Annotated in this window: 221 protein-coding genes and 1 tRNA gene (2 of these 222 only partly in view); 129 read left to right on the top strand and 93 right to left on the bottom strand. The window is 67.1% G+C overall.

Translation table 11 applies throughout. The features are described 5' to 3' along the window. From hisS to NL2_RS01335, 8 genes are all read left to right on the top strand, one after another. Positions 1–420, top strand: partial view of a histidine--tRNA ligase gene (gene hisS / locus NL2_RS01370; RefSeq protein WP_068070979.1) — the final stretch only. 858 nt of this gene lie to the left of the window's left edge; the window shows 420 of its 1,278 coding nt (coding positions 859–1,278); the start codon falls outside the window, past its left edge; the stop codon is at positions 418–420. 298 nt (positions 421–718) lie between these two features. After that, positions 719–1,789, top strand: a complete 1,071-nt coding sequence (gene prfA / locus NL2_RS01365; RefSeq protein WP_068070869.1) for a peptide chain release factor 1 — start codon at positions 719–721, stop codon at positions 1,787–1,789. Then, positions 1,782–2,648 (top strand): peptide chain release factor N(5)-glutamine methyltransferase, encoded by an 867-nt coding sequence (gene prmC, locus NL2_RS01360; RefSeq protein WP_068070867.1) that lies wholly within the window; start codon positions 1,782–1,784, stop codon positions 2,646–2,648. The genes prfA and prmC overlap by 8 nt, the downstream gene beginning before the upstream one ends. Before the next feature lie 262 nt (positions 2,649–2,910). Continuing rightward, on the top strand, positions 2,911–3,864 hold the full coding sequence (locus tag NL2_RS20585) for a DUF4167 domain-containing protein (RefSeq protein ID WP_084355766.1): 954 nt from the start codon (positions 2,911–2,913) through the stop codon (positions 3,862–3,864). Between the two features lie 40 nt (positions 3,865–3,904). Beyond that, positions 3,905–5,488, top strand: a complete 1,584-nt coding sequence (gene lnt, locus NL2_RS01350) for an apolipoprotein N-acyltransferase (RefSeq protein WP_068070862.1) — start codon at positions 3,905–3,907, stop codon at positions 5,486–5,488. A 42-nt stretch (positions 5,489–5,530) separates the two neighbouring features. Continuing rightward, complete coding sequence (metK, locus tag NL2_RS01345; RefSeq protein WP_068070860.1) at positions 5,531–6,736, top strand: methionine adenosyltransferase; 1,206 nt, start codon at positions 5,531–5,533, stop codon at positions 6,734–6,736. Between the two features lie 196 nt (positions 6,737–6,932). Continuing rightward, positions 6,933–7,610 carry a lysozyme gene (locus NL2_RS01340; protein WP_068070858.1) on the top strand — a complete coding sequence of 226 codons (678 nt, stop codon included), beginning with the start codon at positions 6,933–6,935 and terminating at the stop codon, positions 7,608–7,610. 220 nt (positions 7,611–7,830) lie between these two features. Further along, positions 7,831–8,775 carry a serine hydrolase gene (locus NL2_RS01335; protein ID WP_245647519.1) on the top strand — a complete coding sequence of 315 codons (945 nt, stop codon included), beginning with the start codon at positions 7,831–7,833 and terminating at the stop codon, positions 8,773–8,775. Between the two features lie 297 nt (positions 8,776–9,072). On the opposite strand, the gene NL2_RS01330 is transcribed toward NL2_RS01335, so the two are convergent. Further along, positions 9,073–9,330 (bottom strand): hypothetical protein, encoded by a 258-nt coding sequence (locus NL2_RS01330; RefSeq protein ID WP_084355765.1) that lies wholly within the window; start codon positions 9,328–9,330, stop codon positions 9,073–9,075. 292 nt (positions 9,331–9,622) lie between these two features. Here NL2_RS01330 and polA point away from each other — a divergent pair, with 292 nt between their 5' ends. Next, the gene (polA, locus tag NL2_RS01325) at positions 9,623–12,475 is read left to right on the top strand and encodes a DNA polymerase I (RefSeq protein WP_068070854.1); all 2,853 of its coding nucleotides are present in this window, start codon (positions 9,623–9,625) and stop codon (positions 12,473–12,475) included. 121 nt (positions 12,476–12,596) lie between these two features. On the opposite strand, the gene NL2_RS01320 is transcribed toward polA, so the two are convergent. Beyond that, positions 12,597–13,304: a hypothetical protein gene (locus tag NL2_RS01320; protein ID WP_068070852.1), complete on the bottom strand. Its 708-nt coding sequence runs from the start codon at positions 13,302–13,304 to the stop codon at positions 12,597–12,599. 149 nt (positions 13,305–13,453) lie between these two features. Here NL2_RS01320 and NL2_RS01315 point away from each other — a divergent pair, with 149 nt between their 5' ends. Further along, positions 13,454–14,962, top strand: coding sequence for a YifB family Mg chelatase-like AAA ATPase (locus tag NL2_RS01315; RefSeq protein WP_068070850.1), 1,509 nt, complete (start codon positions 13,454–13,456; stop codon positions 14,960–14,962). A 30-nt stretch (positions 14,963–14,992) separates the two neighbouring features. On the opposite strand, the gene NL2_RS01310 is transcribed toward NL2_RS01315, so the two are convergent. From NL2_RS01310 to NL2_RS01295, 4 genes are all read right to left on the bottom strand, one after another. Then, complete coding sequence (locus NL2_RS01310) at positions 14,993–15,778, bottom strand: tetratricopeptide repeat protein (protein ID WP_157082970.1); 786 nt, start codon at positions 15,776–15,778, stop codon at positions 14,993–14,995. A gap of 137 nt (positions 15,779–15,915) precedes the next feature. Then, a complete protein-coding gene (locus NL2_RS01305) occupies positions 15,916–16,683 on the bottom strand; it encodes a LytR/AlgR family response regulator transcription factor (protein WP_068070846.1) in 768 nt (255 codons plus the stop codon). Next, positions 16,673–18,421 (bottom strand): histidine kinase, encoded by a 1,749-nt coding sequence (locus NL2_RS21805; RefSeq protein WP_439646877.1) that lies wholly within the window; start codon positions 18,419–18,421, stop codon positions 16,673–16,675. The genes NL2_RS01305 and NL2_RS21805 overlap by 11 nt, the downstream gene beginning before the upstream one ends. Positions 18,422–18,546: 125 nt before the next feature. Continuing rightward, on the bottom strand, positions 18,547–20,073 hold the full coding sequence (locus NL2_RS01295) for a fumarate hydratase (protein ID WP_068070843.1): 1,527 nt from the start codon (positions 20,071–20,073) through the stop codon (positions 18,547–18,549). Between the two features lie 194 nt (positions 20,074–20,267). On the opposite strand from NL2_RS01295, the gene NL2_RS01290 reads away from it, so the two are divergent. From NL2_RS01290 to NL2_RS01270, 5 genes are all read left to right on the top strand, one after another. After that, positions 20,268–20,927: a protein-L-isoaspartate O-methyltransferase family protein gene (locus NL2_RS01290; protein WP_068070841.1), complete on the top strand. Its 660-nt coding sequence runs from the start codon at positions 20,268–20,270 to the stop codon at positions 20,925–20,927. Positions 20,928–20,932: 5 nt separating this feature from the next. Beyond that, positions 20,933–22,420: a TolC family outer membrane protein gene (locus NL2_RS01285; RefSeq protein ID WP_068070839.1), complete on the top strand. Its 1,488-nt coding sequence runs from the start codon at positions 20,933–20,935 to the stop codon at positions 22,418–22,420. A gap of 57 nt (positions 22,421–22,477) precedes the next feature. Next, positions 22,478–22,990, top strand: a complete 513-nt coding sequence (locus tag NL2_RS01280) for a DUF2497 domain-containing protein (protein WP_068070837.1) — start codon at positions 22,478–22,480, stop codon at positions 22,988–22,990. 78 nt (positions 22,991–23,068) lie between these two features. Then, positions 23,069–25,255 (top strand): alpha/beta hydrolase family protein, encoded by a 2,187-nt coding sequence (locus NL2_RS01275; RefSeq protein ID WP_068070835.1) that lies wholly within the window; start codon positions 23,069–23,071, stop codon positions 25,253–25,255. Between the two features lie 9 nt (positions 25,256–25,264). Next, positions 25,265–25,660 (top strand): (2Fe-2S) ferredoxin domain-containing protein, encoded by a 396-nt coding sequence (locus NL2_RS01270; RefSeq protein WP_245647518.1) that lies wholly within the window; start codon positions 25,265–25,267, stop codon positions 25,658–25,660. A gap of 59 nt (positions 25,661–25,719) precedes the next feature. Here the strand turns inward: NL2_RS01270 and NL2_RS01265 are convergent, their stop codons facing one another. After that, positions 25,720–26,022, bottom strand: coding sequence for a hypothetical protein (locus NL2_RS01265; RefSeq protein WP_068070833.1), 303 nt, complete (start codon positions 26,020–26,022; stop codon positions 25,720–25,722). A 115-nt stretch (positions 26,023–26,137) separates the two neighbouring features. Between NL2_RS01265 and NL2_RS01260 the strand changes: the two genes are divergently transcribed. The 5 genes from NL2_RS01260 (at position 26,138) to NL2_RS01240 (ending at position 29,132) form a co-directional block, all read left to right on the top strand. After that, on the top strand, positions 26,138–26,569 hold the full coding sequence (locus NL2_RS01260; protein WP_068070831.1) for a CBS domain-containing protein: 432 nt from the start codon (positions 26,138–26,140) through the stop codon (positions 26,567–26,569). Between the two features lie 80 nt (positions 26,570–26,649). Further along, positions 26,650–27,000 carry a HesB/IscA family protein gene (locus NL2_RS01255; RefSeq protein ID WP_068070828.1) on the top strand — a complete coding sequence of 117 codons (351 nt, stop codon included), beginning with the start codon at positions 26,650–26,652 and terminating at the stop codon, positions 26,998–27,000. A 44-nt stretch (positions 27,001–27,044) separates the two neighbouring features. Beyond that, positions 27,045–27,821, top strand: coding sequence for an exodeoxyribonuclease III (gene xth, locus NL2_RS01250; RefSeq protein ID WP_068070826.1), 777 nt, complete (start codon positions 27,045–27,047; stop codon positions 27,819–27,821). Between the two features lie 103 nt (positions 27,822–27,924). After that, complete coding sequence (locus NL2_RS01245) at positions 27,925–28,662, top strand: head GIN domain-containing protein (RefSeq protein WP_245647517.1); 738 nt, start codon at positions 27,925–27,927, stop codon at positions 28,660–28,662. 119 nt (positions 28,663–28,781) lie between these two features. Continuing rightward, on the top strand, positions 28,782–29,132 hold the full coding sequence (locus NL2_RS01240; protein WP_068070824.1) for a hypothetical protein: 351 nt from the start codon (positions 28,782–28,784) through the stop codon (positions 29,130–29,132). A 141-nt stretch (positions 29,133–29,273) separates the two neighbouring features. Here the strand turns inward: NL2_RS01240 and NL2_RS01235 are convergent, their stop codons facing one another. Then, the gene (locus NL2_RS01235; protein WP_245647516.1) at positions 29,274–30,206 is read right to left on the bottom strand and encodes an L-threonylcarbamoyladenylate synthase; all 933 of its coding nucleotides are present in this window, start codon (positions 30,204–30,206) and stop codon (positions 29,274–29,276) included. Positions 30,207–30,279: 73 nt separating this feature from the next. Here NL2_RS01235 and NL2_RS01230 point away from each other — a divergent pair, with 73 nt between their 5' ends. Next, positions 30,280–32,007, top strand: a complete 1,728-nt coding sequence (locus NL2_RS01230; RefSeq protein ID WP_068070822.1) for an acyl-CoA dehydrogenase family protein — start codon at positions 30,280–30,282, stop codon at positions 32,005–32,007. Continuing rightward, positions 32,004–32,837 carry an ATP-binding protein gene (locus NL2_RS01225; RefSeq protein WP_068070820.1) on the top strand — a complete coding sequence of 278 codons (834 nt, stop codon included), beginning with the start codon at positions 32,004–32,006 and terminating at the stop codon, positions 32,835–32,837. Before NL2_RS01230 ends, NL2_RS01225 begins: the two co-directional genes overlap by 4 nt. 57 nt (positions 32,838–32,894) lie before the next feature. Here the strand turns inward: NL2_RS01225 and NL2_RS01220 are convergent, their stop codons facing one another. Further along, positions 32,895–34,352, bottom strand: a complete 1,458-nt coding sequence (locus NL2_RS01220; protein ID WP_068070818.1) for a PQQ-dependent sugar dehydrogenase — start codon at positions 34,350–34,352, stop codon at positions 32,895–32,897. Positions 34,353–34,493: 141 nt separating this feature from the next. Here NL2_RS01220 and NL2_RS01215 point away from each other — a divergent pair, with 141 nt between their 5' ends. Next, positions 34,494–34,976, top strand: a complete 483-nt coding sequence (locus NL2_RS01215; protein WP_068070816.1) for a free L-methionine (R)-S-oxide reductase MsrC — start codon at positions 34,494–34,496, stop codon at positions 34,974–34,976. 146 nt (positions 34,977–35,122) lie between these two features. Further along, a complete protein-coding gene (locus NL2_RS01210; RefSeq protein WP_068070814.1) occupies positions 35,123–35,752 on the top strand; it encodes a glycine zipper 2TM domain-containing protein in 630 nt (209 codons plus the stop codon). 61 nt (positions 35,753–35,813) lie between these two features. On the opposite strand, the gene NL2_RS01205 is transcribed toward NL2_RS01210, so the two are convergent. From NL2_RS01205 to NL2_RS01175, 7 genes are all read right to left on the bottom strand, one after another. Beyond that, positions 35,814–36,968, bottom strand: coding sequence for an acyl-CoA dehydrogenase family protein (locus NL2_RS01205; protein ID WP_068070813.1), 1,155 nt, complete (start codon positions 36,966–36,968; stop codon positions 35,814–35,816). A 170-nt stretch (positions 36,969–37,138) separates the two neighbouring features. Next, positions 37,139–38,107, bottom strand: coding sequence for a ParB/RepB/Spo0J family partition protein (locus NL2_RS01200; RefSeq protein ID WP_068070811.1), 969 nt, complete (start codon positions 38,105–38,107; stop codon positions 37,139–37,141). Continuing rightward, positions 38,104–38,880, bottom strand: a complete 777-nt coding sequence (locus NL2_RS01195) for a ParA family protein (protein WP_068070810.1) — start codon at positions 38,878–38,880, stop codon at positions 38,104–38,106. The genes NL2_RS01200 and NL2_RS01195 overlap by 4 nt, the downstream gene beginning before the upstream one ends. Beyond that, the gene (rsmG, locus tag NL2_RS01190; RefSeq protein ID WP_068070809.1) at positions 38,877–39,578 is read right to left on the bottom strand and encodes a 16S rRNA (guanine(527)-N(7))-methyltransferase RsmG; all 702 of its coding nucleotides are present in this window, start codon (positions 39,576–39,578) and stop codon (positions 38,877–38,879) included. The genes NL2_RS01195 and rsmG overlap by 4 nt, the downstream gene beginning before the upstream one ends. Then, complete coding sequence (mnmG, locus tag NL2_RS01185; protein ID WP_068070975.1) at positions 39,575–41,425, bottom strand: tRNA uridine-5-carboxymethylaminomethyl(34) synthesis enzyme MnmG; 1,851 nt, start codon at positions 41,423–41,425, stop codon at positions 39,575–39,577. Before mnmG ends, rsmG begins: the two co-directional genes overlap by 4 nt. A gap of 222 nt (positions 41,426–41,647) precedes the next feature. Continuing rightward, entirely contained in the window at positions 41,648–42,952 is a 1,305-nt protein-coding gene (mnmE, locus tag NL2_RS01180; RefSeq protein ID WP_068070807.1) for a tRNA uridine-5-carboxymethylaminomethyl(34) synthesis GTPase MnmE, read from the bottom strand. Between the two features lie 32 nt (positions 42,953–42,984). Then, positions 42,985–43,251 (bottom strand): DUF6489 family protein, encoded by a 267-nt coding sequence (locus tag NL2_RS01175; RefSeq protein ID WP_174522573.1) that lies wholly within the window; start codon positions 43,249–43,251, stop codon positions 42,985–42,987. 121 nt (positions 43,252–43,372) lie between these two features. Here NL2_RS01175 and NL2_RS01170 point away from each other — a divergent pair, with 121 nt between their 5' ends. From NL2_RS01170 to NL2_RS01155, 4 genes are all read left to right on the top strand, one after another. Then, the gene (locus tag NL2_RS01170; protein ID WP_068070805.1) at positions 43,373–44,071 is read left to right on the top strand and encodes a dienelactone hydrolase family protein; all 699 of its coding nucleotides are present in this window, start codon (positions 43,373–43,375) and stop codon (positions 44,069–44,071) included. Positions 44,072–44,078: 7 nt separating this feature from the next. Next, on the top strand, positions 44,079–45,698 hold the full coding sequence (locus tag NL2_RS01165; protein ID WP_068070803.1) for an FMN-binding glutamate synthase family protein: 1,620 nt from the start codon (positions 44,079–44,081) through the stop codon (positions 45,696–45,698). Between the two features lie 27 nt (positions 45,699–45,725). After that, positions 45,726–46,112, top strand: coding sequence for a nuclear transport factor 2 family protein (locus tag NL2_RS01160; protein ID WP_068070801.1), 387 nt, complete (start codon positions 45,726–45,728; stop codon positions 46,110–46,112). 96 nt (positions 46,113–46,208) lie between these two features. Further along, positions 46,209–46,778, top strand: a complete 570-nt coding sequence (locus NL2_RS01155; RefSeq protein ID WP_084355763.1) for a DUF805 domain-containing protein — start codon at positions 46,209–46,211, stop codon at positions 46,776–46,778. A gap of 350 nt (positions 46,779–47,128) precedes the next feature. Here the strand turns inward: NL2_RS01155 and rho are convergent, their stop codons facing one another. The 4 genes from rho to hemE all read right to left on the bottom strand — a co-directional run bounded on the left by rho (position 47,129) and on the right by hemE (position 50,711). Continuing rightward, positions 47,129–48,385 carry a transcription termination factor Rho gene (gene rho, locus NL2_RS01150; protein ID WP_068070799.1) on the bottom strand — a complete coding sequence of 419 codons (1,257 nt, stop codon included), beginning with the start codon at positions 48,383–48,385 and terminating at the stop codon, positions 47,129–47,131. 274 nt (positions 48,386–48,659) lie between these two features. Beyond that, complete coding sequence (locus tag NL2_RS01145) at positions 48,660–49,016, bottom strand: hypothetical protein (RefSeq protein WP_068070795.1); 357 nt, start codon at positions 49,014–49,016, stop codon at positions 48,660–48,662. A 65-nt stretch (positions 49,017–49,081) separates the two neighbouring features. Next, complete coding sequence (locus NL2_RS01140; RefSeq protein WP_068070793.1) at positions 49,082–49,525, bottom strand: CopD family protein; 444 nt, start codon at positions 49,523–49,525, stop codon at positions 49,082–49,084. A gap of 160 nt (positions 49,526–49,685) precedes the next feature. After that, positions 49,686–50,711, bottom strand: a complete 1,026-nt coding sequence (gene hemE, locus NL2_RS01135) for a uroporphyrinogen decarboxylase (RefSeq protein WP_068070969.1) — start codon at positions 50,709–50,711, stop codon at positions 49,686–49,688. 341 nt (positions 50,712–51,052) lie between these two features. Between hemE and NL2_RS01130 the strand changes: the two genes are divergently transcribed. The 10 genes from NL2_RS01130 to NL2_RS01085 all read left to right on the top strand — a co-directional run bounded on the left by NL2_RS01130 (position 51,053) and on the right by NL2_RS01085 (position 57,797). Next, positions 51,053–51,898 carry a pyruvate, water dikinase regulatory protein gene (locus NL2_RS01130; protein ID WP_068070791.1) on the top strand — a complete coding sequence of 282 codons (846 nt, stop codon included), beginning with the start codon at positions 51,053–51,055 and terminating at the stop codon, positions 51,896–51,898. A gap of 24 nt (positions 51,899–51,922) precedes the next feature. Then, a complete protein-coding gene (locus tag NL2_RS01125; protein WP_068070789.1) occupies positions 51,923–52,507 on the top strand; it encodes a Maf family protein in 585 nt (194 codons plus the stop codon). Continuing rightward, positions 52,504–53,373, top strand: coding sequence for a shikimate dehydrogenase family protein (locus tag NL2_RS01120; protein WP_245647515.1), 870 nt, complete (start codon positions 52,504–52,506; stop codon positions 53,371–53,373). The genes NL2_RS01125 and NL2_RS01120 overlap by 4 nt, the downstream gene beginning before the upstream one ends. 8 nt (positions 53,374–53,381) lie before the next feature. After that, a complete protein-coding gene (coaE, locus tag NL2_RS01115; RefSeq protein WP_068070788.1) occupies positions 53,382–54,056 on the top strand; it encodes a dephospho-CoA kinase in 675 nt (224 codons plus the stop codon). After that, the gene (dnaQ, locus tag NL2_RS01110) at positions 54,049–54,732 is read left to right on the top strand and encodes a DNA polymerase III subunit epsilon (RefSeq protein WP_068070786.1); all 684 of its coding nucleotides are present in this window, start codon (positions 54,049–54,051) and stop codon (positions 54,730–54,732) included. Before coaE ends, dnaQ begins: the two co-directional genes overlap by 8 nt. Before the next feature lie 52 nt (positions 54,733–54,784). Beyond that, complete coding sequence (gene hpf, locus NL2_RS01105; protein WP_068070784.1) at positions 54,785–55,402, top strand: ribosome hibernation-promoting factor, HPF/YfiA family; 618 nt, start codon at positions 54,785–54,787, stop codon at positions 55,400–55,402. 177 nt (positions 55,403–55,579) lie between these two features. Then, the gene (locus NL2_RS01100) at positions 55,580–56,041 is read left to right on the top strand and encodes a PTS sugar transporter subunit IIA (protein WP_068070964.1); all 462 of its coding nucleotides are present in this window, start codon (positions 55,580–55,582) and stop codon (positions 56,039–56,041) included. Beyond that, positions 56,016–56,543, top strand: a complete 528-nt coding sequence (locus tag NL2_RS01095) for a PaaI family thioesterase (protein ID WP_084355762.1) — start codon at positions 56,016–56,018, stop codon at positions 56,541–56,543. Before NL2_RS01100 ends, NL2_RS01095 begins: the two co-directional genes overlap by 26 nt. Positions 56,544–56,557: 14 nt before the next feature. After that, positions 56,558–56,899: a DUF1491 family protein gene (locus tag NL2_RS01090; protein ID WP_068070782.1), complete on the top strand. Its 342-nt coding sequence runs from the start codon at positions 56,558–56,560 to the stop codon at positions 56,897–56,899. A 247-nt stretch (positions 56,900–57,146) separates the two neighbouring features. Beyond that, entirely contained in the window at positions 57,147–57,797 is a 651-nt protein-coding gene (locus NL2_RS01085) for a cell wall hydrolase (RefSeq protein ID WP_439646876.1), read from the top strand. 307 nt (positions 57,798–58,104) lie between these two features. Here the strand turns inward: NL2_RS01085 and purH are convergent, their stop codons facing one another. The 5 genes from purH to NL2_RS01060 all read right to left on the bottom strand — a co-directional run bounded on the left by purH (position 58,105) and on the right by NL2_RS01060 (position 64,894). Continuing rightward, positions 58,105–59,694, bottom strand: coding sequence for a bifunctional phosphoribosylaminoimidazolecarboxamide formyltransferase/IMP cyclohydrolase (purH, locus tag NL2_RS01080; RefSeq protein WP_068070778.1), 1,590 nt, complete (start codon positions 59,692–59,694; stop codon positions 58,105–58,107). A gap of 10 nt (positions 59,695–59,704) precedes the next feature. Further along, positions 59,705–61,513 (bottom strand): heparinase II/III family protein, encoded by a 1,809-nt coding sequence (locus tag NL2_RS01075; protein ID WP_068070963.1) that lies wholly within the window; start codon positions 61,511–61,513, stop codon positions 59,705–59,707. A gap of 78 nt (positions 61,514–61,591) precedes the next feature. Then, entirely contained in the window at positions 61,592–62,254 is a 663-nt protein-coding gene (gene rpe / locus NL2_RS01070; protein ID WP_068070776.1) for a ribulose-phosphate 3-epimerase, read from the bottom strand. Between the two features lie 190 nt (positions 62,255–62,444). Continuing rightward, a complete protein-coding gene (locus NL2_RS01065) occupies positions 62,445–63,200 on the bottom strand; it encodes a hypothetical protein (protein WP_068070775.1) in 756 nt (251 codons plus the stop codon). A gap of 17 nt (positions 63,201–63,217) precedes the next feature. Then, a complete protein-coding gene (locus tag NL2_RS01060; RefSeq protein ID WP_068070774.1) occupies positions 63,218–64,894 on the bottom strand; it encodes a glycosyltransferase in 1,677 nt (558 codons plus the stop codon). A 96-nt stretch (positions 64,895–64,990) separates the two neighbouring features. Between NL2_RS01060 and NL2_RS01055 the strand changes: the two genes are divergently transcribed. Further along, positions 64,991–65,875: a glycosyltransferase family 2 protein gene (locus NL2_RS01055; RefSeq protein ID WP_068070770.1), complete on the top strand. Its 885-nt coding sequence runs from the start codon at positions 64,991–64,993 to the stop codon at positions 65,873–65,875. Here the strand turns inward: NL2_RS01055 and NL2_RS01050 are convergent. Further along, positions 65,859–67,670 (bottom strand): ABC transporter ATP-binding protein, encoded by a 1,812-nt coding sequence (locus NL2_RS01050; RefSeq protein WP_169799446.1) that lies wholly within the window; start codon positions 67,668–67,670, stop codon positions 65,859–65,861. The two genes, NL2_RS01055 and NL2_RS01050, sit on opposite strands and share 17 nt — an antisense overlap. A gap of 137 nt (positions 67,671–67,807) precedes the next feature. On the opposite strand from NL2_RS01050, the gene NL2_RS01045 reads away from it, so the two are divergent. Both NL2_RS01045 and NL2_RS01040 read left to right on the top strand, forming a co-directional pair. Continuing rightward, entirely contained in the window at positions 67,808–69,409 is a 1,602-nt protein-coding gene (locus NL2_RS01045; protein ID WP_157082968.1) for a glycosyltransferase, read from the top strand. After that, complete coding sequence (locus NL2_RS01040; RefSeq protein ID WP_068070766.1) at positions 69,406–70,488, top strand: polysaccharide deacetylase family protein; 1,083 nt, start codon at positions 69,406–69,408, stop codon at positions 70,486–70,488. The genes NL2_RS01045 and NL2_RS01040 overlap by 4 nt, the downstream gene beginning before the upstream one ends. Positions 70,489–70,511: 23 nt before the next feature. Here the strand turns inward: NL2_RS01040 and NL2_RS01035 are convergent, their stop codons facing one another. Continuing rightward, positions 70,512–71,573 (bottom strand): glycosyltransferase family 2 protein, encoded by a 1,062-nt coding sequence (locus tag NL2_RS01035; protein WP_068070764.1) that lies wholly within the window; start codon positions 71,571–71,573, stop codon positions 70,512–70,514. Positions 71,574–71,989: 416 nt separating this feature from the next. Between NL2_RS01035 and NL2_RS01030 the strand changes: the two genes are divergently transcribed. Beyond that, positions 71,990–72,421, top strand: a complete 432-nt coding sequence (locus NL2_RS01030) for a DUF2141 domain-containing protein (protein ID WP_245647514.1) — start codon at positions 71,990–71,992, stop codon at positions 72,419–72,421. Between the two features lie 82 nt (positions 72,422–72,503). On the opposite strand, the gene NL2_RS01025 is transcribed toward NL2_RS01030, so the two are convergent. From NL2_RS01025 to NL2_RS01015, 3 genes are all read right to left on the bottom strand, one after another. Further along, positions 72,504–73,253 (bottom strand): phosphocholine cytidylyltransferase family protein, encoded by a 750-nt coding sequence (locus NL2_RS01025; RefSeq protein ID WP_068070760.1) that lies wholly within the window; start codon positions 73,251–73,253, stop codon positions 72,504–72,506. Between the two features lie 96 nt (positions 73,254–73,349). Further along, positions 73,350–74,450 (bottom strand): inositol-3-phosphate synthase, encoded by a 1,101-nt coding sequence (locus NL2_RS01020; protein ID WP_068070758.1) that lies wholly within the window; start codon positions 74,448–74,450, stop codon positions 73,350–73,352. A gap of 94 nt (positions 74,451–74,544) precedes the next feature. Further along, positions 74,545–75,612, bottom strand: coding sequence for a CDP-alcohol phosphatidyltransferase family protein (locus NL2_RS01015; RefSeq protein ID WP_157082967.1), 1,068 nt, complete (start codon positions 75,610–75,612; stop codon positions 74,545–74,547). 149 nt (positions 75,613–75,761) lie between these two features. Here NL2_RS01015 and NL2_RS01010 point away from each other — a divergent pair, with 149 nt between their 5' ends. Then, positions 75,762–76,679 (top strand): CDP-alcohol phosphatidyltransferase family protein, encoded by a 918-nt coding sequence (locus NL2_RS01010; RefSeq protein ID WP_068070755.1) that lies wholly within the window; start codon positions 75,762–75,764, stop codon positions 76,677–76,679. Here the strand turns inward: NL2_RS01010 and NL2_RS01005 are convergent. The 3 genes from NL2_RS01005 to NL2_RS00995 form a co-directional block, all read right to left on the bottom strand. Next, on the bottom strand, positions 76,594–77,880 hold the full coding sequence (locus NL2_RS01005; RefSeq protein ID WP_068070753.1) for a glycosyltransferase family 4 protein: 1,287 nt from the start codon (positions 77,878–77,880) through the stop codon (positions 76,594–76,596). The two genes, NL2_RS01010 and NL2_RS01005, sit on opposite strands and share 86 nt — an antisense overlap. Next, positions 77,877–79,364 (bottom strand): lipopolysaccharide biosynthesis protein, encoded by a 1,488-nt coding sequence (locus NL2_RS01000; protein ID WP_068070751.1) that lies wholly within the window; start codon positions 79,362–79,364, stop codon positions 77,877–77,879. Before NL2_RS01000 ends, NL2_RS01005 begins: the two co-directional genes overlap by 4 nt. A 120-nt stretch (positions 79,365–79,484) precedes the next feature. Beyond that, entirely contained in the window at positions 79,485–80,843 is a 1,359-nt protein-coding gene (locus NL2_RS00995; protein ID WP_084355760.1) for an MFS transporter, read from the bottom strand. Positions 80,844–80,939: 96 nt separating this feature from the next. Here NL2_RS00995 and NL2_RS00990 point away from each other — a divergent pair, with 96 nt between their 5' ends. After that, complete coding sequence (locus NL2_RS00990; protein WP_068070749.1) at positions 80,940–81,566, top strand: class I SAM-dependent methyltransferase; 627 nt, start codon at positions 80,940–80,942, stop codon at positions 81,564–81,566. Between the two features lie 48 nt (positions 81,567–81,614). On the opposite strand, the gene NL2_RS00985 is transcribed toward NL2_RS00990, so the two are convergent. Beyond that, a complete protein-coding gene (locus NL2_RS00985) occupies positions 81,615–82,433 on the bottom strand; it encodes a glycerophosphoryl diester phosphodiesterase membrane domain-containing protein (protein WP_157082966.1) in 819 nt (272 codons plus the stop codon). Between the two features lie 191 nt (positions 82,434–82,624). On the opposite strand from NL2_RS00985, the gene lipB reads away from it, so the two are divergent. Both lipB and NL2_RS00975 read left to right on the top strand, forming a co-directional pair. Beyond that, complete coding sequence (gene lipB, locus NL2_RS00980) at positions 82,625–83,332, top strand: lipoyl(octanoyl) transferase LipB (protein WP_068070959.1); 708 nt, start codon at positions 82,625–82,627, stop codon at positions 83,330–83,332. Beyond that, entirely contained in the window at positions 83,329–83,778 is a 450-nt protein-coding gene (locus NL2_RS00975) for a hypothetical protein (protein ID WP_068070736.1), read from the top strand. The genes lipB and NL2_RS00975 overlap by 4 nt, the downstream gene beginning before the upstream one ends. A gap of 37 nt (positions 83,779–83,815) precedes the next feature. On the opposite strand, the gene NL2_RS00970 is transcribed toward NL2_RS00975, so the two are convergent. Continuing rightward, positions 83,816–84,922 (bottom strand): alkene reductase, encoded by a 1,107-nt coding sequence (locus NL2_RS00970; RefSeq protein ID WP_068070734.1) that lies wholly within the window; start codon positions 84,920–84,922, stop codon positions 83,816–83,818. A 106-nt stretch (positions 84,923–85,028) separates the two neighbouring features. Between NL2_RS00970 and NL2_RS00965 the strand changes: the two genes are divergently transcribed. From NL2_RS00965 to NL2_RS00950, 4 genes are all read left to right on the top strand, one after another. Next, positions 85,029–85,946: a DMT family transporter gene (locus NL2_RS00965; protein ID WP_068070732.1), complete on the top strand. Its 918-nt coding sequence runs from the start codon at positions 85,029–85,031 to the stop codon at positions 85,944–85,946. A gap of 85 nt (positions 85,947–86,031) precedes the next feature. Continuing rightward, positions 86,032–87,861, top strand: a complete 1,830-nt coding sequence (locus tag NL2_RS00960; protein ID WP_068070730.1) for a DUF885 domain-containing protein — start codon at positions 86,032–86,034, stop codon at positions 87,859–87,861. A 79-nt stretch (positions 87,862–87,940) separates the two neighbouring features. Further along, complete coding sequence (locus NL2_RS00955; protein ID WP_068070728.1) at positions 87,941–88,216, top strand: BrnT family toxin; 276 nt, start codon at positions 87,941–87,943, stop codon at positions 88,214–88,216. Beyond that, positions 88,182–88,466, top strand: coding sequence for a helix-turn-helix domain-containing protein (locus tag NL2_RS00950; RefSeq protein WP_157082965.1), 285 nt, complete (start codon positions 88,182–88,184; stop codon positions 88,464–88,466). Before NL2_RS00955 ends, NL2_RS00950 begins: the two co-directional genes overlap by 35 nt. Before the next feature lie 433 nt (positions 88,467–88,899). Here NL2_RS00950 and NL2_RS00945 read toward each other — a convergent pair whose 3' ends face one another. From NL2_RS00945 to NL2_RS00925, 5 genes are all read right to left on the bottom strand, one after another. Continuing rightward, positions 88,900–89,169: a hypothetical protein gene (locus NL2_RS00945; RefSeq protein WP_068070725.1), complete on the bottom strand. Its 270-nt coding sequence runs from the start codon at positions 89,167–89,169 to the stop codon at positions 88,900–88,902. Further along, on the bottom strand, positions 89,169–90,176 hold the full coding sequence (nadA, locus tag NL2_RS00940; RefSeq protein WP_068070724.1) for a quinolinate synthase NadA: 1,008 nt from the start codon (positions 90,174–90,176) through the stop codon (positions 89,169–89,171). The genes NL2_RS00945 and nadA overlap by 1 nt, the downstream gene beginning before the upstream one ends. Positions 90,177–90,294: 118 nt before the next feature. Further along, positions 90,295–91,053 (bottom strand): hypothetical protein, encoded by a 759-nt coding sequence (locus NL2_RS00935; RefSeq protein ID WP_245647513.1) that lies wholly within the window; start codon positions 91,051–91,053, stop codon positions 90,295–90,297. Positions 91,054–91,152: 99 nt separating this feature from the next. Continuing rightward, positions 91,153–91,848, bottom strand: a complete 696-nt coding sequence (locus NL2_RS00930; protein ID WP_068070723.1) for a DUF4230 domain-containing protein — start codon at positions 91,846–91,848, stop codon at positions 91,153–91,155. After that, the gene (locus tag NL2_RS00925) at positions 91,830–92,765 is read right to left on the bottom strand and encodes an MBL fold metallo-hydrolase (protein ID WP_068070721.1); all 936 of its coding nucleotides are present in this window, start codon (positions 92,763–92,765) and stop codon (positions 91,830–91,832) included. Before NL2_RS00925 ends, NL2_RS00930 begins: the two co-directional genes overlap by 19 nt. Before the next feature lie 97 nt (positions 92,766–92,862). Here NL2_RS00925 and glpK point away from each other — a divergent pair, with 97 nt between their 5' ends. After that, on the top strand, positions 92,863–94,341 hold the full coding sequence (glpK, locus tag NL2_RS00920; protein WP_068070719.1) for a glycerol kinase GlpK: 1,479 nt from the start codon (positions 92,863–92,865) through the stop codon (positions 94,339–94,341). A 63-nt stretch (positions 94,342–94,404) separates the two neighbouring features. Here the strand turns inward: glpK and NL2_RS00915 are convergent, their stop codons facing one another. Both NL2_RS00915 and NL2_RS00910 read right to left on the bottom strand, forming a co-directional pair. After that, on the bottom strand, positions 94,405–94,908 hold the full coding sequence (locus NL2_RS00915; RefSeq protein WP_245647512.1) for a DUF1465 family protein: 504 nt from the start codon (positions 94,906–94,908) through the stop codon (positions 94,405–94,407). A gap of 102 nt (positions 94,909–95,010) precedes the next feature. Beyond that, positions 95,011–95,208 carry a YdcH family protein gene (locus NL2_RS00910; protein WP_068070717.1) on the bottom strand — a complete coding sequence of 66 codons (198 nt, stop codon included), beginning with the start codon at positions 95,206–95,208 and terminating at the stop codon, positions 95,011–95,013. A gap of 249 nt (positions 95,209–95,457) precedes the next feature. Between NL2_RS00910 and NL2_RS20580 the strand changes: the two genes are divergently transcribed. The 6 genes from NL2_RS20580 (at position 95,458) to ftsH (ending at position 103,403) form a co-directional block, all read left to right on the top strand. Further along, positions 95,458–95,616 (top strand): YdcH family protein, encoded by a 159-nt coding sequence (locus NL2_RS20580; RefSeq protein ID WP_084355758.1) that lies wholly within the window; start codon positions 95,458–95,460, stop codon positions 95,614–95,616. 226 nt (positions 95,617–95,842) lie between these two features. Continuing rightward, complete coding sequence (ptsP, locus tag NL2_RS00905; protein WP_068070715.1) at positions 95,843–98,116, top strand: phosphoenolpyruvate--protein phosphotransferase; 2,274 nt, start codon at positions 95,843–95,845, stop codon at positions 98,114–98,116. Positions 98,117–98,280: 164 nt separating this feature from the next. Next, a complete protein-coding gene (locus tag NL2_RS00900) occupies positions 98,281–99,132 on the top strand; it encodes a helix-turn-helix domain-containing protein (protein ID WP_068070713.1) in 852 nt (283 codons plus the stop codon). Positions 99,133–99,319: 187 nt separating this feature from the next. After that, positions 99,320–100,354: a tetratricopeptide repeat protein gene (locus NL2_RS00895; protein WP_245647511.1), complete on the top strand. Its 1,035-nt coding sequence runs from the start codon at positions 99,320–99,322 to the stop codon at positions 100,352–100,354. Further along, positions 100,350–101,333 carry a tRNA lysidine(34) synthetase TilS gene (tilS, locus tag NL2_RS00890; protein ID WP_068070712.1) on the top strand — a complete coding sequence of 328 codons (984 nt, stop codon included), beginning with the start codon at positions 100,350–100,352 and terminating at the stop codon, positions 101,331–101,333. Before NL2_RS00895 ends, tilS begins: the two co-directional genes overlap by 5 nt. Before the next feature lie 129 nt (positions 101,334–101,462). Continuing rightward, positions 101,463–103,403: an ATP-dependent zinc metalloprotease FtsH gene (ftsH, locus tag NL2_RS00885; RefSeq protein WP_068070710.1), complete on the top strand. Its 1,941-nt coding sequence runs from the start codon at positions 101,463–101,465 to the stop codon at positions 103,401–103,403. 16 nt (positions 103,404–103,419) lie between these two features. Here ftsH and NL2_RS00880 read toward each other — a convergent pair whose 3' ends face one another. Beyond that, a complete protein-coding gene (locus NL2_RS00880) occupies positions 103,420–104,478 on the bottom strand; it encodes a DUF3667 domain-containing protein (RefSeq protein ID WP_068070708.1) in 1,059 nt (352 codons plus the stop codon). A gap of 109 nt (positions 104,479–104,587) precedes the next feature. Between NL2_RS00880 and NL2_RS00875 the strand changes: the two genes are divergently transcribed. Then, positions 104,588–104,974 carry a hypothetical protein gene (locus tag NL2_RS00875; protein ID WP_068070706.1) on the top strand — a complete coding sequence of 129 codons (387 nt, stop codon included), beginning with the start codon at positions 104,588–104,590 and terminating at the stop codon, positions 104,972–104,974. 120 nt (positions 104,975–105,094) lie between these two features. On the opposite strand, the gene rpoZ is transcribed toward NL2_RS00875, so the two are convergent. Then, positions 105,095–105,439: a DNA-directed RNA polymerase subunit omega gene (gene rpoZ, locus NL2_RS00870; protein WP_068070704.1), complete on the bottom strand. Its 345-nt coding sequence runs from the start codon at positions 105,437–105,439 to the stop codon at positions 105,095–105,097. Positions 105,440–105,545: 106 nt separating this feature from the next. Further along, positions 105,546–107,054, bottom strand: coding sequence for a replicative DNA helicase (locus NL2_RS00865; protein ID WP_068070946.1), 1,509 nt, complete (start codon positions 107,052–107,054; stop codon positions 105,546–105,548). A gap of 138 nt (positions 107,055–107,192) precedes the next feature. Between NL2_RS00865 and NL2_RS00860 the strand changes: the two genes are divergently transcribed. The 4 genes from NL2_RS00860 to dcd all read left to right on the top strand — a co-directional run bounded on the left by NL2_RS00860 (position 107,193) and on the right by dcd (position 109,518). Further along, positions 107,193–107,675 carry a UPF0262 family protein gene (locus NL2_RS00860; protein ID WP_068070703.1) on the top strand — a complete coding sequence of 161 codons (483 nt, stop codon included), beginning with the start codon at positions 107,193–107,195 and terminating at the stop codon, positions 107,673–107,675. An 85-nt stretch (positions 107,676–107,760) separates the two neighbouring features. Further along, positions 107,761–108,456, top strand: a complete 696-nt coding sequence (locus tag NL2_RS00855) for a glycoside hydrolase family 25 protein (protein WP_068070702.1) — start codon at positions 107,761–107,763, stop codon at positions 108,454–108,456. Further along, on the top strand, positions 108,453–108,890 hold the full coding sequence (locus NL2_RS00850) for a cytidine deaminase (RefSeq protein ID WP_068070700.1): 438 nt from the start codon (positions 108,453–108,455) through the stop codon (positions 108,888–108,890). Before NL2_RS00855 ends, NL2_RS00850 begins: the two co-directional genes overlap by 4 nt. Before the next feature lie 73 nt (positions 108,891–108,963). Further along, on the top strand, positions 108,964–109,518 hold the full coding sequence (gene dcd / locus NL2_RS00845; protein WP_068070698.1) for a dCTP deaminase: 555 nt from the start codon (positions 108,964–108,966) through the stop codon (positions 109,516–109,518). A gap of 142 nt (positions 109,519–109,660) precedes the next feature. Here the strand turns inward: dcd and NL2_RS00840 are convergent, their stop codons facing one another. Continuing rightward, a complete protein-coding gene (locus NL2_RS00840; RefSeq protein ID WP_068070696.1) occupies positions 109,661–110,110 on the bottom strand; it encodes a globin domain-containing protein in 450 nt (149 codons plus the stop codon). Between the two features lie 84 nt (positions 110,111–110,194). On the opposite strand from NL2_RS00840, the gene NL2_RS00835 reads away from it, so the two are divergent. Both NL2_RS00835 and NL2_RS20575 read left to right on the top strand, forming a co-directional pair. Continuing rightward, positions 110,195–110,650, top strand: coding sequence for an RrF2 family transcriptional regulator (locus NL2_RS00835; protein WP_169799445.1), 456 nt, complete (start codon positions 110,195–110,197; stop codon positions 110,648–110,650). A 51-nt stretch (positions 110,651–110,701) separates the two neighbouring features. Continuing rightward, complete coding sequence (locus tag NL2_RS20575) at positions 110,702–111,265, top strand: DoxX family protein (protein ID WP_157082964.1); 564 nt, start codon at positions 110,702–110,704, stop codon at positions 111,263–111,265. Positions 111,266–111,283: 18 nt separating this feature from the next. On the opposite strand, the gene NL2_RS21555 is transcribed toward NL2_RS20575, so the two are convergent. Continuing rightward, complete coding sequence (locus NL2_RS21555) at positions 111,284–111,745, bottom strand: hypothetical protein (RefSeq protein ID WP_068070693.1); 462 nt, start codon at positions 111,743–111,745, stop codon at positions 111,284–111,286. Then, entirely contained in the window at positions 111,735–112,433 is a 699-nt protein-coding gene (locus NL2_RS00820; protein WP_068070691.1) for an EI24 domain-containing protein, read from the bottom strand. Before NL2_RS00820 ends, NL2_RS21555 begins: the two co-directional genes overlap by 11 nt. Before the next feature lie 197 nt (positions 112,434–112,630). On the opposite strand from NL2_RS00820, the gene NL2_RS00815 reads away from it, so the two are divergent. Then, positions 112,631–113,620 (top strand): adenosine kinase, encoded by a 990-nt coding sequence (locus tag NL2_RS00815; RefSeq protein WP_068070689.1) that lies wholly within the window; start codon positions 112,631–112,633, stop codon positions 113,618–113,620. Positions 113,621–113,714: 94 nt separating this feature from the next. After that, positions 113,715–114,287, top strand: coding sequence for a 3'-5' exonuclease (locus NL2_RS00810; RefSeq protein WP_245647510.1), 573 nt, complete (start codon positions 113,715–113,717; stop codon positions 114,285–114,287). 16 nt (positions 114,288–114,303) lie between these two features. Here NL2_RS00810 and purD read toward each other — a convergent pair whose 3' ends face one another. Next, positions 114,304–115,602, bottom strand: a complete 1,299-nt coding sequence (gene purD / locus NL2_RS00805) for a phosphoribosylamine--glycine ligase (RefSeq protein WP_068070686.1) — start codon at positions 115,600–115,602, stop codon at positions 114,304–114,306. Between purD and xseA the strand changes: the two genes are divergently transcribed. From xseA to NL2_RS00790, 3 genes are all read left to right on the top strand, one after another. After that, positions 115,601–117,073: an exodeoxyribonuclease VII large subunit gene (gene xseA / locus NL2_RS00800; RefSeq protein WP_068070684.1), complete on the top strand. Its 1,473-nt coding sequence runs from the start codon at positions 115,601–115,603 to the stop codon at positions 117,071–117,073. The two genes, purD and xseA, sit on opposite strands and share 2 nt — an antisense overlap. A gap of 77 nt (positions 117,074–117,150) precedes the next feature. Continuing rightward, positions 117,151–117,354, top strand: a complete 204-nt coding sequence (locus NL2_RS00795; protein WP_068070682.1) for a DUF2093 domain-containing protein — start codon at positions 117,151–117,153, stop codon at positions 117,352–117,354. Further along, on the top strand, positions 117,351–118,319 hold the full coding sequence (locus tag NL2_RS00790; protein ID WP_439646875.1) for a M23 family metallopeptidase: 969 nt from the start codon (positions 117,351–117,353) through the stop codon (positions 118,317–118,319). Before NL2_RS00795 ends, NL2_RS00790 begins: the two co-directional genes overlap by 4 nt. A gap of 48 nt (positions 118,320–118,367) precedes the next feature. Here the strand turns inward: NL2_RS00790 and NL2_RS00785 are convergent, their stop codons facing one another. Beyond that, on the bottom strand, positions 118,368–119,174 hold the full coding sequence (locus NL2_RS00785) for a hypothetical protein (RefSeq protein ID WP_157082963.1): 807 nt from the start codon (positions 119,172–119,174) through the stop codon (positions 118,368–118,370). Positions 119,175–119,253: 79 nt separating this feature from the next. On the opposite strand from NL2_RS00785, the gene NL2_RS00780 reads away from it, so the two are divergent. From NL2_RS00780 to NL2_RS20970, 3 genes are all read left to right on the top strand, one after another. After that, positions 119,254–122,271: a TonB-dependent receptor domain-containing protein gene (locus tag NL2_RS00780; RefSeq protein ID WP_068070679.1), complete on the top strand. Its 3,018-nt coding sequence runs from the start codon at positions 119,254–119,256 to the stop codon at positions 122,269–122,271. A gap of 154 nt (positions 122,272–122,425) precedes the next feature. After that, positions 122,426–123,565: an aspartyl/asparaginyl beta-hydroxylase domain-containing protein gene (locus NL2_RS00775; RefSeq protein ID WP_068070677.1), complete on the top strand. Its 1,140-nt coding sequence runs from the start codon at positions 122,426–122,428 to the stop codon at positions 123,563–123,565. 9 nt (positions 123,566–123,574) lie between these two features. Next, positions 123,575–123,961 carry a hypothetical protein gene (locus tag NL2_RS20970; RefSeq protein ID WP_157082962.1) on the top strand — a complete coding sequence of 129 codons (387 nt, stop codon included), beginning with the start codon at positions 123,575–123,577 and terminating at the stop codon, positions 123,959–123,961. 29 nt (positions 123,962–123,990) lie between these two features. Here the strand turns inward: NL2_RS20970 and NL2_RS00765 are convergent, their stop codons facing one another. Beyond that, positions 123,991–125,610: a tetratricopeptide repeat-containing sulfotransferase family protein gene (locus NL2_RS00765; protein WP_068070673.1), complete on the bottom strand. Its 1,620-nt coding sequence runs from the start codon at positions 125,608–125,610 to the stop codon at positions 123,991–123,993. A gap of 172 nt (positions 125,611–125,782) precedes the next feature. On the opposite strand from NL2_RS00765, the gene NL2_RS00760 reads away from it, so the two are divergent. After that, the gene (locus tag NL2_RS00760; RefSeq protein WP_169799444.1) at positions 125,783–127,273 is read left to right on the top strand and encodes a 2OG-Fe(II) oxygenase family protein; all 1,491 of its coding nucleotides are present in this window, start codon (positions 125,783–125,785) and stop codon (positions 127,271–127,273) included. Here NL2_RS00760 and NL2_RS00755 read toward each other — a convergent pair. The 7 genes from NL2_RS00755 to NL2_RS00725 form a co-directional block, all read right to left on the bottom strand. Further along, a complete protein-coding gene (locus tag NL2_RS00755) occupies positions 127,270–129,030 on the bottom strand; it encodes a hypothetical protein (RefSeq protein WP_245647509.1) in 1,761 nt (586 codons plus the stop codon). The genes NL2_RS00760 and NL2_RS00755 overlap by 4 nt on opposite strands. A 32-nt stretch (positions 129,031–129,062) precedes the next feature. Beyond that, a complete protein-coding gene (locus NL2_RS00750) occupies positions 129,063–129,476 on the bottom strand; it encodes a GtrA family protein (RefSeq protein ID WP_068070938.1) in 414 nt (137 codons plus the stop codon). Positions 129,477–129,508: 32 nt separating this feature from the next. After that, entirely contained in the window at positions 129,509–131,167 is a 1,659-nt protein-coding gene (locus tag NL2_RS00745; protein ID WP_084355757.1) for an NAD(P)/FAD-dependent oxidoreductase, read from the bottom strand. A 125-nt stretch (positions 131,168–131,292) separates the two neighbouring features. After that, a complete protein-coding gene (locus tag NL2_RS00740) occupies positions 131,293–131,988 on the bottom strand; it encodes a PilZ domain-containing protein (protein WP_245647508.1) in 696 nt (231 codons plus the stop codon). A gap of 149 nt (positions 131,989–132,137) precedes the next feature. Further along, positions 132,138–132,222, bottom strand: a tRNA-Leu gene (locus NL2_RS00735). Between the two features lie 156 nt (positions 132,223–132,378). Then, a complete protein-coding gene (locus NL2_RS00730) occupies positions 132,379–132,660 on the bottom strand; it encodes an integration host factor subunit beta (protein ID WP_068070667.1) in 282 nt (93 codons plus the stop codon). Positions 132,661–132,824: 164 nt separating this feature from the next. Beyond that, positions 132,825–133,184 (bottom strand): GntR family transcriptional regulator, encoded by a 360-nt coding sequence (locus NL2_RS00725; RefSeq protein ID WP_068070665.1) that lies wholly within the window; start codon positions 133,182–133,184, stop codon positions 132,825–132,827. A gap of 194 nt (positions 133,185–133,378) precedes the next feature. Between NL2_RS00725 and NL2_RS00720 the strand changes: the two genes are divergently transcribed. From NL2_RS00720 to NL2_RS00705, 4 genes are read left to right on the top strand one after another with little or no spacing between them, the layout of a single operon-like run. After that, on the top strand, positions 133,379–135,262 hold the full coding sequence (locus tag NL2_RS00720; protein ID WP_068070663.1) for a peptide MFS transporter: 1,884 nt from the start codon (positions 133,379–133,381) through the stop codon (positions 135,260–135,262). 49 nt (positions 135,263–135,311) lie between these two features. Continuing rightward, on the top strand, positions 135,312–136,721 hold the full coding sequence (locus tag NL2_RS00715; RefSeq protein WP_068070931.1) for an amidohydrolase: 1,410 nt from the start codon (positions 135,312–135,314) through the stop codon (positions 136,719–136,721). Between the two features lie 53 nt (positions 136,722–136,774). Continuing rightward, positions 136,775–138,127 carry an amidohydrolase family protein gene (locus NL2_RS00710; protein WP_068070929.1) on the top strand — a complete coding sequence of 451 codons (1,353 nt, stop codon included), beginning with the start codon at positions 136,775–136,777 and terminating at the stop codon, positions 138,125–138,127. Between the two features lie 33 nt (positions 138,128–138,160). After that, positions 138,161–138,841, top strand: a complete 681-nt coding sequence (locus NL2_RS00705) for an NnrU family protein (RefSeq protein ID WP_084355774.1) — start codon at positions 138,161–138,163, stop codon at positions 138,839–138,841. 16 nt (positions 138,842–138,857) lie between these two features. Here the strand turns inward: NL2_RS00705 and dxs are convergent, their stop codons facing one another. The 9 genes from dxs to NL2_RS00665 all read right to left on the bottom strand — a co-directional run bounded on the left by dxs (position 138,858) and on the right by NL2_RS00665 (position 146,950). Further along, positions 138,858–140,780 carry a 1-deoxy-D-xylulose-5-phosphate synthase gene (dxs, locus tag NL2_RS00700; RefSeq protein ID WP_068070659.1) on the bottom strand — a complete coding sequence of 641 codons (1,923 nt, stop codon included), beginning with the start codon at positions 140,778–140,780 and terminating at the stop codon, positions 138,858–138,860. Positions 140,781–140,896: 116 nt separating this feature from the next. Beyond that, positions 140,897–141,358, bottom strand: a complete 462-nt coding sequence (locus tag NL2_RS00695) for a Fur family transcriptional regulator (protein WP_068070657.1) — start codon at positions 141,356–141,358, stop codon at positions 140,897–140,899. 82 nt (positions 141,359–141,440) lie between these two features. Beyond that, positions 141,441–142,115: a peptide-methionine (S)-S-oxide reductase MsrA gene (gene msrA / locus NL2_RS00690; protein WP_068070655.1), complete on the bottom strand. Its 675-nt coding sequence runs from the start codon at positions 142,113–142,115 to the stop codon at positions 141,441–141,443. Then, on the bottom strand, positions 142,112–142,237 hold the full coding sequence (locus tag NL2_RS21715; RefSeq protein WP_281190657.1) for a hypothetical protein: 126 nt from the start codon (positions 142,235–142,237) through the stop codon (positions 142,112–142,114). Before NL2_RS21715 ends, msrA begins: the two co-directional genes overlap by 4 nt. 227 nt (positions 142,238–142,464) lie before the next feature. Then, on the bottom strand, positions 142,465–142,989 hold the full coding sequence (locus NL2_RS00685) for a CarD family transcriptional regulator (protein ID WP_068070653.1): 525 nt from the start codon (positions 142,987–142,989) through the stop codon (positions 142,465–142,467). 301 nt (positions 142,990–143,290) lie between these two features. Further along, positions 143,291–143,488 (bottom strand): hypothetical protein, encoded by a 198-nt coding sequence (locus tag NL2_RS00680; protein ID WP_068070651.1) that lies wholly within the window; start codon positions 143,486–143,488, stop codon positions 143,291–143,293. A 217-nt stretch (positions 143,489–143,705) separates the two neighbouring features. Beyond that, on the bottom strand, positions 143,706–144,044 hold the full coding sequence (gene fdxA, locus NL2_RS00675) for a ferredoxin FdxA (RefSeq protein ID WP_068070649.1): 339 nt from the start codon (positions 144,042–144,044) through the stop codon (positions 143,706–143,708). Next, positions 144,041–144,364, bottom strand: a complete 324-nt coding sequence (locus tag NL2_RS00670; RefSeq protein ID WP_068070927.1) for an RNA-binding S4 domain-containing protein — start codon at positions 144,362–144,364, stop codon at positions 144,041–144,043. Before NL2_RS00670 ends, fdxA begins: the two co-directional genes overlap by 4 nt. A 27-nt stretch (positions 144,365–144,391) precedes the next feature. Continuing rightward, the gene (locus NL2_RS00665) at positions 144,392–146,950 is read right to left on the bottom strand and encodes a helicase-related protein (protein ID WP_068070925.1); all 2,559 of its coding nucleotides are present in this window, start codon (positions 146,948–146,950) and stop codon (positions 144,392–144,394) included. 219 nt (positions 146,951–147,169) lie between these two features. Here NL2_RS00665 and NL2_RS00660 point away from each other — a divergent pair, with 219 nt between their 5' ends. From NL2_RS00660 to NL2_RS00635, 6 genes are read left to right on the top strand one after another with little or no spacing between them, the layout of a single operon-like run. Beyond that, complete coding sequence (locus NL2_RS00660; protein ID WP_068070647.1) at positions 147,170–148,750, top strand: M23 family metallopeptidase; 1,581 nt, start codon at positions 147,170–147,172, stop codon at positions 148,748–148,750. A gap of 50 nt (positions 148,751–148,800) precedes the next feature. Further along, positions 148,801–149,820 (top strand): porphobilinogen synthase, encoded by a 1,020-nt coding sequence (hemB, locus tag NL2_RS00655; protein WP_068070645.1) that lies wholly within the window; start codon positions 148,801–148,803, stop codon positions 149,818–149,820. Between the two features lie 20 nt (positions 149,821–149,840). Continuing rightward, entirely contained in the window at positions 149,841–150,413 is a 573-nt protein-coding gene (locus NL2_RS00650; protein ID WP_068070923.1) for a GNAT family N-acetyltransferase, read from the top strand. After that, positions 150,410–152,650 carry a fused MFS/spermidine synthase gene (locus NL2_RS00645; protein WP_068070643.1) on the top strand — a complete coding sequence of 747 codons (2,241 nt, stop codon included), beginning with the start codon at positions 150,410–150,412 and terminating at the stop codon, positions 152,648–152,650. The genes NL2_RS00650 and NL2_RS00645 overlap by 4 nt, the downstream gene beginning before the upstream one ends. Before the next feature lie 4 nt (positions 152,651–152,654). Further along, positions 152,655–153,236: a gamma carbonic anhydrase family protein gene (locus tag NL2_RS00640; RefSeq protein WP_068070641.1), complete on the top strand. Its 582-nt coding sequence runs from the start codon at positions 152,655–152,657 to the stop codon at positions 153,234–153,236. After that, on the top strand, positions 153,217–153,507 hold the full coding sequence (locus tag NL2_RS00635; protein WP_068070639.1) for a DUF167 domain-containing protein: 291 nt from the start codon (positions 153,217–153,219) through the stop codon (positions 153,505–153,507). Before NL2_RS00640 ends, NL2_RS00635 begins: the two co-directional genes overlap by 20 nt. Here the strand turns inward: NL2_RS00635 and NL2_RS00630 are convergent. The 4 genes from NL2_RS00630 to NL2_RS00615 all read right to left on the bottom strand — a co-directional run bounded on the left by NL2_RS00630 (position 153,504) and on the right by NL2_RS00615 (position 158,002). Continuing rightward, a complete protein-coding gene (locus tag NL2_RS00630; RefSeq protein ID WP_068070636.1) occupies positions 153,504–154,766 on the bottom strand; it encodes a SulP family inorganic anion transporter in 1,263 nt (420 codons plus the stop codon). The two genes, NL2_RS00635 and NL2_RS00630, sit on opposite strands and share 4 nt — an antisense overlap. Before the next feature lie 103 nt (positions 154,767–154,869). Continuing rightward, complete coding sequence (locus NL2_RS00625; protein WP_068070634.1) at positions 154,870–155,286, bottom strand: group II truncated hemoglobin; 417 nt, start codon at positions 155,284–155,286, stop codon at positions 154,870–154,872. A gap of 116 nt (positions 155,287–155,402) precedes the next feature. Then, positions 155,403–156,998 (bottom strand): cisplatin damage response ATP-dependent DNA ligase, encoded by a 1,596-nt coding sequence (locus NL2_RS00620; RefSeq protein ID WP_068070632.1) that lies wholly within the window; start codon positions 156,996–156,998, stop codon positions 155,403–155,405. After that, positions 156,998–158,002 (bottom strand): ligase-associated DNA damage response exonuclease, encoded by a 1,005-nt coding sequence (locus NL2_RS00615; RefSeq protein WP_068070630.1) that lies wholly within the window; start codon positions 158,000–158,002, stop codon positions 156,998–157,000. Before NL2_RS00615 ends, NL2_RS00620 begins: the two co-directional genes overlap by 1 nt. Positions 158,003–158,149: 147 nt before the next feature. Between NL2_RS00615 and NL2_RS00610 the strand changes: the two genes are divergently transcribed. Beyond that, complete coding sequence (locus NL2_RS00610) at positions 158,150–158,716, top strand: EF-hand domain-containing protein (RefSeq protein ID WP_169799443.1); 567 nt, start codon at positions 158,150–158,152, stop codon at positions 158,714–158,716. 108 nt (positions 158,717–158,824) lie between these two features. Here NL2_RS00610 and clpA read toward each other — a convergent pair whose 3' ends face one another. Both clpA and NL2_RS00600 read right to left on the bottom strand, forming a co-directional pair. Then, on the bottom strand, positions 158,825–161,203 hold the full coding sequence (gene clpA, locus NL2_RS00605) for an ATP-dependent Clp protease ATP-binding subunit ClpA (RefSeq protein ID WP_068070624.1): 2,379 nt from the start codon (positions 161,201–161,203) through the stop codon (positions 158,825–158,827). 202 nt (positions 161,204–161,405) lie between these two features. Next, on the bottom strand, positions 161,406–161,633 hold the full coding sequence (locus tag NL2_RS00600; RefSeq protein WP_068070622.1) for a DUF1192 domain-containing protein: 228 nt from the start codon (positions 161,631–161,633) through the stop codon (positions 161,406–161,408). A 121-nt stretch (positions 161,634–161,754) separates the two neighbouring features. Between NL2_RS00600 and NL2_RS00595 the strand changes: the two genes are divergently transcribed. The 4 genes from NL2_RS00595 to NL2_RS00580 all read left to right on the top strand — a co-directional run bounded on the left by NL2_RS00595 (position 161,755) and on the right by NL2_RS00580 (position 164,633). Then, positions 161,755–162,753, top strand: coding sequence for an NAD(P)H-quinone oxidoreductase (locus NL2_RS00595; RefSeq protein WP_068070620.1), 999 nt, complete (start codon positions 161,755–161,757; stop codon positions 162,751–162,753). A gap of 51 nt (positions 162,754–162,804) precedes the next feature. Continuing rightward, complete coding sequence (locus NL2_RS00590) at positions 162,805–163,437, top strand: glutathione S-transferase family protein (protein ID WP_068070619.1); 633 nt, start codon at positions 162,805–162,807, stop codon at positions 163,435–163,437. A gap of 37 nt (positions 163,438–163,474) precedes the next feature. After that, a complete protein-coding gene (locus tag NL2_RS00585; RefSeq protein WP_068070617.1) occupies positions 163,475–163,759 on the top strand; it encodes a hypothetical protein in 285 nt (94 codons plus the stop codon). A 166-nt stretch (positions 163,760–163,925) separates the two neighbouring features. Beyond that, on the top strand, positions 163,926–164,633 hold the full coding sequence (locus tag NL2_RS00580; RefSeq protein ID WP_068070615.1) for a DUF1013 domain-containing protein: 708 nt from the start codon (positions 163,926–163,928) through the stop codon (positions 164,631–164,633). Between the two features lie 117 nt (positions 164,634–164,750). On the opposite strand, the gene NL2_RS00575 is transcribed toward NL2_RS00580, so the two are convergent. Both NL2_RS00575 and NL2_RS00570 read right to left on the bottom strand, forming a co-directional pair. Continuing rightward, entirely contained in the window at positions 164,751–165,119 is a 369-nt protein-coding gene (locus tag NL2_RS00575) for a bactofilin family protein (protein ID WP_068070613.1), read from the bottom strand. A 4-nt stretch (positions 165,120–165,123) separates the two neighbouring features. Beyond that, positions 165,124–166,290: a peptidoglycan DD-metalloendopeptidase family protein gene (locus tag NL2_RS00570; RefSeq protein ID WP_369405434.1), complete on the bottom strand. Its 1,167-nt coding sequence runs from the start codon at positions 166,288–166,290 to the stop codon at positions 165,124–165,126. A 274-nt stretch (positions 166,291–166,564) separates the two neighbouring features. Between NL2_RS00570 and NL2_RS00565 the strand changes: the two genes are divergently transcribed. The 10 genes from NL2_RS00565 (at position 166,565) to NL2_RS00520 (ending at position 175,303) form a co-directional block, all read left to right on the top strand. Continuing rightward, on the top strand, positions 166,565–167,842 hold the full coding sequence (locus tag NL2_RS00565; RefSeq protein ID WP_068070611.1) for a glutamate-5-semialdehyde dehydrogenase: 1,278 nt from the start codon (positions 166,565–166,567) through the stop codon (positions 167,840–167,842). Positions 167,843–167,933: 91 nt separating this feature from the next. Further along, complete coding sequence (locus NL2_RS00560) at positions 167,934–168,989, top strand: aldo/keto reductase (protein ID WP_068070609.1); 1,056 nt, start codon at positions 167,934–167,936, stop codon at positions 168,987–168,989. Positions 168,990–169,016: 27 nt separating this feature from the next. Further along, entirely contained in the window at positions 169,017–169,682 is a 666-nt protein-coding gene (locus tag NL2_RS00555) for a nicotinate-nucleotide adenylyltransferase (protein ID WP_068070607.1), read from the top strand. 106 nt (positions 169,683–169,788) lie between these two features. Beyond that, positions 169,789–170,181, top strand: coding sequence for a ribosome silencing factor (gene rsfS / locus NL2_RS00550; RefSeq protein WP_068070605.1), 393 nt, complete (start codon positions 169,789–169,791; stop codon positions 170,179–170,181). Positions 170,182–170,435: 254 nt separating this feature from the next. Beyond that, positions 170,436–170,861 carry a 23S rRNA (pseudouridine(1915)-N(3))-methyltransferase RlmH gene (locus NL2_RS00545; RefSeq protein WP_068070603.1) on the top strand — a complete coding sequence of 142 codons (426 nt, stop codon included), beginning with the start codon at positions 170,436–170,438 and terminating at the stop codon, positions 170,859–170,861. 10 nt (positions 170,862–170,871) lie between these two features. After that, positions 170,872–172,077, top strand: a complete 1,206-nt coding sequence (locus tag NL2_RS00540; protein ID WP_068070601.1) for a murein hydrolase activator EnvC family protein — start codon at positions 170,872–170,874, stop codon at positions 172,075–172,077. Positions 172,078–172,245: 168 nt separating this feature from the next. Then, the gene (locus tag NL2_RS00535) at positions 172,246–173,574 is read left to right on the top strand and encodes a S41 family peptidase (RefSeq protein WP_068070600.1); all 1,329 of its coding nucleotides are present in this window, start codon (positions 172,246–172,248) and stop codon (positions 173,572–173,574) included. Positions 173,575–173,581: 7 nt separating this feature from the next. Further along, positions 173,582–174,094 (top strand): disulfide bond formation protein B, encoded by a 513-nt coding sequence (locus tag NL2_RS00530; protein ID WP_068070598.1) that lies wholly within the window; start codon positions 173,582–173,584, stop codon positions 174,092–174,094. Continuing rightward, positions 174,091–174,618, top strand: coding sequence for a demethoxyubiquinone hydroxylase family protein (locus NL2_RS00525; protein ID WP_068070596.1), 528 nt, complete (start codon positions 174,091–174,093; stop codon positions 174,616–174,618). Before NL2_RS00530 ends, NL2_RS00525 begins: the two co-directional genes overlap by 4 nt. Positions 174,619–174,718: 100 nt before the next feature. Further along, the gene (locus tag NL2_RS00520) at positions 174,719–175,303 is read left to right on the top strand and encodes a hypothetical protein (protein WP_068070594.1); all 585 of its coding nucleotides are present in this window, start codon (positions 174,719–174,721) and stop codon (positions 175,301–175,303) included. A gap of 181 nt (positions 175,304–175,484) precedes the next feature. On the opposite strand, the gene NL2_RS00515 is transcribed toward NL2_RS00520, so the two are convergent. The 4 genes from NL2_RS00515 to NL2_RS00500 all read right to left on the bottom strand — a co-directional run bounded on the left by NL2_RS00515 (position 175,485) and on the right by NL2_RS00500 (position 178,923). Beyond that, positions 175,485–176,546: an alpha/beta fold hydrolase gene (locus tag NL2_RS00515; RefSeq protein ID WP_068070592.1), complete on the bottom strand. Its 1,062-nt coding sequence runs from the start codon at positions 176,544–176,546 to the stop codon at positions 175,485–175,487. 28 nt (positions 176,547–176,574) lie between these two features. Further along, complete coding sequence (locus NL2_RS00510; RefSeq protein ID WP_068070590.1) at positions 176,575–177,084, bottom strand: VOC family protein; 510 nt, start codon at positions 177,082–177,084, stop codon at positions 176,575–176,577. Positions 177,085–177,104: 20 nt separating this feature from the next. Continuing rightward, entirely contained in the window at positions 177,105–177,890 is a 786-nt protein-coding gene (locus NL2_RS00505; RefSeq protein ID WP_245647507.1) for an SDR family NAD(P)-dependent oxidoreductase, read from the bottom strand. Positions 177,891–178,035: 145 nt separating this feature from the next. Continuing rightward, positions 178,036–178,923, bottom strand: a complete 888-nt coding sequence (locus NL2_RS00500) for a helix-turn-helix transcriptional regulator (protein ID WP_068070586.1) — start codon at positions 178,921–178,923, stop codon at positions 178,036–178,038. A 233-nt stretch (positions 178,924–179,156) separates the two neighbouring features. Here NL2_RS00500 and NL2_RS00495 point away from each other — a divergent pair, with 233 nt between their 5' ends. Next, a complete protein-coding gene (locus NL2_RS00495; protein WP_169799442.1) occupies positions 179,157–179,597 on the top strand; it encodes a nuclear transport factor 2 family protein in 441 nt (146 codons plus the stop codon). A gap of 31 nt (positions 179,598–179,628) precedes the next feature. Next, complete coding sequence (locus tag NL2_RS00490) at positions 179,629–180,834, top strand: aromatic ring-hydroxylating oxygenase subunit alpha (RefSeq protein WP_068070582.1); 1,206 nt, start codon at positions 179,629–179,631, stop codon at positions 180,832–180,834. A gap of 61 nt (positions 180,835–180,895) precedes the next feature. On the opposite strand, the gene NL2_RS00485 is transcribed toward NL2_RS00490, so the two are convergent. Next, the gene (locus tag NL2_RS00485; RefSeq protein WP_068070580.1) at positions 180,896–181,102 is read right to left on the bottom strand and encodes a ferredoxin; all 207 of its coding nucleotides are present in this window, start codon (positions 181,100–181,102) and stop codon (positions 180,896–180,898) included. Between the two features lie 88 nt (positions 181,103–181,190). Here NL2_RS00485 and NL2_RS00480 point away from each other — a divergent pair, with 88 nt between their 5' ends. The 7 genes from NL2_RS00480 to NL2_RS00450 all read left to right on the top strand — a co-directional run bounded on the left by NL2_RS00480 (position 181,191) and on the right by NL2_RS00450 (position 188,047). Next, a complete protein-coding gene (locus tag NL2_RS00480) occupies positions 181,191–182,579 on the top strand; it encodes an aromatic ring-hydroxylating dioxygenase subunit alpha (protein WP_068070919.1) in 1,389 nt (462 codons plus the stop codon). Positions 182,580–182,620: 41 nt separating this feature from the next. Next, complete coding sequence (locus tag NL2_RS00475; protein WP_068070578.1) at positions 182,621–183,196, top strand: aromatic-ring-hydroxylating dioxygenase subunit beta; 576 nt, start codon at positions 182,621–182,623, stop codon at positions 183,194–183,196. 4 nt (positions 183,197–183,200) lie between these two features. Then, a complete protein-coding gene (locus NL2_RS00470) occupies positions 183,201–184,379 on the top strand; it encodes an NAD(P)/FAD-dependent oxidoreductase (protein WP_068070576.1) in 1,179 nt (392 codons plus the stop codon). Further along, entirely contained in the window at positions 184,376–185,188 is an 813-nt protein-coding gene (locus tag NL2_RS00465; protein ID WP_068070574.1) for an SDR family NAD(P)-dependent oxidoreductase, read from the top strand. Before NL2_RS00470 ends, NL2_RS00465 begins: the two co-directional genes overlap by 4 nt. Beyond that, a complete protein-coding gene (locus NL2_RS00460; RefSeq protein ID WP_068070572.1) occupies positions 185,185–185,823 on the top strand; it encodes a TetR/AcrR family transcriptional regulator in 639 nt (212 codons plus the stop codon). The genes NL2_RS00465 and NL2_RS00460 overlap by 4 nt, the downstream gene beginning before the upstream one ends. Next, positions 185,823–187,049, top strand: coding sequence for an acyl-CoA dehydrogenase family protein (locus NL2_RS00455; RefSeq protein WP_174522572.1), 1,227 nt, complete (start codon positions 185,823–185,825; stop codon positions 187,047–187,049). Before NL2_RS00460 ends, NL2_RS00455 begins: the two co-directional genes overlap by 1 nt. Before the next feature lie 77 nt (positions 187,050–187,126). Beyond that, complete coding sequence (locus NL2_RS00450) at positions 187,127–188,047, top strand: quinone oxidoreductase family protein (RefSeq protein WP_068070568.1); 921 nt, start codon at positions 187,127–187,129, stop codon at positions 188,045–188,047. Positions 188,048–188,058: 11 nt separating this feature from the next. On the opposite strand, the gene NL2_RS00445 is transcribed toward NL2_RS00450, so the two are convergent. The 3 genes from NL2_RS00445 to NL2_RS00435 are packed head-to-tail and all read right to left on the bottom strand — an operon-like array spanning position 188,059 to position 191,263. Next, on the bottom strand, positions 188,059–188,868 hold the full coding sequence (locus NL2_RS00445; protein ID WP_068070566.1) for an SDR family NAD(P)-dependent oxidoreductase: 810 nt from the start codon (positions 188,866–188,868) through the stop codon (positions 188,059–188,061). 42 nt (positions 188,869–188,910) lie between these two features. Then, positions 188,911–190,113, bottom strand: a complete 1,203-nt coding sequence (locus NL2_RS00440) for a DUF1214 domain-containing protein (protein ID WP_245647506.1) — start codon at positions 190,111–190,113, stop codon at positions 188,911–188,913. Next, entirely contained in the window at positions 190,100–191,263 is a 1,164-nt protein-coding gene (locus NL2_RS00435; RefSeq protein ID WP_068070564.1) for a sulfotransferase family protein, read from the bottom strand. The genes NL2_RS00440 and NL2_RS00435 overlap by 14 nt, the downstream gene beginning before the upstream one ends. Before the next feature lie 295 nt (positions 191,264–191,558). On the opposite strand from NL2_RS00435, the gene cofH reads away from it, so the two are divergent. The 16 genes from cofH to NL2_RS00355 all read left to right on the top strand — a co-directional run bounded on the left by cofH (position 191,559) and on the right by NL2_RS00355 (position 207,098). Continuing rightward, on the top strand, positions 191,559–193,892 hold the full coding sequence (cofH, locus tag NL2_RS00430) for a 5-amino-6-(D-ribitylamino)uracil--L-tyrosine 4-hydroxyphenyl transferase CofH (RefSeq protein ID WP_174522571.1): 2,334 nt from the start codon (positions 191,559–191,561) through the stop codon (positions 193,890–193,892). Positions 193,893–193,896: 4 nt separating this feature from the next. Further along, complete coding sequence (locus tag NL2_RS00425) at positions 193,897–194,727, top strand: SDR family NAD(P)-dependent oxidoreductase (RefSeq protein ID WP_068070562.1); 831 nt, start codon at positions 193,897–193,899, stop codon at positions 194,725–194,727. After that, positions 194,724–195,380: an NADPH-dependent F420 reductase gene (gene npdG, locus NL2_RS00420; RefSeq protein WP_068070560.1), complete on the top strand. Its 657-nt coding sequence runs from the start codon at positions 194,724–194,726 to the stop codon at positions 195,378–195,380. Before NL2_RS00425 ends, npdG begins: the two co-directional genes overlap by 4 nt. A 36-nt stretch (positions 195,381–195,416) precedes the next feature. Continuing rightward, on the top strand, positions 195,417–196,160 hold the full coding sequence (cofE, locus tag NL2_RS00415) for a coenzyme F420-0:L-glutamate ligase (protein WP_068070558.1): 744 nt from the start codon (positions 195,417–195,419) through the stop codon (positions 196,158–196,160). Beyond that, the gene (cofD, locus tag NL2_RS00410; RefSeq protein ID WP_068070556.1) at positions 196,157–197,080 is read left to right on the top strand and encodes a 2-phospho-L-lactate transferase; all 924 of its coding nucleotides are present in this window, start codon (positions 196,157–196,159) and stop codon (positions 197,078–197,080) included. The genes cofE and cofD overlap by 4 nt, the downstream gene beginning before the upstream one ends. Beyond that, complete coding sequence (gene cofC, locus NL2_RS00405; RefSeq protein WP_068070554.1) at positions 197,077–197,646, top strand: 2-phospho-L-lactate guanylyltransferase; 570 nt, start codon at positions 197,077–197,079, stop codon at positions 197,644–197,646. The genes cofD and cofC overlap by 4 nt, the downstream gene beginning before the upstream one ends. Before the next feature lie 92 nt (positions 197,647–197,738). Continuing rightward, positions 197,739–198,659 carry a TIGR03619 family F420-dependent LLM class oxidoreductase gene (locus tag NL2_RS00400; protein ID WP_068070552.1) on the top strand — a complete coding sequence of 307 codons (921 nt, stop codon included), beginning with the start codon at positions 197,739–197,741 and terminating at the stop codon, positions 198,657–198,659. A gap of 74 nt (positions 198,660–198,733) precedes the next feature. Next, positions 198,734–199,537: an SDR family NAD(P)-dependent oxidoreductase gene (locus NL2_RS00395; protein WP_068070550.1), complete on the top strand. Its 804-nt coding sequence runs from the start codon at positions 198,734–198,736 to the stop codon at positions 199,535–199,537. Between the two features lie 4 nt (positions 199,538–199,541). After that, positions 199,542–200,639 carry a phosphotransferase gene (locus NL2_RS00390; protein WP_068070548.1) on the top strand — a complete coding sequence of 366 codons (1,098 nt, stop codon included), beginning with the start codon at positions 199,542–199,544 and terminating at the stop codon, positions 200,637–200,639. A 15-nt stretch (positions 200,640–200,654) separates the two neighbouring features. After that, positions 200,655–201,689 (top strand): LLM class flavin-dependent oxidoreductase, encoded by a 1,035-nt coding sequence (locus NL2_RS00385; protein ID WP_068070546.1) that lies wholly within the window; start codon positions 200,655–200,657, stop codon positions 201,687–201,689. Between the two features lie 2 nt (positions 201,690–201,691). After that, a complete protein-coding gene (locus NL2_RS00380) occupies positions 201,692–202,087 on the top strand; it encodes a nuclear transport factor 2 family protein (RefSeq protein ID WP_068070544.1) in 396 nt (131 codons plus the stop codon). Then, positions 202,087–203,454 (top strand): phosphotransferase, encoded by a 1,368-nt coding sequence (locus tag NL2_RS00375; protein ID WP_068070542.1) that lies wholly within the window; start codon positions 202,087–202,089, stop codon positions 203,452–203,454. Before NL2_RS00380 ends, NL2_RS00375 begins: the two co-directional genes overlap by 1 nt. 3 nt (positions 203,455–203,457) lie before the next feature. Further along, positions 203,458–204,732, top strand: coding sequence for a cytochrome P450 (locus NL2_RS00370; protein ID WP_068070541.1), 1,275 nt, complete (start codon positions 203,458–203,460; stop codon positions 204,730–204,732). Between the two features lie 4 nt (positions 204,733–204,736). Next, entirely contained in the window at positions 204,737–205,513 is a 777-nt protein-coding gene (locus tag NL2_RS00365) for an SDR family NAD(P)-dependent oxidoreductase (RefSeq protein ID WP_068070539.1), read from the top strand. 15 nt (positions 205,514–205,528) lie between these two features. Continuing rightward, positions 205,529–206,614, top strand: coding sequence for an NAD(P)H-dependent amine dehydrogenase family protein (locus NL2_RS00360; protein WP_068070537.1), 1,086 nt, complete (start codon positions 205,529–205,531; stop codon positions 206,612–206,614). Further along, entirely contained in the window at positions 206,607–207,098 is a 492-nt protein-coding gene (locus tag NL2_RS00355; RefSeq protein ID WP_068070535.1) for a nuclear transport factor 2 family protein, read from the top strand. The genes NL2_RS00360 and NL2_RS00355 overlap by 8 nt, the downstream gene beginning before the upstream one ends. On the opposite strand, the gene NL2_RS00350 is transcribed toward NL2_RS00355, so the two are convergent. The 4 genes from NL2_RS00350 to NL2_RS00335 are packed head-to-tail and all read right to left on the bottom strand — an operon-like array spanning position 207,086 to position 211,414. Next, the gene (locus NL2_RS00350; RefSeq protein WP_068070533.1) at positions 207,086–207,712 is read right to left on the bottom strand and encodes a glutathione S-transferase family protein; all 627 of its coding nucleotides are present in this window, start codon (positions 207,710–207,712) and stop codon (positions 207,086–207,088) included. The genes NL2_RS00355 and NL2_RS00350 overlap by 13 nt on opposite strands. A gap of 21 nt (positions 207,713–207,733) precedes the next feature. Then, positions 207,734–209,107 (bottom strand): phosphotransferase, encoded by a 1,374-nt coding sequence (locus NL2_RS00345; RefSeq protein WP_068070531.1) that lies wholly within the window; start codon positions 209,105–209,107, stop codon positions 207,734–207,736. Continuing rightward, the gene (locus tag NL2_RS00340; protein WP_068070529.1) at positions 209,104–209,745 is read right to left on the bottom strand and encodes a glutathione S-transferase family protein; all 642 of its coding nucleotides are present in this window, start codon (positions 209,743–209,745) and stop codon (positions 209,104–209,106) included. The genes NL2_RS00345 and NL2_RS00340 overlap by 4 nt, the downstream gene beginning before the upstream one ends. A 4-nt stretch (positions 209,746–209,749) precedes the next feature. Continuing rightward, entirely contained in the window at positions 209,750–211,414 is a 1,665-nt protein-coding gene (locus NL2_RS00335; RefSeq protein ID WP_068070525.1) for an FAD-dependent oxidoreductase, read from the bottom strand. Between the two features lie 250 nt (positions 211,415–211,664). Between NL2_RS00335 and NL2_RS00330 the strand changes: the two genes are divergently transcribed. The 4 genes from NL2_RS00330 to NL2_RS00315 all read left to right on the top strand — a co-directional run bounded on the left by NL2_RS00330 (position 211,665) and on the right by NL2_RS00315 (position 216,865). Then, positions 211,665–212,885, top strand: coding sequence for a cytochrome P450 (locus NL2_RS00330; RefSeq protein ID WP_068070523.1), 1,221 nt, complete (start codon positions 211,665–211,667; stop codon positions 212,883–212,885). 127 nt (positions 212,886–213,012) lie between these two features. Next, positions 213,013–213,570 (top strand): TetR/AcrR family transcriptional regulator, encoded by a 558-nt coding sequence (locus tag NL2_RS00325; protein ID WP_068070521.1) that lies wholly within the window; start codon positions 213,013–213,015, stop codon positions 213,568–213,570. Positions 213,571–213,722: 152 nt separating this feature from the next. After that, complete coding sequence (locus NL2_RS00320; RefSeq protein ID WP_068070519.1) at positions 213,723–215,351, top strand: GMC family oxidoreductase; 1,629 nt, start codon at positions 213,723–213,725, stop codon at positions 215,349–215,351. Positions 215,352–215,377: 26 nt separating this feature from the next. Then, a complete protein-coding gene (locus NL2_RS00315; protein ID WP_068070517.1) occupies positions 215,378–216,865 on the top strand; it encodes an aldehyde dehydrogenase family protein in 1,488 nt (495 codons plus the stop codon). A 55-nt stretch (positions 216,866–216,920) separates the two neighbouring features. Here the strand turns inward: NL2_RS00315 and NL2_RS00310 are convergent, their stop codons facing one another. From NL2_RS00310 to NL2_RS00285, 6 genes are all read right to left on the bottom strand, one after another. Then, positions 216,921–217,715, bottom strand: coding sequence for a tyrosine-protein phosphatase (locus tag NL2_RS00310; protein ID WP_068070515.1), 795 nt, complete (start codon positions 217,713–217,715; stop codon positions 216,921–216,923). Positions 217,716–217,784: 69 nt separating this feature from the next. Beyond that, positions 217,785–218,699 carry an NADP-dependent oxidoreductase gene (locus NL2_RS00305; protein ID WP_169799441.1) on the bottom strand — a complete coding sequence of 305 codons (915 nt, stop codon included), beginning with the start codon at positions 218,697–218,699 and terminating at the stop codon, positions 217,785–217,787. Positions 218,700–218,742: 43 nt separating this feature from the next. Then, positions 218,743–219,633, bottom strand: a complete 891-nt coding sequence (locus tag NL2_RS00300; protein ID WP_068070511.1) for a TIGR03619 family F420-dependent LLM class oxidoreductase — start codon at positions 219,631–219,633, stop codon at positions 218,743–218,745. 47 nt (positions 219,634–219,680) lie between these two features. Beyond that, complete coding sequence (locus NL2_RS00295; RefSeq protein ID WP_068070509.1) at positions 219,681–220,493, bottom strand: SDR family NAD(P)-dependent oxidoreductase; 813 nt, start codon at positions 220,491–220,493, stop codon at positions 219,681–219,683. Further along, positions 220,490–220,936 carry a nuclear transport factor 2 family protein gene (locus tag NL2_RS00290; RefSeq protein ID WP_068070507.1) on the bottom strand — a complete coding sequence of 149 codons (447 nt, stop codon included), beginning with the start codon at positions 220,934–220,936 and terminating at the stop codon, positions 220,490–220,492. The genes NL2_RS00295 and NL2_RS00290 overlap by 4 nt, the downstream gene beginning before the upstream one ends. Before the next feature lie 23 nt (positions 220,937–220,959). Next, positions 220,960–221,769: an SDR family NAD(P)-dependent oxidoreductase gene (locus NL2_RS00285; RefSeq protein ID WP_068070505.1), complete on the bottom strand. Its 810-nt coding sequence runs from the start codon at positions 221,767–221,769 to the stop codon at positions 220,960–220,962. Between the two features lie 299 nt (positions 221,770–222,068). On the opposite strand from NL2_RS00285, the gene NL2_RS00280 reads away from it, so the two are divergent. Both NL2_RS00280 and NL2_RS00275 read left to right on the top strand, forming a co-directional pair. Next, entirely contained in the window at positions 222,069–224,486 is a 2,418-nt protein-coding gene (locus NL2_RS00280) for a TonB-dependent receptor (RefSeq protein ID WP_245647505.1), read from the top strand. Between the two features lie 46 nt (positions 224,487–224,532). Then, positions 224,533–225,897: the 5' portion of a phosphotransferase gene (locus NL2_RS00275; RefSeq protein ID WP_084355750.1), read on the top strand. It continues 9 nt past the right edge of the window; the window shows 1,365 of its 1,374 coding nt (coding positions 1–1,365); its start codon is at positions 224,533–224,535; its stop codon lies off the right edge, out of view.

The raw sequence follows: 225,897 nt of genomic DNA, 5'->3' as shown, positions 1-225,897 counted from the left end.
GGCACCGTGCTCGGCGGCGGACGCTACGATGGGCTGATCGAGACGCTGGGCGGGCCGCATACGCCGGCGGTCGGCTGGGCTGCCGGGATCGAGCGGCTGGCTATGTTGGTGGGGGAAGTCGAGCAAATTGAACCCGCACTTGCGATCCTCCCGGAATCAGATGACCTCGAACTCAAAGCTTCAGCAGTGGCCGCTCAATTGCGACGAGCAGGTATCCCCTGCTGGACGGCATTCCGTCAGAATCCGAAGAAAAGGATCACGAAGGCGCGATCTGATGGCGCATTTTCCGCGTTGTATGTTCGTTCGGAAGAAAACCGCTCCCAAGAATTTAAAATCACAAGCGTTTCCACAACCGACGAAGAGGTTGAACTCGCCAAGCGAGTCATGGCTATCCTGGGTGAGGACCGATTTGGTCTATGACACACAGTCCGGCGACCGAGTTTCAACCTCGTCACCCTGAACTTGTTTCAGGGTCCATTTCTCCTATCGCGCTGCCGTGCCCGAAGGTGCGATGGATGCTGAAACGAGTTCAGCATGACGATGTAGGGAATGAGATGAGCGCCTCCCAAATTCCTCCCCGGCACGGGGAGGGGTACCGCGCGAAGCGGGGTGGTGGGGCACGGGCGGTGACGCGCTTCTTCTCGACGTTCCGCTATGCCGAGGAGGCCCCTCCACCAGCCGCGCCGATCCCCCTCCCCGTGCCGGGGAGGAATGCATCGTGACCATCTCCGACGCCCGCCTTGCGCAGATCTCTGCCCGCTTCACCGAGCTTGAGGCGCGGCTGGGTTCGGGTACGCTCGAAGGGCCGGAGTTCGTCTCCGCCAGCCGCGACTATGCCGAACTGCTGCCGGTGGCCAGGGCCGCCGAAGCGGTGCGCGAACTGCGCGGCGAGCTGGCGAGCCTGGACGCGCTGGACGAGCCCGATCCCGAGATGCGCGCGCTGGCGGCCGAGGAAATCGCCCGGCTGCGCGACGAACTGCCCGTCGCCGAACACGCGCTGGCCGTCACCATGCTGCCGCGCGATTCGGCGGATGTGCGGCCCGCGATGCTCGAAATCCGCGCGGGCACCGGCGGCGACGAGGCCGCGCTGTTCGCCGCAGACTTGTTCCGCATGTACGAAGGCTATGCCGCGCAGCAGGGCTGGCGCGTGGAAGTCGCCTCGATGAACGCCAACGACATCGGCGGGTTCAAGGAAATCATCGCCAACGTCGCGGGCAACGGCGTGTTCGCCAAACTGAAGTTCGAAAGCGGCGTGCACCGCGTGCAGCGCGTGCCGGTGACCGAAAGCGGCGGGCGCATCCACACCTCTGCCGCGACCGTGGCGGTGCTGCCCGAGGCCGAGGAAGTCGATGTCGAGATTGCCGACAACGATCTCAAGATCGACATCTACCGCGCATCGGGCGCCGGTGGCCAGCACGTCAACACCACCGATTCCGCCGTGCGGCTGACCCACCTGCCCACCGGGCTGGTGGTGATCCAGCAGGACCAGCGCAGCCAGCACAAGAACAAGGCCAAGGCGATGCAGGTGCTGCGCACGCGGCTGTACGACCTGAAACGCGCCGAAGCGCAGGGCGACGAGGCCGAGGCGCGCAAAGCCATGGTCGGCTCGGGCGACCGTTCGGAACGCATCCGCACCTACAACTTCCCGCAAGGCCGGGTGACCGACCACCGCATCAACCTGACGCTGCACCGCCTGCCCGAGATCCTCGAAGGCCCGGGGCTGGCCGAACTGATCGACGCGCTGATCGCCGAGGACGAGGCCAAGCGACTGGCGGCGCTGGGTGAGTGAGGGGCCTGAACCCGGGCTCACCATCGCACAGGCCTTGCGCGAAGCGGCGGCGCAACTGGGCACGGCAAGTTCCACCGCGCGGCTCGATGTCGAACTGCTGATGGCCGCCGCGCTGGGCGTCTCGCGATCCGACGTGCTGCTGCGCCACATGAACCAGCCGGTGCCCAATGGCTTCGGGGCGCTGCTCGCGCGGCGGATGCGGCACGAACCGGTCGCCTACATCCTGGGCCGCGCCGAATTCTATGGGCTCGACTTCACCGTCACCCCCGACGTGCTGATCCCGCGCGGCGATTCCGAAACGCTGGTCGATGCCGCGCGCGATGCGCTGGCCGCGCGGCCGCCGCTGCGCATCCTCGACTGCGGCACGGGTTCGGGCGCGCTGCTACTCGCCGCGTTGTCGATCTGGCCGCACGCACGCGGGTTCGGGATCGACCGGTCGGACGGCGCGCTGGCGGTGGCGCGCGCCAACGCCGCCGCGCTGGGCATGGCGGACCGCGCCGAAATGCGTTCCGGCGACTGGGACAGTCCGGGCTGGAGCGACGATCTGGGGCGGTTCGACCTGATCCTCGCCAACCCGCCGTATGTCGAGGACGACGCAGCGCTGGAGGCGGTCGTGCGCGACCACGAACCTGCTGGCGCGCTGTTCGCCGGGCCACAAGGGCTCGACGCCTACCGCGTCCTGATACCACAGTTGCCCGGCCTGCTGGCGCCCGGCGGGATCGCGCTGGTCGAGATCGGATCGCGACAGGACGAGGCGGTCGGCGCCATTGCGCACGACTGCGGATTGACGGTCATGCTTCACCGCGATCTGGGCGGCCGACCGCGCGCGCTGCAGTTGCACAGGCCGGGATCCGGGTAATTATCTTCCGAAAAACCGGGCCCACGCAACATTTCGCTTGGCAACGGGCCGCACGACCACTAATTGTCTTGGCAGGCAGGGCGACGGATGAAGGCTTCCCGTCCCGGCCAACTCCACCATTTGCAGGGCTGACCGGCAAAATCGCCGGCCGAAAGCAGATGCTGGGAACCACAGCCCAGGCAGGGCTCGTGGCGGAGGGTTATGCGGCCAGCGGGACAAGATTTCCCGCTTCGAGGCCGCTCCAGACAAGGAATAGTCTGAGTTGAACAACAATAATAATCGCGGCAACAACAACAACCGCCGGCGCGGCCGTGGCAACAACAACAGTCGTCCGCAAGGTGGCGGCGGTCAGCAGTTGAACCGGATCGACAGCCGTGCGCGTGGCAATGCCCCGCAGATGCTCGAAAAATATCGCAAGCTGGCGCAGGATGCGCACCTCAACGGCGATCGGGTCAACGCGGAATATTACCTGCAGTTTGCCGACCACTATTTTCGCGTGATCGCCGACCAGCGCACGCGGCAGGAAGACCCGCGCGCCCGCGCCGGCAACGAACGCTGGCAGGAACAGGACGGCGAAGAGGACGGCAACGAATTCGGCATGGAAGCCGATTTCCCGGGCTACGACCGCGCCCCGGCTCCACGCCGCGACGAGCCGCCCCGCGAACAACAGTCGCGCGAGCAGCAACAGCCCAGAGACCAGGGACGCGAACAGGCACGCGAACCGCGCGAGCCCCGGGAACAGCGCGAACCCCGCGTACAGCGCGAGCCCAGAGAGCAGCGCGAGCCGCGCCGGTTCGAGCGTGAGCCGGTGGCCGAGGACAGCGTTCCGGCCGTCGAAAACCAAAGCGAAGGCGGAAACGAAGGCGAGCCCGTTCGCGTCGGCAACGAAAACCCGTTCGTGCGCGACAACCGCGGTTCGCGCGGGCTGCGTCCGCGCACCGACCGTCGCCCGCGTGACGAGAATGGCGCCCTGCAGGACGGTTCGTCGAACCGGCCCGAACGGAACGATCGTGCTCAGAATGATCGTGCAGCGCAGGACGATCACGGGCTCGATCCCGCGATCCTGCCGCCCGCCATCGGTGCCCGCAGCGAAGAACCCGCGCAGCCCGAGGCCGTTGCAGATGCCGACGTCGTGGCGCCCAAGCGTCGCGGCCGGCCGCGCAAGAATCCGCTGCCTGCCGCCGATGTGGCCGATGCCGAGGTGATCGGCGGCTGATCGCTTGCGGCGGGAGGCAAGGCCCGGCATAGCCGCCGCCATGCTGCACCGTCGCAAAGCCCTTTCGCTGATCGCCGGTGCCGCCGCCGCGACCGGTTTCCAGCCGCTGGGCCTGTGGCCGGTCACGCTGGCAGCCGTCGCGCTGCTGGTCTGGCTGGTCGCCACCGCGCGCAACGCGCGCAGCGCGGCGCTGGTCGGCTGGCTGTTCGGCGTCGGCCATTTCGCCATCGGCAACACCTGGATCGCGACCGCGTTCACCTATCAGGCGCAGATGCCCGCCTGGCTCGGCTGGATCGCGGTGGTGCTGCTGTCGTTGTACCTCGCGGTGTTCCCCGCCGTGACCACGCTGGGCGCGTGGCTGGTGACGCAAGGCAAGGGCATCGACCGCAAGGGTACCGGCTTCGTGCCGGTGTTCGCGGGATGCTGGATCGTGGGCGAATGGCTGCGCAGCTGGGTTTTCACCGGGTTTGCGTGGAACCCGCTGGCGATGGTCACGCTGGGCGGGTTCGCCCGGCCCGGCCTGGCTTCGGTCGCTCCGTGGATGGGCACGTACGCAGTGTCGGGGCTGGTCGTGCTGCTGGCGGGCTGCTGGCTTCATGCGGTGCGCGCCTGCGACGGCGGATCACGCGGCAAGGCGGCGACATCGATCGCGCTGCCGGTGGCGCTGATGCTGCTGCCGATCGGTGGCTCGGCCAAGCAGGGCACGCTGCCGTTCACGCTCGTCCAGCCCGACAGGCGGCAGGAGGAACTCAACGATCCGTCGAAGTTCGAAGCCCAGTTCCAGACCATCGCCGGGCTGAGCCTGGCGCGGCATCCCGGCGAACGGCGGCTGGTGCTGTGGCCCGAATCAGGCGTGCCCGACTACTTGCGGCCCGGCTACCCCAGCTACTTCTACGGCGACACCACGTATGCCGCCGACCCAGCGCTGGCGCGCGCGCGCATGGGGCGGGTGATTGGCCCCGGCAGCCTGCTGCTGACCGGCACGACCGATCTGGTGATGCAGGGACCGACAGTGATCGGCGCGCACAATGTCGTCACCGCGCTCGATTCCGCCGGCACCATACGCGGCAGCTACGCCAAGGCGCACTTGGTGCCGTATGGCGAATACCTGCCGCTGCGCTGGCTGCTGGAACCGCTCGGCGCGTCGCGGCTGGTGGCGGGATCAATCGATTTCTTTCCCGGCCCGGGGCCGCGCACGGTCGATTTCGGCGCGCTGCGCGATGGCGGCTGGGGGCGGGTCGGTTACCAGATCTGCTACGAGATCATCTTTTCGGGCGAGGTCGTGGACCGCGCGCATCGGCCCGATTTCATCTTCAACCCATCCAACGACGGCTGGTTCGGCGCGTGGGGCCCGCCGCAGCATCTGGCGCAGGCCCGGATGCGCGCGATCGAGGAAGGGCTGCCCGTGCTGCGGTCCACCACCACGGGAATCAGCGCGGTGATCGGCGCCGACGGCGTGGTGCGGCAGGTGCTGCCCCACCATGTTCGCGGGCGGATCGACGGGCTGGTTCCCCCGGCGCTGCCGCCGACGTTGTTCGCGCGCTGGGGCAATGCATTGGCGCTTGGCTGGGCGATAGCTCTTCTTGTGCTGGGCACGGTTGCCATTCGCCGCGGTCGCCGCTAGAGCCTGCCCCCACATAAAGAATTCTTTATATGGGATCATTCGATGCGTAGCGAATATCTGTTCACGTCCGAGAGCGTTTCCGAAGGCCATCCCGACAAGGTGGCAGACCAGATCAGCGATTCGATCGTCGACCTGTTCCTGTCCAAGGACCCCGAGGCGCGCATCGCGTGCGAGACGCTGACCACCACCCAGCTGGTCGTGCTTGCTGGCGAAATCCGCTGCAAGGGCGTGTACGAAAACGGCGCATGGGCGCCCGGCGCGCAAGCCGAGATCGAACAGACCGTGCGCAACACGGTCAAGGAAATCGGTTACGAACAGGACGGTTTCCACTGGGAAAAGTTCGAATTCATCAACCGCCTCCACGGCCAGTCGGATCACATCGCGCAAGGCGTCGATGCGACCAGCAACAAGGACGAAGGCGCGGGCGACCAGGGCATCATGTTCGGTTACGCCACCGATGAAACCCCCGACCTGATGCCCGCGACGCTGTACTACAGCCACAAGATCCTGGAACGGATGGCCGCCGATCGCCATTCGGGCACCGCGCCGTTCCTCGAGCCCGACGCCAAGAGCCAGGTCACGCTGCGCTATGAAGGCAGCCTGCCCGTGGCCGCGACCGCGATCGTCGTCTCGACCCAGCACGCGCCGGGTTACGACGAGGGCGACAAGGAAGCCGAGCTGCACGCGTACGTGAAGCGCGTGATCGCAGAGACGCTGCCGCCGGTGCTGTTGCGCGAGACCGAGTACCACATCAACCCGACCGGCAGCTTCGAGATCGGCGGGCCCGATGGCGACGCGGGGCTCACCGGGCGCAAGATCATCGTCGATACTTACGGCGGCGCCAGCCCGCACGGCGGCGGCGCGTTCAGCGGCAAGGATCCGACCAAGGTCGATCGTTCGGCCGCGTACATCACGCGCTACCTGGCCAAGAACATCGTCGCCGCGGGGCTTGCCACGCGCTGCACGATCCAGCTGGCCTACGCCATCGGTGTGTCGAAGCCGCTGTCGCTGTATGTCGATACGCACGAGACCGGGACCGTCGGCGACGACAAGATCGAAGCCGCGATCATGGGCATAGCCAAGCTGGGCGGGCTGACCCCGCGCAGCATCCGCACGCACTTGGGCCTCAACAAGCCGATCTACCGCCAGACCGCCGCGTATGGCCACTTCGGCCGCAAAGCGACGGGCGATGCCTTCCCGTGGGAACGCACCGACCTGGTCGCCGATCTCGTGGCCGCGCTGGCCTGACCCGAACGACACCTGACCGCACCTTAGCGTCACCCGGACACGCCTCAAGCGAACTTGAGGTGTGTCCGGAACCGCATCGGGGCCGACCGGAACATGGTTCAGTCGCGCGTGGTGGCACCGACCGACCGCGCCGAAAAAAGAATTTTCCTACACGCCTCGCTGTCGCCATGAGACTGTCTTTTGGCGGAGCGACTCCATGCGTGACATCACCCCCCGCATCGCGATCGAACTGATCGCGCACGAAGGCATCGTGCGCGAGGCCTATCGCGACGGCGGCGGCGTGTGGACGTGGAGCGTGGGCATCACCGATGCCTCGGGCCATGCGGTGGTGCCGCGTTACAAGGACAACCCGCAATCGCTGGCGCATTGCCTGGGCGTGTTCCTGTGGCTGTTGCGCACCCGTTACCTGCCGCAAGTGCTGGCCGCGTTCGGCGCGCACGCGCTGACCGAGGCCGAGCTGGGCGCAGCGCTGTCGTTCCACTGGAACACCGGCGCGATCGGGCGGGCCACATGGGTGCAGCAGGTGGTGGCTGGCGACAGCACCGCCGCGCGCCGCGCCATGCTGCAATGGGCCCGTCCCGCCGCCCTGCTGCCCCGCCGCGAGCGCGAGGCGGCGCTGTTCTTCGACCGCCGGTGGAGCGGCGCGACCACGGCGCTGGTCTATGACGTGGCCAAGCCCGGCTACACGCCCTGCCGCCCCGCGCGGGTCGAAATCGCGGACACCATCGACGCGGTGTTCGATACCGGTGATGCGCAGCCTGGCCCGCCCGCTGCGACTCCGTCCGCGCCGTCACCGCCGGCGGCCCCTGCGGCTGCCCCGCCGGCTGCAACCGGTGGCAGGCCCGGAAACTGGTTCGACCGGTTGTTCGGCTGATCTGCCAGTGACTTGCCGATTCGGACCGATTCGGAGGCCGAGCCGGGCGCGAAGGGCGACGGACCGATGGAACCATGCCTTTGCTTAGGAATCGCAATCGGTTAGCTTGGTAACCACGGGTTCATAGGGTCGGGTCTATAAGCGGGGCATGATGGTTCGGTATCGCAAACTGCTGGCGGCAGCGCTTTTCGCATTTCCTGCGCTCGCAGCGACGGGGCTCATGCAGGATCGTGCGCACGCCGGGCCTTATGGCCAGGGTTATGGCGCCCCGGGTTACGGCACGTCGTCTGCCGCGTATCAGGATCCGCGCGATCTCATGGTCCAGCAGCAGCTGGCCGGGATCGTTGCGCAAAGCCGCGGACGCATCGGTGTGGCGGCGGTCGATCTCGACGGCGGCGGCCAGGTGATGATCAACGGCGACCAGCCGTTCCCGATGGCCAGCACCGCCAAAGTCGCCATCGCCGCCACCTTCCTCAGCCAGGTCGAAGCCGGTCGCCTGCGGCTCGACCAGAACCTGCCGATGATGATCCGCGTGGCCGAACGCGGCCCCCGCAGCGCTGTCGCCCCGGTGCGTCAGGGCCCGATCTACGCCGCGCAGAGCCTGATGGAACTGTCGATCACCCACAGCAACAACGAGGCGACCGACGGCCTGCTCTCCGCCGTGGGTGGGCCGCAAGTGGTCAATGCCTGGCTGACGCGTGCGGGCATCACCGGCCAGCACCTTGACCACACGATGGCCACGCTGGTGCGTGACGATGGCGCGGTCGATCCGGCGCGCGTGATCGACGTGCGCACCGCCAGCACACCGCGCGCGATGGTCGCGCTGTTGGGTGCGATCGATCGCGGCAACGCGCTGTCGCCGCAAAGCCGCGCGATCCTGCTCGATACGATGACCCGCACCGTCACCGGCAGCAAGCGCATGCGCGCCGGCCTGCCCGAAGGCGTGGTGTTTGCGCACAAGACCGGCACGCTGTCGGGCGTGACCGACGATGTCGGCATCATCCGCCTGCCCGACGGCCGCCATCTGGCCGTCGCCATTTTCGTGACCGGCCCCGAAGGCCATTCCGCGCACGGTGCGATGATCGCGCAAATCACCCGCACGCTATACGATGGTTATGCCACGCCGATGAGCGGCGGGGCGACGATCGCGCTGGGTCGCAAGTAAGGGATTTCATCCGGGGCTGCGTTGCAATCCCGTTTGATCGTTCCCACCCCATTCGTTCATCCTGAGCCGGTCGCAGGATGCAAGCTTCGGCTTGCGTCATTCGGATCGGTGCGCGCGCCGTCAATGACGCGCGCAAACCGCACGACCGCAGGGATCCTTCGACCGGCTCAGGATGAGCGGGACCGGGGGGCCGAATGGCTCAACCTCAGCCAAAGACCATGAACCGCCGACCAAAAGAAAAGGGGCGCGGCCTTGCGACCGCGCCCCTGTCCTGAAAAACCTCCCTTGCGGGAAGAATTACATCTTCTTGGCGTCTGCCTTCATGTCGGAAGCGGCTTCCGAAGCAGCACCCGAAGCAGCCATGGCGGCGTCGCCGGCCTTGTCGGCTGCCATCGAGGCAGTGTCTGCAGCGCCGCTGGCGGCAGCAGCAGCATCGGTAGCTACGTCCGAAGCAGCCGAATCGGCAGCGGTGCCGGCGGCGTCTTCGGTCTTCTGCGAGCAGCCCGCGAGGGCGAAGGCGGTGCCGACGACAGCGGCGAGGATGAGCTTGCGCATTGCGATACAATCCCTGGATTGAAGTGAACCGCGACGGACAGAGCCCGTCGCAAAGCCTACTCCAATGGTAGACTTCGCCGCCCAATTAATCGGCAATCGCCGCGCATGCAAGCGGAACACGCATGCGCCAGTCCCGTCAGATGGGTCCGGCGGCAAGATTTTACAAGATCGTGGGGCCGCAAAGCCGCACAAACCCGACGATCCGAGCGCCTGGAAGCTAGTACGATTTTGGCGGCGAATTGTTCCGCGAAGGCCCATGACGGGGGGGCGCATGGCTGCTAACACCCCGGAAATGGACGTCAAACAGCACCTCTACCTCGTCGATGGGTCGGCCTACATCTTTCGCGCCTATCACCGGCTGCCACCCCTGACCAATCCGCACGGCGTGCCGGTGGGGGCGGTTTACGGCTACACCACAATGTTGTGGAAACTCGCCGAAGACCTGCACAAGGCCGACGGGCCGACGCACCTGGCGGTGATCCTGGACAAAGGATCGATCACGTTCCGCAATGCGCTGTATGACCAGTACAAGGCCAACCGCCCGCCCCCGCCCGAGGACCTGATCCCGCAGTTCCCGCTGATTCGCGATGCGACGCGCGCGTTCTCGCTGCCGTGCATCGAGGAGGACAATCTCGAGGCGGACGACATCATCGCCAGTTATGCCCGCGCCGCCACCTTGCGCGGCTGGGACGTGACCATCGTCTCGTCGGACAAGGACCTGATGCAGCTGGTCGGCCGTTGCGGCACCGGCGGCGGCTGTGTCGACATGCTCGACACGATGAAGAACCAGCGGATCGACATTCCCGAAGTCATCGAGAAATTCGGCGTCACGCCCGACAAAGTCGGCGATGTGCTGGCGCTGATGGGCGACGCGGTCGATAACGTGCCCGGCATTCGCGGCATCGGGCCGAAGACCGCGACCAAGCTGATCCAGGAGCATGGCGACCTCGAATCCGCGCTCGCCGCCGCGCCGGCGATGAAGCCGGGCAAGCTGCGCGACAGCCTGATCGAGCAGGCCGACATGGCGCGTCTTTCGCGGGTGCTGGTGCAGCTGAAGGAAGACTGCGACCTGCCGATGGCGATGGACGATTTCGCGCTCGACACGATCCCGCGCGATCCGCTGGCGGCGTTCCTGGAGGAGCACGGCTTCACCAGCCTGCTGCGGCGGCTGGATGGCGGCACGGGCAGCCCGGGCCCCAAGACCCAGCTGCACCCGGCCAGGCCGGTCACTCCGGGCGAGGCGTCGGCACCGCAGGACGGGGCCATTCGCGGCAACCGCCAGTCGCTGCCCGAAATGCCCGCGCCCGACCTTTCCAGCTATGCCTGCGTCCAGACCATCGGCGAACTGGAGCAGTGGATCGCGCGCGCGTTCGCGGCGCGCGTGGTGGCGGTGGACACCGAGACCAGCGCGCTCGACGCGATGCAGGCGGACCTGGTCGGCGTCAGCCTGGCGCTGGGACCGAACGACGCCTGCTACATTCCGCTGGGCCACGGCGGCACCGACATGTTCAGCGAAAAGCCGGTGCAGATCCCGCGCGATGCGGCGCTGGCCGCGCTGAAACCGCTGCTGGAAAGCGACGCGGTGCTCAAAGTGGGCCAGAACATCAAATACGACATCAACATCCTGGCCCGGCACGACATCCACGTCGCGCCGATCGACGATACAATGGTGATGAGCTTCTGCCTCGACGCCGGACGTAGCGAGACCGGCCTTGCCGGGCACGGCATGGACGAACTGTCCGACCGCCACCTTGGGCACGCCACGATGAAGTTCAAGGATGTGTGCGGCACCGGCAAGAAGGCGATCAGCTTCGCCGAAGTGCCGCTGGCCGACGCCACGCGCTATGCCGCCGAGGATGCCGACGTGACCTGGCGGCTGCACCGCGTGCTGGCCCCGCGCCTGCCTGAAGAGGGGGGCACGCGCATCTACCAGCGCGTCGATCGCCCGCTGATCCCGGTGGTGGCGATGATGGAGCGTAACGGCATCCGCGTCGACCGCGAACGGCTGGCGGCGCTCTCCACCGAATTCGCCGGCCAGATCTCCGATCTCGAAACGCTGATCCACACCATGGCCGGCGGGCCGTTCACCATCGGCAGCCCCAAGCAGCTGGGCGACGTGCTGTTCGAGAAGCTGGGCTACAAGGGCGGGCGCAAGGGCAAGAGCGGCCAGTATTCGACCGATCAGGCGATCCTTGAAGGGCTGGCCGCGCAAGGCGCCGAGGTTGCCACCAAAGTGCTCGACTGGCGGCAGCTGTCCAAGCTCAAGTCGACCTATACCGATGCACTGCAGGCCGCGATCAACCCGCGCACGGGGCGGGTCCACACCAGCTACAGTCTGGTCGGGGCGCAGACCGGGCGCTTGTCCTCCACCGATCCCAACCTGCAGAACATCCCGATCCGCACCGAGATCGGCCGCCAGATCCGCGAGGCGTTCGTCGCCGAGCCGGGCAACGTGCTGCTCGCCGCCGATTACAGCCAGATCGAGCTGCGGCTGGCCGCGCACATGGCCGACGTGCCCGCGCTGAAAGACGCCTTCGCCAACGGAGAGGATATTCACGCGCGCACCGCGCGGGAAATGTTCGGCACGGTCGATCGCGACACGCGCGGGCGCGCCAAGACGATCAACTTCGCGATCCTTTACGGCATCAGCCGCTGGGGGCTGGGCGGGCGGCTGGGCGTGGGCGCAGACGAGGCGCAGGCGATGATCGACCGCTATTTCGAGAGGTTCCCCGGCATCCAGCGCTACATCGTCGCCACGCTCGAGCAGGTGCGCGAGTGCGGCTATTCCGAAACGCTGTTCGGCCGCAAGACGTGGTTCCCGCGCATCAATTCGAAGAACCAGGCCGAGCGCCAGGGCAGCGAACGCGCCGCGATCAACGCGCCGATCCAGGGCACCAGCGCCGACATCATCAAGCGCGCGATGGCCCGGATGATGCCCGCGCTCGAGGACGCGGGGCTGGGCCATGTCAGGATGCTGCTGCAGGTACACGACGAACTGGTGTTCGAACTGCCCGAAAGCGATGCGGCGGCGGCGCGCCCGGTGATCGAGCGGGTGATGGCCGAAGCCGCGACGCCTGCGGTCGCGCTCAGCGTGCCGCTGGGGATCGAGATCGGCACCGGGCCATCATGGGGCGCGGCGCACTAACCAACCCCTTCCTCAGATCCGCTCGTCCTGAGCCTGTCGAAGGACGCTCGCCCAGCGGCGGCGTCGGGCGCATGCTTCGACCAGCTCAGCATGAGCGGAGTTGGGACAGGCAGCAGCCTGATCAATCCAGCGCGGCGTACCGCGCGACGTCTTCCTTGTGCAGCCACAGCGCCCGGCTGTTGGGCACCGAATTGGTCAGCGCATAGAACGCCGCCGCGCGATCGGGGGCCAGCCCCATCTCGCGGTAATAGCCGAGGTACGCGCGGTTGACCGGGTCGCTCGCGCCGAAATCCGTGGCCTGCTTTCCTGCATCGTCGAGCCACGAGTGCACCGCGAACTGCGCGTCGGCGGCGGCGTGGCGGTGCGCGCCGGCCAGGAACAGTTCGACCGCGCCAGAACGCACCGAGCCGCCCGGCGGCACATCGGTATCGATGCCGTGCGCGCGAATCATCCGGCCCAGCCGCAAGTTGGCGGTATCGTCGACCGTGCCCGGGCAATCGATCATCTCGATCGCGCGGATGCCGGGCCAGGCCTGCAGCATCTCGGCAAAGTCGGCGGGTGAATAGCTGTCGGTTTCCGCCACCAGCGCGGCGTGACCGGCATCGAGCACGCGGAACGGCCCGAATTTGGCGATGCTCGCGATCTCGGGAATTTCGGACACGCCGACGATACGCTCGCCGCCCGGTTCCTCGACTTCTTCGGTGACCGTGGTGGTTTCGGTCCAGGTGACGCCGTCTTCGACCCAGGTGCGCGTGCCGACCTGCTGCGCCTGCGCGGGCACGGCGAACATGGCGAGCATCAGGCTCAGGACGGGCAGCAGGCGGCGCATGCAGCATAATCGCCCGCCGCGCCTTGCCGCTTCGCAAAGGAACACCGTTAAACACCGTTATCCACGACCAGGAGACTCACCCGATTTGGTGCGATCGGCTTGGCAGCTTGCCGGGGCTTGGCGATAGCCTGCCATAAGGAGTTGCACGTATGGTCGCGCTGGTTTCGACGGTCGCCTATCTCGGCCTCGAGGCGCGCGGCGTGGAAGTGCAGTGCCAGATCGCGCGCGGCATGCCTGCGTTCAAGCTGGTGGGCCTGCCCGACAAGGCCGTGGGCGAAAGCCGCGAGCGCGTGCATTCGGCACTATCGGCACTGGGGCTGGCGCTGCCGCCCAAGCGGATCACGGTCAACCTCTCGCCCGCAGACTTGCCCAAGGAAGGATCGCATTACGACCTGCCCGTCGCGCTGGCGCTGCTGGCGGCGATGGGCGTGGTCGATCTGGAACAGATCGGCGATTTCGTGGCGGTGGGCGAACTCGCGCTCGACGGGCGGATCATCGCCAGCCCCGGCGTGCTGCTCGCCGCGCTGCACGCCAGCGGCACCGGCAAAGGGCTGATCTGCCCCGCCGCACAAGGGACCGAGGCGCGTTGGGCGAGCGGGATCGAAGTGGTCGCCGCGCCCGATCTGGTCAGCCTGCTCAACCACCTCAAAGGCACGCAGCGCCTGCCCCCGCCGCTGCCGGGCGAGGCCGAGCCGGTGCGGCGGATGGCCGACCTGCGGCAGGTCAAAGGGCAGGAAGTGGCCAAGCGCGCGCTCGAGATTGCGGCCGCTGGCGGCCACAACCTGCTGATGATCGGGCCGCCCGGCGCGGGCAAATCGCTGATGGCGGCGTGCCTGCCCGGCATCCTGCCCGAACTGACCCCGTCCGAAGCGCTGGAGGTGTCGATGGTCGCCTCGGTCGCGGGCACGCTGCAGGATGGGCGCATCAGCCGCGCGCGGCCCTTCCGCGCACCCCACCATTCGGCATCGATGGCGGCGTTGACCGGCGGGGGCCTGCGCGTGCGCCCCGGCGAGGTCAGCCTGGCGCATCTGGGCGTGCTGTTCCTGGATGAGCTGCCCGAATTCCAGCGCGCGGTGCTCGATTCGCTGCGCCAGCCGCTCGAAACGGGCGAGGTCACCGTGGCGCGGGCGAGCGCGCATGTGACGTTCCCGGCGCGGGTGCAGCTGATCGCGGCGATGAATCCGTGCCGCTGCGGCCATCTGGGCGATCCCGCGCTGGGCTGCAGCCGCGCGCCGCGCTGCGCCGCCGATTACCAGAGCCGGGTATCGGGCCCGCTGCTCGACCGCATCGACCTGCATGTCGAGGTCGACCCGGTATCCGCCGCCGACCTTGCATTGCCACCCCCGGCGGAAGGATCGGACGCGGTAGCCGCGCGCGTCGCCCGCGCCCGCGCGGTGCAGACCAACCGGCTGGCCGGCACGCGCATGCGCAGCAATGCCGAACTCGATGGCGACGCGCTGGAAGCCCACGCCACGCCCGACGAGGCGGGGCGCAAGCTGTTGCTGCAGGCGGCCGAGGCCATGCGCCTGACCGCGCGCGGCTATACCCGGATGCTGCGCGTGGCGCGCACCGTAGCCGATCTGTCCGGCGCGGACACGATCGGCCGGATCCACCTTGCCGAAGCGCTCAGTTATCGCCGCCAGCCGCCAAGGGCGTGATGTTGCGTCCGATGGCTTGAGCGGTCGGCTTTACGGGGTCTCGTTTTCCAGCATTTCCGTGCAGTTGGCGTCCTGTCCGGCCAGGCAGCCCTTCAGCCGCAAGTCCTGCAGGTGGCGCGTTTGTGCGGGTGTCGCTTCGCTGTCATCGGCGTTGGGTCCAAGTTCGACCCGGTAACCGCAGCCATCGAAATCGCCCATCGAGCAGCCTTTATCGTACAGGTCGATCGCCTTTGCCCGGCTGTAGAACGCGTCGTTCGAATCATCGACATAGATCCGGCCCGCCTCGGTGCAGGCCCGGCTCGATCCCAGCGTGCAGCCGCGTTCGAGCAGGCGCAGCGCGCCGGGTTTGTCGTTGTTGCCGCCCTGGCCGTCCTTGAACATCGCCGCGCCCGGCGTGCAGGCATACGCCAGCCCGGCGTCGCATGCTTTCGACAGCGCGTTGCGGGCCTGCGTCATGTTGGCCGATCCTCCGTCGCCTTCACGCGCCATCAGGCCCAGCAGGTAGCAGCTTTTGGCGTCGGCCTTGGCACAGTTGGCAAGGAACAGCGCGCGGCCCTTTGCCGCAGAATCGAACGAACTGCGGTAGCCCAGCCCGGCATAACGGCAGGCATCGAGATTGCCTTTGTGGCACTGGTCATCGAAATCGTTGGTGCCGGCATCCGGGTCTGCGGCGTCGGCGGCCTCGGCGGCTGCCGCAGCAGCACTGTCCTTCGCGTTTTGCGCCTGTGCGGCGTGGGGCGTCACCAGCAACAGCGCCAGTGCGCCGCCGATCATCATGCCCGCGCGTGAAAGTAGCCCGTTCCCCAGAAATCGCATCGCCAACCTCCCCCAATCATCGTTAGCCGCCACGACCGCTCACGTCGGGCGATCGCACCTTGTTGCCGCCGTGCAGGCTGACACCAAGGCGGTCCGCTGGCAATGACCCGGCGCACAATCCCGATGTCAGGCGCCGGTCAGCGCCCGGCCATCGCCTTCGCGCGCGCCAGATAGGTGCGGCCGATGCGCAGCATGGTGCCGTCGGCGAGTTCGGCCGACCACACGCCCAGTCCGTCGTGGCGCAATCCCGCGATGCGGTCGCGGCGCACGATCGTGGAGCGGTGCAGGCGGATGAAGCGTTCGGGGTCGAGCCGCGCTTCCAACCCGACGATGGTGTGCAGCATCAGGTAGCTGCGCCCCGGTCCATCGTTCTGCCCGACGTGGAGCCGCACATAATCGCGTTCGGCATCGATGCGGTCGATGTCCGACGCCGAGACGCGCACCAGTTCGGACCGGTGCGGCACCCAGAACTCCTCGATCCATTCGGGCGTCCGATCGCCATCGGGCGCGCGCTGGGGCGCGTTGCGGCGGGCCAACGCGCGGTCGATCGCGCGTTCCAGCCGGTCCTGCGCGACGGGTTTGAGCACATAGTCCACCGCATCGAGATCGAACGCCTCGACCGCAAAGTGGTCGTGCGCGGTCACGAACACGATCGCGGGGCTGTTCGCCTGCCCGGCCAGCGCGCGCGCCACCGACAGCCCGTCGACTTCGGGCATGGTCATGTCGAGCAGGACCAGTTCGGGTGCCAGCGCCTCGACCAGCCGCAGCGCGGCGGCGCCGTCGCTGGCGGTGCCGACCACCGACAATGCGGGGATGCGCGCGCACAGGATCTGCATGCGCTCCACCGCCAGCGGCTCGTCATCGACAATCAGCGTACGCAGGGTTTCATTCGGTTCAGCAGTCATGGCGCACCAGTGGCAGAGTTAGGACAGTGGTGTAACCGCCTGCCGGCAGCGGCCCGGTTTCGACGCGCGCGGCATCGCCGAACCGCGCGGCCAGGCGATCGCGCACGTTGGCAAGGCCGATCCCGGTTCCGCCCCGGCCGGGTTCGGTCATGCCCGGCCCGTCGTCGGCCACGGCGAGCACGAGAAACCCGCCCGCCTCGCGCGCGCTGATGCGCACCGTGACCGGGCGGTTGGTGGCCGACACCGCGTACTTGATCGAGTTTTCGACCAGCGGCTGAAGGATCATGCCGGGCACGCACGCGCTGCCGAGCGAATCGGGCACTTCGAATTCGGTGCGCAGCCGCTCGGGGAAGCGCACTGCCTCGATCGCGAGGTAATGGCGCTGCAACGCGATTTCGTCGTCCAGCGGCACGTCGGACGTGGGATCGCCGGCCAGGCTGTGGCGATAGAAGCTGGAGATCGTCTGGATCATCCGTTCGGCTTCCTCCTCGCGCCCGGTCATCACCAGCGCCGACAGCGAATTGAGCGTGTTGAACAGGAAGTGCGGATTGACCTGATAGCGCAACGACCGCAGCTCCGCATTCTTGGCGGCGCGGCGATATTCGCTTTCGCGCCGCTCCGACGCGCGCACCTGTTCGGCATTGCCCAGCGCAAGATACAGCGCGGCCCACGCGATCAGCAGGAAATAGCGCCCCAGCGCGACATCGGTCAGCTGGCGCCACAGCCCTTCGTTTTCCACCGACAGCTTGGCGACGTCGATCGTGGCGGGTGCGGACGCGGCTGGCGACGGGGACAGGGAAGGCGCCGGAGACACCGCGGATGGCGCAGGTGCGGCCGGTACAACCGGACCGGCGGACGGTGACGGCGGCGCATGCCGTGCGGGCCGGGCAGCGGGCGCGGGTGCGGGCGCTGGCCCGACACGCACCGTGATGTGCGGGATCGCGGGCACGTCGATTTTCGGGGGAGCCGGCGGAATCGGGGGAATATCGACTCCCGGGCCGTCGTCGGGAAGCCCGTCCGCCGCATCTTCCGCCGCCGCCCGCGATGCCTCGGCCATGGCCTGGCGGCGGTCCTGCATCGCCTCGGCGCGCGCTTGTTCAGCCTGCTGGAGCGCCTCGGTCCTCGCGCGCTGCGCCTCGGCCCGGGCCTCCTCCAGATCGCGCCGCGCTTCGTCGATGCTCCCGCCGACTTCATCGACCAGCATGTTGCCCGAAAGGTCGTGGCGAATGCGCACGCGCGGCGCGACGGGGGCTGCAGGCGCGACCGGCGCCGCCGGGGCGGCAACGCCTGCCCGTGGGGCGGACGGAGCCACCGGGGCGGGCACCGGGGCGGGCGGTTCGGTCTGGCCGGGAAGCGGGGCGGTGGGCTGGGTTTCGCGCGCGACCATCCGTTCGAGCATCCGCTGCTCGACCGGGGCGAACGCCTGCTGGTTGATCACTGCCAGCGCCAGCGCGGCGGGCAGCATGATCACCAGCGCGGCGGCGACCCGCTGGCCCAGCGTGCGCGCGTCGAACCGGCGCAGCACCGGCCAGACCAGCACCGTCACCGCGATCCCGGCGAGCGTGACCAGCGCACGGCGCCACAGCAGATCGTTGAATTCGCCCAGCTCCACCACCAGCCCGCGCACGGTGATCAGTACGAAATAGCACAGCCACAACGCCGTTGCCGAGATGACGACAAGGCGTGCGGGAACGCGGGCTACGGGCTGGACGGGGGAAGCTTCATCGCCAATGGGCATCCGGCCATCCTAGACCCGCACACCGCCTGCGCGCCACCCGCCCGGTCGAGCGGAGTCGGCGGTTGGTCGATGGATCAGGCCAATGGAAGGCGAGCGCACGCGCCACCACGGTGCGAAGCCCGGCCTCACGCCCCCTGCAGCAGCCCTTCCTTGGCGATCCGTTCCTTCCAGATCAGCGGGGCGAGTTCGTGGACGTTGTTGCCTTGTGAATCGACCGCGACGGTCACCGGCATGTCCTGCACGGTGAATTCGTAGATCGCCTCCATCCCCAGATCCTCGAACCCGACGACCGTGGCTTCCTTGATCGCGCGCGCGACCAGGTAGGCCGCGCCGCCCACCGCCATCAGGTACGCGACCTTGTGTTTGGCGATTTCCTTGACTGCGCCCTGCCCGCGCTCGGCCTTGCCGATCATCGCCAGCAGGCCGAGTTCGAGCATCATGTCGGTGAACTTGTCCATCCGCGTGGCGGTGGTCGGTCCCGCCGGGCCGACGACTTCGCCCACCACCGGATCGACCGGGCCGACATAGTAAATCGCGCGGCCGCGGAATTCGACCGGCAACTGCTCGCCTTTGGCCAGCATGTCCTGGATGCGCTTGTGCGCGGCATCGCGCCCGGTGAGCATCTTGCCGTTGAGCAGCAGGCGGTCGCCGTGCTTCCAGCTTTGCACCTGTTCAGGCGTCAGGTGATCGAGATCGACCTTCTTGGCGGCCTTGTCAGGCGCCCATTCGACTTTGGGCCAATCATCGAGGTTGGGCTGCTCGAGATAGCTCGGGCCCGATCCGTCGAGCGTGAAGTGCGCATGGCGGGTGGCGGCGCAGTTGGGGATCATCGCCACCGGCTTGCCCGCGGCGTGGCACGGCCAGTCGTAGATCTTGACGTCGAGGATGGTGGACAGTCCACCCAGCCCTTGCGCGCCGATGCCCAGCGCGTTGACCTTGTCGTAAATCTCGACGCGCAGCTTCTCGATGTCGGTCTGCGGCCCGCGCTGCTTCAGCTGGGCCATGTCGATCGGGTCCATCAGGCTCTGCTTGGCCAGCTTCACGCAGTGTTCGGCGGTGCCGCCGATGCCGATGCCGAGCATCCCCGGCGGGCACCAGCCGGCGCCCATCTGCGGCAGCATTTCCAGCACCCAGTCCACGATCGAATCGCTGGGGTTCATCATCTTGAACTTGGACTTGTTCTCGCTGCCGCCACCCTTGGCCGCGACATCGACGTGGACGTGGTGGCCGGGCACCATTTCCACCGACAGCACGCACGGCGTATTGTCGCGCGTGTTGCGGCGGGTGAAGGCCGGGTCGGCCAGGATCGAGGCGCGCAGCTTGTTTTCCGGGTTGAGGTAGGCGCGGCGCACGCCTTCATCGACCACGTCCTGCAGGCTCTTGTCCGATTCCAGCCGGCAGTCCTGGCCCCACTTGATGAACACGTTGACGATGCCGGTGTCCTGGCAGATCGGGCGGTGGCCTTCAGCGCACATCCGGCTGTTGGTGAGGATCTGGGCGATGGCGTCCTTGGCCGCCGGGCCCTGTTCCGCCTCATAAGCCACGCCCAGCGCGCGGATATAGTCCATCGGGTGGAAGTAGCTGATATATTGCAGCGCATCGGCCACGCTGTCGATCAGGTCTTCTTCGCGGATGGTCACCATTTCGCCCATGATCGCCGAATCCCCTAGCTTGCAGTATGATCTAAAAACCACAGTTCTTTACGCGCGCAGGGCGTCGACGCAAAGCGCTTGGCGCACAACCGGCGATATTCTACAGGCGGCGGACATTCCGGTTCGGGCACCCCCTCGCAAAGCGGTTGCACCGGTGTGTTATCGATGCAATACAGCCGGACCATGAGGTTTCAATGACGGTGGTGGAACAGCAGCCGACGCAGGCCCAACCGGCCGCCGCCCGGCGCGCGATGATCGACAGCCAGCTGCGCGTCAGCGGCGTGAACGACCCCGCCGTTCTGGCGGCGTTCGCAAGCGTCGCGCGCGAGGATTTCGTCCCCGAAGCGCGGCACGGTGTCGCTTATGCCGATCGCTCGGTGCCGCTGGGCAATGGCCGCGTGCTGGCGCCGGCGCTGACCCACGGCAAGATGCTGATCGAGGCCGCGCCGGTCGTGACCGACAGCGTGCTGATCGTCGGCGGCGGCAGCGGCTATCTCGCCGCCGTGGTCGCGCCGCTGGTCGGCAAGCTGACCGTGGTCGAATCGGATCCCGCGCTGGCGCAGGGCCTTCCGCCGCGCGCCGGGCACTGGCAGATCGGCCCGCTGGCCGAGGGCAATGCGGCAGGCGCACCTTATACGCTGATCCTGATCGACGGTGCGATCGACAACGTCCCGCCGGCGCTCGCCGCGCAGCTGGCCGAAGGCGGGCGTCTGGTGACCGGTCTGGTTGAACGCGGCGTGACGCGGCTGGCAACGGGGCGCAAGGTGGACGGCAACGTCGTGCTGACCGTGCTGGCCGAAGCCGATTTTGCACCGCTGGCCGAATTTGCGGCGCCCAAGGCGTGGAGTTTCTGATTACGATGTCGCCTCACGCCGATCGCGCCGTCTTCCGCGCAGCCCTGCTGGCGTGCACCGTCCCCGCCCTGATCGCCCCCGCCTTCGCGCCGGTGGCATGGGCCGACGATCTGCGCGGCGCGCTGGCCAGCGCTTATGACACCAACCCGACGCTCGATGCCGCGCGCGCCAACCAGCGCGCGGTCGATGAAGGCGTGCCGATCGCGCGAGCGCCGGGCCTGCCGTCATTGAGCGGCACGGTGACGTACACCGAATTCCTCAAGAAGAGCGCGAACAGCTTCACCTCGCCCGACCGCGTGCTGGATGCGCAGGCCAATCTGGGTGTACCGATCTTCTCGGGCGGTTCGGTCAAGAATTCGGTCCGCGCCGCCAAAGTGCGGGTCGAAGCGGGTCAGGCCGACTTGCGCGGAACCGAAAGCCAGATCTTCAGCCAGACCGTATCGGCCTACATGGATGTGATCCGCGACCAGGCAATCGTCGGGCTCAACCGCAACAACGTCGATGTGTTGCAGGTCAACCTCAAGGCGACCGGCGATCGCTTCGAGATCGGCGACGTGACCCGCACCGACGTGGCACAGTCGAACTCGCGCCTGGCATTGGCGCGCGGCGATTTGCGCACCGCCGAATCCAACCTCGTCGCCAGCCGCGAGCTGTACATCCAGATCGTGGGCAAGGCGCCGGTCGATCTCCAGCCGCCGCCACCGCTGCAGGCGCTTCCCGCCTCGCCCGACGAAGCGGTGCAGGTCGCGCTCGACAACAACCCCGACCTGATCGCCGCGCGCCAGCGGACCAAGGCGGCGGGTTACGACACCGATGTCGCGGGCGCCGGGCGCCTGCCCAAGGTCAGCGTGTTCACCGGGCCCGACTACACCAACTATTTCGGCACGCTGGGTGGCTCATCGGTGCCGGCCGGGACGTTCACGCAACACGACGTCACCGCGCAGCTCGGCGTGCGCGCCACCATCCCGATCTTCCAGGGCGGCCTGCCCGCAGCGCAGCAACGCCAGGCGCAGGCACGCGAAAACGCCGCGATGGAGCAGGAAATCGGCGCCGAACGCCAGGTCATCGCCACGGTGCGCTCTGCCTTTTCGGCGTGGCGATCGGCCAACGACATCATCGCGCTGAACCAGACGGCGGTCGATGCGGCATCGTTGAGCCTGGAAGGCGTGCGCGCGGAAAACACCGTGGGCAACCGCACCATCCTCAACATCCTCGATGCCGAGCAGGAACTGCTGCGTGCGCAAGTCCAGCTCGTGGCGGCGCGGCGCAACGCCTATGTCGCCGGGTTCAATCTGCTGTCGGCGATGGGCAAGGCCGAAGCGCGCGACCTCGGCCTCGACGGCGGCACCCTGTACGATCCGCAGGCCAACTACGATCGCGTGAAGAACAAGATCTGGGACTGGGAGCGCGATCCCGATCCGGTCGCCCGGTCGACCCGCACCGTTGACACGCCCGCGCAGAATGCGACTATCCCAGCCCAGCCGGCACCCTGAGCGGAGTCGGTCGGGCACATGCGCGAACAGGGCAACATCCGGGGGAAAGTGACGTCAATGCGCCAGATGGGGGAACCTTCGGTCGAGGAAATCCTCGAATCGATCAAGAAAGTGATCGCGCGCGACAATCGCTCGGAAGCCGCGCAACTGCGCACGCGCCGCGAAGAAGGCCTGATTACCGCGCACCACGCCACGCACGAGCCGCGCGCACGCACGCATGAAGTACTGGAGCTGACCGAAGCGGAAGCTGCCGACGATGAGGCGGTCTATGGACAGTCCGGGCACGCAAGTGCGGGCCATGAGGGGGATGACGATGCCGCAGCGGAAGAAGCTGGCCTCCTGCCCGAAGCGGCCGCCGCTTCGATGCGCGATTCGCTGACCGCGCTGGCCATGCTCGCGGAACCCGGCGCAAGCCCGCAGATCGTCCGCTCGGGCGAAACCTCGCTCGAAGGGCTGGCGCGCGAACTGATGCGCCCGATGCTTGCCGAATGGCTCGAGAACAACCTGCCCGCGATGGTCGAGAAGATGGTCGCGGCGGAGATTGCCCGGATCGCCGGCAAGAAGGGCTGATCCTCGGTTCGGGGCCTCGCAGAGCAGGCCCGCGCAATTCCCGTTGCCTTCGTTCGGTGAGCCGTTAACCCCGGCACGATGAAGCACATTCTGAAACGCGCCGCGCTGGCCGCCGCGCTTTGTACCGTCCCCGGCTTTGCTGCCACCACCACCGCCAAGCCGGCCGCGCAACCCACGCTTACCCCGATGACCGCACAGGACCTGGTCACGCTTGGCCGACTGGGCGGCACCGCGGTTTCGCCCGACGGCCAGCTGGCGGCGTATTCGGTCACCACCACCGATCCGGTCAGCTACAAGCGCACCACCGCGATCTGGCTGCAGAGCATCGCCCAGCCAAACCGTCCGCCGGTGAAGCTGGTGTGGAACGGGTCGGCGACCGATCCCGCGTTCGGCCCCGACGGCGCGCTGTGGTTCCTGTCCGATGCCCTGCCCGCAGGCTCCGGCGCCGGTGCGACGGCGGTCACCCAGCTTTACCGCGCGACACCTTCGGCTGCGGGCATCGTGGCGACACCGCCGCTCCGTGCCACCGAGTTCAAGACCGACGTCGCCGGGTTCAAGCTGTCCCCCGATGGCAAGCGCATCGCGCTGTGGGGCGATATCGCGCGCGACTGCCCCACGTTCGGCGGCTGCGCGACCGACGGCAACACCAGCCTGCCCGGCCCCGGCACCGGTCGCCTCTATCGCGACGGCACCGGGTTCGTGCGCCATTGGGACGCGTGGGAAACGCCGGGCAACTACAGCCGGGTGTTCGCGTTCGATCTGGGCGCGGACGGCAAGGTTGGCGGGCCGGGCCATGCGCTCGACGGCGATCCCAGGGCAGGCGGTTTGACCGGCGATGCCCCGAACAAGCCTTTCGGCGGCGGCGACGATGTGGCGTGGAGCGCGGACAGCAAGGCGGTGGTCTATGCCGCGCGGCAGTCCGACCGGCACGAGCCGACCTCGACCAACCTCGACTTGTGGTGGGCACCGGCGGACGGGTCCTCCCCGACCGACATCACCGTTGCCAACACCGCGACCGACGTCATGCCCGCACCCTCGCCCGACGGAAAGTGGCTGGCGTGGGCGGCGATGGCGCGCCCCGGCTTCGAGGCGGACCGGCAGGTGGTACAGCTGCGGAACCTCGCCACCGGCGAGACGCGCGCATTGACCACAGGCTGGGACCGGTCGGTCGCATCGCTGGCGTGGACGCGCGATGCCAAGGCCCTGATCGTTACTGCCGAGGATGTGCTCGACACCCCGGTGTTCCGCATCGACATCGCCACCGGCAAAGTCACCCGGCTGGTGCTGTCGCCGGGCCGAGAAGGGCATATCGGCAATGTGGTGCCGCTGAAGGACGGGCGGCTGGTCTACACCCGCGACACGATCGACGCGCCGGCCGAGCTGTATGTCGGCACGCCTGGCAAGGCGGGCACGCGCCTCACCGACATCTCCGCCAGCGCCATCGCGCGGCTTGCACCCGTGACCACCCGCCGGTTCAGCTTCACCGGCGCGGGCGGCGACACCGTGTGGGGCCAGATCACCAAGCCCGCCGGGGGTGCCGGCAAATTGCCCGCGATCCTTTATGTCCACGGCGGCCCGCAAGGATCGTTCAACGACAGCTGGTCGAACCGCTGGAACCCGCGCGTGGTCGCGAGCCAGGGCTATGCCGTGGTTTCGGTCGATTTCCACGGCTCGACCGGATACGGCCAGGCCTTTACCGACGCGATCAGCAACGACTGGGGCGGCAAGCCACTCGAAGACCTGCAGAAGGGCTTGGCCGCCGCTGCCGCGACCGACCCGGCGGTCGATACCGACAACGCCTGCGCGATGGGCGCATCGTACGGCGGCTACATGATGAACTGGATCGAGGGCGCGTGGCCCGACAAGTTCAAGTGCATCGTCCAGCACGACGGCGTGTTCGATGCCCGCGCCATGGCCTACGAAACCGAGGAACTGTGGTTCGACGAGTGGGAGCATGGCGGCCACCCCTATTACGAAGCGCCCGAGGCGTTCGAGAGGTGGAACCCGGTCAACCTGGTGGCCAAATGGCGCACGCCGATGCTGGTGATCACCAGCGAGAACGATTTCCGCATCCCCTACACCCAAGGCATCGCCGCGTTCACCGCCGCGCAGCGCCGGGGCGTGCCGTCCGAACTGCTGGTGTTCCCCGACGAGAACCACTGGGTGCTGAAGGGCAAGAACTCGCTGCAGTGGCACGCAACGGTGTTCGCCTGGCTCGATCGCTGGCTGCGTGGCACCAAGCCTGCCCCTGCGGGCGGGAAATAGGGCGCGATCGTGGACGATATTGCCCGGGAGAGCTGGTTCAAGGGGCCCGGCACCGTCGATGAAGCCGAGCGCGCGCTCGAATTGCTCGGCGGCTTTGCCACGCAGCGCCACATCCTGCTGTGCGCCGATCCCGAAAAGGACAAGTGCGCTCCGCGCGAGGTGGGCAACGAATCGTGGAACTTCCTCAAGAAGCGGCTGGGTGAGCTGAAGCTGGGTGGCTCGGTTGGCGTGTTGCGCAACAAGGTCAGCTGCCTGCGCGTGTGCCTCGCCGGGCCGATCGCGGTCGTCTATCCCGACGGCGTCTGGTACCATTCGTGCACGCCCGCCGTGCTTGAACGGATCATCCAGGAACATGTCATCGGCGGCGTTCCGGTGGAGGAATTCCGGCTGAAGCGGGTGCTTTAGGTTTTGTTTCAGCGTGGCTGAAACAGGGCGGCGCTTCCAGCCGTCGGGCTGGAAAAACCCTAAGGCCCGAACCCCTCGCGTTCGTCTTCCAGCGGGTTTTCGATCGATTCGTCGTGACCGGTGCCGCTCGACAGGAACACCAGTCCCATCAGCGCCGCCGTCAGCAGCATCGCGGCGCCGATGCCCAGCACGGTGGCAATGTAGAAGTGGATCGAGACGAACCCGACCACGCGGTACATCAGCAGTGCCACGATCATCACCGTCACCAGCGTGACCAGCGTCATCCACTTCATCAGCCGGCGATAGCGCGCCCAGGCGTAAGCCGCCGTGGCGGGATCATCGAGCGGAGAGTGGCCGACCATGGCGGTTCAATGAGCCTGCCCGCGAACGCTGGCAATCGCTTTCGCCGCCGGGCAATCCATGTCATGATCGCATTGGAATACAGGGGAACACTGTTTCGAGACACAGGAGGAAGCGATGACCATAGCAAGGATCATGGAAGGCCGTGTCGGCGAAATCTGGAGCTGCCACGCCGAAGACTGCGTGGCCGATGCGGTGGAATTGCTCGCCACCAAGCGAATCGGTGCGATCCCGGTGCGCGACGCCCATAACGACGTGGCTGGCATCTTTTCCGAACGCGACGTGCTGCATTGCGTCCACGCCCACGGCGCCGACGCGATGCGCATGAAAGTGCGCGACGTGATGACCAGCCCGGCGATCACCATCGAACCCGGCATGGCCGTGCTGGAGGCGCTGTCGCTGATGACTCGCCGCCGCATCCGCCACCTGCCGGTGGTGGAGAACGGCCGGATGAAGGGCTTCATCTCGATCGGCGACCTCGTGAAGTACCGGATCGACCGGGTCGAGGCCGAAGCCGAGGCGATGCGCAGCTATATCCAGTCGGCATAATCCGCCATTTCAGGCGCGCAATCGGCGTCGTTGATGCCGCGCTGCTTGAGCGGAAGGTCAATCGCTCCTATCTGTAGGGGATGACCGATCCTGCAACCACCCTGGCGCCCGCGATAACCCTGGCGCCCAGCGCCGCCCGGCGCGTGGCGGCGATTGCCGCCAAGCAGGCCAAGCCCGCCGTGCTGCGGCTGTCGGTCGAAGGCGGCGGCTGTTCGGGCTTCCAGTACAAGTTCGGGCTCGATGAACTGCCGCAAGCCGACGACACCGTCGCCGAAACCGAAGGCGTGCGACTGCTGGTCGATTCGGTCAGCCTCGATCTGGTGTCGGGCAGCGTGGTCGAATATGTCGAATCGCTGGGCGGCGCGGCGTTCCGAGTGACCAATCCCAACGCGTCCGCCGGGTGCGGGTGCGGGTCGAGCTTCGCGATCTGAATGATCGCCCGCCAAGTGATTGCTCGCGACAGATTGCCCGCCAGATGATCAAGGTCGCCTCGTTCAACATCAACGGGATCAAGGCGCGCCTGCCGCGCCTGCTCGAATGGCTTGAGGAAACGCGCCCGTCGGTCGCCTGCCTGCAGGAGATCAAGACGCAGGACGAAGGCTTTCCCGCCGCCGAGTTCGAGAAGATCGGCTATCACGCCATCTGGCACGGCCAGAAGGGCTTCAACGGCGTCGCGATCCTCGCCGATGGCGTGGCCCCGATCGAAGCGCTTCGCGGCCTGCCCGGCGAGCCCGAGGACGAGCACGCCCGCTATCTCGAGGCCGATGTGTTCGGCTTGCGCGTGGTGTGCATCTACCTGCCCAACGGCAATCCGCTGCCCGGCCCCAAGTTCGACTACAAGCTGCGCTGGATGGAGCGGCTGCGCGCGCGGATGGCCGAACTCGCCGCGCTGGAACTGCCGGTCATCGTCACCGGCGACTTCAACGTGATTCCCCAGGACAAGGACGTGTGGGCGCCCGCCGCGATGGCCGGTGACGCACTGATGCAGCCCGCTTCGCGCGATGCCTACCGCCGCCTGCTCAACGATGGCTGGACCGACGCGCTCGACACGCTGAACCCGCGCGGCGGGGTGTGGACGTTCTGGGATTACCAGGCAGGCGCATGGCAGCGCGACCATGGGTTTCGCATCGACCACGCGCTGCTCTCGCCCGACCTGGCCGACCGGCTGGTCGCGGCGGGCGTCGACAAGGACCATCGCGGCCGCGAGAAGGCGAGCGACCACGCGCCGATGTGGGTCGAACTGCGCGACTGAGCAGGCGTGTGTCCGCTACAAACCACCGCGCCCGATCGACCAGCGACATTGCCCTCATCGTGTTACCGTATTATATCGGCAACACACATTGAGGAGAGTTCCGATGTTCAAGGATCTGGCGCGCGCCGTGGCGGGCATCGCCGTGATGGGCCTGGCCGTGGCCACCAGCGGTTGCGACAACGTGAATTTCGACATGGACGGGCACAAGGGCGTGCCGCTTGCCGAGCTCGACTTGTCAGGCAAGGCACCCGGCGAGGTTACGCTGCTCGGCCCCGATCACCTGCAGATCACGCGCGGCGACACGCTGGCGATTACGGTGGATGGCGACCAAGCAGCCAAGGACCACCTGCGGTTCGTGCTCGACGACGGCAAGCTCGGGATCGGCCGCGACGGCTGGAAGAACGGAACGGGCATCGCCACCATCCACGTGACCATGCCCGCACCCAGCCGCCTGGTGATGGCGGGGTCCGGCACGATCACCGCCGATGCGCTGGCCGGCGCCGAAACGCGCGTGACCATTGCCGGATCGGGGACGGTCGATGCGCCGTCGATCGAAACCGACGAACTGAAGGTCGATGTCGCCGGATCGGGCCGCCTGCGCGCGGGCGGCCACGCCAAGACGCTGAAAGTCACCATGGCCGGCAGCGGCGCGGCCGAACTCATCGGGCTGACGGTGGGATCGGCCAAAGTCGACGTCGCCGGATCGGGCAACACCAGCTTCGCGTCCGATGGCGACGTTTCGGCCAACATCATGGGGTCGGGCGAAGTGCGCGTGCGCGGCCGGGCCAAGTGCACGGTGCAGTCGATGGGATCGGGCAAGCTGGTGTGCGAGCCGGGATGATACCCCGCCCGCCCGCCTCCCTGCCAGCCCGATTGACTACGCCCGATTCACCGTAGCGCAATCCTTCGCGGCTATGACGGGTGGGCCGACCGCCCGTTCCGAAGCGAGGGATTGCCGCGATGATTCGTTCGACCGTGCTCGCCGTCGCTTCAGGCGCTGCCGCGCTGCTGCTGTCGGGTTGCGTCAGTTCGGCGGTCAGCCTGGTGACGCTGCCGGTGCATGCCGCCAGCAAGACCGTTGGAGTGGTCGGCGGCACTTATGATCACCTGACCACCAGCCAGGCCGAATCCGACCAGAAGCGCGGACGCGAAGTCCGCCGCCGCGAGGAGCGCTATGGCGCGCTCGACCGCCAGTATCGCAAGGCCAGCAACAAGTGCCGCGACGGCAACCGCTCGGCCTGCGCGGAATCCGAGGAACTGCGCGACCAGATGGCGCAAATGTCGCCCTCGGTGCCGTACGAGCCGCGCTGAACATCAATAAATTTGTCGTCTCCCGCTCATCCCGAACGAAGTCGCGGGATGCCGGCTCAAGGTCACCGGTTGCGCCATACGTCTCGACAGGAGCGGTGGTTGGTTGGACCAAGCAACAGCCGTCGCGCTCCACCGCCAACTTCAGGCCGCCGCCCGCCCCAGCCGGTCGTTGATCGCGATGCCGATGCCCTCGGCGGGGATCGGTGCCACGGCAATGCGCGGCTGCGCGGCATCGGCGGCAAGGTGGAGACAGGCGTAAAGCCGCGCCGCCGCCTGCGCCAGATCGCCCGCCGTCGATAGCGAGACGTGGCCCGCCACACCGCCGAAGCCGATGAGAAATTCATCGGCATCGGCCCGCGTCGCATCCAGCCTCACCGGTTTGCCCGGCGCATAGTGGCTCGCGAGCTGGCCGGGAGCCTCGATCGACGCTTCCCCGCCCGCAACTGCCCCAGCGTCAGGCCGCGTGCCAATCACCTCCGCGAGTTGCGTCTCCCCGATCGGACCGGGCCGCAGGATCGACCAGCCACCGCCGGGCCGCACCGCGACGATGGTCGATTCGATGCCTTGCGCCGTCTCCCCGTCATCAAGCACCAGCCCCACCCGGTCGCCGAGCGAAGCGATCACGTGCGCGGCGCTGGTCGGGCTGACCCCGCCGCTGCGATTGGCCGACGGCGCCGCCAGCGGCAGTCCGCATTCGCGCAGCAGCGCCTGCATCACGGCATGCGCCGGGCAACGCAGCGCCACGGTGGGCAACCCAGCGCTCACGGCCGCAGCCAGCGGCGCAGCGGCCCGGCGCGGCAGCACCATGGTCAGCGCGCCGGGCCAGAATACCGCCGCCAGCGCGCGCGCCGTGCCGTCGAACAGGGCCAGCCGTTCGGCCGCGGCGAGATCGGGCACATGCACGATCAGCGGATTGAAATCGGGGCGGCCCTTGGCGCGGTAAATCTCCGCCACCGCCGCATCGCTGTCAGCCCGCGCGGCGAGCCCGTAGACCGTCTCGGTGGGCACCGCGACCGTACCCCCCGCCGCGATGATACGCACCGCAGCGGCGATCCCGTCTGCGCTTGCAGGCATGACATTCTCGGGCTTTGTCGCGGGCATGGCTTGCCGCTATAGCGCGCGGCGAGCACTGCCAAGGAAAACGTACATGGACTTCACGCCGCCCACCGCAGACCAGGTCCTTGCCATGCGCGTGTGCGCCGGCATCGACGATCTGGCGCAGAACGAGCGCTTTGCCGCCGCGACGCCGGATATGGTGGCGGCCATCGCCGAAGGGATCGGCGCGCTGGCGGCGGGCGAATTCGCCCCGCTCAACCGCATCGGCGACAAGCAGGGAGCGCTGCTGGCCAATGGCGTGGTCACGCTGCCCGACGGTTTCGCGCAAGCGTACCACCAGTTCGTCGAACAAGGCTGGGGCTCCATCGCCGGGCCGGTCGACTTCGGCGGACAGGGCCTGCCGTTCACGCTGGCGACATGCGTGCTCGAAACGCTGGGCGCGGCCAACATGGGCTTCACTTTGCTGCCGATGCTGACCGTCGGCGCGATCGAGGCGATCGCCCACCATGGCAGTGCCGACCAGAAGGCCAGCTATCTGCCCAAGCTGATCACGGGCGAATGGTCGGGCACGATGAACCTGACCGAACCGCAGGCGGGCAGCGACGTCGGCGCCTTGCGCACCACCGCGACGCCGATCACGGACGGGCCGCACGCGGGCAAGTACCGCGTTGCCGGCACCAAGATTTTCATCACCTTCGGCGAGCACGACCTTGCCGGCAACATCGTCCACCTCGTGCTGGCGCGCACGCCCGGCGCGCCTGCGGGATCGCGCGGCATTTCGTTGTTCATCGTGCCCAAGTACCTGCTCATGGCCGATGGCTCCCCGGGCCCGCGCAACGACCTGCGCTGCGTCTCGATCGAGCACAAGCTGGGCATCAACGCCTCGCCCACGTGCGTGATGAGCTATGGCGACGGCAGCGGCGGGGGTGACTGCATCGGCGAGCTGATCGGGCACGAGAACGAGGGCCTGAAGGCGATGTTCACGATGATGAACTCGGCACGGATCAACGTCGGCAGCCAGGGCGTGCAGATTGCCGAGCGGGCGTTGCAACAGGCGCAGGCGTTCGCGCGCGACCGTGTGCAGTCGCCGCGCGCCGGATCGGCCGACAAGGCGTCGGTGCCGATTGCCGAGCACCCCGATGTGCGGCGCATGCTGCTGCGGATGCGCGCGCTGACCGAAGGATCGCGGGCGTTGCTGTACTACACCGCAGGCCAAGTCGATCGCGGCTCGCTCGGTGACGCGGCGGCACAAATGCGCGCCGAAACGCTGGTGCCGATGCTGAAGGCGTGGGGCACGGACATTGGCTGCGAAGTCGCCAGCCTGGGCATCCAGATTCACGGCGGCATGGGCTTCATCGAGGAAACCGGCGCGGCGCAGCATTATCGCGATGCGCGGATCGCCCCGATCTATGAAGGCACCAACGGCATCCAGGCGGCCGATCTGGTCACGCGCAAGCTGGGGTTCGACAACGGCGGCGTGCTGCAGGCGTTGCTGGGCGATGTGATCGCTGCCGCCCGCGATGTGCCGCAGCTGGCGCAACTGGCGCAGGATTGCGCGGCGGTTGGCCGGTGGATGTCGGAAAGTGCCTCGCTCGACGATCGGCTGGCGGGCGCGGTGCCGTTCACCACGATGTGCGCGGTGGCGGTGGCGGGATGGCAGTTGCTGCGGCAGGCGCAGGCGAGCGACAGTCCGACCAAGCAGGTCGTGGCGCGGTTCTTCAACGAGCAGATCGCGCCCGAGGCGCGCGGCCTGTCCAACTCGGCCATGGCGGGCGCGGCGCTGCTTTACGAACTCGACGCGGCCGCGCTGACCGCATGAGCGACGCCGTGCCCGATCAGGGCGATCCGCTGGCGCGGATCGCAGCTGCGCTCGAACGGATCGCGCCACCGCCGGTGGCTCCGGTCGATTGGCTGGCCCACCCGGCCTATGTCTGGGACGGAAGTTCCGCGCGGGGCGTGGCCCGGCTCGATGCGCCGCCGCTGGCACTGATGCAGGGCATCGCGGCGCAGAAGCAGTCCGTCGCGGAGAACGTGACGCGGCTCGCCAGCGGTGCCGCGGCGCATGACATGCTGCTGTGGGGCGCGCGCGGCATGGGCAAGTCGGCGCTGCTGCGCGCGGCGATCGTGGCCGCGCAAGCCGAAGCTCCGGGCAGCATCGCGCTGGTGCAGGCGGTGCCCGAAGCGGGGCTGGCCCGGCTGTTCTCCACGCTGGGCACAGTCGATCGCCGCTTCCTGGTGTTCCTCGACGATCTGGGTTTCGACGCGGGCGATTCGACGACGGCGCGCGCCTTGCGCAGCTGGCTGGAGGGCGGCGTCGAAGCCCGCCCCGCCAACGTGCGGCTTGCGGTCACATCGAACCGCCGCGCCATCGTCGAACGCCACGCGAGCGAACAGGACGATCCGATCAACCCGCGCGATGCGGTGGATGACCGGTTGGCGCTGGCCGACCGGTTCGGCCTGTCGCTGGGGTTCCACAACTGCAGCCAGGACGATTACCTGACGATCATCACCGGGTATGCGACGCACCATGGCCTGTCGTGGGACGAACCGGCCGCGCTCGAATGGTCGAAACGGCGCGGCGCGCGATCGGGCCGCGTCGCGTGGCAGTTCGTCAACGAACTGGCGGGACGCGCCGGGCGCAGCCTGTAGAGTTTGGTCCATTGGCGTGGAGCGCGGCACCGTGCCGACGATAGTCGGAAAAGATGTCTATTGCTGGCCCTTGAGCAAGTCCGAATCCGGCGCGGGCGCAGCGATCGTGCCATGGAGCTTGGGCTGGACCGGCGCGCGATCGGACTTGGTCGGCACGATCGAGGGTGCGGGAACCGCGCCGGGCGCCACCACGCGCCAGATCACCCCGCCGACATCATCGCTGACCAGCAGTGCGCCGTCGCGCGCGAAACCGACCCACGTCGGGCGGCCATGCGCCGCGCCATCCTTGGTGAGGAACCCGGTGAGCACCGGAACCGGCGGCGCGGGCAGGGCATTGCCGAGGTGGTCGAAGCCGACGAACACGACGTCGTAGCCCGACAGCGGCCTGCGGTTCCACGATCCGTGCCGGGCGATGAACGCGCCGCTGGCAAAGCGCGGGCCCATCACGTTGCCGCCGCGCGAAAACGCCAGGCCGAGCGCGGCGACGTGTGCGCCAAGGCCGTATTCGGGCTTGCGCGTATATTCGGTGAAGAATTCGGGGATCGGCGCACTGACCCGGTCGTCGAGGTGGTTCTTCCAGTACACCCACGGCCAGCCGTACTGCACGCCCGACGGCACGTTGGTGAGGTAATCGGGCACGAGGTCCGACCCCAGCATGTCGCGTTCGTTGACCGTGGTCCACAGCTCGCCGCTGTTGGGATTCCAGTCGAGCCCGTTGGGATTGCGCAGCCCCGCCGCATATTCGCGTGAGCGCTTCTTGGCGAAATCGTACTCGAAGATCGCGGCGCGGCCCTTTTCCTGCTCGATGCCGTTTTCGGCGTGATCCGTGCCGGAGCCGATGGTGACGTAAAGCAGCGTGCCCTCGGGGTTCAACAGCAGGTTGCGCGCCCAGTGGCGGCCCGCCCCGGGCAGGTCCATCAGCTTTTCCGGTGTGCCCGACAGCGTGGTGTCGCCCAGCGCATAAGGAAACGACAGCACCGCATCGGTGTTGGCGACGTACAGCCGCCCGTCGCGCCAGGCCATGCCGAACGGGGAATGGAGCGCCGGGTTGCTCAGCACGAAGCGCTGTTCGGCCACGCCATCACCGTTGGCATCGCGCAGCAACACCAGCTTGTTGGGCGAGACGCCGCCCGCGCCGACCTTCTTCATCAGGTACTTCTCGACCATCCCGGTGATCCCGCTGGCACCACTGGCCGGGCCGTTGGTTTCGGCGGCCAGCACATCGCCATTGGGCAGGGTGAGGATGGTGCGCGGATGCTCCAGCCCGTCGGCAAACCGCGTGACCGTCAGGCCTTGTGCGGCAACCGGCGCCTCGCCCGCCTGCCAGCCGATCGGATCGGCCGTACCGACCGTCGGGATGGTCTGTGCATCGGGATCGACCAGCACCGGTTTAGGCCCGCTGGTTTCGGCGAGCGTTTGCTGCGCCGCATCGCCGCGCAGCAGGAACGCCATGATCGCCACGAACGCGATGATGGCCACGAATATCGAGAGCAGGGTCTTGCGAAGCTTGGTCATCGGGCGAACGTAGGAAGATGGCGGGCCGTCGGCAATGGTGCTTGCAAAATGTTGCGCGGCGCGCGGGTGTCCGCCGTGGCTAGCGGCACCATGGGGCAGCCCGGCTTCGACTTTGCGGCGCCGGGCGGCTAGGGTGGCGCGATGTACACATTCGCCCCCACCACCGGCCAGCCCAAACCCGAACTGTACCGCGAACTGGCGCAAGCCGCTGCCGCGATCACCGAAGGCGAACCCGATGCGGTAGCCAACATGGCCAACGTCGCGGCGCTGCTGGGACAGTTCGTCCCGCAGCTCAACTGGGCGGGATTCTACCGCCTGATCGGCGACGAGCTGGTGCTCGGGCCATTCGTCGGCAAGCCGGCGTGCATCCGCATTGCGCTCGGCGCAGGCGTGTGTGGCGCCGCTGCGGCGAGCGGGGAAACCCAGCTGGTGCGCGATGTCCATGCGTTTGAAGGCCACATCGCCTGCGATGCGGACAGCGCATCGGAACTGGTGGTGCCGGTGGTGCAAGGCGCCCGGGTCATCGCGGTCATCGATCTCGACAGTCCGGAGCTGGCGCGGTTCGACGCCGACGATGCGGCGGGGATCGAGGCGCTTGCTGCGATCATCGCCACGCGGATCTGACCACCCGCGCGATAGCTGCCTCGAATCGGGACACCCCGCCAACAGACCGGTCGGAACCATGGATAGGCGCGCCTTGCGATGCTAAACGGCGGGTTAACGTCTGGTGGCGATCCGTTTGCGCACCACGGCCATTCAGGGGATTGTCCATGTCGCGTCTGTCACCCGTCCCATCCGCCGCAGCTGCCATTCTGGCGCTTGCGCTGGCCCTGCCCGCCGCTCCCGCGCTGGCGCACGACGGCCACTACCAGCCGTCGGTGCTCGACCAGGCCGGCCCCGGCCAATGGGCCGCCGGCGGTCCGGCAGTGAACGAAGACTATGAACGCGCGCGCGAAGGCTGGCTGGCCGATTGTCGCGACCGCATGGGCGAAGGCCGCCACCACCGGCGCGGACTGATCGGCGCGCTGATCGGCGGCACCGTCGGCGGTGTGGTCGGCAACCGGCTGGCCGACGACAACCGCGTGCTCGGAACCGTGGCCGGCGCCGCTGTCGGCGCGGTGGCCGGTGGCGTCATCGACCGCACGGTCAGCGCCTCGCATCGCCGCGAACGCTCGGATTACTGCGAGGATTACCTCGATCGCTACACCGGCTACGGGCCCGGCTACCGCGACCAGGGCTATGCGCCGCAGCCCGTCGTCCAGCAGCAGACGCCGTGCGTCGAGACGACGACCACGACCGTGGAATACGTCACGACCCCCGGCCGCTGGCGCACGATCAAGCGCCGCCCGCCGGTGCGCCACAAGCGCGTGCACGACAAGCGCGTCTACATCGGCAGCTGAATGCGTCGCGCGGTGCCGGGCCAAACGTGGGACCGCGCCCCCACCTTCAACCTGCGCCAGCTTATAGCTTGCGCCCGATCAGCTCTTTCATGATCTCATTGGTGCCACCGAAGATCCGCATGACGCGCGCCCCGCGCCAGGCCCGCGCGATGGCATATTCGTTCATGTAGCCCGCCCCGCCGTGAAGCTGCAGGCACTTGTCCATCACTTCCCACTGCATTTCGGTGTGCCACAGCTTGGCGGCGGCGCCTTCCTCAGGCGTCAGTTCCTTCTTCAGGTGACGCGCCAGCGCCCAGTCGAGGTGCGCCCAGCCGACCTGCAGCTTCGACTTGAGATCGGCCAGGGTGAAGCGGGTGTTCTGGAAATCGAGCACCGGCTTGCCGAACGCCTTGCGCTCGCGCGTGAATTCCACGGTATCGTCGAACGCCCGCTGCGCCGAAGCTTGCGCGCTGACCGCGATCGACAAGCGCTCCTGCGGCAGTTCGCTCATCAGGTAGATGAAGCCCTTGCCCTCTTCGCCGAGGCAGTTGGTGATCGGCACGCGCACGTCGTTGAAGAACAGTTCGGACGTGTCCGCCTCGTCCTGCCCGATCTTGTCGAGATTGCGACCCTTTGAAAAGCCTTCGCGATCGGCTTCGACCAGCACGATCGAAACGCCTTTCCACTGCGGCTCGATCTCGGTGTCGGTCTTGACGCACACCAGCACCAGATCGGCGTTCTGGCCGTTGGTGATATAGGTTTTCGAACCATTGATGACGTAGTGGTTGCCATCCTTGCGCGCCGTTGTGCGCATGCCCTGAAGGTCGGACCCGGTGCCGGGCTCGGTCATGGCGATGGCGGTCACCACCTCGCCCGAGACCATCCTGGGCAGCCATTCGCGCTTCTGTTCTTCCGAGCCGTAGCTGATCAAGTAGTTGACCACGATGTCGGACTGCAGCGAAAACCCGGTGGCGACGCGCCCGTTGTAGGCGCTTTCTTCATCGACGATCGCGTTGTAGCCGAAATCGAGGCCAAGTCCGCCGTACTCTTCCGGAACCGTCGGGCACAGCAGGCCCAGTTCGCCGGCCTTGGGCCACATCGCCTTGGGCACGATGCCCGCGTCGCCCCATTCCGCGGCGTGCGTAGCGATTTCCTCCTGCATGAAGCGCCGCACGGTCTGGCGAAACGCCTCATGATCCTCGGTGTAGGCAGTCCGCGACAGCGCATCCATCGACATCGGGTTCTCTCCGGTCCGTTTTCATTGATGCGATGGGATAGGCCGGGCCGGGCGCCGTGGTCAACGACCAATTTAACCGATCGATTAAATTGGTCGAGCCGCGTTCACTGAGGATGTCATGACGTCAAAAATCTAAAGAAGTATATTTATGTTACAGTGCTTTACTGAACTCAAATCCCGCCGCCGGTGAGGCGCTGACAGATCAGGTCGAGCTGATCGAGCGTCTTGTAGCGGATCGAAACCGTGCCGGTGCGCGGATCGGTATCGGCATGGATCGACACCTTGAGGCCGAGGAATTCCTCGAGATGCGCCTGGACCGCCGCGATATCGGCGGCGTCGGACGGATCGCGTTCCGCCCGCGCGCGGCGTTGCGCCGGTTCGCCGCGCGTGGCCCGCTTGGCCAGGCGTTCGGCGTCGCGCACCGACAGGCCCTTATCGGCGATCTCGTGCGCCAGCGGACCGGGATCGGGCAGGCTGGCCAGCGCGCGGGCATGGCCCATCGACAGCCGATCGGTCTCGACCAGTTGCAGCACGTCTTCGGGCAGACTGAGCAAGCGCATCAGGTTGGCGACGTGGCTGCGCGACTTGTCGACGAACTGCGCGATCTCGGCCTGGGTCAGGCCGTCGTCGGCCGACAGCCGCTGATAGGCGCGCGCCTCCTCGACCGGGTTGAGATCCTCGCGCTGGAGGTTTTCGATCAGCGCCAGCGCGGTCACTTCGCGATCGTCGAGCTTGCGGACGATTGCCGGGATTTCATGGATGCGGGCGCGCTGGGCGGCCCGCCAGCGCCGCTCGCCTGCTACCAGCTGATACCGGTCGCGACCGAGCGGACGCACGATGATCGGCTGGATCACGCCCCGGGCCGCGATCGAACGCGCCAGATCATCCAGCGCGGCCTCATCGAAATGGCGCCGCGGCTGATCAGGGTGCGGCTCGATCTCGGATATCGGCAACATCGCGATGGCGCCGTCGCGTGGTGACGCGCCCGTTGCCGCATCCGGATCGCTGCGAACCAGCAGTTCCTCGCGGCGCGTGTCGCCCATCAACGCGCCCAGCCCGCGACCCAGCGCCGACCGCTTGGGCGCTGCCGCCGCCTTGGTCTGGACCTGCTCCTCAGGCGGTGTCACTGCGCCACTCATGCCGCTTTCCTCTGCTGGGGCAGGCGCGCGATCAGTTCGCGGGCCAGCTTGATATAGGCCTGCGACCCGGCGCAGGTGTGATCGTAGACCAGCGCGGGCAGCCCGTGGCTCGGTGCTTCGGACAGGCGCACGTTGCGCGGGATCACCGATTCGAACACCAGTTCGCGCAGGCAGGACCGAACATCGTCGGCGACCTGGTCGGTCAGGCGGTTGCGGCGGTCGAACATGGTCAGCACGATGCCGACAATGCCAAGGTCCGGATTGAACCGCTGCTGCACGCGCTCCACCGTCTTGAGCAACTGGCTCAACCCCTCCAGCGCAAAGAACTCGCACTGCAGCGGGACCAGCAGAGTATCGGCGGCGGTCAGCGAATTGAGCGTCAGCAGCCCGAGCGACGGCGGGCAGTCGATCAGGCAGATGTCATGGCCGGCATCCTGCGCCAGCGCGGCGCGCAACCGGCCGGTACGATCCTCGACGCTGACGAGCTCGACTTCGGCGCCGGACAGGTCGACCGTGGCGGGCACGATGTCCAGACCGGGGATGCGCGTCGGCATCGCGCATTCGGCGATCGTCGCTTGGTCGATCAGCAAGTCGTAAGACGACCGCTCGCGGGCTTCGGCGGGTATGCCGATGCCGGTGGAGGCGTTACCCTGCGGATCGAGATCGATCAGCAGCACCTTCCACCCGGTGGCCGCCAGCGCGGTGGCGACGTTGATGGCGGTGGTGGTCTTGCCCACCCCGCCCTTCTGGTTGGCGACCGCGATCGTGATCATCTGCGCAGACCTTCTTCGCTATGGTTGCCCGTATGCGCCGCCGTTGATCGGGGTACCGGCAGGGTGGCGGGCAGTGTGCCGACAACGATTCCCGCCGCCGGATCGGTCAGCGATTGTTCCACGTGGAACATGTGGCGCCATGTGGAATTGAGCATGTGCAGTTCATGGTGCGCCTTGGCCCCCTTCGGCAACAACCAAGTGGTCGCCGGTGTGGAAAAACGTGCGGATAGCGTCAGCAGTTTGTCCAAAGGCGCAAAGGCACGCGCCGAGATCACGCTGAACTGACGAGGCGGCAGGTCCTCGACCCGGCTCAACACGACCTCGACGTTGCTAAGCCCCAGCGCCGCCGCCGCGCGCGACAACCACTCGGTGCGCAGTTTGCGCGAATCGACCAAAGTCATCCGCCGCGCGGGATCGAGCGCGGCGATGACCAGCCCCGGAAACCCCGCCCCGCTGCCGAGGTCAAGCCAGTCGCCCTCAACCTCAGCCGGTGTTCCACGTGGAACACACAACAGCTGCGCTGAATCGGCGATATGCCGCTGCCAGACATGCGCAAGGCTCCCGCGCGACACCAGATTCTGTCGCTCGTTCTCCTCGATGAGCATAGTCACCAGCTGCGACAGCCGTGCCATCGCTGCGGAATCGATTCCCAGCCCCTCCACCAGCCACGCCCGGGCCGCGTCCTCGCTGTCGATCATGCCGCGCGCCGTCGGGCGTGGACGAGCAGGCTGGCCAGCGCCGCCGGAGTGATGCCCGCGATCCGCCCCGCCGCCGCCAGGCTCTCGGGCCGCGCCTTGCTCAACCGATCGACCATCTCGTTCGAAAGGCCGGGTATCTCCGCATACGGAAAATCCGCCGCCAACCGCACACCGTCGCTCGCGCGCAATTCGCGCAGTTCGGCGTCCTGCCGCGCAAGATAGGGCGCGTATGTCGCGTCCTCGCCCAGCTCCTCGACCAGCGCGGCATCGTCCGGCAACGCCTCACCCAACCATGGGGCGAGCGCGGAAAGTTCGATCCCGGGAAAGCGCAGCCATTCCATCAACGGCCGCCGCGAACCGTCCTCGCGCACGGGCAGCCCGGCGCGAACCAGATCGTTGACCGATACCGGCTCCGCCAACGCACGTTCAGCGGCATCGCGTTGCGCCGACCGCGCCCCAAACCACGCGCGGCGCTTCTCGCCCACGCACCCGGCGGCGATCGCCAGCGGGGTCAACCGCGTCGAGGCGTTGTTGGCGCGCAGCCGCAGGCGGTACTCGGCGCGCGCCGTCAACATGCGATAGGGCTCGCTCACCCCGTGCAGCGTCAGGTCGTCCACCATCACCGCCATGTAGCTGCTCGCGCGATCGAGCGGCGCGGGTTCGCGCCCCAGCACCACAGCGGCGGCATTCATCCCGGCGACCAGCCCTTGCGCTGCGGCTTCCTCGTACCCGGTGGTGCCATTGATCTGGCCCGCGCAATACAGGCCCGGCAACACCCGCACCGCCAGGCTGCTGTCCAGCGCGCGCGGATCGATATGGTCGTATTCCACCGCATAGCCCGGCACGGTGATCTCCACGCGTTCCAGCCCGGCGATGCTGCGCATCATCGCCAGCTGCACGTCGGCGGGCAGCGAGGTGCTGACCCCGTTAGGATAGACCGTGGCATCGTCGAGCCCTTCCGGCTCCAGAAAAATCTGGTGCCCGTCGCGATCGCCGAACCGGTGGATCTTGTCCTCGATCGACGGGCAATAGCGCGGCCCTTGCGCGCCGATCGCGCCGGTGAACAATGGCGAACGATCGAGCGCGCCGCGCACGATATCGTGGGTCCGGGCGTTGGTGCGCGCGATGGCACAGAACACTTGCGGCAGTTCGCGCCGCTGGTTGAGCGGCGACATCGTCCACGGATCGGCATCGCTCGGCTGTTCGGGCAGCGCCGCCCAGTCGATCGTGCGTCCGTCGAGCCGCGGCGGCGTGCCGGTCTTAAGCCGCGCCATCGGTAGCGCGGCATCGTCGCGCAACTGCGTGGCCAGCCGGTGCGCCGCACTCTCGCCGATGCGCCCGCCGGTCATGCGCTCCTCGCCGCGAAACAACCGGCCGCCCAGGAACGTGCCGGTGCACAGCACCACCGCACCCGCGACCAGCACCGTGCCATCGGCCAGGTCGATGCCGGTGACCGCCCCGCCCTGCATCCGCAACGCCACCGCTTCACCGCCGACAATTTCGAGATTGGCCTGCGCGCTCAGCATCCGCTGGATCGCGGCACGGAACAACCGGCGGTCGGCCTGCACGCGCGGCCCCTGCACCGCGCTCCCCTTGGAGCGGTTGAGCATGCGGTAATGGATGGCGGCGGCATCGGCGGCGCGCGCGATCAGTCCGTCGAACGCATCGACCTCGCGCACCAGGTGGCCCTTGCCCAGCCCGCCGATCGCCGGGTTGCAACTCATCGCGCCGATCGCGGCGGGATCGAAACTGACCAGCGCGGTGCGCGCACCCATCCGCGCCGCCACCGCCGCCGCCTCGCACCCGGCATGACCGCCGCCGATCACAATGACATCGAATTTCCGCATGATCCGTCGCCGATACAGGATCGCGGGATTCTGGTCAAAAGGGGTGTAGGCGTCTTGATGTTCCACGTGGAACAATTGGGGTAGTCCTTGCCCGTTCAATTCCACTCCACTCCCGCTCATGTCGAGCGAAGTCGAGACACGTCGCGCCACACGCTAACTTGAGTGCGGATCCCCCGACTTCGCTCGGGATGAGTGGGGGAAGTGTGACGAATCAGCGGGCATTCACTTCCCGATGCAGAACCGTCCGAACAGCGCATCGAGCATGTCCTCCGTGCCCGTTCGCCCGACCAGCTGGTCCAATCCGCGGCGGGCGAGGCGCAAGTGTTCGGCGGCGAGCAACGGGTCGGTCTGGCGCGCGGCATCGGTCAGCGCCTGCGTTGCTTCGTCCAGCAAGCGGTGCTGGCGCGCGTTGAGCGCCAGCGCGCCGGGCGCGGGCAACGCCGCACGCGCCCGTTTCACCAGCGCGGCGCGCAAGGCGTCGATGCCCTCGCCGGTGCGAGCCGAGACGCGGAACGATGGCGCGGCCTTGCCGTGCGCGCCCGGGCGATCGCACTGCGCGGCGATTTCCCACAGTGGTGCGCCCAGTGGCCCCTCCCATTCCGGGCCGAGCCACAGCACGAGGTCGGCGCGTTCCGCCGCCGCGCGGGCGCGGGCAATGCCGATGCGCTCGATCTCGCCCGCGCCGTCGTCGCGCAAGCCGGCGGTATCGACGAAGCTGAACGGCACGCCTGCGATCGCCACCGCCTGCACCAGCACGTCGCGCGTGGTGCCGGGTTCGGCGGCGGTGATGGCCGCGTCGGATTCGATCAAGGCATTGAAAAGGGTGGATTTCCCAGCGTTCGGGGGGCCTGCCAGCACCACGCGGAAGCCTTCGCGCAACGGTTCGGCGCGCGGGCGGTCGAGGAACTCCTGCCATTCCTGCGCCAACGCACCGCAGTCTTCGCCAAAGCCCTTGGGCAAGTCCGCGCCGACATCGTCATCGTCTGAGAAATCGAGCGCCGCTTCCATCCGTGCCGACAGGCCGAGCAGCGCGGTGCGCCAGTGTTCGATCGTGCGCGAAAACTGGCCGTCGGCCATGGCCAGCGCGCTGCGGCGTTGCAGTTCGGTTTCGGCGGAGAGCAGGTCGGCCAGCCCTTCGGCCTCGGCCAGGTCGATCCGCCCGTTGCCGAACGCGCGGCGGGTGAATTCGCCCGGCTCGGCGCGACGCAGGCCGGGCTGGCGGGCCAGCGCGCGCTCGACCGCCGCGATTACCGCGCGGCCGCCGTGCAAGTGCAGTTCGGCGCAATCCTCGCCCGTGGCAGTCCTGGGGCCGGGTAGCCACAACACCAGCGCGGAATCGAGCGGCATGTGGTCGTGCGGATCGGTCAGCGTCGCCAATGTTGCGCGGCGCGACTTGGGCAGGCGACCGGCCAGCGCGCGCAGTGCGGCGCCGGCTTGCGGCCCGCTGACGCGGATCACCGCGATCCCGGCGGGCGGCCCTCCCGACGACAGGGCGAATATGGTGTGGGCGAACAGGGTTTCAGCCATCGCCGCCGGTTAGCGCAGCGCGGGCCGCAACGTCAGTCCTTTTTCTTGCCGGCGTTGGCGAAGCCGGCCATCGCCGCGCCCGCGCCCTGTTCGATGAAGTTCTGGAACAGCTTCATCCCGATCTCGCCCATCGGCGCGATCTTCTTGGCGTAATCCTGCAGCTGATCGACGCTGGAAACGCCCTTCATCGCGTTGGACAGGGCATCGACATAGACATCGTTGGCTTTCGACACGTCGGGCAGGCCCATGAAGCGGCGGGCTTCCTCGGGGGTGCATTCGATCTCGACATTCACTTTCATGGCGCGCTCTCCCGGGGGTGAAAAACCCTGCTTCCGCAGACTGTCACGAGGCCTTGGCAAAGTCCACGGGCAGGGCCAAGGTTCCCATCGACCAACGACAACCACGCAGAGGACGACCGACATGGGTGAAACCACCACGATTGCCGCGCTGAACGCAGAGGGCCGGATCCCGGTCTACGTTGCCCGGCCCGCCGCCGCACCGCGTGCCGCGATCATTGTCATCCCCGAAATCTTCGGCGTCAACGCCGGCATCCGCGCCAAGTGCGATGACTGGGCCGCGCAAGGCTATCTCGCGCTGGCGCCCGACATCTTCTGGCGGTTCGCGCCCGGCGTCGAGCTCGATCCCGACGTGCCCGAGCAGTTGCAGGAAGGATTCGGCTATTTCGGCCAGTTCGATGCCGACCTCGGCGTGCAGGATATCGAGGCGGCGATCCACTGGCTGCGCCGCGAGCAGGGCGTGGCCAAAGTCGGTTGCGTCGGGTTCTGCCTGGGCGGGCGGCTGGCCTACATGGCGGCGGCGCGCACCGACATCAGCGCGTCGGTCGGCTATTACGGGGTGATGATCGACCAGATGTTGAACGAAAGCCACGCGATCGCGCACCCGCTGATGCTGCACGTGCCCATGGCCGACCATCTCGTCGGTGCCGAAGCGCAGGCGGCAATGCACGCCGGGCTCGATCCGCTGCCCAAGGTGACGCTGCACGACTACCCCGGGCTCGACCACGGCTTTGCCGCGACCGGCGGCAACCGCCGCGATGCTGCGGGCGCCGCGCTGGCCGATGGCCGCACCGCCGCGTTCTTTGCCGAAAACCTGGGCTGACCGAACCATGATCCCCACCGCCAAGCTGCACGATTCCGCTGGCCTGCTCACGCGCTTTGCGGTGCCGCTGCTGCTGCTTGTCCTGGCGGGGTGGGCGGTGATCGAGCCGCCGGCGCGGTGGGCCCTGCTGGTGCTGGTGCCGCTGCTGGCGATCGCGGTGCTCGATTTCTTCCAGACGCACCACACGCTGCGGCGCAACTATCCGCTGCTGGCGCGGGTGCGCTGGATCATGGAGGATCTGCGCCCGTTCGCGCGCGCCTATATCGTCGAGGGCGATCTCGACGGGCGGCCGTTCAACCATGACGAGCGCGCGCTGGTCTATGCCCGCGCCAAGGGTGCGCTCGATGCACACCCGTTCGGCACCGAACTGGACGTCTATTCGGACGAGTACGACTGGCTCGCCCATTCGATCGCCCCCAACGCCGCTGCGCCCGAGCAATGGCGGCTGCGCATCGGCAACGACCAGTGCGCGCAGCCGTACGACTCCGCGCTGCTCAACATTTCGGCGATGAGCTTCGGCGCGCTGTCGGCCAACGCGATCATGGCGCTGAACAACGGCGCCAGGCAGGGCGGGTTCGCCCACGACACCGGCGAGGGTGGCCTGTCACGCCATCACCGTACCTTCGGCGGCGACCTGATCTGGGAACTGGGCAGCGGCTATTTCGGCGCCTGCGTCGAAGGCGGCACGTTCGATGCCGGGCGCTTTGCCGAAACCGCGAGCATCGACCAGGTCAAGATGGTCGAGATCAAGCTGAGCCAGGGCGCCAAGCCGGGCCACGGCGGCGTGCTGCCCGGCGCCAAGGTCACCGCCGAAATCGCCGAGGCGCGCGGCGTGACCATCGGCAAGGACTGCATCTCCCCGCCCGCGCACTCGGCGTTCTCGACCCCGCGCGGGATGATCGAATGGGCGGCGCAATTGCGTGAACTGTCGGGCGGCAAGCCGGTGGGCATCAAGCTGTGCATCGGCCAGCGCCATGAATTCCTCGCCATCTGCAAGGCGATGCTGGAAACCGGGATCACGCTCGATTTCGTCGTGATCGACGGGGCGGAAGGCGGCACCGGCGCGGCGCCGGTCGAACTGTCCAACTCGGTCGGCACCCCCTTGCGCGAAGGGCTGATCTTCGCGCGCAACGCGCTGGTCGGCACCGGGCTGAAGGACAAGGTCAAGCTGGGCGCGTCGGGCAAAGTCCATTCGGGCGCGGGGATGGCGATGAACTTCGCGCTCGGCGCGGACTGGTGCAACGCCGCGCGCGGCTTCATGTTCGCGCTGGGCTGTGTGCAGTCGATGAAGTGCCACACCGATACCTGCCCCACCGGCGTCGCCACGCAGGATCCCACGCGCCAGCGCGGGCTGGTGGTGCCCGACAAAGCCGCGCGCGTCGCCAGCTTCCAGAAGCACACGCTGATGGGCCTGCGCGAGATCGTGGTCGCCATGGGCCTCGACAACCCGTGGCAGATCGCGCCGCATCACCTGATGCAACGGCTGAACTCGGCGCGATCGAACCCGGTCGACCGGATCTACAGCTTCCTCGAACCCGGCGCGCTGCTCGCCGACGCACACAGCACCAGCCTGGGCCGCGACTGGGCGATGGCGCAAACCGGCAGCTTCCGGCCCGCCGCCGTGTAACGAGGCCGCCTTGCAAGGAGAACGAGCATGAACCTTGGTCTTGCCGCCTGGCACCGCGCGATGACCGCGGGCTGTCCCGAGGACCTGCTGCGCGAACTGGTGGCAGAGGACGCGGTGTTTCACTCGCCCGTGGTGCACACCCCGCAAGTGGGGCGCGACAAAGTGGTGATGTACCTCGGCGCGGCGGGTCGGGTGTTTGCCGACAGCAGCTTTACCTACGTGCGCGAACTGGTCGACGGCGCGGAATGCTGCCTCGAATTCACCGCGACGATTGACGGCGTGACGCTCAACGGCATCGACCTGATCCGCTTCGACCTCGAAGGCCGGATCGTCGACTTCAAGGTCATGGTGCGGCCGATTCAGGCAATCAACCTGCTGTGGCAGAAGATGGCGGTGGCGCTGGAGGATACATGATGGGGGTGGGGGGGAAGCGGCAACTATGGTGTTATCAAAAGGTTGACGAGATCATGTGGTGATAGCAAACTTGCCTTTGCAACAGAGGGATAGAGCATGTCAGCAACCGTGAAGCTCGGAGAACATTTCAAGAAGTTGTTAGATTTTACGGGCCGCGAGGACCGTGCAAGCTTTTGGCCTTACGCGGCCGTCGCGTTTGGCATCACCATCGCGGCAGGAATGATTATCTTGGCGCCCATGATGGTACATACGATGCAGGCGATGCAGGAATTTGCCGTCCAACACCCAGATCAAGCAACGGTGATCAGCGGACCTGGGCAATACTCAATCTCAGTCCAAGGTAACCACCCTGAGTTTATGCCTGCCGGTTCGATAGCGCTTTTCCTGGCCGTTACCTTCGGCATGGCAATTTTGCTCTTTGCAGCAGCCGTGGTTCGAAGACTCCGTGATCGAGGAAAGTCGGGCTTTTGGGGACTGATGCCCATTCCCTTTATAATCTATTCCTCGGTCGAGATGCCGCGAATGTTTGCTACTGTAGCCACTGGGGTCTCCCCCGATATGCCGCTGTTTTTATCCATCTTCTTCAGCAACCTGCTTTACTTGGCCACCTTGATCGGGTTGATCGCGTTGCTCGCTGGATCGAGCGAGCCAGCCCAAAACCGTTGACCCAGGCATCGCGAGCGACGCCGTCGTCCTACAATGCTCCGTCACTTTTCACCCGTCATCCTGAACTTGTTTCAGGATCCATTTTTCCGCTCGCACCGCCGGTTCCGGCTGCACGATGGATGCTGAAACGAGTTCAGCAAGATGGGTGAAGGCGAGATTGGCTTGCGTTCTTCGACAGGCTCAGGACGAGCGGGTGTGGGGAGATGGGTGAGCGGCGCTCATTGTCTGGGCTGAGTGTGTAATCACCGCCCTCGCCCACCCTCCAAAACCCCAGCAAAAAGGCCACCCGGAACTGCTCCCGGATGGCCTCTTGAACGCTCGCGATCCGCGCCCTGCACCTGTGGGTACCCTTACTGGTTCATCGTCGCGAAGAAGTCTTCGTTGGTCTTGGAATCCTTCATCTTGTCGAGCAGGAATTCCATCGAATCGATCGTGCCCATCTGCATGAGGATGCGGCGCAGCACCCACATCTTGGCGAGCTTGTCCTTTTCGACCAGCAGTTCCTCCTTGCGCGTGCCCGACTTGCCCACGTCGAGCGCGGGGAAGATGCGCTTGTCGGCGACCTTGCGGTCGAGCACGATTTCCGAGTTGCCGGTGCCCTTGAACTCTTCGAAGATCACCTCGTCCATGCGGCTGCCGGTATCGATCAGCGCGGTGGCGATGATCGAGAGGCTGCCGCCTTCCTCGATGTTGCGTGCCGCGCCGAAGAAGCGCTTGGGGCGTTGCAGGGCGTTGGCATCGACGCCGCCGGTCAGCACTTTGCCCGATGACGGAACGACGGTGTTGTACGCGCGGCCGAGGCGCGTGATCGAATCGAGCAGGATCACCACGTCGCGCTTGTGCTCGACCAGCCGCTTGGCCTTTTCGATGACCATTTCGGCGACTTGTACGTGGCGCGTGGCGGGTTCGTCGAAAGTCGAGGAAATGACCTCGCCCTTCACGCTGCGCTGCATGTCGGTGACTTCCTCGGGCCGCTCGTCGACCAGCAGCACCAGCAGGAACACTTCGGGATGGTTATCGGTGATCGCCTTGGCGATGTTCTGCAGCAGCACGGTCTTGCCGGTGCGCGGCGGGGCGACGATCAGCGCGCGCTGGCCCTTGCCCTGGGGGCTGATGATGTCGATCACCCGCGCCGACTTGTCCTTGACCGTGGGATCGAGCGTGTCGAGGTTCAGCTTGCTGTCGGGATAGAGCGGGGTCAGGTTGTCGAAGTTCACGCGGTGGCGCACCGCCTCGGGATCATCGAAGTTGACCTTGATCAACTTGGTCAGCGCGAAATAGCGTTCGCCATCCTTGGGCGCGCGGATTTCGCCTTCCACGGTGTCACCCGTGCGCAGGCCGAACTTGCGGACCTGGTTGGGCGAGACATAGATGTCGTCGGGGCCGGCGAGGTAATTCGCCTCGGGGCTGCGCAGGAAGCCGAAGCCGTCGGACAGAACCTCGATCGTGCCGATGCCGAGGATTTCCTCGCCGTCTTCCGCCACTTCCTTGAGAATGGCGAACATCAGGTCCTGGCGGCGCAGCGTGCTGGCGCCTTCGACGCCCAGTTCCTCGGCCATTTCGACCAGCGCGGCGGGGGTGGTTTTCTTGAGTTCTTTGAGATGCATGATTCTGGTTTTTCCGAAATCGTAGGGAGCTGGCCGGCGCGCAGGGTTGCTGCGAGGTCATGGGGCTTGGAGAAAGCAGACCCGGCGGTCGCGAACAAGGCGGCCGCTCGTCACCGGAAGGGACGGTGTCAGAAGACAGCTGCGAAATAGGACGTCGGGGCCGCGCCGTCAATCCGGCGCCGTCCCGCATTCGTGCCACACGGTATTCGCTGCGGCCAAACCGGGAGTTGGTCCACCCGGCCCCCCCGCATCCCGGTTACTTGCGCCACCCGGCTTACTTGGCGGGCTGGCCGATCGCCGACATCGCCTTGCCAATCTTGTCGAGCTCGCTGCCGCGCTGCGAAAGTTCCTTGCCGCAGCGCTCGCCATCCTTGGGCAGCTGGTCCTTGAGATAGGCCTCGTCGGACAGCAGCGCCACCAGGTGACCTTCCAGATCGTAACCGGGCGCGCGCGCATCGATCCGGCCGAGGTAATACATGAACGCGGCGATCGTGCCGGCCTGGTCCTTGTCCGTCGAATTGCCGGCGGCGGCCGCAAACAGGGCGATGCACGCGACATCCTGCGCATTGGCGGCATCGACGGGCGTGGCCGGCGCGGCCATCGTGGCGGCAAGCAAGGGCAGGATCAGCATCGCGGGGCAGGCTCCATCAACGAGGGTCTGGGTCGGAAAGGGTTGGGGTCGGAAAAGGTTGGGGATCAAAACGGCTTGAGCACGACCAGTATCACGATCAGCGCCGCAGCGATGCCCGGAACTTCGTTGACCAGCCGCAAACGCTTGCCGTCAAACTTGCGCACCCCCTGCGCCAGCGCAGTGGCATAGGACGCCAGCCAGACATGGTAGCCGGTGAGCACGAGCACCAGCACCAGCTTGGCATGGAACCAGCCCTGCGAAAACGCCCCGCTGCTGATCGCCAGCGCCAGCCCCAGCAGCCACACCACCACCAGCGACGGCCACAGGATGATCTTCAGCAGCTTGGCCTCGCGATCGATCCACACCGCGTTTTCGGGCGAATCGGGCGCGGCTTCCTGATGGTAGACGAAGAAGCGCGGGAGCATGAACAGCCCGGCCATCCAGAAGATCACGAAGATGATGTGCCCGGCCTTGAGCCAGAGGTAGAGCATCGCAAGCACCTGTAGCATGATGGGGGTTTAGCGCGGTGTGGCGGCTTTCGGTAGAGGCTGGATTACGCGATTTCCAGCCGGATATTCCGTCACCCCTGGCTCGACCCGGGACCGCTGGCCGTATGCGGTTTCCCGCCAGCGGTCCCGGATCACGTCCGGGACGACGTTTTTTCCAGCCTCACGCCCGCCAGTTGCGCACCACGCCCAGCAAGTGCTCGACATGCGCCACCGGCGTGAACTGGCCGATGCCATGGCCCAGGTTGAACACGTGCGGCCGGTCGGCAAAGCAGTCGAGAATCGCGCGGGTGCGGTCGGACAGCTCCTCCCCGCCCGCCAGCAGCAGCAGCGGATCGAGGTTGCCCTGCACCGGCAGCCCGGCGGGCAACGCCTTGGCCGCCCATTTCGGATCGATCGTCTCGTCGATGCCGACCGCATCGACCTTGGTGCCTTGGACATAGGCCACCAGCTTTTCGCCCGCGCCCTTGGGAAATCCGATCACCGGGACTTGCGGATAGCGCGCCTTGATCGCGGCGGTGATCGCTGCGTTGGGCGCGATCACCCAGCGATCGAATTCGACGGGCGCAAGCGTGCCGGCCCAGCTGTCGAACAGCTGCACCGCCTCGGCGCCCGCCTCGATCTGGCCGGCGAGGTATTCGATCGTCACGGCGGTGATCGCGTCGATGATGGCGGCAAACGCGCCCGGGTCGCGATAGGCCATGGCGCGGGTGTCGGCCTGGTCGCGGCTGCCCTCGCCTGCGACCATGTACGTCGCCACGGTCCATGGGCTGCCCGCAAAGCCCAGCAGGGTCCTGTCAGGGGACAGCTGCGCGCGAACCTGCCGTACGGTGTCATAGATCGGCGCGAGGCGCTCAGGCATGGCCCTGAGGGCAATCAGCGCGGTATCCAGCAGCCGGGGCGAGAGGCGCGGGCCTTCGCCTGCGACGAACGACAGGTTCTGCCCCATCGCGTACGGCACGATCAGGATGTCCGAAAACAGGATCGCGCCGTCGAAGCCGAAGCGCCGGATCGGCTGGAGGGTGATCTCCGCCGCTGCCGGGGCATCGTAGACCAGTTCGAGGAAACCGCCCTTTTCGGCGCGCAAGGCGCGGTACTCGGGCAGATAGCGCCCGGCCTGGCGCATGAGCCAGACGGGACGGGAAGCAAGGTTTTCACCGCGCAGCGTGCGGAGCAGGGGGCCGGGCATCGATCGGTCCATTCCAATAGAATCTATTAAAAGAGAATCTTGATGTTGGAGTCTGTTGGGCTGTGGATAGTGGGGATGGCGCGCCTCTGCCCGATTTGTGCCGGGCGGACCAGTGCAAATCAGGCCGCGACTCTGTGGCCTGCGGGGTCAAGCCGAAGTTGTCCCCACTGTCCCCGGCTTGTGGGAAACTCTATCCACCTGTCCATAACCGGCGCATGAATGTGCCGTAAGGGGGCATGGAATCGGCGGTTGAACTTGTCCGCGGTTTCCTCCCGTGGTTTATCGGATGCTTGTCCACAGCACTGTCCCGGGAGCAATTCCGGGCCTACGGAAGGGGCTTCATGCAGCGGCTGCACCTCCATCTCCTGTCCGATTCCACCGGCGAAACGCTGGAAATGATCGCCAAGGCCGCGCTCGCGCAGTTCGAGGATGCCGACGTGGTCCGCCACTTCTGGCCGATGGTCCGCTCCCAGCAACATCTCGACCGGATCATGGGCGAGATCGCCGCCAATCCTGGGCTGGTGCTCTATACGCTGGTCAACGCCGAAACGCGCCAGCGGCTGGAACAGCGCTGCGTGGCGCTGGGCCTGCCGATCGTGCCGGCACTGGATGCGGTGACCGATGCGCTGCAGCAGCAGCTGGGCCAGCAGGCGCGCGGCCGTCCGGGGCGCCAGCACGCGATGGACGAGGCCTATTTCGCGCGGGTCGACGCGATTCAGTTCACCATCGCGCACGACGATGGCGTCGGCTGGGAGAACTGGGAGGAAGCCGACATCCTGCTGGCGGGCGTCTCGCGCAGTTCCAAGACCCCGACCTCGATCTATCTCGCCAATCGCGGCTACAAGGTGGCCAACATCCCGATCGTGGTGGAAAGCCCGCCGCCGCAATCGCTGTATTCGGTGCGGCGGCCGATGGTGGTGGGGCTGACCACCGCGCCCGAACGGCTGATCCAGGTGCGGCGCAACCGCCTGCTGTCGCTCAACCAGGCGCCCGAAACCGCGTATGTCGATGCCGAGCATGTCGCGCGCGAAGTGCAGTATGCAAGGCGGATGTTCGCGGATAACGGCTGGCCGGTGATCGACGTGTCGCGTCGCTCGATCGAGGAAACCGCCGCCGCCGTGATCAATTTGTACAACGAACGCCAGGCTGCCGGGGCCGATATGGCACCGGGCGCGAAGCCGATATGAAAGCGCCGCCATGCTGATCCTCCCGTGCTGATTCTCGCCTCGCAAAGTGCCTCGCGCAAGGCGATGCTCGATGCCGCCGGCGTAGCGTTCGAGGCGCGCAGCCCCGATCTCGACGAAGCCGAGCTGAAGTGCGAGCTGATCGCGGTGCCGCCGGGCGAGATCGCTGGCATCCTGGCCGAAGCCAAAGCGATGGCGGTGAGCGTGGGCCACCCCGGGCGGCTGGTGCTCGGCGGCGATTCGCTGGTCGAAGTCGGCGGCCGCCTGTTCGACAAGCCCAAGAGCCGCGCCGATGCCAAAGCGCACCTGCGGTTCTTTTCGGGCCAGGAAATGCACTTGCACAGCGCGGCGGTGCTGATGCGCGACGGGGTGACGCAGTGGCGTCACGTCGACTGCGCAAAACTGCGGGTTCGCGGGCTTACCGACAGCTTTATCGACAGCTATCTCGACAGCGAATGGCCCGCCGTTTCGGGCTGTGTCGGGGTGTTCCGGATCGAGGCACGCGGGGTGCAGCTGTTCGAGGAGATCACCGGCAGCCAGTTCACGGTGCTGGGCATGCCGCTGCTGCCGCTGCTCGCGGCGCTGCGCGATCTGGGAGAGCTGGCGGCGTGAACCTGCGTCCCGACGAAGTGCATCGCGAACGCGCGCTGCCGTTGCTGGCGGGCCTGATCGGCTGGCCGGTGGCGCAGTCGAAATCGCAACTGATCCACGAATTCTGGCTCAAGCGGCTGGGGCTCGATGGGCACTACATCCGCCTGCCGGTGCGCCCGGGCGAAGTCGCGCGGGCGTTTCGCGGCATGGTCGCGCTCGGCTTTGCCGGGGTGCAGGCGACGATGCCGCACAAGCGCGCGTGCTATGATCTGGTCGATCACCACACGCCGGCCGCGCTGGCGCTGGGCGCGGTCAACACCGTGATCGTCGAGCCCGACGGCAGCCTGACCGGCGAGAATACCGATCTGCCCGGCTTCGTCGAACCGCTCGCCGGGCTGGACCTTGCCGGAGAGCAGGTCACCGTGCTGGGTGCGGGCGGCGCGGCGGCGGCGGTGATCGCCGGGCTGGTCGGGCTGGGTGCGAGCCGCGTCGCCATCGTCAACCGCTCGCCCGAAGGCACCGCGCGGCTGCGCGACCATATCGCCGCGACCATCGCCGGGTGCGAGGTGATCGCGGCGGGCTGGGATGGCGCGCAGGCGCTCGCCAACGACAGCAGGCTGGTCGCCAACGCGACCTCGCTGGGCATGACCGGACAGCCCGCGCTGCCGCTGGCCGTGGCGGACTTGCGCGACGACGCGATCGTCTATGACATCGTCACCCATCCGCACGAGACGCCGCTGCTGCGCGCCGCCGCCGCGCGGGGCCTGCGCACGCACGACGGGCTGGAAATGCTCGTGGGGCAGGCGCGCGAGGCGTTCCGGCGGTTCTACGGCGCCGATGCGCCGCGCGACGCCGACGGCGAACTGCGCGCGTTGCTGACGGCGTGACGTCACCGATGCCCGCACCGCCCGCGAAACCGGTCAAAAAACCCTTCATCCTGGGGCTGACCGGCTCGATCGGCATGGGCAAGTCGGCGGTCGCGGCGATGCTGACGGATCTGGGCGTGCCGGTGTTCGATGCCGATGCCACCGTGCACCGCCTGCAGGGCCCCGGCGGCGCGCTGCTCGGCGCGATCGAGGCGGCGTTTCCCGGCACCACCGGACCCGACGGCGTGCGCCGGGCCGAGCTTGGCGCACAGGTGTTCGGCGATGCTGCGGCGCTCAAGCGGCTGGAGGCGATCGTTCATCCGGCGGTGGCGGCGATGCGCGCCGCGTTCCTGGCCGAACACGGCGAGGCGCCGCTGGTCGTGTTCGACATTCCGTTGCTCTACGAAAAGGGCGGGGCGCAGGCGCTCGATGCGGTGGCAGTGGTCTCGGCACCTGGCGAGATGCAGCGCGAACGGGTGCTCGCCCGGCCGGGGATGACGCCCGAAAAGTTCGCGCAGATCGTGGCGCTGCAGGTGCCCGATGCGCAAAAACGCGCGCGCGCCGACTTCGTGATCGACACCGGCATGACGCTGGAGGCAACGCGCGCCGCAGTTGAGCGGCTGGTGGTAACACTACGGCAAAAAAACGCGGGTCCGGCGCTTGCCAGCCCGCCTTTGCGGGTGGATAGAGATTCCAATGCGTGAGATCGTTTTCGATACCGAAACGACTGGCCTCGATCCCCGAAGTGGAGACCGATTGGTTGAGATCGGTTGTATCGAGATGGTCAACAAGGTGACCACCGGTCAGGTGTTCCACGCCTATTTCCATCCCGAACGCGCGATGCCCGCCGAAGCCGAGGCCGTGCACGGGCTGTCCGAAGCATTCCTGTCGGACAAGCCGCGCTTTCGTGAGCGCGCCGATGACCTGCTGGTGTTCATCGCCGATTCGCCGCTGGTTGCGCACAACGCCGGCTTCGACTTCGGTTTCCTCAATTCCGAACTGGCGATGTGCGGGCTGGAACCGGTGTGCCGCAGCCGCATGGTCGATACCGTGGGCATCGCCAAGCGGCGGCATCCGGGTGCCAAACTCTCGCTCGATGCGTTGTGCACACGGTACGGCATCGATCGCAGTCACCGCACCAAACATGGCGCGTTGCTCGATGCCGAACTGCTGGCGCAGCTGTATGTCGAACTGATGGGCGGGCGCCAGATCGGGCTTGAACTGGCGGCGGAGGCAGCATCGGCGGCGGTCGCGGATGGCGGCGACACGGCGGTGCGGCGCGAATGGCGCGCGCCGCGCGCACACACCGCCAGCGCGGCCGAACTGGCGGCGCATGCGCAGTTTTTGGCCACGGTCAACGATCCCCTGTGGGCGCGTTGAGCGGATTTTCTACGGCCCAGTGCCGACGGTTTCAGTGCAGGAGGTACGATCTATGGACATTCGCGTTTCGGGACACCAGGTCGAAACCGGCGCCGCGTTGCAAACGCATGCCGAAGAACGCCTTGGCGCGATCGTCGACAAGTATTTCTCGCGCGCGCTGACATCGCACGTCACGCTGGGCAAGGCGCCGCATGGCGGGTTTCGCTGCGATATCGTCACCCATGTGATGCAGGGGCTGATCCTGAAAGGCAGCGCGGTGGCGCAGGAAGCGCACCAGGCGCTCGACCAGTCGGCCGAAAAGATCGAAAAGCAGCTGCGCCGCTACAAGCGCCGCCTGAAGGATCGCCACGATGCGGTGACCCATGCGCAGCGTGCCGATGATGGCGCGCGGGACGATGGCGCAAAGCTCAATGGCGCCAACGGTGCGCTCGACAACGCCAGCTACGTGGTGTTCCAGCACCACGAAGGCGAAGACGAGCCGGCCGATGCGCCGCTGGTGATCGCCGAAACGCGCGTCGATGTTCCCGAAGCCACCGTGTCGGATGCGGTGATGATGCTGGACTTGCGCAACACCAACGCGCTGTTGTTCAAGAACGCGGGCACCGGCAGCCACAACATGGTCTATCGCCGCGGCGACGGTTCGATCGGCTGGGTCGAACCCAACCACTGACCCGACCCGTTCGCCCACAGGCCGTAACTTCATCCGGGATGGCGCGATGACCCCGCAACCGATCCGCCCCGCGCAAGCATCGAGATGTTCCGCGATTCGAAGCTTGCGCTGGCGGACCGGAAAGCGCATTGGCCGCCGCAACTATTCGTGCTGCGGCACGCTGCGGTATTCCAGACCATGACAGCTCTTTTTTCAATCGATCCCCAAGCCGTGCGCATCGTCGGCGTGGCTACCAAGGAAGAAATTCTCGACCAGCTCGCAGACTGCTTTGCCGCGGTCTACGGGCTCGATCGCGTGTCGGTGCTCGAACGGATCGAGGAGCGCGAGAAGCTGGGCAGCACCGGGTTCGGGCGCGGCGTGGCGATTCCCCATGCCCGGCTGGACAATCTGCCGCGCCCGGTCGCGGTGTTCCTGCGCCTGTCCTCGCCGGTGCAGTTCGCCAGCGCCGATGGCCTGCCGGTCGACTGCGTGTTCGGCCTGCTCTCGCCCGAACAGGCCGGCGCCACGCATCTTCAGGCGCTCGCCGCGATCTCGCGGTTGATGCGCGACGAACGGATGCACGCATCGCTGCTCGCCGCTCCCGATGCCGAGGCGATCTACGGCCTGCTGGTCAATGTCATCGACCGCGACGCCGCCTGAGGGCGCGCCTCCGGGCGTTTCGGCGGGCGCTGCGGCCATCGACAGCGCCCGGCTGCACTGGCGCGCGCTCGAGGGGCTGTACCGCTCGGCGCCGATCAACGCGCTGTTCGCTTCGGACCTGGAGATCGAGCGTGAGGGCCGCGCGCGCATCGCGTTCGACGTGACCCCGGCCACATTCCACGCTGCCGGCGCGGCGCACGGGACGATCTATTTCAAGATGCTCGACGATGCGGCGTTCTATGCCGCCAACACCATGGTCACCGACCGGTTCCTGCTCACGACATCGTTCAACCTGCAGTTCCTGCGCCCGATCCGCGCAGGCCGGGTGATTGCCGAAGGGCGCTGGATCAGCGGCCGCCGCCGCGTGTTCGTGGCCGAAGCGCGCCTGCTCGACGATGAGGGCGAGGAAATCGGGCGCGGCACCGGCACGTTCATGCGGTCGCATTTCGCGCTGGCCGGTTTGCCGGGTTATGCCGATGGGTTGCGCGCGGCGATGGCCTGATCCACGGGTTGCACATGGATCCAAGACTGCCTCCCAAGCTTGAAATCGACGCGATGATTCGCCTGGTGCAGTCCGCCGGGGGGTTTGCCGCAGTCTTGGCCAAGGGTGATCCCGACGCGGGAACGATCCTGGTCGTGACCACGCAAAACGGCACAAATACGCGCCTTTTCGAGCGGATGCCGCAGCTCGACGGATCGCGGAAATGGACCCAAACCAAGGTCCAAGACGATGATAATAAACCAGAATTTAACGAATATGTGCAGCGCCGGAGTGCGCGCGACAGCGACCTGTGGATCGTTGAACTGGACGTCCCGAATGCCGAACGCCTTGTCTTGAATCCGTCATCTGCGGGTTGACAATGTTGCGCTGCACAATAAATGCGCCCTACCGATGTTGCGAAGGCGGCGTCGTCTTGCGGGGAAGCAGGGCGCGCTAGCACGCAGACGGGGGGCAGCCGTCACGGCCCTCGACAGGATCCCTGCACGAACCTGCGTTCGTGCAGCAAGGGCTCTTGTCGCGCCGTGATCCAGGCTGCTCACCGCCTAATGACGATGTTTGATGAGTCCCAAGCTGCGTACCGCAAGTGCCATCAGTGCCGCTGCGATGATAATCACAACCCTTGTCAGCTCCGGTGGTTCCGGAGCGGCGGCACAAGTCTACAATGCCCCGGCGGTTGCGACCCCGGCCATCGCGACTCAGGTGATCGAAGCCCCCGCCATGACGGCCAGCGCTTCTCCCGATGCCGCCACCCCGCACATCACCACGCCGTATCCCGTACAGCCGCTTGCCGATGCCACCGCGTCGGCCGACGACGAAGATGATGCGCCCGACGATGTCCGCGCCGGGTCGCTGGCGCAGCTTGTGTCGCAAACATCGGTGCCGCAGCAGCTGTCGGGCGATCTCGCCTGCCTCGCCGGTGCGATTTATTTCGAGGCCAAGGGCGAATCGCTCGATGGCCAGCTTGCGGTCGGCCGCGTGATCATCGATCGCGCCCACTCGGGCCGCTTCCCCGCCAGCATCTGCGGCGTGGTCTACCAGCCTTCGCAGTTCTCGTTCGTGCGCGGCGCGGCGATGCCCGCGATCAACCACGCCAGCGCGATGTGGGCCAAGGCCGTGCGCGTGGCGCGGATCGCGCTTGACGGCAGCTGGAAAAGCCCGGTCGAAGGCGCGCTGTTCTTCCACGCCGCGCGCGTCTCGCCCAACTGGCGCCTGAAGCGCATCGCGCAAGTGGACAACCACGTTTTCTATCGCTGATATTTTGACGCATTGAACGGTCACGCTACGGCATGACCCCGCGCGGAAGAGTCAGAGTGCGTTGACCGGGATCAGCTTGCGCTGATCCCTCGTGCGGCACCGGCCTGCTCCCCCTGCCCGACCACCCCCAAGGTACACTGTCGGGTGGTCGGGCAGGGGGAGCGGGCCGGTGCCGTACCCGCCGTGAGGCGGGATAAAGACGCGCCGCCTCCAGCCGTCAGGCTGGAAACGACGCGCGGCGGTTCCAGGTCAGCGGTCCCGGGTCGAGCCCGGGACGACGTTTTACCCCTGGTTCACCGTCATCACGTCAATGCCGGAAATGCCGCATTCCGGTGAACACCATCGCCAGCCCCGCCGCGTCGGCGGCCTTGATCACATCGTCGTCGCGGATCGATCCGCCCGGCTGGATCACGGCGGTGGCGCCCGCTTCGGCGGCGGCGAGCAGGCCGTCGGCGAACGGGAAGAACGCATCGGAGGCGACCGCGCTGCCGTGCGTCTTAGGCTCGCTCCACCCTTGGGTTTCAGCGGCTTCCTGTGCTTTGGCGGCGGCGATGCGCGAGCTGTCGCGGCGGTTCATCTGGCCCGCGCCGATCCCGGCGGTGACGCCCGATTTGGCATAGACGATCGCGTTGGACTTGACGTGCTTGGCCACGGTCCACGCGAACAGGCAGTCGTCCAGTTCCTGTTCAGTCGGCGCGCGCTTGGTCACGACCTTGAGATCGTCGCGGGTGATGTGGCCATTGTCGCGGTCCTGCACCAGCACGCCGCCGGCGATGATCGTGGTGGTCTGGCCCGGGCGGTCCGCCTGCGGCAGCGCATCGACCAGCAGCAGGCGCAGGTTCTTCTTCTTTGCAAACGCCGCGCGCGCGGCATCGTCGGCACCGGGCGCGACCACCACTTCGGTGAAGATTTCGCAGATCGCCTGCGCGGTCGGCCCGTCGAGCGCGACGTTGGTGGCGACGATCCCGCCGAACGCCGAGACGGAGTCGCACGCCAGCGCTTCCTTCCACGCCTCGAGCAGCGTGGGCCGGGTGGCGACGCCGCACGGGTTGGCGTGCTTGACGATCACCACCGTGGGCGCCCCGCCGGCAAATTCGGCAGCGAGTTCCAGCGCGGCATTGGCGTCGTTGTAGTTGTTGTACGACAGCTCCTTGCCCTGCATTTGCTGCGCCTGCGCGATACCCGCACCATAAGGGCTGTCGGACACATAGAGCGCGGCCTGCTGGTGCGGGTTTTCGCCATAGCGCAACGTGGTGACCAGCCGGCTGGCCATCGAGCGCAGCGTGGGGAACCTGGTCGGCTGATCGACACGCGCGAACCATCCGGAGATCGCCGCATCATAGGCGGCGGTGGCCGCAAACGCCTTGGCCGCCATCGCCTTGCGGAAATCGAGCCCGGTCGCGCCGTCGGTGCGGTCGAGTTCGGCGATCAGCCCGGCATAGTCGGCCGGGTCGGTCACAATGGTCACGTAGGCGTGGTTCTTGGCGGCAGAGCGCACCATCGAGGGGCCGCCGATGTCGATGTTCTCGATCACTTCGTCGCGGCCCGCGCCCTTGGCCACGGTCGCGGCGAACGGGTAGAGGTTGACCACCACCAGATCGATCGCGCCGATGCCGTGCGCGGCCATCGCGGCGGCGTGTTCGGGATTGTCGCGCACCGCCAGCAGCCCGCCGTGGACCATCGGGTGCAGCGTCTTGACGCGGCCGTCCATCATTTCGGGAAAGCCGGTGAGGTCGGCCACGTCGCGCACCGCCAGCCCGGCGTCGCGCAGCGCCTTGGCGGTGCCGCCGGTCGACACCAGCTCGACCCCGCGCCGGCTTAGCGCCTGGCCAAGCTCGACCAAGCCGGCCTTGTCGGACACTGACAGCAGTGCCCGTCCGATCTTCACGTCGCCCACGATGTTGGTCCTATCTCATCTTCTTGAGCAGCCAGGAGAACGTCTCTCCGCTGCGGGGAATCTTGGCCTGCACCACCAGCTGGCGCGTGCCGACCGGGCGGCCTTGCGCATCGGCCCACAGGCTGTCCTCGATCCGCACCGGCTCGCGGCCCGAACGGAACTGCCACAGGCTGCCGTCGGGCAGCGACAGGCTCACGCCCTGCCCGTCCTCGCCCTCGGCCAGCTCGACGTCGGGGCCCAGGTGAAAGCGCAGCGCGACCGCGATGGTGCCGCGCTTGCCGCGCTTGCCCTGCGGCACGAGCAGGTCCTCGCCGCGCAGTTCGCTGCCGTCGTCGCGCAGCAGCAGGATGCGGCGGTGAACCAGGCCATAGCGCGAGACGTAGCCGTTGTGGCTCGATTCGATGCGCGTGCCGCCCGCCGCCTTGCCGGTGCTGCCGTCATTGGCGATGGTGCGCCGGTCAACCTCGACCTCGGACACGCCCGAACCGAGCTTGCCGTTGATCAGCACGGCGGTGGAGTTGAAATCGTCGATCGCCAGCGTCGAGTGTGCGGCAGTGGCGCGCAGGCCTTGCGCCAGGCGCAGCGGGATCTGGCCGCCGGCAAACGCCGCGCCGCCGCAGTTGACCACCAGCCGGTGTTTCCCGTGCGACAGTTCGAACGCGAGCGTTGAGGCGCAGCCGTCGCGCGCGTGGCGGGCGAGCGGCGGCGGCGCGGCATCGACCAGCATCACCGTGCGCTGCGCGGTTACCCGCTGGTACCCCCACTGCCGCGCATCGCGCAGCGGCCGGGTGCGCACGCCGGTGGCGGCGACCAGCGTCTCGATCCGTTCGGCCGACAGCGCGGCCGCGCCCTGCCAGCTGCCCAGCCCGCCATCGCCATGGAGCAGCGCGAGCAGCGGCGGCACCAGCAGCGCCATGATCGTGTCGAGCGCCGCGGGCGGCTCGCTGCGCACTGCGGCATAGCAGGCGCGCAACCGCACCAGCAGTTCGATCGCCTCGATCTGGCCCAGCGGACTGCGCGACAGCACGCCGCCATCGTCGCCCACCAGTTCGCCCAGCGCGCGGATCAGCCCGGCTTCGCCATACAGCCGGCGGGCATGGCCATCGGCCAGCAGCAATCCGGCGGCGGTGATGCCGCACCAGCCCGCGACTTCGCCCAGCCGGTCAGCCGCCTTGCCGACGTGGCGATCGAGCCAGCGGGCGTTGAAGGCCATCGCCGCGAGCACCCGCGCACGCGCATGCTTGTCGGGGTTGGACATCAGCAGCGGCGCGTGGATCAGCCAGGCGAGCATGCGGTGCCCGGTGTTGCCCACATCCCACGCCGGGCTGGCGTTGGGCTTGGGATTGGCGGCGAGCCAGGCCGACAGCACGCGTTCGGCCACGGCGGTGCACTGCACGCGCGGCGCGCAGGCCTCCAGGTCGGGCAGCCAGCCGAAACCGTGGACCAGCCGCTCGAACGGCGGGGACAGGCGCGGACCGGTGAATTCGGTATCGGCGATCGCGGTCTTGACGCCATGCAGCAGGAAGTGCCCGGCGCGCAGCGCGGTGCCGGCCGCCGGATTGCCCCGCAGCGGATTGGTGACGGTCGCGGTCAGCCGTGGCTTGGCGCTTTTGCGGAACGGGCGGAGCGCCGAGGCGGGCAGCCCGGCGGCATAGGCGAACCGGATCAGCCGCTCACCGGCGCTGAGCGCGGGCGGGCTGAAATCGGCCAGCGCGAGCGCGCGGCCCGGTTCGATCAGTTCGGGCTCGACCAGTTCGGCGTCGTGCGGTTGCGCGGCGGTGGCGTCGAGCAGCGTCTCCTCCCCCGGACCGAGCGGGATCGCGGGGCGATCACCTGCAGCAGCGGCGCCTGCCGACGCATCATCCCGGGCGACGGTGGTGCTGCCTTCTTCCACGCTTCAGACCGTACCTTTCAGCGCGGCGATGTTCGCCGCATAATGATCGGGACCACCGCGGAACGTCGCGGTGCCCGCCACCAGCACGTCGGCGCCGGCATCGACGCAGCGGCGCGCGGTGTCCACATCGACCCCGCCATCGACCTCGAGATGGATCGGCCGCCCGGTCTTGTCGATCATCTTGCGGATCGCCTCGATCTTGCGCAGCTGGCTGGTGATGAAGCTTTGCCCGCCGAACCCGGGATTCACGCTCATCACCAGCACCAAGTCGATGTCGTCGATCAGGTAATCGAGCATCTTGGCCGGCGTCGCCGGGTTGAGCGAAATGCCCGCCTGCTTGCCCAGTGCCTTGATCGCCTGCACCGTGCGGTGCGCGTGCGGCCCGGCTTCGGGGTGGATGGTGATGATGTCGGCGCCGGCTTGGGCAAACGCCTCGAGGAACGCATCGACCGGGCTGATCATCAGGTGCACGTCGAGCGGCTTGGCGGTGTGCGGGCGCAGCGCCTTGACCACGCCGGGGCCGATGGTGATGTTGGGCACGAAATGGCCGTCCATCACGTCGACATGGATCCAGTCGGCGCCGGCAACGTCGATCGCGCGCACTTCCTCGCCCAGCCGCGCGAAATCGGCGGACAGAATCGACGGAGAAATCAGCGGCACGACCATGCTGGTGGGCTATCCGATGGTGGTTCGCCCGCGCGCGGGCCAGACATGGCGCTTAACCCCCGCGAATCGCGCGAACAAGCGCCGTGTCATCCGTTTTCCACACAGATGTCCCGAAATGGACAAGTGCATCGACGGTCTGGGGCCGATTGGCGCGCCATGAGCACCGGTTGGCGCCGAAACCGCTGGACATTCACCCCAGCGCTGCGGTGCGGCGGCGCAGCTTGCGCACCAGCCTGCCGCGGATCCGCCATGCCTTGTTGCGCAACCGTGCCAGCAGGGTGGCGGGCGGCGGGGCGACGCGCGACAGCACGATGATCGTATCGTCGATTTGCCACGCTCCCAGCCCGACCAGCGCGCCCACCGCCGCGAAATCCTCGAAACTGAAGCCCCAGCGCGGGCTGCTGCCGAGGTGATCCAGGCTCCAGCCCAGCCCGACACGGTCGGTCACGATCTGACCGCGCGGTGCCAGGTTCGCGGCATAGTCCTCCATCATCGCAGCCAGGTGCTTCATGCAGCAGCAGAACGTGGTCGGGTTGTTGTCGACGATGTAGTCGAAACCTCCCGGTCCGGGTGCATCGGCGGATACGCCATCGCCGCTGCGGATGAACTTGTTGCGGAGGTGGACGTCGTAATTGGGCAGGCCCAGCGACCGACCGCGATCGACCTCCAGCTGCGAGATGGTGTGGCCCACGATCGTGGCGGCATACGGGGAAAACCGCTCGGCCAGCCCGGAATTGCCCACGCCCACGTGCAGGATGCGCGATCCGCGCAGCGCGGGCGTGTCGAGCCAGGCCTCGATCCGCAGCTGGTCGGTGGTGGTGCGGTGCGTCGACCAGTCGTGCCATTGCTCGATCTCGATCACCCCGGGATCGACCGTCACGCCGCAGTCCGCAGGCAGTTCGGCAAACCGCGCCCGGTGCAGCAGTTCAAGGGCTTCGTGGTCCATGGAGCGCATCCTTGCGATCAGCGCAGCACGGCGGCAAGGCGCGGCCAGCCGGTCTTGAGACGGAACCGCCACCCGCTGTCGCGCGCCAGAATTTCCACGCGCGGCAGGTCGAAACGGTCGCTCGCACCCGTCGCGCGGGCGCGGCGCAGGCCGAACGCGGCGCTGAAGCCGGCCTTGCGCACCGCCGCGCGGCTGCGCGCGTCGCTTTCGCCATAAGGATAGGCGTAGAAGCGCGGGCGCGGCAGGCCGGTGGCGGCAAGGTCGCCGGCTGCGCCGTGGGTTTCGGTGTCGAGTTCGGCGTCGGACAGGCGCGGCAGTTCGCGATGGCTGCGCGAATGGCAGCCGATCTCGATCCCGCTGGCGGTCAATGCAGCAAGCCCCGCCCTCTCCAGCAACGCCAGTGCGCGCGCGCCGAGCGGCTGGTCCCAGGTGTTGCTGCACAACCCGCTGACCGCGAAAGCGAGTGCCTGAATGCCGCGCGGCGCCAGCACGGTGCGCGCAATCTCGGGCAACTCGGCATAGCAATCGTCGAATGTCAGCAACACCGCGCGGCGCGGCAGCCCGGCTTCGCCCGCCAGGGCGGCGGACCATTCGCCGGGCGCGATAAAGCTGTAGCCGCGCCGGACAAGGTCGTCGATTTGCGCGGCAAAGGCAGCAGGGGCGATGCCGTACTGCGCCAGCACCGGATCGTCCGAAAGGTCCGCGATTGCATGGTAGCACAGCACGAGGGCGGTGCGCTTGCCCGGTATTCCGCCGCGCGCGGCCACACCGGACCAATAAGCGAGATCGCGTGCCATCAGGAAGAAGCGGAACGCCAGCTGGTCGGGCATCGCCGTGCCGTCGCGCTGGTCCACCAGCCACACCGCCAGCGCCGAGATCCCTCGCGAAAGCCCGGCAATGCGCGCCAGCGGGGCCATGATCCACCGCGTGACGATGCGCGATGCGCCGTGCAGGTCGAACAGTTCGGCGGCGCGCGTGGGGTGCTTGCGCGCGAACAGGACGTCGGCTTCGCCCGCCTGCCGCCATTGCGCCAGGTGCTGGCGCGGGGTGACGACATAGCGCTGGTGGCTGATCGCCAGCGGGTTGAAGCGCACGTCGTGGGCTTCGAGCAGCCGCACGCCCATGTCGAGATCCTCGTTGCCGAACGATCCGCCGTGGGTGAACCGCCCGTCGAACCCGCCGATTGCCTCGAACACCGTGCGGCGGATCGAAATCTGGCCGGTGAGCAGGTCGAACACCGTCAGCGGCGCGCCAGCGGCCAGCGCGCGCGATCGCGCGGCCGCCCACCTGCCCACCGCTTGCGCCAGGAATCCCGAAGGAGAGGCGGGATCGAGCGGCAGGTCGCCCAGCACCGCGTCGGCGCCTTCGCCCATGCTGCGCGCGTGCTGCGCCACGATGTCGGGCGCGCAGATCATGTCGTCGTCGAGGAACAGCAGGATGTCGCCTTGCGCCGCCGCCGCGCCACGGTTGCGCGCGCCGGCCGCGCCGGTGTTGGCCTGTTCGATCACGCGGAATGAAAACGGGCAGGTCAGTTCGGCCAGCGCCTGCGCGGTGCCGTCGCTCGATCCGTCGATGACCACGATCAGTTCGATCGCCCCGTCATACGCGATCCGCGCGATGGCGCGGACGGCGTCGCACACCACGTCGCGGCGCTGGTACGTGGGAACGATGATCGAAAAGGCAGGACAATCCATCGATCAGATTCGGATACACATATCGCCCGGGTTGTCTATCCTCGGGCAAACCCGCCCCACCGGCGGGACCTGCATCACGGAGCCTGTTCGATCGCCATGCCGCTGCCCGAAGTTTCCGTGATCTGTATATTCCTCGATGGCGAGCGATTCATTGCAGAAGCGATCGACAGTGTGTTGCGGCAGCAAGATGTCGCGTTCGAACTGCTGCTGGTGGACGATGGATCGACCGATGGCAGCACTGCGATCGCGCAAGGATATGCGGAACGCTTTCCGGACAAGGTGCGCTATCTGGAGCATCCGGGGCATGTGAACCGGGGGATGAGCGCGACACGGAACCTGGGCATCCGCGCGGCGCAAGCCGATGCGATCGCGTTCATCGACTGCGATGATGTCTGGCGCCCGCGCAAGCTGGCCGAACAGCAGGCCATCCTGACGCAGTACCCCGCCGTCGGCATGGTCTGCGGCACGGTGAACTACTGGAGCAGCTGGGAAGGCGGATCGGACCGGCTGATCCCCACCGGACCTGTGCTGGACGCGGTTTCGCCACCGCCGGCAACGTCGCTGGCGCTCTATCCGCTGGGCACCGCCAGCGCGCCGTGCCCTTCCGATGTGCTCGTGCGCAAGTCGGTGATCGGGGCGGTAGGCGGGTTCGAGGAACAGTACACCGGTGCGCGCCACATGTACGAGGATCAGCCGTTCTTCGGGAAAGTGTACCTTGCCACCGGTGTCTATTTCTCGTCGCAGGTCTGGCTCGATTACCGCATCCATGACGAAAGTTGCGTCGCCAGCGTTCGCCGCGACGGGCGGTATGGCGAAGTGCGGCGCTTTTTTCTCGACTGGTTTGCCGCCTATCTCGCGTCGCACGACATCGCCGACAAGGCGGTGGTCGAGCGGGCGATCCGCCGGGCGCAATGGAAGCTCGATCATCCGTTGGTCGCGCGGATCGCGCGCAAGCTGGGGTCGATTATTTCCCGGGCTTGACCGGTTCGCCGGTGCGGTGGGTGTCGCCGGCCATCGTGCGGTAATAATCCAGCCCGGCCAGCGGCCCCGCCTCCACGATCCGGCCGTCCTCGATCACGATCCCGTTCTGGCAGGCGGCGAGCGTGCTGCGCCGGTGGCTGATGACCAGCACGGTGCGGAAATGGCGATGTTCGGCCAGGAGGCGCATGATCTCCTGTTCGGACAGGCCATCGACCGCGCTCGTCGCCTCGTCGAGGATCAGCAGGTCGGCATTCTTGAGCAGCGCGCGCGCCAGCCCGATCCGCTGGCGCTGGCCGCCCGACAGGCTCAGCGCCTCCAGGCTCAGCGGCGTGGCATAGCCCTGCGGCAGCTGGCGGATGAACGCGTCCGCGCCTGCCGCGCGGGCCACGCCCTCGATCTCCTCCTGCGAGGCGCTGGCGCGGGCATAGGCGATGTTCTCGGCCACGGTGCCATCGACCAGTTCGATGTCCTGCCCGGCCAGCGCGATGCGCGTGTGCCATTGCGCCGGGGAAATCGTATCGAGCCGCCGCTCGCCGACCAGGATCGCGCCCTGCTGCGGATCGATCAGGCGGCACAGCAGGTTGACCAAAGTGGACTTGCCCGCGCCCGACCGCCCGATCAGCGCCGTCGCCACGCCGGGCTGAAGCGTAAAGCTGACGCCGCCGACCCCGGCACTGCCGTTGGGATAGGCGTATGTCACGTCGTCAAAGCGGATCGGCGCACCTTCCGGCGGCAGGTTGGCAGCGTCCGCGGCGCGCCCCGTGCCGGCCCCGGCGCTGCCAAGGCTATCGTCGGCGATCCCCAGCATCCATTCCACTTCGCGCACCGCGCTGCGCATCGAGGCGATGCCAAGTCGCGCCGTGCTCAGTTCGCGGGCATGCGGCTGCGCCCGGGTAAGCAACACCAGAAACGCGGTCAGCACCGGCAACGAGATCCCCAGCCGGTGCGCGGCCAGCAGCACCACGACGAACATCGCCGATACCATCAGCTCCACGCTCGGGATGATCAGCGCGGTCGAACGTGCCACAGCCTCCATCGCGTGCCGCACGCAGTCCGATGCATCGCCAAAGCGCGCCTGTTCGCGGTCCCGCTGTCCGAAGATGCGAATCGGTCGGAACGCGTTGACCACGGTGATCATGCGTTCGGCCAGCAGGCGGTTGGTCTGCGTCACCGCGATCCCGAGATGGCCCAGTCGGCGTTCGAGCACAAACAGCACGCCGCCGATCGCGATGCCGCCCGCGGCCACGATCGCGAACAGCCGCCATTCCAGCCACACCAGCAGCGCGCCCATGACCGTCAGCGAAACGATCCCGGTCACCATCGAAAGCACCCAACCGACCACCTTGGTGGTGTGCCAGCTGTCGCTCGATACGATCTGGAGGAAGCGCACGCTGTCGTGTTCGAGATAGGTCCGGTAGCTCATCGCCAGCACGCGGTCCGCCAGCGATTTGCGAATATCGTCGCCGACGCGGCCTTCGACATGCGTGGCGAGAGCAGCGCTGGCGGCCTGGATCATGCCCTTCAGCACGATCAGCGCCAGGATGCCGGCGCCGATCGCAAGGATGCGCGTCTCGACATCGTAGGATGCGGTCACTTGCGCGATGGCGCGGATCGGTCCGGGGACGCCCGCCGGGACCGAGTCCGACATCAGCAGCGCCAGCAGCGGGATCAGGATGCCGACGCTGGCGCCTTCGAGCAGGCTGGTCAGCACGCCCAGCACGGCCACCGCCGGGCCGGACCAGGCATAAGGCCGCGCGATCCGCGCCAGTGGGCCGCGTGTGCCTTGCGTGCCCAAGGGCAGAAGCCAGCCGGCAAGCTTGTTGACGCGGATTGCGGTGTCTCCTGTTCGGTGTCTGCTGTTCGGGCAGGCGATTGCTGCCCGCGCCTGCATACGATAATTCGGGTTTCAGTAAATGCAGGAAGCGGGGCGCGGTGATCGATACGCAGGGTTCAGAACAGGCGATCCGCGTTGCGATCATCATCCCCACGTACGACCACGCCCGGTTCCTGGGCGATGCGCTGGCCAGCGTGGCGGCGCAGACGCGACCCGCCGACGAAGTGATCGTGGTGGACGATGGTTCGCACGATGATCCCGGCGCGGTCGTCGCCGGTTTTCCGGGCGTCCGGCTGGTCCGGATCGACAACAGCGGGCTGGGCGCCGCGCGCAATGTCGGGATGAACCTGGCCAGCGCCGGTTACGCGCTGTTCCTCGATGCCGACGATGTGCTGGCGCCCGCCGCGATCGAGGCCAGCCTGCGCTGCATGGCGGCACATCCCGGCGCGGGCTTTGTCTATGGCGCGCATCGCCGCGTCGATGCCCGGCTGGTGCCCACCAGCGGACCGCATCTCAACGCCGCATCGCCGGACACCTATCGCGATTTCCTGCGCGGCAATCCGGTGGGGATGCACGCCACCGTGCTGTATGATCGGGCGAAGCTGGCGTTGTGCGGCGGGTTCGATCCGGGCCTGAAACGGTGCGAGGACTACGACGCATACTTGCGCATGGCGCGCCGGTTTCCGGTGGCGAGCCATGGCGGGCTGGTGGCGGACTATCGCTGGCATGACGCCAACATGTCGGCCGATCCGGACGATATGCTGGCGTGGGCGCTCAAGGTCCACGCGCGCTATCGCCCGGCGTCGTCCGACATCGAAGATATGCGCGCCTGGCAGCAAGGGCATCGCGGATGGCTCGGCTTTTATGCCAATGCCGCGTGGCAGGTGCGCAGTCGCAGCCAGCGCGCGAAGAAGTGGAAACAAAGGATCAAGGCGTTGCGCATTGCCCCCCGTGCCACTCCCGCAGCCATCGCGCGGCGCACGTTGCGAAAGCTGCTGCCGCCGGGCGCGGTCCACCGGCTGCGTCGCCTCGCCGGGCTGACCGATGCACCCGCGCCGGGACGGGTGAACCTGGGGGATCTGGCGCGGATCAACCCGATCAGCGCCAGCTTCGGGTTCGACCGGGGCACCCCGATCGACCGCTGTTATATAGAGGCGTTCCTGGTGCGGCACGCTGGCGACATCAGGGGCCGCGCGCTGGAGATCGGCGACGCGAGTTACTGCACCAGGTTCGGGACGGAGGTCACCCGGCAGGATATCCTGCACGTGTCCGCGGACAATCCTGACGCGACCATCGTCGGCGACCTGTCGCAACCGGGACTGCTCCCGGCCGATGCGTTCGACTGCATGGTCCTGACCCAAACCTTGCAGTTCATCTACGACATGGCCGGCGCGGTGGCCGAGGTACACCGGGCGCTGCGGCCGGGCGGGGTGCTGCTTGCCACCGTGCCCGGCATTACCCCGATCGATCGCGGGATCTGGGGCGAAAGCTGCTATTGGTCGCTCACCGGGCAATCCGCGCGGCGCTTGTTTGGCGAAGCGTTCGGCGCGGAAAATGTCGAGGTCGAGGTTCACGGCAATGCCTATGCCGCAACGTGCTTCCTGCAGGGCCTCGCGCTCGAGGAAGTTAACCGCGACTGGCTCGGCCAGTCCGATCCGGCGTTCCCAGTGATCGTCACCGTGCGGGCCTGCCGCCGGTGACCGCGATCAGCGCCGTGCGTCCGCTGTTGGCGAAGGCGTGGCGCGGCACGAAGCGGATCGTGCGCGGCACCAACCCCGCGCCGGTCATCCTGATGTACCACCGCATCGCCGCACCCGCGTTCGATCCGTGGGGGCTGTGCGTTGCGCCCGACCGGTTCGCCGATCAGATGGCGGCGATCAAGGCGCGGCGCACGGTCATGGCGATGGACGATCTGGTCGATGCGCTGGCGCAAGGCACCGTGCCGCCGCGCGCGACCGCCATCACGTTCGACGATGGCTATGCCGACAATGCCACGCTCGCCAAGCCCGTGCTCGAGCGGCTGGGGTTGCCCGCAACGGTGTTCCTGACCACGGGCAATGTCGAAACGGGCGCTCCATTCTGGTGGGACGAGCTGGCCACGCTGGTGCTGGGGTCATCCGATGCCGCCGACGTCGAGCTGACCGTCGCCGGGTTGCGGCTGTCGGCGCAGTGGTCGGCGCAGTGGTCGGCGCGCGGGTCGGCGCACGGGTCGGCGCACGGGTCGGCCGAACCGGCGATGCCGCCCGATGTAGCACAGTGGCGGGTGGGCGCGCGCCATCCGTCGGAGCGGCAGCGCGCCTACGAGCGGTTATGGACCCAGCTGCAGGAGCTCGATCCGGACCAGCGTGTCGCGGCGATGGACGCATTGCGGGGGCGATTGGCCCCGGCGGACCGCGCCGGGCCGCCGCCGAACGACGGGCCGATGACGGCAAGCATGGTGCACGATGCCGTCTCGCCGCTGTTCCGGTTCGGCGCGCATGCGATGCACCATACCCCACTGACCGCGTTGCCGCCGGAGCAGCGGCGGGCAGAAGTCGAAGGCAGTCGCGCGGCGGTTTCGGCACTGGTCGGCGGGGGCGCGGTCAGCGGATTCGCCTATCCGCACGGCCAATGGAACGCGGACGTGCGCGCGCTGGTCGGCCAGGCGGGCTATCGGTGGGCGGTAACCACGGAGCGCAAGGACATCGATCCGCGACGTCACGACGTCCTGGCGCTACCCCGGCTGGCGGTGGGGGACTGGAGCGGTGCCCGTCTGCTCGCCGCGATCGACGGGCTTTAGTCCAAAGTCTGTTTCAGCAAGCCCTAGCTGTTGCCCGTCGCGCGAGTCGGCGGGGAAACGGGCAGCGCGGCGGCAGCCTGCGGGCGCGCGCCAAACGGTTCGTCCGGCTGCAGTTCATGGAACGGTTGCGGGCGGATCGGGCGTCTCCGGTCGATCAGGTGGCTTCCGGTGCGTGTCGCCACGTCGGCCAGGAAGGCGGCGGTGCGGCGCGGTTCGGTGGCCAGCATCACTTTCATCGATTGGGCGATGCGCCGGCCGTCGCGCGCCTTGACGAAGCGCAGTACCGCATTGCCGTGGGCGCGCAGGATCGCATCTTCACGCTCGGCCGGAGTGACGCGCGGCGATGCGGCGAACTTCTCGATCACTGCCAGCAGTCCCAGCCCCATGGCCAGATGGTTGGACGACATGTTGCCCGGATACGTCCGGTAGCCCACCAGATATTCGGGGATCAGCTCCATCTTGCCCGCCTGGAGCACCTTGAGCTGGAAGTCGTAGTCCTCGCACCCGCCGATCCCCCGCGCGGCATACGTGGGATCGAACCCGCCGACAGCCAGCGCCACATCGCGGCGAATGAGGATGCTGCTGCCGTTGTTGACGTGGTTTTCCTGCAGGTGTTCCACGAAAAAATCCCCGCTGGCGCTGACTGGCGCACCGTCGCCCAGCACGCGATCCTCGGCATCGATCATGCGGTGCAGCGTGTAGTTGGCGACCCATTCGCTCGACAGGCCGTGGCGCAGAAATGCGGCGACCTGCCGTTCGATCTTGGTCGGGTGCCATAAATCGTCGGCATCGAGATAGGCGACCAGCGGCGAGCAAGCGGCCTGGGTGCCGGCGTTGCGCGCGCCCGCCACCCCGCGATTGGGACCGCCCAGAATCCGCAGGCCGGGGTGCGGGCGCATCAAACCCTCGCACAGCGCGCGGGTGTCGTCGGTCGACCCGTCGTCGACCACCACGACTTCGAGATTGGCGTACGTCTGGCCCAGTGCGCTTTCGAGCGTGCGAAGGATGAAGGATTCGGCATTGTAGGCGGGAACGACAACCGTCACCGCCGGCCCGGCCCTGGTTTCCTCACCGAATCCCGGCATTCACAAGCGCTCTCTCAAATTCCCGAGCGCGATGGCCCGGAATCATCCAAAATGGTTACGTCCACATCCCACTTACAAAATTTGTCATATTTTGCACTCAACTTCCCATAAGTATCTGCACAGCCGGTCACGACGCTGCCGCAATTGCTTGGCAGGGGTGGGCCGCGGGTGTCGCGGTTGCGGGCCGGGCCGATTGGTGGCATTCGTCGCTGCGGGAGTGCGGACGGGAATTCATCGACGGTTCACCGCTCAAACCGCAATCGGGGGGCAACAGCCGGCGTCAGGCCGGCATTATCGGTAGCGCTTGGATCCATCTGATCGCGCTGCATAAAATCCAGCAGAATTGGGGCTTGATGAGTATGTTGAAGCCGAGACGTTCCCGCGCCGCGGCGATGGCGCTTGCTTTGATAGCGACGATGACCGCCGCCACGTCGAGCGCGGCGCAAGGCGCCTCGTGCGAAGGGCCGCCGAGCAACACGACGATCAACGTGATCATCGACGGATTGCGCAATGCCAAGGGACAAATGGCGGTCACGCTCTACCCCGATGATTCCCGCCGGTTCCTGGCGCATCACGGCTCGCTGTACGTCGGCCGGGTGAGGTCCACCGCGCCCACCACGCGGATGTGCCTGTATGTGCCCAAGCCCGGGATCTACGTGATCGCGGTCTACCACGATGAAAACGGCGACGGGAAAATCGATCGCGGCGGCCTGCTGGGCATTCCGACCGAAGGGTTCGGCTTTTCCAACAACCCGCCGACGCTGGTCAGCCTGCCGTCCTACCGTTCGGTCCGGCTGAACATCCCCCGCACAGGGCTTTCGACGCGGATCACACTCACGTATCCGTGAAGCGGGGAGTCTTTTCCACTTGCATGGAGGCGGCACGGGCCCGCTGCCGCAACCCAGCCGTGAGGCTGGGCAAAACCCGCTCTTAACCCGCCCGCGCGATTCCGAAGGTTTCGGGCAGGTGTTGCGGGGCGAGCGCTTCGGCCAGCGCGTGCGCGCGCGGATCGTCCACGTCCATCCACCAGCCGGTGCCGACGTCCATGGTTGCCGCGCGGCCCTGGTCGGCCAGCCGCTGCATACCGTCGGACAGGCTGCCCGACTTGCCGTCGGCGATCGCTCCGGCAATCGCGGCGGACAGTTCGGGCGTGGCCAGGAATGCGCCGCAATCGACCGCGTCGTAGGCGGCAATGGTCTTGCCGATCGCGGTGATCCGGCCATCGGGGGCCAGCTTGACCCAGGTCGCGTCGTCGGGATCGACCAGCGGGTTGTCGATCGCCCGGTCGATCGCCAGCGTCACGCCGCGCGTGGCGTCACCTTCATGCAGCAGGCGCCGCAGGATGGCGGCCTCGAACATGTGGTCGGCCATCATCAGCAGATAGTCGCCGTCGATCAACGCCGCCCCGGCCATGACCGAAAAGCCGTTGGGCGTGCTCCAGTCGGCCAGCCGCGCGGTCACGATCGCGATGCCGATCCGCGCCGCCAGGTCGGCCAGAAACGCCTCGAGCGCATCGGCCTTGTGCCCGGTGGCGACGACCACGCGGGTCACGCCTGCCGCCTGCGCCTGGCGGATGCCGATCTCGATCAACGGCACGCCGCACACCGGGGTCAGCGGCTTGGACGGCGAAAGTTCGGCCAGCCGGCTACCGTATCCTGCGGCAATGATCAGCGCGTCCATGGCGCGTTCGGTCCTTTGAAATGCAGCGAGCTGGCCGAACCAAAGGAACGATTCCTCGGTTCGACCGGCTCGCGGTAACGTTCGTGAGTGGTCGGCTTATTCCGCGGCGAGCGCGGTATCGGCGATGTATTCGTCGACCATCTGCGCGGCGGTATCGTCGTTGAACTGCTGCGGCGGATGCTTGCAGAAGTAGGCCGACGGCCCGATGAGCGCGCCGCCGTCACCGCGATCAAGCGCAATCTTGCAGCAGCGGATGGCATCCATCACGACCGCGGCCGAGTTGGGGCTGTCTTCCACCGACAGGCGCAGTTCGATGTTCATCGGAACGTTGCCCCACAGGTTGCCTTCCATGCGCAGGAAGCACAGCTTGTTGTCCTTCTGCCACGGCACATAGTCCGACGGCCCGACGTGGATGTTCTCGTCGGCCAGGCGCTGGGCAAGCATCGCCTGCACCGCTTCGGTCTTCGAGGTCTTCTTGCTGCCCAGCCGCTGGCGGTCGAGCATGTTCATGAAGTCGGTGTTGCCGCCGGTATTGAGCTGGTAGGTGCGCTCCACGTTCACGCCGCGCGCGCCGAACAGGCTCGACAGCACGCGGTGGACGATGGTCGCGCCCAGCTGGGCCTTCACGTCGTCACCCACGATCGGCAGGCGCTTTTCGCGGAACCGGGCTTCCCATTCGGGACGGCTGGCGATGAACACCGGCATGCAGTTGACCACCGCGACACCGGCTTCCAATGCGCATTCCATGTAGAATTCGGTCGCTTCCTGCGAACCGACCGGCAGGAAGTTGAGCATCACTTCGGCGCCGGTCGCTTTCAGCGCGGCGACGATCGCGGCCTGCGTCGGCTGCGGCTGGTCGGACACGATGAAGCCCAGGTCGCCATGGTCGGTCATGTGGTCGGCAACGCCGTCCAGGACCTTGCCCATCATGACCTTGGCGCCGCTGGCGGGCACGTCCTGCTGGAATACGGCGGTGCAGTTGGGTGCCGAGAAGATGGCTTCGGAAATGTCCTTGCCAACCTTGCGGGCATCGACATCCACGCCCATCACGAACTCGACGTCACCGGCGCCGTAGCCACCGATCCGGTCGTGAATCAGGCCATCGGACGAGTTGTTGGACCGGTAGTAGGCAACACCCTGCACCAGCGAACTGGCGCAGTTGCCTACGCCGATCACGGCGACCTTGATTGGCTTCATGTATTCAGATCCCTTCACACAGGCGCTCGCGGCGGCTGTAACGATTGTGCCTCATTTCCAAATCGCGCGGCAAAAGCAAGAAGATTCCCCGGCGTCAAGCATGTCGCGGCCGCAAAGCGATGGCCACGGCGACCAACCAGCCCGCTGCGGACACCGCAAAAAGCCCCAACGCAGGCAATGCCAGACCGCTTGCTATCAGCAGCGCGAAAAACAGCGCAAAGAAATCGCGACTGGTCAAAAAAGTCAGGCCCTTCAAGGTGCCCGACGGCTTTCCGCTCGAACCGCCCGTGCGATAATAGTCCTTCACGATATCGAAGCTGAACGGGGCCTTGCTGCGCGCAGAAACCCGCCCGATCAGCAACAGACCGGTCGCCAGCATCGCCAGGCCCGCCAGTCCCAGCCGCGCCGGCAGGATTTTTCCCTGAATTTGCAGATTGATCGACACGCACAGCAGGAACGCCAGGTTGGTGGCGGCATCGATCAGGCTGTCGAGTCTGGCCCCGGTGCGCGAGGCGCGGAAGGTGGCGCGGGCGATTTCGCCGTCCACCCCGTCGAACACCGATGCGGCCTGGAACAGCAGTGCGCCCGAAATCAGGCCCCAATGGGTGCCGGTCAGCAGCGTTGCGACCATGGCCAGCGCAATCAGCGCCGTGCCATAGGTCGCGTGGAGCGGGCGCACGCCGGGCCATTGCAGCATGATCCGCGAGATGCTGCGCGATACCGGCCGGTTGATGCAGCGCGAGACGATGCCGTCGCTGGGCTTGGCGGTGGAGCGCAACGCCACCCGCGCCGTCTGGGCAAGCCGCCGGTCCGCGCCGTCGCCCGCCGCGAGTATCCTCGCGACCGCCGCGTCGATCAGCGGGGCATCCACTGGTTGCTCCAGCGCCAGCGCCGCCGCATCGGGCTGGCGGTCTCCGGCGATGACGAGCACCGGTCCGGGTCCGAAATCGACACCTGCCGCCGCCGCATCGTGGCCGAACCCAACCGCGATGCCTTCGGCCAGTCGCTCCGTTTCGGTGCAGGTCAGGGCTTGCGGTTGCCATGGTGCGGGTGCCACGATGCGGCAGGTTGCAACGCCGGCCAGATGGGCCTGGTGCGCGACGCGGGCCGCAGCGGGGATTCCCGCAACCAGCCGGTCGGCATCCTCGCCGGACGCGAACACGATGATGGCCTGCGTCGGAATCGCGCGGTTATCCCCCTTCGCGAGGCGCGGATCGTTCGGCGCAACGCGCCTGCCCTGTTCACCCGGCCTCACCGGCTATATAGCCCAAGCGAACGGTCGCCAAGCGGCGACGGGCGGAGCAGGTCGCAATGGTGGAATTGGTGGGCAACGAGGGGCGCGTTACGTCCCCGCACAAGCGGCCGATGCGACCGCGCGAACTGCAGGATCCGCTGAACCTGTACCTCTACCATCCCCTCTCGTGGCAGCTGGCGCGGCGTTTGGCTGCGACCCCGATCACCCCCAACATGGTTTCGGTGTTCGGCGGGCTGATGGTGGTGGCCGCCGCCGCCGCATATACCGGCCTGGCCTGGCCGTGGGGCGCCTGGCTGGGGCTGTTCCTGCACATGGGCTGGCACGTGGTCGATGGCGCCGATGGCGACCTGGCGCGGCTGACCGGACGGTCCAGCCCGCTGGGCGAGATGGTCGACGGGGTGTGCGACTACGTCAGCCACATCGTGCTGTACTTCGCGCTCGGCGCGTTCCTGCAGGGCCAGATCGGCTGGGTGGCGCTGGCTTGGATGTGGGCGGCGGGCATCAGCCACATCGTCCAGTCGAACCACGTCGAAGTGCAGCGCCGGTTCTACCTGTACTGGATGCACGGCACCCCGTGGCTGCACCATTCGCGCGATGCCTTTGCCGAAAAGCGCGGGTTTCAGCGCATATTCCAAGTGATTGCGGTGGGCTACCTGCGGCTGGCGGCGGGCATGACCCCGCATGCGCTGCGCATCGACGATGCGATCACCGCCGCGCACGGCCATCCCGAACGGCTCGCGCGGATCCGCGCCGAGGTCGAGCGCGGGTTTCGCCCGCTGTTGGTCGTGCTCAAGCTGCTTGGCCCCAACCCGCGCGCGCTGGTGCTCGGCGCGTCGATGCTGATGGCCAACAGCCCGCTGTGGTACTTCGTGTATCAAGCGGTGATCCTCAATCTGCTGCTCGTCGTGTCGGTCTGGCTGCATAATCGAGCGGCGAAACGGGTGGCGAAACGGCTGGCGCAGTTCGGGCTCTGACGGTGTCGCCGGTGCGATTGCGCGCCAGCACCTCGCGGTAGATCGCCAGCGTACCCGCCGCGAAGTCCTGCCAGCGCAGCTGCGCCGCGCGGCGCAAGCCGGCCTCGCGCAGCAGGCCGGAGATCTGCGGGTTTTCGACCACCGCGGACAGCGCTGCCGCCAGCGCCGCGCTGTCGTGCGGATCGGCCATCAACCCGGCGTCGGCGAGCACCTCGGGCACGGCCGAGACGTTGCTTGCCACCACCGGACAACCGCAGGCCATCGCTTCGGCCAGCGGGTTGCCGAAGCCTTCGCAGAACGACGGGTGCAGCAGCGCGGCGGCGTTGTTGTACAGCGTGACCAGCGTGTGCCGGTCGATCGCACCCATCACGTGAACGCGATGCTCCAGCCCGGCTTCGCGCACCTTTTCCGCCAGCCGGTCTGATCGTTTGTCGCGCCGGTGAACCATCACCAGGTCGATGTCGGAGCGGCGCGCGAACGCCAGCCGAAACGCCGCGAACGCGCCGTCGTGGTTCTTGTACGGTGCGTTCTGGCCCACGACGAGGACGTAGCGGCGGCCTCTCAGCTGATCGGGTAGCGCTTGCGCGCGCGTGGCGGCGGGCAGCACGGTAAAGTCGGCGGCAACCCCGGACCGGGTAACGCGGACGCGCGCTGCGACGTCGGGCCGGTAGGAGATGATCGCATTGCGGCTGGCGGTGCTGACCGTGGCGATCATCGCCGCCCGGCGCAGCGCCCGGCCGATGCCGTGGCGATAGAACTGCGCCTCGATCCGGCCATAGGCGGTGTCGTTGCACCACGCCGGGTTGGTCAGCCACATGATGTCGTGGATCGTGGTCACGCACGGCATGGTCAGCCCGGCGGGCATGATGTTGGACGGCGAATGAAACACATCGACGCCCGACAGATCGACCAGCCGGGGCAGCGCCCACATCGTCTGCGGCCCGTTGACCGGAAAGCCGACGACGCGTTCCACCACGTTGGGCGCGGTCGACAGCGGCGTGTCGCGCAATTTGCTGCGTAACAGAAGGAAGTGCAGATCGGGCGCGAGGCCGGGCAGGTGATCGACCAGCGCCTGCACCGTCTCGCCGATCCCGCTCGGCCGGGGACCCAGATAGCGGCAGTCGATGCAGACCAGCGGGGCGCGCCCGGTTGGCGCGCCGACATGCACGGGGGCGCCGAACAAGGGGACGTGCACGCTCATGCCACGCGGAACCGGGCGAGCGACAGCACGGTCGGCTGCCACCGCACCCACGCGCGGATCGCGACGGCGTACAATCCCAGCGCAACGATCGGCGGAGACAGCTTGTCGAACAGGACCGGCAGTCCCGCCACCTCGTTGAGCGATTGCTGCACCGCATATCCGGCCAGCCCGGCGACCAGCGCGGCGGCCATCGGCAGCGCGGCGTGGAGCGGATCGCGCAGCACGCCGAACCGCCGCAGCCAGTGCCGCCGCAGCGCGGCACCGCACAAGGCGGCGATCAGCGTCGCGGTCGATGCCCCGGCAATCCCCATGCGCGGGGCGAGCAGCGGGATCAGCAGCGCGATGATCGCGATCAGCACGACGTTGAGCGCCAGCGCCAGCGCCGGCCGGCGATAGTAGATGATCAGCTCGCTCAGCCCGAACGCGCCGTTGACCGCCTCGCCCATCGCCATCGCCACCAGCGCGGCGTAGGCGGCGATATACTGTCTGCCGAACAGGCCCAGCAGGCTGTCGCCCGCGGCGATCATCAGCAGCACGATGCCCAGCTGCGCGGTCAGCACCACGCGCGTGGCCGCCGCCGTCGCCTCGCCCGCCGCGACATCGCCGTCGGCGCGCATGGTCCGCGCGATCAGCGGGGTGAGGATGCCGTCGAACGCCTGGCGCACCTGCAGGATCGGGGTGCGCAGCTGGCGCACCACGCCGTACATGCCCGCCGCCGCATCGCCCAGCAGCAGTCCGACCAGATAAAGGTCGACGCGCTGCGCGAACGAGGCGACCAGATCGCTGCCGCTGGCGGGCAGCAAGCGCCGTACGCGCTGCCACGATGCCTCAAGGTCTGGACGCCAGCGCAGCAGTCCGAACGGGCCAAGGCAATGGCGCGCGCTCCACAGCGAAAATCCGACGAGCGCGATTGTGCCGGCCCAGTAGCCGATCAGCAGGCCGGTGGTGGAAAAGCCCGCGTACCACGCCGCCAGCGTCACCGCCGTCGCGACGTAGGGCTCGACCGCACCGCGCGCGGTGACTTCATAGCGCATCGCGTGGGTCCAGCGGGTGGTGGCCAGCGCGATGTCGGCGGTCACCTGGCCCATCACCGCCGGGCCCAGCACCAGCAACGCCAGCCGCAGCTGGTGCGAGATCATCGCGCCGGGCAGCAGTTCGGACAGCGATACGATGAACAGCGCGACCAGGCTGCCCGCGATCGTGGCCAGCGCCAGCGCATCGAGCAGTACGTGCATCGCCCCGCGCGATGCCGCCTCTTCCTCCAGCCACGGAAACACCATGCGCTTCAGCCCGAGGCTGGCGACCGGCACCGCCAGTTCGACGACCGCGACCGCCAGCGTGAACACGCCGTAACTGGTTGCGCCGAACAGCTTGGCGCCGATGAACAGGAACCCGGCCCGCGCAGCAAAGCGCAGCACGAAGCTCAACGCGTTCGAGCCCACGCCGCGTGCGATGACCGTCTGGGGGGAAGCGGGCGCAGGCATTGCAGCAGCGGTTAAGCCCGCGTCCGGTACGCTGGCAACCACCTGCCTTGTCGCAAAATGTCGTCGATCGCCCGGCCCGGGTGCTTCACCACTGCGCGAAGGGGCGAAATCGGAAATGGCTCAATCCTTCGCGTCGCGTGCCAATGCGCTCGGGCCCAGCGTCAGCACTCCGACGCAAGCCAGCTCCACCAGTCCCCACGCCAGCCAGCGCGAATGGCCGTACAGCCACACGCCGATCGCCGGGGCGACAATGTAAGCCGCGCCGTTCACAGCTGCGACAATCCCCGCCGCCTGTCCTTGTTCCCCAGGCGTGACAGCCAGGCTGGCGCCAGAGGTGAACCCGGGCCGGAACAGCCCAAACCCCATCGACGAGATCGCAAAGCCGGTGGCGATGGTGTGCAGGTCGCTGCCCTCCGCCAGCGCCAGCGTGCCGACCGCGCACAGGCCCATGCCCCACAACGTCGAAGTGCGCGGGCCCAGATCGAGCGCGGGGATCAGCCCCCACTGCGCCAGCAGCGTGGCGAACGCCCCGCACATCAGCACCAGCCCGATCGGCCCCGCCCCCGCGTCGGGATCGTGGCGCAGGCCCAGCCGGTCGAGCAGCAGGAAGCCCACGACCCCCAGCGTGATCGCCTGCGCATGGCCGCCCAGCAGGCCCGCCAGCAGCCACGGCCGCAGGCGCCGGTCGCCCCAGTGCAGCCGCGCATCGCCGGGTTCGGACGGTTCGGCGGCGGGCAGTTCGTGCGGCGTGCCGTCGGGGTGATCCTCGACCATGCGCGGATTGGACGAAGGGCTGAACGGCGCGGCCATGACCTCTCCCCGCGCGGCGAAGCGCGGATCGTCATCGGGCAAGCGCAGCCGCAGCACGACCAGCACGACCAGCGCGATCAGTGCAAAGGCGGCAAACGGACCGACCAGTCCCAGACCCGGCACGATCAGCAGCGGCGCCAGTGCCGGGCCCAGCACGGTGCCCAGGCCAAAGCTCGATGCCACCAGCGCCAGCGCCTTGGTCCGCTCGGCGCGGCTGGTGCGGCTGGCGACATAGGCCTGCACCGCCGGCGGCGCCGCCGATCCGAACGCGCCGTACAGCGATCGGGCGGCGGCAAACAGCAGGATGGTGATCAGGCCCGAAAACCGGCCGTTCAGCCCGCCCAGCAGGATCGCGCCGCACAACCCGAACGACAGCGCAAAGCCGCCCAGTCCCAGCGCCATCATCGCCTTGCGCCCGCGCCGGTCGGATCGCCGCGCCCAGAATGGCGCCAGCCCCATCCACAGCAGCGCCGACCAGCTGTAGGCCAGGCTCACCCATACGTCGGCGATGTGCAGGCGCGTGCCGATGGAGGGCATGACCGACTGCATCGCGGTGTTGCCGGCGGCCACCACCAGCATCACCATGAACAGCAGCGCGAGCCGGTCACGCGGCAACTGGACGCCGGCGAGCGCAGGGTCCCCGGCTGGTCGATCCGTCAGGACGTTCATCCGCTTCGGGTTAGGACTCGTGGTCCCTGCTTGCAATAGTGAGACAAATTTGCGACGGCGCGAGACCTTTAGTCGCAACAAGGACCGTGTCCCGACATGACTTCCACGCAAGCGGCGCCCGAGCCTTTGCTGCAACGGGCCAAGCGCCGCGCCGAACACATGCTCGGTCCATGGGGTGTGTTCTTCAAAGGCTTCCTCAAGCATCCGGTGATGGTCGGCTCGATCATCCCGTCATCGAAGCGCACGATCACCAAGATGCTCGCCCCGGTGAAGTGGGACGAATGCCAGCTGTTCGTGGAATATGGGCCCGGCGTCGGCACGTTCTGCCGCCCGGTGCTGGAACGTCTGCGCCGCGATGGCAGCCTGATCGTGATCGATACCAACCCCGATTTCATCGACTATCTCACGCGCACGATCCGCGACAGCCGCTTCACTGCGGTGCTCGGCTCGGCCGCCGACGTGGAAGAGATCGTGCGCGCGCACGGGCATGACCATGCCGACTACGTGCTGTCGGGCCTGCCGTTCTCGACGCTGCCCGATGGGGTTGGCCCGGCGATTGCGGCGGCCACGCACCGCGTGATCCGCCCCGGCGGCGCGTTCCTGGTCTACCAGTTCTCGGCCAAGGCGCGCGACTTCATGGCGCGCCACTTCCGCCATATCGATTCCGGGTTCGAACCGTGGAATGTGCTGCCCTGCCAGCTGTTCTGGGGCTGGAAGGAATAGCGGGCCGGTGCCGCTCCCAGCCGTGAGGCTGGACAAAGACTCCCAACCTTATTCGAACGTCGCCAACACGTCGCGATCGTCGGGGCCGGACAGCTGGCGGTGGACCGACGCCAGCATCGCCGCGATATAGACCATCGCCGATGCGGTGATCGCGCTCGAGACGATGGCGGCCAGCACGCGCTGCACTTCGCCGCCGGTGGTCAGTACCAGCACCACGCCCACGAACATCATGATCAGGCCGTAGACCACCGCGAACAGCATCGCCGCCAGCAGCAGGAACAGCGCGAGCCGGCCGACATTGCCGCGCGTCAGCTGCCAGCTGTGGCGCAGAGCGGCCACCGGGTTGCGCTCACCGCCGGTTGCCAGGATCGGCGCCACCAGCGACACGCGCAGCCCGAGATAGGCCGTCGCCACGAACAGCATCAGCACCAGCGCGGCGGCCAGCACCGCCACCCCGGTCAGCGCGGCCAGGCTCGCCAGCAGCACGAAGCTCACACCCAGCGCCAGGCCCACCATGATCTGCGCGCCAAGGTAGGGCAGCGTCAGCCGGATACCGCGACGGATCGCATCGCCCACGGTGGGGCGCGCCCGATCGGTCATGATGATCAGCACGGTCAGCGTTCCGGCCACCTGCAGCAGCGTGACGAGCACCAGCAGCGGCGCGGAATTGCCATAGCTTTCGGACAGGATCGCCATCATCTCGCGCGGGGCGGTGCCGGGCGCGACGGCGGGTTCGGGCACGAACACCGCGAAGATCAGGCTGGGCAGCAGGAAGAACACCCCGGCGATCGCGATCAGCACGTCGCGGTTGGCGACGACCATCGCCGATGCCGTCGTCCAGGCGGTTGTGATATCCAGTCTCGTCACGCGCGTTCCCGTCACCCTAGCGATCGGGCCGGGAATGCGGGCCCTTGGGTCGGCTGGCGTTCTAGCAGCGGCGCGGCGCGTGAACAGCCCCCCACGCAAATCGGTCAGCCATGGCCGGCGCGCGGGCGCGTTCGGGCGGCGTGTCGTCGGCAAACCTTGAAACCGGACGCCATTCGCGCCATCGCGAAATGATGGACACACCCGGCATCCTTCCCGACGCCATCGAGCTGTGGCAGGCCGACGCGCCGGTGCCCTATCGCGCCGCGCTCGCAACGATGACCGCGCGCAATGCCGCGATCGCGGATGGCACCGCGCGCGAACTGGTGTGGCTGTTGGAGCACGAGCCGGTCTACACCGCCGGCACCAGCGCCGCGCCGGAAGAACTGCTCGATCCGCGCTTCGACGTGGTCGAGGCGGGGCGCGGCGGGCGCTACACCTATCACGGGCCCGGCCAGCGGATCGGCTACGTGCTGCTCGACCTGAAAACCCGCGCGCGCGACGTGCGCGGCTTCGTGCACGCGCTGGAAGGCTGGGTGATCGATACGCTGGGCGATTTCGGCGTGGAAAGCTGGCGCGCACCGGGCCGGATCGGCATCTGGACGCAAGGGCCCGATGGCCGCGAGGCCAAGATCGGCGCGATCGGCGTGCGCATCCGCCGCTGGGTGACGATGCACGGCTTTTCGGTCAACCTGTCGCCCGACCTGGCGCATTTCAGCGGCATCGTGCCGTGCGGGATCGAGGCGTTCGGGGTAACCAGCCTGGCCGCGCTGGGAAAGCAGGTTGCGCCGCAGGCATGGGATCGGGCATTGCTCGCGCGCGCCGGGGAATTCCTCGCCCGGCTCGAGCTGCCCTGCCCGCCCACAACTTCGACCCCAAGTTCTGTCAAGGACGCTGCATGAACCGCCGGACCGCCCTTACCTTTCCCGCCCGCACCATCGTGCTCGCGGCGCTGGCCTGCGCGCTGCTGGCAGGTTGCGGCGGCGCGAAAAAGGACGATGCCAAGGCGCAGGCCGCCGGTGGTCAGGTGCTGCCCGGCACCGTCAGCGACGCGATGATCGATCTGGACGGCTCGCAGGCGCAGGCGCCGCTGGTCGATCCCGGTGCAGCCGCCGCGCAAGCGGGCAGTTCCCCAGGTCTGGCAGCGACGTCGGATGACAGTGCGCCCGATCCGGTCATCCCGGTGGCGAAGTCGCGACCGGTGGTTGCACCCACATCTGCCCCGGACACGTCCGCCACGGCAGCGGCAAAGGCTGCAACCACGTCAGCGGCAAAACCCGCGCCCAAGCCTTCTCCGAAAGCCGTGGCGAAACCTGCCGCCAAGGCAGCAAAGCCCGACGGCGAGTGACCGGTCCCCGGGACGCGACCGCCCCGGGGATCATGGATCAGCCGGCGTCGGCGCTGGCTGCTGCCATCGCCGGGTAATCGATGTAGCCGGCGGCACCGGGCATGTACCAGCTTTTGGGCACGTTGACGTTGGGCGCCAGTTCCGCGCCGCTGCGGATGCGCGCGGGCAGGTCGGGGTTGGAGATGAACGGCCGCCCGAACGTGACCGCGTCGCAGCGGCCGCTGGCGATGTCGGCTTCGGCCTGGTCGGCGGTGTAATCGCTGTTGAGCACCAGCGGACCGGTGTAGATCGAGCGGATCAGCGCGTCCTGCTGCGGCACGTCGGTCGCGCCGAACGTGCCGTTGGGTCCGGGCTGGCGCAGTTCGACAAACCCGACGCCCAGCTCCTGCAGCACGCGCGCGGCTTCGCCGAACACGGCACCGGGGTTGCTGTCGTCCGTGCCTTGCGAATCGCCGTTGGGTGACAGGCGAATCGAGACGCGGTCCTTGCCCCACACCGCGATCAGGCGTTCGAGCACTTCGCGCATCAGCCGAACGCGATTGGCGGGGCTGCCGCCGTATTCGTCGGTGCGGAAGTTCGAATTGTCGCGCAGGAACTGGTCGATCAGATAGCCATTGGCGCCGTGCAACTGCACGCCGTCGAACCCGGCCTTTTTCGCATTTTCGGCGGCATGGCCATAATCGTCGACCAGGCGCGGCATTTCATCGAGGCGCAGCGCACGCGCGGGTTCGAACGGCTTCGATCCATTGGGGGTGTGCGCGTTGCCCGGCGCGGTGGTCGCCGATGACGACACCGGCGCCGCGCCATCAAGGAAATCGGGATGGACGATCCGGCCCATGTGCCACAGCTGCAGCACGATGCGGCCGCCGGCATCGTGCACGGCCTGCGTTACGTCCTTCCAGCCTTCGACCTGTTCGTCGCTCCAGATGCCCGGCGCGGAAGGCCAGCCGAGCCCCTCGACCGAAATGCCCGTAGCCTCGGTGATGATCAGCCCGGCCGAGGCGCGCTGGCGGTAATATTCGACCATCATCGCGTTGGGCACGAATCCGGGGTCGGCGCGGCCGCGGGTGAGCGGGGCCATCAGCACGCGGTTGGGCGCGTCGATGGCACCAAGGCGGATCGGCTGGAAAAGCGTTTCGTGCATGGTCAGGGGACTTTCACGTTGAATTGAAACGGTCGCAGTGGAATTGCAGGGGCGGCGCGGAAAACTGCGTTTTCCTTTGAAACCCATCTAGGATGCGCTCCTGCCGATGACAACCGCCGCCGTTTCCCTCGACCCACAAAAACCGCGCGCGGTCCATTTCGCGGCGCTGATGCTCGGCAACGTTGCGCTGGCGCTGGGCCCGTGGTCGGTGCGGCTGGCCGACAGCGGGCCGGTGTCCGCAGGGTTCTGGCGGCTGGCGCTGGCGGTGCCGCTGCTGGTGCTGCTGGCGTGGCGCAGCGGCCAGCCGCTCACCGGGTTCTCGCCCAAGGCGTGGCTGGCGGTTGCGGCAGCGGGCGCGCTGTTCGCGTTCGATCTGGCCAGCTGGCACATCGGCATCGAAACCACGCGGCTGGGCAATGCCACGCTGTTCGGCAATTCGGGCAGCCTGATCCTGATGGTGTGGGGCGTCATCGCGGCGCGCCGGTTGCCGCGCGCGCTGGAAGTCGCGGCGATGGCGGCCGCGCTGGCGGGGGCTGCGATCCTGCTGGGCCGCAGCATGGAGGTCGACGCGACGAGCCTGGTCGGCGACCTGTTCTGCATTCTCGCCGGGTTCTTCTATGCGTTCTACATCCTGTTGCTGCAGGACGCGCGCGGGCGGTTCGGTGGCTGGGCGTTGCTCGTCCACGCCAGCATCGCGGGTGCGCCGGTGCTGCTGGCGATCGCGTTGCTGCGCGGCGAGCCGGTGTGGCCGCACCACTGGTGGCCGCTGCTCGCGCTGGCGCTGGGCAGCCAGGTGATCGGGCAAGGCCTGCTGGTCTACGCGCTCAAGCACTTTCCGCCGCTGGTGATCGGGCTGGCGCTGCTCACCCAGCCGGCGGTCTCGGTGCTGGCGGGCTGGTTCGCGTTCGGCGAGACGGTCGGCTGGCTCGATGGCGCGGGCATGGCGCTGGTCGCGCTGGCGCTGGTGATGGCGCGCAAGGCGGACGCGCCGCTGGAGGACGCCGTCGCGCCCGACGACGGATAAGCGCACGCGACAGCTGCGCCTTGCCGGACGCCAGCGCTTCGCGCAGATAGGTGCAATTGCAACTTGTCTGCGGAGCCTTTGCCAAATGCCCTTTCCCGTTTCGCTCCGGCTTCTCGTCACCGCCGGGTCCGCGCTGGCGCTCTGTGCGTGCGCCACGATGCCGCCATCGTCGCCGCAGGCGCAACACGCCACCACGGCCGATGCTGCGTTCACCGCGCTGGCCGATCGCTTCATCGCCAGCCTGACGCGGTTCGATCCGGTGCAGGCCACGCAGCTGGGCGAGCATCGCTACGACGATCGGCTCGCCGACATCACCCCCGCCGGGCGCGATGCGCGCGAGGCCGAATGGCGCGCGCTGCTCGGCGATCTGTCGCGGATCGATCGCGCCTCGCTCAGCCGCGACAACCAGGTCGATCTGGCGATGCTCGACAACGAACTGCGCTACCGGCTGTGGACCAACGACCGGCTGCAGTCGTGGGCGTGGAACGCGCAGGAGTACAACGATGGCGCCGCGCAGGCGCTTTACGGCCTGGCCGCGCGCGATTTCGCGCCGTGGCCGAAGCGGCTGAAATCCGCCACCGCGCGGATGGAGGCGGTCCCGGCGTATCTGGCGGAAATGCGCCGCCAGCTGGTGCCGGCGCGCGTGCCGGTGGTTTACGCGCAGACCGTGTCGAAGCAGAACGGCGGCATCGTCGAGATTGCCGACGGGATGCTGGCACCGCACGCGGGCGAGCTGTCGGGCGCCGACCGTGCGCGGTTCGATGCGGCGCTGGTCCGCCTGAAGGCGGCGGTGGCGGAGCAGCAGACGTGGCTCGACACGGTGCTGGTGCCGCAGGCGAAAGGCGACTTCCGGCTGGGTCCGCAGCTGTATGACGAGAAAATGGCCTTCGCGCTGCAGTCGTCGATGACGCGGCCCGAACTGAAACGCCGCGCGGTGGCGGCGATGGCAGGCGTTCGCGCCGAAATGTACGATCTGGCCCGGCGGGTGCTGGCGGATGGCCGCTGGCCCGAACAGCCCACCGCGGCGCAGCAGCAGGCGGCGATCGAGCAGGCGCTTGCCCTCAGTTACGCGCACCGCCCCGCCCGCGCCGAACTGGAAAACAGCGCGCGCGCCGCGCTGGCGCAGGCCACCGCCTTCGTTTCCGCGCGCGGTCTCGTCACGATGCCCGATGGTCCGGTCAAGGTCATCACCATGCCCAAGTTCCAGCAGGGCAACGCGGTGGCTTACGACGATCCGCCGGGCGCGTTGGAACAGAACGGTGCCAACTTCTTCGCGGTCTCGCCGATCCCCGACGACTGGACCGATGCGCAGGCAACCTCGTTCCTCAGCGAATACAACGATTTCATGATCCAGGATTTGGCGATCCATGAAGCGATGCCGGGGCATTACCTCCAGCTCGACCATGCCAACAAAGACCCCTCGCGCCTGCGCGCGGTGTTGGGGTCGGGGCCGTTCGTGGAAGGCTGGGCGGTCTATGCCGAAGGGATGATGAAGGACGAAGGGTACGGCGAGGCCAACTGGCCCGTTTCAGGCAAAGGGGCTGATCCGCAAGCCGCGCGGCTGTTCCGGCTGACGGTGCTCAAGATGCGGCTGCGCTCGGTCAGCAACACGCTGCTCGACATCGGCATCCAGACCGAGGGCATGAGCCGCGATGCGGCGATGGACCTGATGATGCACGGCGCGTTCCAGCAGGAGCGCGAGGCGGCGGGCAAATGGATCCGCGCCAGCCTCTCATCCACCCAGCTGCTGAGTTATTTCACCGGCTTCGCCGAACACAGCGCACTGCGCGACGAGGCGAAACAGCGCTGGGGCGCAGCCTACACGCTGAAACGCTACAACGACGCGGTACTCGCGCACGGCTCGCTGCCGGTGAAATACGTGCGCGACCTGATGTTCGGACTGGCGGTGGAGTAGGGGTGGCCATTTCCCCGAATCGCTTCATTCTCGACTCAACTTCGCTCGCCTGCTATAAGTGATTCACTTATGAAAAGGCGTGGAGTTCACGTTCGATCCGGCCAAGGATGAGGCCAACCGCTTCAAGCACGGCGTGCGGCTGGCGTTCGGCATCCGGATATTCCGGGACCCCGACCATATCATTTCGTCATCGTTCAGGCCGGTCGACGGCGAGGATCGGAACAAGGCGGTCGGAAAAGTGGACGGCAAGCTTTATACCGTCATACACGTCTGGCGCGGCGAAGTGATTAGATTGATTTCGGTGAGGCGGAGCAACGCGCGTGAACAAAGAGACTACCATAGCAATCCCGGCTGATCCCGATGACCCCGAGGATTTCGATGTCTCCGTTGCCGGAATGGAACGAGCGCACATGGGCCGCCGCATCCGCCGGTTGCGCAACCGGCTGGGGTTGAGCCAGGACGAATTCGCTCGCGTCTATGGCATCCCGGTCAGCAACATCCGCCAGTACGAGATCGGCCGCCACATGCCGCCGCCCGCCGTGCGCGCCTATCTCAAGGTGATTGATGCAGAGCCTGAGGCAGCGGCTCGTGCGGTGGCGGGGTGAAATGCCACCACTTGCGCCGATCACTTGCGGCAAATGCGGCAGCCCGGACGTAACGAATACGGCACGATCGCGGATTCCGTGTCCAAACTGCGGCTCGGTTGTGCGAGTTTTTACCGTCGAGGCTTTCGCAAGCTCTGATACGAGAATCAGTGTCAAAATGAGAGGTATCTTGGAGGGGGTCACCGGGCGAAAGAAATGGTTCCGGGAAACATTCGAGGGATGGAGCCTGCACCGAGATACCGGTGAACTGCGTTATCTGAAGCGTGAAATTGATCGCCGTAATGATATGTATTCAGAGGTAGTGAAATCTATCGACGGGAAAGTTCTCCGTAAATGCGATCAGCCTCTGTCAGAGCATCGCAACCGTGGACATGCTAAAAGGCTCAAAGAGTGACTTCCCTCGCCCTTTTTGCGCTGTCCGGAATATTCTGTCTCAAGTGAGGCGCGAAAGAAAGCCACCGACTAAAAACAAAAATCCATGCTGGAGCGCACTCCACAAAATGAGCCGCAGATTTGGAATGATCATCTGCTTTCTATAAAATTCGCCTGACATACCGTTGCGTTTCAAGGCCGCCAGAGCCTGTCGCTGTCCTTGCAGCACATGAATCACAAAGAACCCGACCGGAACAATCAACCATATGTAAAAGTGGTGCCAGCCTGCGACAAGGCTTCCGATCCAAAGCAGAATTACAATTGCCGCCATTAAAATTCTGCCGCCACAAACGGCCTCACGCCCAGATCGCCCATGCCCACGGTGCCCGCCGCCATGTCGAGCATGCGGTCGAGGCTTTGCTTGGCGGCCAGCCGGAGCGGTTCGGCGATTTCGATCCTTGGCTGCAGGTCGCGCAAGCTCACGTAGAGCTTTTCCATCGTGTTGAGCGCCATGTACGGGCAGATGTTGCAGTTGCAGTTGCCGTCGGCGCCGGGCGCGCCGATGAAGGTCTTGTCCGGGATCGCCAACTGCATCTGGTGGATGATGTGCGGCTCGGTCGCCACGATCAGCGTGTCGCCAGTGAACGTCTTGGCGAACTGCAGGATGCCGCTGGTCGATCCGACGTAATCGGCATGGTCGACGATGTGCGCGGGGCATTCGGGGTGCGCCGCCACGGGTGCGCCGGGGTGCTGCGCCATCAGCTTGATCAGCTCGGTCTCGCTGAACGCCTCGTGCACGATGCACACGCCCGGCCACAGCAGCATGTCGCGGTTGAACTTGCGGTTGAGGTAGCCGCCAAGATGCTTGTCCGGGCCGAAGATGATCTTCTGGCTTGCGGGGATCTGCGCCAGGATCGTCTCGGCGCTCGATGACGTGACGATCACGTCCGACAGCGCCTTCACCTCGGTCGAGCAGTTGATGTAGGTCAGCGCGATGTGATCGGGGTGCGCCTCGCGGAATGCCTTGAACTTGTCGGGCGGGCACGAATCCTCAAGACTGCAACCCGCGTCGAGATCGGGCAGCACCACGATTTTCTGCGGCGACAGGATCTTGGCAGTGTCGGCCATGAACTTGACCCCGCAGAACGCGATGACCTCGGCGTCGGTGGCGGCGGCCTTGCGGCTCAGCTCCAGGCTGTCCCCCACGAAGTCGGCAATGTCCTGGATTTCGGGGCGCTGGTAGTAATGCGCTAGAATCACCGCATTGCGGTCCTTGCGCAGGCGGTCGATTTCGGCGCGGATGTCGATGCCGGAAAGGTTGGCAGGCTGGGCAGTCATGGTCAGGCGATCCCCGGGGGAGGGCGGGCCACGTGGCGCCCCTCGTCCTGCGGGAACTTAGGGAGCCGTGCCGCCGCCCGCAACCGAAAGTCAGGTCAACCCGGTCAACCGGGCAACCTCAAGCGGTTGCGACCCGCGCGGCCAGCGCCACCATCGGTGCGGCGACCGCCAGCATGCTGACCAGCACGTGCGTGGCGGTCACCAATGCCGCGCTCGCCAGCGTTGCCCGGTGCACGCGGCCGAGCACGCGCAAGTCGTGCGCGGCCAGGACCGCCAGCGCGCCGAGCTGGAAGGCGAGCGAAACCCATTCGCCCCACCCGCCCAGCAGCGGCATCGGCAGCAGCCGCCCCAGCGCCGGCTCCATGATCAGCACCATCGAACCGATCATCAGCCGGCGGTGCCAGTTGGCCTTGCGCCGCATCGCCACCGCCCAGCCGATCATGGCGAGCAGCGCCACGATCTCGACATGGACCAGCGCAAGGAAATAGGCAGGGGTGAAGAACGGCGGCACCGTGCCCGACCGCACCGCGCCAAGGCAGGCCATGCTGGCCAGCTTGGCGATGACCAGCAGCAGCCCGACGCTGGCCATGCCCAGCTGGCGGTGCCGGTCGAAATCGCCCGCGGCGGACAGTCGCGATTGCACGACCAGCAGCGCGAGCCACCCGGTCATGGCGGCCGCGTGCGCATGAACGAACCACGGCACGCGGGCGTAATCGACCATGCCGCGCACGCCGAACTGGGCGAAGGCGAACAGGATGAACAGCGCCAGCCCCAGCGTCAGGCGGGCGAAGAACGCGGCTTCGCGCGCGGCGCTGCGCGGACGTCCGATGAAATTGCCGGGGTCGAGCCGGGGGGTGGCAATGATGGTCGCAGTCATGGTCGGTTCCGTCCGATGTGGATGGCATCGTGTACCGAGTCGCTTCGCTACCAACCATGACGCCAGTCACAGATGAAATCGGTTAAGGGCGTCCCGACGTCACTTCGGCACCGGCTCTCCATCGAACCGGACGACGACCTTGACCTCGCCATAGCCCGCCACCTGCAGCGGAATCGCCAGGTTCTGCGTGACCGCTTCCCTTGCGGCAGAGCGGGCAAGGCCGATCAGCACCGGATTGCCCGCCGCCTGCATCGCCTGCTGTTCGGCCAGGCGGGTGTTGTCGCGCGTCAGCTTGTCCTGCGCATCGCGGGTGATCCACACGCCTTCGCGCAAATACTGCGCACGCGCTTCGTCGAGGTTGGGGCGGCTCACCGTCAGCGGGGGCAGTTGCACGGTCAGGGTGCGGGTCGCCGCATCCCACGCCAGCCGGTTGCGCCCGACTTTGCCCAGATCGATGGTGTAATCGACGCGCGCCGGGATGACCGCGACCTGCCGCGCGTTGACCAGCCCGAACAGGCGCGAATCGTCGCTGGCCACCACCGGCGCCAGTTGCGCGCTGAACACGGTCAGGCTGTCCTGCTTTTCGAAACTGATGAGGCTGGTGGCCAGCGGATCGCCCAGATGCTCGGGCCAGTAGGTGCGCCACGCCAGCCACGCCGCCGCAGCCAGCGCCACCACGAACAGCAGCCACGGCAGCGTGGATGCCCGCGCGATCGAAGGTTCGTGGCGCAAGGGTGCCACCAGCGTCGGTTCGCGCGGCGGCGCGGGTGGCGGGGTCAGGTCGGGATGGTCCATGTCTCTCCCGAACGGGCGACGCGGCCCTGTCGTTCCAGATCGATCAGGTGCGCGAGCACGGATCGGCCCGCCGCGCCGTTCAGCCGGGGATCGAGCCCTTTGTACATTTGCGGCACCATCGCCTCGATCGCTTGGGGGGCTCCTTCGAGCACGCGCAGGATCTGGCGCTCGCGCTGGCGGCGATGGCCGAGCATCCCGCGCACCAGCTGGCGCGGGTTGGTCACCGCCGGGCCGTGCGCGGGGTAATAGACGCTGTCGTCGCGGTCATACAGCTTCTGCAGGCTGGCCATGTAATCGGCCATGTCGCCATCGGGGGGCGAAACCACGCTGGTCGACCAGCCCATCACGTGATCGCCGGTGAACAGCGCCCCGCTTTCGCGCAAGCTGTAGCACAAGTGGTTGCTGGTATGCCCCGGCGTCGCCACGGCCTGCAGCGTCCAGCCCGATCCCGCCAACGTCTCGCCGTCGCGCAGCACGCGATCGGGGGTGTAGGTCGGGTCGAACGCGGCATCGGCGCGGGGGCCGTCATCCGCCAGCACCAGCGGGGCGCAACCAATGATCGGCGCGCCGGTGCGCAGCGCCAGCGGGGCGGCGGCGGGGCTGTGATCGCGGTGGGTGTGCGTGCACACGATCGCCACCAGTTTCGCGTCGCCGATCGCGCGCAGGATCGCATCGACGTGGCCGACGCCATTGGTGTCGGCATGGCCGGCCGCGCCGGTGTCGTTCGGGCCCGGGTCGATCACCGCCACGTCACCCTGGCTGCCGACCACGTACGTCTGCGTGCCGTTGAAGGTGTAGGGTGAGGGATTGGGCGCAAGCACGCGGCGCACCAGCGGCTCGACCTGCTCGGCCAGGCCCGTCGGCCAGTCGGCGGGATCGGGCGAGATCGGGGGAAGGGCCGGGCCGGTGCTGTCCATTCCCCTGCTATGGGGATTGGCAGGGGCCAGCGCAACGCCGTCGAAGCGCGCGGGGGCCGCGCTTGCCCTTGGCCGGCGGGCGTTCCATCATGCCGGGATGGTCAGCTCCACCCCGCTCATCCTCGTGCTCGATGCGGGGACCACCTCGACCCGCGCGATGCTGTTCGATGCCGACGGCGCCTTGCATGGCACCGCGCAGCGCGAGATCGCGCAGTTCTACTCGCAGCCGGGCTGGGTCGAGCATGACGCTGACGAGATCTGGCGCGCGACGCTGGTGTGCGCGCAAGCCGTGGTCGCGCAAGCCGGCTGGGCGGAACAGATCGCCGCGATCGGCATCACCAACCAGCGCGAGACGGTGGTGGCCTGGGACCGCACCAGCGGCGAGCCTCTGGCGCGCGCCATCGTCTGGCAGGACCGCCGCACCACGCCGTTCTGCGACCGGCTGCGTGGCGAAGGCGCCGAACCGCTGGTGCAGGCGCGCACCGGGCTGCTGCTCGATCCGTATTTTTCGGCGTCCAAGATGCGCTGGCTGCTCGATAAGGATGACGTCGTGGCGTCGGCGGCGCGCAGTGGGCGGCTGGCGCTGGGCACGGTGGAAAGCTGGCTGGTGTTCAAGCTGACCGGCGGGGCCCACGTCAGCGATGCCAGCAATGCCAGCCGCACCAGCCTGCTCGCGCTGGACGGGGCCGATTGGGACGAAGACCTGCTCGCGCTGTTCGGCGTGCCGCGCGCGGCGTTGCCGGCGGTGGTCGACTGCGCCGGCACGTTCGGCACGACGTTGCCTGAGCTACTGGGCGGGGCGATTCCGATCCGCGGCTTGGCGGGTGATCAGCAGGCGGCGACGATCGGGCAGGGCTGCCTCGCGCCGGGCGAGGTCAAGGCGACCTTCGGCACCGGCGCGTTCGTGCTGGCCAACATGGGCACCGAGCTGCCGCGTTCGGGCCATCGCCTGCTCGGCACGGTGCTGGCGCAGCAGCAGGGCGTGCGGACGTATGCGCTGGAGGGCTCGATCTTCGTCGCTGGCAGTCTGGTCAAATGGCTGCGCGACGGGCTGGGGCTGATCGGTGCGGCCGAGGAAACCGCCGCGCTGGCCGCGTCCGTGCCCGACAGCGGCGGCGTGGTCGTCGTGCCGGCGCTGTCGGGGCTGGGCGCACCGCACTGGCGGCCCGAGGCGCGCGGGTTGATCGACGGGTTGAGCTTTGCCACCGGCAAGGCGCACATCGCGCGCGCCGCGCTGGAAGCGATGGCGCACCAGACCCGCGACCTGATGACCGCGTTCGCCGCCGACCGCGCGCCGTGGACCGAACTGCGCATCGACGGCGGGATGAGCGCCAACGACTGGATGGCGCAGGACCTGGCCGACATCCTCGCCATCCCGGTCGAGCGGCCGGCCTCGGTCGAAACCACCGCGCTGGGCGCGGCGATGCTCGCGGCGGTGGGATCGGGCTGGTTCGATACGCTGCAACAGGCTGCGGCGGCCATGCGCGGGCCGGTGCGGCGGTTCATGCCACAGATGGATGCCAGCGTGCGGGACGAGCGGATTGCGCGATGGGACGCGGCACTGGCGAAAGTGTAGGCCGTTGTCGATCGACGCGAAAGTCAGTGGTCGTGGATTTAGTCAGTTCGGTCGAACGCCCGTTCACCCCTGCCGCACCGATGTCGCAAGCCGTTCGCGCAGGCGTTCGATCGCGCTGGGAGCATCGCCGGGGGCGCCGCGCCATGCCGCTTCGAGCCGCAGGATGCGCTGGTAGAGCCGTTCGCTTTCGCCCACCAGCCGCTGCACGTCGAGCGGCAGGTCGGCCAGCGCCTCGCGCTCGGTCTGCGCGTAGTTGGCGATCAGCCGGCCGTGGCGCCGCAGCTGCAGTTCGGACAGCTCGCCCGCGAAATGGGCGCGATGGTTGAGCAGCCAGGCCATGCAATGCATGATCCGCGTGGTCGTGCGCAGCGCCTCGCACGACAGCGCCACCCGCGCCAGGTCGTCGCCCGCCTCTTCGGGTGACAGCCGCGAGCGATCGAAGCGCGCGCGCACTTCGTCCGCCAGCACCAGCGCTTCGGCATACAGACCTTCGACGATCCTCGGATTTATACTTGGTGTGAGCCCCATGATCGAACGGCCATATCGTGCGTTTTCATGACCGACCATGGTCCGATTCGGATGTTCCACGTCCAAGCCGGGACTGTGCCGCAACGGGACGGTCGAAGGTTGGCTCGACAGGCCGCCGATCGATTTCAATCCGTTGGAATATCAGGCAATAATATCGGGGATGAGATAGTCTTCGAGCAGCGCGATCTGGTCCTTGAGCCGCAATTTGCGCTTTTTCAGCCGCGCCACCTGCAACTGGTCGGTCGCCCCGGCCCCGGTGAGCGCATCGATCGCGGCGTCGAGATCGCGATGCTCGATCCTCAGCGCCTCGAGGCGCTTGCGCATTTCGTCTTCAGTCACGCGCGACCCCTTCGCCGTCCCGGCACCCCCGGTCAATCCCTTACCGTCGCCGGACCGCCGAACGGCCGCTTCCAACCGTCTCAAGCCGGCGTGGTTTGGTCGATAGTGGATTCGGTTGGACCCGTACCCGCCGCAATCCGGCGCGAGTTAACTTGCAGATTACGGCCAATGTGCTTGCATGACAACGCGGGTCGCACTGCGAGTCGAGTATCCGAAACGCGAGGGCTATGCTCGCAAAGGAGGACACATATGGAAACGTCGCATTTCAGCGCATTGCAGACAAAGCATGCCGGTCTTGAGCGCCAGATCGAACAGGAAATGTCCCGCCCTCTGCCCGACGACAGCCTTGTCACTGAACTGAAGCGGCGCAAGCTTCGCATCAAGGAAGAACTTACCGACCTCAATTGACGCGCGAACCGTCGGTCGCCGGTGCCGGTCGATTGCCGCCCGGCGCGCCGATGGGAAGGCCGTGTCGTTGAGGAAGACGGGTCTGGGTATGTCCGCATCCCGGCATCCGCAGGGCACACGAATGTGACGCGATCGAATGTGATGCCGTGGCGATTTGCATCGTCATGGCTCCCATCGGTGGTGCATGGCGTTCCCAAAGCCGTCCGGCTGCGCTAGGCTTGGGTCCATGCTCAGTGCCGCTGCATCCGCCCGCGCCATCCTCACCTCGCTGCATGAGGTCATGGCCTCGCGTTCGAATGCGCAGGCCAAGCTCAACCGGGTCGTCGATGTGATCGGCGAGACGCTCGATAGCGAGGTCTGCTCGATCTATCTGCTGCGCGAGGGGATGCTCGAACTGTTCGCCACGCGGGGGCTCAACCAGGCGGCGGTCCACGTCACCCGGCTGGCGGTGGGCGAAGGTCTGGTCGGCACCATCGCCGCGAACATCGAGACGCTGAACCTGGCCGAAGCCGCCGCGCACCCCGATTTCGCGTTCCGCCCCGAAACCGGCGAGGAAAAGTTCCACAGCTTTGCCGGCGTGCCGATCGTGCGTCGCCAGCGCGCGGTGGGCGTGGTCGCGGTGCAGCACGTCGAACAGCGCCGTTACGAGGAAGTCGAGATCGAGGCGCTGCAGACCGTGGCGATGGTCCTGTCCGAACTGATCGCCAACGCCGAACTGATCGACGATGACGACGGGGTCGGATCGTCGGCGCACATGACCGGTGCCGAGCGGCTGAACGGCCTGACGCTGGTCAAGGGGCTGGGTAGCGGTGTGGCGGTGTTCCACCAGCCGCGCATCACCATCGAACATGTCGTGGCCGAAGATACCGAAGCCGAGCGCCAGCGGGTGTACCTCGCGTTCGACCGGATGCGCCAACAAATCGATCGCATGGCCAGCCAGGCGGAATTCGGCGTGGGCGGAGAGCATGAGGAAGTGCTCCAGACCTACAAGATGTTCGCCTACGACGAAGGCTGGGGCCGCCGCATCAACGAGGCGATCGATTCGGGCCTGACCGCCGAAGCCGCGATCGAGCGCGTGCAGCAGCGCACCCGCATGCGCATGCGTCAGATCGACGATCCGCTGCTGGCCGATCGCATGCACGATCTGGAGGACCTGTCGAACCGCCTGCTGCGGATCGTCTCGGGCCAGCTCGGCACGGCGGCGAGCCAGGGCCTGCGCGGCGACGCGATCCTGATCGCGCGCAACCTGGGTCCGGCCGAACTGCTCGAATACGACAAGCGGCGGCTGAAGGGCGTGATCCTCGAAGAAGGCTCGCTGACCGCGCACGTGGTGATCGTGGCGCGGGCAATGGGCGTGCCGGTGGTCGGGCGAATTCGCGGCTTGCGCGGCATGATCCGCGAAGGCGATCCGCTGCTGATCGATGCCGACCAGGGCGTGGTCGATGTGCGGCCGTCGCCTGCGGTGATCGAGGCGTTCGAATCGCGCTTTGCCCGCAATCGCGAACGCCAGGCCGGCTATGCCGCAATGCGCGACGTCGATCCCGTGACGCGCGACGGCAAGCGCATGACGGTGATGATCAACGCCGGTCTGCGCGATGACATGCCGATGCTGAACCTGACCGGCGCCGATGGCATCGGCCTGTTCCGCACCGAATTCCAGTTCCTCGTCTCGGCAACGCTGCCCGCGCGCGAAAAGCAGACCCGGCTTTACCGCGATGTGCTGGAGGCGGCGGGCGACCGGCAGGTGGTGTTCCGCACGGTCGACATCGGCGGCGACAAGGTTCTGCCGTATCTTCGCCACAACGACGGCGAGAGCGAGGAAAACCCGGCGATGGGCTGGCGCGCGCTGCGCGTGGCACTCGAACGCGACGGGTTGCTGAAATCGCAGGCCCGGTCGCTGCTCGAGGCGGCGGGCGGGCGCACGCTCAACGTGATGTTCCCGATGGTGACCGAGCCGTGGGAATTTGATGCCGCTAAGGCGGTGTTCGACGGCCAGCTGGCGTTCCTGCGCAAGCACAAGAAACAGCTGCCCGAAGCGATCCGGTTCGGCGCGATGCTCGAAGTGCCGGCGCTGGCGGAATGCCTCGATATCCTCGCGCCGAAGATCGCGTTCTTGTCGATCGGCACCAACGACCTCACCCAGTTCCTGTTTGCCGCTGATCGCGCGAATCCCAAGCTGGCCGAACGCTACGATTGGCTGAGCCCCTCGATCATGCGCTTTTTGCGTCGGGTGGTGACCACGCTGGCTCCGTACAAAGTGGATGTGACGGTGTGCGGCGAGATGGGCGGGCGACGGCTGGAAGCGCTCGCGCTGATGGGTATCGGCATCACGCGCCTGTCGATCACGCCCGCCGCCGTCGGCCCGATCAAGGAACTGGTGCGCCAGGTCGACAGCCGCGAAATCGGCGCCGCGATGGAGGGCTGGCTGGCCGTTCCGCCACCCAACTTGCGCCAGGCGCTGCTCGATTGGGCGATCGCGCGAAATATCGATTGCGATTGAACTTGCCCACACGCTCGGTTCGTCGCTGGCACACCGGATCGGTTGCGCAAATTCGTTGACTTTTTACGAAATTCCCGGCTCTCTGACGCCCTAGGGTTGGTTAATACAAAACAAGGGCGGGACGCGCCGTGGCAGAAGCCGACGGGTTTGTAAGGGAATTTCCCATGGAGGCTGGTGCGCCCGATCGCGCCGGGAACCAGTTGCGCCGCGCACGCGAACAACTTGGGCTCGATTTCAAGCAGCTGGCTGCAACCACCCGGATCAACGCCCGCCATCTCGAAGCCATCGAAAACGGCGATTTCGCTTCGTTGCCTGGCCGGACGTATGTCACCGGCTTTTCGCGGTCCTATGCGCGTGCCGTCGGGCTGGACGAAAACGCCATCGCCGATGCCGTGCGCGAAGAAATGGCCGGGCAGCAACTTGCGACCCCGGCACGCGTCATCCACCAGTTCGAAGTCGGCGATCCCGATAAGACGCCATCGGTCCGCATCGGCCAGATTGCCTCCGCGCTGGCCGTGGCCGTGATCGCGGTGGGGCTCGTGTTCTGGCGCGGATACTATGCGCCGGCGGCTGAGCTGCCCGCGCTGGTCGGTCCGGTCCAGAGCGCGTCGGCGGTGCCCGGCCCGGCCCGGCAGGCAAGTTCCGGCCAGCCGACGGCAGGCCAGCCCGGTGCCGCGCCTGCCGTAGCACCAGCCCCCGGCGGCGCCGTGGCGTTCACCGCGCTCGAACCCGGGGTCTGGGTCAAGTTCTATGATGGCGCGGGCGTGCAGCTGATGCAGAAGCAGATGGCGCAGGGCGAAACCTATGTGGTCCCCGCCGCCGCGCACGAGCCCAAGGTGTGGACCGCCCGGCCCGATGCGCTGTCGATCACCGTCGCCGGTCGCGCGGTGCCCAAGCTGGCCGATCAGCAGAAGATCGTGAAAGACGTGCCGGTCACGGCCGAGGCCTTGCTGGCGCGCGCCGTGGCGCCGCCCGCAACGCCGGCTCCGGTTGCATCGGCGACCGCAACGATGTGAGTTAGGCGGCGGTCAAGTGACGGTGGATCGACGGATCCGGGTTCACACGCGATGGACAGCGCTGGCTTGCTGTAGCAGAATCGGTATCGGTATCGGGATTATGGGGCGGCCGTGTCGGGCTGGTGGCGACGTCATGCCGCTGGGCCACGCCGGACGAGGGGAACGGACTTTTATGGCCAGGGACAAAATGAAGTTGCTCACGGATCGGTGTGCCGGATCGGCGCGCGCGCAATGGCAGCGGGCCGGACACATGCGGGCCGGCGCTGCGGCGCTGGCGCTGCTGGTGGCGGGCAGCCCGTTCGCGCCGCTGGTGCCTGCCGCCCGCGCGCAATCGGCTGCGGTCGAATCGCCCGACAACCGGCTGAAGCGGATCGAATCCGAAGTCCATGCGCTGCAGCGCAAGGTGTTTCCCGATGGCGCGGGCAAGACGTTTGCGCCCGAGATCACCGGTGCGGCGCCCAGTACGCTCGCACCCGGCACGCCGTCGGGCACCGCGGTCAGCGACATGCTGGCGCGGATGGATGCGGTCGAGGCACAGATGGCGCGGCTGACCGCGCAGACCGAGGAAAACCAGAACCGCATCGCCAAGCTCGATGCGCGCCTGTCCGCGCTCGAGCCGACCGGCGCGTCGGGCAGTGCAGGAGCACCGGCTGCGGCATCGTCGACCCCGCCCGCCAACGGCAGCACGCTGGCCGCCAACACTGCGGCGATGACCGGCGGCGCATCTCGGCCCGCTGCCCCTGCGCCCGCCGGGGGCAAGACCTCGCCCGCGCCGAAGCCGTCGCCCGATCGTGTCGCGGCGGTGCAGGCAATCGAAAAGCCGGTCAGCGGCGATCGCGGCGAGGACGAATATCTCTACGGCTACCGCCTGTGGGAGGCCAGGTTCTATCCCGAGGCGGCGCAGCAGCTGGAACGCACTGCGCAACAGTTCCCCAAACACAAGCGCATCAGCTATGTCCGCAACCTGATCGGGCGCTCGTACCTCGACGATGGCAAGCCGGGCACGGCGGCGCAGTGGTTCCTTCAGAACTACCAGGACGACAAGAAGGGCGATCGTGCGCCCGACAGCCTGCTTTATCTGGGCGTGGCGATGACCAAGCTGAAGGAAACCAAGCGCGCCTGCGTCGCGCTGCAGGAAATGGGCACCACCTATCCGCAGGAAGTCGCCGGGCGGCTGGCCACACAGTATGCCCGCGCGCGCAGCGAGGTGAAGTGCAATTGACCGGGTTGCGCCGCACCTGATTGCCCGGTTCGTCGCCGATCTGGCGGCAGTATGGCCGGATGACGGGCAACGCGGTGGGCGCCTTGGCATCGCGGTTTCGGGCGGCGCGGACAGCCTCGCGCTGCTGGCGCTGGCGCATGCTGCGCTGCCCGGCGGGTTCGCCGTCGCGACGGTCGATCACGGTCTGCGCGATGGCAGCGCGGCAGATGCCCGGCTGGTCGAGCGGGCTTGCGCCGCGCGCAGCATCGCCTGCTCCACGCTGAGACTGGCGCTGGAGCCGGGCAGTGCGGTGCAGGAACGCGCCCGGACCGCGCGCTACACCGCGCTGGCAGACTGGGCGCTGGCTCGCGGTCTGAGGGCGATCGCCACCGCGCACCATGCCGACGATCAGGCGGAGACGATGGCGATGCGCCTCAATCGCGGCGCCGGGGTGCGCGGGCTGGCCGGGATGCGCGCGCGGTCGCAGGTTCCCGGTGCGCCGCAACTTCCGCTGTTGCGCCCGCTGCTGGGTTGGCGGCGCGCCGAACTGGCCGAGGCCATCGCGGCGACCGGGCTTGTTGCCGCCAACGATCCGTCCAACCGCGACCCCCGGTTCGAACGCGTCCGCATCCGCCACGGGCTGGCCGCATCGGATTGGCTCGATCCGGCCGGGCTGGCGCGGTCTGCGGCACACCTTGCCGACGCCGATGAGGCGATTGCGTGGGCCGCCACACGCGAATGGGCCGAGCGGGTTGAGGGCGGGCCCGGCGACCTGACCTGGGCACCGCAGGCCCCGCGCGCGGTGCGGCTGCGCGTGCTGGCGCGAATCGTTGTCGAACTGGGCACAAGCGAACCGCGCGGCGCCGAACTGGCACGCTGGCTGGCAGCGCTCGAATCGGGTGCAGTCGCGACGCTGGCAGGCGTGCGCGGGGACGGTGAAAAGGTGCCGTGGCGCTTCGTGACGGCCGCGCCCCACCGCCATGGGCCGGCGCCGTCCTGAACGGAAACACGATAATGCGCCAACCGGACGCAATTGTGCGCTGCCGTTATATTGCCATTCACCCGGCCACGCCTACATTGGCGGGGTTCGCGCATCACGCGCGGGCACATGGTTCGAGAGCACCAAGCGATGAATGATGACCAGCCGCAGGGCAATCCCTGGATCAAGAGCCTGCTCGTGTGGGGCGGGATCTTCCTCGCGCTGCTGCTGGTGGTCTCGATGTTCGGTGCCAAGACCGACGCGGCGGGCACGCTGATCCGCTATTCCGACTTCCGCGCCAAGGTTGCCGAAGGCTCGGTCCGCGAGGTCCAGATCGCGCCCGACCGCATCGTCGGCACGCTCAAGAACGACCAGCAATTTTCCACCGTGCCGATCGCCAACGACACCGACCTGCCCAAGCTGCTGCAGGACAACGGCGTCCAGTATGCCGGCAAGGCCGCCGAAGAACCCAACCTGCTGCTCTATATCCTGGCCCAGTCGCTGCCGTTCCTACTGATCCTGGGCGTGGCGTTCTTCGCGCTGCGCCAGGTCCAGAAGGGTGGCGGATCGGGCGCGATGGGCTTCGGCAAGTCCAAGGCCAAGCTTCTCACCGAACGCTCGGGCCGCGTCACCTTCGACGACGTTGCCGGCATCGACGAAGCGCGCGAGGAGCTGGAGGAAATCGTCGAATTCCTGCGCGATCCCACGCGCTTTTCCAAGCTTGGCGGCCAGATTCCCAAGGGCGCGCTGCTGGTCGGCTCGCCCGGCACCGGCAAGACCCTGCTCGCCCGCGCGATCGCGGGTGAAGCTGGCGTGCCGTTCTTCACCATCTCGGGCTCGGACTTTGTCGAAATGTTCGTCGGCGTCGGCGCCAGCCGCGTGCGCGACATGTTCGAACAGGCCAAGAAGAATGCGCCGTGCATCGTGTTCATCGATGAAATCGACGCGGTCGGCCGCCATCGCGGCCACGGCCTCGGCAACTCGAACGACGAGCGCGAGCAGACGCTCAACCAGCTGCTGGTCGAGATGGACGGATTCGAGGCCAACGAGGGCATCATCATCATCGCCGCCACCAACCGCCCCGACGTGCTCGACCCCGCGCTACTGCGCCCGGGCCGGTTCGATCGTCAGGTGGTGGTGCCGATCCCCGATATCGAAGGCCGCGAGAAGATCCTGTCGGTCCACATGAAGAAAGTGCCGCTGGCGCCCGACGTCAACCCGCGCACCATCGCGCGCGGCACGCCCGGTTTCTCGGGCGCGGACCTGGCCAACCTGGTGAACGAAGCCGCGCTGCTCGCCGCGCGCCGCAACAAGCGGCTGGTCGCGATGCAGGAGTTCGAGGACGCCAAGGACAAAGTCATGATGGGCGCCGAACGGCGCTCGATGGTGATGACCGACGACGAGAAGAAGATGACCGCCTATCACGAGGCCGGCCACGCCATCGTCTCGGTCAACGAAGCGGCATCGGATCCGATCCACAAGGCCACGATCATCCCGCGCGGCCGCGCGCTGGGCATGGTCATGCGCCTGCCCGAACGGGACAGCTATTCGTACCACCGCGACAAGATGCACGCCAACCTGTCGGTCTCGATGGGCGGGCGCGTGGCGGAAGAAATCATCTTCGGCCACGACAAGGTCTCCTCCGGCGCGTCCTCGGACATCCAGTACGCCACCAGCCTGGCGCGCAACATGGTGACCAAGTGGGGCATGTCGGAAAAGCTTGGGCCGCTGCAGTACGAGGAGCAGAGCGAGGGCTATCTCGGCATGGGCGGATCGCAGCGCACGATGATGTCCGACGAAACCGCCAAGCTGATCGACAGCGAGATCCGCGGTCTGGTCGATGGCGCGCATGCCAAGGCGACCGAGATTCTCAGGGGCCAGGAAGACAAGCTCCACCTGCTCGCGCAAGCCTTGCTGGAGTACGAAACGCTCACCGGCGAGGAGATCAAGGCGTTGATCGAAAACGGCAAGATCGACCGTCCCGACGCCCCGACCGGGCCGCTGCGGCCGGTGTCGGTGCAGGGCTCGGCGGTGCCGCGCGCCGGACGGCGGTTCGGCGGATCGACCGGGGCGCAGCCGCTGGGGGCGTGAGCGGCGCGCCCGATCGTTACTGCCCGGCTTCGGCCAGCACGAACATCGCGAACACGATCAGCGCAAACAGCGAGAAGAACAGCATCGCCGCCGTGCGCCACAGCGCACTGGCGCGGCTGAGGCCATAGGCGCCCTTGAGCTGGCGATACATGTGCAAGGGCGGCAGGACGACCGCCGCGATGCCTACGATCGGCAGTCCCAGCTTGCCCGCGATCGACAGCACCACCACCAGCAGCGCCATGAAGCACAGCGAATACGTGACGAACACGGTGTGGTCGTACAGGCCAAAGCGGCGGCTGAACGGGAACAGCAGCCAGACCATCGGCACCGAGATCGGGATCAGCGCCCACGCATATTTGTAGGCGTTGGACTGCAGCTTGTAGAGGCCGAGCTGCGGATTGGCGCGAAACGCATCGATGGCGTGCTGGATGGCTGGCAGGTCGCTGCGCGCGCCGGATTTCTGATCGAGCACGGCCTTGCGGATGGCTTCGCCGCGCGCGTTCTTCAGCGCATCGAGGCCTGATTGGCGACCGGTGATTTCGCCGTCGATCGCTGCGGTGGGCTTGCCTTGCGCGGCCAGCGCGGCGCGCAGTTGCTGCAGGCGGGCGATTTCCTGTTCGTTCGCCGCGATGCCGCTGATCGCCTTGCCATTGGTGCTGACCGAGCCGATGTCGCCTAGCGTGTTGCCCATGTGGCTGACCACCGAGAACAGCAGGAACACGCAGAACAGGAACAGCGCGATGGGCGAAACGTAAGCGGCCCGGCGTCCATCGACGTACTCGCGAGTCATCCGGCCGGGGTGCAGCACCAGTTGCGGCAAGGTGCGCCAGATCTTGCCCTCGAAGTGGAACACGCCGTGCGCCAGGTCATGGAAAAATGCGCCCAACGTGCGGTGGACGTGCGCGGCCTGCCCGCAAGCATGGCAGTGGCTGCCGACCAGCGCCGTCCCGCAATTGAGGCAGGCGCCTTCGTGGGTGTGGCCGCTGTTGTCGGGCGGTCCGCCGGCGGCCGGCTCGATCGCGTGGGCGACGATGGCCGTGTCCACCAGATCGCCGATGGTCGCTGCTTGGTCCATTGTGCCCTCCTGATCTGCCGCAGCCATAGCCAAGCCTGCGCGGGCTGGATAGGATGGTCATGCAGCGGGCCAGAAGGGGAGCACCATGGCAGGACGGCGAAGCGTACTGATGACGAAGGCACTCGCGGCGACCATGGTCATCGGGGTCGTTTCCGCTCCCGCGTATGGCGCGGCGGGTGACATGTCGGTCGCCGCGTTCATGGCCAAGGCCGCAGCGCTCAACGCCAAAGGGCCGATGGCGCTATTTTCGGGCGATTACAGCCTGCTCAAGGCCGAGGCGGCCGGCGGGGCGCAAGCCTATCGCGCACAGCTGCGCGGTGAACTGGCAGCGGGGCACCCCAGCAGCTGTCCGCCGCCGCGCGCGCCGTTCACCAGCGACGATATTCTGGGCCAGATGCGCAGCTATCCGGTGGCGGTGCGCGACCACACCAGCGTGCGCGCCGCGATCACCGAACTGTTCCGCAAAACCTACCCCTGCCCTGCGGCCCGGCGGTAGCGCACTTCCTGAGTTGGGACGGTACCAGCCCGCTCCGCCGCCCGGCCACCCGACAGAATAGGCGGGGAAGCAGGCGGGTACCGTACCGACGACAGCCGAAACCGCGTCAGCCGGACAAATTCAGCCTTCGTAATCGGCGCCGAGCGAGGTGTTGCGCACCGGGGCAGCGGCAGTGATCCGCAGCGCTTCGGCCGATTGCGACAGCGAGCCGATGTCGTCGACTTCATCATCGTCTTCGGGCAGCACGCGCTGCAGCGACTGGACCAGGCTTTCGCGCAGGAGCTTGGGACGCACGGTTTCGTCCGCGATCTCGCGCAGCGCGACTACCGGGTTCTTGTCGCGGTCGCGATCGATGGTCAGCTCCGCACCGCCCGAAATGGCGCGCGCACGCTCTGCAGCAAGCAGCACGAGGTCGAAACGGTTGGGGATCTTGTCGACGCAATCTTCGACGGTAACGCGCGCCATCGGGCACTCCGATACTTGTGGAATCTGGAAGGGAAGCGCGCCAGCTAGGGCGTGAGTCCCGGAAAGTCAAGGAATTCGCACGCAGCCGACCCTGCTCGACCCGGACCTAATCGTCGTAGCTGTTGCCCGCGCGTTCGTCATCGGCGAGGTCGGAGAAGCGGGTGATGCGCGGTTCGAACTTCATCCGCACTTTGCCGGTGGAGCCGTGGCGCTGCTTGGCCACGATCAGTTCGGCTAGGCCATAAACGCGTTCCATCTCGGCCTGCCAGGCGGCGTGGGCATCGTGGATCTTGGGATCATCGGCGCCTTGCGGCACTTTGGGTTCCTTGGCCGCGACGTAATAGTCCTCGCGGTACACGAACCAGACCATGTCGGCGTCCTGCTCGATCGAGCCCGATTCGCGCAAGTCCGACAGCATCGGGCGTTTGTCTTCGCGCTGTTCGACCGCACGGGATAGCTGCGACAGCGCGATCACCGGCACCGACAGCTCCTTGGCTAGCGTCTTCAGGCCCCGGCTGATCTCGGAAATCTCGTTGACGCGGTTGTCGTTGGCGCGGCCCGATCCCTGCAGCAGCTGAAGATAATCGACCACGATCAGCCCGACATCGTGCCGCCGCTTCAACCGCCGCGCGCGCGCGCGCAGCGCCGCGATCGACAGCGCGGGCGTATCGTCGATGTACAGCGGCAGTTCGGCCAGCCGCTGGCTGGCGAACGACAGCTGCTGGAAATCCTCACGGCTGATCTTGCCCATGCGCAGCATTTCGGAACTGATGCCCGATTGTTCGGCCAGAATACGCGTGGCGAGCTGGTCCGCGCTCATTTCCAGGCTGAAGAATGCGGTGGCCGCGCCGACCGAATCTTTCGGATCGATGCCATCGACGATGTCGCGGCGCATGCGGTCGGCGGCGTTGAACGCGATGTTGGTGGCGAGCGAGGTCTTGCCCATGCCCGGGCGCCCGGCGAGGATGATCAGATCCGAATCGTGCAGCCCGCCGATCTTCTCGTTGATCGAGGTCAGGCCGGTGGTGGTGCCCGAAATGTGCCCGCCCGACAGCAGCGCCTGCTCGATCATGCCCAGCGCGGTGCGCGTGGCGACGGCAAAGCCTTGCGCCTCGCTGCCCGACTGCGCGCCCTCGGCCACGGCATACAGCGCGGCTTCGGCCTGCTGCACCTGTTCGAGCGGGGCGACCGATTCGCTGGTGTCCATCGCACCCGCCACCAGGTTGCGCCCCACCGTGATCAGTTCGCGCAGCAGCGCCAGGTCATAAACCTGTTCGGCCAGGTCGCGCGGATTGAGCAGGCCCTGGCCATCGGCGGTCAGCCGCGCGAGATAGGCGGTACCGCCCAGTTCCTTCAGGCCTTCATCGACTTCGAAATAGGGCTTGAGCGTGACCGGAGTGACCACCGCCTTGCGATCGAGCAACGTGACGATTCGCTCGTACACCCGGCCGTGGACCGCCGCGAAAAAGTGCTCGGGCTTCAGCTTTCCGCCGATTTCCTCGATGATCCGGTTGTCGATCAGCACCGCGCCAAGGAACGCCGCCTCGGCCTCGACGTTCGAGGGCAGGGCGCGAATCTCTTCGGTGTCGCGGATGAGCAGGGCTTCGGTCGGCATCGCGCGCTTGTGCAGCAGCGCGAGGGGCACTGGCAAGGCGGCGGGTGACGCAATCGGGTCACGACGCCTGTGGATAGCGGGGAGCGTTTCGGCAAACCGCTTGCCCGCCCCTTTCGCGTCTGCGAAACAGACCGTCCCATGGCGGACCCGCGCATTTCGCATATCGACCTCGACGAGGCGACGATCATCTGGCGGAATGCCGATATCGAGCAGGAGCGCAGGATCGCGATCTTCGACCTGATCGAGGAAAATCTTTTTCGTCCGATCCGGTCGTGCGAGGCTGGGCACGAAGGCCCTTACCGGCTGCGGCTGTCGGTGGAGGACGGGCGGCTGGCGCTGATGATCGGTGACGACGCGGGCGAACCGCTGGAAACGATCATCCTCGGGCTGGGGCGCTTCCGCCGCTCGATCCGCGACTATTTCGCGATCTGCGACAGCTATTACCAGGCGATCCGCCGCGCCACCGCGCAGGAGATCGAGACGATCGACATGGCCCGGCGCGGGGTCCACAACGATGCCGCCGAGATGCTCCTGGAACGGCTCGACGGCAAAGTGGAGACCGACTTTGCCACGGCACGGCGGCTCTTTACGCTGATCTGCGTGCTGCATATCAGGGGGTAGGGGCCGGAACGGCTGCGCCGGTCCCACATCATCAACGACAAGCAACACGCAACAGAACAGCGGGACGCGGGGCACAAGGGTTTCAATGGCGAAAGCAAACAAGGCGACGCGGCAGCGGTGGCTGGCGGCGGGCCTGCTCGCGGCGATCATGGCGCTGGGCATCGGCTGGTGGGAGGCGCGCACGTGGACGCCGTCGCGCGATCGCTATCCGCTGCAGGGGGTGTGGATCGATTCGGGTGACGGCGTGGTCGACTGGCGCTTGCTCAAGGCGCGCGGTGCCGATTTCGCCTACCTCACCGCCAGTCGCGGTGCGGGCACGCGCGATGCCGCGTTTGCCGATGGGCTGGCGTCGGCGCGCGAGCGAGGGATGCAGGCGGGCGCGGTCCATGTCTATGATCCGTGTACTGCGGCCGATGGCCAGGCCGCCAACTTCGTCACCACCGTGCCGCGCGATGCCAAGCTGCTGCCGCCCGCGATCCGGCTCGACCTCGACGCCGATGCCTGCCCCGCGCCGCCAAGCGAAGCCGCGCTGCAGGGCGAACTGACGACGTTCCTCAACCAGATCGAGATGCACACCGGCAAGCCGGCGATCCTGATGCTGTCGCGCAGCTTCGAGGCGCGCTATCATCTGGCCGCCATGATCGATCGCAACGTCTGGGTGGAAGGCGACTTCCTCGCGCCGGGATATGCCGGGCGCCCGTGGGTGATGTGGACCGCCAGCCACCGCCTGCGCAACGATGCCGCGTCGAGCCCGCTGCGCTGGGTGGTGGTGCAGCCATGACCGCCGGCACGCCGTTCGATCGCGCCGAACTCGTCGCTGCCGCTCGGCTGGCCGCAGCACGGGCCTATGCGCCCTATTCGCGGTTCCACGTCGGCGCGGCGTTGTTGTTCGACGATGGTGAGATTGTCACCGGCGCCAATGTCGAGAACGCCAGCTACGGCCTGTCGCTGTGCGCCGAGACGGTGGCCTGCGCCATCGCCGCGCAAGCCGGGCGGCGCGGGGGGCTGGTCGCGGTCGCGGTGTTCGGCGGGCTGGAAGACCGGCTGGGCGAAAGCATGGTGACGCCGTGCGGGCGCTGCCGCCAGGTCATCACCGAACTGGCGCAACTGGGCGGCACCGATCCGCTGGTGCTGTGCGCCAGCCACGACGAGACCGGGGAATTTCGCCTGAGCGCGCTCTTGCCGCGCGCCTTCGGGCCCGCCAATCTGACGTAGTGGCCAATTTAACGTAACGGCCAATCCGGCTTGCATGAAATGACCGCCCGGCGGGGCGCGAGGGGGAAGTGGCTTGTCAGTACAATCCGATCGCTGGATCCGCGAGCAGGCGCTCGAACACGCGATGATCGAACCGTTCGTGGAGGCGCAGCGCCGTGACGGGTGCATCTCGTACGGGCTGTCGTCGTATGGCTACGATGCGCGGGTCGCGCCCGAGTTCAAGATTTTCACCAACGTCAATTCCTCGGTGGTCGATCCCAAGGCGTTCGATCCGGACAGCTTCGTCGACCGCACGACCGACTGCTGCGTGATCCCGCCCAACAGCTTCGCGCTGGCGCGCACGGTCGAATATTTCCGCGTGCCGCGCGACATCCTGGTGATCTGCCTGGGCAAATCGACGTACGCGCGGTGCGGCATCATCGTGAACGTGACCCCGCTCGAACCGGGCTGGGAAGGGCACGTGACGCTTGAGTTTTCCAACACCACCCCGCTGCCTGCCAAGATTTACGCCAACGAGGGCGCGTGCCAGTTCCTGTTCCTGAAAGGGAACGAGCCGTGCGAGACGAGCTATGCCGATCGCGCGGGCAAATACATGGGCCAGCGCGGCGTGACCCTGCCGCGTCTCTAGTGTTTGTTTCAGTTACACTGAAACAATTGCGGCACCGGCCCGCTCCCCCGCCCGGCCACCCAACGGAATTCTACGCTGTGGGTGGCCGGGCGGAGGAGCGGGCCGATGCCGGACGATCCGAAACTACGGTGCCGGATCACACTCAGGCGGCTTGCTGATCCTCATAAGCCTGCGCTTCGGCGGCGATGAGGATGTCGGCGAGCATCCAGTACGCTTCGCCCCATGCCGCGAGCACTTCGTCGGTGGCCACATCGGCGCCCAGCACATCGCGGATCGCGGGCAGCAGCGCGGCGGCGACCAGCGGGTAATGTTCGGCCTTTACGCCGGTTTCGACATGGCGGGCGACCATCCGCCCCACTGCCGGTCCGAGGTTCTCCAGCTTGTCGATGTTTTTGGCATACGCGAGGATGGCGTTGGCGAGCCGGCGCGGCTGTTCCCCGCTGGTCTGCGCGGCCTGATCGAACATCGCCTTTACGGCCGGGTCGGTGAACAGCCGGGCGTACATCGCGGTGGTGATCTCAACGCCGTGCTTTTCGATGGCGGGGGCGGTGGCCTTGACGATGGCCTTGGCGGCTTCGGAAGCGGTGCGCATGATTCGGTCCTCTAATGAAGTATTCAACATACCTGTATTTGTAATGCTTGATTTCGGCAAGCCAATTCCGACATGGGACAGACCATGCAACTGACCCAGCACACCGACCTTGGCCTGCGCCTGCTGATCGTGCTGGCGCGGCGCGATGGCGTGCCGATCGCGCTGCCGGCGTTCGCGTCAGAGCAGGGGCTGTCTTATCACCACGTTGCCAAAGTCGCGCAGCGGCTGGTGCAGGAAGGCTTCGTGACCAGCCTGCGCGGGCGCCGTGGCGGCGTGGCGCTGGCCCGGCCGGCCGATGCGATCGCGATCGGCGATGTCGTGCGGCGCATGGAACGCGGCCTGCGACTGGCCGATTGCGCGCACTGCGCCTTGCGTGGCGATTGCACTTTGAGCAGCGTGCTGGCCGAGGCGCTCGCCGCGTTTCTGGCGGTGCTCGACCGCCACATGCTGGCCGACATCGCCAAACCTGGCGCGCCGGCGTTCGCGCCATGGCGGGTGATTCCCGCGCTCGACGGAACTTGCACGCCCCCCGGCGATTGATCCCCCGACGGCGCCGCGTTTCGTGCGCCATCGCCCACGGGGAGAGCGCGTGTGAACCAGGTTGCGGCATTCATCGGGCGGCTGATGCTCGCCCTCATCTTCATCCTCGGCGGGCTGGGCAAACTGTTCGCGCTGCAGGCCACGGGCGCCTACATGGCGCAGTCCGGGCAACCGGCGGATCTTGCGCTGCCAGCGGGCATCTTCGAGCTGGTCGCCGGGCTCGCCATCGCGCTGGGCTTCCTCACGCGGATCTTCTCGATCCTGCTGGCGGGGTTCTGTCTGCTGACCGGGCTGATTTTCCATCACGATTTTACCGATCAGGTGCAGTCGACGATGCTGCTCAAGAACATCGCGATGGCTGGCGGATTCCTGTGCTTGTTCGCGCACACGCAGATGCGCTGGAGCTATGATTCGATGCGCCGTCACCGCCAGACCGATCTCGCCGCGATCGACGCGGAACGCCACGCCCACGAAGCCGAACTGCGCGCCGCGCGGGCCGAGGGGCGAACCGTGGTGGTCCCGGCCGGATCGACCGCGATCCCCGCCGGCACGACCGTGGTCGATACCAATGGCGACGGCATTCCCGACACCCGCACCAAGCGGCGCTGGTTCTGAAAAGCAGCTGGCCCCGGCCTAAGGCCGACGAACGCCTGAACCCGGTGTAGTCCGCAGCGCGGCGATGCAGGCCGCGCGATCGACGTCGCGACCGTCGCCGCGCCTCGCGTCTACGTACGTTGCGGACGGTCTCGCGCCAGCCGAGGGCGGATACAGGTAGATGTCGAGGATGCACGCAGTGCCCGACCACTGCAGCTTGCGCGCGTCTTCCTCGTGGATGTCGAGGCGTGGCTGGCCGAACTGCCGCACCAGCTGGTCGGCATCGGCGCCGATCACGCCTTCGAGCCCGGGCGCGGTCAGGATCTGCGCCTGGGGCCGCGCCGTCGATGGACGTGCCGTCGACGGGCGCAAGGTTGCCGGGCGGCCGACGCTGCGGATGGTCGCGGCCTTGCCGCTGCCGCTGGTCGTGGCGCCGGTTTCACCGCATCCCGCCAACAGGGTGGCCAGCGCGGCGGTCATCAACAGGCGGTCAACCCGCATCGGGCACTCCAGGTTTGCGGCGATGGACAAGGTGTGTCGCCATGGCGGCGCCGATCACCGGCGACAGCAGGTTGACGAACGGCACCAGCAACAGCAGCACCACGATCCCGCCCAGCCCAAGCCGGGTCAGGCTGTGCAACAGCGCCGGCGGCTGCCCCGCCGCATCGCGATAGCGGAACCGGACCATGTCGTTCAACTCGCGCCCGATCAGCAGCGCGTTGGCCAGTCCGAACGCCAGCGCCGGGCCGATCGCGGTGAACAGCAGCGCAATCGCGAACGGCACGGCGGCCAGGTTGTAGACCACCGCACGCGCCGCGCCGCCCAGCCCGATGCGCACGTTGCCGATCACGCCGATGCGCTGCGCCAGCGCGGCGGTAGCGGGATAGTGGCGCGCCTCGACCGCATCGACCACGTCGTCGGCAAAGAACTGCATCACCGCAAACGCCACGATCTGGAACAACAACCAGGCGGCGATGATCGCGGCCACCGCGTCGATCAGCTGACGCAGCCCGCCAAGGCCGTCGGGCAGCCAATCGTCGAGCCCGGCAACCAGCGAATCGATCCCCTGCCACGCTCCCCAGCCCAGCGCGGCGACCAGCACCACGGTGATCGCAAGGCTCTTGGCCAGCACGGCGAGGATCCGGCGGTCGGCCAGCTGGCCGATGGCGAGGGCGAAAGCGGTAAGCATCCGGGCGCGGGATCGCTCGCCGGGTCGGTGGTGTCAACGCCTTGCTGTTGATCGAGTTAATTCCACGACCGTGGAAGCGGCGCCGGCCCGCTCCCCTGGCTTGCGATAGTCCGGGCTTGTCGCTAGGCGCGCCGCAACACGTTTGCCCTGAATCTTTACGTTTGCCCTGAACCTTTTCCCGAACGCTGGAGCCTTCGATGACCGCTGCCACTACCGACGTTATCGCCATCGGCAATGCCATCGTCGATGTCATGGCGCCCGCCGAAGATGCCGATATCGCGCGGCTGGGGCTGGCCAAGGGCGGCATGACGCTGGTCGATACCGCGCGCGCGCAGGAATTGTACGATGCGATGGGCCCGGCGCGCGAGATTTCGGGCGGGTCGGCGGCCAACACGCTGGCAGGCCTCGCCGCGCTGGGTGCCAGCTGCGCGTTCATCGGCCAGGTCGCCGATGATCAGCTGGGCGAAGTGTTCGCGCACGACATCCGCGCCGGCGGGATCGCGTTCGCCACGCCGTCGCGCGCGGATGAGCCGCCGACGGCGCGCTGCCTGATCTTCGTCACGCCCGACGGCCAGCGCACGATGAACACGTTCCTCGGCGCGTCGCAGTTCCTGCCCGCCACCGCGCTCGACGAAACCGCGATCGCGGCGGCCAGCGTGCTGTACCTCGAAGGCTACCTGTGGGATCCGGAAGAACCGCGCAAGGCGATGCGCCGGGCGATCGCGGCAGCGCGCAACGCAGGCCGCAAGGTGGCGTTCACGCTGTCCGATGCGTTCGTCATCGCGCGCCATGGCGATGATTTCCGCGCGCTGATCGCGGCGGGCGAGATCGACATCCTGTTCGCCAACGAACACGAACTCGCCGCGCTGACCGGCGAGGACGATTTCGACGCCGGGATCGCCGCGCTGGCGCCCAAGGTGTCGGTGCTGGTGGTCACGCGCAGCGAGAACGGCGCCGTCGCGGTGACCGGGGGCGAGCGCACCCAGGTGCCGGCAGAGCCCGTCGCCAAAGTGGTCGATACCACCGGCGCGGGTGACCTGTTCGCCGCCGGGTTCCTGTTCGGCCACGTGCGGGGCCGCCCCGTCGCCGATTGCCTGCGCATGGGCGCGATCTGCGCCGCCGAGATCATCTCGCACTACGGCGCGCGGCCCGAGGCGGACCTTGCCGAACTGATCGGAGCGATCTGACAGGCGCGCCTCGTAAGATTGCGTATGTTGCGCTGCAACATTTAGCGTGACAGCGAGTGTAATAAGGGGCAGAATTGCGACAGGAGGACGGCTAATGGCGAGTCACCTGTTTTTTCCACGTTCCGAAACGCCCCCCGAACCGCCTCGGCGGTCGTCGCTGTCGCGTGCCGCGATCATCGATTTCGAGGCTTCGTGCCTGCCGGAAGATTGCGCATCCTATCCCATCGAGGTCGCGCTGGCCCCGGTCGATCAGCCCACTCGCACCTGGCTGATCCGCCCGGCGGCGGAATGGGCGTACTGGGACTGGACCGAGGAAGCCGAACAGCTGCACGGCATCAGCCGCGAGATGCTCGACCAGCGCGGGCTGCCGGTGGAACAAGTGCTCACCGAACTGGCCGAGGCCGCGCAAGGTTACGAAGTTTACGCCGATTGCGATCTCGACGCCTACTGGCTCGAAACGCTGGCGGCGGCCTGCCATCGCCGCGCGCCGTTTCCCGTGCGCTATCTTGGCGAACTGCTGTGCGCGCGCGGTCTGGTCCGCGCGCAAGTGCAGGCTGCGCTGCGCCGGGCCTCGCTGCAGTTGCCCCAGGCGCACGTCGCGCGGCAGGATGCCAATCGCCTGGCGCTGATGGTCCGCCTGCTGCGGCGCGAGGCGCAAGTGGCGTAACGGGGCCGCGACTGGGTCAAACCCGGTCGCTCCCCGCCGCATCCTCGCGCTCGATTTCGCGATAGCCGATGTCGTTGCGGCAGAACCCTTCGGCAAAGTCGATCGCCGCAACCGCCGCATACGCCGCATCGCGCGCCGCGCGCACCGTCGCGCCGCGCGCCGTCACGTTGAGGACGCGGCCGCCACTGGCGGAAAGCTTGCCGTTGCCGTCGAGCGACGTCCCGGCGTGGAACACGCGGGCGCCGTGCGCTTCGGCCAGGCCGATGCCGTCGATCCGGCCGCCCTGCTTGGGCGTTCCCGGATAGCCTTGCGCCGCCATCACCACGGTCAGTGCTGGGTCGGGCGAAAAGCGCGGCGGCTCGATCGCGGACAGCCGGTTGTCGGCACAGGCGGACAGCAGTTCGACCAGGTCGCTCTCCAGCCGCATCATCAGCACCTGGCATTCGGGATCGCCGAAGCGCGCGTTGTATTCGATCAGGCTGGGGCCATCGGCGGTCAGCATCAGTCCGGCATACAGCACGCCCGAATAGGCCATCCCCGCATCGGCCATCGCGCGCACCGTGGGGGCGACGATCTTTTCGATCGCTTCGGCTTCGAGCAACGGGGTCAGCACCCGCGCTGGGCTGTAGGCGCCCATGCCGCCGGTGTTGGGCCCGGTATCGCCATCGCCCACGCGCTTGTGGTCCTGCGCCGATCCGAACGGCACGATCGTGCTGCCATCGGTCAGCGCGAAAAAGCTGGCTTCCTCGCCGGTAAGGAATTCCTCGATCACCACTTCGGTGCCCGCGCTGCCGAACTGGCCGCCGAACATGTCGTCGAGCGCGGCTTCGGCTTGCGCCAGCGTTTCGGCGATGACCACGCCCTTGCCCGCCGCCAGTCCATCGGCCTTGATCACCACGGGGATCGAAAATCCGCCGAGCGCCGCGCGCGCCTCGGCCAGCGAGCCCGCGCGCACATAAGCGGCGGTGGGAATGCCGGCGCGTTGGCACAAATCCTTGGTAAAGCCCTTCGATCCTTCGATCTGGGCCGCCGCCCGGCTCGGTCCGAACACCGAAAAGCCCGCGCCGCGCAAGCTGTCAGCCAGCCCATCGACCAGCGGGGCCTCCGGACCGATCACCACCAAGCCGATGCGATGCGCCTCGCAAAAGGCGATGACGGCGGCATGATCGGTCAGGTCGAGCGACACCAGTTCGGCGTGCGCGGCGACGCCGGGATTGCCCGGCGCGGCATAGAGCTTGTCGCACAGCGGCGATTGCGCCATTTTCCAGGCCAGCGCATGTTCGCGCCCACCCCCGCCCAGCAGCAGGATATTCATGGCCGTTCCTTCCTCGCCTGATGACGACACTCCGCCGGGCGGCCTGTTAGCGACCGAACGGGCGGGCGACAACGCCGCGCCGCTTTCGATCACCGAGATATCCGCGCTGCTCAAGCGCACGGTCGAGGATCGCTTCGGCTTCGTGCGGCTGCGCGGCGAACTTTCGGGGGTCAAGCGCGCGGCGTCGGGCCACCTGTACTGCAGCCTCAAGGACGAAGGCGCGCGGATCGACGGGGTGATGTGGAAGGGCAGCGTGCAGCGCCTGTCGTTCCGCCCCGAAGACGGCGTCGAGGTGATCGCCACGGGCAAGCTGACGACGTATCCGGGCCGCTCGAACTACCAGATCGTGATCGACCGGATGGAGATCGCGGGCGAAGGCGCGCTGCTGGCGCTGCTGGCCAAGCTCAAGGCGCGGCTGGAGGCGGAGGGGCTGTTCGACGTCGCGCGCAAGCGACCGCTGCCCTACCTGCCGCGCGTGATCGGCGTGGTCACTTCGCCCACCGGCGCGGTCATCCGCGACATCCTCCACCGCCTGTCCGATCGTTTCCCGGTGCGCGTGGTGGTGTGGCCGGTGCTGGTGCAGGGGCAAGGCTCGGCCGCGCAAGTCGCGGCGGCGGTGCGCGGGTTTTCGGCGATGGCGCCGGGCGGACCGGTGCCGCGCCCCGACCTGGTGATTGTTGCGCGCGGCGGTGGCTCGATCGAGGATTTGTGGGGCTTCAACGAGGAAGCGGTGGTGCGCGCCATCGCCGAATCGTCGATCCCCGTGATCAGCGCGGTCGGGCACGAAACCGACACCACGCTGGCCGATTTCGCGGCGGACTTGCGCGCGCCGACGCCTACGGCCGCAGCCGAACTGGCGGTGCCGGTGCACGGCGAGCTGATGGCGGTGCTGGCCGATCTGTTCGCGCGCCAGCAGCGCGGCGTGCGCCGGCTCATGGAACACGCGCGCGAACGGCTCGACACGCGTGGGCAGCGCCTGCCCGCCCCGCAGGCGCTGCTGCAGGGCCATGCGCAGCGGCTCGATGACCTGGGTGAACGGCTGCGGCGCGCGCTGGTCCACCGCACCGAAATCGCAGGCTCTGCGCTCGCGCGGCACGCCGGAGCGCTGCGCCCCGCGCTGCTGACCGGGCGGGTGCAGCGCGAGCGTGAACGGCTGGCGGGCCTGCGCCTGCGCCCCGAACTGGTGGTGCAGCGCATCGCCATCGCGCGCGACCGGATCGACGCGCTCGACCGGCTGCGCCGCCAGCTCGATCCTTATGCCCCGCTTGAACGCGGTTACGTGCTGGTCAGCGCGCCCGACGGCACCGTGGTCAAGTCGCGCGCGGCGGCGGCGGGCGAAGTGGCGCTGCGGCTGCGTTTCGGCGATGGGTCGCTGGATGTGGTACCCGATGGCGCGCCGCGCCCGCCGGTGCGCGCTGCCCGATCCCGCCCGGCGGCGGCAGGGCAGGCAGAGCAAATCAAGCTTCTCTGATCCGAAATGGCCCCGTTTGGCCCGAAACGGCAGCGGCCAAATTGCCATCGTCGGGCCAAGCCGCTAGGATCGCTGCCATGTTGATGACCCCCGCGAACCGCCTTGCGCGGCTGCAGTACCTGCCCAACGGCTTCCGCCAGCTGACGGCGGGCGACCATGTCGTGTGCGCGGTAAGCGCCGCCGCGATCCCGCTCGAAGCCTTGCGCTACTGGAGCGTGGACCGGCAGGAGGCTTACGCTACCCCCGAACTGGCGACCCGGCGGCTGCTGGACCCGGCGTGACCCGGCGGTCGCGCCGACCCGCGCGACGCATTGCGCTGACCGCGCTGCCCGCCGCCGTGGTGCTGGTAGCGCTGGGCACCTGCGCGGCCCCGGCGGTGCCGCCACCGCGCGCGGTGACGGCGGCAGGGACGGCGCGACCGGCGGGCCAGGCCGCGCCGGTGGTGCCGGACGCGGCCATGCCGCTGCCGGTCGCCCCGGCTGGACCGGCGACGTTCAGCTATGTCGGCGAACTCACGCAAGGCGGCTACATCCGCGGCCGCGTGCCGGGCGGCACGCGCGCGCTGGCGATCGACGGCACGGCGTTGCGGTTCGCGCCCGACGGCAGCTTCTTCCTCGCGTTCGATCGCGATGCCGGGCCTGCGGCGATGCTCAGCGCGACGCTGGGTGACGGGCGGCGGGTCGATGCGTCGCTGGCGATTGCCCCGCGCGGCTGGGACATCGAATACGTCAACGTCGGCAAGCGCCCCGGTGAAGCGCCCAGCGCGGAGTATGAGCGTCGTCGCGGGCCCGAGCTGGCGCGGATCAACGCCGCGCGCGCCATTGATGGTGCCAGCGGCGGTTGGCGGCAGAAGTTCATCTGGCCGGCGATCGGCCGCATCTCGGGCAAGTTCGGATCGCAGCGCGTCTATCGCGGCGAGCCGGGCAGCTATCACTCGGGCATCGACATCGCCGGCGGCAGCGGCACGCCGATCGTCGCGCCGGCCGATGGCGTGGTCATCCTCGCCGCCGACGCGCCGTTCACGCTGGAGGGCCACCTGCTGATGATCGACCACGGCATGGGGCTGAACAGCGCCTTCCTGCACTGTTCGGAACTCGAGGTGAAGGAAGGCGATGTGGTCCACCAGGGCCAGTTCATCGCGCGCATCGGCATGACCGGGCGCGCCACCGGCCCGCACCTGCACTGGAGCCTGAAATGGCGCGACCGCCGGCTCGATCCGCTGCTGTTTACCGGGCCGATGCGGTAGGGGCTTTCAAGCGGGTGCCGGGTCGGCTCGCTCTAAATCGTCGAAACCTCAGCGCACGCGGCGCACATGGATCCCCGGCTGTCCATCGAGCCGCGCCTTGAAGCTACCCATCGCCGCCTGACGAATCACGATCTTGCTGCCGGGCCTGGGTTCGATCGCCAGCGATTCGGTGTCGACCTGAATCCAGACCGCGCCGTCGGCCAGCGTGAACTGGTATTGGCCGTAGTTGTACTGGCGCACCCCCGCGAGCGTGGTTTCGATTTGCTGGAAGTCCTCGTCGCCCGCGCCACCCGCGAAGAGCTTGACGTGGGGGAGCGTGAATCCGAACAGGCCTTTGCGGGCCTCGCGGATTTCAGCCTTGTCCGCTATGACGATGTCGTGGGCTTGTTCCGCGTGCTGCAGCGCGGCGACGTGGCTGTCATAGCAGGCCAGCCTGGCCGTTGCATCGGCTAAGCCGCGGCAATCCATCATCTCGCGGAACACCTGCGGCGTGGCCAGCTCGTCGGCCTTGATGTCCTTGGCGACTGACGGGCTGGCCAGCGCGATGGCGGCACCGGCGAGCACGAGGGCGGATGGTTTGCGGGCAGGCAGTTTGCGAACGGGGCGCATTGAATTCGATCCTCCGGGCAAGTCGATGGCGTCGCCATCTGCTGCGCTCTTGCCCGGCATGGCATCGCAGGTCAAATGCCACACGACCATCGACGGTAGTGCCGAAACCCCATAATTCGGGGCCTTTTGAATGTGTGGCATTATGGTTACATCCGGAACAAAACTGCCGCAATTCCCGTCGCTCTGCTTTACAGCGCCCGCCGCGTTGGGCAACTCGAGCGACATCCGGGAAGATGAATGGCGCATTACGGCGGTCGTTTTTCCTCCTGGCCTATGTTCTGGCGGGCAATGTCGCTCCCGCCAACCTTATAGGGGCTGGAAACCAATGAACACATACTCGAAGTTGAAGGCAGGCGTTGCGCCCGCAGCGCTTGGGCTCGCGCTGGTCGCGTCCCCTGCTTTCGCCCAAGACACGACCGTTGCTCCGCAGGCGGCCGATGCCGCCGCCGACGCGCCGCAACAGCAGATCATCGTCACCGGTTCGCGCATTGCCAACCCCAACCTGACCTCGATCAGCCCGGTTACCGTGGTGAGCTCGCAGGAAGTCAAGAACCAGGGCACGACCCGGGTGGAAGATCTGCTGAACTCGCTGCCGCAGGTGTTCGCGTCGGAAGGTTCGTCTGACGCCAACGGGGCATCGGGCATTGCCACGGTCGATCTTCGCGATCTCGGTTCGGTCCGCACGCTGGTCCTCATCAACGGCCGCCGCCTTGGCGCTGGTGACCCGTCGGACGTCGTCGCCGATCTCAACTTCATTCCCGGCGCGCTGATCAAGCGCGTCGATGTGCTGACCGGCGGTGCTTCGGCAACGTACGGTTCCGACGCGCTCGCGGGCGTCGTCAACTTCGTCCTCAACACCGATTTCGAAGGCGTCCAGCTCGACGCGCAGACCTCGTTCTATCAGCACAACAACGACTACAGCAACGCCAACTACCTTGGCGCGCTGAAGGCGCGCGGTTACCAGCAGCCGATCGGCAACACCGTCGATGGCGCGGGCAAGAACGTCAACCTGACGATCGGCGCGGGCTTCGACGATGGCCGTGGCCACGTCACCGCATACGCCGGCTACCGCCGCGTCAACCCTGTCACCCAGGGCGACCGCGATTACAGCTATTGCGGCTATTCGGCCGGCACCAGCAGCGGCAGCAACTACTACACGTGCGGCGGTTCCTCGACTGCAGCCAATGGTCGCTTCCGCCGCACCCAGAACGTGGGTCTGGGCGCCAACCCGGTATATTCGCCGACCGGCACCAGCTTCACGCTGAATCCGGCTGCTCCCGGCACGTTCCGGACGTATTCATCGACGCGTGACGGTTTCAACTTCAACCCGTACAACTACTTCCAGCGTCCCGACGAGCGGTACACGATGGGTGCATTCGCCCATTACAAGATCAACGATTCATTCGATCCGTACCTTGAAGTGATGTTCATGGACGATCACACCCGTGCGCAGATCGCGCCGTCGGGTGCGTTCTACGGCACCGACTTCTTCATCAACTGCAACAACGCGCAGGCATCCGCTGCGCAGCTTACCGCGCTTTGCGGTGCCGCTGCCGGTTCTGCCACGTTGCAGTCGGTGTACCTGGGTCGTCGTAACATCGAGGGCGGCGGGCGCGTCGATGATCTTCGCCACACCGACTACCGCATCGTCACGGGCATGAAGGGTCAGATCGCCGACGGCATCAGCTACGATGTCTACGGCCAGTACTACAAGGCGCTGCTCACTGAGACGTACGAGAACGATTTCTCGCGCGCCAAGCTGAACCGGGCGCTGAACGTTGTGACCGGCCCCGGTGGTACTCCGGTTTGCGCCTCGGCGATCCCGAACGCACAAGGTCAGGTCATCGATCCGCTGTGCGTCCCCTACAACGTGTTTGCCATCGGTGGCGTGACGCCGGGTGCCGTGGCCTACCTGCAGACCCCTGGCAAGCGCGACGGTGCGAGCACCGAATACATCGCCAGTGGCTCGCTCAGCTTCGACCTGGGCAAGTACGGCTTCCAGTCACCGTTCGCCGCCGACGGCGTGCAGATGGCGATCGGCGCGGAATACCGCAAGGAAGTCGTCAAGCTCAGCAACGATCAGGAATTCCTGACCGGTGACCTTGCCGGCCAAGGCACGCCGTTCGGCGTTCGCGACATCAACGGTTCGTACACCGTTCGCGAATTCTTCGGCGAAGTCGCGGTGCCGCTCGTCAGCGAAAAGCCGGGCATCTACCAGCTCGCGTTCACCGGTGGCTATCGTTACTCGGACTACAGCCTCACGGGTTCGACCAACACCTACAAGCTGCAGATGGAATACGCGCCGATCCAGCAGGTCCGCTTCCGCGCCGGTTACAACCGTGCGGTTCGCGCGCCCAACTCGCTCGAGCTGTTCTCGACGCCCAACGTCGGCCTGTTTGCGGGTTCCGACCCTTGCGCAGGTGCATCGCCGACCGCTTCGGCCGCTGCTTGCGCCCTTACGGGCGTAACCGCTGCCCAGTACGGTACGATCGACAAGAATCCGGCCAACCAGTACAACCAGCAAACATCGGGCAATACCGGTCTTCGTCCGGAAAAGTCTGACACTTACACGCTGGGCGTAGTGGTCAATCCGCTGCCGAACTTCTCGTTCACGGTCGATGGCTATGACATCCGCATCAAGCAGCTGATCAGCACGCTGGGCGCGCAGTTCATCCTCAACCAGTGCATCTCGGGCGGCAATCCGTTCTATTGCAACGCCATCCAGCGCGCACCGGGCGGTTCGCTGTTCACCGGCACCGGCTTCGTCGCCAACCCCACGCTCAACCTCGGTTCGGAAAAGACCCGCGGTATCGACGTGACGGCACTGTACAAGCTGAACGTCGGTCGTGGTGAATCGGTGTCCTTCGACCTGGTCGGAACCTACCTCGACAAGTTCGAAGTCGAGCCGGTTTCGGGCGCGCTCAGCACCGGCAAGTACAACTGCGCCGGGCTGTTCGGGCTGACCTGCGGTACGCCGCTGCCGAAATGGCGCCACAAGCTCCGCGTGACCTGGGCCGATGCCGATGGTCTGTCGGTTTCCGCAGCATGGCGTTATTTCAACCACGTGACCAACGACCAGAACGACAGCAATCCGCTGCTCGGTAACGGTCCTGGCACCGTCAACCCCGAGGTTGCCCGCATCCCGTCGGTCAGCTACTTCGACTTCACCATGTCGGCGCGGATTGGCGACAACTACACCTTCCGCGTCGGTGTCCAGAACATCATGGACAAGACGCCGCCGGTGACCGACTCCAACTACACGAACAACGGCTCGGGTACGTACGCCCAGGTGTATGACGCACTTGGCCGTTACGTGTTCGCTGGCTTCACGCTGAACTTCTAAGGTTCGGTACTGGCCGCGAAAGCGGTCCCAATCTGGGGCGGCGTGTCGCAAGACGCGTCGCCCCTTCTTTTTTCGCCCTCTTCTTTTTTGCATGGTCCGGTTTTAGGATCGGTTCTTTACAGGGAGCCGCACAGCCTGCGGCACACGGGGGCCAATGGACGACGCGCTGCAACGCTCCGCCGATGCCGCACTGGCCAAAGGCGACATCGCAGGCGCGCGCGCCTTGCTCGAGGCGCTCGCCGCCCAAGGCAGCGATTTTGCCACGTCCATGAAACTGGCGGCCGTCCAACGCCGCACCGGCGATCTTGCCGCCGCGCTCGACACGGTGAACCGCGCGCTCGACCTGCAGATCGATTTCGTCGCGCTGTTGCTCAAGGCCAGCCTGCTCGAACAACTTGGCGATGCACCCCGCGCGGCGGAAATCTATCGCGCCGCGCTGTTCCACGCGCCCGATGCGGCCTCGCTTCCGCGGCCTGTCGCCGCGCGGCTCGATCATGCCCGACGCTTTCTGGGCCAGGTGCGCGCCGCGATCGATGCCGACTTGCGCGCGCTTCCCGCAATGGATGCGATGCACCGGGCGCGGGCGCACCGTTTTGCCGACAACGTGCTCGACCGTCGCGCGGTCTTCCATCAACAACCCACCCACTATCGCTATCCTGGCCTTGCCGATCAGGAATTCTTCGACGGGGCCTATCCAGCGCTGGCAGACCGCATGCGCGCCGCCTTCCCCGCGATCCGCGCCGAATTCGAGGCGCTGCTCGCCGCGCATGGAGACCGGCAGGCCCCGTACGTCGATTTTGCGCCGGGCCAGCCGATGGGGCAGTGGAAGCCGCTGAACCGCTCCGCCAGTTGGAATGCGCTGCATCTCGTCCGCTATGGCGAGGTCGATCCGGTCAATGCCGCAGCCTGCCCCGAGACGATCCGCGCGTTTTCCGGGGACCATCAGCCGGATATCGCCGGGCTTGCGCCCAACCTGATGTTCTCGCTGCTGGCGCCGCAGACCCGAATTCCCCCGCACCATGGCGTCGCCAATTTTCGCAGCGTGCTGCACCTGCCGCTGATCGTTCCGCCCGGATGCGCCTTCAGGGTCGGCGCCGATTCGCGCGCCTGGGTGGAAGGTCAACCATGGATCTTCGACGATACCATCGAGCACGCGGCATGGAACGAGAGCGGCGCGCTGCGTGTCGTGCTGATCGGCGACTTGTGGCGCCCCGAACTCGACGAGCAGGACAAGGCGATCGTTCGTGCGCTGGTCGCTGCGCAGGGGGCCCCCGGGCGACTGGGCGCTTTATAGGCGTTGTGGATGCGCAAGAGGCTGGAAACCGATGCAAACTGTGCTACAATTGAAACTATAAACGACCGCACCATGCCGTCGTCCGCAACGGAAAGTGTCTACATGAAGTCTATGATGTCGGTGGCGCTGGCCGCTGTTTTGCTTTCTGCTGCCCCTGCTCTTGCTGCAGATCCTGCACCGGTGGCGCCTGTTGCCGCGTCCGCGCCTGCCGCTCCGGCAGCAAAACCCGTCAAGGCGTCCGACCGCATCGTGTGCCGTTCCGACGACGAGATCGGCTCACGCGTGCACAAGAAGCAGATCTGCATGACCGTGGCCGAATGGCGTGAGAACGGCCTGCGCCAGGGCATGGACATGGAACGCCGCGAAACTGCCCGTTCGGGTTTGAGCGGGGGCTAAATTTTCCGCGCCCTAGGGCAAACCTGCGCTCAGGTGCCGATCTCGAAGCGCTCGATCCACGGCGCAAGGATAGGCTCCACCGTCGCAAGCTGCTTTTCGTACCGGTGCCACCCGCCCGATCCATCGTAAAGTCCGCGCCGGACTTGCGTCGCGCTCGCGGTGGAAACGCCGCGCCGCTGGGCCGTGCGATCAAACCGGCGCAAGTCCTCGCTCCACTCTGCCCCAAGATAGGCGCACAGCGCCTGTGTGGTGGCGTCGAAATCGCGAACGAGGGCTGAATAGGACAGGTTGAAATGCTTGATCGCCAGCGTTTCAAGCGATGTTTCGATCACACCCCACGTCGCGGCATAGTGCCGGGCGGTGCTTTCGAGCGAGGAGAACGCCATCGTACCGGCGTTATACGCAAAGTTGGTGTGGAAGCAGCTCCACACCACGTCACGCGGATCGCGACGCATGACGATGACCTTGGCGTGGGGGAACAGCCTTGCGATCACCGGCAGGCGCACGCCCTTGAACGGGTCCATGTCGACCAGCATCTTGCCCGCCAGCTCTGTACCCGCCGCCAGGTTCGCCCTTCGCCAGTAGTCGGCGCGCAACGCGTCCAGCTCGGCTTCGGGCAGGCTCGCCAGCTTTTGCAGGCCATCGGTATCGGACAGGAAGCGGCGATCGACTTCTGACAACGTGGGCCGCTCCTCGATCGCGACAGTTGCCGGCAGCGTGGCGAGAATGTTCTCGACGAGCGTGGTGCCAGATCGGGGATAGCCGGTAAGAAATACATGAGCAGCAGCCGGCCCCGCTTCCACGGCCGATGCCGTTGCGATGCTTGTCGCCCACGCCTTCGGATCCGCTCTGTGCAGCGATTCGGCAACGCCCTCGACAAAGGCGATCGGATCGCGGGCATCCTCGCCCTCGCGCGCGCTGTGGATGGCGTGAAACAGCGTCTGCGCGCGCAAGTAGCAGCGATAGGCATCGTCGTGGCGACCTGCGCCTTCGTAAGCATCCCCCAGCAGCGTGCGCGTGTTGATCAGTAACTCGCGCTGGTCATCCTCGGTGCCGACGATCGGCTCGAGCAGCGCGATCGCGCCGGTGAAATCCCGTTCCTCGATCGCCAGTTGCGCCAATGCGTTGCGTGCGGTGATGTTGCCGGGATCGAGCTTGAGTGCATGGCCCGCCCGCTGGCGCGCTTCGGCCAGGTCGCCGCGCCGCGCCATGATCGCCGCGAGTGAAGCGTGCGCTGCGGCATTGTTCGGTTCATACTGCAGCGCGCGCAAGTAATCGTCCGCCGCGTCGGCACTCGCGCCGCCTTTCTCGAACGTCGATCCGCGCTCGAACCAGGCAGCGCCATAGGTCTGGTCGATCGCGATGGCGCGCTCGAACGCCTGGACCGCCGCCTTCAGCTGTCCCTGCTTGCGCAGCACGATGCCGAGCGCGAGGTGAATCGTCGGGTCGGCAGGCGCAAGCCTGACCGCATCGCGCAGCAGGCGCTCGGCTTCCTCGAACTGTCCATCCTCCTCGCGCCGCCACGCGACAAGGTTGTAGAGGATCGGATCCGTTCGGCCCGCTGCAAGAGCGGCTTCGGCCAGGGCAGCAGCGGCGGCGGTATCGTCCGCATCAAGAGCGCGATCGATCCTTGCGAGTACGTCGGTCATATCGCAGCCATAGCCCGCGCAGCGCGGTTTGCCAGCCCCTCGCAGCGGTTTGCCAGCCCCTCGCAGCTTCGCGCACCGCAATCGCAGGTTCGACAACACGCGCGGGCGCGGCTAGCCCCTTGGGATGGCTTCGCGCGAACAACACCGGCAAACGCTACGGTCGACGGCAGCGGTGAGCGCCGACGCGCTCTACGGCGCGGCGCTTGATGCCTTGGACCAGGGGATGTTCGGGGATGTCGCTGCGCACATTGCTCCGGAAGTTCAGGGTGCGCGCGCTGGAGACATGCGCTTCTGGCAGCTGCTTGGGCTGGCGCACCGTGGACTGCAGGACAGTGCGGCAAGCCATGCTGCGTTTGCGCGCGCCGCAGCCCTCGCGCCACGCGACCCGTTGGTGGCGCACAGCCTCGCGCGGACCGCGCTGGAAGCCGGCTGGCCGGCGAGCGCGCTGTTCGAAAAGGCGCGCGAGCTTGCGCCGGCCGATGCCCCGGTATTGCTCGGCCAGGCGGCGGCGAGGCTGGCTGAGGGTGACGGGGACGCGGCCTGTGCCGGGCTGGCGGACGTGCTGGCAGCCAATCCCGGATGGATCGAGGGGCACCACGCGTTCGCGCGCATTGCAGCGATGGCGGGGCGCGCGGTCGACCGGTCGGTGCGTGCCGCGCTGGTAAGGCATCCACAGGATCCGGCGTTGTGGCGCACGCTGATTCGGCTGGCGCTGGAAGCGGACCAGTACCGCAGCGCGCTTGCGATCGTCGAAGCAGCCCGTTCCAGGCTGGGACATACGGCCGAACTGGCGCGGATCGAGGCGATGTGCACCAGCGAGATTGGCGATCCGGCAACTGCCCAGCGCCTGTTTGCCGGGCTGCCTGATCCTGCGACGGCGGCCGAGGTGGTGGCGCCGTTGCGCAACCTGATCCGTCTCGGACGGTTCGAGGAGGCGCTCACGCTTGCCGGGCGCAGGTTCGGCGAGGATCAGGATCTCGGCCTGTGGCCGTACCGCGCGCTGCTGTGGCGCATAACCGGCGATCCCCGGTGGAAATGGCTCGAAGGCGACGAGCGGCTGATCGGAGTCTACGACATCGGCAGCGCGATGGGTGATCTTGCCGGCCTGGCGGACCTGCTGCGGCACTTGCACCAAGGCGTATCGCGGCCGCTCGACCAATCGGTGCGCGGCGGGACGCAGACCGACGGCAACCTGCTCGCCCGGGCTGAGCCCGAACTGCGGCGCTTGCGCGCGGTCCTGCTCGACGCGGTGGCGGGCCATGTTGCGCAATTGCCTCCGCCCGTTCCGGGGCATCCAACCTTGCATGTCCGGCGCGAGCCGCTGCGCATTGCGGGCGCTTGGTCGGTCCGGCTGAGCGGTGCCGGCTTCCACATCGACCACATGCATCAGCAGGGCTGGCTCAGTTCGGCACTTTATGTGGCGTTGCCGCAAGGAGCCCAAGGCATCGGAGCGGCCCATGGCGCGCGCCGAAACGCGGGCTGGTTGGCATTCGGAGAGAACCGTGCGCTGCTACCCGATCTCGAGGGATTCCGGCTGGTAGAGCCGAAGGTCGGACAGCTTGTGCTGTTCCCCTCGACGATGTGGCACGGTACCCGGCCGTTCGAAGCCGGTGAGCGGTTGACCGTTGCGTTCGATATTGCGCGACCGCGCCAGGGCTCCTAGCCCACCACCTTCCACAGCTTGAGCTTGGATTCCGGCGCGATCGGTAGCGGCTGGAGCCATGCGGGGGGGTGACCCGCGACCAGATGCGCCATCCATCCGTTGGGTGCGATCTGAGCATAGACCATCGGCTCGCCCATCGACGGGCAGATCATCACCAGCGTGGCGTGGCGCTGGTGGACGATGGCGCGGGCCTGGTCATCGCTGCCGAGGAACGCCACGATCACGTCGTGCATGCCCGCCGATCCGCGATGGTGGCCGGTGGCGACGACCCGGTGGTGCGTGTCGACCAGCAGGTACGGTCCGATGTCGACCGGGGCGAAGATGTCGGTCGCGGGCAGGGCGTTCAAGGCGGCCGCTGCGGCATGATAATCGCAGGCCTTGGGCATGATTTCGGCGGTGTGCCCGATGCCGGTCTGCTGGGTCGCCAAGGTCCACGCGAGCACCGGCAGCGAGGGATACAGCAGCGTCCCGATGCCCAGCAGGGCGGCGATGCGGCGCAGCGGCTGGCGCACGGTCCGCGACCGGTTCAGCAGGTCGCGCACCAGTGCCCCGGCAGGCGCGGCGCCGAGCAGGCAGGCGGTGCCCGCCGCGCGCGACACCAGCATGGCGATCACCGCCGATCCGGCCAGCACCAGCGTGATGTCGAGCCATAGCAGCCGCGCTTCGCCATCCTTGGCGCTCCACCACTGGTACGCCGCGCCGATCAATCCAAGGAGCGGCAGCACGATCATCGCCGCGGCGACGGCAGGCGGCATCTGCCACACCGGCATGCCTTCGCGCACGTGGTTGTACCAGTATTTGCGCACCACCGGGTCTAGCTCGGCAAACGCGCCGCCCGCGCACTGCGGGGCCGACAACAACATGATCGCGATGGCTCCGGTGGCGATGAGCGCCATGGCTGCCAGCACGAGCGGCAGCCGTCGGCGGCCCATCGCGGCGATGCCCAGGCAGCCCGCCGCGCCCCATGCGAACACCGCGAGGTGGACTGGCGAGACGGTGTCGCAATGGTTGACCGGATCGAACGTGCCGCGCGTCGCCAGGAAGAAGCCGATCGATCCGACGGCGAGCGCGCCCACGGTGTGGACCAGCCAGCCGCGCCCACCATGATAGCCTTCGCCGGGATCGCGCAGGAAACGCAGCGCACAGACCGCGCAGAACACCGCCGTCAGTGGCAGGCCCTCAAGCGAGATCGCCAGCGACGCGGCCATCGCCAGCCCGATTGTCCAGCCGCCCTTGCGCGGATCGCGCATCGCCAGCCCGTTGAGCGCGACCAGCGCCAGCACGATCTGCCAGCCGTGATGATCGATCCGCATCGGCTGGAGCTGGGCGATCGCGGGGGCCGCCAGCCCGCTGAACAGGCACGCGAAACCCGCCGCCTCCACATCGAGCAGTTGCCCGGCCAGCCGACCGATCAGCAGCAGCGCGCACAGCAGCGTCAGCAACGGCACGGCCACGACAGTGACCGCCTCGGCCAAGGCCGTGCCCAGCAAAGGCTTGAGCAGCACGATCATGCCGGCCAGCGGCAGGTCGACCAGCCGCGACCAGTGCATGGCCACGCCCTGCGGGGCCGCGACGCGGTACTGGTGGACGTCGAACCAGTTCTGCCCCGAAAGAAAGTCGCGCACTTCGAGCAGGCGCAGCGCATCGTCCTGGTCGGGAAACTGCCAACCGGCGATCGAGCGGAAATGCGTGGCGATCAGGAACGCGCAGATGACCAGCCAGATCAGCAACACGCGCTTGATCAGCGGCGCGGTCATTGGCGCCGGTCCGGAAGCCATAACCGCCTGGCTCACCGGAACACGATTCGTTTGCGCAGCAGCCAGGTGGCGGTGAAGCTGGCGGTGATCGCCACCAGCTTGGCCAGGCGCGGATCGAAGCCCGCCGCGCTGGCACCGCCGACGATGGCAGTGGTGATCGCCAGCCCGATCATGGCGGACATCACGAACATGGCCTTCTGGCGGGTGCGTTCGATGCCCTCGGGCGCGACCAGATCGGCAAACACCTTGCGGCTCGACAGCACCCAGTGCGCGGCGATGCCCAGCGCATAGCCGACCGCGGACGCGGCCATGGCCGGAACGTGCGCGCTGAGCAACGCCAGGAAGCTGCCCATATCGACCGCCAGCGCGCCGACGCTGGCGACCAGATAGCGCAGCAGGGTCACCTGCCGCAGCTTCTGCAGCAGCGGAACCAGCGTCCGGGTCATGACGGGCGCGATCCGGGCCGGGTTATCGGCGATCACGCGGCGCGGGATTTGGCGGCGACGCGGGTCGGCACATCGCGCACCGAAGCGAGCGCGGCGGCCTGGTCGGCGCTGATCGCGGGGCGGGCTGGCGGCGTGGCGTCGGCAGCGGCACCGCGTGCCGGCAGGACCTTTTCCGCGCCCTCGTCACCGGCCTCATGGTACTCGGCGTCCTCGTTGACGCACCAGATGTCGTAGACGCGGCTGCCGGCGACGATGTTGTCGACAGTCAGCATCGCGGTCATCATCGCGTGGTCCTGGTTGTTGTAGCGGTGCATGCCGTTGCGCCCGACCATGTGCAGCGTGGGGTGCGCCGTTTCCAGTTCGGTGCGCATCGCCGCGACGTTGGCGGCATATTCGTCGTCATAGACCGGATAGGCCTTTTCCTGGCGCACGACCACGCCGCCGATCACCTGGTCGGCGGAAACGAGGCCGAGGATCGCCATTTCCCGGGTGGCCAGCGCGATCAGATCGTCGTCGCTCGAGGCCCACAGGTTGTCGCCTTCGAAGCAGAAGTATTCCAGCCCGACGCAGGCCACACCGTCCTCGGGCACCATTTCGGGCGACCACGAGCGGAAGTTCTGGATGCGGCCGACCTGCACCTTGCTGTCGTGGATGTAGATCCAGTTGTCGGGGAACAGGTCTTCGGCGGCGCGGATCTTGAGCGCGACGGTCAGGAAGTCGCGATAGCGCAGCCGGCTCGCTTCGAGGCTGGTTGCGGGCAGCGGGTGGAGCCGCGCGGCCAGCTCGCGCATCGGTGCGGAACTGATTGCGTGGCGTGCGGTGATCACGCGCTCCGCACCGTCTTCGGCGGTGGCGGACACGCGCCAGCCGCCATGGCCGTCGCTGGCCAGCTGTTTCAGCGCGTGGCCCATGTGGACGGTGTTGCCCTTCGCCACGACGAAGTCGCGCGCGGCGTCCCACATCATGCCCGGCCCGAGGCGCGGATAACGGAAGGTTTCGAGCAGGGTCTTGGTCTGCATGCCGTCGTTGGGGCGCTTGTTGAGCCCGAGGCTGCGCTTCAGGCCATCGAGCACGGCAGCACCCAGCGACAGGCCCTTGATGCGCTGTGCGGCCCAGTCGGCGCTCATCTCGTCGCACGGCATGCCCCACACCTTTTCGGTGTAGGTCTTGAAGAAGATCGAGAACAGCTTCTGCCCGAACTGGTTGACGGTCCAGTCCTGGAAGCTTTTCACGTTGCGGTTGGGAAACGCCTTGGCTTTGGCGAAGCTCGCCATGCACAGCGTCGAGCGCACCAGCCCCAGGTTCCACAGCGCCTCGAACGCGCGCAGCGGATAGCTGTAGAACTTGCCCTCGTAATAGATGCGGCTCATCCGCGGGCGCTGGATGAAATCGTCGGGCAGGATCTCGTTCCACAAGTCGACCACCGCCGCGCTCTTGGAAAAGAACCGGTGGCCGCCGATGTCGAAGCGATAGCCCTCGTGCTCCACCGTGCGGCTGATGCCGCCGACGTAGACCGGGTCTTTCTCGATGATCGCGACCGAATAGCCTTGTTTCGACAGCAGGTAGCCCGCCGTCAGCCCCGCCGGGCCGGCACCGATGATCGCCACATCGACATCGTGCGACGCGGGCGCGCCGGAAGCTGTGAGCTTGCCTTGCGCCGGATCCTTACCGAACTCGCTACCAGAACCCATCTAAACCCCCACTCAGGCGTTGGCACCCGGCCATGGTGAGTGAAGGAAATTGGATAAAGGATGGTTAACGCGGCGCTGCGAAAGGGCGAAAAAGGGCGCCGTCGATGCGGCGCAATGCCCGTGGATCAAAGCGCCTGGCGTGGCTTTGCAGGCTGTTCGGCAGCGGCATCCGAAATCGCTTCGGACAGCTGTAGCGGCGCCGAAATGCGCGCCAGCTCATCCAGCTTGAACGTGCGCTCGAACAGCAGGCCATAACGCGGATGGCTGCGCCAGCGCACTTTGGCATAGATCGGCGGCATGATCCCGGTGTCGACCCGGACCAGTTCGTTCATCAGCAGCCACTTGTCGCACTGGATGCAGCCACCCTGCTGCGAAATGTCCTCGAACGAGACCGGCGTCGCGTCGCCGCCCGAATGCACCGTGGCCTGCAGTGCGATGCGCAGGCGCACGTGCCGCTTGGGAAACGCGCCATGGCTTTCATCGAGCAGCCGCTCGATCTCGATTTCCTCGCAAAACCGGAAACCGGCATGGTCCTGCGTCGACCACACAAGCTCCAGCGCATGGCGAACCCCGTTGCCCAGCTCGACATGCAGGTTGCGGTGCGTGGGCAGCGGATGAAACAGCCGGACCTTGATCCCGGTGGCAGACGCATCGCGGATGATGCACAGATATTCGCGACCGTCGGCGATCAGCTTGGCGGCGCGGATCAGCAGCGTGAACCGCGGGGCAGCACGCAACTCGTCGGTCGCCTGCGCTGCGGCGCTCACCGGGCTTTCGGGCGGATCCGCCGGGCCCTTCGATCCGAGATGATTCTGGGCCAAGCCCGTTCCCCTAGTGCGCCGCTCCGGCAGCCGGATGCGCAGCCCGGCCACACGCATGATACGGCCAATATGATTGCCGATGCGTTACCAAGCGCGGGCGATCGGCAGAAAACGAACATTTTCAGGGAATGCGCCACGGTGACCGACGCTGGTGCGGACGGCGGGACTCGAACCCGCACGATCTAAGATCAAGGGATTTTAAGTCCCCTGCGTCTACCATTCCGCCACGTCCGCAGTGCAGCGCCGGGTGGCGCGTGTTCCTCATGACCGCACTGCTCGTAACCGGCGCACGGGAAGGCGGCAATCGGGATTTGGCAGGATTTGGCGCACACATGAACGCAGGCTCCGCTGTTCAGCGGACCAAAGTCATAATCCGGCGGACCGGAAACGCTAGTCGGTGTTCAGCCGCGCGCGCATTTCCTTGCCTGGCTTGAAATAGGGGACGCGCTTTCCGGGCACATCGACCGATTCCCCCGTGCGCGGATTGCGGCCACGGCGGGCATCGCGTTCACGCGTGGAAAACGCGCCGAAACCGCGCAGTTCGACCCGGCCGCCTTCGGCCAGCCGCTTGCCGATTTCATCGAAGAACACATCGACCACGCGCTCGATCTCCTCGCTGCGCATGCCGGGGCTTTCCTTGGCGAGTTCCTGCAACAGTTCGGACCTGATCATATTCCACCCTCCGCAAGCCGCCCGTGGCAGCCCCAATTTCCCGAGCGCCGACCGACCCCCCGGAGCGCGCGGCAATCCTGCCAGAGCCGGGCCGCCCTGACAATCGTTTCCATGTCATAAGTTAATGTGTCCGGCGGCCAGGGTCGGGGGCGCCGCAGGCCTGGTCAGCGAACGGTTTCGAACAGTTCCGCAGGGTCGATCCGCAGCCGGCGGATGCGCGCCGAAATCTCCGGCCATTCCTGCGCCAGGAACGATGCCCGTTCGCTTTGGCGCAAGGTTTCCGCCGCGCCTTGCGCCACGTACATGCCGACTCCGCGCTGGACCTGGACCAGCCCTTCGGCCTGGAACTGCTGATAGGCTTTGGCCACGGTCAGCGGATTGGCGCCCTGGTCCACCGCAAACGCGCGCACCGATGGCAGCAGTTCGCCTTCGGCATAGCGGCCGTCGATGATCGCCGCGGCAATCTGGTCGCGCAGCTTGAGATAGACCGGGCGGCTGCCGGACGCTGTCGGGGGCGGGGACATGGGTGATGTAGTGCCATAATACAGCGTGGCAGGCAACGATTTCCCGCGACGGCATCGCCCACGGCCCGGCCGGGCAAACTGGTTACGCCCGCAATTAGTTTCTTCCCATCGCGCGATTTCTCGCTAGGTTGCCTGCAAAAGCGGGTGGCGTGTTGCGCAACGGACTCCGCCTGCCCCCTTGAAGCGGAGCCTGGATGCCAGTTCAATTCGACGATTCCGCAGCCGAACCCGGCGCCATTCCCGGCGATGTGCGCGCGGTCGATCTCCACGCCCAAAGCGGCTGGTTCGGCCACCCCCGCCAGCTGGCGCGGCTGTTCACGACCGAAGCGATGGAGCGCTTCGGCTATTACGGCATGCGCGCGCTGCTCACGCTGTACCTGGCGCAGCACTTTCTGTTCAGCGACCAGACCACGACCGGCATCTACGGCGGGTTCACCGCGCTGGTGTACCTGACCCCGCTGATCGGCGGGCTGCTGGCCGACCGGTTCCTGGGCGCCAAGCGATCGGTCAAGTTCGGCGCGATCCTGATGAGTCTGGGGTATCTGACACTGTGCTTCGGCGGCCAGCCGGCCAAGCCGTTCGCGGTGATCGAGGGGCAGCGTTACGAAGTCAGCGTCCAGGGCAATGGCGAGGCGCGCAAGCAGTTCGTCACGCTGGGCAACACGCAACTGCAGGTCGGCGGCACCGGGCAACTGGTCCCTACGCTGGGCGCCGATGCCAACCAGCCGCTGCTGATCAAGGGCAACGAGGACAAGACCGTTTCGCTGCTGCGCGCCGACGGGACCGAGGCGCGCCACATCGCTGCCGGCCAGTTCGAACCGGGCGGTGAGCGCAACGCGACGTCGGTGTTCCTGCTGCTGATCGGGCTGGCGCTGGTCGTGATCGGCAACGGGTTCTTCAAGCCCAACATCTCGACCATCGTCGGCTCGCTCTATGCGCAGGGTGACCGGCGGCGCGACGCGGGCTTCACCATCTTCTACATGGGCATCAACCTGGGCTCGCTGTTTTCGCAAGTGCTGTGCCCGCTGCTGGCGGTGGGCATGGGCAGCTGGGGTGGACTGGGCTGGTGGGCCGGCTTCGCGTTGGCGGCAGGCGGCATGTTCGTCTCGTGGCTGCTGATCCAGTTCGATGGCGGCAAGCTCGACGGGTACGGCGATCGCCCGGCCGATGCACCCGCCAACCGCGACGCGTTCATCTATGTCGGCGCGCTGCTCACCATCCCGGTGGTATGGTTCCTGTTCACCAACCTGATGAGCTATGTAAAACCGGCCGAGGGATCGGGCCTGCTCGGCTATTTCCTGACGTTGCCGATCATGGGCAAGATCATGTTCGGCACGTTCCTGGTCAGCGTGCCCGGCATCCTCATCTGGGCGTTCGTGAAGGGCAACGCCCGAGAATTCCAGATGATGATGGCGGCGATGGTGCTGATCACCTTCAACACCGTGTTCTGGACGCTGTTCGAACAGGCGGGGTCGAGCCTGACGCTGTTTGCCGATCGCAACACCGACATGAGCGTGTTCGGGCTGTTCTCGATCAGCGCGGGGCAGACGCAGTTCTTCAACGCGTTCTTCATCGTCGCGCTGGCGCCACTGTTCTCGATGCTGTGGAATGGCCTCGCCAAGCGCGGGATCGAACCGACCATCCCGGTCAAGTTCGGCATCGCGCTGATGGGCGTGGGGCTGGGCTTCCTGTTCCTCGTCTGGGGATCGCGCTTTGCCGGGCCCGACTTCAAGGTCGCGCTGTGGTGGCTGGCGGGACTCTACCTGATCCATTCGATCGCCGAACTGTGCATCTCGCCCGTCGGCCTCAGCATGATCACCAAGCTGTCGATCGCGCGCATCGTCGGGCTGATGATGGGCGTGTGGTTCCTGTCGATCGCGGTGGCGCAGTACGTGGCGGGGCTGGTGGCGCAAGTCGCCAGCGTGGAAACCGTGGGCGGGCAGGTCACCAACCTCAAGGTCAGCTTGGAAACCTACGTCGGCGTGTTCACCAAGATCGGCTGGTTCGCGGTGGGCATCGGGTTGCTGCTGCTCGTGCTCGCCTGGCCGCTCAAGCGCCTGATGCACGGCGTGAAATGACCGCGCCGCTGTTGTCTGCCGCCAATCTTATCCGGGGAATCGTGTGTTCGTGAAACTTGTCCGCGTCCTTGCGTTCGCCGCCTGCGCCGCCAGTCTTGCCGCTTGTGGGGCTGCCGGAGAGGCGCGTCCCAAATCCGCTTCGGCAAAATCCGCTTCGGCCGACAAGGCGCAAACCTTCGACGAGAATCCGTACCCCTCGACTTACAAGGCTTATCCCGGCGATGCCGTCGCGATCGTCGGCGCCACGGTCTATGACGGCACCGGCGCGCGGATCGACAACGGCACGGTACTCGTCTCGGGTGGCAAGGTCGAGGCGGTGGGCGGCGCAGATCTCGCGGTGCCGGCGGGCTATCGCCGGATCGACGGCGCTGGGCGGTTCGTCACCCCCGGGATCATCGACATCCACAGCCATCTCGGCGTCTATCCCAGCCCCGGGGTGGAGGCCAATTCCGATGGCAACGAGGCGACCGACCCGACCACGCCGCAAGTCTGGGCCGAACATTCGGTCTGGCCGCAGGACCCCGGCTTCAGTCGCGCGCTGGCGCATGGCGGGGTGACCAGCCTCGAAATCCTGCCCGGATCGGCCAACCTGATGGGCGGGCGTTCGGTCGTGCTCAAGAACGTGCCCGCGCGCACCGTGCAGGGCATGAAGTTCCCCGGTGCGCCGTATGACCTCAAGATGGCCTGCGGCGAAAACCCCAAGCGCGTCTATGGCTCGAAGGGGCGGATGCCCTCGACCCGCATGGGCAACTTCGCGGTCGATCGCGCCACGTGGATCAAGGCGGTCGAATATCGCAAGAAGCGCGACGCCGGCAAGCTGGAGACGCGCGACCTCGCCATGGAAACGCTGGTCGGCGTGCTCGACGGCAAGATCCGCGTGCAGAACCACTGCTACCGCGCCGACGAGATGGCGCAAGTGCTCGATATGGCCAAGGAGTTCGGCTACAAGGTCAGCGCGTTCCACCACGCGGTCGAAGCGTACAAGATCGCCGACTTGCTCAAGTCCACCGATACGTGCGCCGCGATCTGGGCGGACTGGTGGGGCTTCAAGATGGAAGCTTACGACGGCATCCCCGAAAACGCCGCGCTGCTGCAGGATGCGGGCGCCTGCGTGATCATCCATTCCGATGACGAGAACGGCATCCAGCGGCTCAACCAGGAAGCTGCCAAGGCGCAAGGATCGGGCCGCCGCATGGGCATTGCCATACCCGATGGACAGGTGATCCGCTGGATCACGCTCAACCCCGCGCATGCGATGGGCATCGATGACCGCACCGGCAGCCTCACGCCCGGCAAGATGGGCGATGTGGTGCTGTGGAACGGCAATCCCCTGAGCATCTATTCCCGCCCCGAAAAGGTCTGGATCGACGGCGCGCTGATGTACGATGCGCTCGATCCCAGGCGCCACCCGATCAGCGATTTCGAGCTTGGCCAGCCCGGCGAAGGAGACGTCAAGTGAGCGCGCGCAACACTTTGCGCGGCGCGCTGGCGCTGCTCGCCGCCGGGACCGCGATGGTCGCGGTGTCGCCTGCCATCGCGCAGGACGCAGGAACGTTCGCGATCACCAACGCCCGCGTCGTCGTCGGCGATGGCAGCGCGCCGATCGATAACGGCACGGTGGTAATGCGCGGTGGCCGGATCGTGGCCGCAGGGGCCGGGGTCGCGCTGCCCGCGGGCGCGACGGTGATCGATGCCCATGGCGGCTGGGTTACCGCCGGGCTTGTCGCGCTGGGCACCGATCTGGGCCTGCTCGATGTCGGCGCGGTGGACGACAGCAACGATTCCACCGCCGACAAGGCCGCGTTCAATGCCGCGCTCGACGTGGCACCGGCGATCGATCCCGATGCGCTGCCGATCGCGGTCAGCCGGGCGGGCGGGGTGACGCGCGCGGCGGTCGCGCCGACCGCGTCCAACGCGATCTTCGCCGGGCAGGGCGCGTTCATCGACCTGGGTGTGGATGCCAACCCGGTCAACCGCGCGCGGGCGTTCCAGTACGTCGAACTCGGCGAAAACGGCGCGCGGCTGGCGGGCGGCAGCCGTGTCGCGGCGCAGGCCGTGCTGCACAACGCCTTGCGCGAGGCGACCGATTTCAACCGCCGCAGCGGAGCCGCGCGCGCCAGCGGGGCCAAGGCGGCGCCTGCCAGAACCGGCGACGACATCCCGCTCGACCCACGCATGAGCGACAGCAGCGCTGCGCGTGGCACCGATGCCCTGCTCACGCGCTTCGACGCCGCCGCGCTGATCCCGGTGGTGACCGGGGGCCAGCCGCTGTACGTCCACGTCGAGCGTGCGTCGGACATTCGCCAGGTACTCGCGCTCGGTCGTGAATTTCCGGCGCTGCGGCTGGTCATCGTCGGCGCGGCCGAAGGCTGGCGCGTCGCCGGCGAACTTGCCGCCGCGCACGTCCCGGTGATCGCCAGCGGGATGATCGACCTGCCCGCGCGGTTCGAGCAGATGGCGTCCACCCAGTCGAACATCGGGAGGATGACCGCCGCCGGGGTCAAGGTGGCGATCGGCAACTTCTTCGACAACGACCAGCCGCGCTACGCCCCGCAATATGCCGGAAACCTTGTCGCGCTGAAGAAACTTCCCGGAGCCACCGGGCTCGACTGGGTGCAGGCGTTCGCCACGATCAGCTCGATCCCCGCTGATATCATGGGTGAAAGCGCGCATTACGGCAGCCTGCTGCCCGGCCGCGCAGCCGACGTGGTGATCTGGGATGGCGATCCGCTGGAGCTGGGTTCCGGTCCGGTGCAAGTTTTCATCGACGGCGTGAATCAAACGCTGCTAAATCACCAGACCAAGTTGCGTGACCGTTACCGTCACCCGCAGGAAGGGGCGTTGCCCAAAGCCTACGATTGGTAACGGCGTTGTGGGGGCAGTTGCATGGACAGCGCGATGACATCGCTCGTGACGGCGTGCCTGGCGCTGCTGGCCGGCCATTTCGTGCTGTCGCATCCCTTGCGCAAACCGCTGGTGAAGGCCGTGGGCCCCCGTGCGTTTCTGGCGCTGTATTCGCTGGTCGCAGCCGCCACGTTTGCCTGGATGATCATGGCGTTCGCCCATGCCCCGACCGAGCCCGCGCTGTGGGACGGCACCGGCGACGTGCCGTGGCTCGTCTCCAGCTTGCTCACGATCGTGGCGCTGGCGCTGTTCCTCGCCTCGCTGGCGGGCAATCCGGCGCTGCCGCAGGCCAATGTCGCAGGCCTTTCAACGCGCAAGCCGAGCGGCGTGTTCCGCATCACCCGCCACCCGATGATGTGGGGTTTCGCGCTGTGGGCCATCGCGCACATGCTGGTCGCGCCGACCCCGCGCACGCTGGTGCTGGCCGGCACGATCCTGATCCTGGCGCTGGTCGGCGCATGGCTGCAGGATCGCAAGAAAGTGGCCATGACCGGGCGCGAATGGCGCACCTGGATGTCGCGCACGCGCTTCGCGCCGGGCCTGTCGGACTGGGACGCACTGGGCTGGACCTGGGGTCTGGCGTTGATCGCGTGGGTGCTGGTCACGCTGGTCCACGTCACCACCGTGGGCATACCGGCGGGTATCTGGAAGTGGATCGACGTGGCGTCGATGTAGGTAGCGAAGCCGCTTCTCAGGCGCGCGCTTCGGTCACACCCGCGCTGTTGTGGCGCAGCGCTTTCAGCACGGTATCGACGATCTGCGGCGCGTTCAGCCCGGCTTCGTCATACTGCTTGTCGGGCGAATCGTGGTCCTGGAACACGTCGGGCAGGCGCATGGTGCGGATCTTGAGGCCCGCGTCGGTCAGGCCCTGGTCGCTCGCCATGGTCAGCACGTGCGCACCCAGCCCGCCGATCGAGCCTTCTTCCACGGTGACGATCACGTCGTGGCTGGCCATCAGGCTGCGGATCAGCGCTTCGTCGAGCGGCTTGGCAAAGCGCAAGTCGGCCACCGTGGTCGACAGGCCTTTCGCCTCCAACTGGTCGGCGGCTTTCAGCGCTTCGCCCAGCCGCGTGCCGAGCGAGAGCAGCGCCACTTTGCTGCCGTGGCGCACGATGCGGCCCTTGCCGATCTCCAGCCGTTCGGGAATTTCGGGCAGCGCCACGCCGGTGCCGTTGCCACGCGGATAGCGGAACGCGATCGGCCCGCTGTCGTGCAACGCGGCGGTGTGCGTCATGTGCACCAGCTCCGCCTCGTCGGCGGCGGCCATCACCACCATGTTGGGCAGCGTGGCGAGGTACGTCACGTCGAAACTGCCCGCATGGGTCGCGCCGTCGGCACCGACCAGCCCGGCGCGGTCGATGGCGAAGCGTACCGGCAGGTTCTGGATCGCGACGTCGTGCACGACCTGGTCGAACGCACGCTGCAGGAACGTGGAATAGATCGCGCAGAACGGGCGCATGCCCTGCGCGGCCAGCCCGGCGGCAAACGTCACGCCGTGCTGTTCGGCAATGCCGACGTCGAAGAACCGTTCGGGATAGGCGGCGGCGAACTTGTCGAGCCCGGTGCCCGATGGCATCGCGGCGGTGATCGCGCAGATCAGCGGATCGGTTTCGGCTTCCTTGGCCAGCTGCGCGCCGAACACGTTCTGGTAGGCGGGCGGTCCGCCCGCGCTCTTGACCTGCTGGCCGGTGATGACGTCGAACTTCTGCACGCCGTGGTACTTGTCGGCGGCCGCTTCGGCGGGGCCATAACCCTTGCCCTTTTGCGTCACGACATGGATCAGGCACGGGCCTTCGGCTGCGTCGCGCACGTTTTCGAGCACGGGAACCAGCTGTTCCAGATTGTGTCCATCGATCGGCCCGACGTAGTAGAAGCCCAACTCCTCGAACAACGTGCCGCCCATCGCCATGCCGCGCGCGAATTCGTCCGTCTTCTTGGCGGCCTTGTGCAGCGGTTCGGGCAGGCGGCGCGAGATCTTGCGCGCGATGTCGCGCAGTTCCAGGAACGGGCGCGACGACACCAACCGCGCCAGATAGTGCGAAAGCCCGCCCACCGGCGGCGCGATCGACATGTCGTTGTCGTTGAGGATCACCACCAGCCGGTTGCCGGCGGCATGGGCGTTGTTCATCGCCTCGTACGCCATGCCCGCGCTCATCGCGCCGTCGCCGATCACCGCGATGCCCTTGCCCGGCTTGCCCGCCAGCTTGTTGGCCACGGCAAAGCCCAGCGCGGCGGAAATCGAGGTGGAGGAATGCGCCGCGCCGAACGGATCGTACTCGCTCTCGCTGCGCTTGGTGAAGCCCGACAGCCCGCCGCCTTGGCGCAAGGTGCGCATGCGTTCGCGACGCCCGGTCAGGATCTTGTGCGGATAGGCCTGGTGGCCCACGTCCCAAATCAGCCGGTCGTCGGGCGTGTTGAACACATAATGGATCGCCACCGACAGTTCGACCACGCCCAGCCCCGAGCCGAGGTGGCCGCCGGTCTGCCCCACGGCCGCGATCATCTCAGAGCGGACTTCATCCGCCAGCTGGCGCAGTTCGCCCGGCTGCAGCTTGCGAAGATCGTGCGGAGTGTCGACTGTGTCGAGCAGCGGCGTGGCCGGATTAATGGACATCAAAGTGCAATACACGTCCGCATAGTCGCTGTCGAATTCCTGCGGACGGCTTTGTGTGAATTATCAGTCATGGTTGAGGAATGGCCACACCCAACGCTCTGCGCGGGCATCCCCGATCAGCCGCAGGTGCCGCAGCGGCCGCGTATTTCGACCACCGGGCGGACATCGGCAAAACCGGCTTCGCGCGCCGCCTCGCGCAGCGCGCCGGTCAACTTGTCGTCGTCGAGGTGGATCGCCTGCCCGCAGTTGTCGCAGATCAGGAAGATGCAGTCGTGGCGGCAGCCCGGATGGCTGTTGGCGAGATAGCCGTTGGCGCTTTCCACGCGCCGCGCCAGGTTGGTGCGCACGAACAGGTCGAGGATGCGATAGACGCTGTTGGGGGCGACCCGCTTGCCGCGCCGCGTGCCCACGCTTTCGGCGATGTCATAGGCCGACGCCGGGCGTTCCTGCGCCGCCAGCGCCTCGAACACGTCGGCGCGCATGTCGGTCCACTGTTCGCCGGCATCGGTCAGCGCGCCACGCGCGGCGCGGACCAGCGTCTCGCCGTCGTAATCGTGGTGATGGTGGTGACCTGACATGGGCCTTACAGATAGGCGCTGTCGCGGTATCAGGCAAATCGTCACGCGGCCGCGCCGCGATCCGTGTCAGATCGGCACGCGGTCAGCCCGGCGTGAACGCGGGTTTCCACTGCGCGGGGAACAGCCGGTGCAGCGCGGCAACCTTGGGCGCATCCCATTGCTGGATGTACGGGTGGTCGGGATTGTGCAGCGCAAAGTCCTGATGATGCGCTTCGGCCGGGAAGAACCCGCGATTGGGTTCCACCGCCGTCACGATCGGGCGATGCCACAAGTTCAGCGCTTTCAGCTGCGCAAGGTAGCCCGCCGCAACCCGGCTTTGCTCGACGTTGAGCGGGACCAGCGCGTTGCGGTACTGCGTGCCGGTGTCGGGGCCCTGCCGGTTGAGCTGCGTGGGATCGGTGCCGACCGCGAAAAAGATCCGCAGCAGCTGGTCATACCGCACCACCGCTGGATCATAGATGATCCTCACCGATTCGGCGTGGCCGGTGTCGCCATCGCTGACGCGTTCGTATTGCGCGGTGTCGCGCGCGCCGCCTTCGTAGCCGGAGACCGCGCTGGTCACGCCCTTGACGTGGCTGAACACCGCTTCGATTCCCCAGAAACATCCGCCCGCGAAGATCGCGGTCTTCAGTCCCGGTGCCTCGTGAGCCTCGACCGCCGCAGCAGGGGTAGCAACTGCCCCCTCAGCAAAGGCCGGCTGCTGGCAAGCCGCGGCCATTCCTGCCACGACGATCGAGAATGCCGCCGCGGCCCTCATCGGATGAGCTCCGCGACAATCTGGGCCCGTGCTTCACTGCCCGTCGCGGCGACAAGACCGGCGGTGCCGATCAGGAAGCCGATGATGAAGGAGCGGTAGAGGTCGGTTTTGAACAGGCCCATGATGTATCTCTTGTTCGGTTGCGATGGCGTAAGGCTGCCATAGCGATTCGCCCTGACCCCGCTGTGAACGAATGCACAAGCGCAGCTTCATCCGGGTCCGGTCGAGGCAGGACGAACACCCTCCGCCATGCCACCGGTGACGCCAGAAAGGCCACCGGTTGCCCGGCGGCCTTCCTGGTGTTCTGCTGATCGGGTTGCCGTTTCGCGTGGGCCGAACGGCTGGCGCGTCAGGCGGTTTCGTAGTATTTCGGCGCATGCTCGTTGAGGATCGCAAGGATCTTCTTGAGCGCGGTGGGTTCGTCGGTCTTTTCCATCGCGGCGAGTTCGCGCGCGAGGCGTGACGAGGCGGCTTCGAAGATCTGGCGTTCGGAATAGCTCTGCTCGGGCTGATCGTCGGCCCGGAACAGGTCGCGGGTCACTTCGGCGATCGACACGAGGTCGCCCGAATTGATCTTCGCTTCGTATTCCTGGGCGCGGCGCGACCACATCGTGCGCTTGACCTTGGGCTTGCCCTTGAGCGTATCGAGCGCTTCACGCAGGGTCTTGTCCGACGACAGCTTGCGCATGCCGATCGCTTCGACCTTGTTCACGGGAACGCGGAGCGTCATGCGCTCCTTTTCGAAGCGCAGCACGTACAGCTGCAGCTTCATGCCCGCGATTTCTTCATTCTGCAGTTCGACCACCCGGCCGACACCATGCTTCGGATAGACGACGTAATCCCCAACATCGAAGGCGAGTGCCTTGCCTACCATCGGTTGTCCTTTCGACGTGGACAGAAACAGCGGCGGCGGGCGGAACTGCCCGGGAGAGAACCGGCAAACGACCTTCAACAACCGGTCGGCGAGCCCTTCGATCCGTTTGCCGCTACCCTGCCTTCTCGTGGTGAAACGCGCCAGCGAACTGCGACTGAAAATCAAGCCCGCTCACGCTTGACAGGGGATATAACACTTCCGCAATAAAATTACCAGACCTCGCATTGCTGGTCGTTTTGGCCAGCCGGATCGGAGCATTCCAGCGCGACCCGAAACCCGGCCGCCCAGCAGCATCACCCGATCACGAAACGAGCAGCGTATAGTCCTGTACGGCGGGTTCTGCAGCGGCGCTGGCGGTCCGTTCGGGGCCGGGCCCGGCAAACGGGTGGAACGCGGGACCACCGCGTGTGGCGGCTACGCCTGCGTGCAATTCCGCCAGCTGGCGTTTCAACGCAGCGTTGGCGATGTGCAAATCGTCGATTTTAGCTGCGGTGAGCACGGACGCGCAAATAAATCCGCCGCAAGCAGCTGCCGAAATCGCACAGAACATCAAGACGGCCGTTAACACAAGTGTCGCTCACTTTGCCTGTTCCGGGCAAAGGAATGACACGAATATTGGTCCGGAGTCGATTAAAGACGGGTCCGCATTGAACCAATCGTTAACCAAGAATTGATGAAGTGGCGGATCGCAACGCTTGCGATCCGTTCGACTGTTGTCAGTCGCCCTCGCCGGGTTCGGCCGAGAAGTACTTGTCGAACTTGCCGTCCTCGCCCTTGTGCTCGTCGGCGTCGGCCGGCGATTCCTTCTTGGTGGTGAGGTTGGGCCATTCGGCCGAAAACTTGGTGTTCAGTTCCAGCCACTGCTCCAGCCCGCTCTCGGTGTCGGGCAGGATCGCCTCGGCCGGGCATTCGGGCTCGCACACGCCGCAATCGATGCATTCGCTGGGGTTGATGACGAGCATGTTCTCGCCTTCGTAGAAGCAGTCGACGGGGCATACCTCGACGCAATCCATATACTTGCACTTGATGCAGGCGTCGGTGACAACATAAGTCATGGCAGCGAAGGTCCCTCAGGCTGGTCTGTTTGACCGGGTGCTAGAGGTGAAGCAGCCAAATCGTCAAGCGTCTCGTCAAGCCGGCGGTAACAAGCCTGTGCTTCGGCGGGCGGTCCGCGCCGTGCGGGGATGGCCAGAAGCTCGATAACGCGCACGCTGGCGCCGATCGGAATCACCATCACGTCGCCCATCGCGACCGTTTGCGCGGCCCGCTCGATTCGCCGCCCGTTGAGCCGGATGTGACCGGCGGCAGCCCATTGCTGCGCGATGCTGCGCGTCCTGGCCAGTCGCAGGAACCACAGCAACCGGTCGATCCGCATGCCCTGCATTCAGCGTTTCCACCGCATTCAGCGACCCCACCCCGACAGCGCCGCGAATGCGCCCGTTGTCGGCGGCACGATCACGCGCATGGCCGGTGGAGGCGCGGGCGGGCGCGGCGGACGCCACTGCCACAGCGGCGGCGTGGGCGGCCCGTACTCGCCTTGCGCCAGGCTTCGCGGCGGATGGGCATGAAAGCCGGCAGCGCGCAGCAACGCGGCATAGCCGGCAGTGGTCAGTCCCATCGAACGCGCCGCCCCGGGATCGAGCACGAAGCGACGCCCGCTCGCCACCCGCACGCGGTGCGCGGCATGGAGCAGCTTCTCGGCCAGATCCACTCGCACGGCCTGCGCCCCGCAGCGCCGGTAACCCGGCGCGACGCGGCCCTCGGGCGCGATCGGCGGCATCGCCGACGGCGGGGGCAGATGCGCCAGCCCCCATATCGACGCGAGCCGGCTCCATTCGGCCATCGCGGCGGGCCGCAGCGCCTGCGGCACGAACACGTCGAGCGCGCCGATCCTGACCCCAAGCCGCCGCAGGGCCTCACGCTGCGCACCGTCGAGCCGCTCCAGCCCCGATGCCTCGCGCGGCAACACCCCGCCGGCGTCGAGCAGGTGGAGCAGCAACGCGCGCAAGTCCGCGCCCGCTGCGGGATCGCGACTGGCCATGGCAAGGCTCCGCAACGGTGCCAGTGGCCGTGTGGCGCGACGGTCGATCCAGTCCTGCAGCGCGGCAGCCAGCGCGATGCGGCGCGGCGGGGCCAGCCGGTCGAGCGCGGGATCGAGCTTCAGCTTGGGCTCGAGCATGGTGCGCCCGCGCTCGAGCCGGGAGACGGCCAGCCCTTGCCACGCGATCGATTCGCCCTCGAGCGCCAGCGTCGGGTCATCCGCAGCGGCGGCGGCGGCCAGCGCGGCGGCGCGCTGTTCGATCAACGCGGGCAAGTGGCGGTCGGCGGCGGCGAGCAGCAGCTTGCGGTCGGCGGCGCGCGCCATGCCGTCAACGGTGAAGCGGAAGCCCTCCAGCCGCCCGATCGGCTCGTCATCGACCAGCACGGCGCCGGTCTCGTCCATCCGCACCGGCAGCAGCGCGGCATCGACCCCGGTCTTGCGCATCAGCACGGTGGTGCGGCGGTTGACGAAACGTTCGGTCAGCCGCGCGTGCAGCGCATCGGACAGCCGCGTTTCGACCGCGCGGGCGCGCGCCGCCATCTCGTCGCGCGACAGCACCCAGTCGGGGCGCTGCGCGATGTACGACCAGCTGCGGATCGCGGCGATGCGCCCCTGCAGCGTGTCGATATCGCCCGCAGGATTGTCGAGTTCGGCAATGGCGCGCGCGACAAAGTCGTTGCCCAGCGTCCCGTGACGCAAGTCCTGCCACAGCCGCGCGACGAAGCGCGCGTGCGTTTCCGCGCCGTGCTGGCGGAAATCGGGCAGCGAGCACGTCGCCCAGAACCGCTGGACCGAGCCATGCCCGCGCACGCTGGCGGCGATTTCGGGGTCTTCGGCCAGCCGCTTGAGCACGGTCAGGTCGATCGCTTCGGGCGCGGGCACCAGCCCGTCCAGCGGCGGCGGCGATTCGAGATCGGCGATCAGCAGGCCAAGGCTATCGGTGCGTGGTTCTGCCTCGCGCCAGTAGAGTTTGGTCAGCGGGGCGAAGCGGTGTTCCTCGATCGCATAGACTTCCTCGTCGGTGAATTCGGGATCGCGCCCGCTGCCCGCCGAACCAAGTCCTGCAAGCGTGCCGAACGTGCCATCGCGCTGGTGACGCCCGGCGCGCCCCGCGATCTGCGCCATTTCGGCCGTGGTCAGGCGGCGCTGGCGGTGGCCGTCGTATTTCGACAGGCCGGCAAACGCGACATGGTCGATGTCGAGGTTGAGCCCCATGCCGATGGCATCGGTGGCGACGAGGTAATCGACCTCGCCCGACTGGTACATCGCGACCTGGGCGTTGCGCGTTTGCGGCGAGAGCGCGCCCATCACCACCGCCGCGCCGCCGCGGAACCGGCGCAGCATCTCGGCCATGGCATAGACCTGCTCGGCCGAAAACGCGACGATCGCGCTGCGCGGCGGGATGCGGCTGAGCTTCTTCGCGCCGACGTGGCTCAGCGTGGAAAAGCGCGGGCGGCTGACGATGTCCGCGCCGGGCAGCAGGCTGCGCACCATCGGCGCCAGCGTGGCCGAGCCGAGCAGCATCGTTTCCTCCCGCCCGCGCGCGTTCAGCAGGCGGTCGGTGAAGATGTGCCCGCGCTCGGGGTCGGCGGACAGCTGCGCCTCGTCGAGGGCAACGAACGCGAGGTCGGGGCGCGACGGCATCGCTTCGGCGGTGCATAGCAGCCAGCGCGCGCCCTTGGGTTCGATCCGCTCCTCGCCGGTGATCAGCGCGACGCGCTCCACCCCCTTGATCGCGCAGACCCGGTCATAGACCTCGCGCGCCAGCAGCCGCAGCGGAAACCCGATCGCGCCGCTGGAGTGAGCGCAGAGCCGTTCGATCGCAAGATGGGTCTTGCCGGTGTTGGTGGGCCCCAGCACCGCCTTGATCGTCCTGTCTCCGGGATCCCTGCGCGAAGCAGCGATAGGGGGGCTGGCCATGCAAATGGATGTGGCATCGCGCTGCGGCAGGTGCAAGGCATGGCACGGCCAAAGGCTGTGAATTGCGCGATGATGTGGCGGTATGACGTCATGGTGCAGCCCGATATGCGGGCCGCTTTTACCGAAGATTAACCTTGCGAGTGCAGGGCAGAGCGGCAACTCTTGAGGATACGGGCTTCCTGATGGCGGTCCGGCGCAAAGGACGGGCGGTTGTTGAAGATGCGCGAGCAGTGGGCCGGTGAGGCCGGGGTGGCGACGATGGCCAGCTCTGGGCCCGATGCCGCGTCCGCAGCAGCGCCCGGTCCTGCGTCCAGTCCTGCGCCCGCGCTGAGCCTTGCCGTCGATCCTGCTCTCGAACCCGCCCGCCGCCGCCCCGCGTCATGGCGCGAATGGCGTTCTCTGTTCGACACCCGGCTGCGCGATATCGACTGGGTTCCCGACCTGGCCGAGGATATCGGCAGCCGCCGCTGGTTTCGCGGCATGGCGACGATGCTGGCGCTGGGCGCGGTGGCGCTGGCGTTGTGGCCCGATTTCTCGCCGGTCGAAGCTGCCACGACGATGGCGCTCGATTCCGATGCGCGCGCCGAATTCCGCACGCTGGCGGTTCGCCCGCTGTCCTATGGCAGCGCCAACGGTCGCCACGTGGCGCCAACCGACGCGGTCATCGCGCTGGCTGCCGCGCCCGAACGCCCGACCATCCAACTCGCCGCGACGCTGGGCGAAGGCGACAGCTTCGGCCGCATGCTGCAGCGCGCCGGGGTCGGCGCAGACGACGCCGCGCGCGTTTCGACGCTGGTCGCAGGCGCGGTGCCGCTGGGCGAGATCGGGCCCGGCACGCGCATCGACATCACGCTGGGCCAGCGCAGCCAGCAGGACCGTCCGCGCCCGCTGACCGCACTGTCGTTCCGCGCGCGCTTCGATCTCAAGCTTGGTATCGAGCGGCGCGGCGCGGGCCTTGCGCTCAGCAGCGCGCCGATTGCGGTGGATTCGTCGCCATTGCGCATTCGCGGCATCGTCGGTGCCAGCCTCTATCGCTCGGCGCGCGCCGCCGGGGCGCCGCCGTCGGCGATCCAGGACTACCTGCGCACGCTGGACGACCACATCTCGTTCGAACAGATCGACCCGGCGGACGAATTCGACATCGTCATCGCCAACCGCCGCGCCGCGACGGGGGAAACCCAAGCGGGCGAACTGCTCTACGCCGGGCTGGAACATGACGGAAAGCCGCGCCTGCAGTTGATGCGCTGGGGCCAGTCGGGTGGGTTCTTCGAGGCTTCGGGCTTTGCCGCGCCGCAGCAGGACAGCGGCATGCTGGGCGCGCCGGTTTCGGGCGCGCACATCACCTCGGGCTATGGCCTGCGCCGCCACCCGATCCTCGGTTTCGTGCGCATGCACGCCGGCATCGATTTCGCTGCGCCGTGGGGTTCGCCGATCTACGCGATGAACGATGGCGTGGTGTCCTTTGCCGGGCGACATGGCGGGCATGGCAACTATGTGCGGCTGGAACACAGCGGCGGGCTGGGCACCGGCTATGGCCACATGAGCCGGATCGCGGTTTCGCCCGGCGCGCGCGTCAGCCGCGGACAGGTGATCGGCTATGTCGGTTCCACGGGGCTGTCGACCGGGCCGCATCTCCATTACGAACTGTACCGCGACGGGCGTACGGTAGACCCCAACTCGGTGCGCTTCGCGGCGCGGCAGGTGCAGGTCGATACCGGCCAGCTGTCCGCGTTCCGCGCCAAGATGGCGCAACTGCTGGCGATCCATCCCGGCGTTGTGGTGAAGCGCCCCGGTTTCTGACAGCGGCGCTACGGCTTCCACTTCGGTGGAACAGCCATTAAAGCCCGGCCATGACCCACACTCCTCCGCGCGCCGCGGCCGCCGCCTATCCCGCCACGCGCCTGCGCCGCCCGCGCGCCACGGCGTGGAGTCGCGCCATGTACCGCGAGACGATGCTGACCCCGGCGGACCTGATCTGGCCGCTGTTCGTGACCGACGGGACCGGCGTGGAAGATCCGATCGCCTCGCTGCCCGGCGTTTCGCGCTGGTCGGTGGACGGGATCGCGGCGCGGGCAAAGGAGGCGGTCGCGCTGGATATTCCGTGCCTGGCGCTGTTCCCCAATACGCAGGCGGGCTTGCGCAACGCGACCGGCAGCGAGGCGCTGAACCCTGACAACCTGATGTGCCGCGCGATCCGCGCGATCCGCGATGCCTGTGGAGATGCGATCGGTGTGCTCACCGACGTCGCGCTCGATCCCTATACCAGCCATGGGCAGGACGGGCTGGTCGATGCGGCAGGCTATGTCCTGAACGACGATACGGTCGATGTGCTGGTCGGGCAAAGCCTCAACCAGGCGGCGGCGGGGGCGGACATCATCGCCCCGTCGGACATGATGGACGGGCGCATCGCCGCGATCCGCACCGCGCTGGAAGGCGCGGGCCATGCCAACGTCCAGATCATGAGCTACGCCGCCAAATATGCCTCGGCGTTCTATGGCCCGTTCCGCGATGCGGTGGGTTCGCGCGGGCTGCTGAAGGGTGACAAGCGCACGTACCAGATGGACCCCGGCAATGCCGAAGAAGCCTTGCGCGAAGTCGCGATGGACTTGGCCGAAGGTGCCGACAGCGTGATGGTCAAGCCGGGCCTGCCCTATCTCGACATCGTTCGCCGGGTGAAAGAGGCGTTCGCGGTGCCGGTGTTCGCCTATCAGGTCAGCGGCGAATACGCGATGATCGAGGCGGCGGTCGCGGCCGGCGCGGGTGAGCGCGATGCGCTGGTGCTGGAAACGCTGCTGGCGTTCAAGCGCGCGGGCTGTTCGGGCGTGCTGACCTACCACGCGGCGCACGCGGCGCGCCTGCTGGGCGCCTGAACGGGCTGATGAACGGGCCGATGACCGGACCCGCGACGGTGCCGTTCGTGGAAACCGCCCGGCTGCACTTGCGTAGCTGGCGCGATGACGATGTCGTGCCGTTCCAGGCGATCAGCAGCGACCCGCTGGTCATGGCCACGCTGGGTCCGTTGATGGATCTGGCGGAAACCCGCGCGCTGATCGAGCGCTGCCGGGCGCTGCAGGCGCGTGACGGCCATTGCTTCTGGGCGATGGAGCGCCGCGAGGACCAGCGGCTGATCGGCTGGTGCGGCGTGATTCGCGGCAGCGTCGGCCCGATCGAGGGCAAGGCCGAGCTGGGCTGGCGGCTGGCGAGCGATTGCTGGGGTCACGGCTTTGCCAGCGAGGCCGCGCGCGGCGCGCTGGACTGGGTGTTCGCCAACCTGCCCGATGATGCCGCCTATGCCATCACCAATGTCGACAACCGCCGCAGTCGCGCGGTGATGGAGCGGATGGGGATGCGCTGGCAGCCCGATCTCGATTTCGATCACCCCAGGCTGACCGCAGACGATCCGCTGCTGCGCCATGTCACCTATCGCCTTGACCGCACCGACTGGCCGGTGCCGCGCCGATGAAAGCCGCGCCCGCAGCATCGTCTGCTGCCCCGCCCGTGTCGCGAACGCTGTTCGTCGTCACGATCCTGACCGGCAGTTTCCTGCTGTTTCTGGTCCAGCCGATGGTGGCGCGCGCCGCGCTGCCCCGGCTGGGCGGATCGCCCAACGTGTGGAACAGCGCGATGCTGGTCTATCAGGCGCTGCTGCTGGGCGGATATGCTTATGCGCACTGGCTGGGGCGCTGGCCGATCCGCACGCAAGCGACGATCCACCTCGCGTTGCTGGCCTTGGCCGCGCTGACGCTGCCGGTGCATCTGGCCGCGCTTGCCCCGCCGCGCGCGGGGACAGAGGCGCTGTGGGTGCCGCTGCTGTTCGCCGCCTCGATCGGCCCGGTGTTCTTCATGGTTTCAGCACAAGCCCCGCTGATGCAGCGCTGGTTCGCGGCGCATCCGGGGGCGGGTGAGCCGTGGGCGCTCTATGCCGCGTCGAACCTCGGCAGTTTTGCCGGCCTGCTGTCATACCCGTTGCTGGTCGAACCACTGATGCCGCTGCACGCGCAGGAATGGGCGTGGAGCATCGGCTACGGCGCGCTGGTGGTGCTGATCGTGCTGGCGGCGCTGGCGCGGCGCGGGGTCGCGACAACCGCCGCCGCACCGGTGCGGGCACGTTCCGCCGACACGCCTGTCCCTGCGCGCCGCATCGTGCTGTGGCTGGCGCTGGCGGCGGTGCCGTCGGGGCTGATGCTATCGACCACCACGCACCTCACCACCGACATTTTCGCAATGCCGCTGCTGTGGGTGATCCCGCTGGGGCTGTACCTGCTGAGCTTCAGCGTGGCGTTTGCCGAAAACCGCACGCTGGCCGACATGGTGACCGGCATCGCCCCGGTGATCCTGTTGCTGGCGGGCAGCCTGGCGATGAACACGCGCAGCGCCGGTACGCTGACCGAAGGGCTGGCGGCCGTGCTGTTGTTGTTCGCGGTGTCGGTCGCGCTGCACGCGCAGCTTCACGCGACGCGCCCCGCGCCCGGCCAGCTGACGCTGTTCTATCTGGTGATGAGCGCGGGCGGGGTGCTCGGCGGGCTGTTTTGCGCGCTGCTCGCGCCGGTGCTGTTCGACTGGGTGTGGGAACACCCGGTGCTGGTGATCGCCGCCGCGCTGCTGCTGCCGCAACGGCCGCCGCTCGGCTGGATGGCGATGCCCGATATTTCGCCCGCGATGCGCCGGATGACGCTGGGGGCGCTGCTGCTGTTCGCGCTGTTCCTGGGGCAGCAAATGGCGCCGCTCGATCCCTATCGCGAAGGCCTGATCGTGCTGGCCCTGACGCTGGGACTGACGTTCTGCGGGATCATGGTGCTGGGCGTGCGGCCCGCGTTCGTCGCCATCGTGCTGATCATGATGCTGGCGCGCGGCGGGGTGGATACGATCGAGACCAGCCTGTCGGGCCTGCGCACGCGCAGCTATTTCGGCATCTACACCGTGCGCGATGACCCCGCGAACCACCAGCGCACGCTGGCGCACGGCACCACGCTGCACGGCATGCAGTTCACCGACGCCGCGCGCCGTCGCCAGCCGACGACTTATTACGGCGCGCAGTCGGGCATCGGGCTGGCCATGGCCAATGCCGCACCCGATGCGCGCGTCGGGGTGGTCGGGCTCGGCACCGCGACGCTCGCCTGTTACAAGCTGCCGGGGCAGGACTGGACCTATTTCGAGATCGATCCTGCGGTTGTCGCGCTGTCGAAGGTGCAGCATCACTTCACCTTCCTCGACGATTGCGCGCCCGATGCGCATATCCGGCTGGGCGACGCGCGGATCGAGCTGGACAAAGTCGCGCCCGCCAGCTTCGACCTGCTGGCGATCGACGCGTTTTCGTCCGACGCGATTCCCTTGCACCTGCTGACGCGTGAGGCGTTTGCGATCTATGGCCGCGCGCTGGCCCCGCACGGCGTGCTGATGGTCCACGTGTCCAACCGCTACATCGATCTCGAACCGGCGGTGGCCGCGCTCGCCCGGGCGCAAGGCATGACCGCCGCCGTGCGGCTGGACCGGCCCTTGCCCGAGGCAATGACCGCGCAAGGCACCACGCCGTCGATCTGGATCGCGCTGTCCCGCGATCCCGGGCGCCTGTCGGCCCTCACCCGCACCGATCCCGCCGCGTCGTGGCATCTGCCCGAACGCACCGCCCCGCGCGCCTGGACCGACGATCGCGCCTCGATCCTCCCTTATATCCGCTGGAACAAGCTGATAGGCATCTGAACATATGACCGACCGACCCGACATCACGATCGCCGCCATTCACGGCAAGACCCCGCGCATCCACGACAGCGCGTTCATCGCGCCGGGCTGCCGCATCATCGGCGATGTCGAGATCGGGCCGGACGTATCCATCTGGTACAACTGCGTGATCCGCGCCGATGTGAACTTCATCCGCATCGGCGCGCGCACCAATATCCAGGACGGCACGGTGATCCACTGCGACAGCCCCGATCCGGGCCGCCCCGAAGGCTATCCCACGCTGATCGGTGAGGATGTGCTGGTCGGCCACATGGCGATGATCCACGGCTGCACGATCGAGGATCGCGGCTTTGTCGGCCTCGGCGCGATCGTGATGAGCGGCGCGCATATCGAAAGCGACGCGATGCTGGCGGCGGGGGCGATGCTCACCGGTGGCAAGCGCATGGCGGCGAAACAGCTCTGGGCGGGCCGCCCCGCCACGTTCCTGCGCGACCTGCCCGAAAAGGCGCTGGCCGGGATGCAGATCGGCGTGGCGCACTACGTCGAGAACGGCCGCGCGCACAAAGCCGCGCTGGCCGAAGCCGCCCTTGGCTCGGCCCAGGGTTGACCTCGCGCCCGCGCCGGCGATCCGCGCGCTGGCCGATGCCGATGGACGGCTGGCGGTGCGGGTCACGCCCGGTGCACGCAGTGAAAGCGTCACGATCGTGGACGGCCGGGTGCAGGTCAAAGTCCGCGCCAAGCCAGAGGACGGCAAGGCGACCGAGGCTGTGATCGCGCTCGTCGCCGCCGCGCTCGGCATAGCCCCGAGCCACGTCGAAATGTTGCGCGGCGCAACTTCGCGCGAGAAGCTGCTGCGGATTCCGATGCTGCCGGACTAAGGCTTCGGCCCAGACAACGTCGCGGATTTGCCACCGGGTCGGGCGAAGCGAATCGCCAGCCCCAGCGCGACGCCCACGCCGATCGCCACGGTCAGGTCGGCCAGCACGGTCAGCGCCAGCGTCACCACCAGCAGCAGCTTGTCGGGCCACGATGCCGCCAGCCGCTCGTGCCACTTGGCGGGTTCGCTCATGTTCCACGCGGTGACCAGCAGCAGCGCGGCGAGCGCGGGCATGGCGAGGTATCCGGCCAGCGGTGCGGCGACCATCATCACCAGCAGGATTGCCACGGCATGGATCAGCCCGGCCACCGGCGTTTTCCCGCCCGCGCGGATGTTGGTGGCGGTGCGCGCGATTGCGCCGGTCGCAGGCAATCCGCCGAACAGCGCCGAAGCGATGTTGGCCCAGCCTTGCGCCATGACTTCGGCGTTCGAGCGGTGGCTGCTGCCGATCATCCGGTCGGCGACCATGGCTGACAGCAGCGATTCGATCGCGGCGAGGAAGGCGATGGTGAACGCCGAGGGCAGCAGCGCGGCGCACTTGGCCAGCGAGATCGCAGGCAGCGCGGGCAGCGGCAGGTGCGCGGGCAAGGCGCCATACCGCGAGGCAATGGTGTCGACCGGCAGCTTCAGCAGCGCGACCGCCAGCGACGCCAGCGCCATCGCTACGATCAGCCCCGGCAGGCGCGGAAACGCCCGGCGCAACGCCACGATCAGCACCATCGCGCCCAGCCCGATCCCCAGCGATGGGGCGTCGAGCGCGTGGCGCGCTGCCCACAGCGCGGGGATCTTCTGGAGGAACGCGGCGGGTACTTTGGCGACACCCAGCCCAAGGAAATCGTTTAACTGGCTGGTGCCGATGATGATCGCGATGCCGATGGTGAACCCATCGACCACCGGTTCGGGCACGAACGCGATGAGGTTGCCCGCGCGCAGCAGCCCGGCGATCACCAGGATCGCGCCCGCCATCAGCGTCGCCAGCACCAGCCCATCGTAACCGTGGCGCGCGATCACGCCATAGACCACGACGATGAACGCGCCGGTCGGTCCGCCGATCTGCACGCGGCTGCCACCCAGCAGCGAGATCATGAACCCGCCGACGATCGCGGTGATCAGCCCCGTCGCGGGCGGCGCGCCCGAGGCGATGGCAATGGCGATGCTGAGCGGGATCGCGACCATTGCTACGGTGATCCCGCCGCCGAGATCGGCGAGGAACTCCGGCCGCGAATACGTGCGCAGTGTGGTCAGCAATTTGGGTTTCATCGGATATCCCGACGCGAGCGAACGGCGCTCCCGCTTGCCGGAGTTTTGCGGCGCGCAAACGGCTCAGGTCAAGGCGCGAAGCCCTGATCGGGCACGTATGCGTTCAACCGCGCGCCATGCCCTTGGCCATGCGGACGAGCACGTCGCCCATCGCATCGGCAATCTCGCGATCCGCTGGCGCTGCATCGGTGATCGCGCGGCGCATCGCCTCGGCCCATTGATCCGCGACCGCGCGGTCGATCGCGAAGCCCGAATGCGCGCTCATCATGCACTTGCCGGGGTTGGCGTCCCACCAGGCGCGCGGGCCGCCCGACCAGCCGGCAAGGAACGACGCGAGCGAGTGGCGCATCGGCGCGAGGTCGGGCGCGTGCATGGCGCGCAGCGGCGCATAAGCCGGATCGCTGTCCATCAGGTCGTAGAACCGCTCGACGATGGCTTTCAGCCCGGCATGGCCGCCGATCCGCTCGAACGGCGTGGCGGGCGGTGCGTCGTGTGATCGTTCGGGGGCGGTCGTGGCCACGGCAGGCGTCTCCGGCAGGCAGGATTGCGAGCCTTGTCGCTAGGCGTGCATCGCGCCAGCGGCATTGATGCAGATCAATCCCTCCCGTTCAATTTGGGCCGTTCAATCCGGGCCGCTCAGTCCGCGATCAGGGCTTTCAGTGTATCGAGCCGGTCGGCCTCATGCGCGGGCTTGTCGCGGCGGATGCGGCTGATCCGGGGAAAGCGCATAGCCACGCCGGACTTGTGGCGCTTGCTGGCGTGGATCGAATCGAACGCCACCTCGAACACCAGGCTGCGATCGGTCTCGCGCACCGGACCGAAGCGGTTGACGGTGTGCTGGCGCACGTAGTGGTCGAGCCATTTCAGCTCCTCGTCGGTGAACCCGAAATAGGCCTTGCCCACCGGCAGCAACTCCGCACCCGCATCGGGATCGCCGTCCCAGCAGCCGAAGGTGAAGTCCGAATAGAACGATGACCGCTTGCCGCTGCCGCGCTGCGCGTACATCAGCACGCAATCGATCAGCAGCGGATCGCGCTTCCATTTGTACCACAGCCCGGTGCGCCGTCCGGCAACATAGGGGCTGTCGCGCCGTTTCAGCATTACCCCCTCGATCGCATCGTCGCGCGCCCGTTCGCGGATCGCGGCGAGGTCCACCAGGCTTTCGGCGACGACCACCTGGCTGAGATCGAACCGGGCGGGATCGAGCCGGGGCACGAACGCTTCGAGCTTCGCGCGGCGCTGCTCCCACGCCCAGCTGCGCACGTCCTCGCCCTCGTCGATCAGGATGTCGTAAAGCCGGACGAACGCGGGATATTCGGCCAGCATCTTTTTCGACACCGCCTTGCGCCCCAGCCGCTGCTGCAGCGCGTTGAAACTGGCCGCGCCGCCTGCTTCGCCGCCCTGATGCGCGCCGCGCACCAGCAGCTCGCCGTCGAGCACCGCGTCGATCGGCAGCGCGGCAGCGATCTCGGGAAACGTGCCGGAAATGTCGTCGCCGCTGCGCGAAAACACCCGCGTTTCGCCCGCGACGTGGACCAGCTGCACGCGAATGCCGTCCCATTTCCACTCAGCCACGTATTCGGCCATATCGACCACCGTCTCGTCCAGCGGATGCGCGAGCATGAACGGGCGGAACAGCGGCAGTTGGTCGGTGCGCGGCGGCGGCGCGCCTTCGGCGGCCCACGCGAACAGCGGCAGGTAGGGCGACGCCTGACCGTGCCAGTATTCCTCGACATCGTCGATGCTCACGCCGAACGCCTGCGCGAACGCCACTTTGGCCAGCCGCGCCGAAATGCCGATGCGCATCGCGCCTGTCGCCAGCTTGAGCAGCGCGTAACGCCCATTGGCATCGAGCCGGTCGAGCAGCCCGGCCAGTTCGCGCGCGGCGGTGGCGCGGGTCATGGCGCGGAGTTCGGCCACCGCCTCGGCGACCGTGGGCGGAAGGGCGACGGGTGCGAGCGGTTCGGGCCACAGCAGGCTCGCCGTCTCGGCGGTATCGCCCACGTAGTCGCGGCTCAGCGTGTACAGCACCGGATCGACCCGCTCGGTCAGCAGGTTGCGGATGGTCGAGGCCTTGACCGCCGGGAAATCGATACCGTCGGTCAGCGCTGCCAGCGCCCAGCCGCGATCGGGATCGGGCATCTCGCGCAGATAGGTGGCGATCAACGCCAGCTTGGCGTTGCGCGAGCGCGTGTAGACCAGGCTGTCGACGAGGGCGGCAAAGCGCTCCATCAGTCGTCCTCATCCTCGTAACCGACCAGCGCCAGCGCGCGGGCGCGCCGCTGGTGCAGTTCGCACCAACGCAGCAGCGCTTCCTCGCGGCCATGGGTGATCCAGCTTTCGGCCGGGTTGACCTCCTCGATCGTGCGGGTCAGTTCGTCCCAGTCGGCATGGTCGGAAATCACCAGCGGCAGTTCGACGTTCTTCTGCACCGCGCGCTGGCGCACGCGCATCCAGCCCGATGCCATCGCGGTGATCGGGTCGGGCAGGCGGCGGCTCCAGCGGTCGTTGAGCGCCGACGGCGGGCACACCACGATCTGGCCCTCTAGGCTCGCCTTGGGCACGTCGGCCATCAGTCGCAAGTCGCCCAGATCGACGCCCAGCTCCTCGTAGAGCCGGCACATCCGCTCCATCGCGCCGTGGAGGTAGATCGGATCGCGGTATCCGGCGGCGCGCAGTTCGGCGATCACGCGTTGCGCCTTGCCCAGCGCATAGGCGCCGACCAGCACGCAGCGCGCGGGGTTGGCAGCGCGGGCGGCCAGCAGCTTGGCGATCTCCTGCGCGATCGGCGGATGACGGAACACCGGCAGGCCGAACGTCGCCTCGGTGATGAACAAGTCGCACGGGGTGACCTCGAACGGTGGGCAAGTCGGATCGGCGCGGCGTTTGTAGTCGCCGGTCACCACCACCCGCTCGCCGGCGTGCTCAAGCAGGATCTGCGCCGATCCCAGCACATGCCCGGCGGGAATGAACGTGGCAGTGACCGCGCCGGGCAACGCGATGCTCTCGCCATAGGCGACCGGGATCGCGCCCGCTTCGGTGGCATAGCGCACCGCCATGATCGCCAGCGTTGCGGGGGTGGCGATGGTGGTGCCGTGGCCGCCGCGCGCGTGATCGGCATGGCCGTGGGTCACCAGCGCGGTGTCCACGGCGCGCGCCGGATCGATCCACGCGTCGGCGGGGACGATATGCAGGCCCATCGGCTCGGGCCGGATCCACGCGAAATCGGCGATCATCGTGGCATGCAATCTTTCGGGGCGGCGAATCGTTCCAGCGGCTATCCCTTACGGCAAAGCCATTGCGCGCAAGGGCAAACCCGTTAGGCTGGGCTTTCAAAGTGAAAACGGGGCAGTCCCGGGGGCGGGATGGCGAACTGGATGGCAATGTCGAAGTCTGATCATCTCGCACGGGCGTGCGCCGTCGCGCTCGCGATTCTTGCGCTCGGCGCCTGCACGGGCAAGGAGACCGGCCCTGACGACAGCGCAACCGCCGCCGCCGCGCCCATGGTCGCGCCATCCGTGCCGTCGGCCACTGCCAACCCTGCGGTGGCCAAGCCGCTCGCCAGTTTTGCCGGCAAGGACACCGATGGCGACGGGCGGATCACCTCGGCCGAATATGCCCGCGCGGCACAAACCATGTTCCAGATGATGGACGCCGATCACGATGGCACGGTCAACGTCGCCGAAGTCGACGCGGCGCGCACCGCGATGGGCCGCAGCAAGGCCGTGTCCTCGCAGGCGCTGGTGGCGGCGGCCGACAGCGACAACGACGGCAAGCTGACGCTCAGCGAATGGATGGCGTCGGCCAATGCCGCGTTCGACAAGATGGACACCAACCAGGACGGCGTGATCGACAAGGCCGAATGGAATGCCGCCAACCCCGACAATCCAGCCGATGCGGATGTGACGCCGGCGGCCCCCTCGGCTTCTGCCAGCCCGGTTCACAAGTAACCGACTGTCCGCAGCGCGACGAAAGTCCGCACTAGCCGCCGACCCATGAAAAACCCCGCCGCCGCCTGAGCGGAAGCGGGGTTTTTCGTTGTCCGCCAAGGGCGGGGCCTATTCGGTCCCGGTCTCGTCGGTATCGGGTTGCGCGGCGGTGTTGCGCTTGGGCTTCTTGGCCGCCTTCTTCTTGACCAGCTTGGGCGGGGCAGGCGTCAGCTCGAACGCCAGCGCGGTTTCGATGCCGTCGCCCTCCTTCAGGCTGACGTGGACTTCGCCGCCATGCGCCAGCTTGCCGAACAGCAGTTCCTCGGCCAGCGGTTGCTTGACCTTTTCCTGGATCAGCCGCGCCATCGGCCGCGCGCCGTACATCCGGTCGTAACCCTTGGTCGCCAGCCAGTTGCGCGCTTCGCTGTCGAACTGGATGTGGACGTTCTGTTCGGCCAGCTGCAGTTCGAGCTGGAGGATGAACTTGTCGACCACGCGGCTGACGACTTCGGTGCCGAGGTAGGCGAACGGGACGATCGCATCGAGCCGGTTGCGGAATTCGGGGGTGAACAGGCGCTTGACCGCCTCGTCACCCGCATCCGCTTTCGACACGTCGCCGAACCCGATGCCGTTGCGCGCCATGTCCGATGCGCCGGCATTGGTGGTCATGATCAGCACGACATTGCGGAAATCGACCGTCTTGCCGTGGTGATCGGTGAGCCGCCCGTTGTCCATCACCTGCAGCAGGATGTTGAACAGGTCGGGATGCGCCTTTTCGATTTCGTCGAGCAACAGCACGCAGTGCGGCTGCTGGTCGATGGCATCGGTGAGCAGTCCGCCCTGGTCGAACCCGACATAGCCCGGAGGCGCGCCGATCAGGCGGCTGACCGAATGGCGCTCCATGTATTCGGACATGTCGAAGCGCTGCAACGGGATGCCCATGATCTGGGCGAGGCTGCGCGCGACTTCGGTCTTGCCGACGCCGGTGGGGCCGGAAAACAGGAAGCTGCCGATCGGTTTGTCGGGATCGCGAAGCCCCGCGCGGCTCAGCTTCATCGCGCTGGACAGCAGCTGGATCGCCTGATCCTGCCCGAACACCAGCCGCTTGAGATCGCGATCGAGATGCTCGAGCACTTTCTTGTCGTCCGAACTGACCGACTTGGGCGGGATGCGCGCCATCGTCGCGATGACCTGTTCGATCTCGCGCGCGGTGATGATCTTCTTGCGCTTGCTCAGCGGCACCAGCATCTGCATCGCGCCCACTTCGTCGATCACGTCGATCGCCTTGTCGGGCAGCTTGCGGTCGTTGATGTAGCGCGCAGAGAGTTCGACCGCGGTCTTGATCGCGTCGGGCGTGTACTTGACCTTGTGGTGTTCCTCGAACGCGGTGCGCAGGCCACGCAGGATCTTGATCGTATCCTCGATCGTCGGTTCGTTGACATCGATCTTCTGGAACCGGCGCAGTAATGCGCGGTCCTTTTCGAAGTGGTTGCGGAATTCCTTGTAGGTGGTCGATCCGATGCAACGGATGGTCCCGCCCGACAGCGCGGGCTTGAGCAGGTTGGACGCGTCCATCGCGCCGCCGCTGGTCGCACCGGCACCGATCACGGTGTGGATTTCGTCGATGAACAGCACCGCGTGCGGCAGCTTTTCCAGCTCGGACACGACCTGCTTCAGCCGTTCCTCGAAATCGCCGCGATAGCGCGTGCCGGCCAGCAGCGCGCCCATGTCGAGCGAGTAGATGACCGCTTCGGTCAGCACTTCGGGCACGTCGCCCTCGACGATCTTGCGTGCCAGACCTTCGGCGATGGCGGTCTTGCCCACGCCGGGATCACCGACATACAGCGGATTGTTCTTCGACCGGCGGCACAGGATCTGGATCGTGCGATCGACTTCGGGGCCGCGCCCGATCAGCGGATCGACCTTCCCCGCCAGCGCCTTTTCATTGAGGTTGACGGTGAACTGGTCGAGCGCGGAATCCTTCTTGTTGCCGCCCTTGGCCTCGGCCTTTTCTTCGGGAGCAGGCGTCTCGTTCTCGGACTTGGCGGTGCGGCCGTCGGCCTGGCGGCCGCCCTTGCCGATGCCGTGGCTGATGAAGCTGACCGCGTCGAGCCGGCTCATGTCCTGCTGCTGCAGGAAATAAACCGCATACGAATCGCGTTCGGAGAACAGCGCGACCAGCACGTTGGCGCCGGTCACGGTGTCCTTGCCCGAAGACTGGACGTGAAGGATCGCACGCTGGATCACCCGCTGGAACCCGGCGGTGGGCTGCGGATCGGCCTTTTCGGCGGTCTTGAGCGACTGGTATTCCTGGTCGAGGTACTGGCGCACCACATCGCCCAGGTCACCCAGGTCCACGCCGCAGGCCTGCATGACCTGCGCGGCGTCGGGATCGTCGATCAGCGCAAGCAGGAGATGCTCGAGCGTCGCGTATTCGTGGCTGCGTTCCGACGCATTGGCGAGCGCGGCGTGCAGCGTTTTCTCGAGGCTCTGGGCGAAACTGGGCATAAGGTTTCTTTCCGGCTCGCGCCTGATTGTCCTCACCGATGACGGAGATTTCCGCCACTGAGGAGGTGTAAACCAACGTGGTTAACAGATGTTAAACCCCCCGCCATAACGGTGGATGAACTGGCTGGGGTCGAACAGGTGTGCGGGGACACATCCTGAATATAGGTACGCCGCCCGGCGCGTTGAAGGGCGGCCACGATCATCAGATTGTCGCGTCCGGCGGATCGGCTGCGACCGGCGCGCGGCCGAACAACGCATCGGCCGCCTTGCGGTGGGCCTGCGCCTTGTCGCGGTGGGCGACGATGCGGACCACTTCGGCCTCGCACAGCTGGATGCGTTCGTTGAGCTCGTCGTGCGAGTAACGGTCGAGCGATTCGCCTGCCAGCATCGTGGCGGCGTCGCCCTTGGTTCGGGGAAGTTCGTCTTCCATTGCAGTGCACAATCTTGGCGTCGCGACGCTTGCTGTCAACCGGGTGCGTGGCTAGGGCTTCATTTATGTGGCTCTTGGGGCACAGGTGACCACACGCGTTATCGCACAGCAGGGGCAATCGATGCAGCCGCTCGAGACAACCATGATGGCCATCGGCTTCGACGCACCGGGCGGGCCGGACGTCCTTCGCATCGAGCAGTGCCCGGTGCCGCAGCCCGGCGCGGGGCAGGTGCTGGTCCGCGTCGCCTATGCCGGGGTCAACCGGCCCGACGTGATCCAGCGTCAGGGCTTCTATCCGCCACCACCCGGCGCCTCGCCGATTCCGGGCCTCGAGATTTCCGGACAGGTCGTGGCCGTGGGCGAAGGCGTCACCAACCCGCTGGTCGGCCAGCAAGTCTGCGCGCTGGTGTCGGGCGGCGGTTATGCGCAATATTGTCTGGCACAGGCCGCGCACTGCCTGCCGGTGCCCGAAGGCCTGCCGCTCGATCAGGCGGCCGCGCTTCCCGAAACGCTGTTCACCGTGTGGCACAACGTCTTCGAGCGCGCCTATGCGATGGAGGGCGAGACGCTGCTGGTCCACGGCGGCACCAGCGGCATCGGCTCGATGGCGACGATGCTGGGCAAGCTGTTCGGCCTGACCGTGATCGTCACCTGCGGCGGCGCGGACAAATGCGCGGCGGCGCTGCACATCGGCGCCGACCATGCGATCGACTACAAGGCACAGGATTTCGTCGCCGAAGTCGCGCGCATCACCGATGGCCAGGGCGTGCAGATCGTACTCGACATGGTCGCGGGCGATTACGTGGCGCGCAACCTCAAGTGCCTGGCCGACGATGGCCGCCACGTGACCATCGCGGTGCAGGGCGGGGTGCGCGCCGAAATCAACATGGCCGAGATCATGCGCCGGCGGCTGATGCTCACGGGATCGACGCTGCGCCCGCGCGACAATGCGTTCAAGGCGCTGCTGGCAGAGGAAATCGCCCAGGTCGCCTGGCCGCTGGTCGTAGAGGGCAAGCTGCGCCCGGTGATGGATCGCGCCTTCCCGCTCGCCGATGCCGCAGCGGCGCACGCGCGGATGGAAGCGGGCGACCATATCGGCAAGATCGTGCTGAAGGTGTAAGCTCCCAAAATCGCGATGGGCGACAGACGCGACAGGCGACAGGAGGCCACGATGACTGATGGTGCGCCGGTTCCGATCCTCCACGAAGACCCGGTGTCGGGCAATTGCTACAAGATCCGGCTGACCGCCGCGCTGCTGGGCATGCCGATCGAGCGGCGCGAATACGACATCATGAAGGGCGAAACGCGCACGCCCGCGTTCCTGTCCGGGGTCAACGCCAACGGGCGTATCCCGGTGTTGCAAGTGGGGACGCGGTTCCTGCCTGAAAGCAACGCCGCGTGCTGGTATCTCGCCGATAGCAGCGCGCTGGTTCCCGCCGACCGGTTCGACCGCGCCGACATGCTGCGCTGGATGTTCTTCGAACAGTACAACCACGAACCCAACGTCGCGACCTTGCGCTTCTGGATGCACTTCGTCGGGCGCGACAAGCTGACCGAATTCCAGCGCGTGCAGGTCGAGCCCAAATGGATGGCGGGCACCGCCGCGCTCAAGCTGATGGACCAGCACCTTGCCGCCAACGACTGGTTCGTGGGATCGGCGGTGACGCTCGCCGACGTCGCGCTGTTCGCCTATACCCACGTTTGCGAGGATAGCGGCTGCTTCCACCTGGCCGATTATCCCGCCGTCCGGCGCTGGATCGCGCGGGTCGAGGGCTTGCCCGATTTCGTGGCGATGAAGGATTGACCGGGGCTGCCGTCATGGGGGCGGGGAGGAGCGAAGCATGACGTTTCCATTGCTGCGCATTGCTGCAGATTACGCGCATGTCGAAGTGCGATCAGGCCGCGGTGCCGCATCGTGGAACCAGATGGACGAGGTGTTTTCGGGCTCCGCCGACGCGGGCCAGGAATGGCGCGGGCCCGAAGGCGGCAAGCTGGCCGCGCGGCATTGCCTGTGGCGCAGCGATCCGCAATCCACGTTGTCGCAGCCCTATATCGTGTCCGGGATCGACGGACTGGGGCACGGCCAGCCGCAACTGCTGGTGTTCCCGTCGGGGCTCGATGACTGATGGCCGCGCGATGCTGCGCCGCATCGCACCTGCCTGAGCAAACGCGCCTAATCGCAGGCATGTTTCGAATGGCCTTGCCGTTCCGTGCGGCTTGGCCTAAATCGTGGCGCTGACGGCCGCTCCGCAAGGGGCGGCCCTTTCTATATCCGCTGTCTGGAGATTTCCCGTGAGCAACCAGCCCACGTTCCCGCTGATGCCGCATGCGACGGCATCGTGGCTCGTCGACAATACCGCGCTGAACTTCGATCAGATCGCGGATTTCTGCGGCATCCATATCCTGGAAGTGCAGGCCATGGCCGATGATCTGGCCGGCTCCAAGTTCACCGGGCGCGATCCGGTGCACACCGGCGAACTGACCCAGGCCGAAATCGATCGCGGGCAGGACAATCCCGCCTACCGGCTAAAGATGCAGAAGATCCCGGTGTCGGTCAGCCGCACCAAGGGCCCGCGCTACACCCCGGTGTCCAAGCGCCAGGACAAGCCCGACGGCATCGCCTGGATCCTGCGCAACCATGCCGAAATCTCGGACGCGCAGATCGGCAAGCTGATCGGCACCACGCGCAACACCATCGCCGCGATCCGCGATCGCAGCCACTGGAACATCTCGAACATCAACCCCAAGGATCCGGTTACGCTGGGCCTGTGTTCGCAGCGCGAACTCGATGCGCTGGTCGCCAAGGCTGCCAAGAAGGCCGGGATCACCGAAGATCAGGAAGTCACCGACGCCCGGCTCGGCAACGATCGCGACGCCCTCATCGAGGAACTGCGCGCCGAACGCACCGCCTCGGTCAAGGCCGCCGCGCAAGCCGCGCAGGAAGCCGAAGCCGCCGCCTGGCTTGAAGCCCGCAAGGCCGAAGGCGTGTCGGACAGCTGATTTTCGCGACAACACGTAAAACGAAAAAGGGCGGCCCTCTCGATGGAGTGCCGCCCTTTTTCGTATGCGTTTCAGATGGCCGTCGGGCCGGGTCGAGTCCGGGACGACGGATACATCTCAGCTGACCAGCGTCAGCGGTGCCTCAGCCGATGACGCGGTGCGGTGCGCGAACTTGCCGTCGACTTCGGCGCCCTGTTCGATGGTCAAGGCGTCGTAGCTGACATCGCCGTGGATCCGCGCGCTGCGCAGGATCACCAGTTCGCCCGCGTCGATCGAGCCGTGGACGGTGCCCGAAAGTCGCGCGCTTTGTGCCCGGATCGCGCCGTGGATTTCGCTGCCTTCGCCCTGCACCAGCGCGGCGCAAGTGATGTCGCCCTCGATGCGCCCGTCGATGTGCAGGTCGGCGGTGGCGGTGACATCGCCCTTGAGCGAGATGTCCGCACCGAAGATCGAGAATGTCGCGGCGCCGCGATTGCCCCCGGCCATCGGACTAGCCGTCGGTCCCGGCCGCTGCGCCGGCGCTGGCTTTTTGGAAAACATGGGCATTGGCCTCCAGGAACGGGCGCGGGTTGACCGGCTGGTCGTTGATGCGGACTTCGAAATGAAGGTGCGGGCCGGTCGACCGGCCGGTGCTGCCGATCAGGCCGATGACCTGTCCGGCATTGATCGGCTGGCCGACGGTAGCCTCGATCCGCGACATGTGCGCATAACGGGTCAGCAACCCGTTGCCGTGGCTGATTTCCACGCAGTTGCCATACCCCGAACGCACACCGGCAAAGCTGATCGTGCCGGTCGCTGCGGCATAGATCGGGGCGCCGATCGGTCCGCGAAAATCGAGCCCGGCGTGGAACGCGCCCTGCCCGGTGAACGGATCGCTGCGATAGCCGAACCCGCTGGAGATATATTCGAGGCTGGCGGGCAGCGTGTTGGGGATCGCCGCCAGACCGTGGCGCAGCGCGCTCATCCGCTCGAGGCTGGCGCCCAACCGGGCAAAGCGCGGATCGGTGGAATTGCCGGGGCCCGTGCTCATCGGGATCAGCGGGCCGCCCTGCGCGTCGCGGCCGTTGTAGGATGCCATCATCAGCTGCGGGTTGAGGCCGACGCGGCGGATCGCGGTTTCGGCGCTGGCCGACTGCGCGTCGGCATAACGGGTCAGGCGTTCGACCAGCGCCAGCTGGCGCGCCTCGATCCGGGCCAGACCAGCGGCTTCGGGCAGGACCATGCTGATCTTGCGCACGGTCTTGTCGGCTTCGGTGGAACTGTCGGAAACGGTGCCCTTGGGCAGGTCGGCGGGAAGCTCGCCCAAGTGGCTCTGGACCATCTTCTCGATGAAATCCTGACGCTTCTGCAGATCGGTGGCGATGCCTCCCACGCCCTTGCGATATTGCGCAACACGGGTTTCGGCGGTGGTCACCGCCGCTTCGCGCTGAAGCAGCGAATCGCGGCTGCTGCTGGCGGAAAACTGCGCAAAGATCATCACCGCCATCGCGACGGCCCACGCCAGCACGGCCCCGGCGATCAGCCCGGCTCCGCCCATCTGCAGGCGCGACGATATCCTGATGAAACGGACCTGTCCCTGCGAGCGCATGAAAAACTCACGCTCGGGAAACCAGCTCCGCAGCCGGGTAAGCCACCCGTCCTGCGATTCGATCTGCAAAGGAATACGACCCCGTTTTTTGGTATTTGCGAAGTGCCGCATACTGAATGGGTCGGGCGAGTCGAATCGATTGCATGAGACTCACGCCGAGTCGTGCGACTCGCCCGACGAGTCGATCCGGCTGTGCATATTTTCGCAACGCGCGGGAACGTATGGGGGATCAACGATTTCCGAGGGCGCGAATCTCCGATCTCCGATGCCCGGAGTCGATCATCGGGCATGTCATCTTCGGGGCACGGCTGACAGCGCCACCGCGCGGTGGTAGGGGCGCGGCATGTCCAGCCAGCCGATCCCGTCCGCCGATCCCGTCGAAGCGCAGGTCCATGCGCTGGCCCGCGCCGCTCGCACCGCGCAGCGCGTGCTGGCCCGGCTGCCCGATGCGACCAAGGCCGATGCCCTGCGTCGGGCTGGCGAAGCGCTGCGCGCGCACCAGCCGGCGATCCTCCAGGCCAACCTGCGTGACATGACGGCGGGCGCCGCCAACGGCCTGTCGGACGCCATGCTCGACCGGCTGCGGCTCGATCCCGCGCGGCTTGCCGCGATCGCCGATGCGGTGGCCGACGTGGCGGCGCTACCCGATCCGGTGGGCACGGTCATCGATCGCAGCGAGCGCCCCAACGGGCTGGCGCTGTCGCGCGTGCGCGTGCCGATCGGGGTAATCGGGATCATCTTCGAAAGCCGCCCCAACGTGACCGCCGATGCCGCCGCGCTGTGCGTGCGATCGGGCAACGCGGCGCTGCTGCGCGGCGGCAGCGAGGCGGTGCATTCCAACCGCGCGATCCATGCAGCACTGGTCGAAGGGCTGGTCGCGGGCGGGGTGCCGGCCGAAGCAGTGCAATTGATGCCGACGCAGGATCGCGCTGCCGTGGGCGCGATGCTTGCCGCCGCCGGGCTGATCGACATGATCGTGCCGCGCGGGGGCAAAAGCCTGGTCGCGCGGGTGCAGGCCGATGCGCGCGTGCCGGTGCTGGCGCACCTCGACGGCATCAACCACACGTATGTCGATCACGCCGCCGATCCCGCGAAAGCCGCCGCCATCGTGCTCAACGCCAAGATGCGTCGCACCGGCGTGTGCGGGTCGATGGAAACGCTGCTGATCGACGCGACTTATCCCGATCCGCACGGGCTGGTCGAGCCGCTGCTCGCCGCAGGCTGCGTGCTGCGCGGCGATGCCCGGGCCTGCGCGATCGACCCGCGTATCGCGCCTGCTGCCGCCAACGACTGGGATTGCGAATATCTCGACGCGATCCTGTCGGTCGCGGTGGTCGATGGGATCGACGATGCGCTGGCCCACATCGCACGCCATTCCTCGGGCCACACCGATGCGATCGTCACCGAGGATGCTGCGGTGGCCGAGCGGTTCCTGGCCGAAGTCGACAGCGCGATCGTGATGCACAACGCCTCCAGCCAGTTTGCCGATGGCGGCGAATTCGGGCTGGGCGCGGAAATCGGCATCGCCACCGGGCGGCTCCACGCGCGCGGTCCGGTCGCGCTGGAAGGGCTGACCACCTACAAGTGGCTGGTGCGCGGGAACGGCCAAATCCGTGCGTAGTTGATCGACGCGTGCTTGATCGAAGCGGCGCGATTGACGATGGCTGCTTGCGCGGCGCAATGTCACCACCTGCGAACAAAGGAATCTCCCCATGCGCTACAACCGCTTTGGCTCGACCGGGCTGATCGTTTCCGAACTGTGCCTTGGCGCGATGACCTTCGGCACCTCGGGAGGGGTGTTCGGCGCGATCGCCGGGCTCGACCAGGCCGGCTCGACCGCGCTGGTCAAGCAGGCGGTCGATGCCGGGATCAACTTCATCGACACCGCCAACGTCTATTCCGAAGGCCATTCCGAAGAAATGGTCGGGCAGGCGATCCGCGATCTGGGGATCAAGCGGTCGGACGTGATCGTGGCGACCAAGGCGATGGGATCGATGGGGCAGGGGCCGAACGATGCGGGCGTCTCGCGTCACCACCTGATGGACCAGATTGACGCCAGCTTGGGGCGCCTCGGGATGGACCATGTCGACCTTTACCAGATCCACGGCTGGGACTCGGTCACCCCGATCGAGGAAGCGTTGCGGGCGCTCGACGATATCGTTCGCACCGGTCGCGCGCGCTACATCGGCGTGTCGAACTGGGCGGCGTGGCAGATCATGAAGGCGCTGGGCATTTCGGAACGGCTGGGGCTGGAAAAGTTCGCGTCGCTGCAGGCCTACTACACCGTCGCCGGCCGCGATCTGGAGCGCGAGCTGGTGCCGCTGCTGCAAAGCGAAGGCGTGGGCCTGATGGTGTGGAGCCCGCTGGCAGGCGGGCTGCTCTCGGGCAAATACACGCGCGGCAACGAGGATAAATCGCAGGGCGAAGGCCGCCGCGCCGCGTTCGATTTCCCCCCGGTCGCGATGGACCGCGCGTACGACCTGATCGATGCGATGGGCGAGATCGGCAAGGCGCGCGGGGCGACCGTGGCGCAAGTGGCGCTGGCCTGGCTGCTGTACCAGCCGGTGGTCTCGACCGTGATCGTCGGGGCCAAGCGTGCCGACCAGCTGGCCGACAACATCGCCGCCTGCGACGTCACGCTGTCGGCCGACGACATGGCCAGGCTCGACCAGCTGAGCGCCTTGCCCAAGGAATATCCCGGCTGGATGTTCGATATGCAGGGGCCGTACCGTGCCAACGCGGCGTCGGCGCGGCGCGTGCCCGAATGATCGCCCCATGCCGGTGATGCGCCGCTGATGCGGAACGGCCCGGTCACCGGCCTGCTCGGCGGCAGTTTCAACCCCGCGCACGGCGGGCATCGCCGGATCAGCCTGTTCGCGCTGGATGCGCTGGCGCTCGACGACGTGTGGTGGCTGGTTTCGCCGGGCAATGTGCTGAAGCCGGTAGCGGGCATGGCGCCGCTCGCCGCGCGCGTATCGGCGGCGCGTGTCGTGGCGCGGCGCGCGCCGATCCGGGTGACCGCGATCGAGGCGCAACTGGACACGCGCTACACCGTCGATACGCTGCGCGCGCTGCTGCGGCGCTACCCCAAGCGGCGGTTCGTGTGGCTGATGGGGGCCGATAATCTGGCGCAGTTTCATCGCTGGCGCGACTGGCGCGGGATTGCCCGCATGTTGCCGATTGCGGTTATCGCGCGGCCGGGCTATGATGCCGCTGCTGTGGCGAGCCCCGCCATGGCCTGGCTGCGCCGCTTTCGCCGGCGGCCCGGCAGACTGGTGAACGGCGCAACATGGAGCGCTCCGGCGCTGACGATCCTGCGTTTCGATCCCGATTCCCGTTCGGCCACCCAGCTGCGCGCCGTCGATCCGGACTGGCCCTCGCGCCATCTGCACCGGGTCCTGCGCGATCCGTTGACCCACAGGCCGCTTCTCCACCCGCTGACCACGGATGCACGGCCCTGACCCGGCCTGTACGCCCGCTGCCCCCCGGTTTCCGGCCCTTTGGCCGGGATAACCCATTGTTTTGAAAGACGAAGAACACCCCATGCAAGGAGCTCAACAACCCCACATGAACACCGCGCCCATGCCGGGCACGCCCGGCGCCGTTCCGCACAGCCCGGACCCGCTCCACGATCTCGTGCTGGCGTCGCTCGACGATGACCAGGCGATGGAAGTGGTGTCGATCCCGCTCGAGGGGAAAAGCTCGATCGCCGATTACATGGTGATCGCGTCGGGCCGCTCGACCCGCCAGGTCGCCGCGATGGCGCAAAAGCTGGCCGAACGGATCAAGAAATCGGGCCACGGCCCGGTACGGATCGAAGGCCTGCCCGCCGCCGACTGGGTGCTGGTCGATGCCGGCGACGTGGTGATCCACCTGTTCCGCCCCGAAGTGCGCAGCTTCTACAACCTGGAACGCATGTGGGCGTTCGGCGATGCGCCCCCGGTGCTCGGTTCGGCGTAAGGATGGGGTGATCGGGATTGGCTGGCGCTGAGTTCCGCGCGGAAAAGTCTAGGATGCGTTGACCGGTCGAACTAACGTTCGACCTCGCACGGCACCGGCCCACTCCCCCTGCCCGACCACCCCCAAGGTATACTGCCGGGTGGTCGGGCAGGGGGAGTGGGCCGGTGCCGCTTCCAGCCGTGAGGCTGGAAAAAGACCCGTCGCACTGCACCAGTTTGGCAAAAATCCATTTCTTCACTCGGACTCCTCAACCCATGCTTCTCCACGTGATCGCCCGCGGCAAGATCGGTCGCTCGCCGGAAGCCGAGCTGGTTGATCGCTATGCAAAGCGCATCGCGTGGCCGTGGAAGCTGACTGAACTGCCCGATCGCGGCGGCGCGGTTCCGGTGCCTTCGGCCACACCCTTCCGCACCGTCGCGCTCGACGAGCGGGGGCGCCAGCTGACCTCCAGTGAATTCGCCGCGATCCTGTCGCGCTGGCGCGACGATGGTGTGCGCGAGGCGCGGTTCCTGATCGGCGCGGCGGATGGACACGAAGCGGCGCAGCGCGATAGTGCCGACCTGTTGCTCGCGTTCGGCGCGGCGACCTGGCCGCACATGCTGGCGCGCGCGATGCTGGCTGAACAGCTGTGGCGCGCCACCAGCATTATCGCTGGCCATCCGTATCATCGCGAAGGATAAGCGCGCCGTCATGACGTCGCGCCATCTGTTCCTAGCCCTGCTGGTTGCCGTGCCCGCGCTGGCCGGGTGGAGCCTTGCCGCGCAGGACGCGCCGTTCCAGTCGGCCGGTGAGGCCAACGATGCGCTGCACCAGGCGCAAGTCGAACTCACGGCAGCCAGGACGCGCGGCGAGCGGCTCGAGGCCGAAGCGCAAGGGGCCACCGCCGCCGCCGATCGCACCGCGCGGCAGGCCGCCGCCGTCGCCGCGCGCATCCAGCAGGCCGAAGCGCAGATCGCGGTGAATCAGGCGCAGATCGCGCTGGTCGATCGCCAGCGCGATTCGCTGCGGCTGCGCATCGCCCAGCGCCAGGAACCGCTGGTGCAGCTGACCGGCGCGCTGCAGCTGATGTCGCGGCGGCCGCTCGCGCTCAGCCTGTTGCGCCCGGGATCGCTGCGCGACACGGTGTACTTGCGCGCGGTGCTTGAAACGATGCTGCCCGAAGTGCGCCGCCGCACCGCCGGATTGCGCGACGAGATCGCGCGTGGACGCCAGCTGCAGCAGCGTGCCGCTGCCGGGGCGGCGGACTTGCGCGCCAGCGAGGCGCAGCTGGGCGAACGCCGCACCGAACTCGCGCGCGTCGAAAGCCGCCAGCGGCAGGCCTCGCTCGCGGCGCAAGGATCGGCCAACCGCGAGGGCGATCGCGCGCTGGCGCTGGCCGAACAGGCGCGCGACCTGCGGCAGCTGATGGGGCAGTTGGAGGATGACGGCGCGCTGCGCCAGCAGCTGGCCACGCTGCCCGGCCCGGTGCTGCGCCCCGCACGACCCGAACAGGCCGCCGTGGTCGATGATTCGGCGTCTGCCACGCCCGCCGCTTCGCTCGACTATATCCTGCCCGTTGCGGGGCGGCTGGTGGCAGGCTTCGGCGAGGGCGGATCGGCCGGCCCTTCGACCGGGATCAGCCTCGCGCCCGCCAGCGGCGCGCAAGTGGTGGTGCCGGCGGCGGGGCGCGTGGTGTTTGCCGGCCCCTATCGCGGATATGGCCGGATCGTGATCGTCGAACACCCGGGCGGCTGGACCAGCCTGGTCACCAATCTGGCGCTGGTGACCGCGCATGTCGGCGATGAAGTGGTGCAGGGCGCGCCGCTGGGCACTGCCGGGCCGGGGCGTCCGGTGGTGACGGTCGAGCTGCGCAAGGAAGGCACCCCGGTCAACCCGATGGAACTGCTGCGCGGTTGATGGGCTTGGACCGTCTCATGCCGTTGGTCGATCCGGCGCGGCGTTCGTAGAAAACGCCTCGCGCGGCCATCTGGCATTCAGCGCCAAGAGCCTATAGATTGCATCCTTGTCGAACGCGCCCGCGTCCTGCCGAAAAGTGCGTTCCTGCTGAAAAGGCTTCCGTTGCCGATGAAAATTGCCAACCTGCTTCGCGCCACGGCGCTGGTGTCCGTCGTCGCGCTGCTGCCCGCCACCACCGCCGGGCTGGCCGCAGTCGATGCGCGCTCGGGCCCCGAGTTCAGCAAGCTGCTCGCGGTCTATGAACGGGTGAAGGCCAACTATGTCGAGCCGGTGGATGACCAGAAGCTGGTCAAGGGCGCGATCGACGGGATGCTGGCCAGCCTCGATCCGCATTCGTCATACCTCGATGCGCGCGATTTCGAGAACCTGAAGACGCAGACCGACGGCAACTACGGCGGGCTCGGCCTGTCGGTGACGATGGACGACGGCGCGGTCAAGGTCATCGCGCCGACCAAGGGCAGCCCGGCCGACCAGGCCGGCCTCAAGTCGGGCGACTTCATCACCCACCTCGACGGCAAGCTGATCTTCGGCGGCACGCTCGACGATGCGGTGGACCAGATGCGCGGCGCGCCGGGCACGCAGATCCGCCTGACGATCTTCCGCCAGGGCCGCGACGATCCGTTCGATGTCACCATCACCCGCCAGATCATCGATCTCAAGCCGGTCAACTGGGACTACAAGGACAACGTCGGCGTGATCTCGGTCTCGACGTTCAGCGCCAACGTCGGCAGCCAGGTCGCCACTGCGGTGCGCGAGATCAAGGCCAAGGCGGGCGGCCACCTGTCGGGCATCGTGCTCGACTTGCGCGAGAATCCGGGCGGGCTGCTCGATGAAGCGGTGTCGCTGTCCGACCTGTTTCTTGAAAAGGGCGTGATCGTGTCGCAACGCGGCCGCTATCCGCGTGACAACGAGACCTATAACGCCGAACCCGGCGACGTCGCCAAGGGCCTGCCGATGATCGTGCTGGTCGATGAAGGATCGGCCTCGGCCTCCGAAATCGTCGCCGGCGCACTGCAGGACCAGCACCGCGCGCTGATCATGGGCGAGCGCAGCTTCGGCAAGGGCAGCGTGCAGACGCTGATTCCGCTGACCCGCGACACCGCGTTGAAGCTGACCACCGCACGGTACTACACGCCATCGGGCCGGTCGGTGCAGGAAGGCGGGATCAATCCCGACATCGCGGTGCCGCAGATTTCCGATCCCGACATGCGCAAGCGCGCGCTGCGCTCGTTCCGCGAAAGCGATCTGCGCGGCCACCTCGTCAACGAAGCCAAGCTCGACGACAAGGATCTGGAGAAGGACAAGGCCGAAGATCCGCGCTTCAAGATGACTGCCGAGGAACTGAAGGCCAAGGGCATCGACGATTTCCAGCTGTATTACGCAATGCAGACGCTGAACCGCACGGCAGCGCCCGCGCTTGCCTCGCGCCGCAAGTAGCGCCGCGATGGGTCCGCAATCGTCGCGCAACGCCGCCTACCTGATCGCGCTGCTGCTGCCTGCGGCGCTGATGGCCGCCGTGCTGGTCGCGCAATACGGCTTCGGCCTGCCGCCGTGCGAGATGTGCTGGTGGCAGCGTTACGGCCACATCGCGGGTATCGTGCTGGCGCTCGGCGCTTGGGGATTGCGCGGGCGTGGCAACGGGTCGGCGGGCGATCCGCTGGTGGTCCTCGCCGCGTCGGCCATTGCCGTGAGCGGGCTGATCGGCGCGTTCCACGCCGGGGTCGAATACCACTGGTGGCAGGGCTTCACGACGTGTTCGAGCAGCCGGCTGGGCGGCGGCGATCCGCTGGCCGCGATCATGAACGCGCCGCTGATCCGCTGCGACGTGGCGGCGTGGACGCTGTTCGGGGTGAGCCTGGCGGGCTACAACTTCCTCGTCTCGCTACCCGGCGCGGCGCTCATCGTGGCGCTGCTCGGGCGGGCTCGCGGCGCGACACCGCAGGGGCACTTGGCATGAGCGCTACCCGGCCGGACTCGCGGACCGAGCAGATGCTGCGGGTGGACCAGGCGGGTGAGTACGGCGCGACGCGGATCTATGCCGGGCAACTGGCGGTGATGGGCGATCGCGCACCGGGTTCGGCCGACATCGCGGGCATGGCGGCGCAGGAAGCAGACCACCGCAAGCGCTTCGACGCACTGCTGGCAAAACGCGGGGTGCGGCCCACCGCGCTGCAGCCGGTGTGGTCTGCCGCCGGCTTCGCGCTGGGCGCGGCGACCGCACTGATCGGCCCCGAAGCGGCGATGGCCTGTACCGCCGCGATCGAGACCGAGATCGAGCGGCACTATACCCAGCAGCTTGATGAACTGGGCGACGGCGATCCTGAACTGGCCGCGATGATCACCGAATTTCGCGATGATGAGCGCGAGCATCACGCCACCGCGCTGAAGGCGGGGGCAGAGCGTGCGCCGGCCTATCCGGTGCTGTCGGGCGCGATCCGGCTGGGCTGCCGCGTGGCGATCGCGCTGTCGAAGCGGATCTGACGCGCCGGGACGGGGCTCCATCGGAACCGCCGGGCTTCATCTATCATTCAAGCAATGCGCCCCTATATCGGGTGCAGCCCCCATTGGCCGGAGACCGATCATGACGCCCAAATTCTACCGCGCCACCGCACTGGCGATCCTGGCGGGTGGCATGCTGGGCGGTGGCGCTGCCCGCGCCCAGGACGCGCAATCACTCGCCTCGGCCGAGGAGAAGGTCAACCAGCTGATCATCTACGGCAACGACCCTTGCCCCGCGTCTGCCGACGGCGGGATCACCGTCTGCGCACGCAAGGCCGAGGCGGAACGCTTCCGCATCCCGGCGCCGCTGCGCGACGATCCCAACAAGGCCGCCAACATGGCGTGGACCGAACGGGTCAAGACGTATGAGACGGCAGGAGCTTTCGGCATCAACAGCTGCTCGCCGATCGGAGCCAACGGCGCGACCGGCTGCATGGCCAAGCTGATCAAGAATGCTTACGCCGAAAAGGCCAACGGCACCGACGTCCACTTCGGCAAGCTGATCGACGATGAACGCCAGAAGCGCCTGTCGACGATCGACGCCGATACCGCCGCCGAACAGGCGCGGGTGGAAAGTCTGGAGAAAGCCTACGACGCCAAGGTCGCCAAGGAAAAGGCGGCCGCAGCGGGCGAGCCTGCGGCGGATGCAGTGCCGCCCAAGTACTGAGCTTCGTGCAGCAAACCTCGCGCGCTGGAGTCCGATGTCATCTTCTTGATCCGCTCATCCCGAGCGAAGTCGAGGGATCGCGCGCAGCAAGTACGCTGGTTTCTCAACGTGTCTCGACTACGCTCGACACGAGCGGGGTGACGTAAATCAATCTTGCGCCATCAGGCTCTAGAGTGGTCGCCTACCCCGCCAGCGCCCGCTGCGCCGCCACGCCATTGCCCCAGTCGTGGATGCGCGCCCAGAACTGCGTCCGCGTGTGGGCGAAGTTGTGCATGTGGGCCATGCGCGGGCAGACGTAGAGCTGGATGTCGGTCGCGCTCTTGAAAGCCTTGGGTTCTGCCCAGGGATCGGGCACCACGTCGCGCTCGCCCACGCCGATGAACACCGGCACCCGGATCGACGCGGCCTCGATCGCCACGGCGCCGGGTGCGACCATGTACAGGCCGCAGGCCGGCGTGGTGGCAGAGCGCCATTCGGGCAGCGGATCGGTCAACCCGGCAGAGGCCTCCATGTCCAGTGCGACGATGTCGGCCGGCTGGTCGTCATAGTGGAACGACCACTGGAACGGATGTTCGCCCGCGCGCGCCGCTGCCTGCAACGCAGCGGCATCGCCAAGCTGCGGGCCTTGCGATGCGGCCAGTTGCGCAAGGTTGAAGATCTTGGGCGCGGCCAGCTTGCTCCGGCGCGAAACCCACGGCCATACGGCTGCGGGCTGGCCGGGCCGGGTCGGCACCACGGTGTGGATGCCGCTGTAGCCGAGCACGCCCACGCCATCGAACGTCTCGTGGTTGCCTTGCGCGACGATGGCAAAGCACCCGCCCATCGACTGGCCGATGCCGAGGCACGTGGCGTTGGCGATCGGTGGCAAGCCGGGCGCCAGCGTGCCCGCCGCGATCCGCTCCATGACGCGGCGCACGGTGGCGTCGTTGCCGGCGGCCACCACATCCAGATCGACCAGATCGTCGGGCGGAATGGTGGATGCGCCGAAGCCGATGTGATCGCAGGCGACGAAGATCCAGCCGCGTGCGGTATGGTATCCGGCTTCGCCCCCACCCTGCCCGTCGGGCATGTCGAAGCTGTAGTAGCGCCGGTTGTAGCCGCCGCCGGGAAACGCAAAGCACACCACCGGCGGATCGGCCAGCGCGCCGTCGTCGGGCAGGAACACGGTCACGGCAGTGTGCACCGGCATGCCGATGGCCACCGCATCGGTCACGTCCACGGTCAGTTCGATGGGTTCACGCAACGTCGGTCTCCGGCAAATAAGGGCAGCGTCAGGTTATCGCGACGGGATACGTCGGCGTTGCGCCGACGACTTGGGCATAAAGGTCCGGCGCCATCCACACATGTTCGACATAATGGCCCAGCGTCTTGCGCTCGTCGGTGTAGAGGAACCGCATGACGTCGCCGAGCGCGCCCTGGAACGCGATCGGGTGCCGCGCCAGATCGAGCGAGGCGACGTGCGCGTCCCAGTTTTCCAGCGGGCCATCGATGCGGATGCACACGTGGTGAAACCGGATGGCGAGGTCGCTTCCGCCCGGAAGCACGTCCTTGAACAGCGGCGCGGTGTCGCCGATCGGCTCGATCAGCTCGATCTCCACCCCGCCGACGCGGGCAAGGCCGATCTTCAGTTGCGGCCCGCCGTCGTCCGAACCCGTGCCGACGTTGGTGAAGACGTAGAACCCCGGCGTATCGAATTCGCTGCGGAACAGAGCGATCGCCGCGTCGATGTCATTGGTGACATAGGCCACCTGGCTGTGCTGGCTGTTGGGGCGTGCGAACATGCGGGTGGTCCTTTGTCGGATCAGTTGGCGAACAGCTTGCCGCCATCGATCACCAGCGTATCGCCGGTGTGATAGCGCGCTGCATCGCTGGCCAGATAGACCGCGGCGCCCTCCAGATCCTCCGGCTGGCCGATGCGGCCGAGCGGGACCCTGGCAGAGACGCCCACCGCCATCATCGCGCCGATCTCGGGGTCGGCAAAGGTCATCTCGGTTTCGATGAAGCCCGGCGCGATCACGTTGCAGCGGATGCCGTGCGGCCCCAGTTCCGCCGCCAGCGCCCGGGCCAGCGAATTGAGGCCGCCCTTGGCGATGCCGTAATGCGCCAGCGTGGGCACGCCTTGCGCGATCGATCCGCTGCCGCAGATGATCAGCGAACCGCCGGGATCGCCGGCGATGGCGCGGTCGACCATGTGCTTTGCCACCGCGCGCAGCGTGAACACCGCGCCATCGAGGTTGACGTCGATCAGTTCGCGATAAGCCTCGCGCGTCATGTCGACGAACGGCACTTGCGTGGCGATGCCGGCATTGGCGACGGCGATGTCGATCCGCCCCAGTTCGGCAACCGCGCGTGTCACGCCGGCCACGATTGCGGCATCGTCGCGCACGTCCACGCTGTCGGCGATCACGCGCACGCCATAAGCGCGCAGCTTGTCCGCCGCGGCCTCGTTCTTGTCGGCGCGACGGCCCCAGATGACGATATCGGCACCGGCTTTGGCCAGCCCGCGCGCAAAGGCAAAGCCCAGGCCGGAATTCGCGCCGGTGACCAGCGCCACCTTGCCCGAAAGATCGAACATGCTTGTGGGCAATGAACCCTCCCCAGAAATACCGGCAACGCGATGGTGCCTGGCGTGCCCGTTGTGTCGCAAACGGCGGTCCACCGCCAAGCGCTATCCCGCGCGTCGGACAGCCATTGCTATCGCGCGACTGCCGCCCTGTCGTCCGCTGCCGCGATCAGTTTCGGACCGTCTGCCGGAACGCCTTGGGCGTCATCCCCATGGCCTTGCGAAAGGCTGCCGAAAACGCCGCCGGGGTTTCGAACCCGCAACGCCAGGCGATTTCCTTGATCGGCGGGCGCGGCTGCACCAGCAGCGCCTTGGCCCGCGCAATTCGGCGGTCGGCGGCATAATGGGCCAGGGTCTGGCCGGTCGAAACCCGGAACAGGCGGAAGAAGTGGCGCGTGCTGACCCCGCACAGCCCGGCCAGTTCGGCGACGCTGGGCAGCTTGCCGGGTTGTTCGATCGCCTCTTCGATTCGGCGCAACTGCCCCGGATCAAGCCGCGAAGGACCGCCACAGCCATGCCCCGGCCCGGCCCGGTTGCTCCGGAAATAACGATGGAGCTGCACGCCCACGTCGGTCATCAGGGCTTCGGCCAGCAGCCCGCTGCCAAAGTCCGGGCACTCGATCTCGCGCGCCAGCCGCATCAGCGCATCGCGGACATGCGGGCTGCGCACGTCGAGCGAGGCTTCCAGCGCGGCGCCGTCGGCGATCAGGTCCGCGTCGTTGCCGACCAGCCCCTCGAACCCGCAGCAGATCGACCGTTGCTCGCCCTCGCCCCACCGCGTTTCCAGATCCTGCCCGGCCGGGATGAAGATGATGTCGCCCATCGGAATCGGCGCGCTGCGCGGCAGGGCGGTGTAGCGCCCCGAGGGGCCTCCGGGCCGACGCGACAAGGCGAGGTCGAGAAATCCGCGCCCCGACCGGAACACACCGCTTTGCGGGCCGGTGAAGCGGTAGTGGTGCAACTCCACCGTGGCGCGGGGCAAAACCATGCGCCCGGCGACGCGGCAATCCATCCCGCGGACATCGGGAACATCGAAGACTGCCGAAATGCTCGCCATGGGCTTGCTCCTCTGGGCCTCGACCGATCTGCGTCGGTCTGAGCCTTGTGCTGCAGCATGTCTGCACCGCGAGCGGCGCCGCTATCCACTGCCGTACTGCTCATCTGGCACAACGGAAACCGGTTGAACGCCCGCCTTTGGATAGGCGTGAAATTCGAATCGGCGTCCATTCTCGCGGCGCAAACAAATGCTGGCCGCCGTCAACGAACGGGCGGAACGAAGGGATGCGGACGATGGGTATCGAGGAAAACAAGGCCGTGGTGCGCAGCTGGTTCGAAGCGGTGAACCGCGGTGACGAGGCTGCGATCCTGGCCACGACCGCCGAAGACTTCAACTTCATGACGATGGCGCGCCAGCCCGAATGGCTGCTGTACAACTGGAACCGCGATCAGTTTTCCAAGGTGCCGACCACCATGTCGACCGTGCTGAAATCGCCGATCCAGCTCAAGATTCTGGACATGACCGCAGAAGGCGATCGCGTTGCGGTCGAAGCGGAAACCGATTCGGAAATGCTCAACGGCAAGCGCTACAACAATGCGTACCATTTCGTATTCAAGCTGCGCGACGGCAAGTTCATCGAAGTGCGCGAATACAGCTGCAGCTATCTGGCGCAAAGCTGCTTCGGCGCGGTGACGCCGGACGACCCCGCCGCCTCGAAGATGGCAGAAGCCTGATTTCAAACCCGTTTATCCCAGGAGAAGTGCGATGCGTACGGACACACTGGACCGTCTGAACACGACGATGGAAGCGCAGCTGGTGCGCGACGATCATCCGGCTGGTTTCCCCTATCTGCCCCCGGTTCCTTCAAGCCGCTATACCGATCCCGGCTTCGCCAAGCTGGAGCATGACGAGCTGCTGATGAAGAACTGGCTGCTGGCCGGCCATGTTTCCGAACTGCCGGCGGCCGGTTCCTACTTCCTGTTCGAACAGCTCGACCAGTCGGTGATCATCTCGCGCGCCAAGGATGGTGTGATCCGCGCGTTCCACAACTCGTGCCGGCATCGCGGATCGGCGCTGCTGCTCGAACATTCGGGCAAGGCCATGCGGTTTGTGTGCCCCTACCACTCGTGGGGGTATTCGCTGGAAGGCGAGCTGAAATCGGTGCCCGACCAGCACGACTTCACTTGCTTCGAAAAGGCCGACCACGGACTGAAGCCGGTGCGGTGCGAAATCGAACGCGGCATGATCTTCATCAACTTCGATGAGAACGCCGGGTCGCTCGCCGATTTCATGGCGCCGCAGGCCCCGCAGAAAGTGGGCTATCCGATCGAAAAGATGGTCGTGAAAAAGCGGTTGCTGGTCGAAATGAACTGCAACTGGAAGCTGGCGCTGCACAACTTCCTGGAAATCTATCACGTCGCCACGGTCCACGCGAAGACGCTGGCGCCGCACCTCAATTCACAAAGCTTCGTCATCGCGCTGTTCGAGAACGGCCACATGCGATTCGGCACGCGCAAGAAAAAGGGCGAGTCGCTGTTTCAGCCCAGCTTGTTCAAGCCCGATGACATCGCCGACGTGTTCCGCGAATGCACCATCGCGCTGCCGACGTTCCCCAACACGTTCTACTCGCTCGATCCCATCGGGTTCTCGCTGCAGAGCTTCTGGCCCGCCGGCGTCGACAAGTCGATCATGGAAGTGCGGCTGATGGGCTGGGACGTGGACAGCGATGAGGACCGCGCCCACTGGGATGCGATGGACGGCATCGTGCGCAACATCTTGTCCGAGGATCTGTGCCTGTTCCGCTCGATCCAGCAGTCGCTGACGCGCGGAACGATCCCGCAGCTGACCTTCGGCTATCAGGAACGCGCTCTGTACTGGTTCGAGGAAGAAGTCGACCGCCGCATCGGCGCGCACAATATCCCCGAGTCGCAGCGCGTCGCGCCGGTCCTCGCCGAACAAATGGAACGCTGAACGGGTTTTGGGAACGAGTCTTGGCTCCGGCGGCATCGTGCCGACCGGAGCCTGACCTCGCTCACGCGTCGACGATCGCCAGCGCGGACTGGGGGCAGGCATCCGCCCCTTCGCGCGCGCGGTCTTCCAGCCCTTCGGGCACGATCTCGTCATCGACAAAGACGATGCCGTTCTCGTCCAGCTTGTAGACCTCCGGGCAGATTTCGGCGCAAACCCCGTAACCGCAGCACGCGGGTTTATCGATTACAACTTTCAGGCGTTTGGACATGGGTCCTCCTCTCCAGAGCCAAATACATGTTGAACACCTTTGGTTCAACCTGTACAAGCAACCAACGAAATTTTAGATGGAGAGGATCATGCTTCAAAAAGCAACGTTCACGCTGTCCGACGGCGCGACGCTCGATGATCTCGTCATGCGGGACTCGTACGAAGTCGCGCTGCGGGTGATGAGCGACGAAGAGCTTTACAAGCTCGAGATGGAGCGCATTTTCGCCAAGACGTGGCTGCTGCTGGCGCATGATACCGAGATTCCGAACGCCGGTGATTTCGTGGTCCGCGACATGGGTGAGGATCAGGTGATCGTCACCCGCGATCGCAGCGACGCTATCCACGTTTCGCTCAACGTCTGCCCGCATCGCGGCATGAAAGTGTGCACCGCCGAAGCCGGCAATGCCCATGCCCATCGCTGCATCTACCACGGCTGGGCGTTCCGCCCCGACGGCAGCTTCATCGGTGCGCCGGTCGAAAAGGAGCAGATGCACGGCAATGTTCTGGGCAAGGACAAGCTGGGCCTCAAGAAAGCCCGCGTCGAGGTCTATGGCGGCCTGATCTTCGCCACCTGGGACATCGAAGGTCCTTCGTTCGACGAATATCTCGGCGACATGAAGTACTATCTCGACCAGCTGTTCTGCCGCACCGATGCGGGCCTCGAGATGCTCGGCCCGCCGCAGCGCTTCGTCCTGCCGTGCAACTGGAAGATCCCCGGCGAGCAGTCGGGTTCGGACGGCTTCCACACGCTCACGCTCCATCGCTCGCTGATGGAAGGCGGCGTGATGGGCGGCACCGCCGAATCGATCTACGACAACGCGCCGGGCATGTACGGCGTCGATGTCAGCTGCGAACAGGGCCACTCACTGCGCTGCCTCGAAGCCGCGCAGACCTTCAAGATGTTTTCGGACATCAGCTTCGAAGGCAAGACGGTGGAGGAACGGCTGCACATGCTGCCCCCGCCGGGCATCACCGAGAACCTGATCCCGCAGCTGTTCAAGAACCTGTCGGCCGATCAGGTCGAGCAGCTGGCGACGATCCCGCCGCAGGTTGGCGGCCTGTTCCCCAACATCCTCGTCGCGTTCATTTTCGCGCCGCGGACCGATGGCGGCTCGTCGGGCGCGCTGGCGCTGCACACGTACGTGCCGCGCGGGCCGAACCACGTGGAGTTCATCAACTTCATCTTCGCCGAAAAGGACGCGCCCGAGCAGGTCAAGCGCGACATGCTGCAGAACTCGATCCAGCAGACGGGCACGTCGGGCATTATCGAACAGGACGATGCCGACACCTGGCCGCAGATCATGCGCAACGCGCGCGGCGTGGTCAGCAAGGACCAGACGCTCAAGTACCAGGCGCTGCACGGGCATGAACGTCCCGAAGGCTGGAAGGGCGAAGGCTTGCTCTATCCCGGCTTCACCAAGGACGACACCCAGTGGAACTGGTGGATGGCCTATTACAACCTGATGGCCGACGCCTGAACTTTGCCAAGGGCGAAAACGGTCTTTAGAGAGGACGCACAATGGTAAATTACGCGACCGCGGCTGTCGAAAAGGCAGGCGTGATGCGGGGGCTGGTGTCGAAGAACCGGGTCCCGCTGGGCTCGGAGATCTACAACCGGATTCTCGAAACGCTGTATGACGAAGCCGCCGCGCTCGACGAGCGCCGGTTCGATGACTGGGTGGCGATGCTGGAGCAGGACCTGCTCTACACCGCGCCGGTCCGCCTCACCCGCAGCGGTCCCAACAAGGACCGCGACGTGATGCGGACGATGATGCACTTCGACGACAACTACCAGTCGATCCTGATGCGCACCGGGCGCCTGTCCAAGAGCGCATGGGCCGAAGATCCGCCGTCGCGCACGCGCCGGTTCGTCACCAACACCCGCGTCGCGGAATGCGAAGCTGCCGGTGAATACGAAGTGTCGAGCTATCTCTATGTCGAGCGCAGCCGCTTCGACAATCCGCACAACGAAACGCTGAGCGCGGAACGTCGCGACATCTGGCGCGTGGTCGATGGTGCGTACAAGCTGGCGCGGCGTGAGATCATCGTCGACCAGTCGACGCTCGGCATGTCGAACCTCGCCATCTTCCTCTGATCCGATGAGCGCAGCGGCTGCACCCCATGTCGTCGTCGTCGGCAGTGGCCTGGCGGGCTACGGCGTTCTGCGCGAGCTGCGAAAGCTCGCGCCGGACGCCAGCCTCACGCTGGTCACCCATGACGACGGGCATTTCTACTCGAAGCCCGCGCTGTCGACCGCGCTGGCCAAGGGCAAGATCGCCGACACGCTGATCACCACGTCGGGTGAGAAGATGGCGGCGCAGCTCAAGCTCGATCTGCGCGCCGGGCGCATGGCCGAAGGGCTCGACCGCGAAGGCAAGGTGCTGCTGACCACCGGCGGGCCGATCTTCTACGACCGGCTGGTGCTGGCGCTGGGTGCAGACCCGGTGCGGCCGCCGATCGACGGCGATGCCGCGCATCTGGCGATCGCGGTCAACTCGCTCGACCACTATCGCGAATTTCGCGAAAAGCTGCCCGACGGCGCGCGCGTGCTGGTGATGGGCGCAGGCCTCGTCGGCACCGAATTCGCCAATGATCTGGTGACCACCGGGTACAAGCCCGTGGTCGTCGACATGCTCGGCCACCCGCTGGCCCAGCTCGTGCCCGCCGCCATCGGCGATGTGGTGCGCGATACGCTGGCCGGCCATGGCGTGGAATGGCATCTCGGCCGCAAGGTCATGGCCATTCACAAGCACGAGGCAGGCGGCCTTCGCGCCCAGCTTGACGACGGCACCGAAATTCTGGCCGATGTCGTGCTGTCGGCGGTGGGCCTGCGCCCCAACATGGATCTGGCGCGCGATGCCGGGCTGACCGTGGGACGCGGGATCAAGGTCGATCAGACCGGGCGCACCAGCGATCCCAACATTTTCGCGATCGGCGATTGCGCAGAATATCCGCAAGGCCTGGCCGCCTATGTCACCCCGATCATGGCCGCCGCGCGCGCGATTGCGCCCAGCGTGCTGGGCACGCCCACCGACATCCGCTTCCCGACGCTTTCGGTCCAGGTCAAAACGACAACCTACCCTATTGTGCTGCTTCCCAAGCCTGTCGGTGTTGATGGACAATGGCGATTGACCGATGACGGGGGCGCTGGTCTCAAATACCTGTTTGTCGATAACGACGGCGCGACGCGCGGCTATGTGCTGACGCAGGATCGCTGCCAGGAAAGGATGGAGATGGATAAGCTGTTGATCGAATCCCTGCGCGAGACTGCCGCATGACCGGTCTGTTGCAAGACAAGGTCGCGATCGTCACCGGCGGCGCCAAGGGTCTCGGCCACGGCATTTCCCGCCGGATGGCGCGCGAAGGGTCGCATCTGCTGATCACCGGCCGCGATGGCGCTGCGACCGAGCGCGTCGCCGCCGAAATCCGTGCCGAATTCGGCGTGGGTGCCGTGGGCATTTCGGCGGACATGGCGGTCAAGGATCAGGTGGTCGGCATGATCGACCGTGCGGTGGCCGAATTCGGCGGGCTGGATACGCTGGTGCTCAACGCCTCGGCGCTGTCGCCCAACATCCTGCTCGAGCACAAGACCGACGAAATGCTCGAGGAGACGCTGAACATCGGCACGTTCGGCAGCTGGTGGGCGATGCGCGCCGCGTTCCCGCACATGAAGGCGCGCGGCGGCGGCTCGATCGTCACGTTCTATTCGATCGACGCGCAGACCGGGGCCTGGCTGCACAGCGATTACAACATGAACAAGGGCGCGATCCTGGGCCTGACGCGGTCCGCCGCGGTCGAATGGGGCCGGTTCAACATCCGCACCAACGCGATCGCGCCCACCGGCATGGGCCAGGTGTTCGCCGATCTGGCCGAGAACGTGCCCGGCTTCCTCGAAATGGCCACCGCCAGCAATCCGCTCAAGCGGGCAGGCGATCCCGAGAACGACATCGGCCCGGTGGTGGTATTCCTTGCGTCAGACATGTCGCGCTTCGTCAATGGCGAACTGATCAACGTGGACGGGGGGCAGCATCTTCCCGGCTACGTCAGCGTGCCCCACAATCTGGCAGAACTGGAGGCGGCCGGGTGAAACTGCTCCCGCACGGCGAATGGGGCGGCACCGCCGTCGGCGATCAATACGCCAGCGTCCAGAAGATCCTGGACGGCACGTTGCGCGCCATTCGCAGTGTCGGCGCAAGGCGCCTGTCGATGCGCGACATCAGCGATGCCAGCGGCGTCTCGCGCGGGACGCTGTACCGCTACTTCGCCTCGAAGGAAGACGTGCTGGCGGCGGTGTCGGAATATGTCTGCTCCAGCTTCGAGCAGGGCATCGCCGAAGTTGCGGATTCGATCGCGGACCCGATGAAGCGCTTTCGCGCGGTGATGCAGTTTTTCGCGCACTTCACCATCGATCGTTCGCCCGACCGGATTTTCGAGGTCGAGCCCGCTTTCCATCTCGAATTCCTGCGCACCCATTTCGCGCGCCACCAAGCCGCCGTGCGCGAAGCGCTGGAGCCGACGCTGGATTATCTCGAACGCAAGGTCGGGGAGCCGATCAACCGCGACATCCTGATCGAAACGCTGGTCAGGCTTCAGCTCAGCACGCTGGTCATACCGGCGGACGACAACTGGATGCGCAGCTGGAACGAATCGCCCGAGCACATCCTGCAATGGGCACTGCAGACCGTCGGCTATCGTGCCGAACCGATAGAAAGGACAAACTGATGGCCACCGTTGCCAAACTCAACGTCGACGCCGCGCGTGGCTTCGCGTCAAAGGACATCGCGGACGGATTTGTCGAACTCGCGCGCAGCCTGCGCCCGCTGTTGCAGAGCGAAGCCGCCGCCGGTGAAAAGCTGCGCGCGCCGACCCCGGCGGTGGACAAGGCGCTCAAGGAGCATGGCCTGCTACAACTGCTGCTGCCCAAGCGGCTCGGCGGCCACGGCCTTTCCACCACCGACTTCTGCCGCGTGCAGATCGAAATCGCCAAGGGCGATCCGGCGGTGAGCTGGGTGATGCAGATCATCAACGGCACCAGCTGGATCACCAGCCTCGCGTCCGATGGCGTGCAGGATGCGGTGTTCGGCGATGGCCCGCAGCCGGTCTGCGGCGCGTACAATCCGCCGGGCAAGGCCCGCAAGGTCGATGGCGGCTGGATCATCAACGGCAAGTGGCCCTACATGTCCGGCTCGCGCCAGTCGACCTGGGCGCAGCAGGGCGTGGTGCTGGAAGACTACGACGGTCCCGTCGTTCCCGGCATCAACATGTGCTACCTGCCGATGGCTTCGATGACGATCGTCGACAGCTGGTTCGTGTCGGGCATGCAGGGCACCGGTTCGGACACCGCGATTGCCGAGAACGTGTTCATTCCCGACACCCAGATGATGCTGATGGATGAGCGTGCGGGCCAGATCGACACGACCAAGCGCCATTTCGGCGATCCGTCCGATATGCTGCCGGCGGTTCCGGTCGTGCGCACCACGGGCATTGCCCAGCTGATCGGCGCGGTCGAGGCGATGGTCGAGATCGTCACCGCCGAATCGGCCAAGAAGCCGGTGCTGACCACGTTCATCACCAGCCGCAACAATTCGGGCGCGTACATGCGCGATCTGGGCGAAGCGGCGGCGATGGTGAACACCGCCAAGCTGATCCTGTTCGACCTGACCGCCAAGCTCGACCGCGTCGCGCTGGGCGAGGAATTCACCCTTGCCGAAAAGGCGATGCATCGCTCCGCCGGTGCGCAGATGATCGAACTGGTCCACGGCGCCAGCGAATCGCTGATGTTCCAGGCGGGTTCCTCGGCGTTCTCGCTCGACAAGCCGATCAACCGCTACTGGCGCGACGTGTCGATGGCCACGCGCCACATCCAGAACATCCCGACCATCGGTTACGAGATCTATGGCCGCAATCTGGCTGGTGCCGACGGCATTTCGCCTCCCGGCGCTTACTGATCCGTCACCCGGTTCGGGCCGTCCGCGCACATCGCGCGGGCGGCCCTGTCCGTCCCGGCACAAGGGAATTCCGACCGATGAAGGCCGCCATCATCGCCGCCGACGGCAGCTTCGCACTGGCTGACCACGCAGCACCGCTGGCCGCCGATGGCTGCCATGTGGTCGATGTGTCTGCCGCCGGCATCGGCCCGACCGACCTGATGCGCGCGAACGGATTCTTCGGCCCGGTCACCGGGGCGTATGTGCCCGGCGGCGAGGGCGTGGGCACGCTGGCCGATGGCACGCGGGTCTATTTTGGCCACAGCGCCGCGCCGTTCGGCGCCATCGCCGAGCAGACGCTGGTCCCCGATGCGGAAGTCTGGCCCTGCCCGGCACAGCTTGCGGATGATCAGGTGATCGCGCTCGCCATCTCGGGCACCGGCGCGCTCATCCCGATGGAAGAGGCGCGCATCCAGCCGGGCGACAATGTCCTGATCCTGGGTGCGACCGGCCCGGTCGGCCAGATCGCGCTGCAGATCGCGCGGGCGTTCGGCGCGGGTCACGTGGTGGCAGCGGCGCGCAACCCGGAACGGCTTGCCGCGCTGGCCGTGCGGGGCTGGGCCGATGCGACCGCGCAGCTGGGCTCAGGCGATGACGAGGCGGCGTTGAAAGCCGTGTCCAACGGCGGCTTCGACGTGGTGCTCGACGTGATCTATGGCCCGCCTGCCGAGGCCGCCATGCGCGCCACGCGGCCCGGAGCGCGGATGATGAGCATCGGCGTGCAGGCGGGCCAGACGGTATCGCTTTCATTGCGCGACCTGGTGTTCCGCAGCCACATCGGCGTGGGCACCGGGCAGCGTCCCGCAGCGGAGCGCCGCGCCGCGTTTCATCGGCTGATGGCGATGGCCACGGACAAAGGCCTGACGGTCGACACCGCCGTGTTTTCGTTCGATCGCGCGGCCGATGCCTGGGCGGCGCAGGCGGGCAGTCCGCACGCCAAGATCGTCATCCAGCGCTAACCCACTGGAATTCAGGCGATCGCGCCGACCGATCCGCCATCGACGCGCAAGGCCGCGCCGGTGATGTAGGACGCGCGTTCGGACACGAGGAAACACGCGGCATCCGCCAGTTCTTCCACCCGGCCCATCCGCGCCAGCGGGATCGTCGCCCGCCACACTTCGGCAATCACGCGCTTTTCCAGCGCGGCCCCGGTTTCGGTGAAGCCTGCGGCGGCCGCACTGTTGTCGATCGACTGCTGCGTGTTCGGCGTCAGCACCGGACCTGACACCAGCGTGTTGACCAGCACCCCGCAATCGCCCAGCTCGGCCGAAAGCGTTGCCGTCATCGAATGCAGCGCTAGCTTGGCCGCCGCGTATTCGGGATGGTTCAACATCGCGCGATAGGCCGCCCCGCTGCTGACGTTCAGCACCCGGCCCCACCCCCGCTCGCGCATCGACGGCACGATGGCCTGGATCAGCTGCACGGCATAGAACGTCGATGTCTGGAACTGCCGCTGCCACGCATCGGCCGGCGCATCGAACCAGCGGTGCGGATCGGACGCCGCGCCCGCGCAGTTGATCAGGATGTCGACCGGTCCGGTCGCCAGCGCCTCGCGCGCCAGCCGGGCCACTTCGCCAGGATCGTCCAGCGGCGCCAGCAGCAGCGAAGCCTTGCCGCCTGCCGCCGCGATGCCGTCGCACACCGCCAGCGCGCTGTCGCGGCTGCGGCCGTGGACGATGATCTCCACCCCTTCACCCGCCAGCGCGATGGCGATGGCCGCGCCGATCCCGCTGCTCGATCCGGCGATCAGCGCACGGCGTCCGGAAATGCCAAGGTCCATGCTGTCAGGTTATCCTCTTTCGAATTCGCCGCCCGATCGTCGTCACCAGCGGTGGCGCCACTGCGAGCCGCGCAGCCGCCGCCGCAGCGTTTGCTGGCGCTCGTCCGCTGTCACCATCGGCGTGTCGGCCGGAAGGTGATCGCGTAGCGTGGCGGCATCGACCACCCGCAGGCGCGGTTCGGGGCCGGAACTTGCCTGTGTCCAGCGCAGCATCAGCGATCCGGTCAGGTGCCCGCCGCAGTCGAGCCAGTTGGGCACGCCCGGGTCCTGCGCCGCGATCACCGCGCGGAACCGGCCATCGCTGTCGAGCGTCGCCTGCGCGGCGTTGAGACTGCTCTGGCGGTTGAACCAGTCGATCGTGTTCCACAGCGGGTCGTTCAGCTGGATGTTCCAGTAGCGCACCGTCTCTGGCAGTTCGGTCTCGAGGATCATCGCCTGCCCCGGTTCGAGCGCGAAGATGCCTTGGTAGTAGTGCTGGCCCGACAGGCCGCCCCGCCCGGCCCAGTCGTCATGCTCCAGCCGGTTGACCACGCCTTGCGCCCGCTGCCGCGCGCCGTAACCCATGGCAAAGCCGACATAGCGTTCGACGAACGCGGAGAGTGCGGACAGGCGGCGCGCGATTTCGGCTGCGTCCATGCGCGATGGGCCGATCGGGCGGTCGACCCGCTCGATCGCGATCCTGGCTTCTTCCTCGTCACCCCAGTTGTAGTAGGCGCGCCGTACCGCGATGTTGCAGGCGCGGGGATCGAGCCGCACCCAGTCGCCGTTGTGCCCCTCGGGCCGCTCCGCGCTCAGCAGGATGTCGAAGCTGCCGTCCGGGCCCAGGGCTTGCTGGTCAAGGTCGATGAAGCCGACCGAGGGCCCGAACTGGTCCAGCACGCCGATCGACCCGGCGTTGATGTCGAAGATCACGAACACCCCGCCGCCGCGCTTGCCGCTCAGCCGATAGGTCCCCTCGCCCCGGATCGAGGCCGATCCGTAGATGAAATCGGGATTGACCCCCACGCTGTTCATCACGTTGCTGACCGCGCAAGTGAATTCGGGGTGGTCGGGATCGACGAACGTGCTCTGGAACCCGGCTGCCAGTGCCATGAACATCAGGCGATAGGCCTCCTGCCGGGCCAGCGGGTCCGCAGGATCGGCCAGCAGATCGAGCACGCTGTCCGCCTTGGCCAGTAGCCCCAGGTAATCGGACCACTGCGGCAGGGCCGCGCCTTCGGACGTTTTCACGTCAGACGAAGTCACGGTACGTCTCCGTATAGCGCGCGAACCGGTTGCGCACGGTCTGTTCGTCCAGCCCGAATTCTTCCAGGCTGTAGCTGCGCTTGCCGTGCTTGTCGGCGGGGTTTTCGTCCAGCCAGCGCAGCACGTTGGCCGCGCCTTCGTCAGTCAGTTCGCGGCCGAACTGGGCATAGGCCTTGCGGATCGTGCCGACCGGATCGGTGATCAGGTCCTTGAACCGCATGTCGTGGATCGGCAGATCGGGCGTGGCCGCGCGATAATCCATCATCGCCTCGATCCCGTCGGACCACAGGTTGAGGAATTCCTGCCCGATCTTGTCCTTGCCCGGCTCGTCGTAGGCGGGGCTGCGGATCACGTACATCAGTTGCGAGATCGACGCGACGACTTGCGTCGGGTCGCGGTGCGGCTGGATGAAGATCGCATCGGGATAGACGGCGCGCAGTTCGCGCATCTTGTACATGTGCTCCTGGATTTTCAGCACCCAGTGCTTGCGCGGGTTCTTCCAGCCCAGCTGCTGCAGCCACATCTTGTGGACTTCATAGCGGAACGTGGCGTCGATGCCCTTGAACCAGTCATAGAAGCGCGGCAGATTCTGCAGCATGCACACGTTGCTGCTCTGGAACGAGCTGGTCATGAACGATCCGCATTCCTGCGGGATCATCGCGCCCAGCGGGTGGCCCTTGAGCAGTTCCTTGGGATCGCCGCCGAACGATTCCCACAGATAGGCATCGTACTTGGCAATGCGCGGATCGGTCAGTTCGGTGGCCTGTTCCGGCGGCGGCGAGGGATAGGCGATTTCCCACTGCAGCGGCGCGCGCACGTCCGGATCTTCGTTCAGCAGCGCGTGCAGCACGCTGGTGCCGCAGCGCGGCAGGCCGACGATGAACAGCGGCTCGCGGATCTCGACATCGGCGATCTCGGGATAGCGCGCGCGGTCGTCGGCGATCTGCTTCAGCCGGCCAAGATCGTCGTGGATCTGGAAAAGCACCCGGGCGCGGCCGTTGGCGTTGAGGTCGGTCATCTCGGCGGCCGAACGGATCATCATCGCCAGTCCCGGACGCACGTTTTCGCGCAAGTATTCGGGCAGCGGGTACTGATCGAGCAGCGTGTCCGCATCGAGCCTGGAAATATCGGTGTTCGCCACGGTTGCCATTGCTTCGGTTCCTTGTTGCCTCGTGCTTTCCCTGCGGCCAGCGTCCGAACGGTGCCCTGCCCTGCCGGGCGCAAAACCTATCGTCGGACTGGTCGGCATCCGGCTGCCACGGCGCCGTGGCAGCGACCGACCACGACGTTGGACCCGGCGGCAACTTGGGGGTAAGGTCGCGGCCATCACGGCAAAGTCCTCGACCTATCCTTTGGCGGGTCAGGGCCTGACTGCAATATCCCAAGCCGCCGGGAAGCGGATGTCGGCTGCGTTGCGGAACATGCCAGGTGCAGGAGCGGAGTGAATGAAGCTTGGCATACGCGGTCCGTGGGACGACCTGAGCGCCGATGCGGGCGATCTGAACTGTGCGTTCGCGGCGATGCCGCTGGCGGACATGATCGCGGCGGCGCAGGCGCTGACGCTGGCCGGCCACGGCGCGATCGTCACCTATTCGCGCAAAGTGTTCATTCCGCTGACGAAACTGTGTCGCGACGTCTGCCATTACTGCACATTCGCGCAAACTCCGGCGAAGGCAGGCGACGCCTATCTGAGCCGCGAGGCGGTGCTGGCGATTGCGCGCGCGGGCGCCGCGATGGGGTGCCGCGAGGCGCTGTTCACGCTGGGGGACCGGCCCGAGGCGCGCTATTCCGCCGCGCGCGAGGCCCTGGCCGAACTGGGGCACGAAACGACGCTGTCGTACCTCGCCGAAGTGGCGGCGCTGGTGTTCGACGAGACCGGGCTGCTGCCGCATCTCAACCCCGGGCTGATGGAGGCCGCCGATTACGCGGCGCTGCGACCGCACGCGGCATCGATGGGGATCATGCTGGAATCCGCGTCCGACCGGCTGTGCGATAAGGGTGAGGCGCATCACGGTTCGCCAGACAAGGCGCCCGCGCTGCGGCTGGCCTCGATCGCGGCTGCGGGTGAGGCGAAAGTGCCTTTCACCACCGGCCTGCTGATCGGCATCGGCGAGACCCGGCTCGAGCGCATCGAGGCGCTGCTGGCGATCCGCGAGCTGCACGCCAAGTACGGGCACGTCCAGGAAGTGATCATCCAGAACTTCCGCGCCAAGCCCGGCACGAAGATGGCGGACCGGCCCGAGCCGACCCTGGAAGACCATCTTTGGACCATCGCGGCCGCGCGGCTGATCCTGGGCGCGGACATGACCATCCAGGCGCCGCCCAACCTGCACGACCGTTCCGCGCTGGGCGATCTGATCCGCGCCGGGGTGAACGACTGGGGTGGGGTCTCTCCGCTGACCCCCGACCACGTCAATCCCGAGGCGCCATGGCCGCATCTGGAAGTGCTGGCCGATGCCACCGCTGAGGCCGGGCGCGCCTTGCGTCAGCGGCTGGCGATCGGGCCGCGCCATGCGCAACATGCGGCCAAGTGGTGCGATCCGCGCATCGCGCCGGCCGTGCGGCGCGCGGTGGACGGGCGTGGCTTGCCCAAGGACAGCGACTGGTCCGTCGGGCACGGCGATGCGGTGCCCGACCTGGTTCCGGCGCCTGCCACCGACGCCATCGCCCGCATCCTGACGCTGGTCGAGGACGGCCAGAAGCTGGATGAGGACGCGGTCGCGCACCTGTTCACCGCCGAGGGCGATGATTTCGACGCCGTCTGTGCGTTCGCCGACCGGATGCGGGCCGAAGTCGTGGGCGATACCGTGACGTATGCGATTAACCGCAACATCAACTATACCAACATCTGTCTGTACCGATGCGGTTTCTGCGCGTTCTCCAAGGGTAGCACGCGCGCGATGCGCGGGCCGGCCTATCGGCTCGATTTCGAGGAGATCGGCCGCCGCGCCGCCGAGGCGGTGGAGCGTGGGGCGACCGAAGTCTGTCTGCAGGGGGGCATTCACCCCGATTATGACGGCAACACCTATCTCGACATCCTGGCGGCGGTCCGCGCGGCAGCGCCCGGGGTGCATATCCACGCGTTCTCGCCGCTGGAGGTAACGCACGGCGCCCGCACGCTGGGCCTGCCGCTGGAGGACTTCCTCAGCCGGCTGAAGCGGGCAGGGCTGGCGACGCTTCCGGGCACGGCGGCCGAAATCCTCGATCCCGAGGTGCGCGAAATCCTGTGTCCCGACAAAGTCAGCGCCGACGAGTGGCTGGACGTGATGCGCGCCGCGCACAGCGTGGGCTTGCGGACCACGGCGACGATCATGTTCGGGCACGTCGAGCAATATCGCCACTGGGCGCGCCATCTCGCGCAAGTGCGCGCGTTGCAGGAAGAAACCGGCGGGTTCACCGAATTCGTGCCGCTGCCGTTTGTCCACATGGAAGCGCCGATCTGGCGCAAGGGCCTTGCCCGATCTGGCCCGAGCTATCGCGAGGCGGTGCTGATGCACGCCATCGCGCGGATCGTGCTGCATCCGGTCCTGACCAACATCCAGGTGTCGTGGGTCAAGCTGGGTCCGGAGGCGGCGGCGGCGGTGCTGAAGGCCGGCGCCAACGATCTGGGCGGTACGCTGATGGACGAATCGATCACGCGTGCGGCCGGCGGGGTCAACGGGCAGGAGTTCGGGCCCGCCGACATGATCGCGCTGGCCCGGCGTGCCGGGCGGCCATCGCGCCAGCGCACCACGCTTTACGAACTGGTGCCGGACCATCGTCCGGCGATGACGGAGTGACAGAATGTTTGATCTGAGCCGACCGCTTGCGGGCAAGGTCGCGATTATCACCGGTGGCGGCAGCGGCATCGGCCGCGCGACCGCCAAGATGTTTGCCGCACGCGGCGCGAAAGTGGCGATCACCGGCCGCACCGAAAGCCGTCTTGCCAGCGTCGTCGCCGAAATCGAGGCCGCGGGCAGCGAAGGGCTGGCCATCGGCATGGACGTGACCGACGAAGCCTCGATCGCGGCGGGGATCGCCCGCACGGTCGAAAAGTTCGGCAAGCTCGACATCCTGCACAGCAACGCGGCGCAAACCGGCGCGATGTTCGAGGATGCGGCGATCGCCGACATGACCCTGGAATTCTGGAACAAGGCGTTCGCCACCAACCTTACGGGTTCGATGCTGGCGGCCAAACACGCGATTCCGCACATGCTCAAGCAAGGTTCAGGTTCGATCATCTTCACCGGATCGGGCAAAGGGCTGGCGGGCGATCTCGACTATCCGGCCTATGGCACGACCAAGGCCGGCCTGCTCGGTCTTTCGCGCTATGTCGCCACGCAGTATGGCAAGCAGAACATCCGCGCGAACGTGATCGTCGTCGGCCTGGTCATGACCGAGGCGCTTGACGAAAACCTTCCGCCCGAAGCGCAGGCGCTGATGAAGGAGCACAATCTCGTGCCGTTCCTGGGGTCGCCCGACGACATTGCCGAAGTGGCCGCGTTCCTGGCGTCCGACCAGTCGCGCTATGTCACCGGCGCTGCAATCGTGGCCGATGGCGGGTTCACCGCGCATTCGGGCGTCTATGCCGATATGCAGCGCTTTATGGCGCACGCTGCGGCGGGTGCCGCATGAGCGGGCAGACCATCGGTGTCATCGGCGGCACCGGCAATCTGGGCGCGGCGATTGCGTGGCGGCTGGCGCGCGCCGGACACAAAGTGCTGATCGGTTCGCGCAAGGCAGAGGCGGCGCAGGACAAGGCGGCCGAGCTGGGCCACGGGCTGACCGGCATGGCCAATGCCGATGCGGCGGCACAGGCCGACCTGATCATCGTGGCGGTGCCGTTCTCCGCGCAGGAAGCGACGCTGGCCGACATCAGGCCGCACGTCGCGGGCAAGATCGTGGTCGATACCACGGTGCCGCTGGTGCCGCCCAAGGTCATGCGCGTGCAGCTTCCGCCCGAGGGATCGGCTGCGGTGCGCGCGCAGGGCCTGCTGGGCGAAGGCGTGACGATGGTTTCGGCGTTCCACAACGTGGCCGCGCACAAGCTGGCGCAGGATATCGACGTGGGCTGCGACGTGCTGGTGTTCGGGGACGAGAAAGCGGCGCGCGCGAAAGTCGTCGCGCTGGCCGATGCGATGGGGCTGCGCGGCCTGCATGCGGGTTCGCTGGCCAATTCGGCGGCGGCCGAAGCGCTGACCTCGATCCTCATCTTCATGAACAAGACCTATCAGGTTGACGGCGCGGGCCTTCGCATCACAGGGGACCTCATTCCTCCTGCGGATTGAACGCGGGCGGATGGAGCCCCGGGGAACGCGAGCGTAGTGCCAGGCATCGAAATCATTCCGCTCACGGCCATCGGCGAAGTAGGGCCGGGCGAAGACTTGCCCGCCACGCTCGCCGCCGCTGTCGCCAGCGCCGGTACGCGGCTGGGGCCGGGCGACATCCTGGTCGTGACCCAGAAGATCGTGTCGAAGGCCGAGCACCGCTCGGTTTCGCTGGCCGACGTGGTGCCGGGCGCCGAAGCGCTGCGGCTGGCGGCGATCACGCGCAAGGACGCGCGACTGGTCGAGCTGGTCCTGCAGGAATCCACGGCCGTCCTGCGCGCCGTGCCGCATGTGCTGATTGTGCGCCACCGGCTGGGGCTGGTGATGGCCAACGCCGGGATCGACCGGTCGAATATCGGGACCGGGAGCGACGAGCGCGCGCTGTTGCTGCCGATCGACCCCGACGCTTCGGCAGAGCGGATTTCAGCGGCGCTGGGTTGCCCGGTGGTGATCTCTGACAGTTTTGGCCGGCCGTGGCGCATGGGTGTGGTCGCGGTGGGTATCGGTGCGGCGGGACTGCCTGCGATCAACGACCGGCGCGGCCTGCTCGATCGCGATGGCCGCACGCTGGAAGTGACCCAGATCGCGGTGGCCGATCTGCTGGCCAGCGCCGCCGGACTGGCAATGGGCGAGGGCGGGGAAGGTATTCCCGCCGTGATCGTGCGCGGCTATGCCGTGGCGGGAGCGCCGCGCCCCGCAGCCGATCTCACGCGCCCCCTGGCCGAGGACCTGTTCCAGTGAAAGTCACCGTACTGACCGGCGGCGTGGGCGGGGCAAAGCTCGTGCTGGGCCTGTTGCGCGTGCTGCCCGCCGATGCGGTGACGGCCATCGTCAACACCGGCGACGATTTTCGCCATATCGGCCTGCACGTGTCCCCCGATATCGACACGCTGCTGTACACCCTTTCGGGCAAGTCCAACCTTGCGCAAGGGTGGGGCCGCGCCGACGAGAGCTGGAACTTTCTTGAAAGCTTGCGCGATCTTGGCGGGCCAGACTGGTTCCAGCTGGGCGATCGCGATGTGGCGCTGCACGTGCTGCGCACCGCGCGGCTGGCGGGCGGGGAAGGGCTGGACCAGATCACCGCCGATATTGCCCGGCGGTTCGGCATTGGTGCGACGATCCTGCCGATGTCGAATGACCGCGTGGCGACGCGGCTCGATACCGACGAGGGCGATCTCGATTTCCAGCACTATTTCGTGGCGCGGCGCTGCGCCCCCAAAGTGACCCGGATCGGGTTCGATGGCGCGGAGACCGCCCGTCCGGCACCGGGCGTGATCGCGGCCATAACGGACGCGGACGCGGTGCTGGTGGCGCCGTCGAACCCGTTCCTGAGCGTCGATCCGCTGCTGGCCGTGCCCGGCATTCGCGCCGCGCTGGTGGCCACGGCGGCGCCGGTGGTCGCGGTATCGCCGATCATCGGCGGCAAGGCGGTGAAAGGCCCTACGGCCAAGCTGATGGAAGAACTTGGCATCCGCCTCGCCAACGCATCGATCGCCGCGCACTATGGCGACTGCATCGACGGGCTGATCATCCATGACGGCGACGATGCGCCCGAAGGGCTGGCGATCGCGCGGACGGACACGCTGATGCACGACGATGCGGACAAAGCCCGGGTCGCGCAAGTCGCGCTGGACCTCGCCGCCAGGATCGCGGGCCGGTGAACTGGACGGCAGTCGTCCCGCTCAAGGCGGCGGGGACCCGCAAGACCCGCCTGACCGGAGCCTTGCACGACGATGCCCACGCCGCGCTGACGGTGGACATGGCGCGTCACGTGATCGCCACGCTGGCGACGGTGGCGGCGATTGGATCGATCCGGGTTCTGTCCCCCGCGCCCGAAGCGATGCCGGGCACGGATTGGGAGCCGGACCGGGGGGAGGGCCTCAACGCCGAACTCGATCGGGTGTGTCAGGCGCTGGAAGGGCAGCGGTTGCTGATCATCCACGCCGATCTGCCGCTGCTGAGCGCCGGGGACGTCGATGCCCTGATCGCGGCGGCAGAGGCAGACGGCGCGGCGATAGCGCCCGATCGGCATGGCCAGGGGACAAACGCGCTGGCGCTGCGCGCGGCGGCGCGGATCGGTCTGGCGTTCGGGCCGGACAGTTTTGCCCGGCACCTGCAACGCCTGCCCGGCGCAGCGACCGTGCGGCGCGAGGGGCTGGCGCTCGATATCGACACCGCCGACGATATTGCCGCTGCACGGCGTGCCCTTCCTTTGGGAAGGTGGTGAGGCCGCCAGCCGTGCCCATGGTCCGCGCCTACAGCTTGCGCCCGGACTCTCGTGCCGGGTGAAGGGGCGGGCGACCTGGCGGAGGACTGACGATGAAGCTCAACATGGGCGTTCCCAATTCCATGCACGTCAAGGCGATGGTGCAGCCGTGGGAATTCGCGCTGACCGGATCGGACGTCGGTGACCTGATTGCCGAAGGTGACGCGCTGGGCTTCAACAAGTGCATGCTGGGCGAACATTTCGTCATCCCGTCCGAACACTACGACCTGTCGGGCTATCACTATTTCCACGTGGTGGTGGCGCTGGGCTATCTCGGTGGGCGCACCAAGAACCTGCGGCTGTCGTCGTCGGTGTCGATCCTGCCGCTGCAAAGTCCGATCGTGCAGGCCAAGGCATGGTCGACGCTCGACTGGCTGACCGGCGGGCGCGCCGAAGCGCTGTTCGGGGTCGGCTGGCTCAAGGACGAATTCGACATGCTCGGCGTCGATTTCCACAAGCGCGGGCGCATGGCCGACGAATACCTCGCCGCGATGATCGAGCTGTGGACGTCCGACAGCCCCACGTTCGAGGGCGAGTTCGTCAACTTCAAGGACGCCGGGTTCGAGCCCAAGCCGATCCAGCAGCCGCGCATCCCGATCTGGCTGGGCGGCGATGCCGAACCGGTGCTGAAGCGCGTGGCCAGGTTCGGCGACGGCTGGTCGCCGTTCCGCACCCCGCCCGAGACGTTTCCCGATTGCATCGACCTGATCAAGTCGCAGCCGGGCTATGATGGTCGCAAGATCGACGTGTTCTTCGCGCTCGAGATGCTGAATGTCGGCGCGCACCACGAAGTGCTCGACGATCCGCGCGCACCGGGAACGCGCGATGCGCAAAAGATCATCGACCAGATCGGCTGGCTGAAAGACCTCGGCATCACCGAAACCATCGTGCCGCTGCCGCCGGGCATCACCGACAAGTCGGACTATCTCGAACGGCTGCGCTGGGTGGCCGAAGAGATCATGCCCAAGGTCTGACGCGCCAACGTATTCGGGACGGCAACGGCGGCGGAAAGCCGCCGGGCGTCCGCCATGGAAGAGGACAATCCGGCATGAACAGGTTTGAAGGACAGGTCGCGTTCGTGACCGGCGGGGCCGGCGGCATCGGCCGGGCGGTGGTCCAGCGGCTGGTGGACGAAGGCGCGCGCGTCGCGGTGACCGACATCGTCGGCGACGCGGCGCGGGAGGTCGCATCGGCCTATGGCGACAAGGCGGTGGCCTTCGCACTCGACATCGGCGACGAAGCCGCGGTGAAGGCGGCAGTCGACGGCACGATCGCGGCGTTCGGGCGGCTCGACGTGCTGGTCAACAATGCGGCGCTGACCGACATGGCCACAATGATGGGCGATACCGATGCGGTGACCATTCCCAACGACGTGTGGGAGCGGACGCTGCACGTCAACGTCACCGGCTATCTGTACTGTTGCCGCTACGCGATCCCGCACATCGCAGCCGGCGGCGGCGGGGCGATCGTGAACCTGGCATCGGGTTCGGGCATGCTGGGCGATTCCGCGCGCATTGCCTATGGCACGTCAAAAGCGGCGGTCATTTCGATGACCCGCTACATGGCGACGCAGCACGGCGCGCAGAAGATCCGCTGCAACGCGATTGCGCCGGGCCCCATCGTGACGCCGCATTCGCGCAAGGTGGCGGGCAAGGAGTTCGACATCATCGCCCGGCACATGCCGATGGGCGAACTGGGCGAGCCATCGGACATCGCGGCGCTGGTGGCGTTCCTCGGCTCGACCGAATCGCGCTACATCAACGGGCAGGTCATCGTCATCGATGGCGGCATGTCGGCCCATCATGCCCACGTGATGGACATGATGGACCACGCCGCCGCGCAGCAGGGGTGATCGCATGAGCGCGGAATCCACGGCGGCGCGCGGTTACCCGGCGCGAGACGAACGGCTTCCGACCGATCTTGCCGCTGTGGATGCGGCGTGGCTGCAGCGCGTGCTGCGCAACCGCTATCCGGGGGTCGAGATCACCGCTCTCGACGTGGTGGAGATCATCCAGGGCCACACCACCAAGCTGCGCGTCGTTGTCGCCGGTCCCGATCCGGCGATCCTGCCCGCGCGCCTGTGCCTGAAATCGAACTGGTCGGGCAGCCCGTTGAGCGGGGAGGCCAACGTCAACGAAGCGCGCTTCTACAAGGACTTGTGCGAAGGGCTGAAACTGCCCGCACCGCATTGTTTCTATGCCGATTGGGACGATGACGCAGAAGGCAAGCAGGGCCTGCTGGTGCTGGAGGACATGGAATACTGGGGCGGCAAATTCGGCACCTCGGCCGAGCCGATCACCATCGATCAGGCCATGCACGGCGTGGCGGCGCTCGCCACGTTGCACGCCAGCACATGGGGCGATCCTCGGCTCGACGCGGCGGGCTGGCTGCAGCGGGCGATGGCGCCCGATCACGCGGGCGACGATTACTGGGCGATGATGGCCGATCACTACGATCGCGTGAACCGGCTGCCCGAACGCGTCGCGATGTTCCCCTCGTGGTTCGAGAACGAACCGCACAAGCTGCGTGAGGCGTGGTTGCAGTTGTGCGCGCACGACATGGCCGACGCCGCGCCGCTGTGCCTGGTCCACGGCGACGCGCATCTGGGCAACAGCTATGGCACCGCAGACGGTGTGCGCCTGTTCCTCGACTGGCAGATCGTGCGCAAGGGCCACCCGTGGCGCGACTACAGCTATTTCGCCGCCGGTTCGATCACGATCGCGGATCGCCGCGCCGCCGAACGCGACCTGCTGCGGCACTACCTGTCGGTGCTGGCCGAACACGGGATCGACATCGGGTTCGATGCGGCATGGCAGGAGTACCGCCGCTGGATCGTGTGGGGGCTGGTGTCATGGCAATCGAACATCAATCCCAAGGAAGCCACGCTGCCGTCGCTGGAACGGTTCTGCGTCGCGGCCACAGACCTCGCCATCGACGATCTTTATGACCTCTAGGAGCGCAGCTTTCACATGACAGCGAGTGAGCACATCTGGGCCCAGTTGCCACCCTTGCCGCGCGAGCAGCTGGTGGCGGCGGTGGATCGGTATGAATCGGCCGGGCTGGAAGGCATCTGGGCCTCGCAGACGTTCGGCGCGCCGTTCCTGCCGCTGTCGGCCGCCGCCGCCGTGAGCGAACGGATCAAGCTGGGCACCGGCATCGCGCTGGCGTTCGTGCGCAGCCCGCTGGAAACCGCGTGCAACATCATGGATCTGGACCTGATCAGCGGGGGCCGTGCGATCCTTGGCCTCGGTTCCAGCGCACAAAGCCTGACCGAAGGCGCGTTCGGATCGACGTATGGCAAGCCGCTGAGCCATATGCGCGAAGTGATCGGCATGGTCCGCGCCATCGTCGCCAAGGGGCATACCGGGGAACTGGGCGTGCTGCAGGGCGAGTATCACACGCTCGACCTCACCCATTTTCGTACGCTGTCGCCGCCTGTGCGCAGCGAGATCCCAATCTTTCTGCCCGCCGTGTTCCAGAACGCGTGCGACATGGCGGGTGAGATCACCGACGGCCTGCTGGGCCATCCGCTGTGGAACGCGCAGTGGATTCGCGACGTGGCAGTTCCGGCGTTGCAGCGCGGGCTCGACAAGGCGGGGCGGCCGCGTTCCGCCGTGACGGTCAACCTGCAGATGTTCGTGGCGGTGAACCCCGACAAGCGCGAGGCGATCAACGATGCGCGCGCCAACATCGCGTTCTACAGCCAGTCGCCGCAATACCTGCGGTACTTCGACGGCATCGGCATGGGCGAACCTGCGCGCGCGTTGCAGGAACGCTTCGCCGCTGGCGATCTGGCCGGGATGGTCGCCGCCTGCACCGACGATATGGTCGAAAGCATCGCGCTGGTCGGCCCCAAGGACGAAGTGCTGCGCCGCTTCAACGAGCGGGTCGAGCATGCCGACGCCTGCACGCCGGTGATCCCGCACTACGGGCTGGAAGCCGACAAGATCGCGTTTTACACGGCCGGCATTGCCGACCTGTTCTATGGAAATGGGAAAGCCTGACGATGACCGACATCGAAGCGAACAAGAACGTGGCGCGCCGCTATATGCAGGCGGTGGTCGATGGCGACATCGCCACGGTAGAGGCGCTGCAGCACCCCGATTGCACCTGGTGGATCCTGGGGTTCGGCGACATGAGCCGGCAGGCGTTCATCGACAGCGTGCGCGACGGGCTGCTCACCGCGAACAAGCGCGTGGCCGACATCATCGGGCTGACCGCCGAGGGTGACCGGGTGGCCGTGGAAGTGCGCGGCGAGATGACGTTTCCGAACACCGTCTATCGCAACGAATATCACAACCTGCTGATCGTGCGCGACGGGCTGATCGTTTCGGGCAAGGAATACATGGATACGCGCGCCGCCGCCGCCGCGTTTGCCCCTGCTGCCGGTGGGGCCGCGTAATGAGCGAAACCACGGGCGTTCCCGAATACGACGATGCCGCCGTCCAGCGCATCCGCGACTTCGTCGAAGCGACGATGGGCGGCAAGATCGTGCGCATGGAACAGCAGGTGCGCTGGCGCCCGGCCTGGTTCGCCGATGTCGATGTCGACGGCAAGATCGTGGAAGTTCACTTGCGCGGCGATCGCACGGGCGATGTGGCGATCTTCCCCGATCTGAAGCGCGAGGCCGATATCGTCCGCGTGCTGCACAGCCAGGGCATTCCGGTGCCTGCGGTCCATGGCTATCTGGCCGATCCGCCGTGCATCGTGATGCAATCGATCAAGGGCACGCGCGACTTGTCCGGTCTGTCGCCGCAAGCGCAGAGCGTGGTGGGTCGTGAATACATGGCGGCGGTGGCGGCGATGCACAAGCTGCCGGTTGCGGCCTTTGCCGAGGCGGGCCTGGCTGCACCCGAAGGCGCGGAAGACATCGCGCTGGTGGGCCTCAACACGTACATGCCGCAATACCGGCGCACCAAGAAGCGGCCCGAGCCGTTGCTGGAATTCGTGATCCAGTGGGTCCGCCGCAACGTTCCGAAGCACCGGACGCAGGCGAGCTTCATCCAGTTCGATTCCGGGCAGTTCCTGGTGCACGAACAGCGCATGACGCAGCTGTACGATTTCGAATTCAGCATGATCGGCGATCCGATGGTCGATCTGGCGACGATGGGCATGCGCAACACGATCGAGCCGCTGGGCGCGCCGATGGCCGAGCTGTTCGGCTACTACGCCGAAGCCAGCGGCGAGCCGGTCGATCACGATGCGGTGCTGTTCCACGTGCTGCAGTTTTCGCTGCTGGGCACGATGCAGTTCACCGGCACCGTGGCCGATCCGCGCCCGGCCGATCCGCATTCGGTCTACCTGCAGTTCGACCTGTCGCTGCGCCGCTCGATCCTGCTGGCGCTGTCGAAGCTGTCGGGCCTGCCGATGCCCGAACTGCCGCCGCTGGTCGAGCGGACCGGCGACAACGCCAACCTGATCCGCAAGCTGGCCGATACCCTGTCCGGCATCGCGGTGCGGGATCCGGTGGCCGACGGGCAGAAAGCCCAGGTGGTCGAACTGATCGAATGGGTCAGCCGGGCCGATGCTTATGGCGCAGGCATGGTGGCGCAGAACATCGCCGACGTCAGCGCGTTCCTTGGCCATGACTTTGCCGATTGGGCGTCTGCGGAAACCGCGCTCGAAGAATTCGTGCTGACCGCCGGGCCGGATCAAGACGCGGCCTTGTTCGCGTTGCTGGCCACGACCGAGGGACGGCGGCTGCAAGTGTTCGGCCCGACGTCGATCGGCGAGGCGGCTCTGAACGTGAAGCTGCCGCAGGGAGTTTAAGACATGACGTCCACCGAACCCGCCGTCAGTGAAATCAGCCGCGATTTTGCGGCGGTGAGCAGCGTTTACGGCACCGACACCGAAGACCCACACGCGGTCTATCGCGAATGCCGCAAAAGCCAGCCGATCATGGTGGGCGACATTCTGGCCAAGTGGAACGTGCCGTCGCAGGCGGACTATTCCAATCTGGGGCGGCAGGTGTTCACTCTGTTCCGCTATGACGACGTGCTGGCGGTGCTGCGCGACAACAAGACCTTTACCAGCACACTGCTGCAGGAAGGGCTGGGCCAGTTCCTGGGCGGGTTCCTGCTGACCGGCATGGACGATGCGACGCACAAAGTGACGCGCAAGCTACTGGCGCCGGCGTTTTCGTCCAAGGCCATCGCGGGCTGGAAGGCGTTGCTGACGCCCGTGGTGCAGGACGCGGTCGCCAAGCTGGCCCCGCGCGGCAAGGCGGAGCTGATGGAAGACCTGCTGCTCCCGCTCCCGGTGCGGCTGATCTACGAAATCATCGGCTTTCCCAAGGACGAGGCGAGGACACAGGAATTCGCCGCGCGCGGCATGCGGATTCTGGTGGGGCCGCAGCGCGATCCGGAAAAGGTCAAGGCCAGCATGGCCGCCGCGTTTGTCGCAGCGCAGGAACTGTATGACGATACGCTGGAAGTCGTGGCCCAGCGCCGGGCCGAAGGATCGGTCGGCGAAGACCTGATCGGTTATCTGCTGCGCGCCGAGGACGATGGCACCCGGCTCGACGATGCGCACATCACCGAACTGATCCGCCAGATGCTGCCCGCCGCCGCCGAAACCACCACGCGTTCGTTCGGCAGCATGCTGGTGGCACTGCTGGAACGGCCCGCGTTGCTCGCCCGCATCCGCGACGATCGCACGCTGGTGGCCAAGGCGGTCAACGAAGGGATGCGCTGGGAAACCGCGTCGCAGTTCCTGGCCCGGCAGGCGACCGTCGATGTCGAATTCCATGGCGTGACGGTTCCGGCAGGGGCGGCGCTGTCGCTGTGTTCGGGTTCGGCCAACCGCGACGAGACCGTGTTCGACAATCCGGACGAATTCGATATCGACCGGCCGCAGAAGGTGAACGTCGGCTTCGGCGCGGGCATCCACACGTGCCTGGGCATGCCCGTCGCCAAGACCGAGATGGAGGCGATGCTCAACGCCGTGCTCGATCTGCCGAACCTGCGCCTCGACCCCGACCAGCCGGCTCCGGTGATTGTAGGGGCGCAGTTGCGCGGTCCGCGCGCGCTGCACGTGGTGTGGGGATGATCGCATGACCGGCATCTTCAGCGGCAAGGTTGCGCTCGTCACCGCGGCGGGTGCGGGCATCGGCATGGCGACGGCCGAAGGGTTCGCCCGGCGCGGCGCCCGCGTCATGCTGTCGGACATCAATGCCGAGACCGGCAACGCCACCACCGAACGCCTGCGCGGCGAAGGCCATGACGTGCGCTTTCTGCGCGCCGACGCCACCGATGAGGCCGATGTCGCCGCTCTGGTCGCCGGAACGGTGGCCGCGTTCGGCGCGCTTGATGTCGCGGCCAATATCGTCGGCGATGCGCATCGCGATGCCTCGGGCGCGGACTTTCATGAGCAAAGCCTTGAGTCGTGGGAATACACCCAAGCCGTCAGCTTGCGCAGCGTGTTCCTGTCGATGAAGCACGAGATCGCCCACATGATCGGGAATGGCGGCGGCGCGATCTGCAACGTCACCTCGCTGGCGGGGCTGCTTTATGTCGGCGCGGCCGGCGCGGCTTATGCGGCATCGAAAGCCGGTGTCGTGCGGCTGACCAAGTTCGCCGCCGTCTCCTACGCCGACCGGGGCATCCGCGTGAACTGCATCGCGCCGGGGGTGACCCCGACCGAAGCCTACAACAAGGCCGGGCCGGAGATGGGGCAGATGGTGATCGATCATCTGCTGCCGTTCCAGCCGATCAAGCGCACCATCGCGACCTCCGAACAGGCCGACGCCATCGCATGGTTGTGCAGCGATTCTGCGGCGATGGTGACCGGGCATGTGCTGCCCGTCGATGGCGGCTGGACCGCGCAATAAAAACAGGAGAAGGCCGTGGCGTTCCGCATCATCCACTGGGCAACTGGCCACACCGGCAAGATGGTTATCCGCGCCACGGCGGAACGGCCCGACTACCAGATCGTCGGCGGGTTCACCTACAACCCCGACAAGTCGGGACACGACATCGGCACCGTGGCCGGGATCGCGCCGCTGGGCGTCGCGCTGACCAATGATCGGCAGGCGATCCTGGCGCTGGAAGCGGAATGCGTGCTGTTTCTGGCGGGTGCGGAAAACGATGTCCCGGGCAGCATCGCCGATATCTGCGCGCTGCTGGCATCGGGCAAGAACGTGGTCACCACCGCCGCCAACTTCATCTATCCCAAGTCGCTGGGGCCGGACGTGGCAGGCGCGCTGGCCGCTGCTTGTGCGAAAGGCGGCACGACGTTCCACGGCCTGGGCATCATGCCGGGTTTCCTCGCCGAATCGGTGCCGCTGTACCTTGCGCGGCTGTCGCGGCGGGTGGACCGGATGGTGGCGTCGGAAACGCTGATGTACGACAAGTATCCCAGCACCTACCAGATGTTCGACCTGATGGGCTTTGGCTATACGCCCGACGATCCCACCCCGGCTTTCGCCAATGTGGAGCTGGTCGGCGAGACGTGGCGTCATTCGGGAATGCTGGTGGCCGATGTGCTGGGCTTGCCGATCGACCGGATCGAAAACTTCCGCAACGTGGTGGTCACCCCGCGCGATCTCCACGTCGCTGCTGGCACGATCCCGGCGGGGACGGTGGGCGCGATGAACTTCGGCGTGCGGGTGATCTCGGGGGCGCGCGAGCGGATCGTGCTGCAGCACTTCACCCGCATGGCCGAAGACCTCGCGCCCGAATGGCCGCAAGGGCACGGCTGGCTGATCGACCTTGAGGGCGAACCGACGATCAACGCGCGCATCGACATCGGATCGCACAGCGTGATGCCCACCGACGATGCGTGCATGGCCACCGCGATGCATGCCATCCACGCGGTGCCTTACGTGGTGGCGGCGGCCCCCGGCATCATGCTGCTGACCGATGCGCCGCCGCTCGCCGGAACCGATGCGTTCCATCAGGCGGCGCCTGCCCCCGTCCAGACCGGTGCCTGATACCATGTCGCCCGAGGCGGTCGCGACCGCATGGGTCGAGGCGGCCGTCGCCGGAGACGCCGCTGGCTTGCGCTCGCTGTTCGCGCCCGATTGCCGGATCTTCGTGGCGGGCGACATGCCGTTCTGCGGGTGGATGGATCTGGATGCGTTCTTCGCGCAGACCGCCGTCCTCCCGCTCGACGGACCGATCGTGTTCGAGATCGGCGACACGGTCGCGCAAGGCGAACGCGTGTGGTTCGAGGCGCAAAGCGCGGCGAAGCTGGTTGGCGGGGCCGACTATCGCAACATCTACATCTTCCAGCTGCAGGTTCGCGACGGGCGGATCATCGAATACAAGGAGTTCGGCGACACGCTGCATGTCTGGCGGACCATCGACGATCCGCGCGTCCGGGGTGAACCGATTGCCCGCCAGCCGCTGTTGACGAACGTGACGCGGCGGCTGGTCGGGAATGCAATTGCGGGCGGATCAGTTCACGAGGCGTAGGCGTAGTCGCCGCCCTTTTCGATGGTCGCGCGGAACGCCGGGCGGGCGTGCAGGCGCAGGAGCCATGCGGCCATGTTGGGGTAGGCATCGATGCCGATCAGCACGCGGGCCAGTTCGGCGACGAAGCTGACCTGGATGTCTGCGGCGGTGAATGTATCGCCCAGCAGATAGGGGCGCCCTTCCAGCGACTGTTCGATAAAGCCGAGCACGCCGGCAAATTCAGCATCGGCGCGCTGGTCGAATTCGGTGCCCTGGAGGCCGGCGGCCAAACCATAGACCTTGAGCATGATCGGGTTGGTGCCGATCGACACCGCGATGTTCATCCACTCCAGATAGCGCAGCAGGTCCGGGCTGTCGTTGGCCGGGGCCAGCGCGCCATTGCCGTGGCGGCGCAGGATGAAATCGATGATCGCGCCGGATTCGACGATGGCGCCATCGTCGGTTTCCAGCACCGGCGCCTTGCCGATGGGATGCGCCGCCTTGAGCGCAGGCGGGCCCATCCGCGTCTCGGGATGACGTTCGTGGAACACCACCTCGAACGGCAGGCCGAGTTCTTCCAGCAGCCAGAAGACGCGGGATGAACGGCTGTGGTTGAGGTGGTGCAGCTTGAGCATGGTGGAAATCCTGGATCGGGGTCAGTCGGCGACCGGGCGCGGGTACGCATCGGGAAACAAGTGGTCGAGCGATGCAAGCCCGCGCGTAACGATCGGGCCGGGGTAATCGCGCAGCAGCTGCAACCGGCGCATCTGACGGCGATGGAAATACCGCACCAGTGCATGGTCCCGGTCCGGCGCGGCGTGTTCGACCAAGGCGTCGAGCTGCGCCTCCAGCGTGGCGGCGGCTGCATCGTCCAGGCCCAGGATCGTGCGGGCATCGTCCAGCTCCGCCTGTTCGATCGCGTCGCCGCTTTCGGCAAGGCGTTGCAGGTAAAACGCCAGCGACTGCGTGGGGGGCTGGCGGAAGAAGCCCTCGGTCGGCAGCGCGCCGGTCTGCACCACCAGATCGCGCCAGGCATGGGCGTCGCGCGGGGTGGTCACCGCAATGGGCTGGGACGGATCGAGCGCCAGGCCCTCGCCCTCGGCGATGGCTTCGAGCGCGGCGCGGCCGGCCCCCATGCTCCATGACAGGTATTCGACATAAGCCGGGTGTGGGCTGACCTTGCGGAAGGTCGCCTTGACCATCATCGGCACCGCGATGAACAGCAGGACGGTGTAGTAGCTGAGCGTCGGCCAGTCGATTTCGTTGCCGCTGTCGCGCACATAGCGCGCCAGCACCGCTGCCACGTCGCTGATGGGTTCATTGATGTCACGCACCCGGATCGAGGCGAGATCGGCAATCGGATCGCCCAGCTTGGCCAGTTCCAGATCGTACAGCGCGGTAACGCGCTCGCCGTTGTGGAAGAACTGCGGGGCGTCGCCGATGAGCACGACGTTGCGATCGCGATGCAGCGGCAGGTGGCGGTGCAGCCATCCGGTGACGAAGCGCAGCAGCGCGTCGGGCTGGTCCTCGGCCTCGTAGTGGCTTTCGGACAGCAGCAGATATTCGAGCGCCACGGCCTCCGGGGTTTCCCCTGCGCTCAGGCCCGCCGCCATGAACGGCGCGATATCGAGCGCGTGGACGGCGGCAAGGTGGCCGGCATAGTCCTCGACCATGCGCTGCACCGCCGGATCGCCGTCCAGATCGCCCAGAAACGGGGTGTCGTCGAGATGGGCCATGACGATGGCTTCGGGATTGGCGCACCAGCCATAAATGTGTGGGACGGGGATGCCGTTTTGCTCGAACAGGTTGAGCACTTCGTATTCGCGGCGCAGCGGGCAGATGCCAAGGCCGCTGGCCCGGTCGCCGCGCACATGCAGGGCGATCGTTTCGGTGCCGCGCTCGACCGTCACCTGCCACGATGGCCGCCACCGGGGCAGGCGCTCGAACGCGGTGATCGTGCCGTCGATGTTGTCGGCGATCCAGGCGCGGATTTTGGCTTCGCTGTGCGCGTCGGCAGCGTCGTCGGTCATGCGTTGCCCTTGGGCGCGCGGTCGACGATGGCGCGGCAGCGCTGGTAGGCGGGGCGCGCTTCCATGCGCTCGACATAGGCGGCGATCGCGGGGTGGCCTTCCACGTCGACCGGCACGTATTGCCGCGTCATGGTGAACGGGAAGGTCATCATCACATCGGCGGCGGTGAACTGCTCACCGGCGAAGAACGGCACGGCCGCCAGCCGCGCATCGGTGAAGGCGAGCAGTTGTGCGATCCGCTGGCGCGCATAGACGCGCAGCTGGTTTTCGGGATCGATCCCGGCGAACCCGGCCATGATCTCGCTCACCAGCGCGGGCATCATCGTCGATTCGGCGAAATGGAACCAGTAGAGGTAGTCGGCATAGTCGGGCGATGTCGGCCCCAGCGCCAGCGCGCCGCCGCCTTGCGTGGTGGCGAGGTATTCGATCACCGCACCGCTTTCGGCGATGTTCGTGCCGTCGATCCCCAGCACGGGCGACGACCCCAGCGGGTGCAACGCCTTGTACGCGGGCTCTGCCTGCATCGTTACGGGCAGCCGCTCGAAAAATTCGATGTCGTACGCCGCGCCGAGTTCTTCCATCAGCCACACCGCTCGTTCGGAGCGGGAGCGGTCGAGCTGGTAGATCGTGATGGTCATGGGGTTAGTCCTCTACCGCCTGAAGCTCGGGGCTCGCGTGCTGGCCGGTCATGTGCAGGGCCGAAAGGTAGCCGTAAAGCAGGCCCCGCGTGTTCGCGATGCCGCTGTTGTACCCGCCGCCGATGTCGAGCCAGGCGGCGGAATTGCCCGCCGCGTAAAGGCCGGGGATGGCGGCGTCGCGCGCATCCAGCACGCGCGCGTCGGTGTCGATCGGCAGCCCGGCGGTGGGCACGCCCATCGTCACCCGCTCGATCTTCACCGCATGGAACGGGGCCTTTTCGATCGGGCCGAGGTTGGGATTGAGCAGGCTGGGGTCGCCGGTCATGATCCGGCCCCACGGCACGCTGCCGCGCGCAAAATCCTCGTCCATCCCCGTCACGCAGAACCCGTTGAAGCGGCGGACGGTGTCTTCCAGCCCCATCGCGTTCATGCCGATGCGGTTGGCAAGCTCCGTGATGGTGTCGGCGCTGGTCGCCATGCCTTCGGACAGCGGCTGGCCCGGCCAGCTGGGCATGAGGCCATATTTGTCGAGCATGTTCTGGTCGAACACGATCCATGCGGGCCAGTTGGGCTGGCCCTGCTCCTGCCCGTCGAACCGGCCGACCTTGGTCGCGACATCGGGGTAGAAGGCATCGTTGGCAAAACGGCGGCCATAGCGGTTGACCGCCATGCTGTGCGGCGCGCCCGGCAGCCACATGCGGTACGAGGGATGCCCGTAGATGGTTTCGGCGGGCACTTTGTAGCCGATGAAGATCGGGCTTTGTGCAGGCGCGCGGGCCGGGATGGCAATGGCGCCCGCCTTGGCGGCCATGACGATGTGATCGCCCGAGACCGTCGGCGGGGCCATGCTGCCGGCCTGTGGCAGCGCATCGAACGCGCTGACGAACGCAGGCTTCCAGTCGTAGCCGCCGGTCGCCAGCATCACGCCGAGGCGCGCGCGCACGCGCTTCGTGCCGGTTTCGTCGCGCAGCACGACGCCGGTGACCGCGCCATCTTCCACTACCAGCTCGATCGCTTCGGTCGAGGTGCGCATGTCGACGCCGAGGTTCTTTGCCGCCAGCACTTGCGCGGCAGCAAGACCCGCGCCCGCGCAACGTTCATCAGCCTCGACATGGCGCTGCAGGCAGGCACCGACGTGCTCGCCGCCGTCCTGCATCTGCACCCATTCGTTCGAGGTGGTGTAGCTGTAGCCGTCGCCATAGGGCGAGGTCAGCACTTTGTCGGCCAGATCGCCCAGCCGTTCGGCCTGGAACGGCAGCACTTCGACATAGCGGCCTTCGGCCTTCGATCCCCTGACCGACGGATAGTAGTAATCGGGCAGGCCGTTGACCACGGTCATCGCGATGCCGATCGTGTCGGTCATGTAGCGCAACGCTTCGCGCCCGCGTTCAATGAACACCTTGCGCCGGTCCGGCGTGGCGAACCCTTGCGAGAGGTGGGTGAGATAGGCGTCGGCATCGGCGTCGCTGTCGGCAATGCCGTCGGGTTCCTGCAGGTGGTTGGGGCCCAGCCACAGCTGCCCCGACGAGAGCGCCGAGACGCCGCCGAGCAGGTGGAACTTTTCCGCCACCAGCGCCGTCGCCCCGCGATTGGCCGCGGTCAGCGCGGCGGTCATGCCGCCCAGGCCCGAGCCCACGCACACCACATCGAAAACCTCGTCCCACGGCATAGTCGATCTCCCGGCAGCCGGCGACGTCGTTCTCCCGGCAACCTGCGGCCGTGGTGCGCGTTCGCGCGGTTGCGCAAACCTATCGTTGTCTAGGGCCGGGCGGTGCCCCCGCAGCGCAGGACTGCGGCCGCCGGGTAGAATTTGGCGCACTGGCGACAATGTTTGCGCTGGCGTCGGCGGCTCCGGAGGCGCTGTGGTGGATGGGACAAGCCGATACGCAGAATCGGCTGCAGATTTGAGGAGATTTGCCGTGGCCACCGCAACCGCCGCAGCGCGCCCCGCCCATGTTCCCGAAGAACTGGTCGTGACCCTGCCCCTCTACGCCCGCCAGCGGGTTGACGAGTGTCCGCAGGAAACGATGATCCCGCAGTTGCAGGCCACCCTGCCGCCGATCTCGTATGTCACCAACATCTTCCCCGGCGACCAGCCCGGCTGGCTGCTGACCGGCTACGAAGACACCATGACGATGCTGCGCGATCCCGACAATTTCACCAAGAACGGGATGGGCAAGTGGGCGCAGAACATCGGCGAGGACTGGCTGGTGATCCCGACCGAGGCCGATCCGCCGATCCATACCGCCTATCGTGCGGCGCTCAATCCCAAGTTCGCGCCGCAGAAGATGGCGGCCCTGCGCGATCAGGTGCGCGAACGCGCGCGGACGCTGATCGACAAGTTCAAGGATCGCGGCACGTGCGATTTCGTCGACGAGTTTTCGGAGAAGTATCCGATCAACATCGTCCTCGACCTGCTCGACCTGCCGCAGGACCGCATGGCCGAGTTCCTGGTGTGGGAAAAGGAAATGCTCCACACCAATGACTGGGAAGTGCGCGGCAACGCCGTGCGCAAGGTCAAGGCCTACCTGATGGGCGTGATCGAGGAGCGCCAGAAGAACCCGGGCGACGATTATATCAGCCACATTTTCGATAACGAGGTCGATGGGCGCAAGTGGAACGTGACCGAAGTGTTCGGCCACTGCTTCAACCTCTACCTCGGCGGGCTGGACACGGTGACGTCGCTGCTCGGCAACATCTTCTGCCATCTGGCGCGCTATCCCGAACGCCAGCGCGAGCTGCGCGAAAAGCCCGGTTTGATCGTGACCGCCGTGGAAGAATATCTGCGCGCCTACGCCCCGGTCACGGCGTTCCGCATCGCCGCCAAGGAAATCGAGATCCGGGGCCAGAAGATCATGCCCGGCGAATACATCTCGGTCGCGACCCCGATCACCGGTTATGATCCGACCTATTACGACCAGCCGGAACTGGTCCGGTTCGATCGCAAGGCGCCGCACATCTCGCTTGGCGGCGGCATCCACAAATGCCTGGGCATGCACCTGGCGCGGATGGAAATGCAGATCGCGATCGAGGAATTCCTGACGTCGGTGCCCGAATTCCGCATCAAGGACGGGTTCAAGGTGTCGTACTTCGTGGGCAACATCATGCATGTTCCCGAACTCGAGTTGCAGTGGGGCTGATCGCGTGGCGGCGCAGCGTGCTGCGGCCCTGCATTGTCTTGACCGCAGCGCGTCGGTAAGCCAGCGCGCGCCGAGGGGGGCGGGTCCGGTGTCGGACCCGCGGTCGAGGCCAAGGGTAGGGAGCGCGATGCGCAAGGACGCCGCACGCAATCGGGAACGGCTGATTGCGGTGGCGCGCGAATACTTCCGCGCCGGCGTCGCCGATGTCTCGCTTGAGGAAATCGCCGTAAAAGCCGGTGTCGGACGCAGCACGCTGTTCCGCAACTTTGCCGATCGGCTCGACCTGATCCGCGCGGTGCAGGCGGCGGAACAGCACGTGATTGCCGAGGAATGCCGCAGACTGGGCGACCGGCCCGATGCCTTGTTCGGACTGATGCGCACCGTTGCAAGGCTGACGTTCATCTACCGCGCGATGGACGATTCGCTGCTCGCCAGCCCGGCGGGGAAGGCGATGATGCTGCAGGTATCGCGCGAAACCGCCGCCACTTTTGCCGAGCCGATCGCGCGGGCACGCGCCGCAGGGCTGCTCCGCGCCGATGTCGCGCTGGAAGACATCCTGATTGCCTGCACCATGATCGGCGCGGCCCAAGGCGGCGATTTTTCCACCAGCGACGCCATTTTCGACCGTGCGTTCGCCCTGATATTGCGGGGGATCGGCGCCGTCGATGGCGGTGCCGCCGCGTAAAACCGCGTCGCAGAGCGTGGCATGCAAAGATGGGACTTGCAGTTTCACTTATTGACCGTCATGGGGTCGCAGAGCATGGACGAATCGTCCCCGTATGAGGACGAGTCCGGCACGCGGGGCGCGCGCGCCCCGCTTCGAGAGGATCAGTTCGCATGAACGATGCAGCGGTGGACATGTACGATTACATCATCGTCGGAGCCGGCTCGTCCGGTTGCGTGCTGGCCAACCGGCTGTCGGCCGATCCCGCAACGCGCGTGCTGCTGGTCGAAAGCGGGCCGGACGATACCAGCCCGCTGATCGCCATGCCGCGCGGCATCGGCAAACTGCTCGATCCGCGCAATCCGCATGTCTGGTCCTATGACGTTTCGCCCGGTGGCAACAAGCCGTCCGAGATGTGGCTCAAGGGCAGGGCGGTCGGCGGGTCCAGCGCGGTCAACGGCATGGTCTACATTCGCGGAGCCCCGCTGGACTACGATGGCTGGGAGGCTGCGGGCTGCACCGGCTGGGGCTGGGACGAGATCGGGCGCTGCTTCGTCGAGCTGGAAGACCACGAACTGGGCGCGGCCGAATGGCGCGGGACCGGCGGTCCGATCCACGTGAGCGTGCATCCCACGCACAACGGTCTGTGCGAGGCGGTGCTGACCGCCGGGCAGCAGATGGGCGTGGCGCGCGTGGCCGACGTCAACGATGTCGATGTCGTGCGCGAAGGCGGTCTTGGCTACCAGACCCGCAACATCGACAAGGGCAAGCGCGTCAGCTCGGCCAAGGGCTTCCTCAAGGCCGCGCGCAGCCGCAGCAATCTCGACGTCCTTGTTGAAACCGACGTGCTCAAGGTGGAGATCGAGGACCACCGCGTTACCGGGGTGACGTTGCGCGACAAGAACGGCACCCGCTTCGTCGGCGCACGCGAGGTGATCCTGTCGGCGGGTGCGGTGCATTCGCCCAAGCTGCTCCAGCTTTCGGGCATCGGACCCGAGGCGGTGTTGCGCGCCGCAGGCGTGCCGGTGATCGTCGACTCCCCCGACGTCGGCCGCAACTTGCGCGAACATCGCTATCTCCAGACGGTCTACCGCGTGACCGGTGACAGCATGAACCTGAACTACCAGGGGCTCGGCCTGCTCAAGTCGGTGCTGCAGTATGGTCTCCTCGCCAAAGGTGCGCTGACCCACGGGGCGCACGAGGTCGGCGGCTTCATCAAGAGCCGTCCCGAGCTGGAACATGCCGACGTGCAGATCGGCGTAAGCCTGTATTCGCTGAACCAGACCGACAAGGGCGTGGTCCCGGACAAGCACCACGGCCTGACCATTCTGGGCTATTTCACCCGGCCCGAGAGCCAGGGCGAGGTGCGCATCCAGTCCGCCGATCCCGATGCGCAGCCGTTCATCGACGCCAACCACTTTTCCGCCGAGATCGACCGGATCACCGCCGTCTCGCTGTTCCGCTGGCTGCGCGCCTTGGGCCAGCAGCCCGCGCTGAAGCCGTGGATCGTCGAGGAACAGTTCCCCGGCGGCATGGTCAAGACCGACGACGACATCCTCCAGAACGCGGTGGCGCTGGGCGGGACCGCGTTCCACATCGCGGGCACCTGCCGGATGGGCGCGGACGAGCAATCGGTGTGCGACCCCCAGTTGCGCGTGCGCGGCGTGAGCGGACTGCGCGTGTGCGACACCTCGATCTTCCCGACGCTGGTGTCCGGTAACACCAACGCTCCGGCGATGGCCGTCGGGCTGCGCGCGGCCGAAATCATCCTCCAGACCCAGCACGCCGTTCAGGCCCCGTAATTCCTCGAAATCCCGTGAGGCGACCCATGACCATTCCCTTTACCGATATCGAACGCCTGTACATCAATGGCGAATGGCTCGCGGCGGCTGACCGCGAGGCGGTGCTCAATCCCGCCACCGAAGAGGTCATCGGCGAAGCGCCGGTCGGCGATGCCAGCGCGGCCGAGGCGGCTATCGCGTCGTCGTTCGAGGCGTTCGAGAACGGGCCGTGGCCGCGGATGGCGCAGGCCGAGCGCACCGCCATCATGCAGAAGTTCCACGACGCCTTGTATGCGCGGCGCGGCCAGATCGTGGACCTGATCCTCAAGGAAGTGGGCTGCGCGCAAGCGGTGACCCGCAACGTGCAGGTCGATGCCCCGCTGGAGCACCTGCAATCGGCGATCGATTATTCGCTGCGCGAGGAACCCCGCCAGCTTCCGGTGGCGTCCAACGCCAACATGATCAATCCGGCGGGCCCGCGCATCCTGGGCGGCGGCACCGTGGTGCGCGAGCCGGTTGGCGTGGTCTCCGGCATCACCGGCTACAACTTTCCGTTCCTGCTCAACCTCGCCAAAGTGACCCCGGCGCTGCTGGCCGGCAACAGCCTGATCCTCAAGCCTTCGCCGTTCACGCCTTATTCCGCGCTGCTGCTGGGCCAGATCGCGGACGAAATCGGCTTGCCGCGCGGCGTGCTCAACGTGATCACCGGCGGGCCCGACGTGGGTTCGATGCTGACCACCGATCCGCGCGTGGACATGGTGACGTTCACCGGGTCCGAAGCGGTCGGGGCGGCGATCATGGGACAGGCGGCGCCCACGCTGAAGCGCGTCCATCTGGAACTGGGCGGCAAGTCCGCGATGATCGTGCGCGAAGATGCCGATGTCGAAGCCGCCGCCGCCATGGCGATCATGGTGCTGACCGTGAATGCCGGGCAGGGCTGCGCGATCACCACGCGCTTCCTGGTTCACAATGCGGTTCGCGCGCGTTTCGTCGAGACGGCGAAGGCGGTCGCTGGGCACTTCAAGGTCGGCGATCCGTCCGACCCCAGCGTGCTGATGGGCCCGCTGATCCGCGAGAGCCAGCGCGCCAAGGTCGAGCGGCTGATCCAGGCAGGTCGCGATGGCGGGGCGACGCTGGCGTTGGGTGGCACCCGCCCTGCCGGGCTGCCCAAGGGGTTCTTCGTGGACATCACGCTGTTCGACAATGTCGATAACCGCTCCACGATTGCGCAGGAAGAAGTGTTCGGCCCGGTCGGATGCGTCATCGGCTTCGACACCGACGACGAGGCGGTGCGGATCGCGAATGAATCGCGCTATGGCCTGAACGGCGCGATCATGACTGCCGATTCCGCCAAGGCCTATGAAATGTCGCTGCAGCTGCGCACCGGCAACGTCGCGATCAACGGCGGCATCGGGAAAATGGCCTATGCCCCGTTCGGCGGCTACAAGCGGTCGGGCATCGGGCGCGAATACGGCGCCGACTGGCTGCGCGAATTCCAGCAGGAAAAGACCATCACCTACCCGGTCGGACGCTGAACCTGCGACAGGCTAAAGATGAGCGGGTCTTGTTGCGGATGTTCCGGGACCCGCTCTACGCTTCCAGCAAGCGCTCGCGGATGGCGGCGATCCGGGCATCGTCCAGGCCCAGCGCCTCGCGCGCATAGCCCGCGATGGAACCGTGCGCCGCGACCACGCTGTCGAGCGCGGACTTGAGGTAGGCCGGGTCGGCGCACATCAGGGCATCGCGCACGTCCGGCTGCATCTTCTCGAACGGATGCTCGCCATCGGTCAGGCCCATGCCGGCCGCGCGATGCGTGACGGTGAAGGCATAAAGATCGACCTCGGTGTTGGTCAGCGCATAGTCCGTCAGGATCGCGTCTTCGCCCACGCCGACCAGGCCCAACACCATGGCCGCGCAAAACCCGGTGCGGTCCTTGCCCGCCGCACAGTGGAACAGCACCGGCGTCTCGTCGTCCAGCACCGCGTCGAACAGGCCGCGCAACGGGCGGACCAGCCAGTCCTTCATGGTCGGATAGGACCGGATCAGCCATTCCCGGGCTTCCGCACCCGTCGCCGCATGTTCCCACGGCGCGCCGCGTTGCGACGACGCGATCGATTCATCGAGCTGCCACGACAGGTTGCGCGCCGGGCCGGCCCATGTCGTGGGCTCGACTGTAATCTCGTCATCGCGGCGCAGGTCGATGATGGTGCGGATCCCGGCCGGCGCGATCGCCTCGTGATCGGCGGGCGTCAGGTAGGTCAGCACGCCCGAGCGATAGAGCACGCCGTGCCGCACCCGACGGCCATCGGCGGTGGGATACCCGCCGATGTCGCGCAAGTTGCAGCCGCCGACAAGATCGAAGCGACGGGATTGGCGAAGCACCATCTGACTATCCTCCAATGGCGACCGAGTGACCGAAACGGACTCGTCCTGAAGCGGTGCGATATTGCCGGGTCAATATGTCAGGACGACCTTGCCGCGCACGTTTCCGCCGGCCACTTCGGCCATCGCCGCTACCGCCTGTTCCATCGGATACGTGCGCTGGATGGTGACCTTGAGCTTGCCCGCATCGGCCAGCGCGGCGGCATTGCCGAGGGCGGCGGGATTGGCCGAGCCGAACACCATCGTCGCGCGCACGCCGTGGCCGGCCGCTTCGGCTTCGTCCGGCGGCGTGGTCAGCGACACCAGGATGCCGCCCGGCTTCAGCAAGTCCCACGAACGGGCGATGGCCGGTGGGCCGAACGCATCGAGGACCATGTCGAAATCGCCGATCGCCTGCTCGTAGGCCGTGGTGCGGTCGATCACGTGGTCCGCGCCCAGGCCGCGCACGAAGTCCATCGTGGCGGGCGAGGTGAGCGCGGTGACTTCGGCACCCAGCGCCTTGGCGAGCTGGATGAATATGCTGGCCACACCGCCAGCGGCGGCATGGACCAGAACGCGCGTTCCCGGGCCGACCTGCCCTGCATCGAGCGCGGACTGCGCCGTGACGACCGCAACCGGCAGCGCGCCCGCTTCGACCATCGACAGGCTGGCGGGCGCGTGGGCGAGCGAGGTCGCCGGAACGGCCACGACATCGGCGAAAGCACCGACCGGGCCGATCGACCCATAGACCTTGTCGCCCACGGCAAACCCGCTCACGCCGTCCGCCACTGCGGTGACGGTGCCTGCGATCTCGTTGCCGATCGTGATGGGAAAGGGGGCCTGAAGGTAGTCCTTCATGTACCCGTCGCGCACTTTCCAGTCGACGGGATTGACCCCGGTCGCCGCGACGGCGACGCGCACCTGCCCGGGGGCCAGTCCGGGTTCCGGGATATCGTTGACGACGACGACTTCGGGATCGCCGTAGGCCGTGATCTGGATGGCTCTCATGGTCATTCTCCGTGACGGCTGGACGCGATCGGGCGAAAGGGATTCACAGCACGTTGTGCGCGATTTTTTCCAGCGCAATGCGCGCGTCTTCGACGCTTTCGATGTGCGGCAGGCTGAAGGCCAGGCGGTCTGCTCCGGCGTCTTGGTAGATGGTGCGCAACTCGCGGCTGTCGTCGCCGGGGGCCAGGATCACGCCGATCTCGAAATGCGCGATATCGCGTCCGGCGTCCTGCGCATAGGCCATGATCTTCGCGCGGCCCTGCTTCACATGCTCCGGCCCGGTCATGTCGGTTTCCGTCAGCGAGAGCAGGCGCGTACCGGCATAGGCGGGCAACCAGCCCTGGCAGTGCTCGCCAACGCGTTTCAGCACGCCGTCGCTGTACCCGCCGAGCAGGATCGGCGTGTGCGGCTTGCTGACCGGGCGCGGGTACATCTGCACTTCGGGAAACTGGAAGAAGTCACCGTCGAAGGCGAACGCGTCCTCGGTCCACAGGCCCTTCATCACCGCGATGCTTTCCATGGTATAGTCCCAGCGCCGTTCGAAGCTGCCGCCGCTGGCCTCGATCTCGATCCGGCTGGCACCCCCCGTGCCCAGCCCCAGCAGGAACCGCCCGTTGCTGTAGGCATCGATCGAGGCGACCTGCTTGGCCACGTCGACCGGATGCTTCATCGGCATGATCAGCACGCCGGTCGACACTTCGAGCCGGGTGGTCAGCGCGGTCGCGCGCGCCGCGCCGATCAGCGGGTCCTGGTAGAACGGCACGCCATGGGTGTGCGGACCCTTGATCTCCTCGCGGATCGGACGGACCGTGTGATGCCCGGTGGTCAGCCAGTCGAACCCGATCTGTTCGGCCAGCCGCCCGATCTCGCCCATATCGACATCGTTGATCGGCACGCCCGGATCGGCGAACGGCCTGCTTACGCCAATTTTCATCGAGGCTCTCCCACAAGCGGCTGGTCAGACGGCTGCCATGCTGCCGGTCATCCGTAGAAAAATTTCATCAGTTCGCTCTTGGCCAAGACCCGTTCGCGCCGCGCGGCGTTGGAGGTGACGGGATCGTCGGGCGATGTTTCGTCCGGGTTGTAGATCGGGCCGGACCCCAGCGCGTCGATCGTGCCGCGCGCCAGTGCCGCGGTGTCCGACGCACCGGTCGCCTCGACCGGAATGCCGCGCCGGGCCAGCGTTTCGCGCAGCATCGGGGTGTCGGCGATCTTGAACAGCAGCGTGACCACATCGACGCCGCGCGGCGTCAGTTCTGCCCACAGCGCTTCGCCCAGGTTGAGCGCAAAGCCCTTGGTCGCGGTATAGATCCCGGACTGCCCCACGCCGCCGAAGGCCGCTTCCGACCCGACCACGATCAGCCCGCCGCCGCTGCCCCCATCGTCCACGCTGTCCACCAGCCGGCGGCCGAAATGGTGGAGCGCTTCGGTCAGGAACAGGACGTTGCGCTGGATCGTGGCGGCCCAGGTGGCATAAGGCTGGTCCACGAACTGCGCGCCCGATGCCTCGGCGCCGGCATTGAACACGGCCAGCGTCAGCGGCAGATCGGCGGTGGCGGCTTCGATCCGGGCGACCGCGTCTGGCGCGCCAAGGTCGAGCGACAGCGTCCGTACCTCGACGCCCGTCGTGCGAACCGTTTCGGCCGCGCGGGCCAGCTTGTCCTCGTTGCGCGCAATCAGCAGGCAGTTCATGCCGCGCCGCGCCAGGTCGGTCGCAAACGCAAGGCCGAGGCCGTCCGATCCGCCGGTGACGAACGCCCACTTGCCGGGCGCGATGGCTGCCGATTGCGTCATCCGGCCACCGCGTCGGGCTGGCCTGCCGGGTTCTGTCCGCCGCCGATGCCCATCTTGCGGTTGAGGTCGTCCATGTCGAGATATTCGCGCCATTTGACGATCAGTCCGGCATCGTCGAATTCATAGATCGCGACCATCTGGTGCGGGCACGGGCGGCCCATGATGATCGCGGTGTCCGACCGTTCCTGCATCACCATGCGGTCGTTCGACACGATGTTGACTTCGTTGCATTTGTTGTTGGTGGCGAACGTCATCTGGTTGAGGATTTCGGCGCGCAGCGCGTCCTTGCCCTTGATCACCGGGCCGCCCGGCACCCACAATTGCCATTCGGCGTCTTCGGCAAAGAACGACAGGATTTTCTCCACTTCGGGCCGCACCGCGTCGCTGCCGTCGCCCCACGCGTCGTGCATGGTGCGGACCTTGTTCTCAAGCTCGATACCCATCTTCTGTCCTTCAATTCTGAGCGTCAGTTGCCGGCCGCCAACGCGCGCGTGACGCTGATGAACGGCACGGTGCAGCTTTGCCCGCCATCGACGGGATAGAGCATCCCGTTGACGTAGCGCGATTCGTCCGAGGCGAGGAACAGCGCCATCGCCGCGATGTCCTCCGGCTCGCCGATGAACGGCGTGTTGAGCACATCGAGGAACAGCCGGTCCATTTCCGGCGTCGTCCACGCGATCTTGGCCGGGGTCTGGGTGGGGCCGGGCAGGATCGCGTTGCTGCGGATGCCGCGCTTGCCATACGTCGCGGCGATCGCCTGCACGAACCAGTTGAGCGCCGCCTTGGACGAACCATAGCTGTAGGCGGTGATGTCGCCGCCCATCGAACTGCCCGACGACGTGGAGATGATCGAGCCGCGCCCGCGTTCGAGCATGTGCGGGATCGCCAGCTTGCTGGCGATCACCGCGCCCAGCACGTTGACCCGCAAGTTGGCGAAGAAGATGTCCGGATCGAACGCCAGGAAATCCATGTCGCGCAGCGCGTGTTCGGTGTTGGTGTAGAGCGCGTTGTTGAACAGGACGTCGATCTGTCCGAAATCGGCGACGGTGGTTGCGATCATCCGGGCGAGATCGTCTTCGTTGCCCACGTCCACGGCGATCGCGCGTGCCTTGCCGCCAGCGTCGACGACGGCCTGCGCCACGGTTTCGGCAGGCTCTGCCCTGATGTCCGCGACGATGACGGTGGCGCCTTCCCGCGCGAACATTTCCGCGCTCGCCCGGCCGATGCCGCTGCCACCGCCGGTGATGATGCAGACCTTGTCCGCAAGCCTCGCCATGTTTCAGTGCTCCTCGTCGCCGATGCGGCGTTCGTTGCGGGCAGAGTCGCGAGATTTGGCAGGCACGTTACCTGTCGAACGGCTGGTGGGGCCGGCAACATACGTCGCTGACAGGGCAGGCCGTCGCCTGATCCCGCCGATATGGCGCATTCGCAATCGCTGGGCCGTCAGCCAGAATTCGCCAGCGGATTCCCGACGGGACGTTTCACCCCCTTTCCAAAGACAGGTTATCCGATCGACGTCCGGCGACAGCGAGGCGGCGAAAAGAAGATGATCGATCCGACTGGGAGGACCAACCGATGATTTCACATGGCCGCATGAAGAGCCTTGTCGCGCTGCTGCTGGCGACGACCGCAACCCCGGCGTTCGCGCAGGACAAGCCGGCCGCGCAGACGCAGGCTGGCGATGCGGGCCAGGCCACCGTCGATCAGACCAATGGCGACATCATCGTCACTGCGCGCCGCACCGCTGAAAACATCCAGTCCACGCCGGTTTCGATCACCGCGTTCGGCACCGAATCGCTGCGCCAGGCGCAGATCCGCGATACGCAGGACTTGCTGTTCAAGACCCCGGGCGTATTCCTCGCCGGATCGGGCGGGCGCGAGAATTCGAACTTTTCGATCCGCGGCCAGTCGAAGGCGCTGGCGGGCAACAGCGCGCCTGGCGTGATCAGCTATTTCGCCGACGTGCCGGCACCGACGCTGGGGTCCAGCATCCCCACGTACGATCTGTCGTCGGTGCAGGTGCTCAAAGGCCCGCAGGGAACGCTGTTCGGCCGCAACACCACCGGCGGCGCGATCCTCTATTACCCGACCACACCAACCTATGAAGTCGGCGGCTACATCCAGGGCTCCTACGGCAGCTACAACGCGTTCATCGGCGAAGCGGCGATCAACGTGCCCATCGTCGATCAGAAAGTGGCGCTGCGCATTTCCGGCCAATACCAGCGGCGTGATGGCTGGACGAAGAACATCGGCGTCGGCAACGACCCCGATGACCTGAATTCGCGCGCCCTTCGCGGCACGCTGCTGCTCGAGCCGGTCGAAGGGCTCAAGAACACCACCATCGTCGATTACTACCGCAACCGCTCCACCGGCGGCGCGTCGGTGCTGGTCGATGTGTTCGCGGGGCCGAATGCGCTGACCGCCACTGGCACGCTGTCGGCAGCACAGGCCCAGCTCGCCCTGCAACGTGCGCGCGGCGTGCGGGTGATCAATTCGGACATCGACGCGTTCGAACGTGCCGACCGGTTCGGCATCACCAACCGCACCGAGGCGACGCTGTCCGACGCGATCCAGCTGGTCAACATCTTCGGCTACCGCCATACCAAGGTCGATTATTTCTCGAGCGTCGATGGCTTGCCGACGCTGATTTCCGACGGCACCGGCGCCATCCCCAAGGGCCTGCCGGTCGAGGTCGTCGGCGGTCGCCAGACCTCGGACGTCGAGCAGTTCACCGACGAACTGCAGCTGCGCGGCAAGGCCGCCGACGACAAGCTCGACTGGCTGGTCGGGGGCTTCTACCTCAAGAGCAAGCCCAAGGGGCCGACCGGCACCTACATCCCCATCTTCATCCTGCCCGGCATCACCAACGCGCCGTTCAACTATGGCTTCTTCACCGAGACCAGCAAGGCGCTGTTCGGGAATGTGACGTACAAGCTCGACGCGATTGCCGATGGCCTGCGCTTCAACGCCGGCTTCCGCTACACCTGGGACGACATCAGCGCCTGCGTGGGCGGTGGCACCTCGCCCGATCCGGTGCTGTCCCCGGCTGATTGCAACAATGCCGTCGCCGCGATCAAGAACAGCAGCGTGAACAAGACCAAGTCGCAGGCGCCAACGTGGACGATCGGGCTCGATTGGCAGGCAACGCCCGAGCTGTTCCTGTATGCCGTCACTCGTCGTGGCTATCGCGCGGGCGGCATCAACAGCCCGACGCTGGCGGGCCGGCTCGCCCCGTTCCAGTCGTTCGCGCCTGAAAAGGTGACCGACGCGGAAGTCGGCGTCCGTTCGGACTTCCGCGCGGGCGACGTTGCCATCCGCTTCAACGCCTCGCCGTTCATCGGCTGGTACAGCAACGTGCAGGTGCCGATCGCGGGCCTCAACACGCAGGCGACCTGCAGCCTCGTCACGCCGGGCGGCACGGCCGCACCCAAGTCGCCCGACGGCGATTGCAACCCCAACAACGATCCGAGCGGCGGCACGCTGCTGGCCAACGCCGGTTCCACCCGCGTGGCCGGTATCGACCTGTCCGCGCGAATCGCACCGACGCCCACGCTGTCATTCGAGGCGGGCGCCACGTTCCTCGATCTCAAGACGCGCTCGCTGACGGTTCCGACCGACCTTCAGCCCTATCTGCGCGTGCTGGAGGTGCCGTTCAACCTGGTCGCCAAGCAGACGATCACCGCCGGGGTCCACTGGGTGCTGCCGGTTCCCGAAAGCATCGGCAAGACCGCGTTCACCGGCGATTTCTACCATTCGAGCAGCGTCCAGTCGTCGGATGCGATCCTGCCCGGATACAGCCTGGTCAACTTGCGCCTCGACGTCGGCGGGATCGGCGGCACGTCGCTCGACGCCAGCGTGTTCGTGCGCAACCTGTTCGACAAGCAATACCTCGCGTCAAGCAACGTCGGGTCGAACCTGCTGGGCATCCAGAGCGGCTTCTTCGGCGCGCCGCGCACGGTCGGGTTCGAATTGCGCTATCGCTTCGGCAATTGAACTGAACGAAAAAGTACACCCCTTGCGGGTCGGCGGGAGAACAGGAATGGGTATGCAAGCAGTGCCGCCGCCCCCCGATGCCACCGACCGCAAGGTGTATGACTGGTTGGCCGCCAACATCGGCCCCGTCACGGCGTTCGAGCGGCAGCCGCGCTGGCGACCGGGCTGGAACGTGGTGGTCGAGCGCGATGGCGCGCCGGTGCCGCTCTATGTCCGGGGGCCGCGCGGCGACACCTATGTCTCGCCGGTGGACATGTTTCAGGAAGCGGAAATCCATCACGTGTTCGAACGCAGCGGGATTCCCGCCCCGCGCGTCCACGGGATGATCCCCGATCCGCTGTGCATCGTGATGGATATGTTGCCCGGCGGCATCAACACCGGCACGATTGCCGATCCGCAATTGCAGGCACAGGTTCGCGAACGGTTCATTGCGATCGTGGCGGACGTGCACCGATTGCCGCCCGAAGCGTTCGCCGCTGCCAAGCTGCCCGTGCCGCGCACGCCCACGGAAATCGCGCTCAATCTTTATGCGCCGTCGCAAGCGATCTTCCGCGACCGGATCGGCGGTCACCCGTGGCCGCTGATGGAGTTCGCTTGGGCCTGGCTCAATCGCAACATCCCGCAGGACCGCACGCGCGTGACGTTCGTCAACTACGACGGCGGCCAGTTCCTGTTCGACGACAGCGGCGCGGTCACCGGGCTGATCGATTTCGAAGTCTCGTCGCTGGGCGATCCGGCGGCGGAGCTGGCGGGGATGCGCCTGCGCGATTCGACCGAACCGCTCGGCGACCTCACCGCGATGATTGCGCGGTACGAAGACCTGAGCGGCGACCGCATTTCGCGCAAGCTGATCGAATTCCACACCGCCGGGTTCTGCGGGGTCAACGGCTGGCTGATGTGGCCGCTGATGTTCGAAAGCGCGCCCGAACAGGACTACGTCGCGTACCTCAACTACAGCGTCGGCACGAGCCGCTGGATGATCCGCGCGATGGCCGATTACATGGGTATCGCGCTGGTCGATCCTGCCGAGCCGACCGAACAGCCGCTCGGGTTTTCGCAGGCGTCGCGCCATCTCGTCCGCCATATCGAGGCGTTTGCCGGGGGGACTCCCGCAGAGGACTACGCGCGCGATTCAGCGGCGCATCAGGCGTTTTACCTGGGACGGGTCAACGATTTCGGGCTGTCGGTGCTCGCCGCCGATCTCGCCGACGTGGCGGCGCTGACCGGCACGCGGTACGATGACTGGGCGAGCGCGCAGTCAGGCCTCTCGGCATGGGTCGCCAGCGTGGGGGCGGAAGCCGATGCGCGACTGGTGCAGCATTTCCACAACTGGCTGCAGCGGCAGGCGTTCATGCTGCGCGGATGCGGCCCTGCCGCTTACTTGCCGACGGTCGATCTGCAGCCGATCCGC

Source organism: Novosphingobium lentum NBRC 107847, from assembly GCF_001590965.1.
GTDB classification, from domain to species: domain Bacteria; phylum Pseudomonadota; class Alphaproteobacteria; order Sphingomonadales; family Sphingomonadaceae; genus Novosphingobium; species Novosphingobium lentum.
This window is presented reverse-complemented; position numbering and strand designations above follow the sequence as displayed.

Excerpts from the sequence above, each read along its gene's own strand:
- lnt (WP_068070862.1), top strand. The coding sequence starts at position 3,905 with ATGCTGCACCGTCGCAAAGCCCTTTCGCTGATCGCCGGTGCCGCCGCC.
- metK (WP_068070860.1), top strand. The coding sequence starts at position 5,531 with ATGCGTAGCGAATATCTGTTCACGTCCGAGAGCGTTTCCGAAGGCCAT.
- NL2_RS01340 (WP_068070858.1), top strand. The coding sequence starts at position 6,933 with ATGCGTGACATCACCCCCCGCATCGCGATCGAACTGATCGCGCACGAA.
- NL2_RS01335 (WP_245647519.1), top strand. The coding sequence starts at position 7,831 with ATGCAGGATCGTGCGCACGCCGGGCCTTATGGCCAGGGTTATGGCGCC.
- NL2_RS01330 (WP_084355765.1), bottom strand. The coding sequence starts at position 9,330 with ATGCGCAAGCTCATCCTCGCCGCTGTCGTCGGCACCGCCTTCGCCCTC.
- polA (WP_068070854.1), top strand. The coding sequence starts at position 9,623 with ATGGACGTCAAACAGCACCTCTACCTCGTCGATGGGTCGGCCTACATC.
- NL2_RS01320 (WP_068070852.1), bottom strand. The coding sequence starts at position 13,304 with ATGCGCCGCCTGCTGCCCGTCCTGAGCCTGATGCTCGCCATGTTCGCC.
- NL2_RS01315 (WP_068070850.1), top strand. The coding sequence starts at position 13,454 with ATGGTCGCGCTGGTTTCGACGGTCGCCTATCTCGGCCTCGAGGCGCGC.
- NL2_RS01310 (WP_157082970.1), bottom strand. The coding sequence starts at position 15,778 with ATGCGATTTCTGGGGAACGGGCTACTTTCACGCGCGGGCATGATGATC.
- NL2_RS01305 (WP_068070846.1), bottom strand. The coding sequence starts at position 16,683 with ATGACTGCTGAACCGAATGAAACCCTGCGTACGCTGATTGTCGATGAC.
- NL2_RS21805 (WP_439646877.1), bottom strand. The coding sequence starts at position 18,421 with ATGCCCATTGGCGATGAAGCTTCCCCCGTCCAGCCCGTAGCCCGCGTT.
- NL2_RS01295 (WP_068070843.1), bottom strand. The coding sequence starts at position 20,073 with ATGGGCGAAATGGTGACCATCCGCGAAGAAGACCTGATCGACAGCGTG.
- NL2_RS01290 (WP_068070841.1), top strand. The coding sequence starts at position 20,268 with ATGACGGTGGTGGAACAGCAGCCGACGCAGGCCCAACCGGCCGCCGCC.
- NL2_RS01285 (WP_068070839.1), top strand. The coding sequence starts at position 20,933 with ATGTCGCCTCACGCCGATCGCGCCGTCTTCCGCGCAGCCCTGCTGGCG.
- NL2_RS01280 (WP_068070837.1), top strand. The coding sequence starts at position 22,478 with ATGCGCCAGATGGGGGAACCTTCGGTCGAGGAAATCCTCGAATCGATC.
- NL2_RS01275 (WP_068070835.1), top strand. The coding sequence starts at position 23,069 with ATGAAGCACATTCTGAAACGCGCCGCGCTGGCCGCCGCGCTTTGTACC.
- NL2_RS01265 (WP_068070833.1), bottom strand. The coding sequence starts at position 26,022 with ATGGTCGGCCACTCTCCGCTCGATGATCCCGCCACGGCGGCTTACGCC.
- NL2_RS01260 (WP_068070831.1), top strand. The coding sequence starts at position 26,138 with ATGACCATAGCAAGGATCATGGAAGGCCGTGTCGGCGAAATCTGGAGC.
- NL2_RS01255 (WP_068070828.1), top strand. The coding sequence starts at position 26,650 with ATGACCGATCCTGCAACCACCCTGGCGCCCGCGATAACCCTGGCGCCC.
- xth (WP_068070826.1), top strand. The coding sequence starts at position 27,045 with ATGATCAAGGTCGCCTCGTTCAACATCAACGGGATCAAGGCGCGCCTG.
- NL2_RS01245 (WP_245647517.1), top strand. The coding sequence starts at position 27,925 with ATGTTCAAGGATCTGGCGCGCGCCGTGGCGGGCATCGCCGTGATGGGC.
- NL2_RS01240 (WP_068070824.1), top strand. The coding sequence starts at position 28,782 with ATGATTCGTTCGACCGTGCTCGCCGTCGCTTCAGGCGCTGCCGCGCTG.
- NL2_RS01235 (WP_245647516.1), bottom strand. The coding sequence starts at position 30,206 with ATGCCTGCAAGCGCAGACGGGATCGCCGCTGCGGTGCGTATCATCGCG.
- NL2_RS01230 (WP_068070822.1), top strand. The coding sequence starts at position 30,280 with ATGGACTTCACGCCGCCCACCGCAGACCAGGTCCTTGCCATGCGCGTG.
- NL2_RS01225 (WP_068070820.1), top strand. The coding sequence starts at position 32,004 with ATGAGCGACGCCGTGCCCGATCAGGGCGATCCGCTGGCGCGGATCGCA.
- NL2_RS01220 (WP_068070818.1), bottom strand. The coding sequence starts at position 34,352 with ATGACCAAGCTTCGCAAGACCCTGCTCTCGATATTCGTGGCCATCATC.
- NL2_RS01215 (WP_068070816.1), top strand. The coding sequence starts at position 34,494 with ATGTACACATTCGCCCCCACCACCGGCCAGCCCAAACCCGAACTGTAC.
- NL2_RS01210 (WP_068070814.1), top strand. The coding sequence starts at position 35,123 with ATGTCGCGTCTGTCACCCGTCCCATCCGCCGCAGCTGCCATTCTGGCG.
- NL2_RS01205 (WP_068070813.1), bottom strand. The coding sequence starts at position 36,968 with ATGTCGATGGATGCGCTGTCGCGGACTGCCTACACCGAGGATCATGAG.
- NL2_RS01200 (WP_068070811.1), bottom strand. The coding sequence starts at position 38,107 with ATGAGTGGCGCAGTGACACCGCCTGAGGAGCAGGTCCAGACCAAGGCG.
- NL2_RS01195 (WP_068070810.1), bottom strand. The coding sequence starts at position 38,880 with ATGATCACGATCGCGGTCGCCAACCAGAAGGGCGGGGTGGGCAAGACC.
- rsmG (WP_068070809.1), bottom strand. The coding sequence starts at position 39,578 with ATGATCGACAGCGAGGACGCGGCCCGGGCGTGGCTGGTGGAGGGGCTG.
- mnmG (WP_068070975.1), bottom strand. The coding sequence starts at position 41,425 with ATGCGGAAATTCGATGTCATTGTGATCGGCGGCGGTCATGCCGGGTGC.
- mnmE (WP_068070807.1), bottom strand. The coding sequence starts at position 42,952 with ATGGCTGAAACCCTGTTCGCCCACACCATATTCGCCCTGTCGTCGGGA.
- NL2_RS01175 (WP_174522573.1), bottom strand. The coding sequence starts at position 43,251 with ATGAAAGTGAATGTCGAGATCGAATGCACCCCCGAGGAAGCCCGCCGC.
- NL2_RS01170 (WP_068070805.1), top strand. The coding sequence starts at position 43,373 with ATGGGTGAAACCACCACGATTGCCGCGCTGAACGCAGAGGGCCGGATC.
- NL2_RS01165 (WP_068070803.1), top strand. The coding sequence starts at position 44,079 with ATGATCCCCACCGCCAAGCTGCACGATTCCGCTGGCCTGCTCACGCGC.
- NL2_RS01160 (WP_068070801.1), top strand. The coding sequence starts at position 45,726 with ATGAACCTTGGTCTTGCCGCCTGGCACCGCGCGATGACCGCGGGCTGT.
- NL2_RS01155 (WP_084355763.1), top strand. The coding sequence starts at position 46,209 with ATGTCAGCAACCGTGAAGCTCGGAGAACATTTCAAGAAGTTGTTAGAT.
- rho (WP_068070799.1), bottom strand. The coding sequence starts at position 48,385 with ATGCATCTCAAAGAACTCAAGAAAACCACCCCCGCCGCGCTGGTCGAA.
- NL2_RS01145 (WP_068070795.1), bottom strand. The coding sequence starts at position 49,016 with ATGCTGATCCTGCCCTTGCTTGCCGCCACGATGGCCGCGCCGGCCACG.
- NL2_RS01140 (WP_068070793.1), bottom strand. The coding sequence starts at position 49,525 with ATGCTACAGGTGCTTGCGATGCTCTACCTCTGGCTCAAGGCCGGGCAC.
- hemE (WP_068070969.1), bottom strand. The coding sequence starts at position 50,711 with ATGCCCGGCCCCCTGCTCCGCACGCTGCGCGGTGAAAACCTTGCTTCC.
- NL2_RS01130 (WP_068070791.1), top strand. The coding sequence starts at position 51,053 with ATGCAGCGGCTGCACCTCCATCTCCTGTCCGATTCCACCGGCGAAACG.
- coaE (WP_068070788.1), top strand. The coding sequence starts at position 53,382 with ATGCCCGCACCGCCCGCGAAACCGGTCAAAAAACCCTTCATCCTGGGG.
- dnaQ (WP_068070786.1), top strand. The coding sequence starts at position 54,049 with ATGCGTGAGATCGTTTTCGATACCGAAACGACTGGCCTCGATCCCCGA.
- hpf (WP_068070784.1), top strand. The coding sequence starts at position 54,785 with ATGGACATTCGCGTTTCGGGACACCAGGTCGAAACCGGCGCCGCGTTG.
- NL2_RS01100 (WP_068070964.1), top strand. The coding sequence starts at position 55,580 with ATGACAGCTCTTTTTTCAATCGATCCCCAAGCCGTGCGCATCGTCGGC.
- NL2_RS01095 (WP_084355762.1), top strand. The coding sequence starts at position 56,016 with ATGTCATCGACCGCGACGCCGCCTGAGGGCGCGCCTCCGGGCGTTTCG.
- NL2_RS01090 (WP_068070782.1), top strand. The coding sequence starts at position 56,558 with ATGGATCCAAGACTGCCTCCCAAGCTTGAAATCGACGCGATGATTCGC.
- NL2_RS01085 (WP_439646876.1), top strand. The coding sequence starts at position 57,147 with ATGATAATCACAACCCTTGTCAGCTCCGGTGGTTCCGGAGCGGCGGCA.
- rpe (WP_068070776.1), bottom strand. The coding sequence starts at position 62,254 with ATGGTCGTGCCGCTGATTTCTCCGTCGATTCTGTCCGCCGATTTCGCG.
- NL2_RS01065 (WP_068070775.1), bottom strand. The coding sequence starts at position 63,200 with ATGGACCACGAAGCCCTTGAACTGCTGCACCGGGCGCGGTTTGCCGAA.
- NL2_RS01060 (WP_068070774.1), bottom strand. The coding sequence starts at position 64,894 with ATGGATTGTCCTGCCTTTTCGATCATCGTTCCCACGTACCAGCGCCGC.
- NL2_RS01055 (WP_068070770.1), top strand. The coding sequence starts at position 64,991 with ATGCCGCTGCCCGAAGTTTCCGTGATCTGTATATTCCTCGATGGCGAG.
- NL2_RS01035 (WP_068070764.1), bottom strand. The coding sequence starts at position 71,573 with ATGCCGGGATTCGGTGAGGAAACCAGGGCCGGGCCGGCGGTGACGGTT.
- NL2_RS01030 (WP_245647514.1), top strand. The coding sequence starts at position 71,990 with ATGACCGCCGCCACGTCGAGCGCGGCGCAAGGCGCCTCGTGCGAAGGG.
- NL2_RS01025 (WP_068070760.1), bottom strand. The coding sequence starts at position 73,253 with ATGGACGCGCTGATCATTGCCGCAGGATACGGTAGCCGGCTGGCCGAA.
- NL2_RS01020 (WP_068070758.1), bottom strand. The coding sequence starts at position 74,450 with ATGAAGCCAATCAAGGTCGCCGTGATCGGCGTAGGCAACTGCGCCAGT.
- NL2_RS01010 (WP_068070755.1), top strand. The coding sequence starts at position 75,762 with ATGGTGGAATTGGTGGGCAACGAGGGGCGCGTTACGTCCCCGCACAAG.
- NL2_RS01005 (WP_068070753.1), bottom strand. The coding sequence starts at position 77,880 with ATGAGCGTGCACGTCCCCTTGTTCGGCGCCCCCGTGCATGTCGGCGCG.
- NL2_RS01000 (WP_068070751.1), bottom strand. The coding sequence starts at position 79,364 with ATGCCTGCGCCCGCTTCCCCCCAGACGGTCATCGCACGCGGCGTGGGC.
- NL2_RS00995 (WP_084355760.1), bottom strand. The coding sequence starts at position 80,843 with ATGAACGTCCTGACGGATCGACCAGCCGGGGACCCTGCGCTCGCCGGC.
- NL2_RS00990 (WP_068070749.1), top strand. The coding sequence starts at position 80,940 with ATGACTTCCACGCAAGCGGCGCCCGAGCCTTTGCTGCAACGGGCCAAG.
- lipB (WP_068070959.1), top strand. The coding sequence starts at position 82,625 with ATGGACACACCCGGCATCCTTCCCGACGCCATCGAGCTGTGGCAGGCC.
- NL2_RS00975 (WP_068070736.1), top strand. The coding sequence starts at position 83,329 with ATGAACCGCCGGACCGCCCTTACCTTTCCCGCCCGCACCATCGTGCTC.
- NL2_RS00970 (WP_068070734.1), bottom strand. The coding sequence starts at position 84,922 with ATGCACGAAACGCTTTTCCAGCCGATCCGCCTTGGTGCCATCGACGCG.
- NL2_RS00965 (WP_068070732.1), top strand. The coding sequence starts at position 85,029 with ATGACAACCGCCGCCGTTTCCCTCGACCCACAAAAACCGCGCGCGGTC.
- NL2_RS00960 (WP_068070730.1), top strand. The coding sequence starts at position 86,032 with ATGCCCTTTCCCGTTTCGCTCCGGCTTCTCGTCACCGCCGGGTCCGCG.
- NL2_RS00945 (WP_068070725.1), bottom strand. The coding sequence starts at position 89,169 with ATGGCGGCAATTGTAATTCTGCTTTGGATCGGAAGCCTTGTCGCAGGC.
- nadA (WP_068070724.1), bottom strand. The coding sequence starts at position 90,176 with ATGACTGCCCAGCCTGCCAACCTTTCCGGCATCGACATCCGCGCCGAA.
- NL2_RS00935 (WP_245647513.1), bottom strand. The coding sequence starts at position 91,053 with ATGACTGCGACCATCATTGCCACCCCCCGGCTCGACCCCGGCAATTTC.
- NL2_RS00930 (WP_068070723.1), bottom strand. The coding sequence starts at position 91,848 with ATGGACCATCCCGACCTGACCCCGCCACCCGCGCCGCCGCGCGAACCG.
- NL2_RS00925 (WP_068070721.1), bottom strand. The coding sequence starts at position 92,765 with ATGGACAGCACCGGCCCGGCCCTTCCCCCGATCTCGCCCGATCCCGCC.
- glpK (WP_068070719.1), top strand. The coding sequence starts at position 92,863 with ATGGTCAGCTCCACCCCGCTCATCCTCGTGCTCGATGCGGGGACCACC.
- NL2_RS00915 (WP_245647512.1), bottom strand. The coding sequence starts at position 94,908 with ATGGTCGGTCATGAAAACGCACGATATGGCCGTTCGATCATGGGGCTC.
- NL2_RS20580 (WP_084355758.1), top strand. The coding sequence starts at position 95,458 with ATGGAAACGTCGCATTTCAGCGCATTGCAGACAAAGCATGCCGGTCTT.
- ptsP (WP_068070715.1), top strand. The coding sequence starts at position 95,843 with ATGCTCAGTGCCGCTGCATCCGCCCGCGCCATCCTCACCTCGCTGCAT.
- NL2_RS00900 (WP_068070713.1), top strand. The coding sequence starts at position 98,281 with ATGGAGGCTGGTGCGCCCGATCGCGCCGGGAACCAGTTGCGCCGCGCA.
- NL2_RS00895 (WP_245647511.1), top strand. The coding sequence starts at position 99,320 with ATGAAGTTGCTCACGGATCGGTGTGCCGGATCGGCGCGCGCGCAATGG.
- ftsH (WP_068070710.1), top strand. The coding sequence starts at position 101,463 with ATGAATGATGACCAGCCGCAGGGCAATCCCTGGATCAAGAGCCTGCTC.
- NL2_RS00880 (WP_068070708.1), bottom strand. The coding sequence starts at position 104,478 with ATGGACCAAGCAGCGACCATCGGCGATCTGGTGGACACGGCCATCGTC.
- NL2_RS00875 (WP_068070706.1), top strand. The coding sequence starts at position 104,588 with ATGACGAAGGCACTCGCGGCGACCATGGTCATCGGGGTCGTTTCCGCT.
- rpoZ (WP_068070704.1), bottom strand. The coding sequence starts at position 105,439 with ATGGCGCGCGTTACCGTCGAAGATTGCGTCGACAAGATCCCCAACCGT.
- NL2_RS00865 (WP_068070946.1), bottom strand. The coding sequence starts at position 107,054 with ATGCCGACCGAAGCCCTGCTCATCCGCGACACCGAAGAGATTCGCGCC.
- NL2_RS00860 (WP_068070703.1), top strand. The coding sequence starts at position 107,193 with ATGGCGGACCCGCGCATTTCGCATATCGACCTCGACGAGGCGACGATC.
- NL2_RS00855 (WP_068070702.1), top strand. The coding sequence starts at position 107,761 with ATGGCGAAAGCAAACAAGGCGACGCGGCAGCGGTGGCTGGCGGCGGGC.
- NL2_RS00850 (WP_068070700.1), top strand. The coding sequence starts at position 108,453 with ATGACCGCCGGCACGCCGTTCGATCGCGCCGAACTCGTCGCTGCCGCT.
- NL2_RS00840 (WP_068070696.1), bottom strand. The coding sequence starts at position 110,110 with ATGCGCACCGCTTCCGAAGCCGCCAAGGCCATCGTCAAGGCCACCGCC.
- NL2_RS00835 (WP_169799445.1), top strand. The coding sequence starts at position 110,195 with ATGCAACTGACCCAGCACACCGACCTTGGCCTGCGCCTGCTGATCGTG.
- NL2_RS21555 (WP_068070693.1), bottom strand. The coding sequence starts at position 111,745 with ATGCGGGTTGACCGCCTGTTGATGACCGCCGCGCTGGCCACCCTGTTG.
- NL2_RS00820 (WP_068070691.1), bottom strand. The coding sequence starts at position 112,433 with ATGCTTACCGCTTTCGCCCTCGCCATCGGCCAGCTGGCCGACCGCCGG.
- NL2_RS00815 (WP_068070689.1), top strand. The coding sequence starts at position 112,631 with ATGACCGCTGCCACTACCGACGTTATCGCCATCGGCAATGCCATCGTC.
- NL2_RS00810 (WP_245647510.1), top strand. The coding sequence starts at position 113,715 with ATGGCGAGTCACCTGTTTTTTCCACGTTCCGAAACGCCCCCCGAACCG.
- xseA (WP_068070684.1), top strand. The coding sequence starts at position 115,601 with ATGGCCGTTCCTTCCTCGCCTGATGACGACACTCCGCCGGGCGGCCTG.
- purD (WP_068070686.1), bottom strand. The coding sequence starts at position 115,602 with ATGAATATCCTGCTGCTGGGCGGGGGTGGGCGCGAACATGCGCTGGCC.
- NL2_RS00795 (WP_068070682.1), top strand. The coding sequence starts at position 117,151 with ATGTTGATGACCCCCGCGAACCGCCTTGCGCGGCTGCAGTACCTGCCC.
- NL2_RS00785 (WP_157082963.1), bottom strand. The coding sequence starts at position 119,174 with ATGCGCCATTCATCTTCCCGGATGTCGCTCGAGTTGCCCAACGCGGCG.
- NL2_RS00780 (WP_068070679.1), top strand. The coding sequence starts at position 119,254 with ATGAACACATACTCGAAGTTGAAGGCAGGCGTTGCGCCCGCAGCGCTT.
- NL2_RS00775 (WP_068070677.1), top strand. The coding sequence starts at position 122,426 with ATGGACGACGCGCTGCAACGCTCCGCCGATGCCGCACTGGCCAAAGGC.
- NL2_RS20970 (WP_157082962.1), top strand. The coding sequence starts at position 123,575 with ATGCGCAAGAGGCTGGAAACCGATGCAAACTGTGCTACAATTGAAACT.
- NL2_RS00765 (WP_068070673.1), bottom strand. The coding sequence starts at position 125,610 with ATGACCGACGTACTCGCAAGGATCGATCGCGCTCTTGATGCGGACGAT.
- NL2_RS00755 (WP_245647509.1), bottom strand. The coding sequence starts at position 129,030 with ATGACCGCGCCGCTGATCAAGCGCGTGTTGCTGATCTGGCTGGTCATC.
- NL2_RS00750 (WP_068070938.1), bottom strand. The coding sequence starts at position 129,476 with ATGACCCGGACGCTGGTTCCGCTGCTGCAGAAGCTGCGGCAGGTGACC.
- NL2_RS00745 (WP_084355757.1), bottom strand. The coding sequence starts at position 131,167 with ATGGGTTCTGGTAGCGAGTTCGGTAAGGATCCGGCGCAAGGCAAGCTC.
- NL2_RS00730 (WP_068070667.1), bottom strand. The coding sequence starts at position 132,660 with ATGATCAGGTCCGAACTGTTGCAGGAACTCGCCAAGGAAAGCCCCGGC.
- NL2_RS00725 (WP_068070665.1), bottom strand. The coding sequence starts at position 133,184 with ATGTCCCCGCCCCCGACAGCGTCCGGCAGCCGCCCGGTCTATCTCAAG.
- NL2_RS00720 (WP_068070663.1), top strand. The coding sequence starts at position 133,379 with ATGCCAGTTCAATTCGACGATTCCGCAGCCGAACCCGGCGCCATTCCC.
- NL2_RS00710 (WP_068070929.1), top strand. The coding sequence starts at position 136,775 with ATGGTCGCGGTGTCGCCTGCCATCGCGCAGGACGCAGGAACGTTCGCG.
- NL2_RS00705 (WP_084355774.1), top strand. The coding sequence starts at position 138,161 with ATGACATCGCTCGTGACGGCGTGCCTGGCGCTGCTGGCCGGCCATTTC.
- dxs (WP_068070659.1), bottom strand. The coding sequence starts at position 140,780 with ATGTCCATTAATCCGGCCACGCCGCTGCTCGACACAGTCGACACTCCG.
- NL2_RS00695 (WP_068070657.1), bottom strand. The coding sequence starts at position 141,358 with ATGTCAGGTCACCACCATCACCACGATTACGACGGCGAGACGCTGGTC.
- msrA (WP_068070655.1), bottom strand. The coding sequence starts at position 142,115 with ATGAGGGCCGCGGCGGCATTCTCGATCGTCGTGGCAGGAATGGCCGCG.
- NL2_RS21715 (WP_281190657.1), bottom strand. The coding sequence starts at position 142,237 with ATGGGCCTGTTCAAAACCGACCTCTACCGCTCCTTCATCATCGGCTTC.
- NL2_RS00685 (WP_068070653.1), bottom strand. The coding sequence starts at position 142,989 with ATGGTAGGCAAGGCACTCGCCTTCGATGTTGGGGATTACGTCGTCTAT.
- fdxA (WP_068070649.1), bottom strand. The coding sequence starts at position 144,044 with ATGACTTATGTTGTCACCGACGCCTGCATCAAGTGCAAGTATATGGAT.
- NL2_RS00670 (WP_068070927.1), bottom strand. The coding sequence starts at position 144,364 with ATGCGGATCGACCGGTTGCTGTGGTTCCTGCGACTGGCCAGGACGCGC.
- NL2_RS00665 (WP_068070925.1), bottom strand. The coding sequence starts at position 146,950 with ATGGCCAGCCCCCCTATCGCTGCTTCGCGCAGGGATCCCGGAGACAGG.
- NL2_RS00660 (WP_068070647.1), top strand. The coding sequence starts at position 147,170 with ATGCGCGAGCAGTGGGCCGGTGAGGCCGGGGTGGCGACGATGGCCAGC.
- hemB (WP_068070645.1), top strand. The coding sequence starts at position 148,801 with ATGACCCACACTCCTCCGCGCGCCGCGGCCGCCGCCTATCCCGCCACG.
- NL2_RS00650 (WP_068070923.1), top strand. The coding sequence starts at position 149,841 with ATGACCGGACCCGCGACGGTGCCGTTCGTGGAAACCGCCCGGCTGCAC.
- NL2_RS00645 (WP_068070643.1), top strand. The coding sequence starts at position 150,410 with ATGAAAGCCGCGCCCGCAGCATCGTCTGCTGCCCCGCCCGTGTCGCGA.
- NL2_RS00640 (WP_068070641.1), top strand. The coding sequence starts at position 152,655 with ATGACCGACCGACCCGACATCACGATCGCCGCCATTCACGGCAAGACC.
- NL2_RS00630 (WP_068070636.1), bottom strand. The coding sequence starts at position 154,766 with ATGAAACCCAAATTGCTGACCACACTGCGCACGTATTCGCGGCCGGAG.
- NL2_RS00620 (WP_068070632.1), bottom strand. The coding sequence starts at position 156,998 with ATGGAGCGCTTTGCCGCCCTCGTCGACAGCCTGGTCTACACGCGCTCG.
- NL2_RS00615 (WP_068070630.1), bottom strand. The coding sequence starts at position 158,002 with ATGATCGCCGATTTCGCGTGGATCCGGCCCGAGCCGATGGGCCTGCAT.
- NL2_RS00610 (WP_169799443.1), top strand. The coding sequence starts at position 158,150 with ATGTCGAAGTCTGATCATCTCGCACGGGCGTGCGCCGTCGCGCTCGCG.
- clpA (WP_068070624.1), bottom strand. The coding sequence starts at position 161,203 with ATGCCCAGTTTCGCCCAGAGCCTCGAGAAAACGCTGCACGCCGCGCTC.
- NL2_RS00600 (WP_068070622.1), bottom strand. The coding sequence starts at position 161,633 with ATGGAAGACGAACTTCCCCGAACCAAGGGCGACGCCGCCACGATGCTG.
- NL2_RS00595 (WP_068070620.1), top strand. The coding sequence starts at position 161,755 with ATGCAGCCGCTCGAGACAACCATGATGGCCATCGGCTTCGACGCACCG.
- NL2_RS00590 (WP_068070619.1), top strand. The coding sequence starts at position 162,805 with ATGACTGATGGTGCGCCGGTTCCGATCCTCCACGAAGACCCGGTGTCG.
- NL2_RS00585 (WP_068070617.1), top strand. The coding sequence starts at position 163,475 with ATGACGTTTCCATTGCTGCGCATTGCTGCAGATTACGCGCATGTCGAA.
- NL2_RS00575 (WP_068070613.1), bottom strand. The coding sequence starts at position 165,119 with ATGGCCGGGGGCAATCGCGGCGCCGCGACATTCTCGATCTTCGGTGCG.
- NL2_RS00565 (WP_068070611.1), top strand. The coding sequence starts at position 166,565 with ATGTCCAGCCAGCCGATCCCGTCCGCCGATCCCGTCGAAGCGCAGGTC.
- NL2_RS00560 (WP_068070609.1), top strand. The coding sequence starts at position 167,934 with ATGCGCTACAACCGCTTTGGCTCGACCGGGCTGATCGTTTCCGAACTG.
- NL2_RS00555 (WP_068070607.1), top strand. The coding sequence starts at position 169,017 with ATGCGGAACGGCCCGGTCACCGGCCTGCTCGGCGGCAGTTTCAACCCC.
- rsfS (WP_068070605.1), top strand. The coding sequence starts at position 169,789 with ATGAACACCGCGCCCATGCCGGGCACGCCCGGCGCCGTTCCGCACAGC.
- NL2_RS00545 (WP_068070603.1), top strand. The coding sequence starts at position 170,436 with ATGCTTCTCCACGTGATCGCCCGCGGCAAGATCGGTCGCTCGCCGGAA.
- NL2_RS00540 (WP_068070601.1), top strand. The coding sequence starts at position 170,872 with ATGACGTCGCGCCATCTGTTCCTAGCCCTGCTGGTTGCCGTGCCCGCG.
- NL2_RS00535 (WP_068070600.1), top strand. The coding sequence starts at position 172,246 with ATGAAAATTGCCAACCTGCTTCGCGCCACGGCGCTGGTGTCCGTCGTC.
- NL2_RS00530 (WP_068070598.1), top strand. The coding sequence starts at position 173,582 with ATGGGTCCGCAATCGTCGCGCAACGCCGCCTACCTGATCGCGCTGCTG.
- NL2_RS00525 (WP_068070596.1), top strand. The coding sequence starts at position 174,091 with ATGAGCGCTACCCGGCCGGACTCGCGGACCGAGCAGATGCTGCGGGTG.
- NL2_RS00520 (WP_068070594.1), top strand. The coding sequence starts at position 174,719 with ATGACGCCCAAATTCTACCGCGCCACCGCACTGGCGATCCTGGCGGGT.
- NL2_RS00510 (WP_068070590.1), bottom strand. The coding sequence starts at position 177,084 with ATGTTCGCACGCCCCAACAGCCAGCACAGCCAGGTGGCCTATGTCACC.
- NL2_RS00500 (WP_068070586.1), bottom strand. The coding sequence starts at position 178,923 with ATGGCGAGCATTTCGGCAGTCTTCGATGTTCCCGATGTCCGCGGGATG.
- NL2_RS00495 (WP_169799442.1), top strand. The coding sequence starts at position 179,157 with ATGGGTATCGAGGAAAACAAGGCCGTGGTGCGCAGCTGGTTCGAAGCG.
- NL2_RS00490 (WP_068070582.1), top strand. The coding sequence starts at position 179,629 with ATGCGTACGGACACACTGGACCGTCTGAACACGACGATGGAAGCGCAG.
- NL2_RS00485 (WP_068070580.1), bottom strand. The coding sequence starts at position 181,102 with ATGTCCAAACGCCTGAAAGTTGTAATCGATAAACCCGCGTGCTGCGGT.
- NL2_RS00480 (WP_068070919.1), top strand. The coding sequence starts at position 181,191 with ATGCTTCAAAAAGCAACGTTCACGCTGTCCGACGGCGCGACGCTCGAT.
- NL2_RS00475 (WP_068070578.1), top strand. The coding sequence starts at position 182,621 with ATGGTAAATTACGCGACCGCGGCTGTCGAAAAGGCAGGCGTGATGCGG.
- NL2_RS00470 (WP_068070576.1), top strand. The coding sequence starts at position 183,201 with ATGAGCGCAGCGGCTGCACCCCATGTCGTCGTCGTCGGCAGTGGCCTG.
- NL2_RS00465 (WP_068070574.1), top strand. The coding sequence starts at position 184,376 with ATGACCGGTCTGTTGCAAGACAAGGTCGCGATCGTCACCGGCGGCGCC.
- NL2_RS00455 (WP_174522572.1), top strand. The coding sequence starts at position 185,823 with ATGGCCACCGTTGCCAAACTCAACGTCGACGCCGCGCGTGGCTTCGCG.
- NL2_RS00450 (WP_068070568.1), top strand. The coding sequence starts at position 187,127 with ATGAAGGCCGCCATCATCGCCGCCGACGGCAGCTTCGCACTGGCTGAC.
- NL2_RS00445 (WP_068070566.1), bottom strand. The coding sequence starts at position 188,868 with ATGGACCTTGGCATTTCCGGACGCCGTGCGCTGATCGCCGGATCGAGC.
- NL2_RS00435 (WP_068070564.1), bottom strand. The coding sequence starts at position 191,263 with ATGGCAACCGTGGCGAACACCGATATTTCCAGGCTCGATGCGGACACG.
- cofH (WP_174522571.1), top strand. The coding sequence starts at position 191,559 with ATGAAGCTTGGCATACGCGGTCCGTGGGACGACCTGAGCGCCGATGCG.
- NL2_RS00425 (WP_068070562.1), top strand. The coding sequence starts at position 193,897 with ATGTTTGATCTGAGCCGACCGCTTGCGGGCAAGGTCGCGATTATCACC.
- npdG (WP_068070560.1), top strand. The coding sequence starts at position 194,724 with ATGAGCGGGCAGACCATCGGTGTCATCGGCGGCACCGGCAATCTGGGC.
- NL2_RS00400 (WP_068070552.1), top strand. The coding sequence starts at position 197,739 with ATGAAGCTCAACATGGGCGTTCCCAATTCCATGCACGTCAAGGCGATG.
- NL2_RS00395 (WP_068070550.1), top strand. The coding sequence starts at position 198,734 with ATGAACAGGTTTGAAGGACAGGTCGCGTTCGTGACCGGCGGGGCCGGC.
- NL2_RS00390 (WP_068070548.1), top strand. The coding sequence starts at position 199,542 with ATGAGCGCGGAATCCACGGCGGCGCGCGGTTACCCGGCGCGAGACGAA.
- NL2_RS00385 (WP_068070546.1), top strand. The coding sequence starts at position 200,655 with ATGACAGCGAGTGAGCACATCTGGGCCCAGTTGCCACCCTTGCCGCGC.
- NL2_RS00380 (WP_068070544.1), top strand. The coding sequence starts at position 201,692 with ATGACCGACATCGAAGCGAACAAGAACGTGGCGCGCCGCTATATGCAG.
- NL2_RS00375 (WP_068070542.1), top strand. The coding sequence starts at position 202,087 with ATGAGCGAAACCACGGGCGTTCCCGAATACGACGATGCCGCCGTCCAG.
- NL2_RS00370 (WP_068070541.1), top strand. The coding sequence starts at position 203,458 with ATGACGTCCACCGAACCCGCCGTCAGTGAAATCAGCCGCGATTTTGCG.
- NL2_RS00365 (WP_068070539.1), top strand. The coding sequence starts at position 204,737 with ATGACCGGCATCTTCAGCGGCAAGGTTGCGCTCGTCACCGCGGCGGGT.
- NL2_RS00350 (WP_068070533.1), bottom strand. The coding sequence starts at position 207,712 with ATGCTCAAGCTGCACCACCTCAACCACAGCCGTTCATCCCGCGTCTTC.
- NL2_RS00345 (WP_068070531.1), bottom strand. The coding sequence starts at position 209,107 with ATGACCGACGACGCTGCCGACGCGCACAGCGAAGCCAAAATCCGCGCC.
- NL2_RS00340 (WP_068070529.1), bottom strand. The coding sequence starts at position 209,745 with ATGACCATCACGATCTACCAGCTCGACCGCTCCCGCTCCGAACGAGCG.
- NL2_RS00335 (WP_068070525.1), bottom strand. The coding sequence starts at position 211,414 with ATGCCGTGGGACGAGGTTTTCGATGTGGTGTGCGTGGGCTCGGGCCTG.
- NL2_RS00325 (WP_068070521.1), top strand. The coding sequence starts at position 213,013 with ATGCGCAAGGACGCCGCACGCAATCGGGAACGGCTGATTGCGGTGGCG.
- NL2_RS00320 (WP_068070519.1), top strand. The coding sequence starts at position 213,723 with ATGAACGATGCAGCGGTGGACATGTACGATTACATCATCGTCGGAGCC.
- NL2_RS00315 (WP_068070517.1), top strand. The coding sequence starts at position 215,378 with ATGACCATTCCCTTTACCGATATCGAACGCCTGTACATCAATGGCGAA.
- NL2_RS00310 (WP_068070515.1), bottom strand. The coding sequence starts at position 217,715 with ATGGTGCTTCGCCAATCCCGTCGCTTCGATCTTGTCGGCGGCTGCAAC.
- NL2_RS00305 (WP_169799441.1), bottom strand. The coding sequence starts at position 218,699 with ATGAGAGCCATCCAGATCACGGCCTACGGCGATCCCGAAGTCGTCGTC.
- NL2_RS00300 (WP_068070511.1), bottom strand. The coding sequence starts at position 219,633 with ATGAAAATTGGCGTAAGCAGGCCGTTCGCCGATCCGGGCGTGCCGATC.
- NL2_RS00295 (WP_068070509.1), bottom strand. The coding sequence starts at position 220,493 with ATGACGCAATCGGCAGCCATCGCGCCCGGCAAGTGGGCGTTCGTCACC.
- NL2_RS00290 (WP_068070507.1), bottom strand. The coding sequence starts at position 220,936 with ATGGGTATCGAGCTTGAGAACAAGGTCCGCACCATGCACGACGCGTGG.
- NL2_RS00285 (WP_068070505.1), bottom strand. The coding sequence starts at position 221,769 with ATGGCGAGGCTTGCGGACAAGGTCTGCATCATCACCGGCGGTGGCAGC.
- NL2_RS00280 (WP_245647505.1), top strand. The coding sequence starts at position 222,069 with ATGATTTCACATGGCCGCATGAAGAGCCTTGTCGCGCTGCTGCTGGCG.